Annotated in this window: 206 protein-coding genes, 4 tRNA genes, 6 pseudogenes and 2 riboswitches (1 of these 218 cut by a window edge); of the genes and pseudogenes, 125 read left to right on the top strand and 91 right to left on the bottom strand. The window is 65.7% G+C overall.

Translation table 11 applies throughout. The annotated features are described in order from the left end of the window. The 6 genes from AB4Y94_RS02650 to AB4Y94_RS02625 all read left to right on the top strand — a co-directional run. A protein-coding gene (locus AB4Y94_RS02650; RefSeq protein ID WP_441724447.1) for an alpha-hydroxy acid oxidase crosses the window boundary here: on the top strand, positions 1-568 show its 3' portion. The gene continues 479 nt to the left of window position 1, outside the view; only the last 568 of its 1,047 coding nucleotides appear in the window; its start codon lies off the left edge, out of view; it ends in the stop codon at positions 566-568. Continuing rightward, positions 558-1,679, top strand: a complete 1,122-nt coding sequence (locus tag AB4Y94_RS02645) for an LVIVD repeat-containing protein (protein ID WP_441724445.1) — start codon at positions 558-560, stop codon at positions 1,677-1,679. Before AB4Y94_RS02650 ends, AB4Y94_RS02645 begins: the two co-directional genes overlap by 11 nt. 1,141 nt (positions 1,680-2,820) lie before the next feature. Then, positions 2,821-4,053: a TRAP transporter substrate-binding protein DctP gene (gene dctP, locus AB4Y94_RS02640; RefSeq protein WP_441724443.1), complete on the top strand. Its 1,233-nt coding sequence runs from the start codon at positions 2,821-2,823 to the stop codon at positions 4,051-4,053. 23 nt (positions 4,054-4,076) lie between these two features. After that, positions 4,077-4,670, top strand: a complete 594-nt coding sequence (locus tag AB4Y94_RS02635) for a nuclear transport factor 2 family protein (RefSeq protein ID WP_441724441.1) — start codon at positions 4,077-4,079, stop codon at positions 4,668-4,670. Further along, positions 4,667-5,947, top strand: coding sequence for a cytochrome P450 (locus AB4Y94_RS02630; RefSeq protein WP_441724439.1), 1,281 nt, complete (start codon positions 4,667-4,669; stop codon positions 5,945-5,947). The genes AB4Y94_RS02635 and AB4Y94_RS02630 overlap by 4 nt, the downstream gene beginning before the upstream one ends. A gap of 12 nt (positions 5,948-5,959) precedes the next feature. Beyond that, positions 5,960-7,087 carry a zinc-dependent alcohol dehydrogenase gene (locus tag AB4Y94_RS02625; protein WP_441724437.1) on the top strand — a complete coding sequence of 376 codons (1,128 nt, stop codon included), beginning with the start codon at positions 5,960-5,962 and terminating at the stop codon, positions 7,085-7,087. 149 nt (positions 7,088-7,236) lie between these two features. Here the strand turns inward: AB4Y94_RS02625 and AB4Y94_RS02620 are convergent, their stop codons facing one another. Further along, positions 7,237-7,803 carry a MarR family winged helix-turn-helix transcriptional regulator gene (locus AB4Y94_RS02620; protein WP_441724435.1) on the bottom strand — a complete coding sequence of 189 codons (567 nt, stop codon included), beginning with the start codon at positions 7,801-7,803 and terminating at the stop codon, positions 7,237-7,239. Positions 7,804-8,339: 536 nt separating this feature from the next. On the opposite strand from AB4Y94_RS02620, the gene AB4Y94_RS02615 reads away from it, so the two are divergent. After that, positions 8,340-9,335, top strand: coding sequence for an LLM class flavin-dependent oxidoreductase (locus AB4Y94_RS02615; RefSeq protein ID WP_441724434.1), 996 nt, complete (start codon positions 8,340-8,342; stop codon positions 9,333-9,335). Between the two features lie 27 nt (positions 9,336-9,362). On the opposite strand, the pseudogene AB4Y94_RS02610 reads toward AB4Y94_RS02615, so the two are convergent. Continuing rightward, positions 9,363-9,533 (bottom strand): annotated as a pseudogene (locus AB4Y94_RS02610) (dihydrofolate reductase family protein); the annotation flags it as partial. Between the two features lie 808 nt (positions 9,534-10,341). Here AB4Y94_RS02610 and AB4Y94_RS02605 point away from each other — a divergent pair. Continuing rightward, complete coding sequence (locus AB4Y94_RS02605) at positions 10,342-11,580, top strand: hypothetical protein (RefSeq protein ID WP_441724432.1); 1,239 nt, start codon at positions 10,342-10,344, stop codon at positions 11,578-11,580. Positions 11,581-11,655: 75 nt separating this feature from the next. Then, entirely contained in the window at positions 11,656-12,249 is a 594-nt protein-coding gene (locus AB4Y94_RS02600) for a nuclear transport factor 2 family protein (RefSeq protein ID WP_441724431.1), read from the top strand. Between the two features lie 9 nt (positions 12,250-12,258). Here the strand turns inward: AB4Y94_RS02600 and AB4Y94_RS02595 are convergent, their stop codons facing one another. The 3 genes from AB4Y94_RS02595 to AB4Y94_RS02585 are packed head-to-tail and all read right to left on the bottom strand — an operon-like array spanning position 12,259 to position 14,910. Continuing rightward, positions 12,259-13,512 (bottom strand): cytochrome P450, encoded by a 1,254-nt coding sequence (locus AB4Y94_RS02595; RefSeq protein WP_441724429.1) that lies wholly within the window; start codon positions 13,510-13,512, stop codon positions 12,259-12,261. A 34-nt stretch (positions 13,513-13,546) separates the two neighbouring features. Next, positions 13,547-13,927, bottom strand: a complete 381-nt coding sequence (locus AB4Y94_RS02590) for a RidA family protein (RefSeq protein ID WP_441724428.1) — start codon at positions 13,925-13,927, stop codon at positions 13,547-13,549. Further along, positions 13,924-14,910: an SMP-30/gluconolactonase/LRE family protein gene (locus AB4Y94_RS02585; protein WP_441724427.1), complete on the bottom strand. Its 987-nt coding sequence runs from the start codon at positions 14,908-14,910 to the stop codon at positions 13,924-13,926. The genes AB4Y94_RS02590 and AB4Y94_RS02585 overlap by 4 nt, the downstream gene beginning before the upstream one ends. A 276-nt stretch (positions 14,911-15,186) precedes the next feature. Here AB4Y94_RS02585 and AB4Y94_RS02580 point away from each other — a divergent pair, with 276 nt between their 5' ends. From AB4Y94_RS02580 to AB4Y94_RS02555, 6 genes are all read left to right on the top strand, one after another. Further along, the gene (locus tag AB4Y94_RS02580; RefSeq protein ID WP_441724426.1) at positions 15,187-15,324 is read left to right on the top strand and encodes a hypothetical protein; all 138 of its coding nucleotides are present in this window, start codon (positions 15,187-15,189) and stop codon (positions 15,322-15,324) included. 80 nt (positions 15,325-15,404) lie between these two features. Beyond that, positions 15,405-16,658 carry a TRAP transporter substrate-binding protein DctP gene (gene dctP, locus AB4Y94_RS02575; RefSeq protein ID WP_441724424.1) on the top strand — a complete coding sequence of 418 codons (1,254 nt, stop codon included), beginning with the start codon at positions 15,405-15,407 and terminating at the stop codon, positions 16,656-16,658. 14 nt (positions 16,659-16,672) lie between these two features. Next, positions 16,673-17,602, top strand: a complete 930-nt coding sequence (locus AB4Y94_RS02570) for an SMP-30/gluconolactonase/LRE family protein (RefSeq protein ID WP_441724422.1) — start codon at positions 16,673-16,675, stop codon at positions 17,600-17,602. A gap of 55 nt (positions 17,603-17,657) precedes the next feature. Beyond that, positions 17,658-18,779, top strand: coding sequence for a zinc-dependent alcohol dehydrogenase (locus AB4Y94_RS02565; RefSeq protein WP_441724420.1), 1,122 nt, complete (start codon positions 17,658-17,660; stop codon positions 18,777-18,779). A 33-nt stretch (positions 18,780-18,812) separates the two neighbouring features. Then, positions 18,813-20,003: an acyl-CoA dehydrogenase family protein gene (locus AB4Y94_RS02560; RefSeq protein WP_441724418.1), complete on the top strand. Its 1,191-nt coding sequence runs from the start codon at positions 18,813-18,815 to the stop codon at positions 20,001-20,003. 25 nt (positions 20,004-20,028) lie between these two features. Further along, complete coding sequence (locus AB4Y94_RS02555; RefSeq protein ID WP_441724416.1) at positions 20,029-21,219, top strand: acyl-CoA dehydrogenase family protein; 1,191 nt, start codon at positions 20,029-20,031, stop codon at positions 21,217-21,219. 21 nt (positions 21,220-21,240) lie between these two features. Here the strand turns inward: AB4Y94_RS02555 and AB4Y94_RS02550 are convergent, their stop codons facing one another. Continuing rightward, positions 21,241-22,275, bottom strand: coding sequence for an LLM class flavin-dependent oxidoreductase (locus AB4Y94_RS02550; protein WP_441724414.1), 1,035 nt, complete (start codon positions 22,273-22,275; stop codon positions 21,241-21,243). A gap of 72 nt (positions 22,276-22,347) precedes the next feature. Here AB4Y94_RS02550 and AB4Y94_RS02545 point away from each other — a divergent pair, with 72 nt between their 5' ends. After that, complete coding sequence (locus AB4Y94_RS02545) at positions 22,348-22,872, top strand: nuclear transport factor 2 family protein (protein ID WP_441724412.1); 525 nt, start codon at positions 22,348-22,350, stop codon at positions 22,870-22,872. Between the two features lie 31 nt (positions 22,873-22,903). Here the strand turns inward: AB4Y94_RS02545 and AB4Y94_RS02540 are convergent, their stop codons facing one another. Further along, complete coding sequence (locus tag AB4Y94_RS02540; protein ID WP_441724410.1) at positions 22,904-23,797, bottom strand: TIGR03620 family F420-dependent LLM class oxidoreductase; 894 nt, start codon at positions 23,795-23,797, stop codon at positions 22,904-22,906. 15 nt (positions 23,798-23,812) lie between these two features. Beyond that, positions 23,813-24,106 carry a putative quinol monooxygenase gene (locus AB4Y94_RS02535; RefSeq protein WP_441724408.1) on the bottom strand — a complete coding sequence of 98 codons (294 nt, stop codon included), beginning with the start codon at positions 24,104-24,106 and terminating at the stop codon, positions 23,813-23,815. Positions 24,107-24,324: 218 nt separating this feature from the next. Between AB4Y94_RS02535 and AB4Y94_RS02530 the strand changes: the two genes are divergently transcribed. From AB4Y94_RS02530 to AB4Y94_RS02490, 9 genes are all read left to right on the top strand, one after another. Then, entirely contained in the window at positions 24,325-25,527 is a 1,203-nt protein-coding gene (locus AB4Y94_RS02530) for a hypothetical protein (protein WP_441724407.1), read from the top strand. Positions 25,528-25,703: 176 nt separating this feature from the next. Continuing rightward, positions 25,704-26,960 (top strand): cytochrome P450, encoded by a 1,257-nt coding sequence (locus AB4Y94_RS02525; protein WP_441724405.1) that lies wholly within the window; start codon positions 25,704-25,706, stop codon positions 26,958-26,960. 10 nt (positions 26,961-26,970) lie between these two features. Then, complete coding sequence (locus AB4Y94_RS02520) at positions 26,971-27,282, top strand: 2Fe-2S iron-sulfur cluster-binding protein (RefSeq protein WP_441724403.1); 312 nt, start codon at positions 26,971-26,973, stop codon at positions 27,280-27,282. Between the two features lie 13 nt (positions 27,283-27,295). Next, positions 27,296-28,540 carry an NAD(P)/FAD-dependent oxidoreductase gene (locus AB4Y94_RS02515; RefSeq protein WP_441724401.1) on the top strand — a complete coding sequence of 415 codons (1,245 nt, stop codon included), beginning with the start codon at positions 27,296-27,298 and terminating at the stop codon, positions 28,538-28,540. Then, positions 28,537-28,986, top strand: a complete 450-nt coding sequence (locus AB4Y94_RS02510; protein WP_441724399.1) for an HtaA domain-containing protein — start codon at positions 28,537-28,539, stop codon at positions 28,984-28,986. The genes AB4Y94_RS02515 and AB4Y94_RS02510 overlap by 4 nt, the downstream gene beginning before the upstream one ends. After that, entirely contained in the window at positions 28,986-29,639 is a 654-nt protein-coding gene (locus AB4Y94_RS02505) for a TetR/AcrR family transcriptional regulator (protein WP_441724397.1), read from the top strand. The genes AB4Y94_RS02510 and AB4Y94_RS02505 overlap by 1 nt, the downstream gene beginning before the upstream one ends. After that, on the top strand, positions 29,629-30,579 hold the full coding sequence (locus AB4Y94_RS02500) for an isocitrate lyase/PEP mutase family protein (RefSeq protein WP_441724395.1): 951 nt from the start codon (positions 29,629-29,631) through the stop codon (positions 30,577-30,579). Before AB4Y94_RS02505 ends, AB4Y94_RS02500 begins: the two co-directional genes overlap by 11 nt. After that, positions 30,576-31,730 carry an NADH:flavin oxidoreductase gene (locus tag AB4Y94_RS02495; RefSeq protein WP_441724393.1) on the top strand — a complete coding sequence of 385 codons (1,155 nt, stop codon included), beginning with the start codon at positions 30,576-30,578 and terminating at the stop codon, positions 31,728-31,730. Before AB4Y94_RS02500 ends, AB4Y94_RS02495 begins: the two co-directional genes overlap by 4 nt. 28 nt (positions 31,731-31,758) lie before the next feature. Beyond that, positions 31,759-32,880 carry a zinc-binding dehydrogenase gene (locus tag AB4Y94_RS02490; protein ID WP_441724391.1) on the top strand — a complete coding sequence of 374 codons (1,122 nt, stop codon included), beginning with the start codon at positions 31,759-31,761 and terminating at the stop codon, positions 32,878-32,880. Positions 32,881-32,900: 20 nt separating this feature from the next. On the opposite strand, the gene AB4Y94_RS02485 is transcribed toward AB4Y94_RS02490, so the two are convergent. Beyond that, the gene (locus tag AB4Y94_RS02485; protein ID WP_441724390.1) at positions 32,901-33,401 is read right to left on the bottom strand and encodes a flavin reductase family protein; all 501 of its coding nucleotides are present in this window, start codon (positions 33,399-33,401) and stop codon (positions 32,901-32,903) included. A 133-nt stretch (positions 33,402-33,534) separates the two neighbouring features. Here AB4Y94_RS02485 and AB4Y94_RS02480 point away from each other — a divergent pair, with 133 nt between their 5' ends. Beyond that, the gene (locus AB4Y94_RS02480) at positions 33,535-34,443 is read left to right on the top strand and encodes a LysR family transcriptional regulator (RefSeq protein WP_441724388.1); all 909 of its coding nucleotides are present in this window, start codon (positions 33,535-33,537) and stop codon (positions 34,441-34,443) included. Between the two features lie 5 nt (positions 34,444-34,448). On the opposite strand, the gene AB4Y94_RS02475 is transcribed toward AB4Y94_RS02480, so the two are convergent. After that, positions 34,449-35,627: a flavin reductase gene (locus tag AB4Y94_RS02475; RefSeq protein WP_441724386.1), complete on the bottom strand. Its 1,179-nt coding sequence runs from the start codon at positions 35,625-35,627 to the stop codon at positions 34,449-34,451. Between the two features lie 143 nt (positions 35,628-35,770). Between AB4Y94_RS02475 and AB4Y94_RS02470 the strand changes: the two genes are divergently transcribed. The 11 genes from AB4Y94_RS02470 to AB4Y94_RS02420 all read left to right on the top strand — a co-directional run bounded on the left by AB4Y94_RS02470 (position 35,771) and on the right by AB4Y94_RS02420 (position 46,896). Continuing rightward, complete coding sequence (locus AB4Y94_RS02470; RefSeq protein ID WP_441724385.1) at positions 35,771-36,673, top strand: hypothetical protein; 903 nt, start codon at positions 35,771-35,773, stop codon at positions 36,671-36,673. 83 nt (positions 36,674-36,756) lie between these two features. Further along, entirely contained in the window at positions 36,757-37,542 is a 786-nt protein-coding gene (locus AB4Y94_RS02465; RefSeq protein ID WP_441724383.1) for an SDR family NAD(P)-dependent oxidoreductase, read from the top strand. 20 nt (positions 37,543-37,562) lie between these two features. After that, positions 37,563-38,549 (top strand): NAD(P)H-dependent flavin oxidoreductase, encoded by a 987-nt coding sequence (locus tag AB4Y94_RS02460; protein ID WP_441724381.1) that lies wholly within the window; start codon positions 37,563-37,565, stop codon positions 38,547-38,549. Between the two features lie 31 nt (positions 38,550-38,580). Then, a complete protein-coding gene (locus AB4Y94_RS02455; protein ID WP_441724379.1) occupies positions 38,581-39,339 on the top strand; it encodes an SDR family NAD(P)-dependent oxidoreductase in 759 nt (252 codons plus the stop codon). Then, on the top strand, positions 39,336-40,088 hold the full coding sequence (locus AB4Y94_RS02450; RefSeq protein WP_441724377.1) for an enoyl-CoA hydratase/isomerase family protein: 753 nt from the start codon (positions 39,336-39,338) through the stop codon (positions 40,086-40,088). Before AB4Y94_RS02455 ends, AB4Y94_RS02450 begins: the two co-directional genes overlap by 4 nt. A 106-nt stretch (positions 40,089-40,194) precedes the next feature. Next, positions 40,195-41,718, top strand: coding sequence for a CoA-acylating methylmalonate-semialdehyde dehydrogenase (locus AB4Y94_RS02445; protein ID WP_441724375.1), 1,524 nt, complete (start codon positions 40,195-40,197; stop codon positions 41,716-41,718). 6 nt (positions 41,719-41,724) lie between these two features. Next, entirely contained in the window at positions 41,725-42,870 is a 1,146-nt protein-coding gene (locus AB4Y94_RS02440) for an acyl-CoA dehydrogenase family protein (protein ID WP_441724373.1), read from the top strand. Then, positions 42,867-43,928, top strand: a complete 1,062-nt coding sequence (locus AB4Y94_RS02435; protein WP_441724371.1) for an enoyl-CoA hydratase/isomerase family protein — start codon at positions 42,867-42,869, stop codon at positions 43,926-43,928. Before AB4Y94_RS02440 ends, AB4Y94_RS02435 begins: the two co-directional genes overlap by 4 nt. Beyond that, the gene (mmsB, locus tag AB4Y94_RS02430; RefSeq protein ID WP_441724369.1) at positions 43,925-44,890 is read left to right on the top strand and encodes a 3-hydroxyisobutyrate dehydrogenase; all 966 of its coding nucleotides are present in this window, start codon (positions 43,925-43,927) and stop codon (positions 44,888-44,890) included. The genes AB4Y94_RS02435 and mmsB overlap by 4 nt, the downstream gene beginning before the upstream one ends. Then, entirely contained in the window at positions 44,887-46,077 is a 1,191-nt protein-coding gene (locus AB4Y94_RS02425; RefSeq protein WP_441724367.1) for a thiolase family protein, read from the top strand. The genes mmsB and AB4Y94_RS02425 overlap by 4 nt, the downstream gene beginning before the upstream one ends. A 42-nt stretch (positions 46,078-46,119) precedes the next feature. After that, positions 46,120-46,896 carry an enoyl-CoA hydratase gene (locus AB4Y94_RS02420; protein WP_441724365.1) on the top strand — a complete coding sequence of 259 codons (777 nt, stop codon included), beginning with the start codon at positions 46,120-46,122 and terminating at the stop codon, positions 46,894-46,896. Between the two features lie 21 nt (positions 46,897-46,917). On the opposite strand, the gene AB4Y94_RS02415 is transcribed toward AB4Y94_RS02420, so the two are convergent. Beyond that, positions 46,918-47,454, bottom strand: coding sequence for a MarR family winged helix-turn-helix transcriptional regulator (locus tag AB4Y94_RS02415; protein ID WP_441724363.1), 537 nt, complete (start codon positions 47,452-47,454; stop codon positions 46,918-46,920). A gap of 180 nt (positions 47,455-47,634) precedes the next feature. Between AB4Y94_RS02415 and AB4Y94_RS02410 the strand changes: the two genes are divergently transcribed. The 4 genes from AB4Y94_RS02410 (at position 47,635) to AB4Y94_RS02395 (ending at position 52,739) form a co-directional block, all read left to right on the top strand. Continuing rightward, complete coding sequence (locus tag AB4Y94_RS02410; protein WP_441724361.1) at positions 47,635-48,411, top strand: electron transfer flavoprotein subunit beta/FixA family protein; 777 nt, start codon at positions 47,635-47,637, stop codon at positions 48,409-48,411. 11 nt (positions 48,412-48,422) lie between these two features. Further along, positions 48,423-49,406 (top strand): electron transfer flavoprotein subunit alpha/FixB family protein, encoded by a 984-nt coding sequence (locus AB4Y94_RS02405; RefSeq protein WP_441724360.1) that lies wholly within the window; start codon positions 48,423-48,425, stop codon positions 49,404-49,406. Between the two features lie 8 nt (positions 49,407-49,414). Then, positions 49,415-51,178 (top strand): cytochrome b/b6 domain-containing protein, encoded by a 1,764-nt coding sequence (locus AB4Y94_RS02400; RefSeq protein WP_441724358.1) that lies wholly within the window; start codon positions 49,415-49,417, stop codon positions 51,176-51,178. A 61-nt stretch (positions 51,179-51,239) separates the two neighbouring features. Continuing rightward, positions 51,240-52,739, top strand: a complete 1,500-nt coding sequence (locus AB4Y94_RS02395; RefSeq protein ID WP_441724357.1) for an NAD-dependent succinate-semialdehyde dehydrogenase — start codon at positions 51,240-51,242, stop codon at positions 52,737-52,739. An 86-nt stretch (positions 52,740-52,825) separates the two neighbouring features. Here the strand turns inward: AB4Y94_RS02395 and hutI are convergent, their stop codons facing one another. The 4 genes from hutI to hutH all read right to left on the bottom strand — a co-directional run bounded on the left by hutI (position 52,826) and on the right by hutH (position 59,943). Continuing rightward, positions 52,826-54,022 (bottom strand): imidazolonepropionase, encoded by a 1,197-nt coding sequence (hutI, locus tag AB4Y94_RS02390; protein ID WP_441724356.1) that lies wholly within the window; start codon positions 54,020-54,022, stop codon positions 52,826-52,828. Then, on the bottom strand, positions 54,019-55,899 hold the full coding sequence (gene hutU, locus AB4Y94_RS02385; protein WP_441724354.1) for a urocanate hydratase: 1,881 nt from the start codon (positions 55,897-55,899) through the stop codon (positions 54,019-54,021). The genes hutI and hutU overlap by 4 nt, the downstream gene beginning before the upstream one ends. A 477-nt stretch (positions 55,900-56,376) precedes the next feature. Further along, positions 56,377-58,092, bottom strand: a complete 1,716-nt coding sequence (locus AB4Y94_RS02380; protein WP_441724352.1) for a M23 family metallopeptidase — start codon at positions 58,090-58,092, stop codon at positions 56,377-56,379. 240 nt (positions 58,093-58,332) lie between these two features. Then, the gene (hutH, locus tag AB4Y94_RS02375; protein WP_441724351.1) at positions 58,333-59,943 is read right to left on the bottom strand and encodes a histidine ammonia-lyase; all 1,611 of its coding nucleotides are present in this window, start codon (positions 59,941-59,943) and stop codon (positions 58,333-58,335) included. Positions 59,944-60,048: 105 nt separating this feature from the next. Here hutH and AB4Y94_RS02370 point away from each other — a divergent pair, with 105 nt between their 5' ends. Together AB4Y94_RS02370 and AB4Y94_RS02365 are read left to right on the top strand one after the other, a co-directional pair. After that, positions 60,049-60,819, top strand: coding sequence for an IclR family transcriptional regulator (locus AB4Y94_RS02370; protein WP_441724349.1), 771 nt, complete (start codon positions 60,049-60,051; stop codon positions 60,817-60,819). 118 nt (positions 60,820-60,937) lie between these two features. Further along, positions 60,938-62,725, top strand: coding sequence for a molybdopterin-dependent oxidoreductase (locus AB4Y94_RS02365; RefSeq protein WP_441724348.1), 1,788 nt, complete (start codon positions 60,938-60,940; stop codon positions 62,723-62,725). A 34-nt stretch (positions 62,726-62,759) separates the two neighbouring features. Here AB4Y94_RS02365 and AB4Y94_RS02360 read toward each other — a convergent pair whose 3' ends face one another. Together AB4Y94_RS02360 and AB4Y94_RS02355 are read right to left on the bottom strand one after the other, a co-directional pair. Beyond that, positions 62,760-63,797, bottom strand: coding sequence for an alpha/beta hydrolase (locus tag AB4Y94_RS02360; RefSeq protein WP_441724346.1), 1,038 nt, complete (start codon positions 63,795-63,797; stop codon positions 62,760-62,762). 85 nt (positions 63,798-63,882) lie between these two features. After that, positions 63,883-64,362: a GNAT family N-acetyltransferase gene (locus AB4Y94_RS02355; RefSeq protein WP_441724344.1), complete on the bottom strand. Its 480-nt coding sequence runs from the start codon at positions 64,360-64,362 to the stop codon at positions 63,883-63,885. 260 nt (positions 64,363-64,622) lie between these two features. Between AB4Y94_RS02355 and AB4Y94_RS02350 the strand changes: the two genes are divergently transcribed. After that, positions 64,623-66,761 (top strand): DEAD/DEAH box helicase, encoded by a 2,139-nt coding sequence (locus tag AB4Y94_RS02350; protein ID WP_441724342.1) that lies wholly within the window; start codon positions 64,623-64,625, stop codon positions 66,759-66,761. A 498-nt stretch (positions 66,762-67,259) separates the two neighbouring features. Here the strand turns inward: AB4Y94_RS02350 and AB4Y94_RS02345 are convergent, their stop codons facing one another. Continuing rightward, a complete protein-coding gene (locus AB4Y94_RS02345) occupies positions 67,260-68,264 on the bottom strand; it encodes an EamA family transporter (protein ID WP_441724340.1) in 1,005 nt (334 codons plus the stop codon). Between the two features lie 201 nt (positions 68,265-68,465). Here AB4Y94_RS02345 and AB4Y94_RS02340 point away from each other — a divergent pair, with 201 nt between their 5' ends. The 6 genes from AB4Y94_RS02340 to AB4Y94_RS02315 all read left to right on the top strand — a co-directional run bounded on the left by AB4Y94_RS02340 (position 68,466) and on the right by AB4Y94_RS02315 (position 76,246). Then, the gene (locus AB4Y94_RS02340; protein ID WP_441724338.1) at positions 68,466-72,488 is read left to right on the top strand and encodes an ExeM/NucH family extracellular endonuclease; all 4,023 of its coding nucleotides are present in this window, start codon (positions 68,466-68,468) and stop codon (positions 72,486-72,488) included. A 124-nt stretch (positions 72,489-72,612) separates the two neighbouring features. After that, complete coding sequence (locus tag AB4Y94_RS02335) at positions 72,613-73,242, top strand: hypothetical protein (protein ID WP_441724337.1); 630 nt, start codon at positions 72,613-72,615, stop codon at positions 73,240-73,242. Positions 73,243-73,381: 139 nt separating this feature from the next. Next, on the top strand, positions 73,382-74,095 hold the full coding sequence (locus tag AB4Y94_RS02330) for a YcnI family copper-binding membrane protein (RefSeq protein WP_441724335.1): 714 nt from the start codon (positions 73,382-73,384) through the stop codon (positions 74,093-74,095). Positions 74,096-74,104: 9 nt separating this feature from the next. Then, on the top strand, positions 74,105-74,839 hold the full coding sequence (locus AB4Y94_RS02325; RefSeq protein WP_441724333.1) for a copper resistance CopC family protein: 735 nt from the start codon (positions 74,105-74,107) through the stop codon (positions 74,837-74,839). A gap of 49 nt (positions 74,840-74,888) precedes the next feature. Next, entirely contained in the window at positions 74,889-75,698 is an 810-nt protein-coding gene (locus AB4Y94_RS02320; protein WP_441724331.1) for a thymidylate synthase, read from the top strand. 11 nt (positions 75,699-75,709) lie between these two features. Continuing rightward, a complete protein-coding gene (locus AB4Y94_RS02315; RefSeq protein ID WP_441724330.1) occupies positions 75,710-76,246 on the top strand; it encodes a dihydrofolate reductase in 537 nt (178 codons plus the stop codon). 304 nt (positions 76,247-76,550) lie between these two features. On the opposite strand, the gene AB4Y94_RS02310 is transcribed toward AB4Y94_RS02315, so the two are convergent. Further along, on the bottom strand, positions 76,551-77,210 hold the full coding sequence (locus tag AB4Y94_RS02310; protein ID WP_441724328.1) for a fasciclin domain-containing protein: 660 nt from the start codon (positions 77,208-77,210) through the stop codon (positions 76,551-76,553). A 154-nt stretch (positions 77,211-77,364) separates the two neighbouring features. Between AB4Y94_RS02310 and AB4Y94_RS02305 the strand changes: the two genes are divergently transcribed. Both AB4Y94_RS02305 and recQ read left to right on the top strand, forming a co-directional pair. Next, a complete protein-coding gene (locus tag AB4Y94_RS02305; protein ID WP_441724326.1) occupies positions 77,365-79,083 on the top strand; it encodes a cytochrome c biogenesis protein DipZ in 1,719 nt (572 codons plus the stop codon). Positions 79,084-79,129: 46 nt separating this feature from the next. Continuing rightward, positions 79,130-81,142: a DNA helicase RecQ gene (recQ, locus tag AB4Y94_RS02300; RefSeq protein WP_441724324.1), complete on the top strand. Its 2,013-nt coding sequence runs from the start codon at positions 79,130-79,132 to the stop codon at positions 81,140-81,142. A 145-nt stretch (positions 81,143-81,287) separates the two neighbouring features. On the opposite strand, the gene AB4Y94_RS02295 is transcribed toward recQ, so the two are convergent. After that, on the bottom strand, positions 81,288-81,872 hold the full coding sequence (locus AB4Y94_RS02295) for a YdeI/OmpD-associated family protein (RefSeq protein ID WP_441724322.1): 585 nt from the start codon (positions 81,870-81,872) through the stop codon (positions 81,288-81,290). Then, positions 81,872-82,396, bottom strand: a complete 525-nt coding sequence (locus AB4Y94_RS02290; RefSeq protein WP_441724320.1) for a DUF1697 domain-containing protein — start codon at positions 82,394-82,396, stop codon at positions 81,872-81,874. The genes AB4Y94_RS02295 and AB4Y94_RS02290 overlap by 1 nt, the downstream gene beginning before the upstream one ends. Before the next feature lie 391 nt (positions 82,397-82,787). Here AB4Y94_RS02290 and AB4Y94_RS02285 point away from each other — a divergent pair, with 391 nt between their 5' ends. From AB4Y94_RS02285 to ypfJ, 7 genes are all read left to right on the top strand, one after another. After that, the gene (locus AB4Y94_RS02285) at positions 82,788-84,917 is read left to right on the top strand and encodes an acyl-CoA dehydrogenase family protein (RefSeq protein WP_441724318.1); all 2,130 of its coding nucleotides are present in this window, start codon (positions 82,788-82,790) and stop codon (positions 84,915-84,917) included. Between the two features lie 203 nt (positions 84,918-85,120). Beyond that, complete coding sequence (locus AB4Y94_RS02280) at positions 85,121-86,062, top strand: ABC transporter ATP-binding protein (RefSeq protein ID WP_441724316.1); 942 nt, start codon at positions 85,121-85,123, stop codon at positions 86,060-86,062. After that, on the top strand, positions 86,059-86,892 hold the full coding sequence (locus AB4Y94_RS02275; RefSeq protein WP_441724314.1) for an ABC transporter permease subunit: 834 nt from the start codon (positions 86,059-86,061) through the stop codon (positions 86,890-86,892). Before AB4Y94_RS02280 ends, AB4Y94_RS02275 begins: the two co-directional genes overlap by 4 nt. Positions 86,893-86,933: 41 nt before the next feature. After that, positions 86,934-88,322 carry a sensor histidine kinase gene (locus AB4Y94_RS02270; RefSeq protein ID WP_441724312.1) on the top strand — a complete coding sequence of 463 codons (1,389 nt, stop codon included), beginning with the start codon at positions 86,934-86,936 and terminating at the stop codon, positions 88,320-88,322. Beyond that, positions 88,319-88,981: a response regulator gene (locus tag AB4Y94_RS02265; protein ID WP_441724310.1), complete on the top strand. Its 663-nt coding sequence runs from the start codon at positions 88,319-88,321 to the stop codon at positions 88,979-88,981. The genes AB4Y94_RS02270 and AB4Y94_RS02265 overlap by 4 nt, the downstream gene beginning before the upstream one ends. A gap of 29 nt (positions 88,982-89,010) precedes the next feature. Next, positions 89,011-89,967, top strand: a complete 957-nt coding sequence (gene pip, locus AB4Y94_RS02260; RefSeq protein WP_441724308.1) for a prolyl aminopeptidase — start codon at positions 89,011-89,013, stop codon at positions 89,965-89,967. A 9-nt stretch (positions 89,968-89,976) separates the two neighbouring features. Further along, complete coding sequence (ypfJ, locus tag AB4Y94_RS02255) at positions 89,977-90,861, top strand: KPN_02809 family neutral zinc metallopeptidase (protein WP_441724306.1); 885 nt, start codon at positions 89,977-89,979, stop codon at positions 90,859-90,861. A 5-nt stretch (positions 90,862-90,866) separates the two neighbouring features. Here the strand turns inward: ypfJ and AB4Y94_RS02250 are convergent, their stop codons facing one another. Next, positions 90,867-92,189 carry an oligosaccharide flippase family protein gene (locus AB4Y94_RS02250; protein WP_441724304.1) on the bottom strand — a complete coding sequence of 441 codons (1,323 nt, stop codon included), beginning with the start codon at positions 92,187-92,189 and terminating at the stop codon, positions 90,867-90,869. A 319-nt stretch (positions 92,190-92,508) separates the two neighbouring features. Here AB4Y94_RS02250 and AB4Y94_RS02245 point away from each other — a divergent pair, with 319 nt between their 5' ends. Next, positions 92,509-93,879, top strand: a complete 1,371-nt coding sequence (locus AB4Y94_RS02245; protein WP_441724302.1) for an O-antigen ligase family protein — start codon at positions 92,509-92,511, stop codon at positions 93,877-93,879. On the opposite strand, the gene AB4Y94_RS02240 is transcribed toward AB4Y94_RS02245, so the two are convergent. Further along, positions 93,863-94,351, bottom strand: a complete 489-nt coding sequence (locus tag AB4Y94_RS02240; protein ID WP_441724603.1) for an adenylyltransferase/cytidyltransferase family protein — start codon at positions 94,349-94,351, stop codon at positions 93,863-93,865. The genes AB4Y94_RS02245 and AB4Y94_RS02240 overlap by 17 nt on opposite strands. A gap of 473 nt (positions 94,352-94,824) precedes the next feature. Here AB4Y94_RS02240 and AB4Y94_RS02235 point away from each other — a divergent pair, with 473 nt between their 5' ends. The 5 genes from AB4Y94_RS02235 to AB4Y94_RS02215 all read left to right on the top strand — a co-directional run bounded on the left by AB4Y94_RS02235 (position 94,825) and on the right by AB4Y94_RS02215 (position 106,326). Then, positions 94,825-96,099, top strand: coding sequence for a hypothetical protein (locus AB4Y94_RS02235; RefSeq protein WP_441724301.1), 1,275 nt, complete (start codon positions 94,825-94,827; stop codon positions 96,097-96,099). Between the two features lie 178 nt (positions 96,100-96,277). Further along, positions 96,278-98,821 carry a PKD domain-containing protein gene (locus AB4Y94_RS02230; RefSeq protein ID WP_441724299.1) on the top strand — a complete coding sequence of 848 codons (2,544 nt, stop codon included), beginning with the start codon at positions 96,278-96,280 and terminating at the stop codon, positions 98,819-98,821. A 120-nt stretch (positions 98,822-98,941) separates the two neighbouring features. Next, positions 98,942-99,637 carry a hypothetical protein gene (locus AB4Y94_RS02225; protein WP_441724298.1) on the top strand — a complete coding sequence of 232 codons (696 nt, stop codon included), beginning with the start codon at positions 98,942-98,944 and terminating at the stop codon, positions 99,635-99,637. 127 nt (positions 99,638-99,764) lie between these two features. Beyond that, positions 99,765-104,219, top strand: coding sequence for a PKD domain-containing protein (locus AB4Y94_RS02220; protein WP_441724296.1), 4,455 nt, complete (start codon positions 99,765-99,767; stop codon positions 104,217-104,219). A 40-nt stretch (positions 104,220-104,259) separates the two neighbouring features. Further along, positions 104,260-106,326: a glycosyltransferase gene (locus AB4Y94_RS02215; protein WP_441724294.1), complete on the top strand. Its 2,067-nt coding sequence runs from the start codon at positions 104,260-104,262 to the stop codon at positions 106,324-106,326. Here the strand turns inward: AB4Y94_RS02215 and AB4Y94_RS02210 are convergent. The 5 genes from AB4Y94_RS02210 to AB4Y94_RS02190 form a co-directional block, all read right to left on the bottom strand. After that, on the bottom strand, positions 106,273-107,736 hold the full coding sequence (locus AB4Y94_RS02210; RefSeq protein ID WP_441724292.1) for a polysaccharide biosynthesis tyrosine autokinase: 1,464 nt from the start codon (positions 107,734-107,736) through the stop codon (positions 106,273-106,275). The genes AB4Y94_RS02215 and AB4Y94_RS02210 overlap by 54 nt on opposite strands. Before the next feature lie 27 nt (positions 107,737-107,763). Beyond that, positions 107,764-108,984 (bottom strand): glycosyltransferase, encoded by a 1,221-nt coding sequence (locus AB4Y94_RS02205; RefSeq protein ID WP_441724290.1) that lies wholly within the window; start codon positions 108,982-108,984, stop codon positions 107,764-107,766. 27 nt (positions 108,985-109,011) lie between these two features. Beyond that, the gene (locus tag AB4Y94_RS02200; protein ID WP_441724288.1) at positions 109,012-109,779 is read right to left on the bottom strand and encodes a CDP-alcohol phosphatidyltransferase family protein; all 768 of its coding nucleotides are present in this window, start codon (positions 109,777-109,779) and stop codon (positions 109,012-109,014) included. Further along, positions 109,776-110,966, bottom strand: a complete 1,191-nt coding sequence (locus AB4Y94_RS02195; RefSeq protein WP_441724601.1) for a DUF1972 domain-containing protein — start codon at positions 110,964-110,966, stop codon at positions 109,776-109,778. The genes AB4Y94_RS02200 and AB4Y94_RS02195 overlap by 4 nt, the downstream gene beginning before the upstream one ends. Positions 110,967-111,031: 65 nt before the next feature. Beyond that, positions 111,032-112,588 (bottom strand): sugar transferase, encoded by a 1,557-nt coding sequence (locus AB4Y94_RS02190; protein WP_441724286.1) that lies wholly within the window; start codon positions 112,586-112,588, stop codon positions 111,032-111,034. Positions 112,589-113,168: 580 nt separating this feature from the next. Between AB4Y94_RS02190 and AB4Y94_RS02185 the strand changes: the two are divergent. The 5 genes and pseudogenes from AB4Y94_RS02185 to AB4Y94_RS02165 all read left to right on the top strand — a co-directional run. Continuing rightward, a pseudogene (locus AB4Y94_RS02185) lies at positions 113,169-114,164 on the top strand (Gfo/Idh/MocA family protein); the annotation flags it as partial. A gap of 66 nt (positions 114,165-114,230) precedes the next feature. After that, positions 114,231-115,073: pseudogene (locus AB4Y94_RS02180) on the top strand (NAD-dependent epimerase/dehydratase family protein); the annotation flags it as partial. After that, a complete protein-coding gene (locus AB4Y94_RS02175; protein WP_441724285.1) occupies positions 115,070-116,221 on the top strand; it encodes a DegT/DnrJ/EryC1/StrS family aminotransferase in 1,152 nt (383 codons plus the stop codon). The pseudogene AB4Y94_RS02180 and the gene AB4Y94_RS02175, both read left to right, overlap by 4 nt. After that, positions 116,214-116,855, top strand: a complete 642-nt coding sequence (locus AB4Y94_RS02170) for a NeuD/PglB/VioB family sugar acetyltransferase (protein ID WP_441724284.1) — start codon at positions 116,214-116,216, stop codon at positions 116,853-116,855. The genes AB4Y94_RS02175 and AB4Y94_RS02170 overlap by 8 nt, the downstream gene beginning before the upstream one ends. Continuing rightward, positions 116,852-117,418 (top strand): DegT/DnrJ/EryC1/StrS family aminotransferase, encoded by a 567-nt coding sequence (locus AB4Y94_RS02165; protein WP_441724283.1) that lies wholly within the window; start codon positions 116,852-116,854, stop codon positions 117,416-117,418. Before AB4Y94_RS02170 ends, AB4Y94_RS02165 begins: the two co-directional genes overlap by 4 nt. Here the strand turns inward: AB4Y94_RS02165 and AB4Y94_RS02160 are convergent. Beyond that, positions 117,368-117,810, bottom strand: a pseudogene (locus tag AB4Y94_RS02160) (N-acetyltransferase); the annotation flags it as partial. The gene AB4Y94_RS02165 and the pseudogene AB4Y94_RS02160 overlap by 51 nt on opposite strands. Positions 117,811-118,018: 208 nt before the next feature. Here AB4Y94_RS02160 and AB4Y94_RS02155 point away from each other — a divergent pair. Next, positions 118,019-118,216 (top strand): hypothetical protein, encoded by a 198-nt coding sequence (locus tag AB4Y94_RS02155; protein ID WP_441724282.1) that lies wholly within the window; start codon positions 118,019-118,021, stop codon positions 118,214-118,216. A gap of 256 nt (positions 118,217-118,472) precedes the next feature. Here the strand turns inward: AB4Y94_RS02155 and AB4Y94_RS02150 are convergent, their stop codons facing one another. The 6 genes from AB4Y94_RS02150 to AB4Y94_RS02125 form a co-directional block, all read right to left on the bottom strand. Beyond that, positions 118,473-119,384 carry a nucleotidyl transferase AbiEii/AbiGii toxin family protein gene (locus tag AB4Y94_RS02150; RefSeq protein WP_441724281.1) on the bottom strand — a complete coding sequence of 304 codons (912 nt, stop codon included), beginning with the start codon at positions 119,382-119,384 and terminating at the stop codon, positions 118,473-118,475. Positions 119,385-119,388: 4 nt separating this feature from the next. Continuing rightward, positions 119,389-120,261 carry a type IV toxin-antitoxin system AbiEi family antitoxin domain-containing protein gene (locus AB4Y94_RS02145; protein WP_441724280.1) on the bottom strand — a complete coding sequence of 291 codons (873 nt, stop codon included), beginning with the start codon at positions 120,259-120,261 and terminating at the stop codon, positions 119,389-119,391. A gap of 153 nt (positions 120,262-120,414) precedes the next feature. Continuing rightward, positions 120,415-120,966: a DUF6578 domain-containing protein gene (locus tag AB4Y94_RS02140; protein WP_441724279.1), complete on the bottom strand. Its 552-nt coding sequence runs from the start codon at positions 120,964-120,966 to the stop codon at positions 120,415-120,417. Positions 120,967-121,231: 265 nt separating this feature from the next. Further along, a complete protein-coding gene (locus tag AB4Y94_RS02135) occupies positions 121,232-121,813 on the bottom strand; it encodes a TetR/AcrR family transcriptional regulator (RefSeq protein WP_441724277.1) in 582 nt (193 codons plus the stop codon). Then, on the bottom strand, positions 121,813-122,727 hold the full coding sequence (locus AB4Y94_RS02130) for an SDR family oxidoreductase (RefSeq protein WP_441724275.1): 915 nt from the start codon (positions 122,725-122,727) through the stop codon (positions 121,813-121,815). The genes AB4Y94_RS02135 and AB4Y94_RS02130 overlap by 1 nt, the downstream gene beginning before the upstream one ends. Before the next feature lie 53 nt (positions 122,728-122,780). Beyond that, positions 122,781-123,134, bottom strand: coding sequence for a DoxX family protein (locus AB4Y94_RS02125; RefSeq protein ID WP_441724273.1), 354 nt, complete (start codon positions 123,132-123,134; stop codon positions 122,781-122,783). Positions 123,135-123,171: 37 nt separating this feature from the next. On the opposite strand from AB4Y94_RS02125, the gene AB4Y94_RS02120 reads away from it, so the two are divergent. Continuing rightward, on the top strand, positions 123,172-123,753 hold the full coding sequence (locus AB4Y94_RS02120; RefSeq protein WP_441724271.1) for a TetR/AcrR family transcriptional regulator: 582 nt from the start codon (positions 123,172-123,174) through the stop codon (positions 123,751-123,753). A 255-nt stretch (positions 123,754-124,008) separates the two neighbouring features. Here AB4Y94_RS02120 and AB4Y94_RS02115 read toward each other — a convergent pair whose 3' ends face one another. The 5 genes from AB4Y94_RS02115 to AB4Y94_RS02095 all read right to left on the bottom strand — a co-directional run bounded on the left by AB4Y94_RS02115 (position 124,009) and on the right by AB4Y94_RS02095 (position 130,210). Beyond that, positions 124,009-124,227 (bottom strand): hypothetical protein, encoded by a 219-nt coding sequence (locus AB4Y94_RS02115; RefSeq protein WP_441724270.1) that lies wholly within the window; start codon positions 124,225-124,227, stop codon positions 124,009-124,011. A 242-nt stretch (positions 124,228-124,469) separates the two neighbouring features. Continuing rightward, positions 124,470-124,709 (bottom strand): hypothetical protein, encoded by a 240-nt coding sequence (locus tag AB4Y94_RS02110; protein ID WP_441724268.1) that lies wholly within the window; start codon positions 124,707-124,709, stop codon positions 124,470-124,472. Positions 124,710-125,243: 534 nt separating this feature from the next. Further along, positions 125,244-125,894, bottom strand: coding sequence for a GDSL-type esterase/lipase family protein (locus AB4Y94_RS02105; RefSeq protein ID WP_441724267.1), 651 nt, complete (start codon positions 125,892-125,894; stop codon positions 125,244-125,246). 151 nt (positions 125,895-126,045) lie between these two features. Further along, positions 126,046-128,331, bottom strand: a complete 2,286-nt coding sequence (locus AB4Y94_RS02100) for a putative bifunctional diguanylate cyclase/phosphodiesterase (RefSeq protein WP_441724266.1) — start codon at positions 128,329-128,331, stop codon at positions 126,046-126,048. A gap of 18 nt (positions 128,332-128,349) precedes the next feature. Continuing rightward, a riboswitch (cyclic di-GMP riboswitch) is annotated at positions 128,350-128,424 on the bottom strand. 364 nt (positions 128,425-128,788) lie between these two features. Further along, positions 128,789-130,210 (bottom strand): diguanylate cyclase domain-containing protein, encoded by a 1,422-nt coding sequence (locus tag AB4Y94_RS02095; protein WP_441724265.1) that lies wholly within the window; start codon positions 130,208-130,210, stop codon positions 128,789-128,791. Positions 130,211-130,341: 131 nt separating this feature from the next. Next, a riboswitch (cyclic di-GMP riboswitch) is annotated at positions 130,342-130,416 on the bottom strand. Between the two features lie 647 nt (positions 130,417-131,063). Between AB4Y94_RS02095 and AB4Y94_RS02090 the strand changes: the two genes are divergently transcribed. After that, positions 131,064-131,666, top strand: coding sequence for a class I SAM-dependent methyltransferase (locus AB4Y94_RS02090; protein ID WP_441724264.1), 603 nt, complete (start codon positions 131,064-131,066; stop codon positions 131,664-131,666). 140 nt (positions 131,667-131,806) lie between these two features. Further along, positions 131,807-132,034: an RNA-binding S4 domain-containing protein gene (locus tag AB4Y94_RS02085; protein WP_441724263.1), complete on the top strand. Its 228-nt coding sequence runs from the start codon at positions 131,807-131,809 to the stop codon at positions 132,032-132,034. A 119-nt stretch (positions 132,035-132,153) separates the two neighbouring features. Here the strand turns inward: AB4Y94_RS02085 and AB4Y94_RS02080 are convergent, their stop codons facing one another. The 4 genes from AB4Y94_RS02080 to AB4Y94_RS02065 all read right to left on the bottom strand — a co-directional run bounded on the left by AB4Y94_RS02080 (position 132,154) and on the right by AB4Y94_RS02065 (position 139,475). Continuing rightward, complete coding sequence (locus tag AB4Y94_RS02080) at positions 132,154-132,810, bottom strand: histidine phosphatase family protein (protein WP_441724261.1); 657 nt, start codon at positions 132,808-132,810, stop codon at positions 132,154-132,156. A gap of 55 nt (positions 132,811-132,865) precedes the next feature. Further along, positions 132,866-135,568 (bottom strand): MobF family relaxase, encoded by a 2,703-nt coding sequence (gene mobF / locus AB4Y94_RS02075; RefSeq protein WP_441724260.1) that lies wholly within the window; start codon positions 135,566-135,568, stop codon positions 132,866-132,868. A 557-nt stretch (positions 135,569-136,125) separates the two neighbouring features. Next, positions 136,126-136,344, bottom strand: coding sequence for a hypothetical protein (locus AB4Y94_RS02070; RefSeq protein ID WP_441724258.1), 219 nt, complete (start codon positions 136,342-136,344; stop codon positions 136,126-136,128). Between the two features lie 86 nt (positions 136,345-136,430). Further along, positions 136,431-139,475, bottom strand: coding sequence for a DEAD/DEAH box helicase (locus tag AB4Y94_RS02065; protein ID WP_441724257.1), 3,045 nt, complete (start codon positions 139,473-139,475; stop codon positions 136,431-136,433). Positions 139,476-139,619: 144 nt separating this feature from the next. Here AB4Y94_RS02065 and AB4Y94_RS02060 point away from each other — a divergent pair, with 144 nt between their 5' ends. The 4 genes from AB4Y94_RS02060 (at position 139,620) to AB4Y94_RS02045 (ending at position 142,824) form a co-directional block, all read left to right on the top strand. Then, a complete protein-coding gene (locus AB4Y94_RS02060; protein ID WP_441724255.1) occupies positions 139,620-140,315 on the top strand; it encodes a DUF5677 domain-containing protein in 696 nt (231 codons plus the stop codon). A 904-nt stretch (positions 140,316-141,219) separates the two neighbouring features. Further along, entirely contained in the window at positions 141,220-141,690 is a 471-nt protein-coding gene (locus AB4Y94_RS02055; RefSeq protein ID WP_441724253.1) for a hypothetical protein, read from the top strand. Continuing rightward, complete coding sequence (locus AB4Y94_RS02050) at positions 141,687-142,106, top strand: hypothetical protein (RefSeq protein WP_441724251.1); 420 nt, start codon at positions 141,687-141,689, stop codon at positions 142,104-142,106. Before AB4Y94_RS02055 ends, AB4Y94_RS02050 begins: the two co-directional genes overlap by 4 nt. 22 nt (positions 142,107-142,128) lie before the next feature. Further along, a complete protein-coding gene (locus AB4Y94_RS02045; RefSeq protein ID WP_441724249.1) occupies positions 142,129-142,824 on the top strand; it encodes a hypothetical protein in 696 nt (231 codons plus the stop codon). A 196-nt stretch (positions 142,825-143,020) separates the two neighbouring features. On the opposite strand, the gene AB4Y94_RS02040 is transcribed toward AB4Y94_RS02045, so the two are convergent. Next, complete coding sequence (locus tag AB4Y94_RS02040) at positions 143,021-143,731, bottom strand: hypothetical protein (RefSeq protein WP_441724247.1); 711 nt, start codon at positions 143,729-143,731, stop codon at positions 143,021-143,023. Between the two features lie 141 nt (positions 143,732-143,872). On the opposite strand from AB4Y94_RS02040, the gene AB4Y94_RS02035 reads away from it, so the two are divergent. After that, complete coding sequence (locus AB4Y94_RS02035; protein ID WP_354497277.1) at positions 143,873-144,070, top strand: helix-turn-helix transcriptional regulator; 198 nt, start codon at positions 143,873-143,875, stop codon at positions 144,068-144,070. Continuing rightward, positions 144,070-145,299, top strand: a complete 1,230-nt coding sequence (locus AB4Y94_RS02030) for a tyrosine-type recombinase/integrase (protein WP_441724245.1) — start codon at positions 144,070-144,072, stop codon at positions 145,297-145,299. The genes AB4Y94_RS02035 and AB4Y94_RS02030 overlap by 1 nt, the downstream gene beginning before the upstream one ends. A gap of 34 nt (positions 145,300-145,333) precedes the next feature. Here the strand turns inward: AB4Y94_RS02030 and AB4Y94_RS02025 are convergent. The 3 genes from AB4Y94_RS02025 to AB4Y94_RS02015 form a co-directional block, all read right to left on the bottom strand. Next, positions 145,334-145,409 (bottom strand) — tRNA-Phe (locus AB4Y94_RS02025). A gap of 89 nt (positions 145,410-145,498) precedes the next feature. Next, positions 145,499-145,572 (bottom strand) — tRNA-Asp (locus tag AB4Y94_RS02020). Between the two features lie 45 nt (positions 145,573-145,617). After that, a tRNA-Glu gene (locus AB4Y94_RS02015) sits at positions 145,618-145,690 on the bottom strand. A gap of 260 nt (positions 145,691-145,950) precedes the next feature. Between AB4Y94_RS02015 and AB4Y94_RS02010 the strand changes: the two genes are divergently transcribed. Further along, positions 145,951-147,294, top strand: coding sequence for a peptidoglycan DD-metalloendopeptidase family protein (locus AB4Y94_RS02010; protein WP_441724243.1), 1,344 nt, complete (start codon positions 145,951-145,953; stop codon positions 147,292-147,294). Then, positions 147,287-148,642, top strand: a complete 1,356-nt coding sequence (locus tag AB4Y94_RS02005; protein WP_441724241.1) for a C40 family peptidase — start codon at positions 147,287-147,289, stop codon at positions 148,640-148,642. Before AB4Y94_RS02010 ends, AB4Y94_RS02005 begins: the two co-directional genes overlap by 8 nt. 220 nt (positions 148,643-148,862) lie before the next feature. Here the strand turns inward: AB4Y94_RS02005 and ppa are convergent, their stop codons facing one another. Next, positions 148,863-149,354, bottom strand: coding sequence for an inorganic diphosphatase (ppa, locus tag AB4Y94_RS02000; protein ID WP_441724239.1), 492 nt, complete (start codon positions 149,352-149,354; stop codon positions 148,863-148,865). A gap of 44 nt (positions 149,355-149,398) precedes the next feature. Between ppa and tilS the strand changes: the two genes are divergently transcribed. From tilS to cls, 16 genes are all read left to right on the top strand, one after another. Continuing rightward, on the top strand, positions 149,399-150,415 hold the full coding sequence (tilS, locus tag AB4Y94_RS01995; RefSeq protein ID WP_441724237.1) for a tRNA lysidine(34) synthetase TilS: 1,017 nt from the start codon (positions 149,399-149,401) through the stop codon (positions 150,413-150,415). A gap of 107 nt (positions 150,416-150,522) precedes the next feature. Beyond that, positions 150,523-151,074 (top strand): hypoxanthine phosphoribosyltransferase, encoded by a 552-nt coding sequence (gene hpt / locus AB4Y94_RS01990; RefSeq protein ID WP_441724235.1) that lies wholly within the window; start codon positions 150,523-150,525, stop codon positions 151,072-151,074. Positions 151,075-151,146: 72 nt separating this feature from the next. Then, positions 151,147-153,159, top strand: coding sequence for an ATP-dependent zinc metalloprotease FtsH (gene ftsH / locus AB4Y94_RS01985; protein ID WP_441724233.1), 2,013 nt, complete (start codon positions 151,147-151,149; stop codon positions 153,157-153,159). A gap of 7 nt (positions 153,160-153,166) precedes the next feature. Continuing rightward, positions 153,167-153,766 carry a GTP cyclohydrolase I FolE gene (gene folE, locus AB4Y94_RS01980; RefSeq protein ID WP_441724231.1) on the top strand — a complete coding sequence of 200 codons (600 nt, stop codon included), beginning with the start codon at positions 153,167-153,169 and terminating at the stop codon, positions 153,764-153,766. Then, the gene (folP, locus tag AB4Y94_RS01975; RefSeq protein WP_441724229.1) at positions 153,763-154,569 is read left to right on the top strand and encodes a dihydropteroate synthase; all 807 of its coding nucleotides are present in this window, start codon (positions 153,763-153,765) and stop codon (positions 154,567-154,569) included. The genes folE and folP overlap by 4 nt, the downstream gene beginning before the upstream one ends. Further along, the gene (gene folB, locus AB4Y94_RS01970) at positions 154,566-154,991 is read left to right on the top strand and encodes a dihydroneopterin aldolase (protein WP_441724228.1); all 426 of its coding nucleotides are present in this window, start codon (positions 154,566-154,568) and stop codon (positions 154,989-154,991) included. The genes folP and folB overlap by 4 nt, the downstream gene beginning before the upstream one ends. Further along, on the top strand, positions 154,988-155,686 hold the full coding sequence (gene folK, locus AB4Y94_RS01965) for a 2-amino-4-hydroxy-6-hydroxymethyldihydropteridine diphosphokinase (protein WP_441724226.1): 699 nt from the start codon (positions 154,988-154,990) through the stop codon (positions 155,684-155,686). Before folB ends, folK begins: the two co-directional genes overlap by 4 nt. Beyond that, positions 155,683-156,153 carry a DUF3180 domain-containing protein gene (locus AB4Y94_RS01960; RefSeq protein ID WP_441724225.1) on the top strand — a complete coding sequence of 157 codons (471 nt, stop codon included), beginning with the start codon at positions 155,683-155,685 and terminating at the stop codon, positions 156,151-156,153. Before folK ends, AB4Y94_RS01960 begins: the two co-directional genes overlap by 4 nt. Further along, positions 156,122-156,769, top strand: coding sequence for a PH domain-containing protein (locus AB4Y94_RS01955; protein WP_441724223.1), 648 nt, complete (start codon positions 156,122-156,124; stop codon positions 156,767-156,769). Before AB4Y94_RS01960 ends, AB4Y94_RS01955 begins: the two co-directional genes overlap by 32 nt. After that, positions 156,766-158,352, top strand: a complete 1,587-nt coding sequence (locus tag AB4Y94_RS01950) for a PH domain-containing protein (RefSeq protein ID WP_441724222.1) — start codon at positions 156,766-156,768, stop codon at positions 158,350-158,352. The genes AB4Y94_RS01955 and AB4Y94_RS01950 overlap by 4 nt, the downstream gene beginning before the upstream one ends. Beyond that, positions 158,349-159,164 (top strand): Rossmann-like and DUF2520 domain-containing protein, encoded by an 816-nt coding sequence (locus AB4Y94_RS01945; RefSeq protein ID WP_441724220.1) that lies wholly within the window; start codon positions 158,349-158,351, stop codon positions 159,162-159,164. Before AB4Y94_RS01950 ends, AB4Y94_RS01945 begins: the two co-directional genes overlap by 4 nt. Further along, a complete protein-coding gene (gene panC / locus AB4Y94_RS01940) occupies positions 159,161-160,048 on the top strand; it encodes a pantoate--beta-alanine ligase (protein ID WP_441724218.1) in 888 nt (295 codons plus the stop codon). The genes AB4Y94_RS01945 and panC overlap by 4 nt, the downstream gene beginning before the upstream one ends. A 59-nt stretch (positions 160,049-160,107) precedes the next feature. Further along, positions 160,108-161,649 carry a lysine--tRNA ligase gene (lysS, locus tag AB4Y94_RS01935; protein ID WP_441724216.1) on the top strand — a complete coding sequence of 514 codons (1,542 nt, stop codon included), beginning with the start codon at positions 160,108-160,110 and terminating at the stop codon, positions 161,647-161,649. A 12-nt stretch (positions 161,650-161,661) separates the two neighbouring features. Then, a complete protein-coding gene (locus AB4Y94_RS01930; RefSeq protein WP_441724214.1) occupies positions 161,662-161,811 on the top strand; it encodes a hypothetical protein in 150 nt (49 codons plus the stop codon). A gap of 33 nt (positions 161,812-161,844) precedes the next feature. Further along, a complete protein-coding gene (locus AB4Y94_RS01925; RefSeq protein WP_441724212.1) occupies positions 161,845-162,021 on the top strand; it encodes a hypothetical protein in 177 nt (58 codons plus the stop codon). Positions 162,022-162,036: 15 nt separating this feature from the next. After that, entirely contained in the window at positions 162,037-163,491 is a 1,455-nt protein-coding gene (gene cls / locus AB4Y94_RS01920) for a cardiolipin synthase (RefSeq protein WP_441724599.1), read from the top strand. A 6-nt stretch (positions 163,492-163,497) separates the two neighbouring features. Here the strand turns inward: cls and AB4Y94_RS01915 are convergent, their stop codons facing one another. Beyond that, the gene (locus AB4Y94_RS01915; RefSeq protein ID WP_441724210.1) at positions 163,498-164,472 is read right to left on the bottom strand and encodes a pirin family protein; all 975 of its coding nucleotides are present in this window, start codon (positions 164,470-164,472) and stop codon (positions 163,498-163,500) included. Positions 164,473-164,657: 185 nt separating this feature from the next. Between AB4Y94_RS01915 and AB4Y94_RS01910 the strand changes: the two genes are divergently transcribed. From AB4Y94_RS01910 to AB4Y94_RS01895, 4 genes are all read left to right on the top strand, one after another. Beyond that, positions 164,658-167,183 (top strand): ATP-dependent Clp protease ATP-binding subunit, encoded by a 2,526-nt coding sequence (locus tag AB4Y94_RS01910; protein WP_441724208.1) that lies wholly within the window; start codon positions 164,658-164,660, stop codon positions 167,181-167,183. Between the two features lie 424 nt (positions 167,184-167,607). Further along, positions 167,608-168,120 carry an amino-acid N-acetyltransferase gene (locus AB4Y94_RS01905; protein ID WP_441724206.1) on the top strand — a complete coding sequence of 171 codons (513 nt, stop codon included), beginning with the start codon at positions 167,608-167,610 and terminating at the stop codon, positions 168,118-168,120. Positions 168,121-168,233: 113 nt separating this feature from the next. Beyond that, a complete protein-coding gene (locus AB4Y94_RS01900; protein ID WP_441724204.1) occupies positions 168,234-168,881 on the top strand; it encodes a hypothetical protein in 648 nt (215 codons plus the stop codon). A 100-nt stretch (positions 168,882-168,981) separates the two neighbouring features. Continuing rightward, the gene (locus AB4Y94_RS01895) at positions 168,982-169,398 is read left to right on the top strand and encodes a dehydrogenase (RefSeq protein ID WP_441724202.1); all 417 of its coding nucleotides are present in this window, start codon (positions 168,982-168,984) and stop codon (positions 169,396-169,398) included. A gap of 76 nt (positions 169,399-169,474) precedes the next feature. Here the strand turns inward: AB4Y94_RS01895 and radA are convergent, their stop codons facing one another. Continuing rightward, positions 169,475-170,836, bottom strand: a complete 1,362-nt coding sequence (gene radA / locus AB4Y94_RS01890; RefSeq protein ID WP_441724200.1) for a DNA repair protein RadA — start codon at positions 170,834-170,836, stop codon at positions 169,475-169,477. Between the two features lie 10 nt (positions 170,837-170,846). Further along, positions 170,847-171,680, bottom strand: coding sequence for an SGNH/GDSL hydrolase family protein (locus tag AB4Y94_RS01885; RefSeq protein ID WP_441724198.1), 834 nt, complete (start codon positions 171,678-171,680; stop codon positions 170,847-170,849). Positions 171,681-171,766: 86 nt separating this feature from the next. Here AB4Y94_RS01885 and AB4Y94_RS01880 point away from each other — a divergent pair. Further along, positions 171,767-171,856: transfer RNA gene (locus AB4Y94_RS01880), tRNA-Ser, on the top strand. Between the two features lie 789 nt (positions 171,857-172,645). On the opposite strand, the gene AB4Y94_RS01875 is transcribed toward AB4Y94_RS01880, so the two are convergent. Then, a complete protein-coding gene (locus AB4Y94_RS01875) occupies positions 172,646-172,804 on the bottom strand; it encodes a hypothetical protein (RefSeq protein WP_441724197.1) in 159 nt (52 codons plus the stop codon). Positions 172,805-172,847: 43 nt separating this feature from the next. Here AB4Y94_RS01875 and AB4Y94_RS01870 point away from each other — a divergent pair, with 43 nt between their 5' ends. Next, entirely contained in the window at positions 172,848-173,273 is a 426-nt protein-coding gene (locus AB4Y94_RS01870; protein WP_441724195.1) for an ABC transporter permease, read from the top strand. Positions 173,274-173,963: 690 nt separating this feature from the next. Here the strand turns inward: AB4Y94_RS01870 and AB4Y94_RS01865 are convergent. Beyond that, complete coding sequence (locus AB4Y94_RS01865; RefSeq protein ID WP_441724193.1) at positions 173,964-174,692, bottom strand: IclR family transcriptional regulator; 729 nt, start codon at positions 174,690-174,692, stop codon at positions 173,964-173,966. A 166-nt stretch (positions 174,693-174,858) separates the two neighbouring features. Between AB4Y94_RS01865 and AB4Y94_RS01860 the strand changes: the two genes are divergently transcribed. The 5 genes from AB4Y94_RS01860 to AB4Y94_RS01840 are packed head-to-tail and all read left to right on the top strand — an operon-like array spanning position 174,859 to position 179,748. Further along, positions 174,859-176,409, top strand: a complete 1,551-nt coding sequence (locus AB4Y94_RS01860) for a pyruvate carboxylase subunit B (protein ID WP_441724191.1) — start codon at positions 174,859-174,861, stop codon at positions 176,407-176,409. Continuing rightward, a complete protein-coding gene (gene accB, locus AB4Y94_RS01855; RefSeq protein WP_441724189.1) occupies positions 176,399-176,926 on the top strand; it encodes an acetyl-CoA carboxylase biotin carboxyl carrier protein in 528 nt (175 codons plus the stop codon). The genes AB4Y94_RS01860 and accB overlap by 11 nt, the downstream gene beginning before the upstream one ends. A gap of 23 nt (positions 176,927-176,949) precedes the next feature. Beyond that, entirely contained in the window at positions 176,950-178,359 is a 1,410-nt protein-coding gene (gene accC / locus AB4Y94_RS01850; RefSeq protein ID WP_441724187.1) for an acetyl-CoA carboxylase biotin carboxylase subunit, read from the top strand. Then, complete coding sequence (locus AB4Y94_RS01845) at positions 178,328-179,089, top strand: 3-oxoacid CoA-transferase subunit A (protein WP_441724185.1); 762 nt, start codon at positions 178,328-178,330, stop codon at positions 179,087-179,089. The genes accC and AB4Y94_RS01845 overlap by 32 nt, the downstream gene beginning before the upstream one ends. Continuing rightward, positions 179,086-179,748: a 3-oxoacid CoA-transferase subunit B gene (locus tag AB4Y94_RS01840; RefSeq protein WP_441724183.1), complete on the top strand. Its 663-nt coding sequence runs from the start codon at positions 179,086-179,088 to the stop codon at positions 179,746-179,748. The genes AB4Y94_RS01845 and AB4Y94_RS01840 overlap by 4 nt, the downstream gene beginning before the upstream one ends. Positions 179,749-179,958: 210 nt before the next feature. Here AB4Y94_RS01840 and AB4Y94_RS01835 read toward each other — a convergent pair. After that, positions 179,959-180,081, bottom strand: a pseudogene (locus AB4Y94_RS01835) (ATP-binding protein); the annotation flags it as partial. A gap of 532 nt (positions 180,082-180,613) precedes the next feature. Between AB4Y94_RS01835 and AB4Y94_RS01830 the strand changes: the two are divergent. Then, on the top strand, positions 180,614-180,784 hold the full coding sequence (locus AB4Y94_RS01830; protein ID WP_441724181.1) for a hypothetical protein: 171 nt from the start codon (positions 180,614-180,616) through the stop codon (positions 180,782-180,784). A gap of 780 nt (positions 180,785-181,564) precedes the next feature. Here AB4Y94_RS01830 and AB4Y94_RS01825 read toward each other — a convergent pair. From AB4Y94_RS01825 to AB4Y94_RS01815, 3 genes are read right to left on the bottom strand one after another with little or no spacing between them, the layout of a single operon-like run. Further along, positions 181,565-182,557, bottom strand: coding sequence for an aldo/keto reductase (locus AB4Y94_RS01825; protein WP_441724179.1), 993 nt, complete (start codon positions 182,555-182,557; stop codon positions 181,565-181,567). 32 nt (positions 182,558-182,589) lie between these two features. Further along, entirely contained in the window at positions 182,590-183,027 is a 438-nt protein-coding gene (locus AB4Y94_RS01820; protein WP_441724177.1) for an HtaA domain-containing protein, read from the bottom strand. 16 nt (positions 183,028-183,043) lie between these two features. Further along, positions 183,044-183,454, bottom strand: coding sequence for a carboxymuconolactone decarboxylase family protein (locus tag AB4Y94_RS01815; RefSeq protein WP_441724175.1), 411 nt, complete (start codon positions 183,452-183,454; stop codon positions 183,044-183,046). A gap of 144 nt (positions 183,455-183,598) precedes the next feature. On the opposite strand from AB4Y94_RS01815, the gene AB4Y94_RS01810 reads away from it, so the two are divergent. Genes AB4Y94_RS01810 through AB4Y94_RS01795 form a run of 4 tightly spaced genes read left to right on the top strand, consistent with a single transcriptional unit; the run spans position 183,599 to position 186,876 of the window. Then, entirely contained in the window at positions 183,599-184,144 is a 546-nt protein-coding gene (locus AB4Y94_RS01810) for a hypothetical protein (protein ID WP_441724173.1), read from the top strand. Beyond that, on the top strand, positions 184,141-184,890 hold the full coding sequence (locus AB4Y94_RS01805; RefSeq protein ID WP_441724172.1) for an SDR family NAD(P)-dependent oxidoreductase: 750 nt from the start codon (positions 184,141-184,143) through the stop codon (positions 184,888-184,890). The genes AB4Y94_RS01810 and AB4Y94_RS01805 overlap by 4 nt, the downstream gene beginning before the upstream one ends. A gap of 4 nt (positions 184,891-184,894) precedes the next feature. Beyond that, entirely contained in the window at positions 184,895-185,920 is a 1,026-nt protein-coding gene (locus AB4Y94_RS01800) for an LLM class flavin-dependent oxidoreductase (protein WP_441724170.1), read from the top strand. Beyond that, on the top strand, positions 185,917-186,876 hold the full coding sequence (locus tag AB4Y94_RS01795; protein ID WP_441724168.1) for an SDR family NAD(P)-dependent oxidoreductase: 960 nt from the start codon (positions 185,917-185,919) through the stop codon (positions 186,874-186,876). The genes AB4Y94_RS01800 and AB4Y94_RS01795 overlap by 4 nt, the downstream gene beginning before the upstream one ends. Positions 186,877-186,940: 64 nt before the next feature. On the opposite strand, the gene AB4Y94_RS01790 is transcribed toward AB4Y94_RS01795, so the two are convergent. From AB4Y94_RS01790 to AB4Y94_RS01705, 18 genes are all read right to left on the bottom strand, one after another. After that, a complete protein-coding gene (locus AB4Y94_RS01790; protein ID WP_441724167.1) occupies positions 186,941-187,915 on the bottom strand; it encodes an LLM class flavin-dependent oxidoreductase in 975 nt (324 codons plus the stop codon). After that, positions 187,912-189,180, bottom strand: a complete 1,269-nt coding sequence (locus AB4Y94_RS01785) for an NAD(P)/FAD-dependent oxidoreductase (RefSeq protein WP_441724166.1) — start codon at positions 189,178-189,180, stop codon at positions 187,912-187,914. Before AB4Y94_RS01785 ends, AB4Y94_RS01790 begins: the two co-directional genes overlap by 4 nt. Next, a complete protein-coding gene (locus AB4Y94_RS01780; RefSeq protein WP_441724164.1) occupies positions 189,173-189,385 on the bottom strand; it encodes a ferredoxin in 213 nt (70 codons plus the stop codon). The genes AB4Y94_RS01785 and AB4Y94_RS01780 overlap by 8 nt, the downstream gene beginning before the upstream one ends. Positions 189,386-189,416: 31 nt before the next feature. Next, a complete protein-coding gene (locus tag AB4Y94_RS01775) occupies positions 189,417-190,640 on the bottom strand; it encodes a cytochrome P450 (RefSeq protein ID WP_441724162.1) in 1,224 nt (407 codons plus the stop codon). 9 nt (positions 190,641-190,649) lie between these two features. Next, entirely contained in the window at positions 190,650-190,970 is a 321-nt protein-coding gene (locus AB4Y94_RS01770; RefSeq protein WP_441724161.1) for a 2Fe-2S iron-sulfur cluster-binding protein, read from the bottom strand. Positions 190,971-191,000: 30 nt separating this feature from the next. After that, positions 191,001-192,242 (bottom strand): NAD(P)/FAD-dependent oxidoreductase, encoded by a 1,242-nt coding sequence (locus tag AB4Y94_RS01765; protein WP_441724159.1) that lies wholly within the window; start codon positions 192,240-192,242, stop codon positions 191,001-191,003. Next, the gene (locus AB4Y94_RS01760; protein WP_441724158.1) at positions 192,239-193,474 is read right to left on the bottom strand and encodes a cytochrome P450; all 1,236 of its coding nucleotides are present in this window, start codon (positions 193,472-193,474) and stop codon (positions 192,239-192,241) included. The genes AB4Y94_RS01765 and AB4Y94_RS01760 overlap by 4 nt, the downstream gene beginning before the upstream one ends. 134 nt (positions 193,475-193,608) lie before the next feature. Further along, positions 193,609-194,364 (bottom strand): IclR family transcriptional regulator, encoded by a 756-nt coding sequence (locus AB4Y94_RS01755; protein WP_441724157.1) that lies wholly within the window; start codon positions 194,362-194,364, stop codon positions 193,609-193,611. A gap of 52 nt (positions 194,365-194,416) precedes the next feature. Then, the gene (locus AB4Y94_RS01750) at positions 194,417-194,947 is read right to left on the bottom strand and encodes an HtaA domain-containing protein (protein ID WP_441724155.1); all 531 of its coding nucleotides are present in this window, start codon (positions 194,945-194,947) and stop codon (positions 194,417-194,419) included. Between the two features lie 7 nt (positions 194,948-194,954). After that, complete coding sequence (locus AB4Y94_RS01745) at positions 194,955-195,911, bottom strand: cyclase family protein (RefSeq protein WP_441724153.1); 957 nt, start codon at positions 195,909-195,911, stop codon at positions 194,955-194,957. Beyond that, complete coding sequence (locus AB4Y94_RS01740) at positions 195,904-196,890, bottom strand: SDR family NAD(P)-dependent oxidoreductase (RefSeq protein WP_441724151.1); 987 nt, start codon at positions 196,888-196,890, stop codon at positions 195,904-195,906. The genes AB4Y94_RS01745 and AB4Y94_RS01740 overlap by 8 nt, the downstream gene beginning before the upstream one ends. Further along, complete coding sequence (locus AB4Y94_RS01735; protein WP_441724149.1) at positions 196,887-197,273, bottom strand: hypothetical protein; 387 nt, start codon at positions 197,271-197,273, stop codon at positions 196,887-196,889. The genes AB4Y94_RS01740 and AB4Y94_RS01735 overlap by 4 nt, the downstream gene beginning before the upstream one ends. Positions 197,274-197,275: 2 nt before the next feature. Continuing rightward, positions 197,276-197,791 (bottom strand): cupin domain-containing protein, encoded by a 516-nt coding sequence (locus AB4Y94_RS01730; protein ID WP_441724147.1) that lies wholly within the window; start codon positions 197,789-197,791, stop codon positions 197,276-197,278. Positions 197,792-197,847: 56 nt separating this feature from the next. Then, positions 197,848-198,564 carry an ABC transporter ATP-binding protein gene (locus AB4Y94_RS01725; protein WP_441724145.1) on the bottom strand — a complete coding sequence of 239 codons (717 nt, stop codon included), beginning with the start codon at positions 198,562-198,564 and terminating at the stop codon, positions 197,848-197,850. Beyond that, positions 198,557-199,345 (bottom strand): ABC transporter ATP-binding protein, encoded by a 789-nt coding sequence (locus AB4Y94_RS01720; RefSeq protein WP_441724143.1) that lies wholly within the window; start codon positions 199,343-199,345, stop codon positions 198,557-198,559. The genes AB4Y94_RS01725 and AB4Y94_RS01720 overlap by 8 nt, the downstream gene beginning before the upstream one ends. After that, positions 199,342-200,286: a branched-chain amino acid ABC transporter permease gene (locus tag AB4Y94_RS01715; protein WP_441724141.1), complete on the bottom strand. Its 945-nt coding sequence runs from the start codon at positions 200,284-200,286 to the stop codon at positions 199,342-199,344. Before AB4Y94_RS01715 ends, AB4Y94_RS01720 begins: the two co-directional genes overlap by 4 nt. Next, positions 200,283-201,170: a branched-chain amino acid ABC transporter permease gene (locus tag AB4Y94_RS01710; protein ID WP_441724139.1), complete on the bottom strand. Its 888-nt coding sequence runs from the start codon at positions 201,168-201,170 to the stop codon at positions 200,283-200,285. Before AB4Y94_RS01710 ends, AB4Y94_RS01715 begins: the two co-directional genes overlap by 4 nt. A 99-nt stretch (positions 201,171-201,269) precedes the next feature. Next, positions 201,270-202,451 carry an ABC transporter substrate-binding protein gene (locus AB4Y94_RS01705; RefSeq protein WP_441724138.1) on the bottom strand — a complete coding sequence of 394 codons (1,182 nt, stop codon included), beginning with the start codon at positions 202,449-202,451 and terminating at the stop codon, positions 201,270-201,272. Positions 202,452-202,969: 518 nt separating this feature from the next. Here AB4Y94_RS01705 and AB4Y94_RS01700 point away from each other — a divergent pair. Next, positions 202,970-203,308, top strand: coding sequence for a hypothetical protein (locus AB4Y94_RS01700; RefSeq protein WP_441724598.1), 339 nt, complete (start codon positions 202,970-202,972; stop codon positions 203,306-203,308). Here AB4Y94_RS01700 and AB4Y94_RS01695 read toward each other — a convergent pair. Together AB4Y94_RS01695 and AB4Y94_RS01690 are read right to left on the bottom strand one after the other, a co-directional pair. Beyond that, positions 203,228-204,154: an SDR family NAD(P)-dependent oxidoreductase gene (locus AB4Y94_RS01695; RefSeq protein WP_441724136.1), complete on the bottom strand. Its 927-nt coding sequence runs from the start codon at positions 204,152-204,154 to the stop codon at positions 203,228-203,230. The genes AB4Y94_RS01700 and AB4Y94_RS01695 overlap by 81 nt on opposite strands. Before the next feature lies 1 nt (position 204,155). Next, complete coding sequence (locus AB4Y94_RS01690) at positions 204,156-205,775, bottom strand: flavin-containing monooxygenase (RefSeq protein ID WP_441724135.1); 1,620 nt, start codon at positions 205,773-205,775, stop codon at positions 204,156-204,158. 142 nt (positions 205,776-205,917) lie between these two features. Here AB4Y94_RS01690 and AB4Y94_RS01685 point away from each other — a divergent pair, with 142 nt between their 5' ends. Further along, on the top strand, positions 205,918-206,640 hold the full coding sequence (locus tag AB4Y94_RS01685) for a TetR/AcrR family transcriptional regulator (protein WP_441724133.1): 723 nt from the start codon (positions 205,918-205,920) through the stop codon (positions 206,638-206,640). Positions 206,641-206,646: 6 nt separating this feature from the next. Here the strand turns inward: AB4Y94_RS01685 and AB4Y94_RS01680 are convergent, their stop codons facing one another. Next, positions 206,647-207,846, bottom strand: a complete 1,200-nt coding sequence (locus AB4Y94_RS01680; RefSeq protein ID WP_441724131.1) for an alpha-hydroxy acid oxidase — start codon at positions 207,844-207,846, stop codon at positions 206,647-206,649. 113 nt (positions 207,847-207,959) lie between these two features. Between AB4Y94_RS01680 and AB4Y94_RS01675 the strand changes: the two genes are divergently transcribed. The 3 genes from AB4Y94_RS01675 to AB4Y94_RS01665 all read left to right on the top strand — a co-directional run bounded on the left by AB4Y94_RS01675 (position 207,960) and on the right by AB4Y94_RS01665 (position 210,248). After that, on the top strand, positions 207,960-208,916 hold the full coding sequence (locus AB4Y94_RS01675; protein WP_441724129.1) for a LacI family DNA-binding transcriptional regulator: 957 nt from the start codon (positions 207,960-207,962) through the stop codon (positions 208,914-208,916). A gap of 96 nt (positions 208,917-209,012) precedes the next feature. Beyond that, positions 209,013-209,870 carry a fumarylacetoacetate hydrolase family protein gene (locus tag AB4Y94_RS01670; protein ID WP_441724127.1) on the top strand — a complete coding sequence of 286 codons (858 nt, stop codon included), beginning with the start codon at positions 209,013-209,015 and terminating at the stop codon, positions 209,868-209,870. 66 nt (positions 209,871-209,936) lie between these two features. Beyond that, complete coding sequence (locus tag AB4Y94_RS01665) at positions 209,937-210,248, top strand: ANTAR domain-containing protein (protein ID WP_441724125.1); 312 nt, start codon at positions 209,937-209,939, stop codon at positions 210,246-210,248. Between the two features lie 6 nt (positions 210,249-210,254). Here AB4Y94_RS01665 and AB4Y94_RS01660 read toward each other — a convergent pair whose 3' ends face one another. Next, the gene (locus tag AB4Y94_RS01660; RefSeq protein WP_441724123.1) at positions 210,255-210,473 is read right to left on the bottom strand and encodes a hypothetical protein; all 219 of its coding nucleotides are present in this window, start codon (positions 210,471-210,473) and stop codon (positions 210,255-210,257) included. Between the two features lie 646 nt (positions 210,474-211,119). Next, entirely contained in the window at positions 211,120-211,992 is an 873-nt protein-coding gene (locus AB4Y94_RS01655) for a hypothetical protein (protein ID WP_441724121.1), read from the bottom strand. A gap of 918 nt (positions 211,993-212,910) precedes the next feature. Between AB4Y94_RS01655 and AB4Y94_RS01650 the strand changes: the two genes are divergently transcribed. From AB4Y94_RS01650 to AB4Y94_RS01630, 5 genes are all read left to right on the top strand, one after another. Next, complete coding sequence (locus AB4Y94_RS01650) at positions 212,911-213,645, top strand: hypothetical protein (RefSeq protein ID WP_441724119.1); 735 nt, start codon at positions 212,911-212,913, stop codon at positions 213,643-213,645. An 811-nt stretch (positions 213,646-214,456) separates the two neighbouring features. Next, on the top strand, positions 214,457-215,107 hold the full coding sequence (locus tag AB4Y94_RS01645) for a hypothetical protein (protein ID WP_441724117.1): 651 nt from the start codon (positions 214,457-214,459) through the stop codon (positions 215,105-215,107). 521 nt (positions 215,108-215,628) lie between these two features. Beyond that, entirely contained in the window at positions 215,629-216,915 is a 1,287-nt protein-coding gene (locus AB4Y94_RS01640; RefSeq protein WP_441724115.1) for a protein kinase domain-containing protein, read from the top strand. Positions 216,916-217,718: 803 nt separating this feature from the next. Beyond that, positions 217,719-217,847, top strand: coding sequence for a hypothetical protein (locus AB4Y94_RS01635; RefSeq protein ID WP_441724113.1), 129 nt, complete (start codon positions 217,719-217,721; stop codon positions 217,845-217,847). Positions 217,848-217,909: 62 nt separating this feature from the next. Continuing rightward, complete coding sequence (locus tag AB4Y94_RS01630) at positions 217,910-218,167, top strand: hypothetical protein (RefSeq protein WP_441724111.1); 258 nt, start codon at positions 217,910-217,912, stop codon at positions 218,165-218,167. A gap of 125 nt (positions 218,168-218,292) precedes the next feature. On the opposite strand, the gene AB4Y94_RS01625 is transcribed toward AB4Y94_RS01630, so the two are convergent. The 9 genes from AB4Y94_RS01625 to AB4Y94_RS01585 all read right to left on the bottom strand — a co-directional run bounded on the left by AB4Y94_RS01625 (position 218,293) and on the right by AB4Y94_RS01585 (position 226,351). Continuing rightward, positions 218,293-219,153: a hypothetical protein gene (locus tag AB4Y94_RS01625; RefSeq protein ID WP_441724109.1), complete on the bottom strand. Its 861-nt coding sequence runs from the start codon at positions 219,151-219,153 to the stop codon at positions 218,293-218,295. 32 nt (positions 219,154-219,185) lie between these two features. After that, complete coding sequence (locus tag AB4Y94_RS01620; RefSeq protein WP_441724107.1) at positions 219,186-220,304, bottom strand: hypothetical protein; 1,119 nt, start codon at positions 220,302-220,304, stop codon at positions 219,186-219,188. 289 nt (positions 220,305-220,593) lie between these two features. Next, a complete protein-coding gene (locus AB4Y94_RS01615; protein ID WP_441724105.1) occupies positions 220,594-221,226 on the bottom strand; it encodes a hypothetical protein in 633 nt (210 codons plus the stop codon). A gap of 376 nt (positions 221,227-221,602) precedes the next feature. After that, positions 221,603-222,310 (bottom strand): hypothetical protein, encoded by a 708-nt coding sequence (locus tag AB4Y94_RS01610; protein ID WP_441724103.1) that lies wholly within the window; start codon positions 222,308-222,310, stop codon positions 221,603-221,605. Between the two features lie 93 nt (positions 222,311-222,403). After that, positions 222,404-224,113 (bottom strand): hypothetical protein, encoded by a 1,710-nt coding sequence (locus AB4Y94_RS01605; protein ID WP_441724102.1) that lies wholly within the window; start codon positions 224,111-224,113, stop codon positions 222,404-222,406. Then, entirely contained in the window at positions 224,113-224,685 is a 573-nt protein-coding gene (locus AB4Y94_RS01600) for a hypothetical protein (RefSeq protein WP_441724100.1), read from the bottom strand. The genes AB4Y94_RS01605 and AB4Y94_RS01600 overlap by 1 nt, the downstream gene beginning before the upstream one ends. A 359-nt stretch (positions 224,686-225,044) precedes the next feature. Continuing rightward, entirely contained in the window at positions 225,045-225,320 is a 276-nt protein-coding gene (locus AB4Y94_RS01595; RefSeq protein ID WP_441724098.1) for a hypothetical protein, read from the bottom strand. Between the two features lie 99 nt (positions 225,321-225,419). Continuing rightward, positions 225,420-226,085: a Rep family protein gene (locus tag AB4Y94_RS01590; protein WP_441724096.1), complete on the bottom strand. Its 666-nt coding sequence runs from the start codon at positions 226,083-226,085 to the stop codon at positions 225,420-225,422. Then, positions 226,085-226,351 carry a helix-turn-helix transcriptional regulator gene (locus tag AB4Y94_RS01585; protein ID WP_441724094.1) on the bottom strand — a complete coding sequence of 89 codons (267 nt, stop codon included), beginning with the start codon at positions 226,349-226,351 and terminating at the stop codon, positions 226,085-226,087. Before AB4Y94_RS01585 ends, AB4Y94_RS01590 begins: the two co-directional genes overlap by 1 nt. A gap of 267 nt (positions 226,352-226,618) precedes the next feature. Here AB4Y94_RS01585 and AB4Y94_RS01580 point away from each other — a divergent pair, with 267 nt between their 5' ends. Continuing rightward, positions 226,619-227,755: a tyrosine-type recombinase/integrase gene (locus AB4Y94_RS01580; RefSeq protein ID WP_441724092.1), complete on the top strand. Its 1,137-nt coding sequence runs from the start codon at positions 226,619-226,621 to the stop codon at positions 227,753-227,755. Between the two features lie 197 nt (positions 227,756-227,952). Here AB4Y94_RS01580 and AB4Y94_RS01575 read toward each other — a convergent pair. Next, positions 227,953-228,205 (bottom strand): annotated as a pseudogene (locus AB4Y94_RS01575) (IS481 family transposase); the annotation flags it as partial.

The raw sequence follows: 228,205 nt of genomic DNA, 5'->3' as shown, positions 1-228,205 counted from the left end.
AACGAGGATGCGAGAGCACGATCGTCGAAACGACTTCAGGCCAACCAACAGGGTTGCTCTCGCTCATTTCAATGGGCCCACGCCCGAATTGCGTGCGCTCCTTCTCCCTGCCCTGGAGCACATCTGTACCGAGACGTCGCTTCCTGTCGTCGTGAAAGGTATTCTTCGCGCCGACGACGCCGACGTCGCCATTCGTGCTGGCGCTGCCGGCATCGTCGTGTCGAACCACGGTGGGCGGGAGTCCGGCTCCGTGCCATCGGCGGTCGAGGTGTTGCCCGCAATCGTCGACCGCGTCGGTGCTCGCGCGGAAGTGTATCTCGATGGCGGGATTCGGACAGGTGATGATGTCGCCAAGGCCCTGGCACTCGGAGCCCGTGCCGTCTTGATCGGGCGTCCGTCGTGGTGGGGGCTCGCCGTCGCCGGCGAAAACGGTGTCGCCCACGTGTTGGAGATCCTACGCGCGGAATTGAGCGAAACCCTCGTGCAACTGGGGTGCGCCGATGTCCGCGATCTCAATCGCGGATACCTCTATCAGGAAGGTCCCAATGGCAAGCGCGATGAACACTGAGCTCGTCTGCCACCTCGATGTGCCAGGCGGCGGCCAGGTGTGGGTAGACGGTGGGCGATGCTACGTCGCCCACATGCAGGCGCCGCACGGCACGAGCATCTATGACGTGGCGGACCCGTCGCATCCGGTTCTGCTTTCGGAGATCCAGATGCCAGAGGCGTGGCATTCGCACAAGGTCCGAGCCGTCGGCGACATCATGGTCGTCAACCACGAGGCTGTCGGCGAAGGTGGACCACAGGGCTTCCGAGGCGGACTGGCCGTCTACGACGTGTCCGATCCGTCGAATCCCACCCTGGCCGGCAAATGGGAAACCGGCGGGAAAGGGGTGCACCGGTTCGACTTCGACGGCGAGTACGTCTACCTTTCGGCCACTGCCGACGGCTACGTCGGGAACATCGCGTTCATCATCGATGTTCGGGATCCGGCCGCGCCGCGCGAGGTTTCCCGCTGGTGGATCCCCGGCCAGTGGGCGGACGGCGGCGAGGAATACCCGTGGGACGACTTCGTGCCTCCCCGGTGCCATCATCCGCTGCGCGTGGGTGACCGGCTCTACGTGAGCTACTGGCATCACGGCTTCTTCATCCTGGACATCTCCGACCTCGAGCATCCGGTCGCCGTCGGACACTCCCGCCGCAGCCCCACATTCCCGCATCCAACGCACACCTGCCTGGTCCTGCCGGAGAAGGTCCGAGGGCGCCGATTCATGGTCGTCGCCGACGAGGACGTGTCGAAGATACACCCCGCACCGCCGGCTTTCGCGATGATCTATGACATTACGGAGGAGACGCTCCCGATCTCGGTTTCAACGATCACGGTTCCGGGTGTTGACATCGACGGAGCGCCGCAGGAGCCGTTCAACGGCTGCCACCAGCCCTCGGAACGCTTCCACGGCACCGTCATCCCGTTCGCGTGGTTCGCACAGGGCCTCCAGGTCTTCGATCTTGCAGAGCCGCTCGCACCCAGGCTCATCGGGTCATATCTACCGGACCCCGCGCCGGGGGAGGGCCGAGTGTCGTCCAACGACGTCACAGTGGATGCCAGTGGGCTGGTCTACCTGATCGACCGCATATCCGGGCTGGACATCATCCGCTTGAAGGTTCCCCCGAGCTAGCCCGTTGGCGATGGCTTGCTAGAACCAGGATTGCGCGGATTCCTTTTGGTGAACAGGTTCAAGAAGACCAACTCGAAGAAGGTGTCAGGCCCGGCGCGACCGAGCAAGAATCCGTCGAGCTCCGTGAGGCGAAGGAACGCGCTCCTGACGACGAGCGAGACGAAGTCCTCGGCAAACACCGCCGCGCGCAACGTCCCCTGCAAGCGCTTTGCAGTCGACCGCTCGGCTCCAGATGTTCTGGCGTCACAGAAGAGCGTCCGTCACAGCCTCCGCAAATCAGCACCATGATTTGCGATGTGCCCCCCAGCATCGCTGGAATGCGAGCGGGCTCGAGTGGCAATCAAGGAGGGCTGGGAAGGGCATGCTCCAGCGGATGCTGAAATGGAGAGGAAAAACGGACGCGTGTTGGAGGAAAACGGATTCCGCGCCATCCTTGGATCCGCGCCGTGCTGGGTTTCGCGAACAGCCCACCACAGGGCTGTTCTAAGAACTGTTGAAGAACAGCCAAAATTGAAACACATCTTAGGATGCTCAGGAGCGTTTCGTCCTTCTGAAGCATCCGACGTCAGGACTGGTGCTCATGGCTGCCCTCGTACTTGCGCCCAGCGGCGCCTTTTCGGAGCGGTCTCAGGGTCGCGAGGGGCCTATAGTCGCAGCCCCGATTCGAGTTCGCCCCGTCTAGCGATTTCCAGGATCGAGTCTGTGTCGGTGGTCCTGCTGTACGCGTTGTCCCAGACTCGATCTCGGCGTCGCTCGCTAGGCTGGGCGATTTTGCGGTCAGGCTCGGCGGCGGTGAGCTCTTCTTCGAGCAGGAAGGTGGCCATTTTGCGGGGTTGAAGTTGGCGCCCGTGATCGTGGCCATGGTTTGGGTGACGGCGAATCCAGGAATTCGCCGTCGCCCGGATGATGCCACGCCTTCTTTACCGTCGTCTTTGAGTCCCTGGTGCATCGATTTGATTGGCTGACGAGCGTGATCATGACGTGACCCAACACGGTCTAGGCCCGGGCCAAACAGTACAACGATTAAGTGTCTTGCATTGTTAGGGCGAAATACCATAAAGTCGGTTAACTATCGGGCAAGGGTGCCTGTAGCTTACGAAGCAAAGGCTCCGAGGGCGTTGACAGAGATTGGGATTCGCGCATGCGTTTTGTTCATCGTGGGGTGTCTGCCGGGGTGCTTGGCCTTCTTGTTGCTGTCGGCGTTGTGGGCTGTTCCGCCAGCGCCGCCGCACCCGCTGGGACGCCGTCAGATTCGACTGGAATCGCGGCGATGGAACCCTTGGTCATCAAGGTGAGCGATCCGAATCCCGAAACCGCCACCAGCGTTCGCGCACTTCAGGGGTGGATGGCCGAGGTCACCAGAGCAACAGGAGGGAAGGTGACCTTCGAGGAGTACTACGCGGGTGCTTTGCATCCCGGATCAGAAGCTGTTAGTGCCCTCGAGTCGGGGCTCACCGACCTCAGTTTCGTCTCATTGGCCGCTCACGCGCAGACCCTGCCAATCGCGGCGTGGGCGGCGTCCGCCGCTGCCAGCCAGGGCGCTGAGTATCCGACGGGGGCACTCGCCGGAACGGGTGCGTACTTTGGCGTCTGGGAGAAGTCCGACGAAATCCGCAATGAGTACGCCGGACACAATGCGCAACCCTTCGTTACCTGGAGCTCCCCTGGTTTCGACCTCTTGTGCGCTACTCCGGTCAATTCTCTTGCCACCTCCGCTGGCAAGCTAGCGCGGACTACTGGATCTCCGTTCAAGGAAGAGCTTGACTCTGTCGGTATCCAGCCCGTGTACCTCGAGAACGGGGACCTGTATGAGGCGATGCAGCGCGGAGTCATCAACTGCGTCGCCGCCGGTGCGCCCACGTTCATAACATCCTCGCTGGCCGAGAACGCAAAGTATTACACACCGGTTTCGATGTCACCTCAGGGTGGATCTGGCTACGTGATCAGGAAGGATCTCTGGGACTCGCTCCCCGCTGAAGTTCAGGACATCATGAACGATGCCAAGGCCACGTTCTTCACCGATTTCATGAGCAATACGCTCGAACGGTACGCATCCTGGGTCGACGTCATCAAAGACAAGAATGTTCAGGTCATGTCGGGTGCGGAACTGAACGGTCCGATTGAGGCGACGCAGAAAGCAGTACTGAAGAAGCTTCCCGAGATTGCTCCCGCGGGCGCAAAGGACCCTAAGAAGATTCTCGCTTCGATCAAGAAACAGCTCTCGGCATGGCACGGCCTCCTCGATGGCGTCGGAGTCAACGGCGAGATCCGCACCCCAGAAAATCTCGAGAAACTGTTCAAGGGTGGTGCGAATCTCGACTGGGATGCCTATCACGACGCGATGCTTACGTACGTCAGAAGCCTGAACAAATGAACGCGGGAAGCAGGGAAGCACAAATGACCGAAAACGAGGAACCAAAAATGACGGACCAGTATTCTCTTTCTCGCGCTGCCGACCGGTTCGAGATCCAGAACAAGCTGTATCTGATCTGCCGCGCGATCGACCGCAGGGATTTGGAATCGGCCCGGACGGCGTTTCATCCGGACGCCGTTGATCATCACGGCGCCTACCAAGGCGATATCGATGGATTCATGCAGTGGGTCGAGGATCGGCACGGTGATCTCGAGTACTCGTGGCACGAGCTCGGCAACATCTACATCGAGTTCGCTTCCGATGACGAAGCGTTCTCCGAGTCCTACGTCCTGACCTGGCAGACCGTCACACCGGGAACGGGGCTGCTTGGCGGCCCGGACAAGAAGCATGAGGTGCTTGCTGCGGGTCGGTATGTGGACCACTGGTCGAGACGAGATGGCCAATGGCGCATCCAACGTCGTCAGACCCTCCCCGAACGGTCGTTCGTTGTACCCGAGAGCACCCGAGCTTCAATACCGCGCGCACCCCAATTCCTTCCTTGGACCCGCGACGCCAACGATCCCGCGGAGCGGATGCTCCTGGACCTGGGCTTGAGAGGCCCGGCGGTGCCACGATGAGCACCACCGATGTGTATACGGCCCCGGCCAAAGAAGACTGGCGCGAAGTCGACCAGAAAATCTTGGATCCGACATGGTACACAGACCTCTCGTACCTCGACACATTCCGCAGTCTGCGGGACGAGGACCCAGTCCACTGGACGGAGGACGACGCATACGGAAAGCACTACTGGTTCCTGTCGCGGCATGAGGACGTCGCGAACTATCTTGAGGATCATCGAACGTTCAGTTCACGGATCGACACCAGAGTGCCGAAGACGCCGCGCGCCTATAAGCCTGAGGAGCGCTATGAACTCGGCTTTCTTGTCAGTATGGCAAGAAACGACCCACCGACCCACGACCTCTACCGGAAGCCCCTCAACAAGCACTTCTCGATTCCGGCGGTCGCGAAGCTGCGCGAAGACGTCGAGCGGATCGTTCAGGAGATCATTGATGGTATCGGTGAGACTCGCGAGGTGGAGTTCGTCGAAGAGGTTGCGGGGGAGCTCCCGGCGCGGGTGATTTTGCGCATGCTCGGCGTACCGGAGGCGGACTGGGCGATGTTGAAGCTCGCCGCGTGGCAGTGGGTGGCATCGGCTGACCCGAAGTTCATGATCGATGACGACCCGCTCTACACCTATAACCACGGGCAGAGGACCCTGATGGAGTATTGCGAGGCACTTGCTCACGATCGGCAGGAAAGTCCGCGGGACGACTTCGCGACAGTGCTATCGCAGATGGAGGTCGACGGCGAGCGACTAAGCGCGTACGAGTTGCGTTCGATTCTGTTGATCGTTATTGCGGGCGGTCTGGAGTCAACGAGAAACACGTCCGCGATGGGCTTGTGGCTGCTGCTGACCCACCCAGATCAGCGTCGGAAGCTGATAGAAGATCCGGAACTGGCCAATCCTGGGGTTGAAGAGATTCTTCGATACTCCACACCCACCCGAACACGGCTTCGGGTCGCAACGCAGGATGTCGAGTTGCGCGGCAAGTCGATCCGAACCGGTGACTGGGTGGTCGCGTCTCACGCCTCGGCGAATCGCGACGAGCGCGTCTTTCACGATCCAGACCGGTTCGATATCACTCGGAACCCCAACCCGCACCTTTCGTTCGGTGCGGGCGTGCACTTTTGTCTCGGCCGGGCGTTGGCGCGGCTTCAGATCGGCACACTACTCAAATCGGTAGTCCAGGCGTTTCCAGACATGGAACCCCTCGGCGACCCGATCTGGATTGCCGACAACACGACCACTGGATTCACTAGCTACCCGGTCTTCCTGGGTTCGCGTCGCAACTAGATAGGAATGAACATGGACATGGCACTCGCCCTCGTGCAGACTGGGGCCGGCGCGCACGAACTCGCCGAACTGCCGATTCCGGATCCAGCCCTGGACTCTGCGATCCTCCGAGTCGAAGCGAACGGAGTTTGCGGCAGCGACGTCAAACTGTACGCCGGCAAAGACCCGGCATTCGCCCCCGGAGACAACTCCCGCTACCCACGCGTACTCGGACACGAAATCGTGGGCACAATCGACCGCGCCGGCAATGACTTCCTTGCCTCTCGCGGACTCAAGGAGGGCGATCGCGTCGCAATAAACCCGTTCCTGCCCTGCGGACGCTGCGTGGACTGTCGGCACGGCGACAGTCACCTGTGCGCGTCCTCGGTGTTCTACCCGCCGAACTACGGATCGATCCCGCTTCGCTTGGCTCCCGGGTTGTGGGGCGGCTACGCCACCCATACATACCTGCACCCGAACGCGACGCTTTATCCGTTCCCCGAAACCACTGATCCCCTCGACGGAACACTCTGGAACCCGCTGGCGGGCGGCATCCAGTGGGCGGTTCTCACTCCTAAACTCGAGATCGGACAATCTATCGTCGTGCTTGGTTGTGGTCAACGCGGACTGGCCTGCATCGTGGCTGCCCGTAAGGGGGGAGCCGGCCTCATAATCACAACAGGACTTGAGCGAGACGCACACAAGCGCGCCCTCGCCCTTGAGTTCGGCGCGGACTTGGCGGTAAACGTCGAGCAGGAGGACATCGTCGATAGGGTCATGGAACTCACGGGGGGTCGCGGCGTGGACATCGTCGTTGATACGACCCCGACCGTAACCTCGACGATCGGCGATGCGGTGCGCATGGTGCGGCGGGGCGGCACGATCGTGAACGTTGGCATGAAGCCGCGCCAGATGGATGATTTTCCGATCGGCGTCATCACCACGAAGTCGATAGCAGTCATTGGCAATAACGGGCAGAATGACACGGCGCACCGCCGCGCAGCCGAGCTGATCGCGAAAGCCGAGGTGCCGCTGAGTCGAATGCGAACCCATGTCTTCGGCCTCGACCAGTTCGAAGTCGCCCTCGACACCCTCGAGGGGAAATTTCCAAACGAGCCATCGATCAATGTCGTGGTAACTCCAACGCTCACGGGCGCGTAAGACGCAGGACACCGACAGCACCGGGAGCCTCATACCGCTGCGAGGTCAGGTGCTCGAGTCAAATCTGAGGCATCGTCGTAGAGATGCCTCGATACATGGGACGCGCTACTGGCAGTACCGCGCTATACCAGTTGTACTGGCCGCCCACGTTACTCGTCCTTGTGCTGCAGTATGCGACGCAACAGGACGGTGGCTGCGGCCAGAGTCTCCCGCTCGCTGTCGTCTAATTCCTCTGCGATCGCCGACTCCAGCCAACCCTGGGCAGATGTCGTCTCCTCAGTGAGTCGTTGACGGCCCGATTCAGTGATCTCGATCTGGATCCGCCGCCGATCTTTCGGGTCACTAGTTCGTTCGATCCATCCCTCCGCCTCCATGGTGCGAATCATCGCTGTGATAGCCGGTGGAGTGACTCGCTCGAACCTCGCGAGTTCCGCTGCCGTGATTGAGCTGTGGCGATCAAGAAGGGCGAGAGCCTGCAACTGATTCACGGGAAGCTTTTTCTCTTCGTTGAGTCGTCGATTCGTCAGACGCAAAGCCTGCCGGAATTCCCAGGCAATGGATGAATCCGCTATCACCATTTCAGTATAGAGAAGGCAGTCGACGACGTGCTGGCCCGAGGTACTCCGCAACGCGGGTGATTCCAACTCCACCGACAACCCGGTGGCCAGATCTCGGTGGGCAGATCCCGTCGGCAGATCCGTTAACCGATCCGCCACGGGCAGCTCCTATTGACTGTTGACACGAGGCCGCCCATGGTGGTCGAGGAGGGCCGCCATGGTCGTCTCGAGACCGGAGTGGTTTCGAGGCTCACTTCGCTCGCACCTCAACCAGCCGAGGCTCACTTGGAACCATCCCGGGTTTCATGTCCAACGTAGGACCGGTAGGGCGGGTTTGGCGGGAGCTCGTGGCAGGGACTTGGAAATCGGAAAAAATCCGCCCTCGCAGTGCGTCGCCCATGCGGAAGCCATCTGCAGGGGTCCGCCAACTGTCAGAGAGTCGAGTCGACGTTTAGCAGGAAGTTCACCCAGGCGACGCTGGCGCGTGCCGATCCGCCCGTCGCGGATCCCGACGATCTGGCGATGGAGCAGAGTTTCGGTCTCGTCGGTGTGGAGGCCCTACAGGCGAGTTCCCTAAGCTTGACCAGACTGCGCGCGCTGATGCCGCAGGAAAGGGGAGCAGGGACTCGCATGCCACACACGTTCTCGTCGATCGCAGCCAGCCACAATATCCGGATGGGGGAGGTGGCGTTCGCATGAGGTTCTCGAATGAAATGCTGTACACCCCCGGCCCGGAGAACGTGGTTGCGGGCGTGCTCCGACGGGCGGAGCTGCTGGAGGAGCTCGGCTTCGACTCCGGGATGCTCGGTCACCACCGGTTCGTCGAGGGCAACGTCTCCGCGGTCTTCACCCTGCTCGCAGCGGTCGCCGCACGCACCAAGAAGTTGCAACTCGGGCCCGGCATCCTGGTGTTGCCCGCCTACCACCCGCTCGATGTCGCCGAGCAGCTCCACACACTCGATCAAATCTCGGAGGGACGCGCGTTCCTCGGCGTGGGAGTCGGATACCGCGACTATGAGCTCAGCCCTACCGGGAAGGACTACTCGAAGCGCGGCGAGATGATGACGGAGTCGCTTGAGGTGCTCCGCGCGGTCTGGTCCTCGGACAAGGCGAGCTACCACGGGAAGCACTACTCCTTCGACGACGTCGCGGTCGCGCCGCGAGCGGTGCAGCGACCCCATCCCGAGGTCATTATCGGTGCCAAGGCGCCAATTGCCACCCGTCGGGCCGGCCGCCTTGGCGACGCCCTCTTCGGTGGCCTCGTGCAGACTCTCGATGAATACCAGCCGGCGTTGGATGCGTACCGCGAGGCGGCCGTCGCTGCGGGCAAGAGGCCGAAGGTCTGGCTGCAGCGCAGCACCTGCATCGTCTCCAGCCGAGAGGAAGCCGAAGAGCTCTGGCTTCGGCCGTACCTGGAGAACCGCCGGGGAAAGCTCAGCATGGGGGTCGCCGCGGCCGGGCTCGTCGATGAGCGCCTGATCAACGGCGGCAAGTTGACCCTGGACGAAGTCGCACCCGGCCGTGCACTGGTGGGTACCGCGGAGGAAATCATCGATGAGATCAAGCGGATCCAGGAGGAGACCGATACGGAGACCATCGTCGTCGGCCACCACTGGTGCGCCACAAACGAGCCGCTGATCGAGGAGCAGCTCCGTCTCTTCGCCGAAGAGGTGCTCCCCGCATTCCGCTAGCCCGGAGTGGCATTGCGTCAGCCGTCAGCGCTCGCGCAGACCAGCGAGCAACGTCGGCCCGTGTCCGGCAACGACCGGCTGCACAACGAACACGTATTCGTCGATCAGTCCCAGATCTGCCAACGCTCGGCGAAGCGTTACCCCACCCACGAACAGACCCTCGCCTGGCTGCTGCTTGAGCCGCTCGACCGCTTGCCGCAGCCCATCATCAAGAACCAGCCTCAAGCGCCTAAGGTCGTCGATGACGGAGCCGAGCATCGCTCGACGGTTTCCCGCAAGCTCAGGGCGAGGGAGCTTTGACCCAGGCCGGCGCTCGCCGAGCCGCTCATCAGATATCGGCGCGGCCCGGTCAAGCCATCGGGACTACCCAGTCGACGCCAACCCAGTCCTGTAGATGGTTAAGTCGTTTAATGATTTGCATCCTTTCAATCATCAGTCATATGATGCGTTCAGGGCGGCGTTGCCCGCAACGGGGGGCAATGAGGCTCCGGATTCGAAGCAGAAGGACTTGATTCGCAAATGACGGACCGGTACTCGCTCGCACGCGCGGCTGACCGATTCGAGATTCGAACAAGCTCTATCAGTTCTGCCGAGCGATCGACCGTAGAGATCTGGGGTCGGCGAGGACGGCCGACGATGCGGCCTTCTCCGAGTCACGTACTTACGTGGCAGAGCGTCACGCCCGGCACCGGGTTTCTCGGCGATCTCGGCGAGAAGCACGAAGCGCTTGCTGCCGGCCGGTACGTGGACCAGTGGTCGAGACGGGACGGCTAATGGCGCATGCAGCATCGTCAGACCCTCCCAGAGCGGTCGTACGTCGTGCCGGGAAGCGCGCGACTCGAGTCCGCGAGCAGCCAAGTTCCTTCCCTGGACCCACGACCAGAACGACCCTGCTGAGCAGATGCTCGGGGCCTGCGCATCCAGGCCGTGCCGCGATGTGAAGCCGAGTTGGCACGCTAGGCCATCAACAAAACACGCTAGACCATCAATAAAAGAGGAGCAGTCAGTGAAAGTTCGCAAATCGATCTACACCACAGTTGGTGGAGTCATACTCGGTTCTCTTGTACTGGCGGGATGTTCAGCGAGCCCGACGCCGGAACCACTGGCTAGCAGCAGCGGTGACGGGCTCGAGAAAATGGAACCCATCGTCCTGACCTACAGCGATTCGAATGTGGATACCGCCGCTCACGCACTGGCCATGCAGAACTTCATGGACACCGTCACCGAGCGCACGAAGGGCAAGGTCACGTTCGAGACGTTCTGGTCGGCTTCACTTCACCCGGCTCTCGAAGGTCTCAGTGCGATCGAATCCGGTTTGACGGATATGACGTACATCACAACCACCGCCTTACCGCAGCAGCTTCCGATCACCGCCTGGCAAGCCACGGTGTCGCAGGGCGTCGTACCGAGCGAATTCCCGACGTCGTTGCTCGCGGGCTCTCCTGCTCAGCTCGCCGACTACGAAACGGGGCCGATCGCCGACGAATTGGCCCAATACGATGCGGCCACGCTGCTCGCGTGGGATACAGTGCCGTACCCGATGCTCTGTAAGCCGGAGGTGAAGGCTGCCTCCGATCTGGCCGGTCTCACCGTGCGTTCACCGGGTGTGACCTGGACCAAGGAGCTGGAAGGCCTCGGGATGACGACGACGAGCATCCCTCTCGTGGATGTTTACGAGGGTTTGCAGAGGGGGATCGTCCACTGCCATCTCGGCACGACCAGCACAATGATCACACTCGGTATGTGGGATGAAGCAAAGTACTACGTTCCCGCCGGGTTGGCGACGTCTGCCGGTTCGGTCGTTGTGATCAAGAAGTCCGTGCTTGAGTCCCTGCCAAAGGCAGTCCAGGACATCATCTTCGATGCTCGCGTGGATCTCATGGCCGAGACAGTTGAGCGGTCGCTCGCACGGGACATCGAATTTGCGAAGCAGTCCGCTGAGCACGGTATCAAATGGGTCGATCCAAAGACGTTCCAGAAGTCGATCGTTGCCACGCGCGACGCTTACGTAGCCGAAGCGATCAAGGACGCACCGCCATCCCTGGCCGACGCAAAAGGCGCGTACGACCATTTGGGCAAGCTGATGGAGAAATGGCAGGAGACGACCACCGACTTCAAGTACGACGCGGGCTCGCCTTCGTCGGCCGACGGTTGGAAGGATCTATACCTGTCCGCTGCCGACATCGACTGGAACGCATACCGAGAAGCCATCCGCAGCTACTTCGACGCGCTGAAGATTTCTTAAAAAGCGCAGACCGGGCTGGTGTCGAACGGGGCCAGCCCGGTCCCCCGACTCCGCCCCGCCTCGAAAGGATGACTAATGACGACTTATGAAACAGCCCCCACGCCTGTGGGTAGCTCGGATGCTGACCGGATGGGTGAGCTTCTCGACCGCGCCGACATCACCGATGTGATCGGGCGGTACTGCTTTGGGATGGATTCGCGCGATTGGGAGATGTATCGCGGTGCGTGGACCGACGAGATGAAGACCGACCTTATCGAGCTCTCCGGGAGTCAGGTGGGGCGGACCACCATCAGCACGGATGATTGGGTTGAGGCGCTCAAGGCGTTCTTCTCCGAAATGGAGTTCAGCCAGCACCTGAAAACTCCTGTCGCGTTCGAGTTCGACGAGACGCGCGACAACGCGACAGTCCTGTCGGTGATGCAGGGAAAGCATTGGGCCAGCACCCGCACGGGAGAACACATTTCCACGACGGTGGGCTACTACCGCGACACGTTCACACGAACGGACGACGGGTGGAGGATGACTTCCCTGAAAGAGCTCGTCGGCTGGCACGAGGGCAACGTCTTCATAGTGTCGAACGGTCAGCGCAAGCTCATCGCGAAACTCAGCGAGCTATACCCCGACATCGACTGGGAACGCGGCGTCCAGCAGCTGATGGCTGGCGTCTGAGGCGAGCAGTCAGCGGGCGACCCGTGTGGGACGTGAGAAGCGCACGGGAAATTCCGCAAAGCCGTTCATGACGTTGTCCTCCGCCCAGACCGGCTCACCGATCGCTTCAAGATCGGGTAGCGCAGCGAGAATCCGCGGCAGGAAAACCTGAAGCTCCAGCCTGGCCAGGTTGCGGCCCAGACACATGTGGATGCCGTCGGAGAAGCTCACATGCGGGTTGGGGTTCCGAGCGATGTCGAAACGGTGCGGTTCGGTGAAGACCCGCTCGTCCTTGTTGGCCGAGGCGAGGGAACCGACCACCCAGTCGCCGGCTCGGATATCTCGACCGTGGAACTCGAAGTCAACGGTCGCGACGCGGAGCCGGTTGCTCGCGGGGGTCACCCAGCGCAGGCACTCCTCCACTGCGCTCTGAGCAAGCGACGGATCACCCAGCAGCAGGTCGCGCTGGTCCGGATTCCGGAGGAAGAGCCAGGTGCCGACGGCCGCGACGCTGCGGGTGGTCTCAAGGCCTCCGGCGATCAGCGCCGTCAGCCACGCGCGGATCTCCATAACGCTCAGCAGGTCGTCGTCGACTCTCATGTTCGCGATGACAGTTGCAAAGTCGTCACGAGGATGCTCGCGGCGGTCGAGCGCCATCTGTGTCGTGTAGTCAGAGAGGCGTTTAAGCCCGGTTGCGCGGGTCTTGACGGGGTCTCCGTCAATGACCCACCGCGGATCGGCCGAGGAAAAGTAGAGCCAAACGGCTTCGCGCAGGGTCGGCCAGTCGGATTCCGGTACTCCAAGCATCCGGAGGATGACGCGGGCAGGGAGCTCGCCCGCGATCTCCTCGACGAAGTCAGCTTCAGTGCGATCACTGATCGATTCGATCACCTCGTCGACATAGCCCTCGATGTCCGACTGCAGCTTCCGGATCGTCGGCACGCTGAAATGCTTGTTCATCGGGCGCCGATAGACGGTGTGGGTCGGCGGGTCCAGGTGTGCCAGTACCGAGCCGCCTTCCGCGAAGCGCTGTTCGGGCGTGATCCGCTGCGGTGATTTCGGTACGCGACTTGCCCACCGGTTACTGAGCCGGTCATGATCGTGCAAATACTCGACAACATCCTCATGGCGGGTCACGAACCAAAAGTGACGCCCGTAGGCGTCGTTGCGGGTCCAGTGAATTGGATCTTCGTCCCGGAGCTGGTGATAGACGTCGTGGAACTGCTGGGTCGCCAGCCACGCCGGGTCCAGGAGCAGATTGTCGATCTCAGTCCAGTCCCTCACGACATCTCCATCCTCGATTTGGACCCTTCGATTCTCACTCCGCAGCCACCGCGACCGCGTGGAGCTCGACCAGGATCGCAGGGTTCGCGAGTTCTACGATCGCCACGCTGCGTGCCGGTCCGGGCTCGGGCCACACCTTCTGGAATTCGGCGTTCCAGGCGGGGTAATAGTCCGCGGATGCGAGGAACACCTCGATCCGCAAAATCGTGTCTTTCGTGCCGCCGGCGTCCTGCACATGACGGAGAACCTCGGCAAGCGCCTCCGCCGCCTGCTGCGGGAACGGGATCCGTTCATCGCTCCTCAGGGTTGCGAATACCGACGTTCCGATCGCACCCGAGGTGAGTATGAGATTCCCGGCTCGCACTGCTCCGGGAAGCACGGACGACTGGCCTGCGGTTCGAATGATCTCGGTCATGGCTTACTCCACACGCTTGGGGGTCGATTGCTTGTGCTCCGCGACCTGCGACCGGGTTGTCGCCAGTCGATCGCGTAAAGGCGCCCCGTGCCGGCGGCGGTCACGTAGGCCGTGTCGCCTTCCGGGCTGAAGCAGATGTTCGTGACGGCCGGGTCGAAGACCGGCATCGGGATGAACGCCTCCAGCTCCCCATCAGGGGCAATAACGCTGATCCCCCCTTTTCGGACGGTCGCGACGCAGATGTACCCGTCCGGATCGACGGCGAGCGAGTCGAAGAACGCGTATCCTTCGACGGCGTACACGAGTGTCGCACCGTTCGCGGTCGTCGGCTGCGGTCCCGGTCCGAGTACTCCGGGCGCGATGACCGCCCACGACCACAGTCGCCCGCTGGCGGTCTCTGCCACATACAGAGTGTCGCCGTCGGGCGAGAGGCCCACTCCGTTGGGCTGTGTGAGCGGCAGCGGTGGCGATGCCACATGCACCAGCTCGTCAGCAATGTGGGACCGGCCATTCGCCTTCGCGTAGTAGACGCCGCCCGGGTCTACGAGCCGCCCGTGCACGGCGCCGAAATCGGTGATGTAACAGCCGCCATATGCGTCGAGGACGAGGTCATTCGGCGCCACGAACGACCCGCCTCGGTGCGAGGCGATGCCGGCTTCGACGCGACCGTGCGCATTGACGCGCTGGATGCACGGATCGACCGGTCGTGTACCGCGTGTGCCGTTCGGTCGAAGGAAACCGTCCGCGGCTTCCCGGATCCCCATCCCGCCGTTGTTGCACACGAGCAGCCCCCCGTCAGAGGTTGTTGCGAGACCGTTCGGGCCGCCGCCCACGTCGGCGAACACATCGATCGACCCGTCGGGATCAAGGCGCATGATGAGCCCAGCGCCGATATCCGTGAAGAGGACGGCACCGTCCTCGAGTGCGACCGGACCCTCCACGAATCCGAGCCCTCTCGCCAGTTCGGTGACGGGGTAGCGCATTGCTTCCAATCGTCGGCGCGGTAAAGATGTATGCCCGGTAGCGGGAATGCATTGCCGGATGTTCACATGAGATCAATGTAGTTAATGATTTAGATAAAAAGCAACATAGTATATCTCGCGTGATAGTCGATGGCCGGCTGTTTTCCGAGACATTCGGGCGCGTGGTCCGATTTCGGTTTCGACGATCACGGTTCCGGGTGTGGGTGCCGACGGATCGCCGCAGGAGCCGTTCACCGGCTGCCATCAGCGCGCGGAACGCTTCTACGGAACGTCACAGTGGACGACCGTGGGCTGATCCACCTGATCGACCGCATATCCGGGCTGGCCATCATCCGCCTGAAGGTCCAGGGCGACGTCGTGGATGAGGGTGTCGCCGGACGCAATCTAGTTAATACTTATGAACATGGGATATGATTTGGACAGGTGCCACACGCAGAAGGCAGCCGTCACCCTATTGATGATCGTGGCTCGATGTTGAGCGGAAGGAAGCGAAGATGTCGCGAATGCGGAGGACCGGCTCGGTCCTGGCCGGGCTGGTCGGGCTGACCTTGATTGCTTCAGGTTGCTCGGCTGGAGAAGCGTCCTCGACGGCGCCGGCTACGGGTGGCGACGCATTCGCAGAGATGGAGCCGTTGGAGCTCACCTTCAATCACACCAACCCCCCTGGCGGTCATTTCGAGGCTGCGACGGTCGCGTTCACCGATTACATCGAGGAGGCGACCGGTGGGAAGGTGACTTTCGAGTCGTTCTATTCCGGTTCGTTGCTTCCTGCCGCGGAGGCATTCGCTGGCGTCGGATCCGGCTTGGCGGACGTCTCCTACACGACCACCATCGGCTTCGAGAACCAGTTTCCCATCGCTGACTGGCTGTCACCGGCGATGAGTGACGACCCGCAGCCGTTTCCGCTGGGAGACCTGGCCAACTATGCCGCGGCCAACGACTTCATCGCCAACGAACCGGCCATTCAAGCGGAGTACGAGGCGCAGAATGTGAAGCCTCTGTGGTTCGTGTCCTCATCACCGGGTGACATGTTGTGCACCAAACCGATCAAGGACCTTGCGGATGCCGGTGGCCGTCTCACCAGGTCGCCGAGTGCCCGCATCACCGCGGAAGTTGACGCGCTCGGCATGACGTCGGTGAGCATGCCGTTCGCCGACCTGTACGAAGGCCTCCAACGGGGGGCGATCAACTGCGTCTACACCACCGCGGGGAACACGACGTTCAAGCCCTACGGATTGACTGAGGTTGCGAAATACTATGCGCCGGTCAGCGGATGGACTCCGATTGCGGCAGCCGGGTACATCATCAACCTCGACCTCTGGGAGTCCTTCTCGGACGACCTGAGGCGGGTCTTCCAGGAGGCTTCGATGAAGGCCTTGAGCGTCCACTCCGAGGGTGCATTCAATGTGGTCGCAGACTTCGGTGCGACGGCGAAGGCAGACGGCGTTCAATTCCTCAAAACGGACGATCTTCGCCAGGTCATGAGCACGTTGCACGCGGGTCTGAACTCCCGACTGGTGAAGGATGCTCCTGCTGGCGTCGACCACCCGAAGCAGCTCATCAAGAGCCTGGCCGATTACCGGGCGAAGTGGCGCGATCTTCTGGCTGACGGCGTCGTCGCCGAATTGCCCGGGGACCCAGCTGAGGATGGGGACGGGCTGAGAGCAGCGTATGCAGCGGGCGCCGGCCAGGTTGACTGGCAAGCCTTCCTGGGGCTCCTCCAGGAGCAGTCCGCGGTCACCGGGTAGGGCAGCCAATCGAGATGAAGGTGGTCGAGGGATTCGCTTTTGAGGTCGTTGCCGACGGGCTCGGGTTTCCCGAGGGGCCCGTCTGGCTGCAGAACGGCTCCGTAATCGTCGTGGAAGTGGCCGCAGGCACGATCACGAGAGTGCACGCGGACGGGCGCACAGAACTCGTCGTCGAGTGTGGCGGCGGTCCGGGGGGCGCCGCGGTAGGGCCCGACGGTGCGTTGTACGTGTGCAACAACGGCGGGATGGTGGCGCATCGCGAGGACGGTCGCTGGAAGACCACCGGGGTGGCGCTCCCGGACTATGAGGGCGGCTGGATCGACCGAATAGATCTCGCGACCGGGGCTGTCGGGCGCCTTTATTCAGACTCTCCGGACATCCCCATTGCCGGACCGAACGATATCGTCTTCGACGCGCATGGAGGCTTCTGGTTCAGCGATTTCGGTAAGCCAGTCGGTGAGTCCGTGAGGAAAGGGGGCATCCTCTACGCGTCCCCCGACGGCAGCGGAATCAGGCGAGTCATCGATGGGCCCAGGGTGAACGGGATCGCTCTGTCCCCCAGCGGCGAGACCCTGTACGCCGCGATCACGCACGAGTCGCTTCTCGTTGCCTTCGATGTCGTGTCACCGGGGGTCCTTGAGCCCGCCGGTCTGCCGGCCGGTCGACCAGTGGGACAGTTCCCACCCCGGCACATCTTAGACTCGATGGCAGTCGAATCAGACGGCCGGGTGTGCGTTGCGACAACCTTCGCGCAGCCGGGCATCGGCGTCGTCGATCCGGTAACCGGGGGAATCAGCTTGACGGAACTCCCGGATCCGTTGCCTACGAACCTGTGCTTCGGCGGACCGGACATGCGGGACGTCTGGATCACTCTCTCCGGCGAAGGCTTACTCATCAAGGCTCGCTGGCCTCGCGCCGGCCTGCCACTCGCTTACTACGCATGATCGAACAGAGGAATGGCGGAGTCCGCCTGGACGCCCGACTCATTGAGGAGCAGGAATGACCAGCACAGCCACGGCGCTCGTACAGACCGGACCGAGGGAACAGCACTTCGAGGAGATCCCCTTCCCGACGCTGCCGCCGGGAGCTGCACTGCTGCGGGTCGAGGCGAATGGGATCTGCGGCAGCGATGTCGAGTCCTTCCTGGGTGAAGACAGGCTCGTCCCCGCGGATCGGAAGTACCCGCGGATCAACGGCCACGAGATCGTGGGTGTCATCGAAGATATGGGTCCCAAGCTGAAGCACCGCGAGGGGCTGAACATCGGTGATCGCGTGGCCGTGAACCCCGTCATCTCATGCGGGAAGTGCGGACCCTGCACCGATGGCCGCATGCACATGTGCGCCGCCGGACGGTTCCCTGTACCCGTGTACGGATTCATCCCGACGACGGAGGCGCCAGGGTTGTGGGGCGGGTACAGCACGCACGTCTATCTCGACCCGGAAGCGATCGTCTATCCGTTCCCTGCGCACTTCGACCCGTTGAACGCGACGCTCTGGAATCCGCTTGGCGGAGCCATCCAGTGGTCCGTGATGACGCCCGGCCACAAGGTCGGACAATCGGTGGTCGTCCTCGGCAGCGGGCAGCGCGGCCTGGCGATCGTCGCCGCACAACGCGCCGTGGGCTCGGGCCTGGTCATCGCGACGGGGCTCAGCCGGGATCGGCACAAGCTCGACCTTGCACTGGAGTTCGGTGCGAACGCAGTCGTGGACGTCGAGCAGGAGGACCCGGTTGAAGCGGTCCTCGCTCTCACCGGTGGCCAGGGCGTCGATCTCGTCATTGACACGGTCCCCAAGATCACGTCCACCACGCTGCAGGGCGTGCAGATGCTCAAGGCCGGCGGCACGCTGGTCAACATCGGGGTCAAGGAGGCCACCGTCGACGGCTTCCCCATTGGTCGCATCACCTCCAAGAACATCCGTGTGATCGGCGCTGCGAACTCCAGCATCGCCGCCTATCGCACGGCCGCCGACATGCTCATCACCGGGCAAGTCAAGATCGAGAAGATGCGCACGCATGTCTTCGGATTCGACCGGTTCGAAGAAGCACTCGACACCCTCGAGGGAAAGATACCCGGGACCAAGAGCGTGAACGTGGTGGTCACTCCCACGTTCACGTCCTGATAAGCACATCACCAGAAGAAGGCGACTGACATCATGACTCTCATCAGCGAATCGTCGAGCGACACCCGCGTTGCATCCTCGAATTATCTCGAGCGGGCGAGGGCGATCGCACCGATTATCGAGGCGAATTCCGCGGAGGGCGAGGCTGCCGGGGCGATGCCCGAGGCGACAATCGCGGCGTTGAAGGAGGCGGGGCTGTTCTGGATGCTCGTCGACTCCGATCTGGGCGGCGGGGGTTTGCCGTTCGATAGCGCGCTCGAGGTTATGGAAGTGATCGCCGAGGCGGACGGCTCCACCGGGTGGGCGTTGATGGCCGCCTCGGTATCGACGTGGAATTCCTCGCACTTCTACCCCGGTCTGCGACGCCTCTTCCGGGAAGGCGGCACGCCGATCAGCTGCGGTACGCAGGCCCCGATCGGTACCGCGTTGAAGGTGGAGGGCGGTTACCTGGTCAACACGCCGCCAATTCCGTTCGGCAGCGGCATGGATGCGGCCGACTGGGTCGGTACGACGGTGCGGATCCTGGACGAGGACGGCAAGCCGGTGCTCCGCGAGAACGGGGCGCCGTTGACCCGCGCCATCCGGGCGCCGAAGTCTGAGACCACCGTCTATGGTGACTGGGACGTGATGGGCATGGCTGCCACGGGCAGCTACACCTACGGCTGGACCGACTACTTCGTTCCGGACGACTTCTCGTTCGACTCCGCGCCGCTGGTGCCAGCGCCCGGCGAGGATTTCACGGGTGAGACCCTCGATCTGATGTCGTCGGGCGTCATCGGTCACGCCGGCGTGGTCCTCGGCCTGATGCGGCGGGCGCTGCACGAGGTCGCCAACATCGTCGAGGGCAAGAAGCGGATGGGCTACTCCGTGCCGGTCGACGACTATGCGGTGTTCCGGAAGGAGTTCGTCGAGGCCGATGCGAAATTCTGGTCGGTGCGCGAGTACTTCTACCGAGTGGTGCGCGAAGGCATCGACTCGACGGCCGAGACCCAGTCCCTGAGCGCAGAGCAGATGGCCCGCATTCGCCAGGCCACAACACACGTCCACACCGTGGCGACCGAAGTGGTCATGTTCGCGAGCCTGTGGGGAGGCACTCAGACCATCCGGAACCCCAGCTCCCTCGGTCGCGCCGTGCGCGACGCGATCGTTGCACGGAACCATGCACTGATCGATATCGTGACGGTCGACAACGCGGCCGACCCGATCATCGACTCGTGGAAGTGAAAGACCTATGAAAGCGACCGGCATCATGAACAGCATCAGTGAATCCCTGAGCGACACCGGCGTTGCATCCTCGAATTATGTCGACCGTGCCCGGGCGATCGCTCCGATCATCGAGGCCCATTCCGCTGACGGTGAGGCTGCAGGAGCGATGCCCGAGGCAACGATCGGGGCGCTGAAGGAGGCCGGACTGTTCTGGATGCTCGTCGACCCCGAGCTTGGTGGTGGCGGTGTGTCGGCCGACGTGGCCCTGGAGGTCTTCGAGGTCATCGCGGAGGCGGATGGTTCCACCGGGTGGGCGCTCATGGCCGCGGCCGTGTCGACGTGGAACACCTCGCTGTATTACCCCGGCTTCCGGCAGCTCTTCCTGGACGGACGGAAGCCGATCTCCTGCGGCACCATTGCTCCGCTCGGCACCGCGGTGAAAGTCGACGGTGGGTACATGGTCAACACGCCGCAGGTGCCGTTCGGCAGCGGGATGGACGCCTCCGACTGGGTCGGCACCACTGTCCGGATCCTGGACGAGGACGGCAGTCCGGTCCTCCGCGAGAACGGCTCGCCCCTGACCCGCGCGATCCGCGCACCCAAGTCCGAGACCATCGTCTACGGAGACTGGGACGTGATGGGCATGGCTGCCACCGGGAGCTACAGCTACGGTTGGAACGAGTACTTCGTCCCCGACGACTTCACCTTCGATTCGGCACCGCTGGTGGCACCGCCGGGCCAGGACTACAGCGGCAAAACCCTGGACCTGCTCTCCTCCAGCGTGATCGGTCACGGCGGCGTTGTGCTCGGCCTCATGCGACGGGCGCTGCACGAGGTGGCGGGCGTCGTGGACGGCAAGAAACGGATGGCATACACAATGCCGGTTGACCAATACCCGGTCTTCCGAAAGGAGTTCGTCGAGGCGGACGCGAAGTTCTGGTCGGTCCGAGACTACTTCTACCGTGTAGTTCGCGAGGGCATCGCCTCGACGGCCGAGTCACAGTCGCTGACCGCCGAGCAGATGGCCCGGGTGCGGCAGGCGACCACCCACGTCCACACTGTCGCGACCGAAGTGATCATGTTCGCGAGCCTGTGGGGAGGCACCCAGACGATCCGTAATCCCAGCTTCCTCGGCCGCGCCGTGCGCGATATGGTGGTCGCCCGCAATCATGCGCTCATCGATGTTGTGACACTCGACAACGCCGCCGACCCGATCATCGACTCCTGGAAGTAACAGGAGAGGCAGGGGCCGACGTCAGGGACGATTTGCCCCGGTCAGGCCAAGGCGCCAACGCTCGAAGAAGTCTGCGAGGTCGGGCAGCACATATCCTCCCCAGAGGCGCGAGACACCCGTATCAGCCAGGCCTTGAAGACGTGCACGGATGTCGGTCGGGGCGCCGAAGACCCCGAACTGTTCGGCGAGGTGGTCACGCAATCCGAGTTCATCGACAAGCCGGGCGTTGGGGTTGTCAGTCGCACCGCCGGCGTGCTGGAGGTACGAGTACCTCTTGGTCAATTCCTCGAACCGGGAACGCAGAGCGTGGGGAATGATGCTGCGCGCAGCGGACTTGGCCAGGAGGTTGCCGCCGACGGCCAGCGCCGACCCGACCTCACGGGCGCCGGCGTCGTGCGAGGCTGCGATGTTCAGGTACGACATGTACCAGACCTGGATGCTCGCGGGATCGCGCCCCGCTTCCCGGGCTCCCCGTGCAATCTGCTCGGCGGCGTATTCGCGCGCCAGTTCGCCCATTCCGATGCCGACGACGACGGCATCCGCGACACGACCGGCCAACTGCAGCATCCGCGGACCGTGCGCGGACACGACAATCGGGATGGCCCCACCGGTCCACCAGTCGAGGGCGATGGTGTTCCCCCTGTACTCGGCGCGGCCGGTCTCGTGCAGCGAGCGCACCGTCCGGATGTAACTCTCGAGGTCCGACACAGTCGCCGGCGCCCCGCCCAGGTTGTGCACGGCACTGTCCCCGGTCCCAATGCCGAAGACCGCACGTCCGCCGGAGAATTCCTGCAGCGTCGCCATGGCGGATGCGCTCACCGCGGGATGCCTCGTCACGGGATTGGTCACCCCCGGGCCGAACTGGACGCGGGAGGTGCTGGCAGCGACCAGAGTCAGCGCAGGGTACATCTCCCGATGCGTCGACTGCATGTCGCCGACGCGGAGGGCCCTGAATCCGGCCCGCTCTGCGGCTTGGGCCAGCGCGGGAATGCCGGCAAGCGCGAAGGCCGGGAAGTTGATGCTGACCTCGACAGAGGCGTTTCCACGCGACGTCATATCCCGGTCCTTTGGCTCATAATCATATTGATTGATAGGATACACACTTCGAACTCAAAGACGAGGAGCAACATGGCATACACGCTTGACGAACTCTCGAGCATCGCCGAGATCCGGAACCTCCAGGAGCGTTATTGCCGGGGCATCGATCGCGCCGATGCGGACATCCTGCGTTCCGTCTACTGGGAGGACGCGCAGGACGACCACGGCGCATTCCGTGGTGACCGCGAGGAGTACATCGATTGGGTCATCCCCGTTGTCCGGGAGCGCTTCGCCGCGCTGCAGCACGTACTCGGTCAGACCTACACAGAACTCGACGGCGACACTGCGCACAGCGAGACCTATTTCCTCCAGCACTCTCTTCGCCACGACGGCAAGGCTTACGCGTGCCCCGGCAGGTACGTTGACCGGCTCGAACGACGGGACGGTGAATGGCGCATAGCCGAGAGAGTGACGATCATGACCTTCTTCTACCCGGTTGTGGACAGCGACGTCGAGAAGCAGGCTGCCGCAGGGTTCGTGGCCGGCAGCAAAGACCGCGACGACCCCGCTTACTTCCAGGCGCCGCTGATCAGGGATCGCGCGCTCGCAGGCTGACACGCGTTGCCTCCGGGTTCGGCTCGACGGATCAGCGGGGAGTCAACCCCAGGGCTGCCGCGAGCGCGGCCACGTCCTCAATGGGGTCGCTGCCTTCGGGTGCGACTATCTGTGCGAGGACGTGGTCGGCTCCGGCATCCAGGTGCGCGTCGAGACCCGCCTTCACGGCGCCCGGTGTTCCCGACACGACGATGGCGTCGGTCACCCGAGGCCAGGGGTCATCGAGCTCTTCGGCCGAAATTCCCATGCGCTGGAGGTTCAGCCGGTAGTTGCGGAGGCCCAGATAGAACTCCACGCCTGACCGCGCGATCATCAGGGCCCTCTCCCTGTCGACTTCCAGCACCAACCGCTGCTCCGGAATCAAGAGCGGCGATTCCCCCAAGATCTCGCGGGCCCACCGCGTGTGCCCTGGGGTGACCAGGTAAGGGTGCGCACCGCCCGTTTGCTCACCCGAAAGCGCCAGCACGCGTGGGCCGAGCCCCGCCACCACAACCCGACCGGCGGGAACGCCCTCCGACACGAGAGCGTCCAGAAACGCCGACAGCGCACCGAGTGGGTGCTTCGCCCGCTCGGTGCGCTCCGGATGGCCCAGTCCGATACCAAGCACGAACCGCCCCGGGTACTGGGCCTGCAGTCGGTGGTATGACGCTGCCACCTCGTTTGGGTCGGTCGCGAAAATGTTGACGATTCCCGACCCGACGACGATCCGGTCGGTGGCAGCAAGCACCTGGGACGGTATGCCGAGGTCTGCGCCGACGCCGCCGTACCAGACCGAACCAAAACCGTACCGGTCGGCGGCAATGCCGAATGAGGGGCCCGTGTCCCGGCCCATCCGCCACAGTCCGTAGCGGCCGAGCCGGTCGCGGATACCCTCTCGCACCGCGCTGAGGCTCTTCTCACGGGCGTCGGTGGGATGGTGGACCATGGACCATGGGCGCGATCAGGCGGGGGAGACGTCGTACTTGACGACCTCAGGCGGGCCGGCAAGCAGCGGACCGAGCGCGGACTTGACGCCCTTTTCCGCCCGGTATGCCCGATAGGCCGCATCGCTGTCTTCCGACGCCCAGCGCTCGACCAGCAACCAGCGGGTGCTGTCCTCCCGGTCGACGAGCACCTCGATGCCCAGGTTCCCCTCGAAGCTGCGGGCAAGTTCGAGGGAGGTGCGCACAGCCTGCTCGGCCTCCGCGAGCGCCTCGGGTTTGAACGTCAATCTCACGATCGAGGTGATTGTCATGGCTTCGTTGCCTTCCTCTCGTGGGCCGGCATCAGGTACGTGTCGGCCCGGCGGTAGTTGCCCTCCTCGATAAGGTGGTGAGCATTGAGGCAATCATATATATATTAACCTTGATTGCAGGGATTACGGTATTGTCATTTGTGACGGGCGCGACGGCGCGCTAGAGAGAAGGAACCATGCGGAAGAGTGCGAGACTTCGTTTGCTCACGGGAGGGGCAGTGTTGACAGCCCTTCTTGCCACCGGCTGCGCCTCCGGCGGCGCCCCTGGCGGGGGAGCAGCCCCACAGGCCAGCGAGGGCTCCTCGCTGGACACGATGGAACCGATAGCTCTCACATACAGCGACTCGAACGTCGAGACGGCGGCGCACGTGATGGCGATGCAGAAGTTCATGGATCAGGTCACCAAGGGAACTGACGGAAAGATCACCTTCGAGACGTACTACGCAGCGTCCCTGCACCCGGTCACGGAGGCGCTCAGCGCGATCCAGTCGGGCCTGACCGACATCACGTTCGTATCGCCATCGAATGTGCCCGATAGCATCCCGACTGCGCTGTGGGAGACGACCCTCGCGCAGAGCGCGATCAAGCCCGATTTCCCCATGTCGCTCATCCAGGGAACTCCGGTTCAGTTCGCGGCATACCAGGATGGTCCGCTGGCCAAGGAACTGGCCACGTACGACGCGGCAACACTGGTGACCTGGGGTACTGCGCCGAACAGCGCGATCTGCAAGTCCGAGGTCACCTCGGCCGCCCAGGCTGCCGGAAAGACGATCCGCACACCAGGACCGCCGTTCGTTGACGAGGTCGAGCAGATGAAGATGACATCCGTCACCTTGCCCGTGACCGACGTGTTCGAGGGGCTTCAGCGCGGAGTGATCGACTGCTTCATGAACGTCATCAGCCCGTTCATCACACTGGGAGTCTGGGACGAAGCCAAGTACTTCATCCCCGCGCACTTCGCGACATCCGCTGGCTCCCAACTGCTCATCAAGAAGTCGGTGCTGGAGTCGCTGCCTCTCGAGGCGCAGCGCGTCATCTTCGACGCCCGGGTGGACCTGCTGGCCGACATTGTCAAGTCGTCGGTCGCGCGCAACGTGCAGTGGGCGAACGAGGCTCCTGCCAAGGGCGTGACATTCGTCGACCCGACCAGCTTCAACAAGGCGATCGACGTCGCTCGCGACGCGTACACGAAGGCTGCGATCAAGACGCCTCCGGCGGGCGTCACCGATGCCAAGGGCTTCGCCAAGAACCTCAGCGGCCTGGCCGACGGCTGGGACAAGATCGCCGCCGACCTGGATGTCCGATCGGGTGCTCCCAGCACCCAGAAGGATTGGGTCGAGCTCTACAAGTCGGTCGACGACATCGACTGGGGTGCGTACGCCGACAAGTTGCACGAATTCCTGAAGCCCTACCGGCCGTAAGGGTGTTACCCCATCGGCGGGGGAGCGTCTTGACAGCCCCCCGCCGATGTGTTCATATTGGACTTTAGTGAACACGTGTTCACCACATGTCCGACAATAAACCGTGAAATGCGGGCCATGTGCCCGCCCGGCCTCATTGATGAGGCTCGGTGTCCCGCGATGGAGCAGGAGTACAGATGTCAGAGTGGCACGAGATCGACAACAAGCTGCAGGACCCCAGCTGGTACACGACTCAGGAGTACCACGAGGTCTTCAAGCGGCTGCGCCATGAAGACCCCGTGCACTGGACTGAGGACGATGCGTACGGCAAGCACTACTGGTTCCTCACCCGGTACGACGATGTGCGCGACATGTTGTTGAATCCGAGGGCGCTGAGTTCACGCTGGGACACCCGTCCGCCGAAGACGGCGCAGCGGTATACCCCTGAGGAACGCTTCCAGATGGGCTTCGACACGAGTATGGCTCGCAACGATCCGCCCATCCATGACCTCTACCGCAAGCCCATCAACAAGCACTTCAGCGCGCCCGCCATCAACAAGATGCGCGGCGACGTCGACGCGATCGTCGATGAGATTATCGCTGAGGTTTCCGGCAGGGGCACGGCCGACGTGGTGGAGGAGATCGCCGGCGAACTACCGGTCAAGGTGATCCTGCGGCTTCTCGGCGTTCCAGAAGAAGACTGGGACATGCTCCGCGAGGCCGCCTGGCAGTGGCTTTCTCCCGCGCATCCCCGTTACCTGGTCGACGGCGATGTCCTCAAGACGCACCGGCTCGGACACTCCCGGCTGCTCGACTACTGTGAGCAACTCGCTCTTGCGCGTCGCGCGGAGCCCAGGGACGACTTCGCTACCGTGCTCAGCCGGCTGACCATCGATAACGATCCCCTCAGCGTTCACGAGCTGCGAAGCTATTTCACGATCATCATCGGCGGCGGCCTCGAGACCACCCGCAACACGGCAGCCGTGGGCCTCTGGCTCTTCCTCAAGAATCCCGAGCAGCGAAAATTGCTACTCGACGACCCGTCGCTGATCAACAGCGCGATCGACGAGGTGCTGCGCTGGGTGACCCCGGCCCGCACCCGCTTCCGGATCGCAATGGAGGACATCGAGATCGGCGGCAAGGAAATCCGCACCGGTGACTGGGTATTCGGCTCCCAGGCCTCGGCGAACTTCGACGAGACGGTCTTCGAGAACCCGGAGAAGTTCGACATCACCCGCAACCCCAACCCGCACCTGAGTTTCGGGGAAGGCATCCACCTGTGCCTGGGCCGCTATCTCGCTCGACTCGAGCTCGCTTGCCTCTTCCCGAAAGTTCTGCAGGCATTTCCGGATATGGAGATCGCCGAGGAACCCGAGTGGATCCCCGACAACATCACGACCGGCTTCAGCAAGTTCAACGTCACGTACACGCCGCTTGTTCTCGCGAGCGTCTGAGAGGAACACCATGGGAAAGATCGTTTACCTGCTGCCGGACGACGCGGAACAGGTCGTCGAGGCAAGAGACGGCGAGTCTCTGATGCAGATCGCGGTGCAGGCGGGTGTCTCCGCCATCGAAGGCGAATGCGGAGGGGAGATGTCGTGCGCGACCTGCCACGTCTGGATTGATGATGAGTGGGCAGCGAAGCTGCGGCGTCCCTCGCAGGACGAGATCGACCTCCTCGAGTCCGACGAACACTTCACCGACGAGAGCCGGCTCGGCTGCCAGGTCAAGTACTCGAGTGCCATCGACGGTCTCGTCGCAAAGATCCCCGGATAGACAGGAAGCACTGATGATGTCCCACTACGACATCGTGGTCGTGGGTGCGGGCCATGCCGGCACGCAAATGGTCTTCGCCCTGACCGCAGGAGGATTCACCGGCTCCATTGCCATCATCGGTGATGAAGTGACCGCTCCCTATGAGCGGCCGCCGCTCACCAAGGGTTACCTGGCCGCCGACATCCTTTCCGACGAGCTCGCCTTCCGCGGCGAGGCGTGGTGGGCGGGATCGGACGTCGAACGTCACCTCGGTACGTCAGTTGTGGCCGTCGACGCGAAGGCGCATACAGTGACAACAGAGGACGGCGGGACAATCGGCTACGGCACCCTCGTGTGGAGCGCAGGTGGCGAGGCGCGCCTGTTGCGCGCTCCCGGAGCCGAACTCGACGGGGTGCACGTTTTACGCAAGCTGAGCGACGCGGAACACGTCAAGCGCCACGTCGCCACGGCCCGCAGGGCCGTCGTCATCGGCGGTGGTTACATCGGTCTGGAGACCGCTGCTTCACTGAGGAAGTTGGGCATCGAGGTCACGGTCGTCGAGGCGCTCGACCGGCTGCTTCTCCGGGTCACCGGGGACGACGTCGCGGCGTACCTCAAGGCCCGGCACGAGCGCGAGGGCGTCGAATTCCTGCTGGGCGCAGGAGTGAGCGAGATCCTCGGCGAGGAGGGCCGCGCCACCGGCGTCCGACTGGCGTCGGGCCGGGAGCTCCCCGCAGATCTCGTCATCGTCGGCATTGGACTGGTGCCCAATGTGCGGCAACTCGCGGAAGCCGGAGCCGAGGTTGGCAACGGGGTTCTCGTCGACAAGTTCTGCCACACGACGCTCCCGGACGTATACGCGATCGGGGACTGCGTGAGCTTCGAGTCCGACTGGGTGCCGGATGACCGGCTGCGGCTCGAATCTGTTCAGAACGCGAATGACCAGGCCAAGGCGGTAGCCAATACCCTGCTTGGCAAGCCGCAGCCGTACGACGCGCTGCCGTGGTTCTGGTCGCACCAGTACGATGACAGGCTGCAGACCGCCGGGGTGCTCACCGGGTATGACTCCGCGGTGCTCCGGGGGGACCCCGCGACAGGAAAATTCAGTGTGGTCTACCTGCGCGGAGACACCGTCGCCGCCGTTGACGCGATCAATAACGTCAAGGACTACGCGCAGTCCAAGGCCCTGATCGGCCGAACCGTGCCTGCGGGCGATTCCCGTCTGGCCGACCCTTCGGTGCCATTGAAGGACTTCCTAACGGAGGCACAAGCCGCATGAGCGAGTCAACGGGCCAACTGCGCTGGGCAGTCAAAGAGTCATTCATCGACTACATTCGGGGTCTCTCCGACGGCGGGATCGAGGCCTTCGACGGATGCGAGGTGGTCGACGGTGCTTTCATCTTCCCGGGTGAGTCAGCAGGAGACGGCGGACTCCTGTTCACCGGTGGCGTACGCTTCACGGGGTTCAGCGGGATGCTGGACGTTCGATTGGTGGATCCGATGATCGAGGGGGAAGGTCCCGACAAGACCTTGTCCGCCCTCGTCGGGGTGCCGTCGATTGCCGCTCGAGCCACAATCGCAACCATCGAGAATTCTGCACCGCGCACGGCAGGAGAGCGGTGGACTGTTACGCCGAGGCTCACGTTCGAGGGCGTGCGCATCTTCGGTGACGTCTATCAGGTCGGCGCCGAGCTCGCCCCGCTGGTTGTCGATCGGGACCTGTAATGGGTGACGCCGCGTACCAGGCGATCCTCGCGGCGGCGCGGGCGCGGTTCGGCGCTGACGGTTATCGCGATGTGACAATCCGCGCGATCGCCGCCGAGGCGGGTTATTCCGCGGCGATGGTCATGAAATTGATGGGCAGCAAGGAGCGCTTGTTCTGGCTCGTCGCCCCGGGCGTGGCCTCCACCGGTGGGCTGGCAGACGAACGCGATCTGGTGCCCAAGGAGGAGATCGGGCGCGAGCTGGTGCGGCGCATCTTCGCCCGGCGCAGGATCGGCTCCGGCGACCCCTACGCCGTCGCACCGCTACTGATCAGGTCCGCCCCGGAACCGGAGCCGATCCGAGAAGAGATACGCGAGCGGTACCTGAACAACATGGCCGCGATCATCGGTGATTCCACCAAAGACCGACGGCACGCGAAAGCTGTCCTGGCGATCCTGTTCGGCATCGCCGCGGCAGTCCACACGCTGGAAGCCTACGACGACGACGACGACGGCGGCGGCGGCGACGATCAAGCGATAACGGACTTTGCGGAGTTGCTGCAGGTCGTGATCGATCGCTGCGAAGGCCCCAGGCTGCCGCTCCCCGATGAGAGCGTCGGAATCTCCGCGGGGAACCAAGCCACGAAACGAGAGGACTCACTCCATGACGGATGACTCAAAGGGAGCACGGCTGCGCGCCCTGTTCACCTCCAACGAAACGACGCTGATGCCGTTCGGGGTGTTGCCTTTGCATGCGCGAATGGCCGAGCACGCCGGCTTCAAGGCTTTCGAGGTATCCGGTGGCTATTCGTCATTCTGGTTGGCAGGCGTCGCTGACGTCGGCTATCTGACGATGACAGAGATCGTCGAGCACGCGGCCCGGGTCGCGCAGTCCGTTGACATCCCTGTGTTCTGTGACGCGGACACCGGTTACGGGGGGCCGGTGAACGTGCAACGCACCACCCGTGCCTTCATCGACGCCGGAGTGGCCGGCATTCACCTCGAAGACCAGGCCGAGCCCAAGAAGGCCGGTGGCCGGGGCGGTATTCGCCTGGTTTCAGACGGAGAGGCGATCGGCCGGTTCAACGCGGCAGTGGAAGAGCGAGACCGGGTCGATCCCGATTTCGTCATCGTCGCCCGCACGGACGGCTATGGCGCCCGTGACGGCGGCCTGGACGAGGCGATTCGGCGAGGGCAGCTCTACCGCGCGGAGACGGGCGCCGACGTCATCTTCTACGAAGGTCTGGAGACCTGGGAAGAGATCGAGATCGCGCTGCGCGAAACTCCCGGACCCGCCTATGCGATTCCGCACCGGAACGCCGGCCCGACGCCGTCCGTGGCTGAGATGAGCCGGATGGGACAGGCAATCCAGATCGTCCCGTTCCTGTTGCCGGGAGTGCACGAGGTCTGGAACCTGTTGCGCGCGGTGGCCGATAGCGGTGACCTGAAGCCGGTCGACGACTACCGCTCCTACGTCGAGTCGTTCCGCGGCACGGATGCCTGGGTGGGGGCCGGAGAAGCGTTGCTGGCGATCACCTATGACGAGGTCGCCGAGATCGAAGCCCGCTTCGGGCCGGAAGCGGCGGATGCGACGGCCAATGTGAGCGCCACATGACCGGGCTCGAGGCTCCGCTCACGTTCCTCAGGGGAAGGGCTCTTCCCAATCGCTTCGTCCTGGCGCCGATGACGAACAAGCAGAGCGCGCCGGATGGGACGGTGCTGGATGCAGAGGTCGACTGGCTGGCGCGTCGGGCACACGGCGGATTCGGGGGTGTCATCACCAGCGAGAGCGGCGTCGAATTGCGCGGGCGCGGTTTTGAGACCGAGCCTGGCACGCACTCCGATGACCATGTTCCAGGTCTCGCACGGCTTGCGGAGGCGGTGAAGTCCGCCGGAAGCCTGGTGACCATGCAGTTGAATCATGCCGGTACCCGGGGGTACCGGGTGGGGGACCGGGTCAGTTCCTCCGAGGATCCTGACACGGGCGCCCGGGCACTGCGCGACGACGAAATGCCCGAGATGATCGAGGCTTGGGCCAGCGCGGCAGGGCGATGCGAACGGGCTGGTTTCGATGGCGTGCAAATCCACGCCGCCCACGGTTATCTGATCGGACAGTTCCTCAGTGGCTCACTGAACCGGCGTGTCGATGATTGGGGTGGGTCGCCCGAGAACCGGGCACGCCTGCTTTTCGCCGTGGTCGCTGCGATCCGACGGGCGACTGGTCCGAACTTCCAGGTCGGCATTCGGCTGTCCCCTGAGCGATACGGCCAGGACCTTTTCGAGACGACCGCCATCGTGGAGCGCCTGGTCGACGAGCGACAAGTGGATTCGATCGACATGTCGTTGTGGGATGCCGGAAAGTTCCCGGACGACCAGCGTGCCGACCGTGCGCCGATAATGCGTCACTTCCTGCGTCTTCCCCGAGGTGATGTGCGGATGGGCGTCGCCGGCCGGATCCGCACGGGGGCAGCTGTGCGCGCAGCCATGGACGAGGGCAGTGACTACCTCTCGATCGGTAAGGCGGGAATCCTGTACGCGGACTTCCCTCGCCTGGTCCAGCGCGACCCTGACCTGGAGCCGGACTGGTTGCCGGTGTCGGCGGCGCACCTCCGCTCGCAGTCGGTGGGGGAGGGGTTTATCGAGTATCTGACCACGTGGAAAGGCTTCATCGCCGATGAGACCCCACCCGAAGGATCGGTGGAGTTCGTTTCCGCCTGGAGCGACGACGTGCACGGCATCAAACCCGTTGCTGTCGGCGCGGAATAACTGACGCAATCATGAATGGGATGAGCAAATGAGCGGTATTGCAATCGGCGGCGGTATGCAGGCGGTCTTCAACATGGACTCGCTGACCCTCACCGTGGAGGACGCCCCCCACCCCGTCGCGGTGCCGGGTGGACTGATCGCGCGAGTGACGCTCGCGGGAGTGTGCGGCAGCGACGTGCACCGCGTCGTCGGACACGTGAAGGACGCAACGGGTCGGGTCTCGTTCGGGCACGAGGCTGTCGGTGTCGTGGAAGAACTCGGAGATGGCCTGAACGTGGACTGGGGCGGTTTGCCGGTCTCCGTCGGCGACCGCATCGTCTGGTATGCGGGATCGGCGCCGTGCGGCAAGTGCCGGGGTTGTCGCACCACAGGCGAGGCGTGTGACGACCGCCAGTGGCCGTTGCCGTCAGCTGTCCCGAACGCCGCCGGCTACCGAGACGTCGCGAGTCTTTCGCCGCTCGTTCCGTTCTTCCGGGTCGACGGGCCCGTTACCGACGAAGAGATCGTCGCGTTCGGCTGCGCCTTGCCGACCGCGATCGGCGGTCAGCGTCGACTCGGTCAGATCGAGCCGGGGCAGACCGTGGTCGTCCAGGGTGCGGGACCGGTCGGCATCGCTGCGGCGATGGTCGTGTCGCTCAGCCCCGCCAGGAACATCATTGTCATCGGCGCCCCGGCGCACCGGCTCGAGCTCGCTCGCGAATTCGGCGCCTCGAGCACGATCAACCTCGACGAGACGAGCGCCGAAGAACGGCTCGCCCGCGTACTCGAACTCACGGACGGCCGCGGAGCGGACGTCGTCATCGAGGCCGCGGGCGTGCCGGAAGCGTTTCCCGAGGGAGTCTCGTTGCTCGCTCGCCACGGTCGATACCTGCTATCCGGGCTGTACTCTGGCACTCGGGAGGTCTCGTTCAACCCGGTTCAACTCGTGCTCAAATCGGCACGAGTCTTCGGGAATCTCGGGTCTCGGCCTGAGGTAGGGCTCCAGGCGCTGCGCTTCGTGCAGGCGAACCGCGATCGCTTCCCGTTCTCCCGGATCGTCACGCACCGCTACGAGCTCGGCTCCATTGCTGCTGCGCTCGATGCGATGCAGGACGGGTCTGCGGTCAAAGCCGTAGTCACGCCACGGCCGCCTGCTCGTCGAACGGCGTAGAGGAGGCGGCCCGCTCCGGCTCAGTTGTGGGCCACGTGGGTGCCGAACAGGCGGTTGCGATAGGTCAACGCGGCAATGTCGTCGTGATCGGCGCGTAGCACCCTGCCGATGGCGATCTCGTGGTCGCCGCCGTCGACGAGAGCGTGCAACTCGCAAGCCACCCAGCCCGCGGAACCGCCGAGGCGCGGTGCGCCGCTCTCCAGCGACCAGTCGATGCCAGCGAACCGGTCGACGCCCTTGCGGGCGAACGATGATGCTGTTGCGCTCTGGTGGGCGCCGAGCACGTTCAGGCCGAACGACCCGACCCGCCGCACGATCTCGAGCAGCTCCGACCGGCGATCGAGTGAGACGAGGACCATGGGCGGGTCCATCGACAGTGATGCGAAGGCGCTGACCGTTGTCCCGTGTGGCACGCCGCCGTCATAGGCCGTCACGATCGAGACCGGCGTGGCGATGTTTCCCATCGCCAGGCGGAACTCGTCCTGGAGCACGAGGGCCGGGGCGGTATCTGTCATGGTCATTGGTGGACTCCATCGTCATCAGTCGGCGGGTCATCCCGTCGTAATCGTTTCTCCTGACTATCGTGCGGCCGGCGATGACGTGTGTAAAGTGCAACTAAAGCGATCTAACATGCGAAAAATGCAAGGAACCTTCATGCTTGACGTCAGCCGTCTGATCCACGCGATCACCATCGCGGAGCACGGCACCTTCGGTGCCGCCGCGCTCACTCTCCACATGTCACAGTCTGCGCTGACCCGCAGCATCCAGTCGCTCGAATCGGAATACGGCATCCGGTTGTTCGAACGCGGCCGATCCGGGGCGAAATTGACGGCCGAGGGGGCACGATTCGTCGCCCAGGCCGAACAGCTGGTGCGCCACGCGGCTTCTGTCGAGAGTGACCTGCGGGATATCAGCGCCGGACGGGATGCTGCCGTGAACGTGGGCATGGGGCCGATCTCGGCAACGCTGTTCCTCCCGGCCGTGCTCGAGGACATCCTGCGGCTCTCTGCGCAGTTTCCCATCCGGGTGAAGGTCGGCTCGAACAGCGAATTGCGATACATGCTCGAGGCCGGTGAGCTTGACTTCTACGTCGGCGGCGTGCCCCGGGAGTGGCGCGGGGTGTCCGGCGAAGACGGGCTTCGGGTGGACGCGGTTGGGTCGCGTTCACGATTGGCGCTCCTGGTGCGCAGGGATCACCCGCTGCTCGATTCACCGGCTGATATCGGGCTCCGCGGGCGTTGTCCCGTCGTCGCGGGCACATTCGCCCGCGATACGTCAGTCGGCGCAGATGTTGAACGCCACGGCTTCCCCGCCCCGGCGTTCGTACTTGACGACTACGGGCTTCTCGCGGACCTCGTCCGCCGGACTGATGCAGTCCTGTTGGCGACGGAACTCATCGTTGTCCTGAGACCGGAACTCGGCTTACAGCGGCTGGACATAGAAGTGGCGCCCCAGGCCGACGCGAACTACGGCCTGGTTTACTCGGACGCGCGACGATTGTCCGTCGCAGCCAAGCGGGTCGCGGCACTCCTTCGAGAAACGGTGACGGTCGCCTATGCCTGACGTTGTCAGTCGAGCCGACCGCCGAATCTCGCACTGAGCGCGCGGGATGTCGCCACGAGCACGTCCCGCGCGTGCTCGACGAACTCCAGCGTCGCGTTCGCCGGGAAACCGTACAAAGTCAGGTGGAGGAGCGGGCCGTTTGAACTGAGCACCGGCGCCGTGATCGTTCGCACCTGGCTCGCGGTCGACTCGTTCAACAAGGCGGGGTCATCGGGACCCCTCATCTGCGTTCCGACATCGAACAACCGGCGTTGCAGGCTGGGTGTGCGTCCGTATTCCGCCATCGCCTCGACAAGATGCTCTGCTTCGCTCGCTGCGTCGCTGCTGAACGTCAGGGTCCATCCGCGCTCGCGGATCCGATCCAGGTCGTGATCGAACTCAGCCCGCTGGTCGGTTCCGAGCTCGGCTGGGAAGCCGTCATACCATTCGGCCCGTAATTCCGGCGAACCCCAGGCCGCGATTGTCCCGCCGAACGGCGGGAAGAACGGCAGGACCGCACCAACCGGGTCGGCACCGCTGGCATGTCCGGCCGTTGCCACGATGATGAGGCCGTCCTCCTCGCGGGCGATGACCCGGCACTCGAGGCCCACTTCGGCAGCGAGCTGCTCGAGGTCCTCACGTGCGGCCTCCGCCGCCCGTACTGCCTCGCTCGGCCTGCCGCGGGATGCGAGAACGAGGGAGCGCGGGGCGAAGGTCCCGTAGCCGCCCTGGAAAAACAGAAGGGGGATGGTGGGGGTCTGGATCTCGAGCCCGAGCACTTTCCCGATGGCGATGTAGTGGTCGCCTGCCTCGTGCACGTCACCGAATTCACAATCGATCCATGCGACCGTTCCATCGAGCACCGGGGACCCGGTGTGAGGGGATGGGCGCCACTTCACCGAGCCGAAACGATTAGCGCCCCTCGTCGCGAAGGTGCGGCAGACGTCCTCCTGGCCACCCGCCAGCACGTTCACGCAGAACCGCCCCGCGGCCCGAATCGCCGGGAACGTCGAGGATCCTCGATCGGGCAGGAACGCCACCAGCGGAGGGTCGAGGGAGACCGAGGCAAACGAACCAACCGCCATTCCGATCGGCTCACCGTCGTCTCCGATCGCGGTGATGACGGCCACGCCCGTCGGGAAATGCCCAAGCACGTCCCGGAAATGTCGCGGCGAGATCTCGCCGCCGCTGGGTTCATTCGACACAAGCGACTCCTTCGTCAACGTCCAGGTTCGTCCGCTCCGGTGAGACTGCAGGTCAGTTCGCACTCGCGGGATTCGGACTCACCATACCAATCCCGATCGACCCGTTCGGACGGGGTGGTGCCAGTACGCTCGATGGTGTGTCGATGAAGCCAGCCCCCGCGGTCGTGCGAGCGATGTCCGCCCTGAACCATCTGACAGCGCACCCCGGTGTCTCGTTCACCCTCTCGGAGTTGTCCGTGGTGCTCGACGTGAACGGCGCTTCCCTTTCCGCCCTTCTCCTCGCTCTCTCCGACGCCGGCTACGTGACGCGCCATGAGCGGCGCAAGACATACACGCTGGGCCCCGCCGGTGTGGCACTCGGGCACGCTGCGGCGCTGCAATACCCAGCAATCGAGGCGGCGGCAGCAGAAATGCGGGAACTCGCGAACCTCGGTAACGAGTGCGTGGGCACCGTTGCGACGTCGGGTGAGATCCTCTTCGTCGCGATCGAAGGGCACCCCGGTGCGAAGTCACGGGAGGCCTGGGTCGGCCAGCGGATTCCGATGGTGCCGCCGTTCGGCCAGGTTTTCGTTGCGTGGTCGTCGAAGGCGGAGATCGACCGCTGGCTCGGCGTGTCGGGGAAGGACGAATCGGCGGCGGTGCTCCGCGAGCGGATACTCGGGTCGCTGGACCGGGTCCGCGAGGACGGTTATGTCGTCGGCTTGGCCAACGAGCCCGCAGAGGAGGTCATCGCGCTCGTTGACGAACTCACCGTGCAGGACCGTGAAGTGATCCGGCGTCGGCTCCTGGAAGCAATCCCTCGGCAGGGTGCGGATTACGTCGCCGGGGGCATCCGTCCGGACGAATTCTATGACGTCGCCAACCTGGCGGTTCCCGTTTTTGACGCGGAAGGTGCGGTGACGTTCGCGATGACGCTCACCGGGTTGACGGCGATCCGAGGGGCCCGGCTGCTGGAGATCGCAGAGATCGCGTTGGGCGCCGCACGGCGGGTGACCCGCCGTATCGGCGGCAAGTGGCCCTCGCCCCTTCCTGCAGGAGAGCACTAGTCCATCTCGCGCATCCTTTAGAAGATTGATAGGATAGACTGGACAAGTCGCGGGACGAGGTCCCGCCTGGATGGAGGACGAAGTTGTCTGGTGAAGAAGGCGTCTACACGAATCGATTCCGCCTGGACGGCCGGCGCATCGTGGTGCTGGGAGCGGGTCTCGGCATGGGTCGGGAATCCGCCATCGCGGCGCAGCAGCTCGGGGCATCCGTTTTCTCAGTCGACCTCGACGCCGAACGCGCGAAAGCGACTGCGGAAATCGTCGGCGGCGGATACGCGGCGGTCGACGTCACCGACCGCGACGCGGTCATCGCGCTGGCCGACCGCGTTTCGAACGAGCTCGGAACGGTCGATGGCGTCGTCGACGTCGTCGGCATGGCGGCCTGGCACCCGGTCGATCAGACGCCTGCGGACGTGCGCGAGCGGATGTTCGCGCTGAATTACGTGCAGGCGTTGCATGTCCTGGAGGCGTTCACGCCCCAGATGACCGACGGTGGCACGTTCGCGTTCGTGAGCTCGGTGTCCGGTGTGCGCGGGGCGCAGGGTCACAGCGCCTATGGTTCGGCGAAAGCCGCCCTCATCGCCCTGGTCCGCTCCGCAGCGGTCGAGCTCGCTCCGAAGGGCATCCGTGTCAACGCCGTTGCTCCTGGCGTGATTCTCACCCCCCGCACCCAGGGCAGCCTGTTCGCAGACCCGGAATTCATCGCGGCGCAGGAAGCGAGCACGCCGATGGGCAGGTTCGGTGAAACCGCTGACATCGCCGGGGCCCTCATGTTCTTCACGGCGGCGGCGAGCGCCTACGTGACCGGACAGAACCTTGTTGTTGACGGCGGCGTCGACGCGAAATTCCCCCACCTCATCAAGTCCTGAAAGCGCCAGGAGGCCCTCCGATGATCGACAATGACTTCACTCGCACCTTTGGCATCGAACACCCCATCACCTGTGGCGGGATGACCGGTGTCGGAACGGCCCAACTGATCGGCGCCGTCGCCGAAGCCGGGGCCCTCGGCTTCCTGACCGCACTCACGCAGCCAACGCCCGAGGACCTCGTCAAGGAGATCCAGCGCACGAAGGACCTCACGGACAAGCCGTTCGGGGTGAACCTCACGATCCTGCCGACGATACGGCCGGTGCCGTACGACGAGTATCGCCAGGCGATCATCGAGAGCGGCGTCAGGATCGTGGAGACAGCGGGCAGCAGTCCCGCGCCGCACATGGCGGACTTCAAGGCGGCCGGCGTCAAGGTGATCCACAAGGCTGTCGCGGTGCGCCACGCTCTGAAAGCTCAGGACCTCGGCGTCGACGCGATCAGCATCGATGGGTTTGAGTGCGCGGGGCACCCCGGTGAGGACGATATCCCGGGCCTCGTCCTGATCCCCGCGGCCACGAGGCAACTGACGATCCCGGTGATCGCCTCCGGCGGTTTCGCCGACGGGCGGGGCCTGGCGGCAGCGATGGCACTCGGGGCGCAGGGCATCAACATGGGCACCCGATTCGTGGCCACGCATGAGGCTCCCGTGCACGAGAACGTCAAGCGGCAGATCGTGGCCAACAACGAGCGGGACACCGTGCTCATCTTCCGGATGTTCAAGAACTCCGCCCGCGTCGCGCGCAACTCGATCTCCGAGGAGATCCTGGAGATCTCGTCACGGAGCGGTGCGACGTTCGCCGACATTGCGCACCTCGCGTCAGGCGTGCGGGGTCGCGAGCAGGTGCTCGCCGCCGGCGACATGGAGGGCGGCGTCTGGTGGGCCGGACAATCGCAGGGGCTCATCCAGAGTGTGCTCAGCGCCCGCGAGGTCATCGAATCGGTGGTCGCTGAAGCAGAAGACGTGATCGTGAACCTCCTGGCCAGCCAGATCAGGGTCCCGGTCTGACGAACGATACCGACCGAGAGGGAGATTACGCATGAAGATCGACAACGCTGCGGTGCTGGTCACGGGCGCTGCGTCCGGGCTGGGCGCTGCGACGGCAGCACGGCTGGCGGCCGATGGCGCACAGGTGTTCGGCCTGGACCTCGCCGCGGGAGTGGCCGCCGCCCCGAAAATCGAGGGAGTACGCTACATCGCCGCTGACGTGACAAGTCCGTCAGACGTGGAGGCCGCGCTGGAGGCGGTGCGCGAGAGTGGGCGTGCGCTGCGCCTTGTGGTCAATTGCGCCGGCATCGCGCCGGCTGCCCGCATCCTGTCGTCGCGCGGCGTGCACGACCTTGACGTCTTCCGCCGGACGATCGAGGTCAACCTGGTTGGCACATTCAACGTGCTGCGCCTGAGCGCCGAGCTGATGGCGGCTCAGGAAGCGGACGCGGACGGCCAGCGCGGCGTCATCGTCAATACGGCGTCGGTCGCTGCGTATGAGGGGCAGATCGGGCAGGCCGCGTATGCCGCCTCCAAGGGCGGCGTGGTGAGCCTCACCATCGCCGCTGCCCGCGACCTTGCGCGATCGGGGATCCGGGTGAATACGATTGCCCCCGGCATCGTGGCCACCCCCATGCTCGCCTCACTCGGTGAAGAGGTCGGAGCATCGTTGGCGCGTTCGATACCATTCCCCTCCCGCCTTGCCCGACCCGACGAGTACGCCGATCTCGTCGCGATGATCCTCGCGCACGACTACCTGAACGGTGAGACCATCCGGATGGATGCTGCGCTCCGGATGGCCCCGCAATGAGCGTGCTTCTTGTCGAACGAGACGGCCCGATCGCCCGGTTGACCCTCAACCGGCCAGCCGCAGGCAACGCGCTCGATCTCGAGCTCGCCCAGGCCTTGCGCGACAGCGCGGAGTCGCTGGGTGCTGACGACTCGTGCGCCGTCATCCTCATCGATGCGCATGGCGCCCTGTTCTGCGGTGGTGGCGACGTCGCGGCGATGTCCGCGGCCGTGTCGCCCGCGGACTACGTGCGTGAGCTCGCCGGAACTGTGCACGAGGCCTTGCTCGCGCTTGCCGTCTCCGACACTGTGGTCATCAGCGCCGTGCAGGGTGCCGCCGCCGGCGGCGGGTTCGGCATCGTGCTCAACTCCGACTACGTCGTGGCGGCTGAGAGCGCGACTTTCGTCAGCGCCTACTCGAAGGTGGGGCTCAGCCCCGACTGCGGGTCGTCCTACCTGCTTCCTCGCATCGTCGGCTCCATGAGGGCGACCGAGTTCGCGATGATGGGGCGGCCCCTGGACGCGGCGACGGCACGGGAGTGGGGCGTCGTCAACGCCGTGGAACCTGCCGAGGGGGTCGGGGCTGCGGCAGTGCGCGCCGCGGAGCGGGTAGCAGGCATGCCGCCTGCCGCCCGAGCGGCGTCAAAGCGGCTGCTTGCCGCCAGCTGGCTGCCCGGCTACCGAGAACACCTTGATGATGAACGCGACACGATAGGCCAACTCGCTGCGACGGCGGATTCGCAGCGATTACGCGCAGCTTTCCTCGCCTGAGAAGGGCTGCGTCGCCGACACCGGCATTTCCAAAAGTATTTGCGGTACCTAGTAATTTATTGCAGGCCCAACTATAATTCCACTACGTGCACCTCGAAAGGACACCATGAGCACCCAGCTGACAGAAACGACCACTCGCGAGCTCACCCACTTCATCGGTGGGCATCACGTGGCCGGAACATCCGGTCGATTCAGCAACGTCTACGACCCCAGCACCGGCGAGGTGCAGGCCCGCGTCCCGCTGGCCACGGCCGAAGAGGTTGAGGCGGCCATCGCCAACGCCGAGGAGGCGCAGATCGCCTGGGGTGCCTGGAACCCGCAGCGCCGCGCCCGCGTGCTGCTCAAGTTCCTCGAGCTCGTCGAGCGCGACATGGACTCCCTCGCCCGGTTGCTCTCTTCTGAGCACGGCAAGACGATCGCTGACGCGAAGGGTGACATCCAGCGAGGTGTCGAAGTCATCGAGTTCGCCGCCGGTGGGCCCCACCTGCTGAAGGGGGAGTACACCACCAGCGCGGGCACCGGGATCGACGTGTACTCGATGCGCCAGCCGCTCGGCGTCGTCGCCGGCATCACCCCCTTCAATTTCCCCGCCATGATTCCGCTGTGGAAGATGGGCCCAGCCCTCGCGGCCGGTAACTCCTTCATCCTCAAGCCGTCCGAGCGCGACCCTTCCGTGCCGCTGCGGATCGCCGAGCTCTTCCTCGAGGCCGGCCTGCCCGCCGGCGTGCTCAACGTCGTCAACGGGGACAAGACCGCCGTCGACGTGCTGCTCACCGACGACCGCGTCAAGGCGATCGGCTTCGTCGGTTCCACCCCGATCGCCCAGTACATCTATGAGACCGCGGCCGCCCACGGCAAGCGTGCCCAATGCTTCGGCGGGGCGAAGAACCACATGATCGTGATGCCCGATGCCGACCTCGACCAGGTCGCAGACGCCCTGATCGGCGCCGGTTACGGCTCGGCGGGTGAACGCTGCATGGCGATTTCCGTGGCGGTTCCCGTCGGCAAGGAGACCGGTGACGCGCTCGCCGCGAAACTCGCCGAGCGGGTCAAGGGGCTGAAGATCGGCCACTCCCACGACGAGAACGCCGACTACGGGCCCCTCATCAACGCCGAAGCCGTTGCCCGCGTGTCCGCCGCCATCCAGGCCGGGATCGACGAGGGCGCCGAGTTGCTGGCCGACGGCCGGGGCCACGTGGTCGAGGGTTACGAGAACGGCTTCTACCTCGGCCCGACGCTTTTCGACAACGTCACGACCGATATGAGCATCTACCTGGAAGAGGTCTTCGGGCCAGTACTCATCATCACTCGCGTCGACACCTACGAAGAGGCCCTGCGCCTGCCGTCGGAGCACCAGTACGGAAACGGCGTCTCCATCTACACGCGCGACGGTGACACCGCCCGCGACTTCAGCGCCCGCGTGAACACCGGAATGGTCGGTGTCAACGTGCCGATTCCGGTGCCGATCGCGTACCACACGTTCGGCGGCTGGAAGAAGTCTGGCTTCGGCGACCTCAATCAGCACGGTCCAGACTCGTTCCGGTTCTACACCAAGACCAAAACGGTGACCTCGCGCTGGCCCTCCGGTATCAAGGATGGCACCAGCTTCGTCATCCCGACAATGCACTGAGGCATCATGTTCACTACCCAGACTGAAGAGCAGGTCGCGCTCGTTGAAGCGGTGCGCGACTTCGCCGAGAGTGAGTTGGCGCCCTATGCCGCCGAGTGGGATGCCGAGAAGTTCTTTCCGGTAGACACCCTCCGCAGGGCTGGCGAGTTGGGCCTTGGCGGCATTTACGTCAGGGAGGATGTCGGTGGCTCCGGCCTCAGCCGGTTGGACGCCGTCGCCATCTTCGAGGAGCTCGCCAAGGGCGACACGACGATCGCGGCGTACATCTCGATCCACAACATGGTCGCGTGGATGATCGACACCTTCGGAGCCGAAGAGCAGAGGCGCCGTTGGCTTCCGTCGCTGGCGACCATGGCCGATCTCGGAAGCTACTGCCTCACCGAACCGGGCGCGGGCTCGGATGCCGGCGCGATCACCACGTCGGCGCGCCGCGAGGGCGACGAGTACGTGCTCAATGGTGTCAAGCAGTTCATCTCGGGCGCGGGTTCGTCTGCGGTGTACGTCGTGATGGCTCGTACGGGAGCGGCGGGCCCGCGTGGGATCAGCGCGATCGTCGTCCCCGACGGAACGCCGGGGCTCAGTTTCGGCCCCAACGAGAAGAAGATGGGCTGGAACGCCCAACCCACCCGCCAGGTGATCTTCGACGATGTGCGCGTCCCGGTCTCCAATCGGCTCGGAGCGGAGGGCGATGGCTTCGGTATCGCCATGAAGGGGCTCAACGGCGGGCGTGTGAACATGGGGGCCTGCTCCCTCGGTGGTGCCCAGTGGGCGCTGGACCGCGCGGCGCGTTATGTGCAGGAGCGTTACGCGTTCGGCTCGCCTCTCGCCGCGAACCAGTCCGTCGTCTTCGCGCTGGCCGATATGGAAACCAATCTCCAGGCATCCAGGGCCCTGCTGCAGCGGGCTGCGTCGAAAATGGACGACGGCGCCGCAGATTCAGCCGTGGCGTGCGCCCTGGCGAAGCGATTCGCGACGGACGCCGCGTTCGAGGCGGCGAACACCGCACTACAGCTCCACGGCGGGTACGGCTATCTGCAGGAGTATGGCATCGAGCGGGTGGTCCGTGACCTCCGAGTGCACCAGATCCTGGAAGGCACGAACGAGATCATGAAGGTCATCATCGGTCGCACGCTGTTGGAGACGGCCCGATGACCGACGAGGCAGAGGTCCTGGTTCGCCGCGCCGGCCGCCTCGGCATCCTCACCTTGAACCGGCCGCGGTCGATCAATGCCCTGACGCACGGAATGGTGCGGACCGTCACCGACACGCTCAGCGAGTGGCTGGGCGACGCCGGTATCGCAACCGTCGCCATCGTCGGATCCGGCGACCGCGGGCTCTGTGCGGGAGGAGACGTCGTCAGCCTGTACCGCGATGCCACAGAGGGTGACGGCTCGGCCGCCGCCGCGTTCTGGCGGGACGAGTACCGCATGAATGCGCTCATCGCGCGCTATTCGAAGCCGATCGTCGCCATCCAGGACGGGCTCGTCCTCGGCGGGGGCATCGGAATCTCCGCGCACGCCTCGCACCGTGTCGTGACCGAGCGATCGCGCCTTGGGTTCCCCGAAGTCACGATCGGATTCGTGCCCGATGTCGGGGCCAGCTGGCTCCTTTCTCGAGCGCCGGGCGAGGTGGGGTGCCGTCTCGCCCTCACCGCCGAGTCAATCGGCGCCGCCGACTCGATCTACGTCGGGTTCTCTGACCACTTCGTGCCGAGCGACCGAATCCCGGCCTTGCTCCACGCCCTCGAGGTTGAGGATGCCGCTGCGGCGATCGGTGTTGTCGAGCAGCCTCCCGGGGAGGCTCTGTTCGCAGCGGATGCAGCGGCAACCGACAGTGCATTCGGCCTGGACACTGTCGACGAGATCCTCGCGGCGCTTCGTGAGGCGGGGTCGGCCGACATCGCCGACGGTATCCAGGCCAAGTCCCCGCTTGCGCTGGCGGTCACCCGAGAATCCCTCCGCAGGGCGCGCGACTTCAGCCGGCTGGAAGACGCACTCGTCCAGGAGTTCCGCGTCTCGATGCACGCGCTGGCCGCTCCCGATTTCGCTGAGGGGGTTCGGGCCCAACTGGTCGAAAAGGACCGTAACCCGCGATGGAGTCCCGCATCCCTCGCTCACGTCAGTGCCGCCGCGGTGGCCGGGTTCTTCTCGGAGCCCGACGTCGGCGACCTCACCATCCCCGATTTCGCAGTGTCGAAGGAGACAGCATGACAACGATCGCATTCCTCGGACTTGGCCACATGGGTGGCCCCATGGCCGCGAACCTGGTGAAGGCCGGGCACCGCGTGGTCGGATTCGACTTCGTGCCCGACGCGTTGGAGGCGGCAGCGGCCGCCGGGATTGAGGTGGTCGCGTCGGGTCAGGAGGCTGTCCGGTCCATCGGCCCGGCAGGCGTCGTCTTTACGATGTTCCCCAGCGGCAGGCATGTGATCGAGGCATACCGGGGAACGGATGCCGAGCCGGGCCTTCTCGCCGTCGCAGCACCCGGGACCCTGTTCGTCGATTGCTCGACGATCGCGGTCGACGAGGCTCGTGCCGCGCACGCCCTCGCCGAGGCCGCCGGTCACCGCAGCCTGGATGCCCCCGTGTCGGGGGGTGTCGTGGGCGCGGAGAATGCCACCCTCGCCTTCATGGTGGGCGGCGCTGAGGCCGACTTCGCGGGGGCGCTGCCACTGTTGGAATCCATGGGCCGGCGCATCGTGCACTGCGGTGGGGCTGGACTCGGCCAAGCGGCCAAGATCTGCAACAACATGATCCTGGGCATCTCGCAGATCGCGGTGGCCGAGGCCTTCGTGCTCGGCGAACGGCTGGGGCTCACCCATCAGGCCTTGTTCGACGTGGCCTCCAACGCGTCCGGCCAGTGCTGGGCGCTCACCACGAACTGCCCCGTCCCCGGACCCGTGCCAACGAGCCCGGCGAACCGCGACTACCAGCCCGGCTTCGCGGGCACGCTCATGTCGAAGGACCTGGGGCTCGCTGAGCAGGCGATAGCGCTGACCGGCGTCGACGCCAAGCTGGGTCTCCTGGCGCGCGAAATTTACCAGCAGTTCGCGGCCGGGGCCGGGGCCGGGCAGGATTTCTCGGGAATCATCAACACCGTCCGCGACCAGAGCACTCCTGCACCAGACCCCTCGTTGGACGGTGTCGGCATCGTTCGGGAGAGTGCAGCATGACCAGCGCCGTCATAGTGGATGTCGTCCGCACCGCCAGCGGACGCGGAAAGCCAGGGGGCGCGCTTTCGAGCGTGCACCCGGTAGACCTCGCCGCGACGGTCCTTTCCGCGGTGCTCGAGCGCAACGGACTGGAGTCCCGGCAGATCGACGACGTCATCTGGGGGACAGTCAGCCAGGTCGGCGACCAGAGCATGAACATCGCTCGCCAGGCCACGCTCGCGGCTGGGTTCGATGAGTCCGTCCCCGCCACCACAATCGACCGGCAGTGCGGGTCGAGCCAGCAAGCCGCCCATTTCGCGGCGCAGGGCGTGATCGCCGGCGCCTACGACATCGTGATCGCCGGCGGCGTCGAGTCGATGAGTCGAGTGCCGCTCGGCACGTCGGCGCGGGGTGGGTCTCCTTCGCCGCGTCTGGGCGAGCGATACACAGAGGGTCTGGTCAACCAGGGAGTCTCCGCGGAGCTGATCGCGGCCAAGTGGGGCTTCGGCCGCGACGAACTGGACGCCTTCGCGGCAGAGTCGCACCGGCGGGCTGCGCTCGCGGCGGACTCCAACTGGTTCGACTCGGCGCTGGTCGAGGTGGCCCTGACCGGTGCTGACGGAGAACGGCGTGCGCACACGAGGGACGAGACCATCCGCTCCTCCACGACCGCAGAAGGCCTCGGCGGGTTGCAGCCATCGTTCTACGACGAGGCCATCACCGCCCGATTCCCGCAAATCGCGTGGTCGATCACGCCCGGCAACTCGTCGCCGCTCACGGACGGGGCGTCCGCCGCGCTCATCATGAGTGAGGCGAAGGCAGCCGAACTCGGGCTCACCCCCCGCGCGCGCTTTCACAGCTTCGCCGTCGTGGGTGACGACCCGCTTTACATGCTCACGGGTCCGATCCCTGCGACCCGTCGCATCCTGGACCGATCCGGGCTGGATCTCGATGACCTCGACGCGTACGAGGTGAACGAGGCATTCGCGTCGGTTCCGCTGGCCTGGGCCCACGAGTTCGGCGCTGACCCGGCGAAGTTGAATCCATGGGGTGGGGCAATCGCCCTCGGGCATGCGCTCGGGTCCTCTGGCACGCGACTGCTCGGAACCCTGCTCACGCACCTGGAGGCCACCGATGGTCGCTACGGACTGCAGACCATGTGCGAAGGCGGAGGCCTGGCCAATGCCACAATCATCGAGCGGCTGTAGAACACCCGCCCACATCCAGTTTCATTCCCAGAAGAGAGGTCTGTGATGGACTACGAAGCAATCCTGGTCGAGACCCGCGGTCGTGTCGGCTGGATCACCCTGAACCGGCCCGAAGCGCTCAATGCGCTGAACTCGACCCTGATCCGGGAGATTGTGGCCGCAGGCAAAGCCTTCGACGATGACCCCAAGATCGGTGCGATCGTGATCACCGGCTCGGAGAAGGCGTTCGCCGCTGGCGCCGACATCAAGGAGATGTCCGAGATGGGCTACGCCGACATGTATATGAACGACCCGTTCGCGGGCTGGGGCGGCTTCGGTCGGCTGCGCACCCCGGTGATCGCCGCTGTCGCCGGGTACGCCCTGGGCGGCGGGAACGAACTCGCGATGATGTGCGACATCATCCTGGCCGCCGACAGCGCCAAATTCGGGCAGCCGGAGATCAACCTCGGGGTGATCCCGGGTATCGGCGGCACCCAGCGACTTCCGCGCGCGGTCGGCAAGTACAAGGCAGCCGAGCTCGTGTTGACCGGTCGGATCATGGGCGCCGAGGAAGCCGAGCGTGCCGGACTCGTCTCACGCATCGTACCCGCGGCCGACCTGCTCGACGAGGCGCAGAAGATGGCGGAGACCATTGCGTCCAAGTCGCTGCCGGTCGTCTACGCGGCGAAGGACGCCCTGCACGCGGCCGAGGAGACGGCGCTCGCCGAGGGCCTCCGCTTTGAACGGCAGGCCTTTGCCGCCGTCTTCGCCCTCGACGACCAGACCGAGGGGATGGCCGCCTTCCGTGACAAGCGCACGCCCAATTTCACGCACGGCTGATGGAGTGGCGGTCGTGATTATTCAGAGCGGATCAGGCACCGGGCGTGGATCCAGGAAGTCGCCGGAGTCGTGCCGGAGCCGAGCCAGGATTCGGACGAGATCGACCGTGTCGGCCTCTGACAAGCCGGGCTCGGCGAACACCTCGGTGTTGAGCGCATCCGTTGCGGCCTCGACGATCGTGCGTCCAGCGGATGTCAGCGACACGAGCGCCGCTCGTCCGTCCTCCGGGTGCGGCTCCCTGAGCACCAGTCCGTCGCGAACGAGACGGTCGACGGTGTTCGTCACACTGGTGGGGTGCACCTGCAAGCGCGCGATGGCGCTGGCCATGGGCATCCGCCCTTCCCTCGTGAACGCAAGCAGCCGTAGCAGCTCGTATCGGGCGAACGAGAGTCCGAACGGCTTGAGGGCGCGCTCCACCCTGGCCAACATGATCTGCTGGGCGCGCATGATGGACGTCACAGCCGACATGCCGGATGCAGCATCAGCCCATCCGTGCTGGGCCCACTGGCGCTTCGCCTCGGCGATGGGGTCGACCGGCAGCGGTCCGCGTCGTGCCATGCGATCCTCCTCGTTGCTCAACGGTAGCGGACTGGGGGATCGACGCCCGATGACGACGCGCCAACCGTGCAGATTGCACACATTAGACCAAGATTCAAGAGCCTTTGGCGTCATTGCGACGACGAATGCGAACAATGCGACAGGCGCCGTGAGAAGCAACGGCGGGGTAAGGAGATATCAGTGAAGATCATTGTGCTGGTGAAGGAGGTCCCCGATACCTACGGGGATCGGAAGCTCGACCTCGAGACGGGACTCGCTGATCGTGGGGCCGGCGACGTCGTTCTCGATGAAATCGGGGAGCGCTCGCTCGAAGTCGCGCTGACGTATGCGGACAAGAACGCCGACACCGAGGTGGTGGTGCTCTCGATGGTTCCGGAGGGCGCCGCCGCGACAGTTCGCAAGGGGTTGGCCATGGGTGCGACATCGGCGGTGCAGGTTGCTGACGAGGCGCTCCGCGGAGCCGACCTGGGGCTGACCGCGGAGGTTCTCGCTGCTGCGATCCAGCGCACCGGTTTCGACCTCGTGGTCGCGGGTAACCTGTCCACGGATGGGACGGGTGGGGTTCTAGCGGCGATGATCGCGGAACGTCTCGGCGTTCCGCATGCGACGTCCCTCTCCTCGATCGAGATCGCCTCCGACACCGTATCCGGCGTTCGGGTGACGGAGGTCGGCACGATGCAGGTGAGCGCGCCGCTGCCCGCGGTGGTGTCGGTCACTGAAGCGTTGCCGGATGCGCGGTTCCCGAATTTCAAGGGGATCATGGCGGCAAAGAAGAAGCCGTTTGAGGTGTTGTCCCTCGCCGATCTGGGTGTTGATCCGGATGATCCGGAGGCGGCGCGGTCGATCGTGATCGCTATCGCGCAGAAACCAGCCCGAGATGCGGGCGTGAAGATAGTCGACGAGGGCAACGCGGGCGAGAAGCTCGCTGATTTCCTCCTGCAGAACCGATTGGTGTGAGGAACTCGATCATGACCGATTACGCAACCGATTCCATCCTTGTCCTTGTCGAGCTCATGCCCTCCGGCGCGCTCGCGGGCAGCGCGGCAGGCCTGCTCGGCGCGGCCGCCCAGGTCGGCACCCCCGTCGCCCTGGTGGTGACTGCAGCCGGCGCTGGGAAAGCCGCAGCCGAGGCGGCCGGCGCCCTCGGCGCCGCACACGTCGTCATCGCCGAGACGGCCGATGCCGGAGTCCTTACCATGCCGGTGGTCGACGCGCTCGCCGCCGCTGTCGCGGCCGTTCGCCCCGACGCGGTGCTGATCTCGAACTCCATCGCCGGGCGCGATATCGCCGGCGTATTCGCCGCGCGCACCCGGTCCGGGCTGGCGATTGACGCTATCGGTGTCTCACGGGATGCGGAGGGCATCGTCGCTCACCACTCGGTGTACGGCGGCGCCTACAACGTCGACTCCGCGGTGACCTGGGGTGCACCGGTGATCACCGTGCGACAGGGCGCCATCGACGCACGCGCAGAGGCCCTCACTCCCGCTGTCGAAACGCTGGCAGTGACTGCGTCAGGAGCGCCGGCGGCCACCATCGTGTCATTCGATGAGGTCGTTGAGGCCTCGAGCCGTCCCGAACTGCGAGGAGCGGCCAAGGTCGTCTCGGGCGGCCGTGGCCTGGGCTCAGAGGAGAAGTTCGCCCTCGTCGGGCAGCTCGCAGACGCCCTCGGTGCTGCCGTGGGCGCCTCCCGCGCCGCGGTCGATGCCGGGTACATCCCGCAGTCGCATCAGGTCGGGCAGACCGGCGTTTCGGTCGCTCCGCAGTTGTACATTGCCCTGGGCATCTCGGGGGCGATCCAGCACCGGGCCGGCATGCAGACGGCCAAGACGATCGTCGCGATCAACAAGGATGCCGATGCTCCGATCTTCGAGATCGCGGATTTCGGTGTCGTTGGCGATGTGTTCACTGTCGTGCCGCAGCTGATTGCTGCCCTCGACGCGAAGAAGGCGTAGCTAGAACGATGGCAATCCAGGTGCGCGCAGTCCGCAGAGGCCTCCCGCGACGGCCCGGCGGCGACCCCTGGCCCCCGGCCGGCCTGGGTGGCGCCACGGACACCGCGCTCTTCGATGTCGCTGAGGTCGCTGATGTCATGGGTGCCACCGACTCCGTTGGTGTCACTGACTCCGTTGATGTCACTGTGGCAACGGATGCGGCATCCGCTGGCGTGACAGGGGCCGCGTCGGTCCAGGCCCCGGCTGCGACACGCGTCGAGTCGCCTCCCTCGGCCGGGCGGGCAGTGCGTCGTGGCCTGCCACGCGTCCCGGGCGGCGAACTGTGGCCGCCCGCCTCTGGCGCGCATCATGCCGACACCGCGTCCGGTGCGCCTCACGCCGACACCGCAGCGCCGGCCGCCATGCCCGGCCGCGAGCCGGCAGCGCCACTCACTCCGGCGACGGATGCTCCCGCGGCGGAGAACCTCGGTTCGGTCGGCCCAACCGCGCAGGCGGCAGCGGGTGCGACGGTGTCCGACGTTCCGTTACGGCGAGGCCTTCCCCGAGCCGCCGGTTCAGACCCGTGGCCCCCGGCCGGCTTCGCACCCGCGCAGCGTGAGAAGCAGCCTGCGGTCTCGGCTTCGGCGCCCGTTTCGGCATCGGTATCGGCGTCGGCGTCGGCTCCGGCCAGCGACCCGCCCGCGGTGACAACGCCCGCGGTGACAACGCCCGCGGTGACAGCGCCTGACTTGCCGGCGCGTACCCCACTTCCTCGGCCGGCCGTCGCCCCGTCCGGTGCTGCCGCGCCGGCGGCCACCCTGCCAACCCCGGTCACGGCAACCGGAGCGGATCGCCCTGCGCGAGACGCAGAGCCGTCTGAACCGCGCCGGTATGGGAGGTTCACGCGTCGGCAATGGACCGGCGCCCTGCTCGGTGGCATTGGACTGCTGATCATCGCCGCGGCGGCGGTCCTGTTCGTCCGCTGGTTCATCACCCTCGAGTTCATGCAGGACTTCCTCACGACGTTCCCCGGCGAATACCACCTTCCCGAGGCTGCAACCCCCGGGTTCCCCGCCTGGGTGCAGTGGCAGCACTTCTTCAACGTGTTCCTGATGGTGTTGATCATCCGCTCGGGCCTGCAGGTGCGGACCGAGAAACGACCGGGTGCCTTCTGGACCCCGAAGTGGTCGAAGGACGGCAAGGGCAAGATCAGCCTGGCGCTCTGGTTCCACCAGTCGCTCGACATCCTGTGGTTGGTCAACGGCGTCGCCTTCGTCGTGCTGCTCTTCGTCACCGGGCACTGGATGCGAATCGTTCCCACCAGCTGGGAAGTCTTCCCCAACGCCCTCTCCGCGATGCTCCAGTACGTGTCGCTGGACTGGCCGACCGAGAACGGCTGGGTGAATTACAACAGCCTGCAGCAGCTGATGTACTTCCTCACCGTCTTCATCGCCGCGCCGCTGGCCGCCATCACCGGGGTGCGCATGTCGGGCATGTGGCCCAAGAACGCGAAGGCGCTCAACCGGGCGTACCCCGTCGAATGGGCACGGGCGCTGCACTTCCCGGTGATGCTGTACTTCGTGGGATTCATCTTCGTGCATGTCGCCCTCGTGTTCGCGACCGGGGCGCTGCGGAACCTGAACCACATGTATGCCGGTGCCGACGTCGTCAACTGGGCCGGGTTCTGGATCTTCTTCGGCTCCCTTGTCGTCATTGTCGGGGGCTGGATCGCGGCCCGGCCGTTGGTGCTCGCCCCAATCGCGAAGCTCTCCGGCAAGGTCACGGGACGTTGACCCCGGGCGGACCCGGGCCGCGACATCACCGCAACATCTGCCGCATTCGAGGAGACCTGCAATGACCATAGTGATGAATTCTGCGCTCGACGAGGCCAAGGAGGCCGACCTGCTCGCCGGCATTCCGGACCGCCTGTTCATCGGTGGGGAATGGGTCGAGGCCGAACACCACCGGGTGATCGAGGTCATCGATCCGTCGACCGGACGCAGGATTGCGAGCGTGGCGGACGCTTCGGTCGCCGACGGCATCCGCGCGCTGGATGCGGCGGCGGCGGCCCAGGCCGACTGGTCACGGACGCCCGCTCGGGTGCGGGGAGAGATACTGCGCCGCGCATTCGATCTGCTGCAGCAGCGCACGGAACAGTTTGCGTTGCTGATGACCCTCGAGATGGGCAAGCCGCTGGCAGAAGCGCGGGGGGAGGTTGCCTATGGCGGTGAGTTCCTGCGCTGGTTCGCCGAGGAGGCGGTCAGAATCCACGGCCGATACGGGGCGAACCCGGAAGGCACAGGGACGATGATCGTCACCCAGCGTCCGGTCGGGCCGTGCTACCTGATCACGCCGTGGAATTTCCCGCTCGCCATGGCGACCCGCAAGCTCGGCCCGGCGCTCGCTGCTGGCTGCACGGTGGTGATCAAACCGGCGAGCCTCACGCCCTTGACGACGCTCGCCCTCGTGGCGTTGCTGGAGGAGGCGGGCCTGCCGAAGGGGGTTGTGAACGTGATCACCACGACGTCCACGGCACGACTGTCCGAGGCCGTGCTTGGCGACCACAGGCTGCGGAAGGTCAGCTTCACTGGATCCACGCCAGTAGGAGTTGGGCTGCTGAAGCTTGCGGCACCAAACGTGCTGCGCACCTCGATGGAACTCGGCGGGAATGCGCCCTTCATCGTCTTCGACGACGCCGACCTCGACGCGGCGGTTGAGGGAGCGTTGGCCGCGAAGTTCCGCAACATGGGGCAGGCCTGCACGGCGGCGAACCGGTTCATCGTGCAGGAGGGCATTGCCGACGAGTTCGCGGCGAGGCTCGCGGAGCGGGTTCGTGCGATGCGGGTGGGCCGCGGGACCGACGAGGGTGTCACCGTCGGTCCGCTGATCGATCACAAGGCCGTCGGCAACACGCAGCGGCTGGTCGACGACGCGGTGGGCAAGGGGGCCGTCCTGCTGGCCGGGGGTTCCGCGATCGACGGCCCCGGGAGCTTCTTCGAGCCCACAGTGCTCGACCGGGTGGCGGATGGGATGTCCATCAAGGTCGAGGAGATCTTCGCGCCGGTGGTGGCGATCATCCGCTTCACCGACGAGGCCGATGCGGTGCGCATCGCGAACGACTCAGAGTACGGACTCGTGGGCTACGTGTTCACGCAGGACTTCAAGCGTGGACAGCGGATGATCGACCAGGTCGACACCGGAATGATGGGCTTGAACGTCGGCGTGGTCTCCAACGCCGCCGCACCGTTCGGGGGAGTCAAGCAGTCTGGTGTCGGACGAGAGGGCGGTCTCGAGGGAATCCACGAGTATCTCGAGGCGAAGTACACGCTGGTCCCGGATGCGTACTCGGCGTGACCGGGCCCCGTCGCGTGAGTGCCCACACATCGTGAGGGGTCACAAATCGACCTTCCGGTGACCCGGGAACGTCGATTCGCGACCCCTCACGGGGTATTCGCCACCACGACGCCGTCCTTCCAGACCCGGTGAACGAGCGGCACTCCCGGGCGGTAGGCCAGGTGCACGTACGAATCAGCGCGCAACTCCACCAGGTCCGCTCGGGCACCCGGCACAATCCGCCCGACGTCACTGCGCCGGAGTGCGGCCGCTCCGCCGGCGGTCGCCGACCAGACCGCCTCCGCCGGGGTCATCCCCATGTCGCGTACGGCCACCGCGATGCAGAAGGGCAGCGACGATGTGAACGACGAACCGGGATTGCAGTCGCTGGCAAGCGCCACGGTCACGCCGGCGTCGATCATCCGCCGCGCGTCGGGGTACGGCTGCCGGGTCGAGAACTCCACTCCGGGCAGGAGCGTGGCGACCGTGCGCGACCCGGCCAGCGCCGCGATGTCCGCGTCGGTCAAAAAGGTGCAGTGGTCCACGGATGCCGCGTCCAGGTCGACCGCGAGCCGCACCCCGTCCCCGGGCGCGAGCTGGCTCGCGTGCACCCGCGCTCCCAGCCCGCGTGACGCGCCGGCCTCGAGGACGCGCCGGCCCTGTTCCACGGTGAACGCCCCTGTTTCGCAGAACACGTCGATCCACTTCGCGTACGGGGCGCACGCGTCGAGCATGTCGCCGCTGACGAGGTCGACATACTCGTCGGCGCGGCCCGCGAACTCAGCCGGCACTACATGCGCCCCGAGGAATGTGACCTCGGGGGTGACCTCGGCGGCGAGCCGCACCAGCCGCTCCTCGTCCGCGACCGAGAGCCCGTAGCCGCTCTTGACCTCCACCGTTGTGGTGCCTTGCGCGGCCATCTCGGAGACGAATCCGCGCAGGCGGTGCCGGAGTTCGGCATCCGTCGTGGCGCGCGTCGCAGCAACGGTCGAGCGGATGCCGCCGGCGGAATATGCCTGGCCGCTCATGCGGGCTTCGAACTCGGGGGCCCGGTCGCCGCCGAAGACGATGTGGCTGTGGCTGTCCACGAAACCGGGCAGGACGCACGCGCCGCCGACGTCGGTGACGGTGTCCGCCGGGTCGGGGGCGGGGGCATCCGCTGCCCGGCCCGCCCAGGTGATGCGACCGTCCTCGATCAGCACTGCGGCACCGGTGAGGAGGCCGAGGCGTTCGGCGCACGTTGCGGGGGGAGGCGCGGCGTTGGTGACGAGCTGTCCGATGTTGGTGATCAGCTCCCGTGTCATTCCGGGGTCTCGCCCTCCCACATCGGCACCCGCAGTCCGCGCTCGCGGGCCACCTCGGCGGCGCGTTCGTAGCCGGCGTCGACGTGGCGCATCACTCCGGTGCCGGGGTCGTTGGTGAGCACCCGTTCGATCTTCTGGGCGGCCAGCGGGGTGCCGTCGGCCACGATGACCTGCCCGGCGTGGATGGACCGGCCGATACCGACACCGCCGCCGTGGTGGATCGACACCCACGTCGCGCCGGATGCGGTGTTGAGCAGGGCGTTCAGGAGCGGCCAGTCGGCGATGGCGTCCGAACCGTCTTTCATCGCCTCGGTCTCCCGGTAGGGGGAGGCGACGGAGCCGGAGTCGAGGTGGTCGCGACCGATCACGATCGGCGCGCTCAGCTCGCCGGAGGCCACCATCTCGTTGAATTTCAGCCCGGCGAGGTGCCGTTCCTTATAGCCCAGCCAACAGATGCGGGCGGGCAGCCCCTCGAAGTGGACCTTCTCGCCGGCGGCGGTGATCCAGCGGCGCAGCTTCGCGTCGTCGGGGAACAGCTCGACGATGGCCTTGTCGGTGGCAATGATGTCGGCCGGGTCGCCCGAAAGAGCAGCCCAGCGGAACGGCCCCTTGCCTTCGGCGAACAGCGGGCGGATGAATGCCGGCACGAAGCCGGGGAACTCGAACGCCCGCTCGTATCCGCCGAGCTCTGCTTCGGCGCGGATCGAGTTGCCGTAATCGAAGACCTCGGCCCCGGCGTCCTGGAAGCCGACCATGGCCTCCACCTGCTTGGCCATCGAGGCCCGGGCGCGATCGGTGAACGCCACCGGGTCGGACTCGGCCAAGGCATGCCATGCGTCGACCGTGAGACCCTCTGGGAGGTAGGCCAGCGGGTCGTGCGCGGAGGTCTGGTCGGTGACGATGTCGATCGGAATCTTCCGTTGCAGGAGGTCGGCGAAGACGGTCGCGGCGTTGCCGACCAGGCCAACTGACAGTGGAACGCGGGCCTCGCGGGCCGCGGTGACGCGCTCGACCGCGTCGTCGACATCCGTCGCCAGCTCGTCGAGGTAGCCCTTGTCGACCCGGCGCTGCAGGCGGGTCCGGTCGACGTCGACGATGAGGACCACGCCCTCGTTGAGGGTGACGGCCAGCGGCTGGGCGCCGCCCATGCCGCCGCAGCCGCCGGTGAGGGTCAGCGTGCCGGCGAGGGTGCCGCCGAACCGCTTCTCCGCGACGGCAGCGAAGGTCTCATAGGTGCCCTGAAGGATGCCCTGGGTGCCGATGTAGATCCAGGATCCGGCGGTCATCTGGCCGTACATGGTGAGGCCGAGGGCCTCGAGGCGGCGGAACTCGGGCCAGGTCGCCCAGTCGCCGACCAGGTTCGAGTTGGCGATCAGCACGCGCGGCGCCCACTCGTGGGTGCGGAATACGCCGACCGGTTTGCCGGACTGCACCAGGAGGGTTTCATCCTTCTCGAGAGTGGTGAGGGTGCGCACGATCGCGTCGTAGGCCTCCCAGTTGCGAGCGGCCTTGCCGGTGCCGCCATAGACGACCAGCTCGTCCGGATGCTCGGCGACTTCCGGGTCGAGGTTGTTCATCAGCATCCGTAGCGGGCCCTCTGTCTGCCAGCTCTTCGCGGTCAGAGTCGACCCGCGGGCGGCTCGGACGGTGCGGGCTCGTGACGAGGACGCGGCCTGCCGGGTGGCGGCGGCCGGGCTCGGTTCGGCTGTGCCGCTTGCTGGGGCGCTTGCTGTGCCGCTTGCTGGGGCGCTTGCTGTGCCGCTGGCCCGCGCGGCGCTGGCCGTGGCGCTGGCAGGAGCGGCGCTGGCCAGAGCGGTACGGGTCTGGCCGGTGATGGTGGAGCCCGTGACGGCCACGCTGTCGTCAGAAATGGTCATACAGCGATCCCACACCACCCGGCGGCCCGGAACAACGGCGCATCAGCGCGCCGTGTCCGGCATGCCAGACAACGCGAGCGAAGCGGTCGATTCCGGTCGCCCACCTCGCCGTCGCGGGTCTCCCCGGTGCGTAACTCCTGCTATCTGCCGCACCCCGATTCAAACTTCCCGGAATCACGCGGAACTCCTCACGCCGTCCGGGCATTTTGCCGGAGTTATGCACGCGAGGCCAACCGGACGGCGAAAACGGGCGCGCTGTGTGCGGGAAGCCGGCCCGGCAGGGGGAGATCGCGGGCGGGGAGGCGGGGAGGTCGGCCGGCGGGCGTTGTGGGCACCGATTCGCCCAGTTCTGCTGTGCTTCCGGGGTGGACAGCGGATGTGGGCAACTCGGAGCCGTCGCCGCGCGGATGGCTACCAAACAAGGGTGATGGCGGACGTGTCGGCGGCGCACGGAACGGCGCGTGGAACTGAGCGGGGTTACTTCTCGTTCTCGCCGAGGACCACGCCGCGGTCGAGCATGAACGGCTGCGGGTCGACGCGTGTGCCGTTGATGCGCACCTCGAAGTGGAGGTGGCAGCCGGTCGAGGCCCCGGTGCTGCCGACGCCGGCGATCACCTGCCCGGCGATCACCGACTCACCGACAGTAACCAGGGTGGAGCCGGTGGCGATGTGGGCGTAGCCGGTTTCGACCCCGTCGCCGTGGTTGATCAGGATCCAGTTGCCGTAGGTCCCGAGCGGGCCGACCGCTTCGACGACGCCGTCGGTGGCGGCGTAGATGCCGGCCCCGCAGGCGGCGCCGATGTCCGTCGCGTAGTGGAACGGGTTGACCCCGGGCAGCGGCAGGTCGGGCCTCGGGCCGAAGTGGTCGGTGATGGAACCGACTGCCGGATTGGCCCAGCCCTGGGCGCTCAACTGTCCGCCGTCGCTGATGGGGGGCAGCGGGGTCATGCCGACGACGCCCGCCGTCGCCGTTGTGCGCAGCGCGTCGAGGTCGGCGGTGGCCTCCTCGAATTGAGCCTTCGCGTCTTGCATCGCGGCCATCGAATCGTCGACCGGGATGCTGTCGGCCAGCTCCTGGGCGGCGGTGTCCTGTGCAGCGAGCCGGTCGGCGCGCGCCTGGTCGACTCGCGCTCGCTCCCGCACCGCGGTGAGGCTCCCGGTCAGCTGGGAAAGCTTGTCCAGGGTGCCCAGCTGGTAGAGCAGGCTGTCAGCGGATGCCCCGTCCAGCAGCACGTCCATCGTCGCGTCTCCACCGCGCTGCTGCGCCAGCGCCCGGATCAGGGCCGCGACCACCCGCTCCGACCGGTCGGCGGTCAGCGACGCCTGGGTGGCAAGGTCGTGCAGCAGTGTGACACGGTCGAGGGCGGCGTCGCGCTCTGCCTTGACCGATGCGTACGCCAGCTTTGCGGCGTCGTATGCACGTGACGCAGAGTTCAGCCTGGCCTGCGCCGCGGTGAACGCCGCCAGCCGGGCTGCGGCGGCCTCGGCGGCAGCAGCCCGAGCCGCAACAGCCCGGGCCGCCGCTGCGGCTGCCGCTGCCGCGGCAGCGGCACGGTTGTTGGCCACCGCCTGCAGGGGGATCGGGTTGTTCGGTTCGGGTGTCACGACCGGGGGTTGCGGATCGACGGGCGGGTCGGTGGGATCGGTAATCGGGTCGGTGGGGTCCGTAGTGGGGTCGGCGGGCGGGTCGGTGGGGTCGGTAGCGGGGTCGGTGGGTTCGGTAGTCGGGTCGGTCGGGTCGGTGGTCGGGTCGACCGGAGGGTCCGTCGGGTCGGTGGGAGTCTCTGTCGGCGGCGTGGCCGGGTCGACCGGGTCGACGGGGGGATCGGTCGGCGGGTAGCCATGCGGTTCACCGGTGCTCACACCGCCCGGTGCGACGGTGGGAGGGGTCGACGGCCCAGCAGTCGATTGGCCCGTGCCGGGATCCGTCGGTTCGGGTTCCGCAGTCGACGGCGCCGGGTCGGAGGGGGTCGCGTCGGACCCGGCCGGCGACCCGCCAGAATCGGCCGGCGTCGCATCCGTTGTGCCAGCGGTGGCGGTACCGCTTTCCGCGGTCGAGGCCGCGGCATATGCGGGCGCACCACCGACGGCGATCCCGACCACGAGCACCGGCGCGAGGACCAGGGAGAGCAGCAGCGCAAGGCGCCGACACACACCGACGCCCGGTGGGCGTCGGGTACGACGGATGCTCATTTTCGGTGTCATAAAGCGAGCTGCAATCCATATTCGGGTGATGGATGACCGGCTGCGCGCACCGGCGTGGCGTCAGTCTTTCACGGCCTCTGCCGGGGCACAAGCACTCCCAACGGGGCTAGACACGCGTCCTACTCCTTCGACCTCCTTCGACGGCGAAGAGGTCGTGTTCGCGGAGCGCCCCCCTGAGCCAACTCGGCCGACACAGATGACGCTCGACCGGGTGTGGGGTGGATGCGGCTAAATGAGTCCCCGGCAGACGGATGCGCACGCCTCCGTCACGGCGCCGGTCGCGACCAGCTGCACCACCGATTCGATCTCGGGAGAGAGGAAGCGGTCGTGCCCCGGGCCGTCCGCCACCGTGCGCACCAGGTCGCGCACGACGCCGGTCGCAGGCCCCGGCTGCAGCGGCGCCCGCAGGTCGAGCGAGCGGGCCGCCGTCATGATCTCGATCGCCAGCACCCGGCCCAGGCCGTCGAGGCTCCGCCGCAGCTTGCGGGCGGCCGCCCAGCCCATCGACACGTGGTCCTCCTGCATCGCCGACGACGGGATCGAGTCGACGGATGCCGGCACCGCCAGCCGCTTCAGTTCGGAGACGATCCCGGCTGCGGTGTACTGCGCGATCATCAGCCCGGAGTCCACACCCACCTCGTGGGCCAGGAACGGCGGCAGCCCCTTGTTCCGCGCCACATCCAAGTGGCGGTCGGTGCGACGCTCGCTCATGCTGGCGACATCCGCCGCCGCGATGGCGAGGAAGTCGAGCACGTAGGCGACCGGTGCGCCGTGGAAGTTGCCGTTGGACTCCACCCGGCCGTCCAGCGTGACCACGGGGTTGTCGACGGCGCTGTCGAGTTCGCGCCCGGCGATCGCGGCGGCGTGCGTCGCGGTGTCGCGGGCGGCGCCGTGCACCTGCGGCGAGCAGCGGAGGGAGTAGGCGTCCTGCACCGTGGTGTCTTCCGGCCCGGCGTGGCTTGCCACCACGGGGGATCCCGCCAGGAGGGCGCGAAGGTTGGCGGCGCTCGCCGCCTGGCCGATTTGCGGGCGGAGGGCCTGCAGGTCGGCGGCGAAGACGGCATCCGTTCCGAGCAGCGCCTCGACGCTCATCGCGGCGGCGATGTCGGCGGTGGTGAGCAGGCGCGCCAGGTCGTCGAGGGCGAGAATCAGCATCCCGAGCATGCCGTCGGTGCCGTTGATGAGTGCCAGGCCCTCCTTCTCGGCGAGCACGACGGGACCGATGCCGGCGGCGGCCAGCGCCTCACCGCCACCCATCAGGGTGCCGTCGGCGTCGCGCACCTCACCCTCGCCCATGACCGCGAGCGCGCAGTGCGCGAGCGGAGCCAGATCACCCGAGCACCCCAGTGAGCCGTACTCGCGCACCACCGGGGTGATGCCCGCGTTGAGCACCGCCGCATAGGTTTCCGCGGTGACCGGGCGCACGCCGGTGCGACCGGTCATCAGGGTGGACAGGCGCAGCAGCATCAGCGCCCGCACCACCTCGCGCTCCACTTCTGGCCCGCTCCCGGCGGCATGCGATCGCACCAGGCTCGCCTGCAGCTGGGCGCGGCGATCGGCGGTGATGAACGTGGTGGCGAGTGCGCCGAAGCCGGTGGAGATGCCGTAGTGCGGGTCCGCATCGCCGGCCAGCCCCTCGATGATGCCGCGGGTCGCGGCGACGCCCTTGAGCGCGGTGGGGTCGAGCTCGATCCGCGCGTCGTGCCGGGCAACGGCGACGACATCCGCGAAACTGAGCGGCCCCGCCCCCACGACGACAGCCCCCGACCGGGCCCGGCGGGTGGGCGTGACAATAGCGGGCGCGGTGTCGGCGGACGCCGTGGCAGAAGAAACACTCATGCTCCGATTCGACACCACCCCACACCACCCGGCTACGCGCATACACTCGGTACCGTCCGGGATGCCGGACAATCGACCTGCACCGTCGCTCCGGAATCGAGGCCCATGTCCCAGTCCAAGGTTCCCGCTGCCGACAGTACCCTCCGCATCCTCTCCCACTTGGCGACCCAGCGTGGACCGGTGGCGGCATCGTCGATCGGTGCTGCCCTCGGCCTGCCGCGCTCGAGCGTCTACCAGTTGCTCGGAGTGCTCATCGATCGGGGCTTCGTGGTGCACCTGCCCGAGGAGCGCCGGTACGGCCTCGGGGTGAGCGCCTTCGAATTGAGCTCCGGCTTCTCCCGGCAGGAGCCGCTCTCCCACCTCGGCCGCCCGCTCATCGCGGCGCTCGTCGACCGCCTGGGTGAAAGCGGGCACCTGGCCGTCCTGCACGGGCGTGACGTGCTCTACCTGGTCGAGGAGCGAGCGCCGCGTCGCCCGTCCCTGGTGACGGATGTCGGCGTGCGGCTTCCGAGCCACCTCACCGCGAGCGGGCGGGCGCTGCTCGCGGCGCTGCCGCCCGCCCAGTTGCGGGCGCTCTACCCGAACGCGGCAGCGTTCAGCACACGGGTGGGGTTCGGCCCGACGACGTCCACCGAGCTGCGCCGCATCCTGGACCGGGTGCGGACCGACGGGTACGCGGTCGAGAACGGCGAGATAACCGAGGGCCTGGCGTCCGTCGCCGTCGCGGTGTACGACCACGCCGGCTGGCCGGCCGCCGGCATCGCCGTCACGTTCCCGGCGGAGAACATCCCGGAGCCGGAGTGGCCGGCCCTGGCCAAGCGGATCGAGGGCACCGCCGCCGAGCTGTCCCGGCGCATCCGCGGCCGCCGCCCCTGAAGGATCGGTGGCATTCTGCCATCCCGGAGGGCCATTGGGCGTCGTGGTGGGGAACGCGGTCCGCGCTGGAATCGGCCAATGCTGGTCACGACCCACCCGCGCCGCTAGGCTCCGCAGCATGGAGACTCCTCCGGACGACCAGCAGGTTCCCGTCACCCCCGCCGCCGACGTCGGACCGGGGGTGACCGCGAGCTTCCGATCCGAGTTGGACAGCACCCACTACCGTGCCGTCGACGAGGACTGGGCGGGGCATCTGCCCGCGCAGTACGGGGTCGCTCCGCGGGTGCGGATCGGCCAGGGCAAGTGGTTCAACCTGCTGTGGCTGATCCCGATCGGCCTGCTCCTCCTGATCGTCGGCATCGCCATCGCCAAGGGAATTCGCGACATTCCGGCCGTCCAGGACTTCATGCGGCAGTACCCGGGCGCCTCCGAGTTGCCGGATGACGCACCGGTGGGCTTCCCGGCGTGGCTCGGCTGGCAGCACTTCCTCAACCTGTTCCTGATGACCTTCATCATCCGCTCGGGCGTCACGATCATCGCCGACCACCCCCGGTTCTACTGGACCCGGCACTCCACACCGGGCAAGGACTGGTTCCGCGTTCAGAAGCCGGTTCCGCCCGACCCCCTGTACACCGCGAAGCAGGACTCGATCACCCTCCCCGACGGTGTCGGACTGCCCGGCCGCCGGCACTCGATCGGCCTGGCGCGCTGGTGGCACCTGGGTGTCGACACGCTGTGGTTGCTGAACGGCATCGTTTTCTACATCCTCATCTTCTCCACGGGGCAGTGGATGCGACTGGTGCCGTTGAACTGGGACGTCATCCCGAACGCGATCTCGGTCGCCATCCAGTACCTCTCACTCGACTGGCCGGTCGAATCGGGCTGGGTCAACTACAACAGCCTGCAACTGATCGCCTATTTCGTCACCGTTTTCCTCGCCGCACCGGCAGCACTGATCACCGGGCTCGGAATGTCACCGGCGCTCTCCACGCGGTTCCGTTTCATCAGTTCGGTGTTCAGCATCCAGGTGGCCCGGTCGTTTCACTTCCTCGTGCTCTGCTGGTTCGTCATGTTCATCGTCGTGCATGTCACGCTGGTGCTCACCACGGGCGCCCTTCGCAACCTCAATCACATGTACGCGTCGCGGGACGATGAGTCCTGGGCCGGATTCTGGATTTTCGCCGCATCCATGGCGGTCGTCATCGTCGGCTGGGTGGCCGCAACCCCGTTCACCTACCGGCACCCGCGGGTGGTGCAGAAGGTCGGCTACGCCCTGATCGGTCCGGCGCAGCGATGGTTCGAGCACATCGACTCGAAGCCCGGCCAATACACCGAGAAGGACATCTCCCCGTACTTCTGGCATAACGGCAAGTACCCGGAAACCGAGGAGTACAAACGGCTCGAAGCCGGCACCTTCGCCGACTACAGGCTGCGGGTCAACGGACTGGTCGAGAACCCGGTTGAACTCAGCCTCGACGACCTTCGGGCACTGCCGTACCACGAGCAGATCACCCAGCACTTCTGCATCCAGGGCTGGTCGGGGGTGGCGAAGTGGGGCGGCGTCTCCATGCAGTCGATCCTCCACGTGGTGAAGCCCAGGCCCGAGGCGAAATGGGTGATCTTCTACTCTTTCGCAGTCGGCCCCGATGGCGGCATCTACTATGACGCCCAGCCGATCGAGCAGATGAGTTACACCTTGACCATGCTCGCCTACGACATGAACGGTGACACGCTGTCGTTCGGCCACGGTGCCCCGCTTCGCCTCCGTAACGAGGTGCAACTGGGGTTCAAGCTGGTGAAGTGGATCAAGGGCATCGAGTTCGTCGAGCACTTCTCCGAAGTGGGTGGCGGCCTCGGCGGCTACAACAACGACCATGAATTCTTCGGTTACCGGCAGTCCATCTGAGCAGTTGCTGGGTCAGCACTGCACTCCGCCCTGGTCAGGCGCCCAGGGCGGAGTGCAGGAAGGCGGCGACCCTGGCCCGCATCGCCTCGTCCAGGATTCCAATCGAATGCAGGGTCCCCGGCACCGTGACGAGTTCATGGCGGATGCCGAGCTTCGCCAACTCGGCCGCGTAGCGCTCGGACTGCGACAGCGGCACGTACTCCGTGTCCGAGGCGCCGATGAAGACCGGCGGGTCGCTCGCGTCGAGCTCGCTGGTCGCCGAGGCCTCGTGCGCCTGTGGGCAGTCGGCGGCCGCCCGGTCGACATCATCGAGCTCTGCGGCGCACCCGAGGTACGCCAGCGCGCTCAAACGCAACCCGGCCGCGGTGCCGTCTGACGCCATCCGCTTGATGTCGAGGTCGACCGGAGCGGACAGTTCGGCCACGGCCGCCACCCGGGAACCGTGGATGAGCGACCCGGTGCCGCGCGCCCCCAACAGTGCGGCGAGGTTACCGCCGGCCGATCCGCCGAACACTCCGATGCGGTCAGGGTCAACCCCGTACGCCTCGGCGTTGTCCTCCGAGCGAATCCACTCCAGCGCGAGTGACACGTCATCGATGGCGGCCGGGAATGTCGCGGCGGGCGCCAGGCGGTAATTCACCGAGAACGCGACGAAGCCCTCGCTGGCCAGCCACTGGCAGACGGCCCGCCAGTCGCTGTTGCCCTTGTCGCCGCGCGCCCAGCTGCCGCCGTGGATCGAGAGCACCGCCGGGCGGGCACTGATCGTTTCATCGGTGGGCGGCGAGCAGACATCCAAAGTGAGCAGGGTGCCGTCGCCCTGGGTTCCGTACACAACGTCGGGGTCGACGGTGACTCCGGCGGCCGGGGGAGTGAAGGTGCGGATGCCGACCTTCTCCGTCGTGACAAGCTCACTCCGCGCGCCGTTCGGTTCGTCCGGCGTGATCGGGTGGAGTTCGGTGTGGAAACCGGCCAGCAGCGCCGTGGTGACGACCGCGACCCCGGCGGCGCAGACGACGGCCAGCAGGCGGATGCGACGAGGTCGGTTTCCGGCCGGGGTGCGGTCGTGTGTCACAGGGACTCCGGGTTGCGCGGGAGACGGGTAAGCGATGCGGGTGGACTGAGAATAGTGCGCCGCGGGTCAGTCTGGCGAATCAGCGTCACTCTCGGAGCTGCTTGGCGAGGCAGACGCTGAATTCCTCGCCGACGTACTGCCCGAATTGCGGGATGGGCAGGTAGCCATGCCGTGCATACAGCGCGAGCGCGCTGGCGTGCCGGGGGCCTGTCTCCAGGACGATCCGACGGATGCCGCGCGAGGCGGCATCCGCTTCGATACGGTCCAGGAGGCCGGAGGCCAGCCCGTGGCCGCGCGCGTCCGGGTGCACGAACATTCGCTTCAGTTCCGCGGTCCCCTCCGCATCGAGTTCAACCAAGGCGGCAATCCCGTACGCGCGGGCGGTCGCGTCGCGCGCGACGTAGAAGGAGACCGCCGGCTGCTCCAACTCGTCGATGCTGAGGAGGAAGTTGCTCTCCGGCGGATACAGGGCCTCGGCGTACTCAGCGCTCAACCGAAGCAGTACGTCGACCTCGTCCTGGCGCGGTGGTTCGACGGCGATGCTGAAACGGATGCGATCGGGCATGTGATCAGGGTAGGCGGCAAAGATTACCGTGACATTTCGGCCACGATCGGGTAGCGTAGACAAGTCGGCTCTTGACACCGCGCTATTTCCACGTGTGCGCGGATGGGTTTGTAAGTCAGGTGGGCCGGTTTCACAGCAATTCTGCTGATGAAAAATCACTGTATGTGAACGGTCCCGGCCATAGACTGCCCGGGTTCTCAGGTTGCGTCGCTGTGCGGCGTTGTTCTGCCATGTACTCAACACAACCCAGGAATACGTCTATGCCCAAGAGCAAGAAACCAGCCGTCGGCCGAGCAGCCAAGAACTTCGATCCCGCCAAGAGCGGTCCGTCCAAGGGCGGCCCCCGGGGCAGCAAGAGCCCGAATCACCGCGGATTCCGCGCTGACGAAGGCGCGCCGAAGAAGCAGCGCTGGAACGCCGACGAGCGCGCCACCCGCGCCGCCTCGCGTCCCGCCGGCGAGCGCACCGAGCGCCCGTCGTACGGCGAGCGCACCGAGCGGCCCGCGTACAACGACCGCCCCGCACGTACCGAGCGTCCGGCCTATGGTGCCCGCACCGAGCGTCCGTCGTACGGTGACCGTCCGGACCGTGGTGCTCGCACCGAGCGTCCGTCGTACGGTGACCGCGCCCCGCGGACGGACCGCCCGGCCTACAACAACGACCGTCCCGCTCGCACCGAGCGTCCGTCGTACGGCGACCGCCCCGACCGTGGCGCCCGCAGCGAGCGTCCCTCGTACAACGACCGCCCCGCTCGCACCGAGCGTCCGTCCTACGGCGATCGCGTCCCGCGCACCGACCGTCCCTCGTACAACGACCGCACCCCGCGCACCGACCGCCCGGCCTACAACAGCGACCGTCCCGCTCGCACCGAGCGCCCCTCCTACGGCGACCGCCCGTCTTACAGCGACCGCGCCCCGCGCACGGACCGCCCGGCCTACAACGACCGCCCGTCTTACAGCGACCGCGCCCCGCGCACGGACCGCCCGGCCTACAACGACCGCCCGGCCCGCACCGACCGCCCCTCCTACGGCGACCGCCCGGACCGCGCCCCCCGCCGTAACTTCGACGAGCGTCCCCCGCGCCGCGACTTCGACCGCGACGACCGTGCACCCCGTAGCGCCGACGGCGACAGCAAGTTCTACCCGAGCAAGGACGAGAAGTCCCGCTTCACCGCGCACGACGACGTCGTGCTCGAGAAGCTCGAAGCCGTGATGACCACCGCCGACGAGACCGTCAACGTGACGTTCGCCGACCTCGGACTCGGTGGCAACATCGTGCGTGAGCTCGGACTGCTCGGAGCGGCCAGCCCGTTCCCGATCCAGGCTGCGACCATCCCCGACGTGCTCGCCGGCCGCGACGTGCTCGGCCGCGGCCGCACCGGCTCCGGCAAGACCATCGCCTTCGGCGCCCCCCTGGTTGAGAAGCTGATGGAGAATGACGGCGGCAAGAACCGCCAGCAGGGCCGCAAGCCCCGTGCCCTGATCCTCGCCCCGACCCGCGAGCTGGCGTTGCAGATCGACCGCACCGTGCAGCCGATCGCCCGCAGCGTCGGACTCTTCACCACCCAGGTCTACGGCGGCGTGCCACAGTACCGCCAGGTCAGCGCCCTGCAGCGCGGCGTGGACATCATCATCGGTACCCCGGGCCGCATCGAGGACCTGATCGACCAGGGCAAGCTCGACCTCAGCCAGGTCAGCATCACGGTGCTCGACGAGGCCGACCACATGTGCGACCTGGGCTTCCTCGAGCCGGTTCAGCGCATCCTCAAGCAGACCAAGGACAACGGCCAGAAGCTGCTGTTCTCGGCGACGCTCGACAAGGGTGTGGCCACGCTGGTCAACGAGTTCCTGACCAACCCGGCCGTTCACGAGGTCGCCGGTGAAGACCAGGCCTCTTCCACGATCGACCACCGCGTGCTCGTGATCGAGCACCGCGACAAGGGTGCGATCATCGAGCAGCTCGCCGACCGCAACGGGAAGACGCTGATCTTCAGCCGCACCCGCGCCTTCGCCGAGCAGCTCGCCGACCAGCTCGAAGACGCCGGCATCCGCGCCACCAGCCTGCACGGCGACCTGAACCAGTCGCGCCGTACCCGCAACCTCGCGCTGCTGACCAGTGGCCGCGTGAACGTGCTGGTGGCAACGGATGTCGCCGCCCGCGGCATCCACGTCGACGACATCGACCTGGTGATCCAGGCCGACGCCCCGGACGAGTACAAGACCTACCTGCACCGTTCGGGCCGCACCGGCCGCGCCGGCAAGGCCGGCACGGTCGTGACGCTCATCCCGAAGCAGCGTCGCCGCCGCATGGACGAACTGCTGGGTCGCGCCGAGATCGAAGCCAGCTTCGCCTCCGCGATCCCGGGCGACTCCGCGGTCACGGAGCTTGCCGCCATCTAGCACCCGCATCGCGACGAAGGGCGCCCGCCGATTCCGGTGGGCGCCCTTTCGCGTCGCAGCGGCCACGCCGCTCCCACGTTTCGCGCCTCACCATCGCCTTCGCCGTCGCCGTCGCCCTTCGCCGTCGCCCGTCGCTCCTCGCCGTCGCCCGTCGCTCCTCGCCCGTCGCTCCTCGCCCGTGCCCCTCGCCCGTCGCCTTTTCTCCCCTCGCGCTGATGATTCGACCACGCGCGGATGGCAGGCCTGCCGCGCGTGGACAAATCCTCAGCGCCAGGACAAATGCTCAGCGCGACGGCGCTCACGGCACTGCAACATTCAGCAAACAGGGCGTGTCTATGCAGGGAACTCAGGGGTATGGCACTTAACATCCATCTATCGCCGGTGTGCCGTTTTTCGGACGCCAGTCGCTCTCCTCGCCTCAATTCGGGTTTGAACGCGACGAGAACGCGCGATAGCTCCTGTGGGGCTGCCTCTGGCGCCCCACAGGTAGCGCCCCGCTCACGCGATGGCGAGCATGCCCGCTGCGGCGATGGCAAGCACCAGGCCGGCCCACTGCACCGGCGCGATCCGCTCCTTCAACACCACCGCGGCCAACAGGATCGTTCCGGCCGGATACATTGCGGTGAGCACGCTCATCACGCTGAGGTCACCAAGGCGGATGCCGATCAGCAACATCGTGTTGGCGACCACGTCCACCGCCCCGCAGCCAACGGCCAGAAGGACGCCGGTGCGCACGGTGAGCCTGGCCGCCTGCGTCCGCGTCGGCGCGGCATCTGTCATCACCGCACCCGGCACCGCCTCCCCGGCAGCGCCCCCGTCCGAGGTGGGTCCGCCCGCGATCACCCCTGGCGCCGCAGCACCGATTCCTGCAGCACCGATTCCTGCAGCGCCGCGCGCCGCCTTGCGGCCGGCGACCAGGGCCAGCACGCCGACCAGCGCGAACATGATGCCGCCGTTCACCGCCCGGTTCATCACGAGCGGAACGAGCCCGCTGTCCGCCGGGGTGAGATCGATCAGGATCATGAAGCTGCCGATGGCGGCTCCGGACCCGAGCGCCGTCAGGATGCCCTTGGCACTCGGCCGCACGGCGCCCTTCTCCGGCACGAAGCCCACCAGCACCACCGCGACCAGCGCCAGACCGAGCGCCCAGTAGCCGATCGGAGCGAAGCGGTCTCCCCCCACGAGGCCGACCGTCATCGGGACCACCGCTGACACGACCGCGGTGAGCGGCGACAGGATGCTCATCGGTCCGATGGCCAGGCACGCGTAGAGCAGGGAGATCGCGACGGCACCGGTCACGCCCGACAATCCACCCCACAGCACCGCGCCGACCGACCAGGTGCCACCGAGGAACGGCAACACGACCAGCAGGAGCACCAGCCCGGAGACGGCGGCGACCGCGGTCGCCAGCATGGCGCTGATGCGCTTGGCGGCGAGTCCGCCCAGGAAGTCGGCCGAGCCGAATATGAACGCGCCGATGAGGCCGAGAAGTGCGGGAACCATAGGCTTCGAGCCTACCCAGCGGCGCCGCACAACTTAAGGCGCAACTTAAGAGCAGGCCTCATTTCGGCCACGCCCCTAGTCGGGCGTCGGTGGCTGTCCCTAGACTCCGTGTTGTCCCCCGTCTGGGTGTTCCCCGTTCACGGGTCCCCGGCCGCAGTTGAACCACTTGTAGAACATCCACGTCAAGCGAGGAGCAAGCTGTTGAATCACGCGTCTCTCGGGCAGTCCACCGGACCGGCCCGGCTCGGAACACATCGTTCGCAGGGGAGGCGCCTCGCCGCCCTTGCCCTGGCCACGGCCGCCGCCCTCGGGCTCTCGTCCGTCGTCGCCACCCCGGCCTTCGCGGCCGACGTCACACACACGATCGCCGAAGTGCAGGGGCCAGGTGCCGCCAGCCCCTTCATCGGCAGCGCTGTCACCGTCGAGGGCGTGGTCACCGCCGACCACCGCGTCGGCGGCTACAACGGCGTCTACCTGCAGACGCAGGGCAGCGGCGGCGAAACGGATGCCACCCCGGGGGTTTCCGACGGAATCTTCGTCTTCCTCGGCAACTCCAACCCGGGCGTCGCGATCGGCGACCTGGTCAAGGCGACCGGCCCGGTCAGCGAGTACTTCGGACTGACCCAGATCACCGCATCCGCTGCCGGCGCCGTCGAACTGGTGACCGCGGCGGCCGGTGTGCCGGCTCCCACCCCGCTGCCCGACACTGTCGTCGGCGCGGACCGGGAGCAGTACGAAAGCATGCTGGTTGCACCGTCCGGAAACTACCGCCTGAGCTCGAGCCACCAGCTGTTCAACTTCGGCACCCTCTGGCTGTCCGCCGGTGACGCCCCGTTGGTCAAGAGCACCGAGCAGGTGCGACCCGGCGACGCCGCGAACGCCATTGCTGCCGCGAACCGGGCGAACCGCATCTTCCTCGACGACGGCTACAGCATCCAGGTGGGCAACAGCGCCCACCCGGGTGGCCAGCCGTACTTCACCACGGACACCGTGGTGCGGGTAGGCGACGTCGTCCAGTTCCCGGCGCAGCCGTACGTGCTCTCGTGGGGCTTCGACGACTGGCGCCTGCAGCCGACGGTGCCGATCAACGACGCCAGCCCGGTCGACTACAAGCCCACGTTCGAGCAGTCGAACCCGCGACCGGCAACCCCGCCGGACGTCGGCGGCGACATTCAGGCCGCCTCCTTCAACGTGTTCAACTACTTCACGACGCTGTCCAGCCAGAATCCGGATGCCCGCGGTGCGGCAACCCAGGCCCAGTTCGATATCCAAAAGTCGAAGATCGTCGCCGCCATCAACGGCCTCGGCGCCGATGTCGTGGCGTTGATGGAGATCGAGAACTCGGTCAAGCTCGGCGAACCGATCGACACCGCACTCGCTGACCTGGTCTCCGGGCTGAACGCCGCCCTCGGCAGCGACGCCTGGGCATACGTGCCCACGCCGGCGGCGCTGAACGACGCGTCGATCACCGACTTCATCACCACGGCCATCATCTACAAGAAGGACGCGGTGACCCCGGTCGGCGCCAGCCAGACCCAGGTCGACGAGACGGTGTGGGACATCGCGAGGGAGCCCATCGCCCAAACGTTCACCGCCGGTCCGAAGACGGTCACCGTTGTCGCCAACCACTTCAAGTCGAAGAGCGGGACCGGCACCGAGCCGGCCGACGGGCAGGGGCAGTTCAACGCCGAACGCACCGAAGAGGCGCACGCCGTGGTGAAGTTCGTCGGCGACCTGCAGAAGTCCTCCGGCAGCGACGACGTGCTGCTGCTCGGTGACTTCAACGCCTACGCGCAGGAAGACCCGATCAAGGTCTTCGCCGACGCCGGATACACGGACCTGGTGCCCGCCAAGGCGGCCGGCCAGTTCACCTACACCTTCGACGGGGAGCTGGGTTCTCTCGACCACGCGATCGCGACGCCGTCGCTGGCGCAGTCGATCACCGGGACGGGCGTCTGGAGCATCAACTCGCCAGAGTGGTCGGATCGTGGATACGCGTTCGGTGCCACGGAGGCCGGAACCCCGTATCGTTCCAGCGACCATGACCCGATCAAGGTCGGCGTCTCCGATGTGGTCCAACCGGTCGACATCAACGTGGTCACCGTGAACGACTTCCACGGCCGGATCGAACAGGCCAGCCCGTCGGGAGGCGCCGCGGTGCTGTCCGGTGCGGTGAAGCAGGTGCGGGCGCAGAACCCGAACACGATCTTCGCCGCCGCCGGTGACCTGATCGGCGCGTCGACGTTCACGTCGTTCATCCAACAGGACAACCCGACCATCGACGCACTCAACGCGGCGGGGCTCGACGTGAGCTCGGTGGGCAACCACGAGTTCGACCAGGGCTTCGCCGACCTCACCGATCGGGTGATCCCACGCGCGGCCTGGGAGTACCTCGGGGCCAACGTCTACAGCAAGACGACCAATAGACCCGCGCTGCCGGAGTACTACACGAAGACATTCAATGGTGTCACCGTGGGCTTCATCGGCGCGGTCACCAACGAACTGCCCTCGCTGGTGAGCCCGGCCGGAATAGCCGACCTCGACATCCGTGATGTGACGACGGAGACCAACCGGGTGGCCGACAATCTCCGCGACGGCGACCCGGCCAACGGCGAAGCCGATGTGGTGATCCTGCTGGTGCACGAAGGGGCTGCGACCACCGATATCAGCTCGGCGACGGATGACTCGGCGTTCGGCCACATCGTCAACGGCGTTGATTCCGACGTCAACGCGATCGTGTCCGGCCACACCCACCTCGCGTACAACCACGTAATCAACGGGCGCCCGGTGATTTCCGCCGGGCAGTACGGCGAGAAGTTCGGCCTGATGGACCTCAAGGTGAACCCCCAGACCAAGGAACTGCTCTCCATCAGCAACGAGATCAAGCCGCTGATGGATACCACCGCCGTCCCGCCGGTTGCGCTGTACCCGGCTGACCCGGCGGTCACGCCGATCGTTGTCGCAGCCACGGCCGCGGCCGACGAACTCGGCAAGGTGAAGGTCGGCGATATCACCGCCGACTTCAACCGCGCCAAGCAGTCCGACGGCAGCGAGAACCGGGGCGGTGAGTCGACCCTCGGCAACTTCGTCGCCGACGTGCAGCAGTGGGCGACCCAGGGTGCCGGGACCGAGTTGGCGTTCATGAACCCGGGTGGCCTCCGCGCCGACCTGAAGTTCGCCTCCACCGGGCCGGACGACCCGGATGGCAACCTCACCTACAAGGAAGCGGCGAGTGTGCAGCCGTTCGCCAACACGCTGGTCACGATGACCCTCACCGGGGCGCAGATCAAGCAGGTGCTGGAGGAGCAATGGCAGCCGACCGGAGCCAGCCGACCGTTCCTGAAGCTCGGCGTGTCGAAGGGGTTCAGCTACACCTACGACCCGGCGGCCGCAGTGGGATCCCACATCACGCACATGTTCCTGAACGGTGAGGAGGTCCTGGCCGGCGACAGCCACAACGTCGTCGTGAACTCCTTCCTCGCCTCCGGTGGAGACAACTTCGCCACCCTGGCCACCGGCGCGAACAAAGCGGACTCCGGAAAGATCGACCTGCAGTCCATGGTCGACTACTTCGCCAGCAACAAGTCCGCGTCTCCCGACTACGCCCAGCGCGCCGTCGGTGTGACGCTCTCCGCGCCGGACGCCGACGGCTACAGCGCCGGCGATGTGGTCGCCCTCGGCCTGTCTTCGCTGTTGTTCAGCGCGGGTGAACCCACGGGATCCGCGGTGACGGTGTCGCTCGGGGGCACGAAGCTCGGGTCGGCGCCGATCGACCCGGCCATCGTCGACACGACGGATGAGGTGGGCAGGGCCACCCTGCAGGTCACCATCCCGCAGGGGGTGAGCGGACCGCAGCAGTTGACCGTCGCGGTCGCAGAGACCGGCACCTCGGTCGCAGTTCCGATCGAGATCGCCACGGCGCAGGTGCCCGAGAAGGTGAAGAGCACCACCAGCGGATCGGTGAAGCTCCTGGCCAACCACAACTCGACGATCCACTACACGGTGACGGTGAGGGCCGCCGCGGCGACTCCAACCGGACTGGTCACCATCTACGACGGCGTCAAGGCCATCGCGAAGGTGACGCTGACGGCGGCAGATAATGGCACGGCGAAGGTCAAGTTGCCCAAGCTGAGCCGGGGGGTGCATGTGCTCACCGCGCGGTACGCCGGCTCCGACACGGTGAAGGCGTCGATCAGCGTGCCCGACCTGCTGGTCCTCTGGTAGCCGGGACACGCCGGTAACTCCGGCCACCACCAGGGAGGCCCTCGCGTGATCGCGGGGGCCTCCCATTGGTTGCCGGTCTCCGCCACCGGGTAGCCTTGAAGGGAGACCGGTCGAGGAGATACCAATGGCAACACGCTGGGCGCGCTTCATGCGTGGCTGGGTCGCCGCCGCCTTCTCCACCTTCGTCGCGGCGCTGTCCCACACCCTCGGCGGCGGGGCCGCGCCGGGCGCGCTGGCCGTCATCGTCTCCCTGGCCTTCGCCGGTATGGTCTGCGTCGGGCTCTCCGGCCGCACCCTGTCTGCGTGGCGGGTGGCGGCATCCGTCATCCTCAGCCAGCTGATCTTCCACGGACTGTTCTCCCTGGGCGCGCCAGGAGGCGCGTTGACAACGGATGCCTCCACCGGAGCCCCGCTCGCGGCGCACCACCACACCGCGCTCGCCATCACGCACGGTGTCACGGGGTCGATGGAAGGCCACGGGGCGTCTCACGTCGGCGCCGGGATGTGGATCGCGCACGGCGCGGCTGCCGTGCTAACCATCGTGGCGCTCCGCCACGGTGAGGCGGCGTTCTGGGGCATGCTCACCACCGCGAGGCTCGTCATCCGTCGCATTGTGACCGTCGCGGCCGCGATCACGCCCGCCGTGCCGACGCGGCGAACCCCCTCAACCGGGCTGGTGTTCGTGCCACGCGAACCGGCGCTGGTGTTCTCCGTGATGCGGCACCGTGGGCCGCCTGTGTCTGCCGGCGCCTGACTTCAGCCTGCCACCTCGGACCAAACCGTCCGGCGGGCTGCACCGAATCCCTGTCGACCTCGCCGGCGACCCGGGTCGGCGCGCCCCCACGTCTGCACCCACGTATCTGTACCCACGTATCTGTACCCAAGGACACCTCATGAAACTCCGCACCACACTTGCCGCCTCCGCCACCCTCGCCGCCGGCGCCCTGCTCGCCGTTGCCGTTCCCCTCTCCGCCAGCGCCCACATCGGCGTTGCGCCGACATCCACGGCAGCCGGTTCCGGCACTGTTCTCACCTTCGCGCTGCCGCACGGCTGTGACGGATCAGCGACCACGGCGATCGCCATCGACATCCCGGAGAGCATCGCCAGTGTCACCCCGACCGTGAACCCCAACTGGGATGTGGCCAAGGTGGCCGTGAACCTCGACAAGCCCCGCGACGACGGCCACGGCAACTCGATCACGACCCGCATCGGCCAGATCGTCTACACCGCGAAAGCGCCCCTGGCCGACGGGCTGCGGGACACCTTCGCGCTCAGTCTGACGCTCCCCGCCGACGCGGCCGGAACCACCCTCGCCTTCCCGGTGCTGCAGACCTGTGAGGCCGGCTCGACCGCCTGGGACCAGGTCGCGAAGGACGGTGAGGCCGAGCCAGAGCACCCGGCGCCCTCGGTCGCCGTGACGGCGGCCGTCGCCGGTGACGACCACGGGCACGCCGCAAGCGGTGACGACCCGTCGGCCGCGGCGGCGGACGGCGCGGCGGAATCCGGGTCCGATGACGTGCTCGCCCGGGTACTCGGTATCGGCGGCCTCGTCGTGGGTGCGGTCGGCGTTTCACTGGCCGCAGCGAACCGACGCAAGTCGGCGTAGGGTCTCGCCATGGGTACGATCACCGCACCGGGCTGGTTCGTCCGCACCGCCTTCGCCGCCGCTGTCGTCACAGCCGCCCTGGGACTGTCGGCGGCGCCGGCGTCGGCGCACAATTACCCGGTGGCGTACGCGCCCGCCGAGGACGCCGTGGTCACCGAGCAGCCCGGCGTCTTCAGCGTCACCACCAATGACAACCTGCTGCAACTGAGCGAAGCCGGCGCAGGCATGGGCCTGCAGGTCAGCGGGCCTGCCGGGGCGGGACATCCGCTCTATTACGGCGACGGCTGCGTCACGGTGTTCGGCCCGACCATCGAGGCCACGGCCCAGCTCGGGGAGCCCGGCGTGTACACGGTGGTCTGGCAGGTGGTCTCTACCGACGGGCACCCGGTGTCAGGCGAGTACACCTTCACCTGGCAGCCGACCGCCGGCCAGCAGGTGGGCGAGGGGTCGGCCACCCCGCCGGACTGCAACGGTAGGGTCTCCGGCCAGGCGACCCCGGCAGCGGATGCCGCGCCGCCCGCCGGTGAGACCCCGTCCAGCCAGGCGACCGGCGCGATGATGGCCGAGCTGTTGTGGGTCGGCGGCGCCTTCGCCGCGGTGGTGGTCGCGGTCCTGGCCACGCTGTTCCTGGTCCGGAGGAAGCCCGGCGAGCCGGAGGCGCCCGAAGCCGCTGGATCCGGCGAGCCTTCCGGGCCTGCCGATCCTTCCGGGCCTGCCGCTCCTCCCGGGTCTGAGCCTCGGTAGCGTCGGGTCAACCCCCGGCGTGCGGCGCTCGTCAACTAGCATCGAGGTGATGGACGCCATAATCCCCACCCCTTACGAAGACCTGCTGCGTGACGTGCTGGCCACCGGCAGCCGCAAGTCGGACCGCACCGGCACCGGAACGCGCAGCGTCTTCGGTCGCCAGTTGCGGTTCGACCTCGCCGAGGGCTTCCCGCTGATCACCACCAAGCGGGTGCACTTCAAGTCCATCGCCTACGAGCTGCTGTGGTTCCTCCGCGGCGAGAGCAACGTGGGCTGGCTGAGGGAGAACGGTGTCACCATCTGGGACGAGTGGGCGGATGCCGCTGGCGAGCTTGGCCCGGTCTACGGCGTGCAGTGGCGGTCCTGGCCGACGCCGGACGGCGAGCACATCGACCAGATCTCCCAGGTCGTTGAGACGCTCCGCACCGATCCGGACTCCCGGCGCATGCTGGTGTCGGCCTGGAACGTGGCGGACATCCCCCAGATGGCGCTGGCTCCCTGCCACGCCCTGTTCCAGTTCTACGTTGCCGACGGCAAACTGTCGTGCCAGCTCTACCAGCGGAGCGCCGACCTGTTCCTCGGGGTGCCGTTCAACATCGCCAGCTACGCGCTGCTCACCCAGCTGGTCGCAGACCAGGCCGGGCTCGAGCTCGGCGAGTTCGTCTGGACCGGTGGAGATTGCCACATCTACGACAACCACGTCGACCAGGTCACCGAACAACTCACCCGGGCGCCGTTCCCGGCGCCGCGGCTGCGCCTTGCCAACCACCGCGACAGCATCTTCGATTACCAGTACGACGACCTGGTGGTCGAGGACTACCAGCACCATCCCGCCATCCGGGCCGCCGTCGCGGTATGAGCGGAGACGAGATGAGCCTTGGCCTGATCTGGGCCGAAGCCGACGGCGGAATCATCGGCAAAGACGGCGTCATGCCGTGGCACCTCCCCGAGGACCTCGCGCACTTCAAGCGGCTCACCATCGGCTCGCCGGTGGTGATGGGCCGCAAGACCTGGGACTCGCTGAACCCCCGGTTCCGGCCCTTGCCCGGCCGGCGCAATATCGTCGTCACCCGTCAGGACGGCTGGCACGTCGACGGGGTGGACACCGCGCATTCGGTGGCCGAGGCGCTCGATCGGGCAGCAGCCGAGACCCCAACCGCGTCTTCGCCGGGCGCCGCTGATCCCTTAGCGTCCGTGTGGGTCATCGGCGGCGCCGAGATCTTCGCCGCCGTGATCGACCGGGCCGACCGGCTCGAGGTGACCGAGATCCGCACCTCGGTCGAGGGTGACACCCGCGCACCGGCGATCGACGACCGCTGGGAGCAGACGCACGTCGATCCGGTCGAGGGCTGGCACACCTCGCGCACCGGCCTCGACTACCGCTTCCTCACCTACCGGCCCCGCTGACCCGCCCCGCTGACCCGCCCGCTGGGCCGCACCCCCCACCCCGGTGCGCCCGTCACCCAGCTCCAGCGGCACGGTCCTCGGCCGCGCGCAACTCCTGCAATCTGGAATCGGATTTTGAAACCGCCGCGGAATCACGCGGCTCCCAGCTGCTGGGTCACCCGCATTGCAGGAGTTAGCCACGGGGCAACGGCGGGACCGCTCCACCACCCTTCTGGACGCACGCCAACCTTCCGGACACACGCGAAAGACCCGTCACCTGAACGGTGCCGGGTCTTTCGTGCGGCGCTCGCCGCTTGAGATGCGACTAGCTGGTCGGCATCAGCACCGAATCGATCAGGTACACGGTCGCGTTCGCGGTGTGGACTCCACCGCAGATCACGTTGGCGTCGTTGACCTTCATGCTGTCACCACTGCCGGTGACCGTGACCGTTCCACCCTCGACAGTGGTCTGCATGCCCACGATGGCGTCGGGGGCGATCTGGCCGGGGACCACGTGGTAGGTCAGGATCTTGCTCAGCGTGGCTGCGCCTTCCGGAGTCTTCAGGCTGTCGATCGTGGCGGCGTCGAGCTTGGCGAACGCATCATCGACCGGCGCGAACACGGTGAACTCGCTGCCGTTAAGCGTGTCGACGAGGTTGACGGCGGGGTTCAACTGGCCTGAGACCGCGGCGACCAGGGTCTTCAGCAGCGGGTTGTTGGAGGCGGCGACGGCGACGGGGTCGGCCGACATGCCCGTGATCGAACCCGCGCCGTCCGGAACGGCATCAGCGTAGGCAGCGCAGCCCGGCCCGACCAGGTCGGCGGCGGGGTCGGCGGTCATGGCGGGCGCCTCGCTTGCGGCCGGCGCCTTGCTCGTCGAACCAGCGTCGGCGCTCGAGCCGCCCATGGAACAGGCGGACAGGCCGAACATGGCGATCGCGGCAATCGACACGGCGGTCAGGGTCTTGCGTGTGGTGAGTTGCATGGGAATCTCCTTCGATGATTCGGCCCGGTGAGCCGGTGCCAGGCCCACTGCTGTGCGCCTTCACAGCATGATTCGGAGCCCCGATGGGAACGGTTTGGGGCAATCTCGAATCGGTCTTCCTCCGAATCAACTCCGACAGACTTTGGAGGAGACCGTGCTCTCACTTGCCCTCATCGGATTCTTCGGTGGCCTCATCACCGGAATTTCACCGTGCATCCTGCCCGTGCTTCCCGTCATCTTCTTCTCCGGGGGTGTGCAGGGTGCCGGCGCACCAACGGATGCCGCCGCTCCGGCACGAGTGTCCCGATGGCGGCCGTTCCTCGTCATCGGTGGACTCGTGGTGAGCTTCAGCCTCTTCACCCTGATCGGTTCGCTGCTGCTCACCCTCCTCCATCTCCCGCAGGACGTCCTGCGCTGGGCGGGCCTCATCGTCCTGGTGCTGATCGGCGTCGGCCTGATCGTGCCGCGCTTCGAAGCGATCCTGGAGAAGCCGTTCTCCTGGATCCCGCAGCGCAACGTCGGTACCGAGCGCGGTGGTTTCCTGCTCGGCCTGGCCCTCGGTGCGGTCTATGTTCCCTGCGCCGGCCCGGTGCTGGCCGCGATCACCGTCGCCGGATCCACCGGCCGGATCGGCCCGGAGACCGTGGTCCTGACCGTGACGTTCGCGCTCGGCGCCGCGATCCCGCTCCTCGTCTTCGCCCTCGCCGGCCGCCGCGTCGCCCAACGGGTCAAGGCCTTCCGTAAACACCAACGCGGCATCCGCATCGCCGGCGGCGTGGTCATGATCGCCCTCGCCATCGGCCTGGTCTTCAACGTTCCACAGCTTCTGCAGAGGCTCATCCCGGACTACACCAGCGCCCTCCAAGACCAGTTCAGCAACTCGAAACAGATCAGCTCAGCGCTCGACCTCGGCGGCCTCGTCACCGACGAGAACAAGGAACTCTCGACATGCACCAACGGCGCGGCCGAGCTGCAGAGTTGCGGGCAGGCGCCCTCGATCCGCGGCATCCAGCAGTGGTTCAACACCCCCGGCAACCAGCCGGTCTCCCTCACCGCGCAGAAGGGCAAGGTCGTCCTGGTCGACTTCTGGGCCTACTCCTGCATCAACTGCCAGCGCTCGATCCCGCACGTCGTCGCCTGGAACGAGGCATACAGGAAACTCGGCCTCCAGGTGATCGGCGTCCACGCGCCCGAGTACGCATTCGAGAAGGAACCGCGCAACGTCGAAGCCGGAGCCGCGAACTTCGGCATCACCTACCCGGTCGCGCTCGACAACAACCTCTCCACCTGGACCAACTATCGCAACCGCTACTGGCCGGCGCACTACCTCATCGACGCCTCCGGCGCGGTCCGGCACATCAAATTCGGCGAGGGCGACTACGGCGTCACAGAGAAGCTGATCCGCGAACTCCTGGTGCAGGCGAATCCCGGCGTGCAGTTGCCGCCGACAACGGATGTCACGGACGTCACTCCCACGGGAGAGGTCACCCCGGAGACCTTCCTCGGCACGACCAAGCAGGCCAACTTCGGTGGGACCGAGAAGTACTCCGCAGCCACGGGAACGTTTGGCATGCCGAAGAAGCAGCCGGCCGACTCTTTCGCCCTCGACGGCGGATGGACCCTCGGCACCCAGTCGATCACGCCGACCGGCGCACCGGCCGACATCACCCTGAGGTATTCGGCGCGAGAGGTGAGGATGGTGCTGTCCGGCTCGGGGACCGTGACGTATTCGGTGAACGGAAGGTCAACGAGCTTCCCGGTGTCCGGCACGCCGAACTCGTATCCGCTCCTGTCGGGGAAGAACCTCGCCTCCGGCACCCTGAAGGTCACGGTGTCGCCAGGGGTCGAGGCGTTCTCCTTCACCTTCGGGTAGCGGATGCGCGGCCGGCCCTGTCAGGGTGCCCGGGTAGAGTGGCCGGGTGAGTTGGAACGCCGAGATCCCCTGGGACCAAGACGACGCTCCGCCACCCGAATACTACGGACCACCCGACGACTACGACGCGCCGCCCCCGCCGGAGCACCTCTACGCGGAGTATGCGCAGCCGGCGTCGGCGCGCGCTTCCGCCCGTGCCGGCACCGCGGCATCCGTTCTCACCCGCCGGGCCTCCGCCAAGTTCGCCAGCGCCGCCGAAGCCCTGCACACCGTTTTCGGGTATGACTCGTTCCGCGGCGAGCAGGCGGCGATCATCGACCAGCTGATCGGCGGGGGAGACGCCGTCGTGCTGATGCCCACCGGCGGCGGCAAGAGCCTCTGCTACCAGATCCCCTCGCTCGTGCGGGAGGGCACCGGCGTCGTGATCTCGCCGCTGATCGCCCTCATGCAGGACCAGGTCGACGCCCTCACCGCGGTCGGCGTGCGCGCCGCGTTCCTCAACTCGACCCAGGACTCCGGGACCCGGGCGCAGGTCGAACGAGACTACCTCGCCGGTGACCTCGACCTGCTGTACGTCGCACCGGAGCGGCTCTCATCCGAGGCCACAAAACGCTTCCTCGAGCGCGGCACGATCGCCCTGTTCGCGATCGACGAAGCGCACTGCGTGTCGCAGTGGGGCCACGACTTCCGACCCGACTACCTGGCCCTCTCAGAGCTCGCCGACCGCTGGCCGACGGTGCCACGGATCGCGCTGACGGCCACGGCAACGGATGCCACCCACCGCGAACTGACGACCCGGCTGCAGCTCGAGCGGGCGAAGCACTTCGTGGCGAGCTTCGACCGGCCCAACATCCAATACCGCATCGTCAACAAGGCCGAGCCCCGCAAGCAACTGCTGTCGTTCATCCGCTCAGAGCACGACGGCGACGCGGGCATCGTCTACGCGCTCAGCCGCAAGACGGTCGAGCAGACGGCCGAGTTCCTGCGCGCCAACGGCTTGAACGCGCTGCCGTACCACGCGGGCCTCGACGCGGGCCTCCGCGCCCGCACCCAGGCCCGGTTCCTCCGCGAGGAGGGCGTGATCATCGTCGCGACGATCGCGTTCGGCATGGGCATCGACAAGCCCGACGTGCGGTTCGTCGCCCACATCGACCTGCCGAAGTCCGTCGAGGGCTACTACCAGGAAACCGGACGCGCCGGCCGCGACGGCCTGCCGTCGACCGCGTGGCTCGCCTACGGCCTGCAGGACGTGGTGCAGCAGCGACGGATGATCGACGAGTCACCCGGCGACCTCGCCCACCGGCGCAAACTCTCGGCACACCTCGACGCCATGCTCGCGCTCTGCGAGACCGTGCATTGCCGCCGGGTCAACCTGCTGCGCTACTTCGGCCAGCCCAGCGAACCGTGCGGCAATTGCGACAGCTGCCTGGTGCCGCCGGAATCCTGGGATGGCACCGTCCCGGCGCAGAAGCTGCTCTCCACCATCGTGCGCCTGCTGCGGGAGCGCAACCAGCGTTTCGGGGCCGGTCAGATTGTCGACATCCTCCGCGGCAAGACCACCGCGCGCACCACACAGCACCGGCACGAGCAGCTGGCGACCTGGGGCATCGGCGCCGACCTCAGCGACCAGCAGTGGCGCGGTGTCGTGCGCCAGCTCCTCGCCCAGGGCATCCTCGCCACCTCCGGCGAGTACGGCACGCTCGGGCTGACGGATGCTGCGGCCGAGGTCCTCTCCGGAGCTCGCGTCGTGCAACTGCGCACGGAACCGGAGCGTCCGGAGCGGATGGCGCGGGCGACCAAGAGCGCGGCGAAGGCACGTGCGGCGGACCTCACCAAGGAGCAGGAATCGTTGTTCGAAGCCCTGCGCGCCTGGCGAGGCGAGCAGGCGCGGGAGCAGGGCGTTCCCGCGTACATCGTCTTCGGCGACGCCACCCTGGTGGCCGTGGCGGGAGCGGCCCCGCAGACGCTCGCCGACCTCGACGGCATCAGCGGCATCGGCGCGAAGAAGCTCGAGGCCTACGGCCAGGCGCTCCTGGACGTGGTCGCCGCGTCCTCCTGACCCCTCGCCGCGCCCCCTCCTCGCGTCCCTCGCCCCCTTCCTGACCCCCCTACTCGCCCCCTCCCCGCCCCTCCCCTTCGCCGAGAACGCACTTGTTGGGGTTATGCGGGTCTCATAACCCCAACAAGTGCGGGTTCGCGGGACCTCATTGCGGGTGGATCGTCTCGCCGCGGGCCAGCATCGCCACGTAGTCCGCGATCTTCCTGGCCCGGGTCTCCGCCCGCTTGACGTTCGCGATCCGGAACAGGATCGCGTACCGGTTCACGCTGCTCAGCTGCTCGAAGAACCGCAGCGCCGACGGTTCCGCCGCCAGCGCGGCAGCCAGGTCGGCCGGCACCTCTGCGGTGCTCTGCGGCGCGTAAGCCGCGTCCCAGCGCCCGTCCGCGCGGGCCCGGTCGACTTCCGCCTGCCCGGCCGGCCGCATCCGGCCCGACTCCACCAGACGCAGCACCCTGTCCCGGTTGACCTGTGACCAAATGCTCCGCGCGCCGCGCGGCGTGAACAGCTGCAGGTAATGGTCGTCGTCGAGCCGGCTCTTCTGTCCGTCGATCCAGCCGAAGCACAGCGCAACGTCGACGGCGTCGGAGTAGCTGACGCTCGAGTGCGCGGACCCCTTCTTCGCTATCGCCAGACGCACGCCGGGCGACGAATCGTGGTGCTCTATGAGCCAGCGTTCCCAGGCCGCTGCATCCTCTTGATACAGGATCTCCCGCGCCGCCGCGCCGACCATCAGCGCAGCAACTTCTGGAGCGTCCGTAGGTTGCGGGTCGTCGTCGATGTCTTGTACCGCGCCCGGCCGGTTTCCTTGCCGAAGACGCTGGAGAGGGTGCTGCCGCGTTCGACGGTCCAATAGATCACGCCGTCCCCGCGCCTGATGCTCTCGGAATCCTCGTCGAGGTTGTCCTGCAGGGCGAGCAAGTCGGTGGCGGTCCCGGTGTCCGACACGAAGACGACATACGGGTGCCACCCATCACGCTCCGCGTCGAACGGGAAGTCGTCCACGACGCGCCTGATCGCATCCAGCTCGAGTATGTGGACGGACGCGTCGTAACCGAACCGCTCCCCGAGACCCTGCTCGACGTGCTGTTTCAACGCGTCCGACGAGTCGGTGGAATCGAACAGCAGGTTCCCGCTGGCCAGGACCGTCTTCACATTCGACAGTCCGAGCGCAGTGACCGCGTCGGCGACATCCGCCATCTTCAGATTGATTCCGCCGACGTTCACGCCGCGGAGAAGTGCTACAAAGCGAGTCATGAGTGGGAGAGTACCGCGCGCCTCGGCTCCCCGCCGTGACTAACTCCTGCAATCCGCCCATGCCGCAGCGGCTCACCCCGGAAACACGGGGCCTGACACGCCGCTCCTCGGCGTTCTGCAGGAGTTAGGCACGGGGCCGCACGCGTCAGCCGGTGCACGCGGCGCGTGGCACGGGGCCGCGCGGGAGGGGCGCTTGAACGGGCCGCGCCCGCGGCATCCGTTTGTACATCGTCGCATCAAGCGGAGACCGCTTCTTGCGGAAACCTACAGAACGGATGCCGGGCTCCGCGTGCTTCTTTGTAGGCGGCACACGCACCGTTTCGCCCCGTTCCGGGCGACGATCTAACGTGGAGGCGCCCAGGGACACCCCGGACAGAGAAGGACCTTTGCGATGGTTGACACCACCCGACTCCCCGCCCCGCACAACGCGGAACGCCCCGGAACGACACCGGTGATCGACCCGAGCGTCGACACCGGCCCGATCAAGGTCGCCGGCGACCCGACCGGGCCGACGATCGACCTGGAATCCCTCGGGCGGCAGTTGCTCGGGACCTGGGCCGACCTGCGCGTGGCCGCCCGCGAGCTCACGGCCCGGCCCGAACTGCAGCGCATCGAGGGCCTGTCGATGGCGGAACACCGCACCCGAGTCTTCGAGCAGCTGCACCTCCTCGCCGACAACGGCCATGTGCACCGCGCCTTCCCCACCCACCTCGGCGGCGAGAACGACCACGGCGGCAACATCGCCGGTTTTGAAGAACTCGTCACCGCCGACCCGAGCCTGCAGATCAAGGCCGGCGTGCAATGGGGGCTCTTCGGCGCCGCAGTGCTCCACCTCGGCACACGGCCGCACCACGACGCCTTCCTGCCCGACATCATGAACCTCACGGTGCCAGGCGCGTTCGCCATGACCGAGATCGGCCACGGCTCAGACGTCGCCAGCATCGGCACGACCGCGACCTATGACCCGGCCACCGAAGAATTCGTCATCCACACCCCGTTCCGCGCGGCCTGGAAGGACTACCTCGGGAACGCGGCGAACGACGGCGTTGCCGCGGTCGTGTTCGCGCAACTGATCACCGAGGGGGTCAACCACGGCGTGCACGCCTTCTACGTGCCGATCCGTGACGAGACCGGCGCCTTCCTGCCCGGCATCGGCGGCGAGGACGATGGGCTCAAAGGCGGCCTGAACGGCATCGACAACGGCCGGCTGCACTTCGACCAGGTGCGGATCCCGCGCGCCAACCTCCTCAACCGCTACGGCGACGTCGCCGCGGACGGCACCTATTCCAGCCCGATCGCCAGCCCCGGGCGCCGCTTCTTCACCATGCTCGGCACCCTCGTGCAGGGCCGGGTCTCGCTCGACGGGGCCGCCACGCAGGCCTCCGCCGTCGCCCTGACGATCGCCATCACGTACGGCAGCCAGCGCCGCCAGTTCACCGCCGCCAGCGACACCGACGAAGAGGTGATCCTCGACTACCAGCGCCACCAGCGCCGGCTGCTGCCGCGGCTGGCCACGACCTACGCGCAGACCTTCGCCCACGACGAGTTCCTGGTGAAGTTCGACGAGGTCTTCAGCGGCAAGGCCGACACCGACGACGACCGGCAGGACCTCGAGACCCTGGCCGCCGCCCTGAAACCGCTCTCGACCTGGCACGCCCTCGACACGCTTCAGGAAGCGCGGGAGGCCTGCGGCGGCGCCGGTTTCATGGCGGAGAACCGGTTGACCAGCCTCCGCGCCGACCTTGACGTCTACGCCACCTTCGAGGGCGACAACAATGTGCTGCTGCAGCTCGTCGCCAAGCGCCTGCTCACCGACTACAGCCGCAAGTTCGCCACAGCGGATGCCGGCGCCCTCGCCCGCTACGTCGTCAAGCAGGCCGCCGACCGCGCCTACCACGGCACGGGACTCCGGCGGCTCACGCAGACCGTCGCCGACTTCGGTTCCACCGCCCGCTCGGTGGGAGCATTCCGGGAAACCAATGTGCAGCGTGAGCTGCTGACCGACCGGGTCGAAACCATGATCGCCGACATCGCCACGGCGCTCCGACCCGCCCAGCGACTCCCGAAGGCGGAGGCCGCGGCGCTCTTCAACTCGCAGCAGAACGAGCTGATCGAGGCCGCGCGGGCGCACGCCGAACTGTTGCAGTGGGAGTCATTCACCCGCGCCGTGGAGAGCACCACCCACGCCGGGAACAAGCAGGTGCTCACCTGGCTCCGCGACCTGTTCGGCCTCGGCCTGGTCGAAAAGCGCCTGGCCTGGTACCTCGTGCACGGGCGGCTCTCCGCGCAACGTGCGCAGGCCATCAGCTCATACATTGACCGGCTCATCGCCCGGATCAGGCCGCACGCCGTCGATCTCGTCGACGCCTTCGGGTATTCGCAGGCCCACCTGCGGGCGCCCATCGTCAGCGGGATCGAGAAGGAACGCCAGGACGAAGCACGCGCCTACTACCGTGCCCTGCGGGAGTCGGGCACCGCACCGGCGATGGAGAAGACCGTCAAGGCGGGGCCGAAGCAGTAGCCCCACCCGGCCATCGCAGCCCTTCTTCCCGGCCTCATTCGGACCGCGAGCCGGTGGCGTCCGCGCCAGGCTCATACCTGGGTATGAGGCCCGCGGCCTCAGGACCAGCCCGCCGGAGGACGCGCCGGGGCATCCGTCACTCGTAACGTCAGGGGTAGACACCACCAGGTGTCGCCACGAGTACGTTTCGAAAGAGGAATCGGATGATTCAGGCAGAGTCCCTGACCAAGCGCTACGGCAGCAAGACCGCCGTCGACGCCGTCGGCTTCACGGTGCAGCCCGGCAAGGTGACCGGCTTCCTGGGGCCGAACGGCGCCGGCAAGTCCACCACCATGCGGATGATCGTCGGCCTCGACCGGCCGACGAGCGGTTCGGTCACGGTCAACGGCAAGCAGTACCGCGACCACCGCGCCCCCCTGCGCGAGGTGGGCGTGCTGCTCGACGCCAAGGCCGTGCACACCGGCCGCTCCGCCTACAACCACCTGCTGGCGCTGGCGGCGACGCACTCCATCCCCGCTAGCCGGGTGCGCGAGGTGATCGAGCAGACCGGCCTCGAATCGGTGGCGCGCAAGCGTGTCGGCGGTTTCTCGCTCGGCATGGGACAGCGCCTCGGAATCGCCGCGGCACTGCTCGGCGACCCGGCCACGCTGATCCTCGACGAGCCGGTGAACGGCCTCGACCCCGAGGGCGTGCAATGGGTGCGGCACCTGGTGCGCAACCTGGCCGCCGAGGGCCGAACCGTGCTGCTCTCCTCGCACCTGATGAGCGAGATGGCGTTGACCGCCGATCATCTCATCGTCCTCGGCCGCGGCCGGGTGATAGCGGATGCCCCGGTGTCCGCCGTCATCGCGGCAGCGACCAGCAACACCGTCCGGGTGCGGAGCCCGCACTCGAACCACCTGGCGTCACTCCTGGCACAGCCCGACGTCACCATCTCCAACGTCGAGCACGACGTGCTTGAGATCGTCGGCGTCAGCGCCGCCGAGATCGGCGACGAGGCGGCCCGCGCCGGGATCGCGCTGCACGAATTGACGACGATCGCGGCATCCCTCGAGGAGGCCTACATGAGTCTGACCCAGAACGACGTCGAGTACCGCACCGGCGGCTCCCCGTCGCACACCGAACTGCAGGAGGCAGCACGATGACCACCACTTCTCCCGCGCCGGCACACCAGCGCGCCTCGTTCATCCCGACCGGATCCGGCCTGAGCTTCGCCGGCATCCTCCGCTCCGAATGGATCAAGCTGCGTTCGCTGCGGTCCACGATGTGGTCGTATCTCCTGGTCATGCTGATCTCGGTTGGCATGGCGGCCCTGATGTCATCGTCGCTGAGTTCCGGGACGGCCGCCAGCCTTCCCGAAGCGCAGCAGGCGGGCTTCCTGCTCCAGGCGTCCACGTTCGGGATCTACTTCGGCCAGCTCGTCGTCGCCGTCCTCGGTGTTCTCGTGTTCAGCGGCGAATACTCCACCGGCATGATCAAGTCCACGCTCACCGCGGCGCCCCGGCGCCTGTCGACCCTGTGGGCGAAATCAGCCGTGCTGTTCACCGCGACCTACGTGGTGGGCCTCGTCGGGATCCTCGCCTCCTTCATGGTGGCGTCGCCGATCCTGGCGGCCAAGGGCATCCACGGCAGCCTGTTCGACGGTGACGTGATTGTGCCGATCCTCGGCGGCGCGCTGTACCTTGCCCTGATCGCGGTGTTCGCGCTCGGCGTCGGGGCGATCCTCCGCAGCAGCGCCGGCGGAATCGCCGCTTCCCTCGGCACCCTGCTGGTGCTCCCGGTGATCTTCCAGCTCATCCCGGCCGACTGGGCCGCTGATGTGGTTCCGTACCTGGTGTCCAACGCCGGCTTCGCGATGTTCGGCGCCGGCATGGGGTCACCCCTTGAACCGTGGCAGGGCTTCACGGTCCTGGCCGGCTGGATCGTGGTCGCCATCGGGGCCGCCGCGGTGTTGCTCAAGCGCCGGGACGCGTAGGCACGCGGAGCGCCGGCCACGAAGCAAGTAGAGTCCGACACATGAGCACACACAGTTTCTCCCCCGGGCCCGCGCCCGGGGGAGAACTGCGCGGCGGGGGAGGCCTGAGCGAGGAAGACCTGCGCCTGCCGACCCCGCCCGGGGTCATCCGCCAATTCTGGGCGCGGCATCCGTGGCTGCTGGACTCGCTCGTCGCCGTGCTCTACCTGCTGCTCACGGCCATCGCCCTGGTCGCCGACTCGGGTGCCACGAAACCGAGTCCCGGTTCAACCCTGATCCTCAAAGGCTCGATCGCCGTCGTACTGGCGGTCGTGCTACTGTTCCGCCGCCGCGCCCCGCTGCCGGTGCTCGCGCTGGGCTGGCTGGGCCTCATCGTTCCGTACCTGCTGTACGGGGAGGGCGAGATCCTCCCGGTGCTGATCGCGCTCTATGCCGTCGCGGTCTATGACACCACCCGGCACGCGTGGATCGGGCTGGGAATCTCGGTGGTCCTCACCACGGCCGGCGCCCTGATCGGTCACCCCGAGCCTGCGCCCCCGGCGATCGGCGGAGCGATCCAGTATGCGGTCGTGATGCTCGTGGCCACCCTCCTCGGCATCAACATCGGCAACCGGCGACGCTACGTCACGGCGTTGCTCGACCGAGCGGCACAGCTGGCGCGGGAGCGAGACCAGCAGGCCCAACTCGCCCGAATCTCGGAGCGGGCCCGGATCGCCCGGGAAATGCATGACATCGTCGCGCACAGCCTCTCCGTGATCGTCGCGCTGGCCGACGGCGCGGAGGCGATCAACACCAAGAACCCGGAGCGCGCCAGCGCCGCGATGCGGCAGGTGGCGCAGACCGGCCGAAGCTCGATGGCCGAGATGCGCCGGCTGCTCGGGGTGCTCGGCGCCGATGACGGTGACGCGCTGGGCACGGCCGACGGCGACGCCCCGGCAGCAGCCGCCACCGGTGACACCGCGGGCGGCTTCCGGCCTGCCGCCTCGCTGTCCCCGCAGCCGGGGGTCACCGACATGGCCGTGCTCGTCGAATCGTTCCGCTCCGCCGGCCTCGCGACCCGGCTGGAAACCATCGGAACCCCGCCTGCGAACCCCGGCCTCCAGCTCACGGTGTACCGGATCGTGCAGGAATCCCTCACCAACGCGTTGCGCTACGCCACCCACGCCTCGGCCGCGGTGGTACGCCTCGTCGTGTCAGCCGAACGCGTCGAGGTGACTGTCTCGGATGACGGCAGGCCCCGACCCGGCGCACCCTCGCAGGGGTCGGGCCGCGGACTGATCGGCCTGCGAGAGCGGGTGGCGCTGTACGGCGGGACCCTGGACGCAGGCCCCGTCCCCGGCGGCGGATGGCGCGTCCGCGCGACGATGGAAATCACCGACACCGCCGCCGACACCGGCACCGGCGCGGAAACGGAGGACACCCGGTCATGACAGCCATCAGGATCATGCTGGTCGACGACCAGGCGCTCCTGCGCGTCGGGTTCCGGATGCTGCTGGACGCCGAAGACGACCTGGACGTCGTCGCGGAAGCCGGCGACGGAGCGGAAGCCGTGGCCATGGCCGAGCGCGTGCGTCCCGACGTCATCCTGATGGACGTGCGGATGCCGGGCGTCGACGGCATCGAGGCGACCCGCCGCATCACCGGTGCCCGGCCGGAGTGCAAGGTGATCATCCTCACCACCTTCGACCTGGACGAATACGCGTTCGGCGGCCTGCGCGCCGGGGCGAGCGGCTTCCTGGTGAAAGACTCAAAGCCGGCCGAGCTGACCGCCGCCATCCGCGCCGTCGCCTCTGGCGAGGCATCCGTCTCACCCCGGGTCACCCGCCGCATGCTGGACCTGTTCGGGTCGCGCCTGCCGCAGGCACCGCCGGAAGCAGGCACAGACCGGCTCGCCGTGCTCACGGAACGCGAGCGGGAGGTCTTCCTCGGAATCGCCCGAGGCCTCTCGAACGGCGAACTGACCCAGACGCTGTTCCTCTCCGAGTCGACGGTGAAGACCCACATCGGTCGCATCCTCGCCAAACTGGAACTGCGCGACCGGGTTCAGATCGTCATTCTGGCCTACGAACTCGGCCTCGCCGGCGGGTGAGGTGCCGCGCCGGTCGATAGGCTCGACGGATGCGCCAGTTCTATCCCGAAATCGAACCGTACGAAACCGGCATGCTCGAAGTCGGTGACGGCCAGGTCATCTATTGGGAGGCATCCGGCAACCCGGACGGCAAGCCGGCGGTTTACCTGCACGGCGGCCCCGGCGGGGCATCCGCTCCGAACCAACGCCGGGTGTTCAACCCGGAGAAGTACCGCATCATCCTGTTCGACCAGCGGGGCTGCGGAAGAAGCACCCCGCACGCCAGCGAAGCGGATGCCGACCTCAGCGTCAACACCACCTGGCACCTCGTCGACGACATCGAGAAACTGCGTGAGCACCTCGGCATCGACCGCTGGCAGGTGTTCGGCGGCTCGTGGGGCAGCACCCTCGCCCTCGCCTACGCCCAGGCCCACACCGACCGGGTGACCGAGCTCATCCTGCGCGGCATTTTCACGCTGCGACCGGTGGAACTGGACTGGTTCTACGAGGGCGGCGCCGCCGCGATCTACCCTGACCTGTGGGAACAGTTCATCGCCCCCGTTCCCGAGGATGAGCGCGGCCACCTCATCGCCGCGTACGGCCGGCTGCTGCACGACCCGGACCGGTCGGTCCGGGAACGTGCCGGCATCGCCTGGTCGACCTGGGAATCGTCGACGATCACGCTGCTGCAACAACCGGAGACCATCGCCCGGTTCACCGAACCGTCGTATGCGGTGGCCTTCGCCCGGATCGAGAACCACTTCTTCACCAACCGGGGCTGGTTGGAGCCCGACCAGCTGATTCGCGGCGCTAGTGTGCTCGCCGGGATCCCCGGCGTGATCGTGCAGGGGCGTTACGACATGTGCACGCCGCCGTTCACCGCCTGGGAGCTGCACCAGGCCTGGCCGGAGGCCGACTTCCGGATGATTCCCGACGCGGGGCACGCGTTTGACGAACCCGGGAACCTCGACGCCCTGATCGAGGCCACCGACCGATTCGCGGGGTAGTTTTCAGACATGACGTTCAACGACAACTCCAACATCGGCGGCGGCAAAGTCAGCAAGCGGGGCCGGAACACCGGGATCGCCGTGGGCGGCGGCGGCCTGGGCGTGATCGTCCTGTTCGTGGTGTCCCAGCTCCTGGGCGTCGACCTCACCGGCCTCGCCGGGGGAGGCCAGCCCGCGTCGCAGGACACCGCGGGCAGCAGCCTCGAAAGCTGCCAGACCGGAGCTGACGCCAATGCGAACGTCGAATGCCTCGTCAAGGGGGCTGTCGCCTCCCTCGACACCTTCTGGGCCGGCGAGTACCCGAAACTCGGTGGCCAGTACCAGTCGCCGCAGCCCACCGTGCTCTTCACCGACAGCACCGGCACCGGCTGCGGGACCGCGTCGAGCGCCACCGGGCCGTTCTACTGCCCGCCAGACGCGACCATCTACATCGACACCGCGTTCTACGGCCAGCTGCGCTCGCAGTTCGGGTCGTCCGGCGGACCGCTGGCCGAGATGTATGTGGTCGCGCACGAGTGGGGACACCACATCCAGAACCTCTCCGGCACGTTGGAGAAGACCCAGGACGGCCAGACCGGCGCGGGTTCCAACTCGGTGCGCACCGAACTGCAGGCCGACTGCTTCGCCGGCGCGTGGGCAGCCGGCGCGTCACAGACCACCGACGCGAGCGGGGTTCCGTTCCTCGAACCGATCACCCCCGCGCAGATCGCTGACGCCCTGAGTGCGGCATCCGCTGTGGGCGATGACCGGATCCAGGAAGCAACCCAAGGCCGGGTGAGCCCGGAAGGCTGGACGCACGGTTCCAGCGAACAGCGTCAGCGCTGGTTCCAGACCGGGTACGACCGGGGCGCGGAATCCTGCGACACCTTCGCGCCCGCCGACAACAAACTGTAGCCCGTTCAGGAGCGTCGCAGCAGGCGGCGTGCGTACCGGGCCAGGGTGGCCAGGTCCGACCGGCGGATCCCGTAGAACCGCAGTGGGCTGATACCAAAGATGCGCCGGAGGAAGAAGAGGTTCAGGTTACTGGCGATGATGCTGCCGGTGAGCGTGGCGAGCGCCGCTCCCATCGCCCCCATCAGCGGGCAGAGAAGCACGATCAACCCGATGTTAGTGACGCAGGCGACCGTGAGCGAGGAACTGCGCAGGCCCGGCCGGCCGCGAGCGCTGAGGCCTGAGCCTGCGATGGAACCCGGAGTGTTGAGCACAACGGCAAGGAGGAGCACGGCCGCGACGGGGATTGACCGCCGGAACCCGTCCCCGAAAAGGAATGGCAGCCACCACAGCATCGTCACACCGAGGAACATCGCCGCCAGCCCGCAGAGGAACGTGGATATCCGCGCGGACGCCGCCAGCCGGTCGTCGACGGAATCCGCCGCATCGGTGACGAAGGTGACGTCCCGTACCGCGATGTGAATGATCAGGGGCAGCTCGCTGACGCTGACGGCGACTACGTAGAGGCCCAGCTCGTATGTTCCAGCCAGCGGCGTCATGAGCACCTGGTCGACACGGGACAACAGGATTCCGGAGAGCGATCCGATCCAGATCCTGCTCCCGTAGCTGAGCAGGCCGCCTACCCTGGCCACCGGCGGGACTTCCCGTGACCGGGGTTCGAGGCTGCGCATGCGGCCGATGTAGACGAAAGCGCCGACGACGGGCATCGCCGCCACCGCAATGGTGGCGACGAGCGGTGTCAACGTCCCGGTCAGCCAGAACGGGATCAGCACCAGGAGCCGCAGCGAGGAGGTCAACATTCGCTCCGTTGTCACCAGACGCCAGCGCTGTGTCGCGGACGCCACGCCCCGGAGTATTCCGACCAGCAGGTTGGGGATGATGGCCAGCGACGCGATGAAGATCAGCTGCTGCACCTCAGGCCTGCCGCCGCTGAGCCACCCGGGGACGAGAGCCACAGCGCCCATGGCGAGTGCGCCGGCGAGGGCGAGAATCAGGATTCCCCGGCCGGCCACATTCCGGGCGAGGTGCGGGAACCGGGCGATCACCCAGGTGACGGCCTCCGGCACGCCGAACGTCGCGACCGTGACCACGAGGGTGAGCGGCGCCGTTGCCGCGGCGACGTCGCCTCGTCCGGTGACCCCGAGGGCCTGGGCGAGGATCGGACCGGAAAAGAGCGCGACCACCGCGGGGAAGGCGTTGCCGACCAGCGCAATGGTCATATTGCGCGACACCGAGCCCGTCGTGACGAGGGCCCCCGATCTACTCGCCACGACTGCCTCGATCGTCGCGCGTTGGATGGCAGAGTGGATGACTGGGGTGGGGCGCAACTCGATGTGACACGGCCATCCACTTTCGTTGGCTCTGAGTTCAGGTTGTGGATCGATACTCTACTCGGGCTGCGGAGGCGACCGCATCGGCGAGGGGAATGGCGGCCAGGTGGCACCTGCGCTCCCCTTGTTGAAGGTGGCGGTTCGGCCCTATCGTATGAGCCATGGCACCGCACGAAGCGCGGCAGTACCCGAGCTGCCGCCCGCGTGGACCAGTGCGGCGGCGAGGGTGACATCACAAGTACACGCAGGGCGGGGGCCGGTGCTGGGCAGGTCTCCGGTGTCGTCCCAGCGCACCGGGGCGGGTTCGCGCCGGTGGACGCCATCCCGCCGGATGTCGAGCAAGGTGCTGGCTGCGCTGGCTCTTGCCCTGATCGCCATGCGCATCGACCTCTCGCAGGGCCTCAGCGTCGGGTACGCGGTCGCGGTCATTCTCATCCCGGTCTGGTTTCCGGTCATACGCGAATACAGCGGAGCCCGCACCCTCTTCGTCGTCGGTTTCATCGCGCTCGGTTCCGGCTTGTGGCTCACCGAAGTGGCGAAGTCGACACACGCCGTCAGCCTCGGCCAGACCGCGAGTATGACGGTTGGCCTGGGCGGGATCCTCTGCTCGGTCGGTGTTGTGCTGTGGGCCAGGCGGATCATCTCAGACCAGTGGGTCGCGATTTGGTTCGGAGTCGGGCTGCTGGCCGGAGTCACGCCGTCGAATGAGCTCTTCTATCTGAACCCGTGGCGGTTCGGCTACTCCTTCGCGATCACGATCACGGTGCTTGCGCTCGCGCAACGCAGCGGGCAGCGGTGGCTGGAGCTCGTGGCCGCACTGGGCCTGACGATCCTGTCCACCCTCACTGACGCCAGGTCGTCCTTCGCGATCCTGCTCCTGACGGTGATCCTGGTCGCCTGGCAGCTGCGGCCGGTGCGCCCCACCCGCACGAAGTCGGCCGTCCGGGTCGTCGTCGCGCTGGGTCTGCTGGCAGTGGCCGTCTACAATTTCGGCCAGGCAGCCATCCTCGAGGGCGTTTTCGGCGAAGCGACGCGGGACCGCACGCTGGCCCAGCTGGATCTGTCCGGCTCGCTGATTCTCGGCGGGCGACCGGAGTTGCTGGCGACCCTCGCGCTCATGCAGCGTCAGCCCACCGGGTTCGGGGCGGGGACCCTGCTCAATCCAGCGGATGTCCTGGCCGCGAAGTCCGGTATGGCGGCGTTCCAGTACGACCCGAACAATGGGTACGTGGAGAACTTCATGTTCGGCAACCACGTTGAACTCCATTCCATCATCGGGGACCTCTGGGTGCACTTCGGCATAGCCGGACTCGTGTTGGCCGGCGTCATCCTGTTTCTGCTCTTGCGGGGGATCGGCGTCTCCGTCACCAGCAATACGGCGAGCGCCGTGCTGTTGTTCCTCGCCGTCACGATCCTCTGGGCCATGTTCTTCGGGCCCATCTACAGCAACGCGCGAGCGCTGATTCTTCTGCTTGGCCTGGCCATGATTCATCTGGAGCCATGGTCGTCGGGCCGCTCGCCGGGCAGTCACGCACTGGGCAATCACGTACTCGGCAGTGACGCACTGGGCAGTAACCCGCCGTCCGGGAGGAGCGCCCTGGGCCAGCGCCGGCTCAGCCGACTGAGCTAGCTGCCCCTGCGACCTCGTCGAGCGGGACGTTGTCGCGCCATGCCGGGTCCGCCGTCGTCGAACTCAGCCGGTCGAGTGCCCGGCGCAGCAAGGTGCTGGAGGTGCTGACCGTATACGGGAAATACACCACTTCCACTCCGACAGCCGCGAACTCTCGTTCCAGCCGCATCCCTCGCTCCGTCCCCTTCCAGTCGTCCCCCTTGAAGAACACGTCGAAGCGCAACTCCCGCCACGTGTCGAGCTTGTCGGGGAGAACTTCGGCGACGGCTTCGTCCACGAAGGAGATATGCCGCACGATGTCGAGTCGCTCAGCGAGCGGAACGACCGGGCTGGATCCTTTGGTCCGCAGGAGCAGTTCGTCAGAAACGACGCCGGCGATCAGGTAGTCGCACTGGCTCTTGGCGTGCTTCAGGATGTTCAGGTGGCCGATATGAAAAAGGTCGAAGCCGCCTGCGGCGTAGCCGACTCGCATCGTGCCGATGCGTTCGGACCTGTCGGATCGATCGTTCGCCACGATGTACTCGAATTCTCCCTGCTGTGGGCAACGCGCCCACAGTATTCGGGTTAGGAGGTACTGAGTTAGGAAGTGCTGAGAAATGCTAGCTTTCCAAAACTTCACGGTCGAGCGCAAGAGCATCCGGCTTTTTGCCCGCAGAAACACCGCGTCGTTGCCGGCGAAGCTCCGAATACCATGTGTGGATTTGACCTGTCCCGATGGTTAGGTAACAATTTATAACGATCGGCGGCCCCCTATTGCCGCTTCATGCATTCCCGAACGTGCTCAATACGAAACTAGATATGACGAATAGAAACCTTCGCGCCACACTGACCGCAGATTCACAACTCAACTCCACAAAACCGCGACTTCGTTCCAAGAGGTCCCACGTTCTATCGCTCGCATCCGCTGCAGCAATTTGCGCCCTGGGTTTCACCGGCCTTGCTGCGATGCCCGCACAGGCCGCAACGCCGGCAGCACATGCCACGTCGGCAATCTCACCGTCCGCTCTCGCGCTCATCGGGCAGTCGCTCGACACCAAGGTGCCGCCGAGTGGCAAGGGCCCCCAGGTCCTCGACTTCGGCTCAGTGCCGGCCGGTGTCGGCGCCGTAACGGTCAAATTCGTAGGCAAGGGCGCATGGCGGAACACCGACCTCACCGCGTCGCTTGACGGGAACCGCACCAAGACCCATGTCCTGACCGCGACTGAAGGAACGAAGACCACGGCCACGGTCACTCTTCAGGTTCCGGCGAACGCCGACGGAAAACTCACCCTGGTCAGCAGCCAGGCGACGGTCTACCTGACCATCACCCTGGTTGACATCGCTGGAAACCAGCCTGCGGCCCCGGCTCCCGCACCCGCACCCGCGCCCGCACCTGCTCCTGCCCCGGCGCCCGCACCAGCCCCCGCACCCGCACCGGCCCCCGCTCCTGCTCCCTCCACTGGTGGAACGCCCAGCGGCAGCACCACCGGAGTGCCGGCCGGAACCCGGCTCACGGTACACAACGGCGACATCAACGTCACCACCCCTGGCACCGTCATCGACGGGCTCGACGTGCGCGGGCTGATCAAGGTCAACGCCCCGAACGTGACAATCAAGAACTCCATCGTTCGTGGAAAGTCGCTGTCCGCCACTGCACCGCTGATCAACAACCTGGGCGGCCAGACCGGCCTCAAGGTCGTCGACACTGAGCTGTTCCCGTCCGTCGCATCGCCCTACGCGATGGGCATCTACGGCTACAACTTCACCGCCGAGCGACTGAACATCCACGGCGTCATCGATGGCATTCACCTCACCGGTGGCAACGTTGCGATCCTGGATTCCTGGATCCACGACAACCTGCACTACTCCCAGGACCCGAACCACGGTGGCACCCCGAGCCACGATGACTCGATCCAGATCCAAAAGGGCAGCAACATCCGTGTCGACGGCAACAACTTGAGCGGCGCATACAACTCGGCCGTCCAGATCACCCAGGACACCGGCAAGGTGTCGAACTTCACGTTCACCAACAACCTCGCCGACGGCGGCAAGTGCACCGTGAACATCGCCGAGAAGAGCTTCGGCTCGATCGCGGGCGTCGTGATCAAGGACAACAAGTTCGGACGGGACACCCGGCTCGACAGCTGTGGCGTCATCGCTCCGGTCAGCACGAAGATCGACCTGCAGCGCAACGTGTACGTCCCGGACTACACGCCGTTGACCGTCCGCAAGGGCGCGTAGCAAAACAGCACCACCATGCGGGCCCCTCGTGCACACGCACGAGGGGCCCGCTTTGGTCGTGGCGGCTTCGAAGGAGCAGACCGGCGCGGTTGGCAGGGTAGCGGATGTGAGGATCTGTCACTAACATCGCACTATCGGGTCGCTACCCGAGGGCGACCCTCGATGAACCGAGACGCTCATGGCCATTCTGTCCCGACTGTCCATTGCAGGGCTGGCGACTGTGGTGGTCGTGAGTGCCCTCCTCATCGGCGCGGCCGGCGCGCAGGCGGACACCGCTCCGCCCAACGCGTCAACGCCGAAGACGGTTGCCGCGGATGCCCTGACCGCGCCGCAGATCAACGGCGTCGTGTGGACCCAGCTGATCGTCGGCAACACCGTCTATGTGGGGGGCGAATTCACCCGGGCGCGGCCGTCCGGATCGGCCGCGGGTTCCAACGAGGTCACGAGGAACAACCTCATGGCCTACAACCTGTCAACCGGAGTGATGACGGCCTTCAACCCGAACCTGAACGGAGCGGTGCGCGCGCTCGCGGTGTCCTCCGACAAGACCCGCGTCTTCGTCGGTGGATCCTTCACGACGGTGGGCGGAGTGACTCGCTACCGCATCGCTGCATTCGATGCCGCCACCGGCGGCCTCATCAGTTCCTGGGCGCCGGTTCTCAACGGCAACGTCAAGGCGCTGGACGTCGCGGGAGGAGTGCTGTACGCGGGCGGTGTGTTCACGACCGCTGCCAACCAGACTCGAACCAAGATCGCCGCATTCTCGACCTCGACCGGCGCATTGCAGGCCTGGCAGGGCAATGTCGCAGGTGGCAACGTCAACGCACTCACTGCGGCTCAGGACGGCAGCAAGGTCATCATCGGCGGCAGTTTCACGTCATACAACGGTGGAACCAATCCCGGCTACGGGCTGGCCGCCACGTCCGCGGCCACGGGAGCCTCACTACCGTGGAAGGTCAACAGCATCGTCCGCAACGCCGGCGTGAACGGGGCCATCCTCAGTTTGACCTCCGACGCGAACGGTGTCTTCGCCACCGGCTATGACTTCGGTTCCGGGGCCAACTTCGAGGGCACCGTCCGAAGCAGCTGGAGCGACGGCTCGGTGCTGTGGCTCGAAGACTGCCACGGCGACACCTATTCGGCGGTGCCGGTGAATGACGTGGTCTACACCACCGCCCACGCCCACTTCTGCGGCAACATCGGCGGGTACGGGGAAACGAACCCGCGCTCCTACCACCGCACGCTCACCTTCACGATGAACGCCACCGGGCTGGTCACTCGCAACACGACCGGAAACTACACCAACTTCGAGGGGAACCCGCGGCCGACACTCCTGGCGTGGTACCCGGAGATCAACACGGGAACCTACACCGGGCAGGGGCAGGGCCCCTGGAACGTGACAGCCAACTCCCAGTACGTGCTGTACGCCGGCGAATTCACGATCGTCAACAACAAGAAGCAACAGGGCCTCACGCGGTTCGCCGTGTCGACGATCGCGCCGAACAAGGAGGGCCCACGGCTGCAGGGCGCCGATTTCGTGCCAACGGTCACGTCACCGAGCTCCGGGACAGCACGACTGACCTGGACGTCGAACTACGACCGTGACAACGAGCTGCTCACGTATCAAGTGCTGCGCAACGGCGTGTCGGTCAAAACTCTGACCGGCCTGTCCGTCGACTGGAAGCGACCGGTCATCACCTGGACGGACAGCGGTTTGCAGGGTGGCGCAACGTACAGCTACCAACTCAAGGTGTCCGATCCGTTCGGGAACACCCGAACTGGGGACGCGGTGAGTGTGAGGATCTCGGGGTCCACGCAGGCGGCCTCACCGACGGCGGCGTTTGACGCCACCGCAACGCAGCTCTTCGTCGCAGTCGACGGCTCACCGTCCAGTGGCGGCGGGGGAGCCATCACCAGCTACTCGTGGGCCTTCGGAGACGGGGCGACCGGCACGGCGATGACGCAGACACACAAATACGCAGCGCCAGGCACCTACAAGATCTCGTTGACGGTCCGGAACGACAGCGGCGCGAGTGCGATGACGGAGAAGTCCGTGGTCGTCACGCAGACCGCTCCGCCGCCTGACCCGCAACCCGGGGCTGACATTGCGCGCGACGCCTTCGAGCGATCAGTCTCGAATGGGCTCGGCACGGCGGACGTCGGAGGACCATGGTCGACGACCGGGCCGGCATCGGGCTACGCGGTGGGCGGTGGCGAGGCTGCACTCCAGTCGTCCGTCGCCGGTGCGATGGAGACTGCGTACTTGAGGTCAGTGGCCGCCACGTCCACAGACTCGCGGGTCGCCTTCACTCTGCGCCAGAGTCCCAGCGGGGCCGGCGTCTACGTCGCGCTGCTCGGCCGGGCAATCGGCAGCGACGACTATCGGGCCCGGGTACGGCTGAACGTGGACGGAACCAGTTCGCTCCAGCTGATGCATGGCGGGACGTCGCTGAAGAGCGTGAGTCTTCCCGGACTGAACGCCGCCGTGGGTGACCAGGTGGTCCTCCGCCTCACAGTGTCGGGCACATCTCCGACCACGCTCAGCGCCAAGGCGTGGAAGACCGGGCAGGCGGAGCCGGGGTGGCAGCTCACCGGGACAGACACGACCTCCGGCATGCAGTCCGCGGGCGGCGTCGGACTGTCGCTCTACCTCTCAAGCTCGGCAACCGTTGTTCCGCTGACGGCCTCTTTTGATGACCTCCTGGTGAAATCCGCCGGATAGGGCCGCGCAGGCGGCGTGTTGGCGTGCCGCTGGCGCAGGGGGGCCGCGTGTGCATAAATAGGTGCACGAGGTAGCACGCCGGGTCGCACGCGAACCGGCCACAAGTGTCCGGAGACAGAGATGGCAGCACAGCAGCAGGTGCCAGCACGGGAGCGCAGACGCAAACGACTGTGGCTGATTGGAATATCGACCGTCGTGGTGCTCCTCGCAGGGACTCTGGTGGTCGCGAACCTGGCGGCGTCGCGGGACAACGCCGCCTCGACGAACTCCTCGACGGGAAGCGCGAGCCCGAACGATAAGAACCCGGCCGTCTCGCCCGCCCCCATGGGGTCGCCCGCCCCCACTGGGCCGGCGACACCGGACCATACTCCCGCACCGGGCGCCGAGCAGCCGGTTGTCGAACCGACGCCCCCGCCCGAGCTGCCCCCGGTCGCCTTCACCAAGCCTGTCGCACCCGTCACCGGATTGGTGTTCTCGCTGAGCGCGCTCGAGGCGGTACAGGGCGTGGCTCGAGGGCCGGGGGAGGTGGCCGGACCGGCGTTGCGATTTGCCCTCACGATCCGAAACGACACGGCGGCGACGGTTTCGCTCGAATCGACGGTGGTCAACCTGTACTTCGGCGCCGACCAGAACCCGGCAACCGATCTTCAAGAGCCCGGAGGTGTGCCCCTCCCGCCGGAAGTGGCGTCCGGCACCTCAGCGACCGCCGTCTTGATCTTCGCGGTGCCCGCGGCTGAACGCGACAAGGTGAAGATCGCCGTCGACTATTCGGTCGGGGTTCCGATCGTCGTGTTCGAGGGCCGCGCGCCTCGCTAGGTCGAAACCACCGGCTTCAGGATGTACCCCCTTTGGGGCGCATCCATTGGTGAGGAGTCGTCAGTATACTCACCATCAGTGCGGTGCTCACCCGAAGGGCATCGTCATGATCAAATGAGGCCTTCCCATGGGTGCTGTCGTTGTCTCCCGTCTGCGCATTCTCGCCATCTTCACTGTCATCGCCGTGATGGCGGCGGTTCTGACAACCATTTCGCCCCTCTCGGCACGCGCCGATACAGCACCCCCCGATCCCGCGACGCCGATCACCGCGGCAGCCGATTCCCTGCCCACCGTGCAGATCAACGGGGTGGTGTGGGCCCAGCTCATCGTCGGCAACACTGTCTATGTCGGCGGCGAATTCACCCAGGCGAGGCCGGCGGGAGCAGCCGCGGGCACGAACCAGACGCCTCGGAACAACCTCCTGGCCTACAACCTGACCACCGGGGCCCTCATCACCTCGTTCAACCCGAACGTCAACGCGCAGGTGCGGGCGCTCGTCGCCTCACCTGACGGTTCCCGCATTTACGCAGGAGGATCATTCACCGCGGTCGGTGGGGTAGCCAGGTACCGGGTTGCCGCCTTCTCAACGGCCACCGGGGCGCTCGTGAGCACCTGGGCGCCGGCGTTGAACGCCCGCGTGAATGCACTCGGAGTCACCGGAAACACGCTGTACGTCGGTGGGATATTCTCGGCGGCCGGCACGGTGGCGCGCAACGGGATCGCCGCGTTCGCCACATCGAACGGTGCACTGCAAGCATGGGCCGGTGAGCCCACCGGCGGTTCCGTCAACGCCCTGGTGGTCTCACCGGACGGAAGCAAGGTCGTGATCGGGGGAAGCTTCACCGCGTACAACGGCGGCAACAACCCCGGGTACGGACTCGCGGCGACAGACGCCGCAAGCGGCGCGTCGCTTCCGTGGAAAGTCAACGGCCTGATCCGCAACGGAGGCACCCAAGCCGCGATCCTCAGCCTGGCCGGATCGGACAAGGGCGTATTCGGAACCGGGTACGTATTCGGGTCCGGTGGCAACCTGGAAGGCACATTCCGGGCCAGCTGGGATGACGGCACACTGATCTGGATGGAAGACTGCCACGGAGACACCTATTCGGTGGCGCCCGTCAACGATGTCGTGTACACGACCGAACACGCCCACTACTGCGGAAACATCGGCGGCTTCCCCCAGGCGAACCCGTGGACGTACCACCGCACGCTGACGTTCAGCATGGATGTGGGCGGCACCATCACGGCCGATCCGCTCGGTTATTACAACTTCGCTGGCCAACCGCGACCCAACCTCCTGACCTTCTATCCCGACATCAACACCGGGACATACACCGGACAGGGCCAAGGTCCCTGGAACGTCGCGGCCAACGACAAGTACGTGCTTTACGGTGGCGAGTTCACGGTCGTGAACAACAAGGGACAACAGGGCCTGTCGCGGTTCGCGACCCCGGACATCGCCCCGAACAAGGAAGGCCCGCGGGTCAAGGACACGTCCTTCGTGTCATCCGACTTCGTGCCTGCCGTCGCGTCCTTCATCGCCGGCACTGCACGACTCAGCTGGAAAGCGGCCTACGACCGCGACAACGAGCACCTGACCTACGAAGTGCTTCGCGACGGCGTTTCGGTGAAGACGATCGAGGCGAACTCGACCGACTGGTTCCGTCCCAACCTGGGGTGGACGGACACAGGATTGACACCAGGGCAGACATACTCCTATCGCCTCCGCGTCTCGGATCCCAAGGCGAATGTCCGTACCGGCGACCCGGCGAGCGTGACGATTGCGCAAGAGGGCAGCCTCAACGACTACGCGAAGGCAGTCCTCGCCGACTCTCCTCGCTCATACTGGCCGTTCGGTGAACCCAGCGGGACGACGGCATTCGACTGGACATCGGGCTTCGACGCGACCACGAACTCGGGTGTGACCCGTAATGTTCCTGGCGCCGTGGTCGGAGACCCCGCAACAGCCTCGCGGTTCGACGGGAGCTCAACCGGGTTCGCGACGACGAACGTCGCTGAAGATGGAAGCAACAGCTTCAGTGTCGAAGCCTGGATCAAGACGACCACAACCCGCGGCGGCAAGATCATCGGGTTCGGCAACAGCCAGACGGGGACCTCGAACTCGTACGACCGGCACGTCTACATGGACAACAGCGGACGCATCTGGTTCGGCGTCTATCCGGGCTCGGTGCAGACCGTCAACTCGACGACGGCGTACAACGACGGCGCATGGCACCAGGTCGTCGCCTCACTCGGCGCCGGCGGCATGGCCCTCTACATCGACGGGAAACGGGTCGCGCAACGCGCGGACGTGACCACCGGGCAGGTCTACCAGGGGTACTGGCGGGTCGGCGGCGACAACCTCAACGGATGGAGCGGCCAACCGGCGAGCAATTTCATCGCCGCTGACATCGACGAAGTCGCCCTCTACAGCAGCCCCCTCACCCCGCGCCAGGTCGCCGCACACTATGGAGCGTCGGGCCGCACCTCTCCGATCCCGCCGGTTCCAGCTGACAGCTACGGTGCTGCGGTGTATAACGCAGAGCCCGACCTGTACTGGAGGCTGGGGGAATCAACCGGATCCATTGCTGCCGACGCGTCAGCGTCCGGCAACGCCGGCACCTACTTCGGAGCAGTGTCCAAGGGCGCCCCGGGCCTCGTGTCCGGCACCGGTAATTCCGCAGCGACGTTCAACGGCGGTGTGGTCGGCAGCAACGCTCAGTTCAGCAATCCACGCACCTACTCGCTCGAAGCGTGGTTCTCCACCACAACCAACCAGGGCGGAAAGCTGATCGGCTTCGGCAACCAGCAGTCGGGATTGTCGAGCAACTACGACCGCCACGTCTATATGCAGGACGACGGGAAGCTGGTCTTCGGAACCTGGACCGGTCAGACGAACCTCGTCACCTCCACTGCCGCCTACAACGACGGGCAAACCCATCACATGGTGGCGACCCAGTCAGGTGACGGCATGAAGCTGTACGTGGATGGCGCGCTGGTCGGCACCAACCCGCAGACGGCGGCCCAGTCCTACTCCGGATACTGGCGGATCGGAGGCGACACGACCTGGGGGTCGAGCAGCCCCTACTTCGCCGGCACCCTCGATGAGGTAGCCGTGTATCCGCAGGCGCTCAGTGCTTCCGCGGTAGCCAACCACTACTCACTCGGCACCAACGGTGCTCCGGCGAACGTACCGCCGACGGCGGCCTTCGTCACGACGGCCAACCGTCTCGCACTGGGCGTCGACGCCTCAACCTCATCCGACTCCGACGGATCGGTAACCGGTTGGGCGTGGGACTTCGGCGATGGCACGACGGCAAGCGGGGTGACCGCATCGCACATCTACGCACGTGCGGGAACCTATGCTGTGAAGCTGACCGTGACCGACAACCGCTCGGCCACCGGTGTCACCACCCAGCAGGTGGTCGTCGCAGACAATGCTTCCCCGGTGGCGTCGTTCACCCACACCGAAACATTCCTGCGGACCGACGTCGACGCGGCGTCCTCGAGCGATCCTGACGGGACGATAACAGGGTGGGCATGGAACTTCGGCGACGGCGCGACCGCCAACACCAGGACCGCCTCACACACATACGCCAACGCCGGCTCGTACGATGTCTCGTTGACCGTTACTGACAATGACGGGGCTACCACCACCGCCACGCAGACGGTTGCCGTGGCTGCGGCCCCGGCGAACCAGCCTCCGACGGCGTCCTTCACCGCGACCGCGTCACCCCTGTCGGTGGCCGTGGACGGCCGGGCTTCCACCGACCCGGACGGCACCATCGCCGGATGGGCCTGGGACTTCGGTGACGGCGGCACGGCGACAGGTGCAACCACAACCCATCCCTATGCCGCAGCGGGCACCTACGCGGTGGTCTTGACCGTGACGGACAACCAAGGCCTGACGAACTCGAGCACCAAGCAGGTGGTGGTTCCGGACCAGCCGGCGAACCCACTGTTGGCCAGCGATGCCTTCGGGCGCACGGTCAGCAACGGTCTCGGCACCGCCGACCTCGGCGGAGCCTGGTCGGTGACGACCCCGGCGAACAACTATTCCGTGAGTGGCGGGACGGCGTCGTTCAGGTCGCCGACCGCCGGCGCCATGGAGACAGCGACCCTCCCGGGCGTATCGTCGACGTCTACCGATGCGCAGGTCACATTTGCGCTGCAACAGCCGGTGACGGGAAGCGCCGCATACGTCTCAGTGCTGGGACGCACGATCGGGTCGGACGACTACCGGGCACGACTGCGAGTGAATCCCAACGGTTCAGCATCGCTGCAGGTCATGCGCGGGGGCGTCAGCCTCGCATCCGTGACGGTGCCTGGATTCACCTACGTCACGGGAGAACAGTTGAACCTCCGCGTGCAGGTGACCGGGACCGCCCCGACGACCATCCGGGCCCGGGTGTGGCGCCCGGCGGACGCCGAACCGACAACCTGGCTGGCCAGCGCCACCGATGGGACGGCCGCCATGCAGGCAGCAGGAGGAGTCGGACTCGCCCTGTATCTGGGCGGAACAGCCACCGTGGTTCCGATGTTCGCCACCTTCGACAACCTGGTGGTCAAGCCGGTCGGCTAACCGCTGGGAGCACGACGGAGAAGGTCGCGAAGGAGCGGGTATGGAGAGTCTGGGCGATCCTCTCATCATGGTGGCGGTGCTGACGTACCGCCGGCCGGCTGACCTGGAGGAGCTTCTGCCGGAGCTCATCGACCACGTCGACGGCTGTAGCGGCCGGGTGGATATCGTGGTCATCGACAACGATCCCGACGGGAGCGCACGGCAACAGGTGGAGGCATTCGGCCTGAGCGCACCGGTGCGATACGTTCACGAATCCACCCCCGGCATTGCGGCGGCACGGAACCGCGCCCTGGCCGAAGGCGTGTCGCACGACCTGCTCGTCTTCATCGATGACGACGAGCGTCCCACCGCGGGCTGGTTGGGGAACCTGCTCGACACCTACGCCGTTGACCGCCCCGCCGCTGTCGTCGGCCCGGTGGTGTCGCGGTACGAAATCGAGCCAGGGCCGTGGATCCGCGCCGGCGGGTTCTTTGAGCGCCGCCGGTTCCCCACCGGCACCGTTGTCAGCGTCGCGGCGACGAACAACCTGCTCCTCGACCTTGCGCAGGTGCGAAGACTGGGCACGCGCTTCGACCAGGAATACGGTCTCAGCGGGGGATCGGACTCCCTCTTCACCCGGCAGCTGAGCCAGCGCGGCGGCCGCATGGTGTGGTGCGATGAGGCAATCGTCATCGACATCGTGCCAGCCGCCCGACTGACGCGGAAATGGGTGCTTCGGCGTGTCTTTCGCATCGGTAACGCCTGGAGCAGGATCTACCTCGCCGAGGTCGGCGGCCGGCGACGCGTTCTGGTGCGAGTCACCCGTCTCGCGCAGGGCGCCGTGCGCGTCGCGGGCGGGGCGGCCCGGTACGCGTGGGGCGGTGTCTCAGCGCAGGTGCAGCACCGGGCGCGCGGTTTGCGAACCCTCGCGCGCGGCGCGGGCATCATCGCCGGCTCATTCGGGTCGGTGTACAGCGAGTACGGGCGAACCGCGCGCGGGTCACGGAGATCCGGCGTGGCCAGGGGGCGGATCACCGCGGACAGGGCGAGGCTCTATCGATCCCTTCGCACCGCGTATCTCGAGAGGGCGCAGAAACTGCCGCGCGCCACGATCATCTACCGGTCGACGCGCTACGACTTCCACCACGAATTCACCACAGACCTGGATGTGAGGCAAGCCGGGGCCATTCGGGCCGCGTGGTTGTTGTGGACGTCCCGAGTCACCCGCCTGGAGATCAACGAACCTCTGATGCTGTCAAGCGTGGAGGGTGCAGCGCTCGCCATTCTGAGTCTTCGCACGCGGTCCGCGTTCGATCGCCGACCGGTCAGTATTGTCAGCTACGCGATGGAGAACGCTGATCCGTTCCTGCGGCCCGTCGCGCCGACGATTCCCGCTCGATTACGCATGGCGCGCAAGAAGGTTCTGGCACGCTTCATCTGGAATCAGCTCGACCGCCTCGTGTTCGCCACAGAGGCGGCAGAGGAGACATACGACAACGCCTTCCCCGCGCGCTCGTCACGCCTGGTGCAGACGCGGATACCCGCGCTCCCCGCTCCCTGCTCCTGCCCGGACGCCGCGGACTCCCGTTCACCGCACGTCGTTTTCGTCGGGGGACTGATCGAACGCAAAGGCTTCCCACTCGTCCTGGAGGCGTGGCCGGAAGTGCGTAAGCGGATTCCCGGCGCACGGCTCACAATCCTCGGGAAAGGCGTATTGGAGCGCGACGCGCTGGACGCCGCCGCGCGCGACACGACGATCGAACTGTTGATCGACCCGGAGAGAGCCGAGATACACCGACGGCTGCGGCAGAGCCCGGTCCTGGTCCTGCCCTCCCAACCGACCGCGGCCTGGCGCGAGCAAGTGGGCCTCCCAATCGTCGAGGGGTTAGCGCACGGCTGCGCCATCGTGACCACGACAGAGACCGGTCTTGCGACGTGGCTGGACGAACATGGGCACGGCGTGATCGCGCCGGGCTCTCCCGCAGTGGTGTTGGCCGATGCGCTGGCTGACGCGCTTCTGGCCGGTCGGAGCGCCGAAGACGTTCTGGCCGACCTGCCGGCGGTCGACGGGAGGCTAGGCGCCGATGCGTGGCTTTTCGGTGACCGGGTCAGCCACGGTGGTCTGTAGCGGACGCGCGGGTCGACTGGCGCTCACGCCGCGCTTCGCTGTGCGCGCCTCGTTGACGTGGCTCGCGGCCTGCACAGGCGCAGCCGTGTAGTACGCGGACTCACGACCCTCTGGCGTCTGATTGAGGACGATCCCGAGTACGCGCGCGTTGACGGCGTTGAGGGCATCGAGCGTGTTGGCCAGCTGGGCGCGCCGGGTGGACTTGTACCTCACCACGACCAGGGTCCCGTCAGTGACATGGGCCAGGCCCAGGGTGTCAGAAGCAGGCAGCAACGGTGGCGAGTCAATCACGATGTACTCGTACGCCGAGGCAAGCTTGGCGATGAGGTCCTTCATCGCCTTCGAGCCGAGGAGCTGGCCGGGATTGGGCGGGGTGATCCCTGAGGGGAGCACGTGAAGACTGTCGGACAGCGCTGTGATGGCATCATCCGGATCGACCGCACCGACCAAAACGGTGGTCAGGCCCACAGCGCCTTCCAGGCCGCACATCTCCGCTATCGACGGACGCCTCAGGTCGGCATCGATCAGCAGCACGCTCGACGAGTTCTCCGCCAGCGCGAAGGCAAGGTTCATGGCGGTCGTGGACTTGCCGTCGTTCGGCAACGGCGAGGTGATGACGATGGTGCGCGGCCTGCGGTCCACGTCGATGAACTCCAGGTTCGCGCGAATCCGGCGGTACTCCTCAGCGCGTGGGCTGTGCGGATCCGACCGCATCACGAGCCCGCCCACCCCGCGCCGGCGCCGGCGGGCGGTCTTGCCGAGCACGGGAACATCCGAGACGCGAAGAAGGTCTCGCTCACCGTGCACCCGAGTGTCAAGAAGCTCGCGGGCGAGGGCGTAGATGACACCCAGTGCCAGTCCGGCAATGAGGCCCGCACCCAGGGTCAACTGCGGGTTGGGCGAGAACGGGGACTTCGGCACGGCCGCATTCGAGACGGTCGACATCGTGACGGTGGAGGTGCTGTTCGGCCCCTTCGGTGCGAGGGCTCGCACCGTGGTTGACAGCGAGGCAGTGATGGCATCGGCAATCCTCGCCGCCTGGACGGGGGAGGGATCGACGACGGTGATATCGATGATCACCGTGTTGAGGGCGGTGCTGGCGCTGACCGACTTGGCCAGGTCTGCGCTCGTCGTGTCGAGGTTGAGCGAGGTGATGACCGGCTTCAGCACCGCCGGCGTTGTCGCCAACTGCGCGTATGACTGGACAAGATTCTGGGTGAAGGTCGCGCCCTGCACCAACTCGTTCGTCGTGTCGCCGCTTTGGTTTGAGACGAAAACGCTCGCCGTCGACTTGTACAGCGGAGCCTGCAGCGTCAGGTACAGGCTCGCGGCACCGGTACACAGCAACGCGAGCAGCATGATGGCGACCCACCGGCGGCCAATCGCTCGTGCATAGTCAATCGGTTCCACGTGATCTTCCCCTCGTTGTGCGCAACACTACTCGCCGATGCGAGGGTTGCTCGATAATTGCACGGCATCCGCGATGTGACTCGAGGCGCCGGCCGACACAGTTCGTCGTAGCACTCGGACAATCTCGGCGCGATACGCCACTTTGCTGTGACGCTCACGGGCGAGGAGGGTGTCGGTTGCTGCGACGCGTCTGAAGTGTGCCCACTCCGTGTGCACTCGCCTCAGCGCGTCCGTCCAGGCGACAATGTCCTCGGGCGGCACCCGCTGCGCGGAGGTGAAACCGGCTGACGCTTCCCGCAAGCCGGAGAAGTCGCTGACGATAATGGGGCGTGCGGCGAGGATCCCCTCGACTGCGGTATCGCCGAACCCTTCTTCGCCGCGCGATGGGACGACGACCACATCACTTGCCCCAAGCCAGCTCCACACGTCAGATTGGTAACCGTGCAGCCGAACCGCGTCGTCGAGCCCGAGGTCGTCGATGAGGGTGTGCAGCGATTCGAGGTAGCTCTCGTAGCCGGGGAAGACCGATCCGACGATATCGAGAGTCGCGGGGCAACCTGCCGACCGTAGTGCTGCCACTGCTCGCACGGCAGTATCGACTCCCTTCCGCTCGGAGACACGACCGAGATAGATGACCCGGAACGGGTCGCTCAGTCGTGCGCGTGAGATGGCTGGTCGCTCCGGCCAGGAGATCGGGTTGCGAAGCACCACCGCCCGCTGGCGCAGCGACGGAAACGCCTCGGACACCACGTCGATGCAGTGGTCGCTATTGGAAACCAGGGTGTGCGCCAGCAGCAGCGGGGCCGCGAGCATCCGCCGCGCGACGAGCGGCATCGACCTCTCTGCCTCATGGAGATGCACGACGACGGGAGTCCCCGTCAGCCTGGCGAGGAGGGGCCAGAGCGGAAGCGTCACAGTGCTGACGTAGATGACGTCTGGTCGGACGGCTCGAATCAAGCGGATGCCCCGAAAAAGCCCGCGAGCAGCGTCGACAGCGAACCGCACAGCGCCGCCAGGCCTCAGAATGCTCTTCCGCAGCACCGGGGCGGGGCACAGAAGGACCGTTGCGCCGGATGCCTCCAGTCTCGCAGTCAGCGCCCCGGTGGTTGGCAGCGTCACGCTGACCCGCGCTCCGGCCTGGCGGAAGCCGGAGACGCTCTCGAGCATGACCAGATCCGACCCGTAGAGGTCTGCGCCCGGATGCGCGACCAGCACTCGAAGGTCGCGGTCGCTGGAGTCCGCGATCATGGCCTCAGGGCGCCAATCCAGATGAGTTCATGCTTCAGCCCTCCCGAGCGCAACCATGTCGGTGAACCATTTCACCAGTGCGAGGACGAGGTATGCCGCGTTGAACGCGAACAGCACCGTGTACACGCCGACGAAGAGCCACGGGAACCCGAGTAGCACGAAGGCCAGGCACAGCACGCCGTAGTCGGTTGGAATACCCGCAATCGCCCGGAGGGGGGTGCTTCGCCGCGGCACGGTCGCACGATGCGACCCGTGCTTCGCCTTGAGCAGGTCGTTGAGGATCATGGCGAAGAAGGCGACGGATGCGACAGCGGTGAAACCCAGAGGAACCAGCAGCCACACGGGGCTCGGCAGGCTGAAATGTGTGAAGAACGTGATCAGCACCGCAAGGTGGAGGGTTGAGATCTTGATCGCGTCCACCACATGGTCCAACCACTCACCAGAGGGCGATCCTCCCCCGCGAAGCCGTGCCACCTGCCCGTCAGCGGAATCGAATGCATACCCGACGGCCAGAAGCAGCCAGACCAAAATTCCCACCCACCACAGGGGCGGCGCAACCGCAATCGCCGTGATGCCGGTGAACGTGAACACCGCGCTGATCATGGTGACAGCGTTGGGAGTCAGCCCGGCCCGGAACGCGGCTGCGGCGATGTAACGGCCGACCTTCCGGTTGACGTAGATCGAATAAGCCGGTGCACCAGGAGCCGCCACCTTCTGCGCCGACGCCAACCGACGGAGGGTGTCTGCGTAGCGCTCTGATGCGACAACCGGTGTCGCCGTCCCCGTGCGGCTCATGAGAGTGTTCCCCGTGCGGTCTGGCGGCCTGCCGGCTCCATCGCCTCGGCAAGCGAGACCGACGTGGTGGTCCGGCGGCGGCCCAGTTCATGTGTGCTGTACCCGTGAGTGAGCCGGACGGCGAGGCTCTCGTATCCGTCGGTCACACGGTCCCAGTCGAACAGCGCCTGCGCGCGGCCCTGGAGGGCCTGGCCGACCTCGGCGGTGCGATGTGGACTGAGTTCCGCGTCCTCGACCAGCCCGGCCAGCGTATCCGTGTCTCCGAAGAACGCGCCGTTCACGCCGAGCACTTCGCGATTGAACCCGACGTCCCAGGCGATGACCGCCGTAGCGGCGCCCATCGCCCGCAACAAGGACGGGTTCGTCCCGCCGACGGAGTGCCCGTGCAGGTAGGTGACGGCGTGCGCGTACAACTGGTCAAGGAGCTCCTTGTCCCAGACGCCGCCCATGATGTGGACACGGGAATCCGACGCCGCCAACCGGAGCACCCGGGTCGTGTAATCAGCGGCGTACGGCGCCGACCCGACCACGACCAGCGGCAGGTTCGCGCCACTGCGAATGTAGCCTTCCAGGATGACGTCGACGTGGTTCTCGGGTTCGAACCGGGCGACGACGAGGTGATACCCCGACGGCTTCAGGCTGAATTCGGCAAGCCGGTCATGCGGAACGTCACCGAGAATCTTGGCGCCGTACGTGATGAGCTCTGTGGCGACGGCGAACTCGTCACGGTAGTAGTCGGCGATGCCACGGGCGTCGGCGATGAGGGCATCCGAATTCCGGACGGCGTATTGCTCAGCCCAGCGATAGTAGTGGCGGCCGGCGCCACCCCACTTGTCGCGCTTCCATTCCAAGCCGTCGACGTGAACTGTCGTGGGGATGCCGCGCATCCTCAACGCCGGCACGAATGGCGCATTCGCGGCGTTGAACACGAATGCGGCGTCTGGTCGACGGCGCAGGACGCAGTGTGCCACGGACAGCGCAGAGTGGCTGAGTGTCTCGAGCGACCTCACGTGCAGCGCAGGCAGGTGGACGAGCCTCATGCCCAGGAACTCCTGGGGGCAGGGTGCCTGCGCGCCTCGGCAGTACACGGTCACCTCATGGCCGCGCGCGACCAGGCGCTGGCCGATTTCTTCGACCGCGGTCTCGAAACCGCCGTATGCGGCTGGGACGCCGCGGGTGCCGATCATCGCAAGACGAAGCGGCTTCGCGGATGGATGCGATATCTCTGGGGCTCGCGTGGCGTCTGGCACGGTCAATACGCTCCTACCGGCTGAATCATGACTTTGAATGTGCGCCAGATGATCATCAGGTCGCCGGTCAACGACCAGTTCTCGACGTAATAGAGGTCCAGCCGCACACTGTCCTCCCAGCTCAGGTTGGACCGGCCGTTGACCTGCCACATCCCGGTCAGTCCTGGCTTGATGTACAGGCGGCGGTGCACGTGTGACTCGTAGCATTCGACTTCGGCGGGGAGCGGTGGCCGCGGGCCGACCAGGCTCATGTCACCGACCAGCACATTCCACAACTGGGGCAGTTCGTCGAGCGAATACTTGCGGATGACTCGGCCGAAACGCGTCACCCGGGGGTCGTCCCGGAGTTTGAACAGCACGCCGTTCCCCTCGCTGGTTCCGATGAGACCCGCGAGGTCCCGTTCGGCCGTCTTGACCATAGAACGGAACTTGAGCATCCGGAAGGTTTTCTCGTTCCGTCCGCACCGCTCCTGCCGGAACAGGACCGGCCCGGGGCTGTCCAGTTTGACCATCAGCGCGATGGCGGCGAACAGGGGGATCAGGACCACCAAGGCGAGAGCGGATGCCGCGATGTCGAGGATGCGCTTCAACGCGTGCTTTGCGCCCTCGAAGTGCGGGATCTCGACGTGGATCAAGGGAAGGCCCTCGACCGGCCGGAAATGGATGCGCGGGCCGGCGACATCCGTCAGCCGACTGGACAGCACCAGGTCAGCCGGGGTGTTCTCCAACTCCCAGCCGAGGTTGCGGATGAACGCACTGCCGCCTCGGGGCTGGCCGGCCACGATCACCGTATCGGCGCCGAGGACACTGGTCGCGGCCGCCACGTGTGCGAAATCGGAAACGATGGGGACCATGCGGTTACCGGCGGTGATGGGCCGACCGGAGCCGTTCTCCAGCGCGGCGCCGACGACGTGATACGCGGCGCCCGACTTGTTCTCGATCTGTTCGACCACATACTCGACGTCTCTGCGGCTGCCGACCACGATCGCACGGGCCAGGTAGTGCCCGTAGTTGCGCTGCCGAAGCAGCCACTTGCGCCAGAACCAACGCTCGGTCACGAGTCCGACGACCCCCAGCGGGAGCGCCAGGACGAAGAAGCCGCGCGCGATGTCCACCTGGAAGATCAGGAAGCTGATCGCGAGGACGCCGAACGCTACCGCGCTGGCGTTGATGACCTGCTTGTACTCCGTCGCACCCACCCCCACGATGCGGGAGTCACGGGTGTGGAAGGCGCTGAGGGTCGCAATCCAGGTCGCGATGATGAGCGCGGAGATGGCCCAGTAGCTGGCGTGGAACGGGCCGACGGCGATGCTCGCGCTTCCGGCGTCGAAACGAGTGAGAAGCGCGATCGTCACCGCCGTCAGGATGATGGCGATGTCGCTCGCCCGCAGGCGGGAACGGAACCGTCTCGCCCAGGGCGCGCCGGAGAGCACGTCGACCTGGTCGACCTCGGTCCCGCCGCTATGGCCGCCGACGCGGCTCAGCCGCGGTCGATGAATCAGCGGGAAGGCGCCGGAGGCGGGATGCGCCGACAGCAGTCGCGCTTTCGCGTCCGTCATCGGTCGTTCACCGTGCCTGGTGGGGTGAACGGCGTTGCGCGCCGGCACACCGGCAGAACGAGACGCAACGGGTCAATCAAGGGTCGGCGAACGAGCCGACACGTCGGGTACGTGTCCAATTTTTCATTCCCTGCATTTCGGGTTTACAGGTTCAGCAGTGTTGTGCCAGGCGAACGACGAAATACCCAGCGTCCGCGCGGGTGAGCAACGTGATTGATACTCAGATACTCACGGGACGACATTACCCCCATGAGGGCGTTGTGCGCTGCCACCTTTACGGGGGACAGTCGCCATCCGTCCCGCCATGATGAGGTGGAGGGGCCCCCATTAGGGGGTATGCAGCGAGCCTGCACTTGTGTCACAGTCTGACCTGTGAGCGATTCTCAGATATTCATCGGCAGTCGCTACCTGCCGATAGTCGCACACACCTGCTGGTGCGGTATCCGCTTCGTTTCGTAACCCGACGAAGTACCAGCGAGGAAACCGTTACCCGAACGGTTTCGTAGTCCCGGATACGTGGAGAGTCCTGTGCCCACACGCCTGCATGAGCCCGCCATCTTCTCGCCACCCGAGCACTCCGATGACTGAGGCGCTGCGCATCGCGGTCATCGGCGCCGGGTACTGGGGGCCGAACCTCGCCCGCAATTTCCGCGCCAGCCCGAACTGGAACCAGGTCGCAATCGGCGACCTGGACGCGGTGCGCGGCCAGCGAGTCGCTGACAGCCTCTGCGGCGTCCGGGTTGAGACGTCACTTGACGCGCTCCTCGCCGCAGCGGATGTCGACGCGATCGCCATCGCCACGCCGGCCAGGACGCACCATGCGATCACCCTCGCTGCGCTCGCTGCTGGAAAGCACGTCATGGTGGAGAAGCCGTTGGCGGACACCGGCGAGCGCGGCCACGAAATGGTGCGGGCGGCGGCCGCTCTTCGCCTGGTACTGATGGCGGACCATACGTACTGCTCTACCCCCGCGGTGGCGAAGATCCGCGAACCGATCGACGAAGGCGCCCTCGGGGACATCCTCTTCATCGACTCGGTGCGGATCAATCTCGGGCTGATCCAACCAGATGTCGATGTGTTCTGGGACCTCGCGCCACGCGATCTCTCGATCAGCGACTTCGTCCTTGCCAGCGGGCTGCGGCCGGTGAGTGTCACGGCGCAGGGCGCCGATCCGCTCGGGGCCGGGAAGGCCTGTGTCGGCTATCTCACCCTGCCGCTGCAGAACGGTGCCATCGCGCACATCCACGTCAACTGGTTGAGCCCGACCAAGATTCGCACCATGATCATCGGCGGGACCAAGCGAACCCTGGTGTGGGATGACCTCAACCCGCAACAGCGGGTCAGCGTCAACGACCGTGGAGTCGACCTCCAGACCCAATCGCCGGGCGGGGTCGAACGCCGGGCCGCGGCCATCTCGTATCGGCTGGGCGACACCTGGTCGCCTGCTCTGGCGGAGCGCGAGGCGCTGGACGCCATGGCCGCAGAATTCGCGGCGAACATCCGGGAGCGGCGCGCCCCGCGCACCGACGCCGATTCAGGGTTGCAGGTGCTTGAGGCGGCGAGCCGGAGCCTGGCCGACGGGGCTATGGTGCGATACCCGGCCCTGCCCGCCCGTGAGCCGCAGGCCGAACTGGCTGGAGAGTTGGCCACCGACCGAGTCACGGTGATCGAGGGCGACATTGGCGATGCCGCCCCGGTGCATACGCTCTGCCGGGGCAAGAACCTGGTCTTCCGCCAGGCGTCGATTCGCATCACCCAGTGCGCCGAGGAACCCCGCCTCGCGCACGAGGTCCTGGCCGACGGAACCTTCAACGTTCTGGAGGCTGCTGCGGCGCACGGGGTCGACAAGGTCATCTCGGCGTCGAGCGCCTCGGTTTACGGCATGGCCGAGGTCTTCCCCACCCCCGAGAGCCACCACGACCACAACAACGACACCTTCTACGGCGCGGCCAAGTCGTTCGGCGAGGGGATGTTGCGCAGCTTCCGCGCGATGTACGGGCTCGACTACGTCGCGCTCCGCTACTTCAACGTCTACGGCCCGCGCATGGACGTGCACGGCCTCTACACGGAGTTCCTGGTGCGGTGGATGGAGCGTATCGCCGACGGCAGGCCACCGTTGATCTTCGGCGACGGGCTGCAGACGATGGACTTCATCTTCACCACGGACATTGCCAGGGCCAATCTCCCGGCCGCTGCCAGCGAGCGCACCGAGGGCGTCTACAACGTGGCCAGCGGAACCGAGACGACCCTGCTGGGCCTGGCGGAGGCGCTGTTGGCGGTGATGGGCTCCGACCTGGCCGTTGAGCATGGCCCCGACCGCGCGGTGAACGGGGTGGTACGACGCTTGGCCGCCACCGGCGCCGCACGCAATGAGCTGGGCTTCCAGGCCCGCGTCGGGTTGCACGAGGGGTTGCGGGAGCTCGTGGAGTGGTGGCGGCCGCTGCGGCATGAGATCGCCACGGGACGAGTGGCGGTGCCCTCATGAACCGCATCAATGTGATGAAGCCGTGGATGGGCGCCGACGAGATCCTGGCCGTCAGCGACGTGATCGCGTCAGGGTGGGTCGCCCAAGGGCCGAAGGTCGCGCAATTCGAGCGCGAGTTCGCCGTGGCGATGCACGCCCAGCACGCCATCGCGACATCGAACTGCACAACAGCCCTGCACCTGGCGCTCATTGTGGCGGGAGTCGGCGCCGGCGACGAGGTGATCGTTCCGTCATTCTCCTTCATCGCCACGGCGAACGCACCGATCTACGTGGGGGCACGACCGATCTTCATCGACGTCGACTCCTCCACCGGCGACGTGACGGCGGAGGGGGTTGCAGCTGCCATCACCGAGCGCACGCGAGCGGTCATCGTGGTCGACCAGGGAGGCGTTCCGGTTGACCTCGACTCGATCCAGGAGGTCTGCGATCCGCTGGGCATTGTGGTGATCGAAGACGCCGCCTGTGGTGCCGGTTCCACCTACCGGGGCCGCCCGGTCGGGGCTGGCGCCGTGCTCGCCGCGTGGTCTTTTCACCCGCGCAAGCTGCTCACCACGGGGGAGGGGGGCATGCTGACGACGTCGAATGCACAGTGGGCCGAGCGGGCCAGGCAGCTGCGGGAGCACGCCATGAGCATGTCGGCCGCTGATCGACAGGCGAGCGTGCTCGCGCCGGCCGAAGAGTACCTGGAGACGGGGTTCAATTACCGGATGACCGACATGCAGGCGGCCGTGGGGATCGTGCAGCTCGGGCGCCTGTCGGAGATGGTGCGGAGACGGCGTGAGATCGCCGCGAGGTATGCCACGGCGATTGCCGGCATCGACGGACTCCGCCCGGTGGGCGACCCCGAGTGGGGAACCTCGAACTTCCAGTCATACTGGGTCGAAGTCGAACCCGGGTTCCCGACCGACCGTGACGGCCTGCTCAAGGCGCTTGCCGAGGGCGATATCTCTGCGCGCCGGGGCATCATGGCGTCCCATCGCCAACCGGCCTTTTGGGCCGCCGCCGCCGATCACGCCCTGCTGGGCGTGACCGAACGCCTCACCGACAACACACTCATCCTCCCGCTGTTCCACCAGATGACGGATGAGGAGCAGGCACGCGTGATCGACGTGCTGCGGGCGCCCCTCACGGTTGCCGGACATGGCTGACGTGCTGCTGGTCGCGGCCAGCGGCCTGGCGCGGGAGGCGCTCTCCGTGCTGCGTCGATCGGGTGAGCACACCCCGATCGGCTTCCTCGACGATGACGAGGCCACGTGGGGGACCAGCCTCGACGGGTTGCCGATCCTGGGCGGAACGGGGCATGCGTCGGACCACCCGGGAGCGAGCCTGTTGATTTGCGCCGGCCGCGGGGTCGTACGGGCTGACATCGCATCCCGCCTCGCCGGGAATGGTCGCACCCATGACGACTACATCAGCGTGATCGACCCCAGCGTGGTGGTGCCGGACGATTGCTCGGTGGGCGAGGGCTGCATCCTTCTCGCCGGCGTTGTGCTGACCACGAACGTTGAGCTCGGCCGGCACGTGGTCCTGATGCCGAACGTCACTCTCACCCATGACGACCTGGTCGAGTCGTTCGCCACGGTGTGCGCCGGCGTCGCGCTCGGAGGTCACGCGTGGATCGGGGAGGGGGCGTACCTCGGCATGAACGCAAGCGTGCGGGAGGGCATCCGGGTCGGGAGGCGCGCGGTCCTCGGAATGGGAGCCGTGCTGACGCGGGACCTGCCGGCGGAGCAAATGTGGGTCGGCGTGCCGGCCCGTCTGCTGGAGGTGGTGGAGGCATGAGGGTCCCGTTCCTCGACCTGGTCGCCCAGCAGGCCGAGATCGCCGACGAGGTGCTGCCGATCTGGCGGGCGCAGTTCACGTCCGCCGCGTTCATCGGCGGATCCGAGGTTGCGACGTTCGAGCGGGAGTACGCCGCGTACATCGGCGTTCGGCACTGTGTCGGCGTGGCGAACGGCACCGACGCCGTCGAACTCGCGCTGCGCGCTGTCGGTATCCGCCCCGGCGACGAGGTCATCATCCCCGTCAACACCTTCATCGCGACGGCCGAGGCCGCGACACGCATGGGCGCGGTCCCCGTCTTCGTCGACGTCGACGAGGATTTCCTCCTCATCGACCCGTCCGCTGTCGAGGCGGCGATCACCCCGCGGACTCGGGCGATCGTCCCGGTCCACCTCTATGGCCAGACAGCGCCGATGGACGCGCTCATCCCGCTGGCCGCGCGGCACGGCCTGGTCACCATCGATGATGCGGCCCAATCCCAGGGGGCGTCGTCGACCGGCGGCCGGGCCGGCCGGGCAGCTGAAGCGGCCACTGTCCTCGGCGCGAAGGGGAAGGCCGCCTAGTCCCACCCAGCCGATCTGCCGGGCGGGAACGCCGGCGACGAGCGCGAATTCCGGGACGTCCCTGGTGACGACGGCGCCAGCCGCCACCGGCGCCCAGCGGCCGATCATGACGACTGCGATACACACGGCCCGCGCACCAATCGAAGCGCCGGTCCCGACCATTACGCCGACCGGGCGCCAGTCATCCGCTGTCTTACGGCTCCCGTCTTGCAGTTGTCTCCCACCACCACGCCGGGGCCGATGTACGTGCCGCGCCCCACGATGCATCCGGAGCCCACACTCGCGCGTTCCCGCACCTGTGGCAGATGCCAGATGAGGGTGCCGGGGCCGAGCGCGGCGGTGGGGTCGACATCCGCGGTGGGAGCGACGGTGGCGTGGTTCCGGGTCACGATGATTCCCTGAATTTCGGGTGTACAGGCTCAAATGGGTCGTGCGGGTGGAGATGACGAATGTTCACCTCTCGCCTGCCGACCATACCGTCATTCGGGCGACCGCCGCTGTAGCCCGTTCGGGGGTGACGGCGCCACCGGCCACTGTCCAACGCGGGTGGAACGCGTTACCCTTTAATGTGACGCCAGGGGCAGGTTTCGGAGGGTTCGCATGAATCTTGATGCTTTCATCGGAGCAACAGTTGTGGCGCTCGGAGTGGCCGCCCTGCTCATCGACCTGGCTTGGGAAGCCTCGCTGAATCGGCCCTCGCGGGGGCTGGTCGGCGATCGTGAGCGGGCTGACGCGCGCCGGACCATGGTCTTCACGCTCATGGGCGCCCACAGTGGCGGGCCGTACCCGAAGCCCTGACTATTCGTCCCTATTCGGTCGCCTCACGCGGAGTGCAAGAAACCCCCGCCATGTAGAAGCTAGACGAGGGTTTCAGTGGCTCCGACGGGCGTCGATCCCGTGACCTCTCGATTTTCAGTGAGCCCGGGCCGTTTTTTGCACTGTACTATTGTTGCGATATCGCGCTGATCGGGGATTCTTTTGAATCGTCTCAGTTGGTTTCAGTTCGTTTTCGGGCCATTAATGGCACAGATATGGCACGGGATCGGGTCGGCCATCAGCTCCAGGCGAGCGATTCGGGTGACCAGGCGAGGCCGGAGTTTTCGCCTCGCAGTACCGGGTCGATGAAAGCGTGCATGAGCTCGGTCGCGAGTTCGACAGTCCGGAAGTCGGCGCAGGCGGGAACCTTCGATGCGAGCTTCGCGTATCGGGCGCCCCAGTTCGCAGGCGTCGCGAAGGCGTCGGGCAACCTCAAGGAGCGGGCACCAGCTTCAACGTCCAAGGCGCGACGGAGCTCCATCGCGTCCACAGTCTGGGTGGCGGCAAGGAGAACAAGATCGACGAGATCCTTCTCGCGGCTCGACGGGCGGTCGTTGTAGAGCGCGAGCGTCGCACACACCTTGTCGGCGATCTGGTCGACGACCGGGTAGAGCCGATACGGGTGGCTCGGGAGCTTCGGCAACTCGAGCGCATTAGCCGGCTCAGCGATCTCCACTTCACCGGTCGTGACGACGTTAACGACGAGGTCGACATGGAAACTGTCCTTCTTCTTCGCACCGGCATAGACATCGAAGCTCACTTGGTAGCCCTCGGTGTACGTCGGCTGATTGCCGTCAACTGCGTTCGAGTACCCGGTGTAGTCGAATCGGAAGAAGTCGCCGAGATCGACGGCAGCCAGCCTGCGGAGGTCAACGAGCGCCGTGTCCAGGGTGCGGCTGCGACGGAAGAGGTCGACGTCGATCGTCGTGCGCGCCGAAGCGACGCGCGCCAGCATCGCTGTGCCGCCCTTGAGCATCCAATCGGAGTCGTCTGTTTCGGAGAACACTCGGCTGAGGAAGCAGTGGAAATACTCGAGTCGGATGCGTTCCTGGATCGTGAGGGAGTTGTCCGCGGTGGACGCCTTTCGGGCTGCTGCGGCGATGGCCGCTTCGACGGCACCAGGGGTGGCGTATCGCTCCGTCTCGGACACGGCCTTAACCTTCCTTCCTCGTCGGTTGCGAAGCCAGGGCGAGCGAGGCCCAGTCGGCTGTGCGTAGTTGTTCTGCGAGGCGAGCGTGGGCGCTCGCCTCGCCTGACGAAGCGATCTGTGCGGCGAGCCCAGTCGTGGTGTCGACCTTCGGGAGGTCCCCGAGGTACCGTGCCGCGATGAGGGCACCGAGAGAGGGAATCGAGGCGATCTGCTTCGCGATGCTGCCCTGGTCTATACCAGCGACTCGCAGGAGTTCTTCGAGGAGGGCATCACCGTCGCCCCTGCGGTGGCCGTTGCGTTCGGCGAGCGGGCTCAGGAGTTGGGTAAGCCGGTCCACGTCCAGTTGGGACTGCCTGGCCGCATCGCGCAGCGCGTTGCCGACGATGCTGAGGTCGTTCCGATCTTCGACGAGGTCGGCGATCGTGCGTTCGCGAGTCGTCGTTGGCAGGCCTTCCCGCACAGTGACGTCTTTCTCGGGCAGCACTCGGGTTCGGTATCGGACGTCTGCTCGCTGGGTCTGCTTGCGCGCCGGGGTCGTGAACTCGCTCTTCATTGCCCGAAGGTCCCCGATGCCGTGGAGTCGAGCTGCTGATTCGCCTGAAACGACGGCGCTCTTCGGATCCTCGCTGAGGCGCTCGTACGCAAGCTTCGCGGGGTCGGTCGCCAGCCACGCCGCACGCAGTTCTTCGTGCTGGCCGCCCGGTGCGCCCGCATCCCTGTAGACCCCGTGCGACAGGCGGATCAGGTCCCCGGATTCCGTCAGCCTTGTGAGGTTCATATGGCTGACGCCGCGCACGCTGGCTTGTGCGGAGGTGACCATGCCCCACTGGGACTCGGTCACCTCCGCCAGCACTCGCAGCGCCTCACGCGATTTCATGCTTGGATTCTAACGCTTTGGGCGTGACTTTCCAAGCCTCATGCACACTGTGTTGCGCACGCACAGGGATTCGTACTCGCGCGACGACGATAGCTGTCTGTGTCACCGATCCCCAATAGCCCTGTGATCAAAAGTACGCCGCGCCGGGCGCTACTACTGCTCCTCGATGTCGATGAGCCAGCCGGCGAGTGAGCGCACACGCCACTCGGGCGGTGGATCGCTGGTGAGCTCCTCGATTGTCGGCAGCGTTTCGTCTTGCTCTATTGGGGATAGCCGGACCCCGCGAGCCGGCAGGAGCACGGCCGTGCCTGCAATTGGCACGATCTCAATGACGTGCCGCGATGGTCGCGACTCCATGAATACGCCGTTTCCGAGCTCACGACCGATCACCGGCCACTCCTCGCCGTCTGACGGCATGACCGTAGCCGGCGGTGCACCGTGACCGGGATGGTGCAATGACCGACGCTCGATGACTTCTCGCGTGACCGCGTGCACCGCGACTACCCGACCGCGCACCCGATCGTCGAATTCCCCTTCGTGGTGCGACTCGATCGCGTCGACGGTCGCGACGAGCACCCGGCCGAGCGCTTCAGCCAGGGCGGGATGCGGGGCCTGCGTCACGATGCCGAAGTCGACGTCGTCACCAACGGCGAACGCTCTACCGCAGCAAGCCCACTCCCAGCCCGTCAGCCACACGCGAGTCATGCTGCCACGCTATCCGACGGACCAGCGAACGGTTGCGTGACGCGGGAAGTTAGCGGTGTGATGTCCCGCAAGGGGCACCTGAGTGAGAATCCTTTGCGGGCAGGGCAAATGCGAACCTCTAGGTCAAGTGCTTCATGGCGGCCAACGACCGCGGGGGAGGGTCGGTAGAGCGTCCGGCTTACGGACATCTAGCTCTGCGGGGGGCAGGAACTAACTCCGCAAACTTGTCGTGCAGCACTCCCTCGGTGTTCCTTCGGGCCTCCGATCAGACGCGGTAAGGCTGAAGGAGTTGGGCGAACCGTGCTTTCAGCGAGTCGAGCAGTGAGCCCTCACGATGTATGGCCCAGCTGATCATGGCTCCGTGATAGGTGACTTCGACCATCTCGGCCAATTCGTTGAGATCGGTCCCGGGCCGAAGTTCCTCATTTGCCGCGGCCTCACGCAGACGTTCGACGATCTTGGCGCGCAGCCGGATAGCGCCGGCCCGGGTTGACTCATGGAACTCGCTGTCGGTAAGGGCGATCTGGAGCAGGGATACCGAATTGGCCATCTCTTCGGGCGACGTCCCGGCTTCCACGGCATGAACGAGTCCAGCGATCAGCTGATCGAGAGCCGGTCCGTCTGATGAGTGCTCATCCATGCCGCCCACCCAGCGCTCGATCGCCCATCTGTCGGCGGCCAGCAGGAGGGCCCGCTTCGATCCGAATCGCTGCACCAAAGTCGAGGCGGACAGCCCGACTTCGGCCCCTGCCGTGGCGAGCGTGAAGCGTTCCGGTCCGATGCGCTGCACGAGCCGGAGGACGCCAGCCAACACTGCCTCGTCGCTCAAGATCTTGATCCGCGGCATCAGGCGCCCACATCCGGGAAACCATCGTCGACGATCGAACGGCGGGCCTTGGCATCCACGGTTCCCCAGTCCGGCGAAGCCCCGTCGAGGTCCACGACCCCGTACTCGTGCATCAGATCCCAGGAGCCGAGGCATGTGCCAGCGAATCGGGTGCGTCCCGGATCGGTGGCCAGCGCGGCCAGTCCCCGTCCCAGCAGGTGAGGTGTCTCTGAGTGCACGAAGAACCCGCCCCCGAAGTCGCTCGCCTCCCGCCAGTTCTGTTCCGTCACGCCAATGAGTTCGAGCATCGCCTCCGATCGAAGGAATCCCGGTGTCACACTAAGCGCCATCGCGCCGCTGTCCGAGAGCTCAGCGTTGAGGGACTCGGCCAGCCTCACAACGGTGGACTTCACGATGTCATAGCCGATGTTGCCGCGGTAGGGAACCTGGCCCTTTCCATCGCCAACCTCGACGACCAGTCCGGCATCGCTCTGCAACACCAGCGGGAGAAGATAGTGGGAGGTGATCACATGGGTTTCCACCCCGTTGCGGATCACGGCGAGGGTGTCTCCGAGCGGATGCTCCCAAAACTTCTTCTCCCAGTCCACCAGATGGTCGCCGCCCCAGATGTCGTTGACCAAGATGTCGACCCGACCCGACTCGGAGCGAATGCGCTCCGCGAGGGCTGCGACCTCATTGGGCTTGCTGTGGTCACACCGGACTGCGATGCCAGTTCCGCCTGCTGCGGTGACTCTCTCGGCGGTTCCCTCGATCGTCTCCGGCCGGTCCATGACGGATCGGCCCTCTCTCGTGCTCCGGCCCGTGCCGTAAACCGTTGCGCCCCGCGCGCCAAGTTCGATGGCGATCGCGCGTCCGGCCCCTCTTGTCGCTCCAGCCACCACAGCGATACGGCCTGCAAGGTCATGTGTTTTCATGCCATCGATGATAAATGAATGAGCATTTATATATCAACCTGTCCCGAGCCGGTCTAGAAGCAGAAGATCAGGGTCGCCACGCAGATCAGTAGCATCCCCGTTGCATTGACGAAGAGGTTACGGCCGAAATCATGCGCCCGCACATGCCCCGCGATCGCGACAAGGAAGTAGGCAACGAGGCAGGAGGTCGTAACGATGCCGAGCACAGGCATCCAGATGCCAGCGATCAATCCGGCGGCGGCAGCGAATTTGATCACCGGCATGAGTCGCCAATATTTGCGCGGCCACTGCACGTCCATGAAGCACTGTGCGATGAACGCGGCCGGGCGGAGGCAAAGAATGCCATCGACGAAAGTGATCAGAGCGAGAACGAGAATCGGCCACGAGGGATCCGGTAATAACGTCATCACAGAACCGTACCATACGGTATGGTACGGTTCTTAGATGGTAGCTAAGGATCGCTGGATCGAGGAAGGTCTGGTTGTGCTGCGGGAGCAGGGAATTGGGGGGCTACGCGTTGATCGCGTTGCCCGTCGATTGGGCCTCACGAAGGGGTCGTTCCATCACCACTTCAGCGGTGTCGACGACTATCACCGCTCGCTTCTCGAGCGGTACGAGTCGGACGCCGTCGCGGTCATCGAGACCGCTGTGGCGTCACTTGATCACTTGTCCGCGGAACGAGCCCTGATGGAGGCTCCCTCGTACGCTCCCGTCGACCCTGGACTGGAGGCTGCCATCCGAGGGTGGGGCTCCCACGACGAGGCGGCGCGTGCAACGTTGGGACGGATCGATGCCGCGCGACTGCAGGCCCTCATTCGACTTTGGCAAGGTGTCGTCACCGACCCCACCATGGCCCGAACGGCCGCGATGATTCCATACCTGATTACCATCGGAGCATCCGTCACCGTGCCCACGCCAACACAGGAGGAAATTGGCGACATCTTCGCTCTTCTCGCAGCCCTTGTTCCCTTGGTTCCGGGAACCCGGCCCGATCCCGCTCGCAGCGGCGATGGCTCTATCACGTGACTCGCATCGCCGATGGGTGAGGGCAGAGCCGTCCGCACGCTGAGTCGAACATGGCGACTATGCGGTTGACTATTTCGACGAATGGTGCGCCGGGCGTCGACTCCCCGCCATAGACCCACCAGCCTGCCCGAACTGCATGCACCGATGCGAGGCGGCGGGCTCGGTCGAGCATCCGTTCTGGTGGTGCCCGTCCTGCAAGGTCGTCGTGTTGTCGACGCGCTAGGCGTTGTCTACCAGGTAGCGGACGGCTGCGCGCTAATCGTCGGTTGACCCATCATCGTGACCGGCATCCTCGTGTCCAGGCGGTCGCGTGGCAACACCCTCTTCACTGCCGGTATGCGATTCCATCAGGAGGCCGAGGTAGCTGGCTCCCTCGTAAACTTCCCAGACTCCTACTTTTCCCTCGTTATGCATCAAGGTGAGCTTGTGCGCGTCGTAGTCATAGATTGCGTGGGCATGCCGCAGGTGTGCCATGCAACGATGATAGGCATCCCCCAGGGCAGACCGTAGGGCTTTGCAGGGCATTTATACGCTCAGCGCGCCTGATCTGAGGCAGGAGCGAGATTCCTCTTGCGGTCCACGGAAACGCAGGAATAACATTCAGCATCGGGCGAGACCCGGTGACTTTCGCTAACCCGAATAGACGAGAGCCACCGGGCTTCGTCCTTTATAGCGTGTAGAGAGGGAATAGCGCGAGCTAGCGGGATGCGTTGGCGCTAGATTCTTGCTCCACTGCGCGCGTCGAACGCGCTTGACCTGACCGGCACCGGTTGATACTCGGAGCCATCCAGCCGCCCGTCTTTGCTGTCCCCGAGCCACGTTCCGCTGATCACCCGGCCGCGGTTGTCTCGCGGGTCGACGATCACCGCGGGTAGTTGACAGTGCCGGTTTGTCGGGACTCGCGTCAACGCCTTCGAACCGTCGGACAGCATTAATGTGACGACGATCTCAGGCATAGTTGTAGGCGCTCCTTGCGGGTTGGGGATTCATCGACCGTATCGGGAACGCCCGCTCCTGTGACATCCCCCGTTCTAGGAGAGTGTCGCTCGAAGGCTCCTGCAAGCGTCGCTGCCCGGGCCGAAGCGCTGAGGAGCTGCCATTGCCTTTCCCGAAACTGATCCGCTACAAGTTTGTTCTTGCTCTTTACAGCGGCTTCTTCCATCGCACGTTTGACGACCGGTGTCCGAGCGTTCCCTGAGCAGGTGCGGCGCTGACTCATTCTGCGGTGGTCTTACGCCGGCGCTTTCGAAAGCCGCGGCGATCAGGCGTTGGCTTGACGCCCTCGACCTCGACCGGGGCAGAATTCGTAGGCGCCGGCGGCCTGGTGGGTTGCTCGCGAACGATGGCGATCCAGTCGCATTTCAGGCATACACGCAAATAGCGGTGTACCGCGAGCCCGACTCCGAAGTGCGGGTTTGGGCGCAACGCCGTGCGCGAGCCGCACAGCGGGCAAAGCGGTGCGGGCTTCTCAGCGTTGGGATGCCTCGGGTTCATACAGAGGCCCTCTCTATGTGCTGCACCCTGCGCGGGAGCTCGCGTCGGCGCGGCGGTTTGGAGGACGCTTGTTGAGTTCGCTTGTGCAGGGAGTCTGCGACATGCGCACCGATGCGGCGGCCCCACATGGCGTAGGTGCGGGATGTGAGGTCTGAGGCGGCATCCAATGAAATCATCGGGGTGTTTGTCTGGGCGCAGATACGCCGGGTCTCGGCATTGAGCGTTCGCGCGTGCCTGCCAGTGAGCCGTCGCGCGAACGGCGAAAGAGGCCGCGCCAAGTGCAGGCTTGCCGCGCTCGTCACGCACATGGATGGAGCGTCCGCAGCTATAAGGGTGCGCACCAGCGCGGTCATGTTGCGCCGCCAACTCCGCCGAGATGTGAGGCAGAACGCGTCGGTTGTGGCGAGCATGAGCACGATGGAGTCATACCCGTCGACGTCCATATCATCGAGGCGTTTGAGGGTCGAACGCGCCGACGCGGCCGGCTGCGCCAGGACCGTGACGACCACACCGCGGGCGAGGAGCCCGCCGAGATGTCTGGCCAAATGCCCAGCGATACCCAGCTGGTGGGTTCTCACGCCGAAACCCGCCGCGGGACCGTCGCCAATAACCAGGATCCGGGCGGGGTCGATTCCGGCGATATTCACCTCGGGTTGTCCTGTCGGGTAGAGCCATCCCTGTCGCTCCAGAGTCTCGGCCTTGAACCATGCCCAAAAGAGCGGCGCCAAGACTGTGCGTCGTGCCTGACGGAGCCGGTGCGAAACGGACTGGTCTAGCCGACGTGTGGGCGCGCGCATGTCACGCCTTCTGCTTAATGTGACGCAGGGTGGCGGCTGCGTCGCCGGGGCGTCCGAGGAGATAGCCCTGGGCCCGGTCGCACCCCGCGGCGCGGACAGCGGCCAACTGTTCCTCGGTTTCGACGCCTTCTGCGATCACGCGAAGTGAGAGGCCGTGGCCGAGTCCCACGATGCCCGCGACGAACGGGGAGACAGCGCTGCCGGTCTGCTCTGTCGTGAAAGCCCTATCGATCTTTATCTCGGTCACTGGCATTCGTTGCAACTGGGTAAGCGAGGAAAAGCCTGTTCCGAAGTCGTCGATCGACAGCCCGGCGCCCAGCTCACGCAACTCTCGTAGCACGGTGCGGAGAACGGCGTGGTCGGTGACAACCTGGCTCTCGGTAATTTCGATGGTCAGTGAGGCGGCCGGGAAACCCGTTTGGTGCAGGGCTTCCTTGAGCTGCGAAAGGAAGCTGGGGGCGCTGAGTTGGGCCACCGAGACGTTGACGGCCATTTCTATCGGGAATCCGGCTGCGTGCCATTTCGCACCCGTTTGGGTCGCTTCCTGAAGAACGTGGAAACCAACCTCGCGGATGAGCCCGCTCGCTTCAGCGATGGGGATGAAGGAGGCGGGGGAGATCATTCCGAGTTCCGGATGCTCCCACCGCACCAAGGCCTCGACCCCAACGATGCTGCCGTTGGCCAGATCGATTTGGGGTTGGTAATGAACCCGTAATTCGCCGCGGCCGGCGGCTCCGCGAAGGTCGGTCTCCAGCCGGAGCCATTCAGCGTCGGCGTGGTCTGTGTGGATGTGACCGGTGATGGTTGCTTTTGACCGGTGCAGGTCAAGGTCTGCCAACTCGATCATCCTTTGGGCGGGTTTCCCGAAGGCGCCGGCTTCCTCGATGGAAGGTCCGGTGCTTGTGGCAATGCCGATAGCCAGGTCCGCGAATAACTTCTCGCTGCCGACGCTCAGGGGTTCTCTGAACGTCTGGCGTATCTTCGCGGCGATCGTGGCGGAGCGGTCGACGGCGTCGGCGCCTATTGTCAGTACGGCGAATTGGTCTCCGTTGATACGGGCCACGATGTCGCCGTCGTCAACGCAATGTCCGAGTCGCGTCGCGACCTGCCGGAGGACCTCATCGCCGGCGCCGTGTCCCAGGCTCTCGTTGAACCGCTTGAAACGGTTGATGTCGCAAAGAAGCACTCCGACGGAGTGACCAGTTACGGCGGCCTTACCCAGCGCTGCCTGAAGTTGCTCCTCGAACAGGGTCCGGTTAGCGAGGCCGGTGAGTGGATCCCGTAGCGACTTCCAGCGCGCGTCTTCCATCAGTTGCGCATTGTGGAGGGCTACCGACGCGAGGCCGGCCAAGCCCGACAGGCGTTGGACAGCCGCGTGATCGAGCGAGTGCGGAGCGTCGCCGTCCCAATGCGCGATCACGAGGCCCCGGAAGTCTTCGTTTGTGAGGATGGGTATCGCTAGAAGCGCTTTCAACTCGAAGTGGTCGAGCATTGACGTGGCCCAGTTTGAGCCTCGCCTGTCGATGAGCAGCGGGGTGGGGTTGATCAGCATGTCGTGGAGTTCGGGGCTCTCCTGTGTGGTGAGAACAAAGTCGGAGAGTTTCTGCGCGAGGGCTCCCTGCCATCCAGTGGCACCGTGAAAGCGGAGTTGTGCGGTGTCCGAGTCCCAGAGAGCCACACCCGATCGATTAGCCCCCGACAGCATGAGCGCCGCCTCGGACATGGACTGCGCGACGTCGTCGACCGTGTACTGCTCGGAAAGGGACCGCGCGGCCTCCAACAGCACCTCGGCGGTCTCCTGCTCCTCGCCTAACTCGGCCAGCAGGTTGGTCATCTCTATACCGGCGGCAGCGTGGTGCCCGTATGCCGCCAGCATGGTGCGGTCCTCCGAAGAGAAGTAGGCGTCTTCGGGGGCGAGTGCTATCAGGGTTCCATAAGTATGTGTGTCCGAGGCCACCGGGACGGCGAGGACTTTCCCTCCGGACTCCTTTTCCGGGTCGTCACCCCGCAATTGGATGAGAGCCTCCGCTCCCGCTTCACAATCACATCGCCCTTCGCAATCACATCGCCACCGTGAATACTTCGACCCGTCGGGGAGTTCTATGGCCAAGTCGTGGCAGAGGGCGGGAACCGCGTCGGCTGCGCCGACAATGATGCGATCCAGGACGTCGTGCAGTGAGCCGCCAGCAGTCAGGTCCTTTGCGGCCAATTCGAGGAACCGAAGCCTGTCTGGTTCAGGGTCGCTGGACTCAATTTCTGCAGGATGTTCCGCGACGTGAGCGCGCATTGGTGGAACTTCTCTCGGCTTGGCAGCCCGGCTAACCCGAAGGGTCCCGTGGCTTTGCGTCCCTGCCTTGCGGCGGGTTTGCTATTTACATTGAGGGGTTCGGGCCTACGCGCCCTCATGTTAAATCATGCAGGGCGGCTAATGGTGCACTCTCACTTCCAATTTACCCGGGCATCAATTGCCGTGGTTCGATTCTCTGCCCCAGTTCGGGGGTGTAGGGTGCCAGCCGCAAGCTGCGAGGGTGAAAGTACGGGGCGCTCCGTGCCTGCTAGAGCCGATGCCAGCCGACGGTTTTCGGGCTTCCAGCACTTGCCGTCGCTCGAGATGATCGATGAGGCGCATGCGCATGTTTCGCGAATAACGACTCTAGACTCACTTTCACTTTGCGGCGGTGGCAACTGACCGCACCGAACAGGGACTTACCGGAGGACGTGTTCAAGCGAGTGATCGGCTTCGCTCAGATTAGCGCCACGGATTCTTGTCTCCGATCGATATGCAGGAGTGCGGAGTGAAAGACTTCGACTTGATTCTTGCCATGCGCTTTGGCGGCATACATCGCGATGTCTGCCTGGTGCACGAGTTCCTTAAGGCCAGTTCCGGTTGTGAACGTGGTGATCCCGATGCTGGCTCCGATACCGACGTGGTGTCCGTCCAGCACATAGGGCGCCGCGAGTTCAACCACAAGGCGCTTGGCGAAGGCAACCGCGTGGAGACCCGTCGTCTCGCGCAAGAGCACGGCAAATTCATCCCCGCCCAGCCGTGCGCACAGATCTTCGGAGCGGATCCCGTCCCGGAGCCTAGAAGCCACCTCGATGAGGAGGTCGTCTCCCACACGGTGACCGAGGCCGTCGTTGATGTCCTTGAAGTCGTCCAGGTCGATGAACATCAGGTGCAGGCTATCGGGTCGGACGGACTCGTCGATGATTCCGGACAACTGCCTGGTAAATGAAGCACGATTGTCCAGCCCGGTCAGGGCGTCCATACGGGCCTGCGCCGCGAGCTCACGATAAGCCTGGCTGTTCCTCAAGGCCAACACGATCTGGGTGACCAGAGTGCGGATGGAGAGGATGGCCTCGTCCGGGATTGACTTCGGCGCGCCCACCAACAGCCAGCCATCCTCCTCGTCCGCGCTCAGATTCAGACATTTCCACATTAGGGGAGTTCCCACAGCCCTGTTCAGGGGCACCGGATCGCAAATGCGGGCGTTCCCGCCGTCCACGGCGAGTATCTCGGCCGGAAAGGTCTCCCGGAGAAACATGAAGTCTCCGGCGGCGCCGTCGACGGTCAAGTTGGACCCATCACGCCCAACTTGAATAACCCGCAGCCCCGGCGTCGCGACACAGAACTCGGTCAGCGCCTCCCACCCCACCTTGAGAATCTCGGCCTTTCCGACCGCATCGAGCAGCAACGACCCCGTCGCAGCCAGCGCCCGGTCCCGATTGACGCCCTGCTCCCTGACGCTGAGGGATTGGGTGTGCTTTCGCGCAATCAGAACTGTGAAAAACATGATCGGCACGATACCGAGAAATGACGAAAATTCTGGCTTCGACGGATCCAGGTGAAATGACCGCCACGCTATCAACAGGGCACCCAGCGATACCGCATACAGCAGGCCGCGGGCCACCGCTTGGCCGCCCGTGCCATAGAGGGAACGGAACCAGAGCGAACCGAAGACGACGAGTACGATAGCGCGAGGCTCCGGGCAGACGACGGCTAACCCTAAGATCCCGACAATATCCACCAGATCGTGCCAGATCGATACGGTGCGCCGTCGATAGCCGGAAATCCAGGACGCCGCCAACACCAGCGCCGCTCCGACGCCCAGTGCCAACAAGCCGCCGCGCGCTGTTGTCACGATTCCGGGGAGGAGAAGGCTCATCGATATTAATGCCAACCACGCGAACAGCAGTCGTGTGTCCTCGACGATTCCTCCCGGCCGGTGGGATAGGAACTTCCGACCTCGAACTACAGGAGTGCCCGCTCCAACGCCCATGTGTGCCTGATTCCTTGCCCGGTAGACCGGCTTACCCTGAGGGTCCCGTGCCTTTGCGACCCCGCCTCGCGACGAGTGTGCCTTTTTCGCTGAATCAAATAGCCCAGCCTGCCCTTTACGGTAAACGATGGCCGTGGCCACGTCCTCCAAAGAGAGGACCCCAAAGAAGGGGGTGCCCTGATCCCTGCCTGCTCCGTGGTACACCGGACCACGCCGATCGCCAATGAACGCGGCGCGAAGGGTGAGGCGCACGTGACGGGCGGTCAGGCTGCCGTGGCGGCGCCTCACGCTTCATCCTGGTGAGGGCGGTCAACCATCGAGCCCTCCACGTGTCATCTGCCTCGACGCAGCTACAAAGTGCCGCCGAGGTTGTGTCCTCTATGGGAATAGGGTTCCAGCTCGGTGCGCGAGCGGGTAAGCGGTCATGTCATCAAGCTTCAGTGGTACCTGGTCTTTCTGAGGCATCGAGGGGTCGGTGTGCCAATGGAGTCGGGGGCTTCCAGTCGCGGTGTGTTGTGCGATCGAGCGCGTTTCCTGACGACTGGACACCCCACCCTGGCGACCCACTCCAGACGCCGCTACCGAAGAAGGCGTTCACACGCCGGTTAAGACGGCTGCGACCACATCAGGCGAATGCTTCTACACCCGCGCCCGTTCAGGCTTCCTTGGGGACGATTCGTTGCGCGCACTGTCGAAGGGCCCATCGGCGTCAGACACAGCGCACGGATAGGTTGGTTGCATGTTGGCTGATGCAGTGCGACGCGCTTACGGGGAACGAGCTGGCGAGTACGCGGAAGCACTCGGATCGGTCTCTGCGATGGCGCAAGAAGATCAAAGACTAATCTGTGTCTGGGCTCGCGAGATCGGTAGCCCAACGATCGACGCGGGATGCGGCCCCGGCCACTGGACAAAGCTTCTGTACGACCACGGAGTGGCCGTCGAAGGTATTGACATGGTGAGTGAGTTCATCGTTGGCGCCTCTGTCCGATTCCCCGAGGTTCCATTCCGAGTTGCAACGCTCGAAGCACTACCAGTCGACGACGGCGCTCTCGCTGCGATCCTCTCCTGGTATTCGATCATCCACACCCCGCCCCATGATGTGCCGGCGGTCCTCAACGAGTTCGCCCGCTGCATCCGGCCTAACGGATCACTGCTTCTAGGGTTCTTCGACGGTGAGCAGGTCGAAGCGTTCGACCATGCCGTCGTCACTGCCTATTACTGGCCCACCTCGGCGATGCACCATGAACTGATCGCTGCTGGCTTCGACATAGTACAGACTCACACAAGGTCGGATCCTGGCCAGCGGTCGCATGCGGCGATCATCGCCAGCCGCCGCAATTAGCTTTCTCATAGAGGGTTCCCTGAGCGGTGCCGGTGACATGATTGTAAGTTCGACCGAACAGAAGTCGCCGTGCGCATATTGCGGGACCTGACAACCTATTTCCGCTTAGGAGCCGGCATCTCGTCGACTAAAATTCGGGGATGACAAATCGGGCTCCGATAGACGATGTCGCGATCGGTGGTGAGGCCATCCGCCTCGGACAGTTCCTAAAGTTCGCTGGACTCCTCGACTCCGGTGGAGACGTGAAAGAGGCCATCATCGACGGCCTTGTGGCCGTGAACGGTGAAGTTGATCGCCGACGCGGAAGGCAACTGGAGCCCGGCGACATCGTCAGCTTCGATGGACGCAGGGTTCGCGTCTGCACGTGACGGTACCGGCGCGGTCGGCGACAGGGTCCATCAAGCGAGGATCCGGTGCTTCGCGGTGGAGATCCTTCAGATGCGTCGACGCGCTCGCCGGTCGCCGGTCGCGATGTCCCGCGTAGGAATCAGGACTCTGATGGCACCAGGGGTAGCTCGAGTCCGTAGTTCCAAGACAGGATGGCCGGCTGCTCGCGGTAGAAGCTCAGCACCGACACTGATCCCGCATCCAGGGTTATTTGAGCACCGAATCGCGGGGCCATTCGCAGGTACACGGCTGTCAGGATGCGCAAGAAGTGGCCGTGTGCCACCAAGGCGACATCTCCGTTCGCCATCGCAGGCAGTACTCGCGTGAGAACGCGTGACGCGCGCGCAGCGACTTCTTCCACCGTCTCACCTGGGGTCAGCCCACGAATGACGCCGTGGGTGAACGCGCTCCAGTTGTAGCCGAGCTCGCTGCGGATGTCGCGCGTTGTGCGTCCCTCGTATCCGCCGTAGTCCCATTCGACGAGGAGCGGGTCGACCTCAGCATGGATCCCAGCGAGTTCAGCAGTCCGTCGCGCGCGCTGCAGCGGCGAGGTCAGGACGAGCGAGAACTCGTAGCCGACGAGCAGCTTGCCGGCACCGCGGGCAAGATCCTCTCCTCGCGCAGTGAGCGGAACGTCTGTGAGTCCCGTGTGCTTGCCACTCTTTGACCACTCCGTCTCCCCATGGCGAAGGAGAATCAGCTTCCCCGATGGGTTATCTGGCGCTGGGTGATCGGGCAGCGGGTCGTTGGTGAGCACATCTCAACAGTAGTGTCGGGTCCGCTCGCGGTCTCTCTCCGACGCAGACTGCAAGTTATCGGTTCAGGCCGCCTTCCGGCGCGGTCCGGGGCGTGGTGTCCCGAGTGAAGCTGGACCAGTGCGGCAGACGTACTTCGCGACGTCGCTTGCCTATTTCGGGCGAGAGGCCGCGCACGGACTCTCGCGCAGCGGCTGTCGCGTTCGCGAGTCCGCGATCGGCGCGATCGCGTTTAAGCGCGAGTATGAACTGCTCTCGTGCATTGTCGAGGCCGGACGCCACGAGGTGCAGACGATTCGAGTTCCTGCCGCGGGTCATGCCCACATAGACGCCAGCCGCATCCATGGCGTCGTCGAGGATTGTGTCGGACTCGCCCACCGTGGCGCCCTGCATTCCGTATGCGGTCGACGCATACGCCAGATGGGTGTGCTCGGCGACGTACTCCGTCGGTAGTCGCACGGTCCGATGCCTCCGACCCGCGGCGTGTTCCTTTACCCACACCGCGCCGTCGTCGCCCACGCTCTGCACGGTCCAGGTTTGACGGTTCGCCACGGGCAGTGCGGAGTCATTCTGCCGGGTCTGGATCACATCCCCCCGTCCGATGCTGAGACCGTCGCGACCGGTCGCAGTGCGGCGGTCGTCAACGTGGCCGACGCGGAGCCTCTCCTCGCGGATGCGCCCGTTCAGTTCGCGCGCTTCGTCGTTCGTCGCCACGGCGATGGCGTCTCCGTCGTGCCACTCACGCGCGAGCGCCTCGTGCAGGGCATCCGTGCTCTCATGCAGGACGACGAGCCCGAGTGCGTGTAGGCGGTCGAACACCGATGCGGGAAACTCCCCGCGTCGCATCTGCGCGGCGAGTGCCGCGTACGTGGGGTCGATGAAGCGGTGCACGCTAGTCAAGATGTGCACGCGGGGAAGGAGTTGCGCGGCAATGTCGAGCACGCCGCCGCGCCCGATCGCGGCCAGCTGTGCGCGGTCGCCGACCAGGGCGACGGCGGCACCGTGCTCGTCCGCGACGGTGAGGAGCGCGAGCGCTGTGTCCTGGTCGAGCATGCCCGCTTCATCGACCACGATCCGCTCGCCGCGCATGAGCCGCGCGGCCGCGGCGGGACCAGGGTAGCGGGCGCCGGTCTCGGGATCAGTCTCTCCAACGGTGAGCCGGGACCAGACGCCATCGCGATTCCAGCGCCAGCCGTGGTCGTGCACGAGCTTCGCGACACTGTCGGTTGCAACGCCGAGTTCCTGATGCGCAACGTCGGCCGCCTTCTTCGTCGGCGTGACCACCCGGGTTGAGCGGCCGTGTGCAGCGGCGGCCTCGATCGCGGCGGCGAGCATAGTCGTCTTGCCCGCGCCGGCGGCGCCTTCCACGACGACGAGCGGATCGCTTGATGCGACAGCGGCGGCTGCCCGCGCCTGCGCTGGGTCGAGCCGGTGGCGGCGCGCGACGTGCATCAGGTTCGGTGCGCGGCCACGGCCCGAATCAGCTGCCCGTCCTGTGAGCAGGTCGCGCAGTTGGGTTTCGGAGGCGATGACGTGCAGGTTTGTGAGGTGCGCGACGTGCTCGAGATGCGCGCTCTCGGGCGGCAGGACCGACAGGCAATCCTCTGCGGCCAGCTGTGTCGTGACCATGACGAGATTGCGTAACCGTTCGGGATCGGCGCGAAGGCCGGCCTCCGTGATGATGCGCGTGACGTGCTCCTGGATTTCGTGCACTGTCCAGGTCGAGGCTGCAGCTGCGCAGCGGTCGAGGGCGCGCGATGCGACATCCCGAACACTCACGTCATCGAGCGATACCGACGTGTGCACCGGTGCTCGCGCGACATCGGAGCGGTAGCCGGCGTCCTCGAGCTCGGCTCGCCATGCGGCCTCGTCGCCGAGCCTGGTCGGCCGCTTGTGCGGCCGCTCGTGATCCCACGCCATGGCGATCAGCCGCGACATCGCAGTTGGGCCAGGCTCTTGGCCGGGATGCGCCGTGCGCCACTCCTTCTCGAAGTGCGCCAGGTTGCGCGCCACCTGCTCAGCTCTCTTGCTCATCACGGCGTTGAAGGGTTGCAGCTCCGCGACTTCGGCGGTCACGGGGTCGAGGGTCAGGCCGTGGGCGTCGAGGACGGTCGCGAGTTGCGGATGCGCGGCGATTACGGCCGTGCCGAGCGAACGGATCGCGCCCTGCTGCCGGAACAGCGCAGCGGTGTCGAGGCCGCGCCATGCGTCGGCTGCCCACACGCGGGTCCCGATCTGGAAGTGCATGTGCCGGTGCGGGTCTCCGGCCCGGGAGGTTTTGTGCGAGACGGTGAGAGTCTCTAACTGGTCCACAAGCACCACTCGCTGCTTTCCGCGCGGGCCAACGCGGGTGACGGAGTGCTGGCCGAGCCAGGCGCGGATCGCGGCGACCGCGTCGCGTTGTGCGGCGTCGAGCGCGTCGGATACCTCCGGGTGCAGGACCGCAGCGATCGAAAGTGACTTCGGCGCGTTCACGACAATCTCGGCGAAGCGCGGCGATCCTTGCCGGCCGTCTCCCGGTACCCGCGGCTTGCCCATCGACTCGGCGGTGAGCGGGTTGATCCAGTCGACCCACTGCGCGTACTCGTCTGGGGTGAGCGCGCCTTCGCCGATCACGTCGCCATCGCCGTCAATGACGGAGAACTCGGCGAGGGCGGTCCCGCCTTCGAGGTAGTACTCGTCGGCGCGCGACCGATCCGACTCGAGGTAACGGCGCGCGTCTGCCCCGGACCCCCGGAACAGGATGACGCCGCCCTTCATTGCAAACCTCCGAGGTGGCTCAGGTTCTTGCAACTACCTACGGTAGCATACGTCCATTCAGATTGGCCAGACATTGGCGAAGTGAGGATGGGTGCCGGGCGGAGCATCGCTGGCAGGAGCACTTCGGACGGTAGGCCACTCGTACGGGTCAGCAACGGACGCGAGTCGCGCGACTGGTTCGTTGATAGATCTGCTACGGGCACGCTGTCGGACGGGCGTCAGTCGCCTAAGCGCACTAACAGTTGGGCATGTCCCGTGTCGATGTACAACTCATCCGGGAATACAAATGCCCCTGTCCGTTCTGGTCGGGGTAGTCCGGGACACACCGACCTGGGCAAAATTCAGACCACATCATCTGCGGGTGACGTAGCGGCCTCGTTCCCTTGAGACACCGAAGGTGTGCTCTTGCGAAATGAACTCGTGGTCGCGCTCTTCGCCGCGTAGCTGGTGGTGGCCGGTGGGTCGGACGCACCGGACGTTCGCGATGCGGCTCCATCCGCCGCCGCGGGTGCTGACGATCATGTCGGCATGGAAGCTACAACGCTCAGCATCGGCGGTCATGCGCGGACCTCGAATCGGCCGACATTTCGGTTGAACTTCGCTTGGGAGTCCTTCCACCACACGGGATAGCCGAGAACGCTTGTCACGTGCTGGGCGGTGACTGCGAATGTCGAAGAGATGTGATCGGCAGCTGCGTGGCACTGTTGGCTCGCGTGGCGCTTGCGCCCATAGATCACGTCGACGAATGCTTTGCACTGTTCGGACTCTTCGCTCATGGTGTGAACCTACCTGCACCCACCGACACCCCTTTCGATCGGGCGTCTGTCGTCCGTGGCTGGTTCGCACGCCCGTGAACTGATCCTTACGCGCTGCAGAAGACCTCTAGCTTCGACATAGCAGTGTCGGCCACGTACGCATCAACGCTTGCAAGCAGTTCCAACTGGTTGATCGATACGGCGGCTGCGCTGAGTCCAGGCTGCACCATGGTGATCAGCACGCTGAGGCGCAGATTGATCGATCTCTCGAAGATGCCCTGTAGGTCGTCGATGCCGCCCCGAACAAATCCGGTGCGATCAGTTTTCGCCCTTGTTCGTTCTCGTCGAATCAGTCGCGCAAACATCGCATCAGGGCTACGGCGCAAGGCGGCTGATCGCTGAGCCTGACCCGCGAGCTCATACAGGTCGGTGACTCGCGCCCCCGGGCGGTCGTTGCTTGAATACTTGCAATGCACTAGACGTACAAGCAATACGCCGTCAGCTTCTCGGAGTGCGACCACGTCCGCAACTTCGCCGGATCCGTCATCATCTATCAAGATGTCCCAATCCTCGCCTAGGAGGTGTTCGACCATCCTGCCTTGTACCGTTCGAGGGTCGCGGTTTGCGCCCCACGATTCCCGTCGGATGTTGATTCCAGTCCAGTCAATCACCGTAAGGCGGTCACGCGAGAAGGGTTCGAGGGCACGATTGGGGCGAAGCAATAGTCCAGGTGGCTCAACGATCGAATCAGCCGCTAGCAACACGCGAAGCCCGTGCCGGCTCGCCAGCTGCGAGAACGGTATAAGTGACCGAGTGCGTTGAATCATTGCGTCCCGGCTCGAGTCCTGCGGTTCCACTCGAAGTCCGGCCTTGGTGAGAACGAGATCGTAGTCAACGCGCCACTCATCACAAACGATCGCGAATGGGAGCCTGGTGGAGTTGGGCTGGCCGCGCAATTCGATACTCAACTCATGGAACGGAATGGAACTGGACCCCACCTTGAGTTCCGAGTCTTCTAGTTGATCTGCGAGGGCAGAGGGCAGTTCAAGGGCCAGAGCGTGGATAGCGGGCCAGCCATTCAACTCCTCGGGCCGGATGAACCCGGCCATGATCTTGTCGACACTGATGGTCGGATCGACAATCTTTGGGCCGACGACATCGCACCAGTCCGTCCATTGCTTTAGTCCGTCGGCGGTGCGATGGCTCCAGACTCTGCCCTTCAGCGAGCCAGCAACTGAGTACCGACCGCCGTCGAGGAATCCAGTGCCAGCAATGTGAGTCTGAGTCTTCGTCTGGCTTTGTGAGAGGGGCAGGGCCTCGGTGACATCGCTTCCAACGTAGCTCGTGTAACGGCGGCTTCGATTTCGAGCGTCGAGAAGACCTACGTTGGTCGGCGTGAGACGTTGCACTCCGTCAAACACTCGATAGATCACTTCGCCTGATAAGGGCAGAGCGTCAGTATCGCCGCTTACAGCCCTCGCAAGTTCCTCATGGAGCGAATCGTTGTTGGAACTGTTGATATACAGGAGACCACGGGTCGCATCCCAATAGATGACGTAGAGATCGTACGCCACCGTTACGGCATCGGCGACGGATCCCCACCTTGGCGAATCCTTCGTTCGGGTGACGAACCATGCGACTCCGTCTCTTGTATTGGTTGGAATCGGATAGGTTACGAGATCGCTTCTTCCGATCACACTTGTAAGCGACTCGGGATGCCACGCAATAGCTTTGGGTTTGAATACCACTGTGCTCATCGCCGGCGTCAGCGAGTGAATGGAAACCTCGTCGGGAAGGGAGCTGAACGCTTTCATGAACTCATCGATCTCGACTTGCTCGTCGACCGCCGCAGCGCTGAGGTCCTCGATGATCTGGTCCCAGTCGGCGTCCTCGGCGTAGAGCCGACGGAGAGCCTCGTCTTGGCGGACTTCCGTTCGGGCGGACACCACCGTGGCTGATCCGAGGCTATGTACGCCGCCACGCGCAAACCTGCCCACGAACTGCAAGGTGATGCCAAGGCTCCGGTGCGGATCATGAAGCGCCGCCACCTTGAGTTGCGGGAGATCAAAGCCTTCACCAAACATGTCCACGCAGACGAGAATTCTGGAGGTACGCTCGCGAAGCCTCGCGATTCGGATGGCTTGTTCGCTTTTGTTGATTCCGCTGTGCACGAGAACCGGCGATAGGTCCGGAGCGATCTTCGCATAGAGGGCGTGTACCTCTTCCGCCCGAGACACTGAACGCACCCTGGCCATCAGCAAGTGGTCACGTCCCGCTTCGATGTCTGATCGTAGATAGCCGATCGCTGCCTCTGCGACTTCCTCATCCGGATGCAGCAGGCTCAGAACCGACTTGTACCGGATCTTGGAGAAGTAACCTTCCCGTTGTGCCTCGCGCAACGGAAAGACGTACACGAGGGTGCCGCCCAAATGCTGACCGTCACGACGATGCGGCGTCGCAGTGAACTGAACGACGGGTTTCGGTGCGAACTCATCTCGGAGCTGCTGCCAAGTCTTCGCCGCAACATGATGCGCTTCATCGATGAAGAGGTGAGAAAAGAGCGAAAGGAAATGCGTCCGGATCTCTGGTTCAGTGTGACTCAGCGCTTGGGGGGTGGCCACAACTACGTTGCAACTGCCGGCGAGATGCTCGGCATCCTGGTTGTGCTCAAGGGCCCCGTTCAGTTTACCCACTACAGGAAAAAGGCTCGTTTCTGGCACGAGTTGGAGGTGTTGAAGAACCCCGAGTTCCTCGAACTTGAGGGCGAGCTGGTCCCGCAGTGCGTCAGATGGCACCAACACGAGCAGTCGATCGATTCGCTGTGCCACGAGTGCAGTCACCATGGTGTCGGTCTTGCCCGTGCCTGTCGGCATGACAACAGTGGCCGGGAGTTTCGGATCGGTTGTCCAATAGCCGAGAAGGGAGTGAATTGCACCAGCCTGTGGTCGGCGCAGGCCTGCCTTGCCCTCGTACTCTTCACGAATCACGAACTGCTCAGGCCAGGACTTGACGACATCCGCAGGATCGGTTGGAGTATTGGAAGCGAGAAGTGCCCTATTGGCGGGCTGGAATTGTCGAGCCGTCCATTTCGCTCCCTTCAGTTCCAGTGAATACGAATGGGCTTCCCCGGTTGAACTTTCGTTCGATTTCATCGTGCCTCCAGCGCCAAACGTATGGTGGACGATGCCATTCGCGCATCATCTGGGAGGCGCGGCGGGTCGACTGCCTCATCTTCCGTTCTATGCGCTTGTCGTGAACCGGCCTTCTGTCGATGGGTGTGGACCTACGATCAGGGCATGGCTGACACGGGAATCGATGAGGCGTCTCAATTGGAGTGGCTCTTCCGTGCCGAGCGCTTGCTAGAAACGCTCGTTCCGCCAACCGACCCTGACGCATTAGGTCGCTTCAATGTTCTGTACGGGGTTGGGGTGCAAGCAATCCGAGCATCCGCGGCCTACGGGGTCCTGCATGCGGCCGGTCGAGGCCGCGCGGGCAACCCGGTTGCTCGTGCCGCTCTGGAGGCATCTGTCACCATGCTGTGGGCAGTGACAGACGGGAGCCGGATCAAGCGGCTTTTGAACACGGCCCTTGACACCGGCCGCTCCTATTTCGAGAGGATGGCGAACTGGCTTGCCAGCCCCGAGGTCTGGCGGTCCTTGGAAGAGCACGCGAAGGAGCTTGAGAAAGACGGGAAAGGTGTGCCGTCGTTCAATTTTATCCGCGCCGAGATCGCAGAGATTGATGAGTCTTATAACGGCGCGTATATAGCTCTCTCTCAATTCACGCATGTGAGTGGTGCGACCATCGCGTCGGCGATTGATGGCCAGACGAGCGAACTGCTGGCCGATCCAGACGATCGATACAGAGAGGCGACACTTCACACGGCGGCCGTCGCAGCTTTGATAGCCCTCCAAGTGCTCGCCGGGCTCCAAGATCGAGACACGTTGCGTGATGAGCTCAATCGAGCAGAGACGCTCCTCCAGATGACATGAATGGGTCAGGCTGCGGCGCAAACGAGCCTAAAGCGTGCGGATGAGGCCCCCAGCTTCCTTGCCACCTCGATCGGCCGGAGCCCCACCTGCGCAAGCCGGTCCTCGAGTCGTCCAAGTTCTAGGTGGAGCGGCACGCACGCCAGTGTGCGAACCGGAGTGGCCGTGCACCTCGCAGAGTGAAGACGCCTGCAGGGGCACGCCAGCCGCAACAGTGATGACGGTTGAGAATTGCCTAATGGCCTCGTTCTCGCGCCAGTCGACGGTCGTTGATCGCGGCGACAATTGCGGTGTCCTGGGCACAGTGGTTCCGCGGTGTCCTCGCCGCGATGAGAGCGACATGGCGCCCACCTCCGTGGTCATTTCAGCTTCGTTCCCGGACGCGATGCCACGACTACGGCGGATTCGACACTTGCATGCCAAGTGTCGTGGAGTTCGAATCTCCGCGTGGAACCTACATCTCGGATCGAACGCTCCGGAATACGACTCGATCGCGCCATACGGTAGTCCCGGACGAACTCAGCTCACGAGTGCCCTGAAGCGACAACGATGAGACGCGTCGGGATAGTTCCTTCGGCCAACACCATCGGCGAGTACTTCGACTGATTCCACCATGAGGTCCCGATTGGTGGTTTGACGATTCACCCGGCGCTCAAAGCGGCCTGGGTCAGGATGTACGGCTGGACCTCCGATGAGGACGGCATCCGCCACGGCGGGAGTGAAGCAGCCGACACGGACCAGGCTCTCGCTAAGTACGTCTTGGTGACCTGCTTGGCGTTCGTGTCGTACCTAATTAGAGAGGGTGGGAAGGCCGGTCTTCTGTCGCAGCCGCCGGTCGCTCGCTGGTCCGACTGCGCGACACGGTCACGTGTCCGGTCGCAAGCCTGTTCGATGCCAATATGGAGCCATGGATGGCTTCGTCGGGCGAGTGGAGAAACACCGCATCGTCATCGGCGTTGTGCTTTTCGCGCTCGGTCTTGGAGCTTCCGCGTTGCTTGCTTTCGGGGCGTCCTCAGCCGATCCGCCGGATGGAGCCCAAAGCGCACTCCTAGTCATCATCGGCGGCCTGTTCAACGTCGGCGGCGCGTGGGCCGTGTCGCGACGTCCCGGTGGCCCTAATCTCACGGGGTCGCGAGTCGTAGTTCGCCACCTCGCCAAGATCACGACCGACGTCGGCAAGTTGGCGAAGCTTGCAGACACCGCGTTCGAGAGCAGGGCCGCTGGGAGAGGTCGCGAGGACGTGGGGCAGTTGAGTTGGAAACTCAGCGACATCGAGAGCCGACTGATTACGAACCTTGAGGACTGGGCGAAGGTCTACCCGGATTTGATCGAAGATGGACCCGACGATGCGAACGGTGAAGAACCGGAGGAACGATGACCGACGAACTGATCCAAGCCAAGGTGGCGCGCATCATCAACAACACCGATCTGGCGCTGAACAAGGGGGCCGATGACGGCGTTGAAGAGGGCATGAAGTTCGCCATCCTCAGCGACGCTGGTGAGGAAATCCGTGACCCCGACACAAACGAGGTACTGGACTCAATCCAGATCGCCAAGACCGTGGTCAAGATCATCCATTCCGCCTCGCGATCGTCCATCGCTCGCACCTTCCGTAAGTACGAGTCGACCGGGATCTTCAACGCCCTGGGACAGGGTTCGACTCGTTACGAAACCCTCGCGACCGACGAGAGCCGCGTGCAACAGGAACTCGATCCGAAGAAGGCCAAGGTAAAGGTGGGTGACCGCGCCGTGGAGTACACGGGGGAATACACCGGCATCGTCTACGACTTCTGACCATGGCGGTCACCCTCTGCTGGTGGTGCGGCGCACCGGCCGACTCCCGAGAGCACAAGATCACGCGGCCGAACTCCGACTCAATCACGGGGGCGGCTCCTGGATCGGTGACTCCAGGGTCGTGCACGTCAATGGCGATCTCGAAATTCGGGACGTGCAGGGCGCGAAGGCCGACATCCTGAAATGGGAGCCGAACCTATGCCAGAACTGCAACAACGCACGGAGCCAGCCGTTCGACCGTGCGTACATGACCCTGCTCGGGTACCTCGACCAAGACGAGGCTGAAGTAGGCTCTACCGGCGTGTTCCGGTTCGCTGACTTATATAGTGATGACTGGTCGGCAGGCCGCTCGAACCTCATCCGGTACTGGCTCAAACACATCTGTTGTCGTGTCGCCGTGATCGGCCTCGAAATCCCCAGGGCCGTCGTGGACTACCTGGACGACGTGACGGACACTGCCCCGCCACCACACACTGCCCTGGTCCTTGTGGTCAACGATGCGGTGTTTCGCTTTCAGATGGAGCACGGCTACGGACGCGGGTCCGGATTTGGCGATGCCGACGGCTACAACCTGGACGGTCAATTGGTCGCGTTCGAATCCTTTGTGTCCTGGGGGTGGCTCGCGTTGCAGTACCACTTCGACACGTCCGACCCGAGGGGCTGGATCTCGTTTCCGGACGACCTGGTTGAGATGGGCCGCGTGCCCGACGAGGACTAAGGCGCCGGGCTTAGCAGCCGGGAGCGCCACAGCACGGCGTTCCCTAGGGCTTCCGTGAGCTCGAAGGCCTCGTAGGTATCTGAAAAGGAGGGAAATGTCGGCTGAGCGCTGGCACGCGTCGAACGCGATGGGTCAGCGCTGTAGTCGACGGCTGTAGGCCGCTGCCGAACGTGGTGCCTCAGCTCCCCTAGTCGGGTTAGCCGGCGCGGCCGCGCCTTCCAGGCGGCAATAATCCACGCTCCCGCGCCTTCGTCACCCAACCCTGCGCCGTTGACAGTGCGACCCCGTTCATCTCTGCCATCGTCGCGCTGGGATTCGGTTCCCCCCGCTGCGTAAGTCGGCCGTGCTGCAGTGCGACCATCTCGTAGAAGTCCGGCACCTTCTTTGGATCACCCAGCGGCTTGAGCAGATCCCGCTCGCCGACTTTCCGCCCCGACGGCAGCACGATCTTCCCGCCTGTCATGGTCTCCGTCCGCTTCATGGCGAACAGGCGCTTGTTGATCGCCGCCTCAATCCGAGCCGTCGGCAGTTCGCGCAGGAGCTGGCTGGTGATCGGGTCACCCGGGCGCCACGGCAGGTAGATTACGCCAGTGATCCGCACCTCCTCAGGCACTGCGAACAGCTGACGCTGCAGCCGGATCATCACTCGGGTGTGCGTGGCCTCGTGCTCGAGGTAGCGCCAGCGTCCGTCGATCGTCTCGTTCTCGTCGGAGGCGCTTGGCGTCTCCTGTTGCGAGTCGGTGGCGACCCCATCGTTGTACCCGAGCACGCGATCGATCTGCTCGCTCGCGTCATCGTCGCGCTCGCCGGGGAATCGGCTGGGCAGGTACCACCCGTCGGGCAGGTCGTCCGCGACGAGCAAGCCGTCGTACGACTGGTCGCCTGGGCGCGGCATAGAAGCGGGCATGCATCGAGTCTAGCCACACATCTCAGGTACTTGCCGAAAGCCGCGTGGCGGTGATATTCTCAGGTAATTGCAAATAGCCGCGCGTGTGCCGGCGTGCACTAGATGCCAGCACCGCAGGCAAGTCAGCCGAAGGAGTGCATCATGGTCGACGCCGCGCTGAGGGTGGAGTACCTGAGTCGTGTCGAGGCGGCCGCGCGGTGCCGCGTTCCGGTCTCGACGTTCGACAAGCTTCGTCACGACGGGTTGATTCCCGAGCCGGACGCGCACATGGGCAAACACCTGCTCTGGAGCGCCGACACGATCGATGACCTGCTCGCGCGGGGCGGAACGGAAAGCTGATGGCCGGTCGGCCGAACCGGGACTCCCCGACGAGGGTCGATCCGCGCACGGGCCGCCCGCTCCCGGAGGGCATCCGCTGGCGCGCCGACCGGCAGCGGTACCAGATCCGCGTCGTCGGGCCGAACGTCGAGGGCGGCGCCGCCGAGCGGTCACGCACGTTCCTGACGCTGGCCGAAGCCAAACAGGAGCTCGCGAAGCTGGTCGCCGGTCGCAACCCGAACGGTTCGATGACGCTCGAGCAGTGGCACGAGAAGTACTGGCCGGCGATCGAGTCATCGGTGCGGCCCGCTACCGCGCGCTGCTACAGCGTCGCCTGGCGACTCCGCGTGAAGCCGACCCTCGGCCGCCACCGGCTCGAGGACATCACCTCGCCGATGATCGAGTCCGCGATGGTGGCGTGGTCAGGCGGGGCCTCTGCCAAGAACGATGCACTTGCCGTGTTGTCGCGTCTGCTGGATGGCGCGCGCCGATCCCGGTTCATCGACTACAACCCGGCGCGGGAGGTCAAACGGCCGAGTATGCGCGAGTCCATCTCGCCGGTCTCGCGGGCGCTGACCCTTGACCAGATTCGCGTCCTGCTCGACCTTGTTCCCGAGGGCGCGTACCGCGGCTACCTTGCGGCGCTCGTCTATACCGGGATGAGGGCGGGGGAGGCGACCGCTCTGCGAGTCGGTGATGTCGACTTCACGCGTGGCATTATCCGCGTCAGTCGGTCGCTGAGTCCTGGCCAGCGCGGCGAGCTGATCGAACAGTCGCCCAAGAGCCACAAGTCCCGCGAGGTGCCACTGATCGACGCGCTCCGTCCCTACGCCGAGGCAGCCGCGAGGGGCAAGCAGGCGAGCGATCTGCTGTTCGCCGGTCCCGACGGCGGCCGGCTCACCAACCACAACGCGCGCCGAGGAGTCGACTGGGAGAGGCTTCGCGAGGCCATCGGCCGGCCCGACCTGCGCATCCACGACCTTCGGCACACGTTCGCGACGATCCTGTTCGATGCCGGTGCAAGCGCTCCCGACGTGCAGGCGACGCTCGGGCACTCGAGCCTGCAGGTCACCGAGCGCTATTCACGGGCTCGCGAGGGGGTCGCGTTTCGCGCCGGCGCAGCCCTCAACGACGCGCTCAAGAGCACAGGCGTCGAACCATCGCAGCGAACCAAAGAGCGGGTCCCCGCCGACCTTAATGGCACATTAATGGCACAGCCTCACCGAGGTCCCGACGGAATCGCACGCTGAAACGAGAAAACCCCCGGTGAACCGGGGGTTTCGCTGGTGGCTCCGACGGGCGTCGATCCCGTGACCTCTCGATTTTCAGTCGAACGCTCTACCAACTGAGCTACAGAGCCGAGAAAAAGGCTTCGATGAGCCGTTTTCTAAGGCAAAAGCCCTTCCTCCCAGTCTTTTCAGACTGCCCAGAAGGGCTTGATTGCCTTTGCGACCCTGACCGGACTTGAACCGGCGACCTCCGCCGTGACAGGGCGGCGCGCTAACCAACTGCGCTACAGGGCCTCGATGTGAAACGAGTTTACTGCTTTTCACTGCTATTCAATTGTGTGACCCCAACGGGATTCGAACCCGTGTTAACGCCGTGAAAGGGCGCCGTCCTAGGCCGCTAAACGATGGGGCCGTGAGGTCATAAACCGCATGACTTCCGACGCATAAGCATACGGTGCGATCGGCTGAATGCCAAAATCGCGGCTTCTGCGCGAAAGCCGGGCGTGTCGCGGGGCGGAACGGATCTCGCAACCCTCGGCAAATGGCCGCGATCCATCCCCCGGTCCGGGTTACATTCGGGAGCGATACTGGGCAAACGATGCCCAAGTTGTTATTGTGAACACTGTTAACACAGTGGTAGATGTGAATGACGTCTGCCCGATCGGGGATGTAATGAGTCGCACGGGAACAGCGATTGCACGCGCAACAGGAGTTCGTCTGAGCCTGCGGGGCCACCGCCGAGGCGCCCGCCCCAGTCGCCGTCGTCTGCTTGCCGCCACCGGTTTCCTCGCCGCGCTGACCCTCGCGGTCACACTGGGCAGCCCGGTTTCACCCGCCCGGGCGGTCGACTATCCCAGTTGGCAGGACCTCCAGAACGCCAAGTCGAACGCCAGCGCCGCCCAGGCCAAGGTCGCCGAGATCCAGAGCCTGATCGCGAACCTGCAGGTGCAGGTCGCTGAGACCCAGGCCGCCGCCGAGGCGCGCGGCGTCGAACTGCAGACCGCACAGGAGAAGTTCGACGAAGCCACCCGCCGGGCGACAGACCTCCAGACCCAGGCCGATGCCGGTAAGGCCACGGCGGATGCCGCCACGAAGCAGGCCGGGCAGCTCGCGTCCCAGCTCTACCGGACCGGCGGCACCGACCTCAGTGTGAATCTTTTCCTCGATGGGAGGGAGTCCGGCCAGGGCGCCGATGAACTCCTGTCGAAGCTCGGCAGCATGTCGAAGCTGGTCGAGCGCAGCACCGACATCTACGAGAACGCCCAGGCCGCGCGCAACACTGCACAGTCGCTCGGCGACCAGGCGAAAATCGCCCAGGCCGAACGCGAGACCCTGCGCATTGCCGCCGAGGCGGCACTGGCCGCCGCGCAGGCGGCGGCCGAGGCGGCGGCATCCGCTCTTGCCGAGTCTGAGGCGCAAAGCATCGTGCTCGACGAGCAGCTCAAGTTCATGCAGGACACTCTCGCCACGACCGCGGCCGGTTACGAAGCCGGCGTGGCCGAACGTAAGCGGATCGCCGACGAACAGGCGCGCCTTGCTGCGGCGGCCAACCACGGAAGCGCCGGCGCCGGACTCGATGGCGGGTCGATCTCGTCGCAGGGCTGGGCGGTTCCGGCCACCGGGCGCATCACCGACGGCTACGGTCCCCGCGCCGTCGTGTGCGGCGGCGGCAGCTGCAGCAAGGGCTTCCACTCCGGCACCGATATCGGAACCGGCTGCGGCCGCTCCATCTACGCGGCGCACGACGGCGTCGTGAGCTACGCCGGCCGTTACGGCACCTACGGCAACTTCATCCTGATCGACCACGGCAACGGGATTCAGACCGGCTACGCCCACATCCGGGACGGCGGCATCTTCGTCGGCGTCGGCCAGGGAGTCGGGGCCGGCCAGAACATCGCCAGCTCAGGCACCACCGGTGCATCCACCGGATGCCACCTCCACTTCGAGGTGCGCCAGGGCGGCAACACCATCAACGCCCAGCCGTTCATGGCTGACAGAGGAGCTCCACTTGGCTAGCGGCACCACCAGACAACCCACCCGGATCAAGCCGGCGACCCTGTTCTCGGCGATTGCCGTGGGAACGGCTGGGGCGCTTGCCGCATCCGTTGGCGTCGGAGTACCCGCCGCGTTCGCCGACCAGAATTACCCGAGCTGGGACGACGTTCAGAAGGCCAAGCAGAACGAGGCCACCAAGCAGGCGGAGATCGACCGGATCACCGCCCTCCTGGGCGGGCTGCAGACAGCCGCCGACGGGGCGTCCACGACTTCGCAGAAGGCCGCGGAGGCCTACCGGATCTCACTCGACGATCTCGACTCCGCGACCGCACGTGCGGCGAGCCTCACCAAGCAGGCCGCAGCTGCGAAGGCCAAGGCCGAGACCTCGAAGATGCGTGCCGGCCTCATCGCCGCGCACCTCGCCAAGGCCGGGTCGCAGGATCTCTCGATCAACCTCCTCCTTAACGGGAACGGCGCCGCCGACCTCCTGGGCCAGCTCGGCACCGCGAGCAAGCTCAGCGAGCAATCGGAGACGATCTATCGGGAGGCCAGGCAGGACCAGAACACGGCGAGTTCCCTCGGGGACCAGGCCGCGTCCGCCAAGGCTGAGCGGGAGCGGCTGAGCGCCGCCTCGAAAGCACGCTTCGACGAGGCCAACGCCGCGGCGCAGGCGGCGCAGGCCGCGCTCGAGACGCAACAGAAGCGCTCCAGCGACCTGTTCGAACAGCTGGCCGCGCTGAAAGACACCACGGCGGAGGCCGAACGCTCGTACCAGAACGGGGTGCAGGCGGCCGCGGCGGCCAAGGCGCTCGCGACGGCGCAGGCGAAGGCGGCCGCCCAGGCCGCTGCCGATGCGAAGGCGGCAGCGGATGCTGCTGCTGCCGCTGCCGCTGCCGCTGCCGCCCCGGCCCCGGCCGCGCCTTCCCCCGGTGCCCCCGCCCCCSCCCCGGCCCCGGCTCCCGCACCGGCCCCGGTGCCCGCACCGAGCGCCGGCGCCGTCGCCACAGCGATCAATTTCGCCCGCGCCCAGCTGGGCAAGCCGTACGCCCTCGGTGGCTCCGGCCCGAACGTCTGGGACTGCTCGGGGCTCACCAAGGCCTCGTATGCGGCCGCCGGAATCTACATCGGCACCCACTCGGCGACGGACCAGTACCGAACCATGCGGAACCAAGGACGGCTGGTTCCCTTCAGCCAGGCGCAGGTCGGCGACCTGGTCTTCTGGAGCAGCGGATCGGACTACTACCACGTTGCCATCTACATGGGCGGCGGCCAGATCCTCGAGGCCCCCGACTACGGCAAGCCCGTGCGGATCCACGCCATTTGGAGCTGGGGCGACGTGGCCGCCTACGTGGGTCGTCCGTCCGGATAACCAGCGGGTCGCATCCGCTCCCCGCACGTTTCGCGCTCCCCGCACGTTCGCGCTGAGGAAACCTGCACGCGCGGATGGCCTGCCAGGCGCGCGTGGACAAAACCGCAGCGTGACGGGGAGCGACGGGAGCGGAGGGACACGAAACGGCCCCCGGACGCAGTCCGGAGGCCGTTCGCCGTTCGCCGTTCGCGGGTACAGAAAGTCAGTGGCCCGCCGAGGGTCAGTGGCCTTCGGTGGCGAGCTTCTCGATGCCGTCCCGGATGATCTGGTCGGCTTCCGCCGCGTCGCCCCAGCCCTCGGTCTTGACCCACTTGCCGGGTTCCAGGTCCTTGTAGTGCTCGAAGAAGTGCTCGATCTCCTTGCGAGTGAACTCGGGAATGTCGTTCACGTCCTGGATGTGATCCCAGCGCGGGTCGCCGGCGGGAACCGCGATCACCTTGGCGTCCGAGCCGCCGTCGTCGGTCATGTTGAACACGCCGACCGGACGCACGGAGACGCCCACCCCAGGGAACAACGGGTAGTCGAGGAGCACGAGAACGTCGACGGGGTCACCGTCAAGGCCGAGGGTGTTCTCGAAGTAGCCGTAGTCGGTCGGGTAGACGAAGCTCGTGTAGAGCACGCGGTCGAGGTACACCCGACCGGTCTCGTGGTCAACCTCGTACTTGTTGCGGCTCCCGCGCGGGATTTCGATGACGGCGTCATATTCGGCCATTGCTGGTTCTCCTCTAGCTTGAAGTCTGCGGATAACGTTACTGGATGGACTCTGTGCGCCGCCCGCGACTGACCCCCGCCATCGCCGACGTGCGGCGAGCCGTCCGCGAGCTGCTGGATCTCGACAAGCTCGATCACCGTGCGCGCGGGGACCTGGTCCTGGTCGGCCTGAGCGGCGGCCCCGATTCGCTCGCCCTCGCCGCCGCCACCGCGTTCGAGGCGCCACGAGCCGGCCTGCGGGCCGGCGCGGTCATCGTCGACCACGGATTGCAACCCGAGTCAGCGGATGTCGCGGAGCGGGCCGCCGCCCAGGCCCGCGACCTCGGTCTCGACCCGGTCCTGGTCCGCAGGGTCACGGTGACGCCGTCGGGCGCCGGGTCGGGCCCGGAGGCGGCGGCGCGCTCCGCCCGCTACGCCGCACTCGACGGGGCGTTGGCCGAGACCGGCGCCCGCGCCGTGCTGCTCGGGCACACCCTCGACGACCAGGCCGAGACGGTTCTGCTGGGCCTGGCCCGCGGCTCCGGCGCCGCCAGCCTGCGGGGGATGCTGGAACAGAGCGGCTCCTACCTGCGGCCGTTGCTCGGCATCCGTCGCGACCAGACCCGGCAGTTCTGTGTCGACTCCGGCCTCTCACCGTGGGATGACCCGCACAACCTCGATCCGCGATACAGCCGGGTGCGGGTGCGGCAGAACGTTTTGCCGGTGCTCGAGCGTGAACTCGGTCCCGGTGTTGCAGAGGCGCTCACGCGCACGGCAGAGCAGTTGCGCGAAGACTCCCAGGCGCTGGACGAACTGGTGCTCGAGTTCATCGAGGAGATCTGCGAACCGGCCGAGGGCGGCATCGCCGTGTCGGTGGGCGCGCTCGAGGCGAACCCGCCCGCGCTTCGGCAGCGCGTGATCCGGTTCGTGGTGGCCAGCGAATTCGGGGTCTCACTTGAGCGTGTGCATACGCTCGCCGCCAGCCGGCTGGTGACCGAGTGGCACGGCCAGAAGCCACTCGACCTGCCAGGCGTTAGAGTTGAACGGCAGGGCGGATTGCTGGTCTTCACCTCACGGCGTTGAACCACACGGCGCGCAGTCTCGCGGCACTGGCTTCGAACGCCGCCGTCCCCACAGCACCGAGCGCTTCTGCGACAGAATCATTCCGAGCAAAGGACCCTCCCGCACCCATGGAACCCCGCGACATTGATGGTGACCTCACTGAGATTCTGATCGATGAGGAGACGATTCACGCCAAGCTCGCCGAGCTGTCGCGGCGGATCGAAGCCGACTACGCCGGCAAGGACCTGCTGCTCGTCGGCGTGCTCAAGGGCGCGGTCATGGTGATGGCCGACCTGGCCCGTGAACTGACCCTGCCGATCAACATGGACTGGATGGCCGTGAGCTCCTACGGTTCCGGAACCCAGTCCAGTGGCGTCGTGCGGATCCTCAAGGACCTCGACTCAGACCTCACCGGCCGGCACGTGCTGATTGTCGAGGACATCATCGATTCCGGGCTGACCCTTTCCTGGCTGCTGGCCAACCTGAACTCCCGCGGCCCGGCATCCGTTGAAATCTGTGCCCTGCTGCGGAAGCCCGATGCCGCACGGGTTGAGATCGACGTGAAGTATGTCGGCTTCGACATCCCCAACCAGTTCGTGGTCGGCTATGGCCTCGACTATGCCGAGAAATACCGCAACCTGCGTTCGGTGGGCGTTCTCGCCCCGCACGTGTACGCGTAGCCCGTTTTCACGTTCACCCTGCGGCGAACATACGGCCTGCACACAGACGCGGGACGGTAGCCTGTGAGAACCATGAACGTCAAGAAGCTTCTGCGCGGGCCAATCCTCTACATCGTATTGGCTGTCGTCGCCGTCTGGGTGGGGTCCAGCCTCATCACCATGTCCGGATTCAAGGAAGTCTCCACCCAGCAGGGCCTTGAATTCCTCAAACAGGGCAAGGTCGCCGAGGCGACCATTGTCGACGTCGAACAGCGCGTCGACCTCACCCTCAGCAAGGCTGACAAGAAGCTCGGCAGTGAGGTGCAGTTCTACTATGTCGCGCCCCGCGGCACCGAGGTCATTGAAGCGGTGACGGATGCTGCGCCCAAGGACGGATACACCGACCAGGTTCCGCAGCCCAACTGGTTCCTGTCGATGCTCGGCTTCCTGCTTCCGCTGCTGCTGATCGGTGCCTTCTTCTGGCTGATGCTCTCCGGCATGCAGGGCGGCGGCAACAAGGTCATGCAGTTCGGCAAGTCCAAGGCGAAGCTGGTCTCCAAGGAGACCCCGCAGGTGACGTTCGCGGATGTCGCGGGTGCCGACGAGGCGATCGAAGAGCTTCAGGAGATCAAGGACTTCCTCAAAGAGCCCGCCCGCTTCCAGGCTGTCGGTGCGCGGATCCCGAAGGGTGTGCTGCTCTACGGCCCTCCCGGAACCGGAAAGACCCTGCTCGCCCGCGCTGTCGCGGGAGAGGCCGGAGTCCCGTTCTACTCGATCTCCGGCTCGGACTTCGTGGAGATGTTCGTGGGCGTCGGCGCGAGCCGGGTGCGTGACCTGTTCCAGCAGGCCAAGGAGAACTCCCCGGCGATCATCTTCGTGGACGAGATCGACGCCGTCGGCCGCCACCGCGGCGCCGGCATGGGCGGCGGACACGACGAGCGCGAGCAGACCCTCAACCAGTTGCTGGTGGAGATGGACGGCTTCGACGTCAAGACCAACGTGATCCTGATCGCGGCGACGAACCGCCCGGACATCCTCGACCCCGCGCTGCTTCGGCCCGGCCGGTTCGACCGCCAGATCGGCGTGGACGCGCCGGACATGCTGGGCCGCAAGCGCATCCTCGAGGTGCACGCCAAGGGCAAGCCGATGGCGCAGGGCGTCGACCTCGAAGTGCTCGCCCGCAAGACCCCGGGCTTCACCGGTGCCGACCTGGCCAACGTGCTGAACGAGGCCGCGCTCCTCACCGCCCGCTCCAACGCCCAACTGATCGACAACCGCGCCCTGGACGAGGCCGTCGACCGGGTGATGGCGGGACCACAGCGCCGCACCCGCGTCATGCGCGACAAGGAGAAGCTGATCACCGCCTACCACGAGGGCGGTCACGCACTCGTGGCGACAGCGATGAACAACACCGACCCGGTGACGAAGATCACGATCCTCCCGCGTGGTCGTGCCCTTGGCTACACGATGGTGATGCCGCTCGAGGACCGCTACTCGGTCTCCCGCAATGAGCTGCTCGACCAGCTCGCCTACGCCATGGGCGGCCGCGTCGCGGAGGAGATCATCTTCCACGACCCGACCACCGGCGCCTCGAACGACATCGAGAAGGCCACCGCCACCGCCCGCAAAATGGTCACCGAGTTCGGCATGAGCGCCACCGTCGGACCGCTGAAGCTCGGCCAGGCCTCCGGCGAGATGTTCCTCGGCCGCGACATGGGCCACCAGCGCGACTACTCCGAGCGACTCGCCGAACGGGTCGACGCCGAGGTTCGCGAGCTGCTCGAGGCGGCCCACGATGAGGCCTACGAGGTGCTGAACGCGAACCGCGAGATCCTTGACAAGCTGGCCGGCGAACTGCTCGAGCACGAGACGCTCGACCAGAACGCGCTCGTCGACATCTTCAAGGACGTCGAAAAGCTCCCGCCGCGTCCGCAGTGGCTCTCCAGCGACAAGCGCCCGGTATCCGACCGGCCGCCGATCGCAATGCCGGCCCCGAAGGCGCCGATCGACGAAGGCGCCGTCGACGGCGGCATCTCCAGCGGCGATGCCGCGGTCGACAAGCCCAAGCGCGCCCCGGCCCGCAAGCCGCGCCCCGCGACGGCCTAGGCCGCGCGTGGCCGTCGACAAGGCACGCATTGAGGCTGCCGTCGCCGAGATCCTCGCAGCGATCGGTGAGGATCCGGCGCGGCCCGGCCTCGAGACGACCCCACAGCGGGTCGCCGAGGCCTACGCCGAGTTCTTCAGCGGCTTGTCACAGGACCCGCTCGCCCATTTCGCGGACAGCGTTCCCGTCGGTCCGCTGACCGGCGAGCTGGTGCTGGTGCGCGACGTCGCCTTCCGCTCGGTCTGTGAGCATCACCTGCTGCCGTTCCTCGGACGCGCCCACGTCGCCTACCTGCCCCGCGAGCGCGTCGTCGGTCTCGGCCGGCTTCCGGCAGTGGTGGACACCCTGGCCGCGCGCCCACAGATGCAGGAACGCCTCACCGAAGAGATCGCCGAGGCGATCCAGGCCGGGCTCGACCCCCGCGGCGTGCTCGTCGTCCTCGACGCGGTGCACGGCTGCGTCGCCGCCCGCGGCCCACGGCAGGCCGCCAGCTCGACCGTGACGCTGGCCACGCGCGGCGCATTCGACGACCCCGTCGCCCGGGCCGAGATCATGGCACTGATCGGCTCCGGCGCGCCGGCGGCCGCCCCGGTGGGTTCGCCGGCATGACCCTGGTGATGGGGATCCTCAACGTCACGCCAGACTCGTTCAGCGACGGCGGCCGGTGGGCATCGACGGATGCCGCCATCGCGCACGCGTTGGAGCTCACCGCCCAGGGTGCCGACGTGATCGACGTCGGAGGGGAGTCCACGCGCCCCGGGGCTGCCAGGGTCACCCCGGCCGACGAGCAGTCCCGCGTGGTCCCGGTGATCACTGAGCTGGCCAGGCTCGGCGTCGTAGTGAGCGTGGACACCCTGAACTCGAGCACCGCGCTCGCCGCCGCGGCAGCCGGTGCCACCATCATCAACGACGTCTCCGGCGGCCTCGCCGACCCGGCCATGGCATCCGTTGCCGCCGGCACCGGGCTCACCTACATTGCCATGCACTGGCGCGGCCACGCCCAGGAAATGGATGCCCTGGCCGACTACGGCAACGTGGTCACCGACGTTCGCGACGAGCTCGCGACCCGCGTCGCGGAGCTGGAAGCCGCCGGGGTGTCCAGGGACAAGATCGTGCTCGACCCCGGGCTGGGCTTTTCGAAGCGCTCCTGGCACAACTGGCAACTGCTGGCCCACCTGGACGCGTTCGATGAACTGGGACTGCCGGTCATGGTCGGGGCCTCACGCAAACGCTTCCTCGCCGAGCTGACCGGCGCCGACGCGCCCGTCGCCGCACGCGACCTGCCGACCGCCGTGATCAGCGTTCTGGCCGCGCAGGCCGGTGCCTGGGCGGTACGCGTCCACGACGTGGTGACCACCCGGCGGGCTCTGGCCGTGCTTGAGCGGGTGGACTCGGCCAGAATGGACCCATGAGCCCTGTTCCGACCAGCACCGACTCGATGAGCACCGACTCGACCGGCACCGACTCGATCACCCTCACCGGGCTGAGGGTCAACGCCCATCACGGCGTGTACGACTTCGAGCGGCAGAACGGCCAGGACTTCGTCATCGATGTGACGGTCTGGCTCGACCTCGCCCTTCCCGCCGGCAGCGACGACGTCGCCGAGACCATCCACTACGGTGAACTGGCCGTGGAGGTCGCCGATGCGGTGCGGCGAGACCCGGTGGACCTGATCGAGACCCTCGCCCAGCGGGTCGCCGATGTCGTGCTCGCCCACGCACCCGCCCAGCGGGTGCAGGTGACGGTGCACAAGCCGGACGCGCCGATCGAGGTGCCATTCACTGATGTGGCGGTGCAGATCACGCGCACCAAGGTGGGGCGGGCTGCCGCATGACACCGATCCCGAAGCCGAACGTGCGGATGACGCCGTCCGCGTCCCTTGGACCCGGCCCCTCGCATCCGCTCGCCGCCGCCCAACCCGCTGAGGGGTCGCAAATCGACCTTCCGGGCGCCCGCGAAGGTCGATTTGTGACCCCTCACCCAGGAGTCGAGGTGGTGCTCGCGCTCGGCAGCAACCTGGGCGACCGGGCCGGCACGGTGCACGCCGCCGTCCGGGCGCTCGGGGACATCGACGGGTTCGAGCTGACGGCGGTGTCGCCGCTCGTCGAATCCGCCGCCGTCAAGCCGGACGGCGTTGACCCCGACGCCCCCGCCTACCTGAACGCGGTGATCACCGGTCGATACTCCGGCGACCCGCACACGCTGCTGGCCGCGGTCAACCGCGTCGAGGCCGACCACGGTCGGGAACGCGCAGAACGCTGGGGGGACCGCACCCTCGACATCGACATCATCGCCTTCGGCGACCAGCAGTTGCGCGACGAGACGCTGACGATCCCGCACCCGCGGGCGGCGGAACGCGACTTCGTGCTCGCGCCGTGGCTCGCCATCGACCCGGACGCCGTCCTGCCGGGGGGAGCACGGGTGGCCGATGCGCTCGCCGCCATCGGCAACAACGTGGTGCCCTTCAGTGCCGAACCGTCCAGTGCCGAACCGCCCAGCGCCGAACCATCGAGCGGAGCCGGTCGATGAAGCGCACCGGGGGGTCGACCGTGGTCGCCCTCACCCTCCTCGGGCTGGTGGTCGGGTTCCTCGTCGATGTGACAGCCGCCGCCAGCGGCGTGCCGATCTTCGTCCCGCCGATATCGCTCCCGATCACCCTTGCCGCCATCGCCGCCCTCGTCGTGGCGTTCGCCTGGCCGATCCGCCAGGCGACGAACGGAACGGCGAAGGTGCCGGTCAACCCGTTCGTCGCGATGCGGGTCGCCGTGCTGGCCAAGTCGTCGAGCCTCAGCGGTGCGCTGTTGTTCGGTGCTGGGATGGGCATCCTCCTGTACATCCTCACCCGGTCGGTGCTGCCGGCAGTAACATCGGTGTGGCTCGCGGTCGCGACGGCGGTTGCCGCCGCAGTCTTACTCGCGGGCGGGCTGGTGGCCGAATATTTCTGCACGCTGCCGCCCGACGACCATGAGAACGAGCGGGGAGAAGAGCGTGCCTGAGCCCACTGAGCGGAGCGACATCAACGTGCCCGTCGTCGTGCCGGCGCCGGCGGCGGTGCCAGGCGTCGTGGTGCAGACCGCAGCGGCGGTGCCGGCCGCCGACGTGCCCGCCGCGAGCGACGCGCATCCGCTGGACCGCCTTGACCTGCCGGGGGTCGGCGAGTGGAAACGCGTGTCGCCCAAATACCTGGTGGTCGAGATCGTCGGCACGCTCGTGTTCGGGCTCATCGTCTGCACCGTGGCCCTAGTGCTCTGGCTGGCGTTCGGCCAGCAGTGGGCGGTCTACCCGGGCGCCGTCATGGCCCTCATCACCATCGTGTCGCTGGTCCTGGAGCCGCGACGCGTGCGCTCGATCGGCTACCAGATGCGCCAGGATGACCTGCTGTTCCGGCGCGGAATCATGTTCCAGCGGTTCGTCTCCGTGCCGTACGGGCGGATGCAGCTGGTCGACATCACGCGTGGCCCGGTGGCGAGGTGGCTGGGCCTGGCGGACCTGAAATTCGTGACCGCGGCCGCCTCCACCGGGGTGGCCATCCCCGGGCTCCCCGAGGCCGACGCCGACGCACTGCGTGACCGGCTGGTCGAGCTGGCCGAAAGCCGTAGGGCTGGACTGTGACCACTCTGGCTGACACCACGTTGGCCGACGGACAGTGGCACCGACTGCACCCCGCCACCCCATTGCTGCGCGGCGGTATCTTCATCGTCGCGGTGCTCGGTTTCGTGGTGGCGAACCTCCGTGAGCGCCTGGTCGACTTCTTCTTCGGCGTGCCCGCCACGGAGGGCGACCCGATCGACGAGATCTACCGCCGCGGAGCGGTTGGCTGGGCGCTGCTCGGGATAGCCGTGATCCTGGTCGTCATCCTCGTGGTGTTCTACTTCGCCTGGCGGATGCACACGTTCCGGGTCAACCAGGAATCGGTCGAGGTGCGGAGCGGACTCCTGTTCCGCAGCCACCGCAAGGCCAGGCTGGACCGGATCCAGGGCGTCAACATCGTGCGGCCGCTGGTGCCGCGGCTGTTCGGCGCCGCCCGCCTCGAGGTCAGCGTGGCCGGCCAGGACGCCAACGTGCAGCTCGCCTACCTCAAGTCGGCCCTCGCCGACGACCTGCGCCGCGACATCCTGCGGCTGGCCTCAGGCGCCCGCGGCCAGCCCGTCGGAGCGGATGCGGACCCCGCGGACCCCGGGCAGGCATCCGTTCCCCCGGTCGGCGCCCCGCTGGCCGGGTCGGCAGCCGCGCGGTTCGCCACCGAGCGGATGCACGACTTCCTCTCCCCGGAACTCGACCCCGACGCCGCACCGCCGGAATCCGTGGTCACCATCCCGCCGGGGCGGCTGATCGGGTCGATCGTGTTCAGCGGGTTCACCGTCGTGGTGCTCGTCTTCGTCATCGCCCTCATCGTGAGTGTGACCGTCGGTGGCACCGGCTGGTTGCTCTTCGCCATCCTGCCCGGCGTCATCGGCAGCGCCGGCTACTACTCCTCCCGTATCACCAAGTCGCTCCGGTACAGCATCGCCGGAACCGCCGACGGGGTGCGGGTGGGTTTCGGCCTGCTCTCCACCAGCAACGAGACGCTCCCGCCCGGCCGGATCCACGCCATCAACGTGTCGCAGCCGGTGATCTGGCGGCCGTTCGGATGGTGGCAGATCCGCATCAACAAGGCCGGCCACTCCACCAACCAGGGCGCAGCCGGCCAGGCCAGCACGACCACGCTCCCGGTCGGGACGCTCGCCGACGTGGCGAAGGTGCTGGAGCTGATCCTTCCCGGCTTTGACGGGGACGAACAGCGCACCCTGATCGAACGCGGAATGCTCGCCACCGGACGACACCAGGACGGCTTCACCAATGCGCCCCGCCGCGCCGCCTGGCTGCGCCCGTTCTCCTGGCGCCGCACGGGGTACTCCCTTAACCGCGGCGTTGCGCTGGTGCGTCGGGGCGTGTTGGCCCGTGAACTGGTCCTGGTGCCGCTGGCCAGGCTGCAGAGCGTAGCCGTGCGGCAGGGCCCGGTGCAGCGGATGCTGCGGCTCGCCTCCGTCCGCCTGCACACCGTCACCGGTCCGGTCTACGCGACCCTGCCCGTCATCGGCATCGACGACTCGGTGCGGTTCTTCGAATCCGTCAGCGCCGCGGCGATCACGTCAGCCCAGGCCGACACCAGCCACCGCTGGAACGGCCACCACCCCACGGGAGTCACCTCATGAGCACGCGCCCCGGCCGACTCGGGATCGGCATCATCGGTGCCGGTCACGTTGGCCCGATCCTCGGCGCGGCGCTCGCCGGCGCCGGGCACGCCATCGTCGGCATCGCCGCCATCTCGCAGTCCAGCCGTGACCGGGCCGAGGCGATCCTGCCCGCGGTGCCGATCCTCACGGTGCCCGAGGTCGTCGAGCGCAGTGAACTGGTGATCATCGCGGTGCCGGACGACCAGCTCGAAAGCCTGATCGCGGGTCTGGCCGCCACCAGGACCTGGCAGCCCGGCCAGCTCGTGCTCCACACCTCGGCGAAGTTCGGCACCGGCGTGCTCGGCCCGGCGGTAGCCGGCGGTGCGATCCCGCTCGCCGTGCACCCGGCGATGACGTTCACCGGCACCAGCATCGACATCAGCCGCCTCGCCGACAGCTACTTCGCCGTCACCGCGCCGACACCGGTGCTGCCGATCGGGCAGGCGCTGGTCGTGGAGATGGGCGGTGAACCGGTCATCGTGGCCGAGACCGACCGCCCTGGCTACGCCGAGGCCGTCGAGACCGCCACCGCGTTCTCCACCGCGATCGTCGAACAGGCCACGCTGCTGCTCGCCGGAATCGGGATCGAGCACCCGGGAGCGGTGATCGCGCCCCTGGTTCGCTCCGCAGTCGAGAACGCGCTGGCCCGGACCAGCCCCGACGTGCTCGACCGGTCGGTGCTCGCCGAACTGCGTGAGCTCCGCGACCCCGGAGCCGCGGGCACCCACGACAGTGACATCAGAGACGGCGACACCCAAGACGGCGACGCCGACGGTTCGGAGGACCAGTGACCGACCCCACCCGCCCCGAGGTGATCGGCACGATTGCCGACCTGCGCGCGCGCCTCCGCGAGACCCGGCAAGACGGAACCGGGAGAGCCGGTCCAACCGTTGCCCTGGTTCCCACCATGGGCGCCCTGCACGCCGGGCACCTGGCGCTGGTCACCCGGGCGCGGGAACTGGCCGATGTCGTGGTGGTGTCGATCTTCGTCAATCCGCTCCAGTTCGGGGCCGGCGAAGACCTCGCGACCTATCCGCGCACCCTCGACGCCGATGTGGAGCTCCTCGCCCGCAACGGGGTTGACCTGGTCTTCGCGCCCACTGCGGCCCAGATGTACCCGCACGGCGCCACCGAGACGCGGGTGACGGCCGGGCACATCGGCAGCCTCTACGATGGTGCGTCACGTCCCGGTCACTTCGACGGGATGCTCACCGTGGTCAGCAAACTGCTCCACATCGTCGGCCCGGATGCCGCCCTGTTCGGCCAGAAGGACGCACAGCAGGTGTTCCTGGTGCAGCGCATGGTCGAGGAGCTCAATGTGCCGGTGCGCATCGAGGTCGTTCCGACCGTGCGCGAGAACGGGGGACTGGCTCTCTCCAGCCGCAACGGCTATCTCCGCCAGGACCAGCGAGAGGGTGCCAGGGCCCTGTCCCAGGGCCTCGAGGCGGCGGCATCCGCTGCCCGGACCGGTGGCGGCGGAGCTCCGGCGGCCCTCGACGCGGCCCGGGCGGTCATCGAGGCCCAGCCACTGGTTAAACTGGACTATCTCGTTGTCGTACATCCGCAGACCTTCCTTCCGGTCGGCGATGACTACCGCGGGCCGGCGCGGATGTTGGTTGCCGCACTGGTCGGCACCACCCGGCTCATCGACAACGCGCCACTTGACCTGAGCTAACCACGACCCAACCGATCGAACCGAGCCCCCGCTCACCCGACCGGCCGACGGAGAACCGGATGACCGAGAACACCGCTGCTGCCAGCCCCGCCGAAACGACCCTGACCGGGGATGAACTCTCCGCCTCCGAAATCAGTGAGCAGAAGGCCGTACGGCTGGCCAAGCGCGACAGGTTGAACGCGGCCTCCGCGACACCGGGCGGCGGCGCCTACCCGGTATCCGTCCCGGTCACCGACACCATCCCGGCCGTCCGAGCCCGCTTCGGCGATCTCGAAGCGGATGCCGCGACCGGCGTCACCGTCGGGCTGGCCGGCCGTGTGGTGCACCTGCGCAACACCGGCAAGCTCTGCTTCGCAAGCCTGCAGGCCGGCGACGGCACCCGCATCCAGGCGATGGTCTCGCTCGGCGTCGTCGGGGAGGAGTCACTCGCCGAATGGAAGGACCTCGTCGACCTCGGCGACCACCTGTTCGTCTCCGGCGAGGTCATCTCCTCGCGGCGCGGCGAACTCTCGATCATGGTCGCACGCTGGGAGATCGCCACCAAGGCCCTGCTTCCGCTCCCCAACCTGCACACCGAACTGAGCGAAGAGACGCGGGTGCGCAGCCGTTACCTCGACCTGATCAACCGTGACCAGGCTCGCCGCAACGTGATCGCCCGTTCACGGGCCGTCGCCAGCCTCCGCTCCACCTTCACCGGCCTCGACTTCATTGAAATCGAGACGCCGATGCTGCAGGTGATGCACGGCGGGGCATCCGCTCGCCCGTTCACCACCCACAGCAACGCGTTCGACACCGACCTGTACCTCCGGATCGCGCCGGAACTCTTCCTCAAGCGCGCCGTGGTCGGCGGCATCGACCGGGTCTACGAGATCAACCGCAACTTCCGCAACGAGGGCGCCGACTCCACCCACTCGCCCGAGTTCGCGATGCTCGAGGCCTATGAGGCGTACGGGGACTACAACTCGATCGCCGACCTCACCCAGACGTTGATCCATGATGCCGCGGCCGCCGTCTCCGGCTCGCACGTCGTCACCTGGGCGGACGGCACCGAGTACGACCTCGGTGGCGAGTGGGACCGGATCAGCATGTACGACAGTCTGAACGCAGCCGCCGACACTGCGTTCAGCCCGGCCACCCCGCTGGCCGAGCTCAAGGCACTGGCCGAGCGCGAAGGCCTCGAGATCGACCATCCCATCCACGGCAAGTACGTGGAGGAACTCTGGGAGCACTTCGTCAAGGGCAGCCTGGTGCGGCCCACCTTCGTGATGGACTTCCCGGTCGACACCAGCCCGCTGGTGCGGAACCACCGCTCGGTCGACGGTGTGGTGGAGAAATGGGACCTCTACATTCGCGGCTTCGAACTGGCCACCGGCTACTCCGAACTCGTCGACCCGGTGATCCAGCGCGAGCGGTTCGTGGAGCAGGCCAGGCTCGCGGCCGGCGGGGACCCGGAGGCGATGCGCCTCGACGAGGAGTTCCTCCGTGCCCTCGAATACGGCATGCCGCCGTCGGGTGGCATGGGCATGGGCATCGACCGGTTGCTGATGGCCCTGACCGGCCTCGGCATCCGGGAGACCATCCTGTTCCCGCTGGTGAAGTGAGAGGTGCGTTGAGTGATGACTTATCTGCCCAAGGGCGAACTCGAACCGGACAACGACGACAAGAAGCGACCGTCGAACACGCGCCTGGCGTTGTGGATCATCGTCAGCGCGGTCGCGCTGTATATGATCGGGTCGGGTATCTACGGGATCCTCAGCAAATAGTGGCGCGGCATTTGCGGGTATCCTAGGAACATTATGGACAGTTTCTGGGCCAACGCGCTCTGGTCGCTCGCACCGACCGTCCTGGTCGGACTGATCTTCTGGCTGGTCATGCGCTCGATCATCCACGCCGACCGCACCGAGCGGAAGGTCTACTCCCGCATCGAGGCGGAAGAGCGCGCCAAGCTCGGGCTCGACAAACCGGTCACCTAGCCTTCGGAGGCCGGTATCAACCTCACGACGATCATTGTCCTGATCGCCCTCATCGTCGATTTCGCCATCCGTGTCATCGCCATCCTCGTAGTTCCCCGCAACCGCCGCCCGACCTCCGGCATGGCCTGGTTGCTCACCATCTTCTTCATCCCGTATCTCGGGGCGCTCCTGTTCCTGCTGATCGGCTACCGCACCCTGCCGAAGAGCCGGATCGCGAAACAGGAGCAGATCAACGAGTTCATCCTCGAGAGCACCGAGGGTATCGAGCGGGTCCGCAAGGACCACCCCTGGCCGGGATGGCTGGAGTCGGTCGTCGAACTGAACCGCAACCTGGGCGCCATGCCGCTCGTGGGCGACAACACGGCCAGCCTCCTGAGCGATTACGAGGGCAGCCTCGCCGCGATGACCGAAGCCATCGACAACGCCCAGAAATACGTGCACGTCGAGTTCTACATCCTCTCCTTCGACAAGACGACGACGCACTTCTTCCGCGCGATGGAGAACGCGGTCGCGCGCGGTGTCACCGTGCGGGTACTGCTCGACCATCTCCAGTCGAAACGGCAGAAGGGCTACCGTCGCACCCTGCGGCGACTCACCCAGGCCGGCGTGAAGTGGGAGCTGATGCTGCCGCTGCAGCCGTTCAAGGGCAAGTGGCAACGCCCCGACCTCCGCAACCACCGGAAGCTCCTGGTGGTGGACGGCAGGATCGGGTTCATGGGTTCGCAGAACGTCATCGACCGCAGCTACAACAAGCGGGGCAACATCCGTCGCGGCCTGAAGTGGAAAGACCTGATGACCCGGCTGGAGGGCCCCATCGTCGCCGGGCTCAACGCCATCTTCATCACCGACTGGTACAGCGAAACGAACGAGCTGCTCACCCGCGACATCGAACCCGTCGGTCCCCGCAACGTCCCGGACGCCATCGACTGCCAGATGGTGCCGAGCGGCCCGGGCTTCGTCGGTGAGAACAACCTGCGATTGTTCCTCGCCCTGCTCTACTACGCGCAGGAGCGGCTGATCATCACGAGCCCGTACTTCGTGCCGGACGAGTCGATCATGTACGCGATCACCACGGCCGTCGATCGTGGTGTGCACGTGGAGATATTCGTCTCCGAGATCGGCGACCAGGCCCTCGTGTACCACGCACAACGTTCCTACTACGAGGAATTGTTGCGGGCCGGCGTGCACATCTACATGTACAAGGCGCCGTACATCCTGCACGCCAAGCACTTCACCGTCGACGAGGAGGTTGCCGTGATCGGGTCGAGCAACATGGACATGCGCTCGTTCAGCCTCAACATGGAGATCTCGCTGATGGTGCGCGGCGCGTCGTTCGTGGCCGACCTCCGCCGGATCGAAGACGACTACCGAGCCAACAGCCGGGAGCTCACCCTCGACGAATGGCTGACCCAGCCGCTGCGGTCAACGGCGCTGGACAATCTGGCCCGGCTGACCTCAGCCGTCCAGTAGCGCCGGTCAGCCGCGGGGTCGCAGCCGCACATTCGGCAACGCCGGCGCCGGCAACGGCCGACCGTCATAGCCGGCCACGGCGCCGAACCGGCCCGCGGCATCCGTGCCTTCGATCACTTCGGCCTGCCACTGCGTGCGGAAGGCGACGACTTCCTCGTGGGTGCGACCGATGAAATTCCACCACATCACGATCTGCTCGCCGAGCGGTTCCCCGCCGATCAGGAGTATCCGGGCGGGTGCGTCGCCGCTGCCGAGGACGATGACGGTCGCACCGGGCGCACGATAGCCGATGCTGTGGACCGGGATCGGAGCGTCGTCCATCGCGATCTCGCCGGCGTCAACCAGCACGCCGTGCTCGAAGCGTGGGTCGACGGGGATCGCGATCTCGGTGTGCGGGGGCAGGTCGACCTGGGCGCCGACGAGGGGGCTGAAGGTGCTGGCGGTCGAGGTGCTGCCGAGCAGGGAGCCGAGGAACACGCTCACGCTCGCGCCCTGGTACTCCACCACCGGCGGCACGTAGCGTTCGAAGAAGGGCGGGGTGTGCCGGGTCGCGGCGGGCAGGGCGGTCCACAGCTGTGCGCCGTGCAGGGCAGTGGTGCCGGGAGTGGAGACCTCGGAGTGCTGGATGCCGCGCCCGGCGGTCATCAGGTTCAGCTCGCCCGGCCGCACCATCGCGTGCGCGCCGGTGGAGTCGCGGTGTTCGATCTCGCCGGCGAAGAGCCAGCTCACGGTTTGCAGGCCGGTGTGCGGGTGCGGCGGCACGTTCATCCCCACCTGGCCGACGTCCTCCGGCCCGTAGTGGTCGACGAAGCACCACGCGCCGATCAGGGACCGAGTGCGTTGCGGGAGTGTGCGCCGCACCGTCATCGCGCGCGGGCCGCCGAGCGGCACTTCGCGCGGTGCCAGGATCTCGATTCCGTCATCGTTTCCGGGCTCGGCGACGCAGACCACTTCGCGGGGCTCGGTCTCGAGGTTGCTCATGACAGCGAGCCTAGGCCTGCGGGACGATCCCTGCGAGCCGGGGCCCGTGGGCATCCGTTCGATTGTGGGCGGCCTGACGGGATATCTGTCACGCCCCCAGCGAACAGAGGCATGGATCCCGGCATTCGCTGGTTACTCTCTTTGTATCGGTGCCATAACCGCCCTGGCGCCAAGGGAGCAATCACATGTTTGAGAGATTCACCGACCGAGCTCGTCGCGTCGTCGTTTTGGCCCAGGAAGAGGCCAAGATGCTCAACCACAACTACATCGGGACCGAGCACATCCTGCTCGGACTGATCCACGAGGGTGAGGGTGTCGCCGCGAAGGCCCTGGAGAGCCTCGGCATCTCCCTCGACGCCGTACGCGAGCAGGTCCAGGACATCATCGGCCAGGGCCAGCAGCAGCCGACGGGACACATCCCGTTCACGCCGCGGGCCAAGAAGGTGCTCGAGCTGAGCCTCCGCGAGGCGCTGCAGCTCGGCCACAATTACATCGGAACAGAGCACATCCTGCTCGGCCTCATCCGTGAGGGTGAAGGCGTTGCCGCCCAGGTCCTGGTCAAGCTCGGCGCTGACCTCAACCGCGTGCGGCAGCAGGTCATCCAGCTGCTCTCCGGTTACCAGGGTAAGGAGCAGGTGCAGGTGGGCGCCAACGAACAGGCTGGCGCCGCGGCGGGCAGCCAAATCCTCGACCAGTTCGGACGCAACCTCACCCAGGCCGCGCGCGACAACAAGCTCGACCCGGTGATCGGGCGCGAGAAGGAGATCGAGCGGGTCATGCAGATCCTCTCCCGCCGCTCCAAGAACAACCCGGTGCTCATCGGTGAGCCCGGCGTCGGCAAGACCGCCGTCGTCGAGGGCCTCGCCCAGGCCATCGTCAAGGGCGACGTGCCGGAGACGCTGAAGGACAAGCAGCTCTACTCCCTCGACCTCGGCTCGCTCATCGCCGGCAGCCGCTACCGCGGTGACTTCGAGGAGCGCCTGAAGAAGGTGACCAAGGAGATCCGAACCCGCGGTGACATCATCGTGTTCATCGACGAGATCCACACCCTCGTCGGCGCCGGTGCCGCAGAGGGCGCCATCGACGCGGCCAGCATCCTGAAGCCCCTCCTGGCCCGCGGTGAATTGCAGACCATCGGCGCGACCACCATCGACGAGTACCGCAAGCACTTCGAAAAGGACGCCGCACTCGAGCGCCGGTTCCAGCCGATCCAGGTCGCCGAGCCGTCGTTGCCGCACACCATCAACATCCTCAAGGGTCTCCGGGACCGCTACGAGGCGCACCACAAGGTCTCCATCACCGACGGCGCCCTCGTGGCGGCCGCGAATCTGGCCGACCGCTATGTGGCCGACCGTTTCCTCCCCGACAAGGCCATCGACCTGATCGATGAGGCCGGTGCTCGCCTCCGCCTGTCGATCCTGTCGAGCCCGCCCGAGCTGCGTGAATTCGACGAGCGGATCGCCGTGGTTCGCGCCGCCAAGGAGACCGCGATCGAGGACCAGGACTTCGAGAAGGCCGCGAGCCTGCGCGACGAGGAGAAGAACCTCCTCGGTGAGCGACTGCGCCTTGAGAAGCAGTGGAAGTCCGGCGACGTCAAGACCACAGCGGTCGTCGACGAGGGCCTGATCGCCGAAGTCCTCGCCCAGGCCACCGGCATCCCGGTGTTCAAGCTCACCGAGGAGGAGTCCAGCCGGCTGGTCTTCATGGAGAAGGCGTTGCACCAGCGCGTCATCGGCCAGGAAGAGGCCATCTCGGCGCTCGCCAAGACCATCCGCCGTACCCGCGCCGGGCTCAAGGACCCGAAGCGCCCGAACGGTTCGTTCATCTTCGCCGGGCCGACCGGCGTCGGAAAGACGGAGCTGGCCAAGGCGCTCGCCGAGTTCCTGTTCGACGATGAGGCCGCCATGATCTCGCTCGACATGAGCGAGTACGGCGAGAAGCACACCGTCTCCCGCCTGTTCGGTGCCCCTCCCGGTTTCGTCGGCTTCGAAGAGGGCGGCCAGCTCACCGAGAAGGTACGCCGCAAGCCGTTCAGCGTGGTGCTGTTCGACGAGATCGAGAAGGCCCACCCGGATATCTTCAACTCGCTCCTCCAGATTCTGGAAGAGGGCCGGTTGACGGATGGCCAGGGTCGCGTCGTCGACTTCAAGAACACCGTGATCATCATGACCACCAACCTCGGTACCAAGGACATCAGCGGTGGCCCCGTCGGATTCCAGATCGAGGGCGACACGGCGACCGGTTACGACCGGATGAGCGGCAAGGTGAAGGAGGAGCTCAAGAAGCACTTCAAGCCCGAGTTCCTCAACCGTGTCGATGAGATCATCGTGTTCCCGCAGCTGTCCAAGCCCGAACTGCTGCAGATCGTCGACCTGTTCATCAAGCGCCTCTCCGAGCGGATGCTGGACCGCGACATGACCGTGGAACTCACCGTCCCGGCCAAGGAGCGCCTGATCGAGGTCGGCTTCGACCCCGCACTCGGGGCCCGCCCGCTCCGCCGCGCGGTGCAGCATGAGGTCGAGGACCGTCTGAGCGAGAAGATCCTGCACGGCGACCTCAACTCGGGCGACCACGTGCACGTCGACTTCATCGACGGTGAGTTCGTGTTCACCACCACCGCCCGCGACAGCGCGGTGGCGATCGGAGTCAATGCGACGGCAGCCCTCGGCACGGGAACCGGCACGCCGGACCTCGCGGTGAACGGCCAGTAGCACCCAGCGTTACCCAGCGTCAACGGAGGGCCCGGTGGAGTGATCCGCCGGGCTCTCCTGCGTTCGCGGACCGCCCGGCAGGGGCTTCCGACGGTCGGCATCCGGTTCGGAACAAGTTCCCGGCGCCCTCCTTCCGGTTCGGAACGGGCTCCCGGCGGCCTCCTCCTTCCGGTTCGGAACAAGTTCCGGCGCCCTCCTTCCGGTTCGGAACAAGTTCCGGCGCCCTCCTCGCGCCATGGGCCTGTCCCCAAGTTCATAACTCCTGCAATCCGGTGCACCGGCGTTTGAGGAACCGCGCGGTTCCGCAGTTCCGGCCTCTCCCGTGATGCAGATAGCAGGAGTTATGCACCAAGGGCGGCCGGCACCGGGCCGACACCGCGGGGAATCTAGACTGGAGGTCGGCCTACTACAGGAAGCGGTGACGGTGAGCGCAGAGAAGTACCTGGTGCGCCCCGCGCGCACCGGCGACGTGCCCAAGATCAAGCAGCTGGTCGAGCCGCTGGTGCAGGAACGGATCCTGCTCGGCAAGGAGACCGTAGTGTTCTACGAGGCCGTGCAGGAGTTCCGGGTGGCGGAGGATGCAGTCGGCAACCTGATCGGCTGCGGCGCCCTGCACGTGATGTGGGAGGACCTCGCCGAGGTGCGCACCCTCGCCGTCGCACGCGACTGGCTCGGCCACGGCGTCGGTCACGCGATGCTCGACCGGCTCGAAGCGGATGCCCGTGAGCTCGGCCTCAGCCGCCTCTTCTGCCTCACTTTCGAGGTGGACTTCTTCGGCCGCCACGGCTTCGTGGACATGGGCACCGAAACCGTCGACGCCTCGGTGTACGCCGAGCTGGTGCGTTCACCGGACGAGGGAGTCGCAGAATTCCTCGATCTGGCCCGGGTCAAGCCCAACACCCTGGGCAACACGCGGATGGTGAAGCGCCTGGTCTGACACGGCCTGGGCTGGCGCGGCCCGGTCTGGTGTTCCGGCTGGCAATCAGCTGAGATTGGACCGACACGCTCGCCATTACCGTGCCCTCGTGACTTCGTCGCTAGCCTTGGGGCATGTCGACGATCAAGCATCCCGTCGGCCCCCAGTCCAGCAAAGTGTACTGGCGCCGACGTCTCGTGGTTGGCCTCGGCCTTTTGGCCGTCCTGGTCATCATCTTCCTCATCGTCGTGAAGCCTGGCTCGTCAAGCGGCCAGCCCACGAACGCGAGGCCGGCGGCGACGGATGCCGCGTCCGACGCTCCGAAGGACACCGCGGCCGCCACCATCCCGGACAAGACCACCGCGGTCGACGGCGCGCCATGTGACCCGAAGAACGTGAACGTCGAGGCCATCACCGATGCCGTCGACTACGATCCCGGGCAGAAACCGCAGTTCTCGCTGAGCCTCACCAACACCGGCACGAAGTCCTGCGTGATCAACGCCGGAACCTCACAGCAGGTGTTCACGGTGACCAGCGGTTCCGATGCGTACTGGACTTCCACCGACTGCCAGAGCGAACCGGTCGACGCGCAGGTGACGCTGGAGCCCGGCACGCCGATCAGCTCGTCGACTCCGATCAGCTGGGACCGGACCCGCTCGGCGCCCGACACCTGCGACGCGCCTTCCCGCGAAGCCGCACCGGCCGGTGGGGCCTCGTACCACCTTGCTGTGACCGTGGCGGGCATCAAGTCGGCCAGTCCCAAGCAGTTCCTGCTGTACTGACTGTCCGGACCGGGCGCTCCGGACCGGTGGTCCCGGCGCCGGGCGTGAGCCCTCAGCGAACCGTCGGCGGCACGGAAGCGGCCGCGGCTAGGCTGGACGGATGGCAGCATCCAAGCGCAAGAAACCGGGCCGGGCGTCCGCGAGCCCGCTCGAATTCCGCTCAGAGGCACTCGCGCAGGCGTTGGAGCGCCAGGACATCGCGGCTGTGGCACTCGCCTTACGCCACGGGAACACCGTCGTGCCACTGAGCAAGCCCGGCGATCGCGACCGCCCGCTCGAATCGGGTGACGTGTGGACCTACCGGGACCCGAGTACCCACGAGGTCGCCCTGTTGCTGTTCAGCGATGCCGCGAACAAGCCGGCCAACCTGCCGCCGACCGTGGGGCTCCAGGGGCCTGAGTGGCTTCGCGCCTTCCTGGCCCGGCACGAGGACGAGATCACCACGGTCTTCCTCGACATCGCGGGACCGCACCCGATGCAGGCCGCTCCGGCCGACCTGCTCGTCGCCCTGGCCTGAGAGCGCCCCCACTCGTTCCCGCCGGCGCACCCGGCGCATAGGGCTCCGGGCCGCCGGGCTCAGACCCGCCCGGGACTCAGAACGCCGCGTCCAGCTCCGCCTCCCGTCGCGGCACCGCCGTCGACAACGCGCGGCCGACAGCGGACTGGATGGATCCACTGGAGGCGTCCACGCGGGCGGTGAAGCCGAGCCGGTGCCCTTCCGCGGACCGCTGCTTCGCCGCAGACACCGGCCGGATCTCACCGGCCAGGCTGATTTCCCCGAACGCCGCGACGTTATGGGCGATCGGGATGTCTTTCGCGGCCGACGCGATCGCGAGCGCGATAGCAAGGTCGGAGGCCGGCTCCGTCAGCCTGACGCCGCCGACGGTCGACACATAGACGTCGTGTTCGCCGAGCCGGATCCCGACCCGCTTGTCGAGCACGGCCAGCAGCATGGCCACCCGTGATGAGTCCACACCGTTGGTCACCCGCCGCGGGTTGGGCGCCGTCGTCTTCACGACCAGTGCCTGCACTTCCACCGGCATCGCCCGGCGACCCTCGAGGGCGACGGTCACGCAGGTGCCTGAGACCGGGAGGGTTCCCCGGCTGAGGAATAGTCCGCTCGGGTCGGGGACCTCAGCGATCCCGTCACCGGTCATTTCGAAGCAACCCACCTCATCCGTTGGGCCGAACCGGTTCTTGAGCGCGCGGACGAACCGCAGGCTGGTCTGGCGGTCGCCTTCGAACTGGCACACCACATCGACGATGTGCTCGAGCAGGCGGGGCCCGGCGATCGACCCGTCTTTTGTCACGTGGCCGACGAGCAGGATCGGCAGGTCGCGGTCTTTCGCCACCCGGATGAGCGTGGAAGCCACCTCCCGCACCTGGCTGGGCTGGCCGGCGAGGCCGTCGGACAGCGAGCTGGAGACCGTCTGCACCGAGTCGATGATGACGAGGTCGGGCTTGATCGCGTCGATCTGGCCCAGGATGGTGCCGAGGTCCGTCTCGGCGGCCAGGAACAACTCGTTGTGGAGTGCTCCGGTGCGCTCGGCGCGGAGTCGAACCTGGCTCACCGACTCCTCGGCGCTCACGTAGAGCACCCGTGATTTTGCAGCGGCCGCTTTCGATGCGACCTCGAGCAGCAGCGTGGACTTGCCGACGCCCGGTTCGCCACTGAGCAGGATGACAGCGCCTGGCACGATGCCGCCGCCCAGCACCCGGTCGAACTCGTCGATCCCGGTTGGCCAGTGCTCCACCGCGGTCGTGTCGACGTGTGTGATCGGTCGGGCCACTCCGGCCCCGCTGACGCTGACGGCCTTGACCAGGCGGGAGAGCCCGGCTTTCTCCACCACGTCGACCACGGTGCCCCACTCCTGGCACTCGCCGCAGCGGCCCACCCACTTGGCGGCGGTCCAGCCACACTCGGAGCAGCGGTAGTTTGACGCGGGTTTAGCCATGCCAGCGAGCCTAGCCGGGGCCGCCGACACCCCCGGCTGCCGCGGGTGCGGCCTGTGCACTCTCAGGGACTATTGCGGCGTGTGGAAAACGACGGGCGACATCCTCTGACACGTCGGGCAAGAACGCATCCGCCCAGACCCGGTAACCGCGATCGTTCGGGTGGAACATGTCGTTGGCGACCTGGGTCGCAACGCTGCGCAGTCCCTGCCGCTTCGTGATCTCGTGCAGCGGCGCCACGGCGAGCCGTTGTTCGGCCGCCACCTGGCGCACGATGCGGTTGGCCACGGCGACCTTGCGCTCGTTGTGCGGAAAGTGAAAACACGGCAGGTCGGCGACGATGGCGAACGAAGGCAGGGTGGCGAACAGGTGACGGATGCCGGTTTCGAACGTCGCCGGGTCCCAGAGCGCGATATCGTTGGCGCCGATCGCCACGGTGACGATGTCGGGCTTGAGTTTCAGGAAGCGGGGGAGCTGGTCCCTGATGGCCAGCCCGACGGTCGCACCGGAGACGCTGAGGTTGATCACGCGCACTGTGCGCCCGGTTTGTTGACGGATGTGCTCGGCGAGCAGCCCCACGTAGCCTCGGTGCGGAGCGGATGCGCCGATGCCCTGTGCCGCACTGTCCCCGATTGCGACGTAGAGCAGCTCACCGTTGCTCTTGGCCAGGTCGCGCCACCACTTGGAGTTGATCGGAAGCGTCTCGTTCAGGACGAGAGCGTTGTCGGCGATGCGACGACGGAACCTCTTATAGCCGAACGTGGCGGACATGCCGATACCTGCCGCCGATACCACGGTGCCGGCGGTGACAGCGGCTGCCCGGAGCGCGTGCTTCACAGATCCCACCCGCCGAGAGTACAACCATCCGCTGTTCGGGGGTACTCGACGCGGTGGATTCGCGCCGCGCCCGGCTCTCAACTACAATCGACCCCGGTACCGTGTCCGAGCGGCCGAAGGTGCAACTCTCGAAAAGTTGTGTGGGGGAGACTCCACCGTGGGTTCAAATCCCACCGGTACCGCCATGTCCAGACCCCCTGCTTCCCTTTGTTTCACTGGGAAGCAGGGGGTTTTGTCATGTTGAGGAGGCCGCCGCGGTAACGCAGCGGTAACGGAACAGCGGTGAGCTGGTGTAAGTAAGTGTGAGTTGTCGCATGCGGTGCGTTGTAATTCACGCGGTGTGCGGGGTCATCAGGTTCCCTGTGACGGTCACGGCGGCGAGTTGTGCTGTCGGGTTCGTAAACGCGTAGAACTCGCGCACTCGACTCCCGTCGGCATGTCTGGGGACGCCTTTGTATGGCTGAAACTCTCGGATGCACACTCATACACATTCATAGTCGCTGAAATGTGCATGTGTCTTGAAGAGGTTGCAACCCTTGCGGGGCAAGGGAAACAGGTGCCTCCAGCTTCAAGTACCATGCACATTCTCCCGACGACAACACAAGACTTAAAAGTCCCCGGGCGCGCACAATTTCAAGGAAGTTAGAGTAACCGTACACTCTTGTACACATACCTCTTAGGTGTGCCCAGAATGTCGACGCTTCTCGATGAACCGCGGTACCGGCGGTACTTCCCCTCAGACCCCGCGGAAATCCACGTAAGTCGCGTGCCCAATTCACGTGTTGAGGCAAAGTTGCATGCGCCGGTACATACGGTACAAGCGGTACAAGCCCGTTGGCTAATGAACCCCTTACAACGTCCGGCATGGCAGCACACGCTGCTGGACGCCGCTCTCGGCGGACCGGATTGTGGTAACGCAGTACAGGACCCGCCAGCCAGCCCACCGCGCTCCTAGGGTTTGAATCATGAATATCTCAGCCTTTCAGTGGCTCCCCGAACGCCACCTCGGAGTTGCAGCGATGCTCGCTCACGCCGACGAGCTGATCGAGCAGGTGGGCGAGTTGCTCTTTCAGTACCTTTCGCAGGAGGGCGACGTCGTCGTCATCAAGGAAGTCCGGAAGAGTCCTGAACATTCCGAGCCGGGACCTTTCGGCGCTCGTTTTCGCCCCGCAACAGATGATCGTGGGCGCGCTGATCCTGCTCGGCGGGTTCTCACTTTTCACCGGCACCCTTGTCGCGCTCGGCGCCGTCATGCCCACCGTGAAAGACGCGGGTCCCATCTTCGGCGCGCTGATGGTGTTGATCTTCATCCGGTTCTACACAATCTCGCTCGTGATCAGCGACCCGGACGCAACCATCGTCCAGATCTTCAGCTACTTCCCCTACTCCGCCCCGGTGACCGCGCTCTTACGCAACGCATTCGGAACACTCCCGCTCTGGTCAGCGATCATCATCATGATCGTCGAACTCTTCGCCCTCTCCGCGATCGTTCTCCGCATTGCCGTCCAACTCTTCAGATACGGGTCCATCGAGTACTCGCGCAAGGTCTCAATCAAGGACGTGCTAACCCGACGTCGCGCAGTAGCGGCGACGATGAACTAGCAGCCTCGGACACTCCGCCGCCCAGATGCGCGTGGTGTGCTCCTCGCGACGCCCAATCCTGGGGAAATGAGTCGTTGCTTTGTCGGCATCGCATGGGACGACAGGGAATGCCTTTCTCTGCGCGAATGGCGTCGTCATGGGCAAATCGGCGGTGCCCACGCCCGTTTAGATCGCTCGCCTCGCCGCGGAAGTGCGCGGGGTTGAGCACGGTCCGAAACCGCATGGAGCCGCTGTGCGGCGCTGAGGCCCTTGTTTTGTTTCTTTGACCTTTCCGGCTGTCGAGGATACGGCGGTTCCGAGGCTGGTCAACCGCTTTTCGCGGCATATCCTCCCTCGCTGCGCTCGGTCCGGTATTCCACGGTCAGTTGACCAGCCTCCACGCCGTCTATTTCTCGATGCCGGAAGGCAAAGAAAAACGGTTGGTGGGAGGAGAAGGCGATGAGCAGGCAGGTGACCGCGTACTCGAAGCCCTCGTGCGGGCAGTACACCGCGACGTACTGGGCGCTCGAGCGCAGAGGGGTGGGGTACAAGTCGGATCGGTGACCCTCCTGCGAAATGCTCCATCCCCGGCGGCAACGTCAGCCATGGCAGTTGCCGACCACCTGATCCTAAACGTCCACCCGGGCGGGGCTCAGCGACTAACGAGCCGTCATGCTGACCGGCTGCCGCCTCGCGCATCTTGAACAAGCCTCAATGCTCCGCGAATGCGACCGCGGACAGCAAGGCTGAGACGAGCGCCGGCTCGGTGCGCTCGTAGCGGCCGGCGGGCGACGTCACTGCCAAGGCAGCGGCGACGTGTCCATTGCGGCGAATCGGTGCGCTCACGGACCGCACATCCTCTTGGAACTCACCGCGGTCGTAGAAGATCCCCGTGCGCCGGATCTCGGCCATTTGGGCCTCTAGCGCAGCTCGGTCGCGCACGGTCACAGGCGTGAACCGAGTGAATTCGTAGCTATCCAGGATACGGGAGCGCTGCTCGTGGTCAGCGAAGGCAAGAAGTACCTTGGCGTTGGCACGTGCGTGGACATCGCCAGTTTGGCCAACTTCAAGACCGACGACCCTCACCGCCTGCGACCCCTCCACCGTTGCCAGGATACGGATCTCGCCACGGAACCACCCGGTCAGATAGGCCGTCTCCTGGGTGGTGTCGGCGAGTTGCGCGAGCGCCTGCCTGTGCCGCCGTTCCACGCGGGCTCGAAGGCCGGGCGCGTTCGCGATGTCGGCGGCGCCCGCCCCAAGGACATAGCGCTTGCCTGGTTCCTTGCTCAGCAGTTGCTCATGCTCGAGCGTCGTAAGGAGATGGTAGGCGGTCGGCAGCGGAAGGCCGAAACTCGTCGCGACCTCCGACGCCGTCAACCCATTGGTCGACCGGGCGACCGAAAGCAGGATGCGCGAGGCCCGAGCCACCGACTGAATCATCTGACGTTGCTTGGGCGGCTCGACTTCGCCAGCTGACCCCGTAACCAAATTTCCGGCCATTACCCACCCCCTTCCACTAGAGACGACCACCTTCTTGACACAGCACGCCGAGTCAGACCATAGTGACCTATATTTGAAATCTTACTTTCATAATTTGAAATACTCAATGGAGAGCAATGTGACGAGCACTTCTGAATCGATCACCTCGGTGATGAGCGCCGGAGGGCGCCCGCCAGGTAGCCGCCGTGAGATCAAGATCATCGACACGACACTGCGCGATGCGCACCAGAGCCTGTGGGCGACAAGGATGCGCACCGAGCACATCGTCTCGATGGCGAGTGACTTCGATAAGGTCGGTTTCGAGCAGGTCGACCTCGTCGCGCCGATCCAGTTCGACGTTGCGGTGCGGTACCTGAAGGAAGATCCGTGGGAACGGGTGCGGCTGGCCCACGAGCATGCGCCGCACACCACGTTCCGGGCTTTGATCCGCTCGAGAAACATCGCGGCGTTCGATTTTCTGGCCGACGATGTCATCGAGGCATGGGTGGAGAACCTCTATGCCAACGGCTTCCGGGTGATCGGCTCGTTCGACGGGCTCAACGATGTCGACAACATCGTTCCCGGCCTGCTCCGCGCGAAGGAGTTGGGGGCCTCTACCTTCGGAGCCGTTTCTTTCTCTGAGAGCCCGGTGCATACCGATGAGCTCTTCGTCGCCAAAGCGATCGAACTGATTGAGAAGGCCGATGTCGACGCAATCATGCTTAAAGACGCCGGCGGCCTGCTCACCCCGGACCGCATCCGCACCCTCGTTCCCGCCCTCAAAGACGTCATCGGTGACCGGCCCCTTGAGATCCACAGCCATTGCCTGACCGGCCTCGCGCCGCTGGTCTACCTCGAAGCAGTCGAGTTGGGCGCTGATGCGCTGCACCTTTCGATCGCGCCGCTGGCAAACGGCAATGCCCAACCCGCCACACAAGGCGTGGTGCACGATCTGCGGGCCCTCGGCTACACCGTCCACGTCGACGACGCACGCATCGAAACGATCAGCGAGAAGCTGACCGAGATCGCCGAGACCGAGGGAAAGCCGGTCGGTCAGCCTGTCGCATACAACGGCCTGCACTACATGCACCAACTGCCGGGCGGCATGCTGTCGAATTTCCATTCGCAGCTCGCGACGGCGGGCCTGTCAGATCGTTACGACGAGCTTCTGCTGGAGACGGCGCGGGTTCGATCCGAACTGGCGTATCCCATCATGATCACGCCGTTCGCTCAGTTCGTGGGAACCCAGGCGGTGATGAACGTGATCACAGGCGAGCGTTACAAACTGGTGCCGAACGAGATCAAGAAGTACGTGCTCGGCTACTACGGCAAGCTGCTGGCCGCCATCGACCCGGCGATTCGCGAAAAGATCATCGCCAACGGCGCCTCCAACATCGCTCTCGAACCGGCTCCCATCGAGCCGATGCTTCCCGCCCTGCGGAAGCTGCACCCCGACGAGGACATGGACCTGCTGCTGCTTCGGGCGATGTTCGCCGGATCACAGGTAAATGAGATGAAGAAGACCGTCGCGGCGGGTGGAAACCCGGACGAGATCTACAAGCCGATCTTGGGCCTGATCAAGTCGCTTTACGCGAAGAGCCCGACCGGAACTCAAACACTGACAACAACAGATCTGCAAATCATTCTTGATAAAGGAGACAGTGAAGATGCCGCTTAACCCGCCCGATGCCAAGGAACTCCAGGCGATCGTCGATTGGGTCAACCTGACCGACGACGTACGCGAACTGTCGATCAAGTTCGGCGACGTGGAGTTGTTCATCTCCCGTGACCGCCAGCGGCCCACAGCCCAGCCGATCGGTGCGCCGGCGCCCGCTCCCGCGGCTGCGCCTGCCGCCTCTCCGGCGCCGACGGCATCGCCCGCCCCCGCGGAATCGGCACCGGCTGCCCCCGCAGCCAGCGCACCCGCGGCAGTCACCGCCCTGGCGCACGACGAGGTGCTCATCAAGGCACCGATGGTCGGAACGTTCTACGCGTCTCCCAAGCCCGGGTCGCCCGCGTTCGTCGCGGTCGACGACACGGTCAGTGCCGAGACGGTTCTGTGCATCGTGGAAGTCATGAAACTGATGAACAACGTCGAGGCGCGGGTTGAGGGCACGGTCACGCAAATCCTGGTGCAAGACAACCAGGCCGTCGAATACGGTCAACCGCTCATGGTGATCAAGCGCGCCGCGTGACACCCATATCGAAGGAGGAGCGGATGGCTGAACCGCTGAAGAGTGTGCTCATCGCGAATCGCGGCGAGATCGCGCTTCGCATCATCAGAGCCTGCAAGGAGCTGGGAATCCGCAGTGTTCTCGTCTATTCGGAGGCCGATGCAGACTCGCTGCCGGTCAAACTCGCCGACCAGGCAATCTGCATCGGCCCCCCGCAATCGGCATTGAGCTACCGCAACGCCAACGCGGTCCTCTCGGCGGCACGGGCATTCAACGTCGATGCCATCCACCCCGGCTACGGCTTCCTCTCGGAGAACGCCGACTTCGCCGCCCTCTGCGAAGAAGAGGGGATCGTCTTCGTCGGCCCGGCTTCCGAAGTTATTCGCAACATGGGCGACAAGATCGAAGCCAAGAAGATCGCACGCCGCGCCGGCGTGCCGACCGTGCCCGGCTCGGTAGGCGCGATTGCCGAGTTCAGCGAAGCCCTCGCCGTGGCGAGCGAGGTCGGCTACCCCCTACTGATCAAAGCAGCCGCCGGCGGCGGCGGTCGAGGAATGCGTGTCGTGAAGACAGCCGAAACGCTCGAGAAAGACCTGGCGGCGATCATGTCAGAAGCCGAAGTCGCCTTCGGCGACCCGTCGGTCTACATCGAGCGCTACCTCACCGACATCAGGCACATCGAGATACAGGTGATCTCGGATGGCACAACCACGTTGCATCTCGGGGAGCGCGACTGCACCACGCAGAGACGAAACCAGAAGCTGATCGAGGAATCGCCATCACCGGTCCTCGACGCAGAGCTCCGGACCGGCCTGGCCGAGGCCGCGGTCGCCCTTTGCAAAGAGGTGGGCTACCGGAACGCCGGCACCATCGAATTCGTCTTCGACAACATCGAGCGCAACTACTACTTCATCGAAATGAACACCCGAATCCAGGTCGAGCACCCCGTCTCTGAGGAGGTCAGCGGCATCGACCTCATCAAACTGCAGCTCCAAATCGCCGGAGGCATTCCGCTCAGCCTCGACCAGAGCGACGTGGTCATCACCGGCCACGCCATCGAGTGCCGCATCAACGCCGAAAACCCCGACCGCGGTTTCGCCCCGCAACCAGGCACGATCTCCACCTTCCGTGCACCCGGCGGCTTCGGCGTCAGAATGGACACCCACATCGAGTCGGGCTACACCATCCCCCCGTTCTACGACTCGATGATCGGCAAGCTCATCTGCTGGGGTCAGAACCGCGAGGAGGCGATCGCCCGAATGATCCGCGCGCTCGACGAACTCGTGATCGACGGCGTCACCACCACAGCCCGATTCCACAAAAAGATCCTCGAAAGCGCGGAGTTCACAAGCGGAGACTTCAACACAGCCTTCGTCACAGAATTCATGGACAAAGAGAAGCAAGCAGTAGAGGTGACGGCGGATGATCGACAAAACGGTTTCGTCTACAGCTGAGGCAGTCGCTGGCATTCCAGACGGCGCGACGGTGATGATCGGCGGGTTCGGCCGGGCCGGCCAGCCGGTCGAACTGATCGACGCACTGATCGAACAGGGCGCCGGTGACCTCACCATCGTCAACAACAACGCGGGCAACGGCGACACTGGGCTCGCTGCGCTGCTGGGCAAACGCCGAGTGCGGAAGATCATCTGCTCGTTCCCCCGGCAGTGCGACTCCTGGGTGTTCGACGGGCTGTACCGAGAGGGCGCGATCGAACTCGAATTGGTGCCGCAGGGCAACCTCGCCGAGCGCATCCGCGCAACAGGCGCCGGCATCGGCGGCTTCTTCACCCCGACAGGCGTCGGCACGCAGCTCGCGGTAGGCAAGGAAACACGGGAGATCGATGGGCGACTGTACGCTTTCGAATTCCCGATCAGAGCCGACTTCGCCCTTATCAGCGCACGTACGGCGGACCGTTGGGGCAACCTGGTCTACCGCGCGACGGCGCGCAACTTCGGGCCGATCATGGCGAGTGCGGCCGAGACGACCGTCGTGCAGGTTGACGAATTCGTGGAGCTCGGCGAACTGGATCCTGAGACAGTGGTGACGCCGGGCATCTTCGTTGATCGTGTAGTCGGGGTCGGTGAGCGCCGCTGGTTGAGTGGCGGCAAGTTCGTCGGTGGAGTCGACCTCGAGGGCCGACCGCTCGGAGACGTGCCGGCGGGCGCCGAGGAGGGCGAATCATGACCTCACGAATCAGCCGGCAGGAGCTCGCCCAGCGCATCGCTGCCGACATACCCGAAGGCTCCTACGTCAATCTCGGCATCGGGGCACCGACACTGGTCGCGAACTACCTCTCCGACGAAATCGAGATCATTCTGCACACCGAGAACGGGATGCTCGGCATGGGGTCTGCGCCAGAGCCCGGCCGAGTCGATCCCGACCTCATCAACGCGGGCAAGCAGGCGGTCACCGCCGTCGCCGGCGCCGCCTACTTTCACCACGCCGACTCCTTCGCCATGATGCGTGGCGGCCATCTCGACGTCTGCGTACTCGGCGCCTTCCAGGTAGCAGCGAACGGTGACCTCGCGAACTGGTCGACGGGCGGGGCAGGGGCGATCCCGGCAGTCGGCGGGGCCATGGATCTCGCCATCGGGGCGAAAAGTCTTTTCGTGATGACCGACCTGCTCACGAAACAGGGCGAAGCCAAGCTCGTCGCAGAGTGCAGCTACCCGCTGACCGGGCTCGGCTGCGTCTCCCGCGTCTACACCGACCACGCGGTGTTCGACGTGACTCCGGACGGCTTCGCCGTGCGCGAACTCTTCGGCGACCACACCATCGAAGGCCTGAATGAGCTCATAGGGTTCGACCTGGTCGATGCGACTGCCGCCCGTACCCAGGAGTAGACATTCCGGGCACCTACATCTACGAGGCCGTGCGCACCCCTTCGGCCGGGGCGCCGGAGCCCTCTCGGTGGCCGAACGTGCGGTCATATGAGTATTTGACCCTGTGAGCGCCACCAGTTATTGCGGGTGAGTGCCGCAGGGTATTGCGTTTCAGCGCCGCTGGGTATTGCCGGTGAGCGCCAGCTGTCAGCTCGCGCTCACCGGCGTGGGTCATGCCGCGCTGGCGGCGGCGTGTTCGCGCATGTTGGTGCCGCCGGTCTCGATCCAGATCGTGTGGTGCACGATGCGGTCCAGGATCACGTCGGCGTGGACGCCGGAGCCAAGTCGCTGATGCCGTCTGAACTGGTGCGCTGGCGGATTCGTGACCGACCAGTTCTGCCCTCTAATTCGCTTTGCGAATGCGGCAAGCGGCCGATTGGTTCGGGTCAGTGTGACTGTAAGGGCGGATATCGGCCGTCGGCTTGGGGAATGTTTCCCTCCAGTGGGTGGCGCTCATCGCGAGCTCGAGGCCTCGGATTGCTTCGTTGAGAGCCTGAATCGAGTCGGGCCAGTCGGTGTTGTAGCGGTCCCGGGTCATCACGATCCGGCCTTGTTCTTGAAGGAACAGGAGTTGATGCAGGGGTTCTCGGATGCTGTGCGGACGTCGTTCGCGCTGACCGGTGCACTCATCTGCGGCGTTTGCCGATCTCCGGGTCGGTTCGTCGGGTGGCGTAGTCGATGAATGTGGCTCCGGCGTGCTGGCGGTGCTTGTCCGTGATCTGGTAGCTGTAGTTGAGAGAGTCTGCGACGACTGGTGCGGGCAGTTCGAGGACGAGAGGCGTTGCGGGCGCCCCGGAGGTCGATGCCGGCGTCGCGGAGCTTGTTCATGAGTGCTCTGGTGGAGGTGCTGGCCGAGGCGCCGGCCGGGGAACAACCATTGCTTCTCGCGGTGCGCGGAGGTGTTCTGGTTCGGCAGTGCGGCGAGATGCTGGCGGATGAGCTGATCAAAGGGCCGCGGGATGGTGAGGGTGTCGGTGAACGAGATCGTGACGGTTGATTCAGTTTGGGTGAGCTGCAGCAGCCGCATGCGGGCGATGCGAACGAGCGGTTGCCCATAGAGAAGGAGCAGCAGCGCCGCGGCACGTTTGTCCGGGTCGAGCTCAGTGGCGGGGGAGAGGAGCCGTGTGACGTGGTCGAGCCGTTGCTGCTGCGAAATGATGGGCTCTGATTTCGCGACCCGGTAGGGAAATTCGAGCGCTCGGATGTGTCGGTGGGCGCTCGCCCAGGGGACGAATCCGCGAGCCAGGCTGCGAGTTGTGGGGCCGGTGAGTCAGTTGTCGATATCGGCTTGGGTGCAAGTCGCAGGGGAGTGGCCTCGTGTCCGGACGTGCTCGAGGAACTCGAGTGCGACTGCGGTTGATTGCTTGGAGGAGAGGAAGGTGCCCTTCTTCAGCTGACCGGTGGCGGCGAGGTGGTGTATTCGGTTCAGGTGAACCCAGCGCGCGTATTGCTTCAGCAGACGCGCGTCGTCGGGATTCGGCGCCGGCGCACGGCTGTGTGCCTATTGTCCTGCTCTGTTGTGGATTGGTGCTGCGCGACGATAATTCCGCCCTGTCGGCTGCGTCCCCGTCTCCGCTCCCTGATGCCCCTCATCGCTGCGCTCCTCAGTCCGCTTACCGTTACATCGAGGCACTCCGCTTCGCCGCATCATTCACATTTGTCAGCAGTCTCAGCGTCAGACAGTGTGGCCGCTGAGCGCCCACCGCACTCGTGGACTCTGGAGAAGTCCGCGGGGGTCGAGAGGCGGAAGTGCGTCGGCCGAAGGGTCGTCGGCGGATCAGGGCAGCCGGACGCTGTGCTTCTGCTGATGCCAATGCGGGTACGGGAGCGGGGTGGCGCTGACTTCGTCGAGGCGCTGAACGGCGTCGGCGGGGAGCGTGAGATCGGCGACGGCGAGGTTCGCGCGTAACTGCTCGAGGTTCTTGGCCCCGAGCAGGACCGTGCTGACGTCCGACCGTTGTAGAACGAACGCGAGGGCGACCTCACTGGGTGTCGCGTTGATTTCCCCCGAGACAGCGACCACAACCTCGATGATGTCGAAGACGTGCTCCCAGTCGTCGACGGGCGGCTGGTTCCACCCAGAGTTCTGGCGCCCGTCGGAAGGCCAGGGCGCGTCCCGCCGGTACTTCCCGCTTAACAGACCCTGCGCCAGCGGACTCCAGATCGTGTTCGCGACGCCGCGCCGCTCGGCGACCGGCATGAGTTCGACCTCGGCCTCGCGGTGAACGAGCGAGTAGTAGATCTGGTGACAAGCCAGCAGGGATCCCAGCGTGAGGGACGTCTCAGTCAGCTGCGAGGCGGAGAAGTTGGAGCAGCCGATGCTGCGGACCTTGCCCGACTCGACGAGGCTGGTCATCGCGCCGAGCGATTCGTCGAGGTCGGTCAGGAAGTCCCAGCTGTGCATGAGGTACACGTCGATGTAGTCGGTCTTCAGCCTGCGGAGGCTGGTCTCGCACTGGGAGATGATGTGCTTGCGGGAGAGTCCGCGGTCGTTCGGGCCCGGGCCCGCCTTGAGGCCCACCTTCGTGGTCAGGATTATCTCGTCGCGCCGACCCTCGAGAACCGTTCCGAGGATGGTCTCGGCCTCGCCGGCGCCGTAGTTGTTCGCCGTGTCGAGGGCGTTGACCCCGGCGTCGAGGGCCAGGTCGACGAGTTCCCGGGCCTGCTCGACGGTGACACCGCCGAGTGGCGGAGCGCCTCCGAACGTCGCCGTCCCGAGCGTGAGCTCGGAGACGAGGATGCCGGTCCTCCCCAGCGGAACGTACTTCATGGTGACCTCCTTGTTAGTCGTGGCGAGCGCGCTCAGTCGGTGGCCGAGAGCAGGACGGGGTCCAGGGCGGTGCCTCGCTCGTAGACCCCGCCGAAGAGCGGGACGGCGTCCTCGTGCAGGACCGCGTCGAACTCGACAACGTCCGATGCCGATGATCGCCGCTTCAGCAGCGCGAGTCCATAGTGCCGCGACCGATCCAGTGTCGACGCGCTGAGGACACCGTCGTCTCCCGCGAGCTGCAGCACAGGATCGGCGATCTGGACGTCGAGCAGACCGTCGTACGCGCGCATTGCCACCTCACCCGAGAACGCGAACGCGGAGCGGCCGGTCTCGTCCTCTACAGGACGGTCGAACGGGAACACGAACCGCTCGTCGGCCCAGGTCGCCGGCGCCGCTCGCGAGACTGTCCCGCCCACGGACGAGACGTAGCGCAGGAGGCTGGCACGGAGCCCCCAGACAAGGGCGCTCACGAGGACCCGAGGGGGCTCACGGAACCGGGATCCCGTGCTCGTCGAACGTCTTCTTGACGGCGAACATCGCGACGCTGGCGCGAGCGGCGCCCGCGTAGACGGACACCTGGATCATCACCTCAACGATCTCCTCGGGCGTGAGCCCCAGCGCGAGCGCGTAGTGCGTGTGGATGGCGACCTGCTCACTCGTGCCGCCGATCGCTGCGAGGATCCCGAGCGACACCATCTCTCTCAGCTTCAGGTCTATTCCGTTTCGCTGGTAGGCCTCGCCGTATGAGGTGGCCAGGGAGTGCTCGCTGTAGCGGCGGCCGAGTGAGTCCCACCGCTTCTCCATGGCCTCGACTACTTCGGAACCTCGTGTGTCGGCCACGAACTGCATGGCCTTCTTGAGTCTCTCGCTGTAATCCGGCAACTCGTTGTTCGGCATCTGCCACCCTCGCATCGTCGTCGATCGGAATTCTCGGCATGCTCGGTCGGCTTGACACCGACCGAGCCTGGGACAAGACTATCGTACGAATGGTCGGTTGGTAGGTCGGCTAACGATGACGTTTGGGAGACGGGGCGCACCATCATGAGTGGATTCGACGGCACCTGGCAGATCGATCTAGCGGAGGCGAAGGTCTGGAACTCTGAGCTCGGAGTCTTTGAGCCGGATCAGGTCGGTCAGGAGATCATCACCATCCGCACGGATGGTGACGTCCAGGACTACGAGGTCCTTTACGGCGCTAATCCGGTGATCAGGATGGGGTACCGGACCCGCTTCAACGACCCAGAATGGACGACCTACCTGGTGCGCGGGATCGAGACACCCGACGGTGGCGACCCCGCGACGGCCATTGCCGAATTCCGCGAGCGAATCAAGGCGAACAGCGGTACCCTCGCGCGCGAGTTCGAGGTCGGAAAGCCCTACGGAATGGTCCGCATGATCGCCGGGGACGAGCGTACGCACTACCGCCTGGCCCGCGACCCGAACTCGGACGACATTCTCTACGTCATGCCGCGACGGCTCGATGAAGATGGCAATCGCTTTGTCGCCACCATCCTCGACCGTGACGGCGTGATCACGCGGGTCCGGCCTTTCATCCGGATCGCGGACGTGGAGGTAAGCGGGGAATGACCGAACAGGATCTGGCCGCAGACCTCGCGCTCGTCACCGGTAGTGCGCGCGGAATCGGCGCGGCCATAGCGCAGGAGCTCGGCGAACGCGGCGCGACGGTGCTCGTTGCGGACCTCGGGGCGGACGAAGTCGAGCACCAGGTGGCGCGACTGACCGCGCTCGGGCTGCAAGCCCACGGACTCGTCGTCGACATCGCGAGCGCGGACTCCGTGGCGGCCGCGGCGGCGCGCGTCGCCGACGAGCATGGCGACCTGTCCATTCTGGTCAACAACGCCGCGATCGCGCGCGCAGCGCGGATCGAGGATCCGGACTCCCTGTCGTCGTGGCTGCAGGTGGTCCAGGTCAACCTCACCGGGACGTTCCAGGTGATCGCCGCCTTCGTTGAACCGCTGAAGCGGACGCAGGGGAGGATCGTCAACATCCTGTCGGTCGCCGCCCTGCGCAGCTCGAGCAATGCCGCGTCGTACGCGGCCTCGAAGGGTGGTGTGCACTCGCTCACGCAAAGCCTCGCCGTCGAGCTCGCCCCGCACGGCATCCGCGTGAACGCCATCGCGCCCGGGTACATGAATGCGCCGATGGGTCGTAAGGGCACGGATGGCGAGGCCTGGGTCCAGTGGCACGTGCCCATGAAGCGCTTCGGCGAGCCGCACGAGGTCGCGGGAGCCGTCGGCTTCCTGGTGTCGCCGAAGGCGAGCTACGTGCACGGCGTGACCCTGCCGGTCGACGGCGGATACCTGGTGATCTGAGCCTGTGGTCGACCTCGGACTCTACGTCGACGGCCGCAACCCGGCCCAGTGGGAACGGCCGTGGAGGGAGCACTACGCCTACCTTCTCGACCTCTGCGCCGAGGCGGACCGCGCCGGGCTGCACTCGCTCTGGTTCACCGAACACCACGGCTATGCCGACGGATATCTGCCTCAGCCCCTCGTGTTCGCCGCGGCCGCGGCCGCGAGGACGGAGAGGATCAGGATCGGCACGAGCGTGCTCATCCTGCCGCTGCGCAACCCGGTGGAGGTGGCCGAGCAGGCTGCTGTCCTGGACATCGTCAGCGGCGGCCGCCTGGAACTGGGAGTAGGAGCCGGGTACGTCGCGTCCGAGTACGCGCTCTACGGTGCGGACTTCGACGGCCGCAGTGAGGCGACCATGCGCGGCGTCGAGGAGCTGCGCCGGATCTGGGCGGGCAGCGCGGTGACGCCGTCGCCGCTGCAGGAAGAGATCCCGGTCTGGATCGGCGTCTCGGGCACGAAGGGGCTGCGCCGCGTCGGTGAGATGGGCGAGGGACTGCTCCGCCTCGGGCAGCGCTACCTGCCGCTGTACCTGGAGGGGATCGCCGACTCGCCCGGGGAGGCCGAGCCGCGGATGACGGGCCCCGCGAACGTGTTCCTGACCGACGATCCCGAACGGGACTGGCCGCTCATCCGACCGCACGTGGCCTACCAGTGGGGTGGCTACCACGGCGCGGACGACAGGCTGACCGGAGGTGGGGACTTCGACGTAGAGGAGTTCTGCGCGCGGGGTCTATCGACCGGCTCGATGACGGGATTCCTCGTGGCGACCCCGGAGCGGGCCGCGGCCGAACTGCGCGAGCTGATCGCGGACACGCCGGCCCGCACCGCGTACATCTGGGCGACACTGCCGGGCCTTCCCGAGGATCTCGCCCGCCGGAACATCGAACTGGCAGCGACGCGACTCGCGCCGCTGCTCGCGGACACTTTGGTGGACCCGACAGGGCCATCGAGAGAAGAAGAAACAGTAATCATCAGGAGGCCCCAGTGAGCAGCACACCAGTGGACATGACCGGACAGGTCGTCATCGTGACCGGATCCGGTCGCGGTCTAGGACGCGAGTACGCGCTTCAGTTCGCGCAGCGCGGTGCGAACGTCGTCATCAACGACATCGGACTCGACGGGGACGGTCGGCCGCGCGCCGACTCGGTCGTCGCCGAGATCGAGGCCCTGGGCACCCAGGCGATCTCGAGCGGCGATAACATCATGACCTCGGACGGAGCCACCGCGCTCGTCGAATCGGCAATCGAGCGGTGGGGTCGGATCGACGCGCTGGTGAACAACGCCGGCTTCCTGCGCCCCGGGTTCCTCCCCGATCTGACCGACGACATGATCGAGTCGGTCATCGCCGTGCACCTCACATCGTCGTTCTTCACGACGCGCGCGGCTTGGTCGCACATGGTCGAGCAGGGCTACGGCCGCGTGGTGCTCACCAGCTCGGCCTCCTCGTTCGGGCACAGCGGCAACAGCCAGTACGCGGCGGCGAAAGGCGGGCTGATCGGGATGGCTCGATCGCTGAGGGAGGAGGCGCAGGAGCTCTCCGCCGACTTCGATTTCCGGATCAACTGCGTGTTGCCCAACGCGCAGTCGGTCATCGCCGTGGATAACCCGCTGCCCGGCAAGGGCATGGAGGAGACCCGCGAGATCATGAACCAGATGAAGCCGCGCCGCACCCCGCGCTCGGTCGCACCGCTCGTCGTGTACCTCGCCAGTCGCGAGTGCGCGGTCAACGGGGAGGCCTTCTCCGCGAACGTGGGACGCTTCGCGCGGGTACTCTACGGCGTGACCCCGGGATGGCTCGCCTCCTCGGCCAACGAGGTGACCGTCGAGGACATTCAGGACCACCTGGACGAGATCCTCGACCCGGAGGACGCCACCATCCCCGACACCATGCGCGACGAGACCATTGGGGTCTACGAGCGCCTGGTGGCCGCCGACCTGCTCTGAACGAAGGACACCACGAAGAAGGGGGAACGCGGCCTCGGCCGCGCTCCCCCTTCTTCGCTGTTCGTCAGATCTCGGCGAGCAGCGGCACCAGACGCGTGCCGAGCACGTTCAGGTGCTCCCGCGTCATCTCCGACGGGGTTCCACCGGGCGCCAACCACACGAACACCGTCTCCACCGGAGCCTCGGCCACGTAGTTCTTGATCGCTGCGGCTATCTCCTCCGGCCGGTCGACCATGACCTGACCGAACTGACCGTCGATCGCCGGCACCCTGCTCGCTACCGCGGACAGAGTTCTGGCCGGCTCGGTGTTCGTACCGGGCTTCGCCGCCTGGGCGTAGGAGTCGGTCTGGTAGCTGTAGTAAGGCTCGACCCGGTTCCAGGCATCGTCGGGGTCTCCATCGGTCACGTAGAACGTCAGGGGTCCGCTCATCCTGGCCGAGTCGGGCGAGTGACCGCCCGCAGCCAGGCCCTCGCGGTACGGAGCCTCGAGCGCGGGGTTCGCCGAGAGCAGCCCCTCGCCGAGGACGCCGGCGCGGCGCGCGCCCTTTGGTCCGTTGTAGCCCATCCAGATCGGCGGCCGATCCTGAACGGGCACGGGGATCACGGCGTCCGACTCCCACAGCCGGCGCAGTTCACGGGCCACGGCATCGGTGGTCGCGAAACGGGCGGCGAACTCGCGCCCGTACAGCTCGTACTCCGCACGTCGGTACCCAGTGCCGAGCCCCAGATCCAGCCGGCCACCGCTGAGGATGTCCACGGAGGCGGCCTCCTCAGCGAGGCGAGAGGGTGTCCACAGTGGTGCGAGCAGGACGGCCGTCCCGATCCGGATGGTGCTCGTGCGAGCCGCGATCGCCGCAGCGAAGGACAGCGGCTGCGGGAGGTAGCCGTCCGGGAACGTGTGATGCTCCGAGAGCCAGACGGAAGAGATGCCCAGCTGCTCTGCCTCGACGCACAGGTCGAGGGCATCGCGGTAGAGCTCCGTCCAATCGCGGCGATGGCTGATGGGATTGCGCAGGTCGAGATAGATGCCGAGCTTCACGATGCGAGGACCGCCTTCACGAACGCGTGCGGTGCGAATCCGGGCTCCCGCGCGATAGCCGGGGTGAGCGCGGCGACCGCGCCCGCGGTGTACAGCTTCCGCAGTGCCAGGTGGTGGCCGGGCGCGTTGACCGAGTCGGCACCCACGAGGCGTCCGCCCTGAAAGACGAGGACGGAGAACTTCCCCTCCGCCGGCGATCCGATCGTCACGCTCTCGTCGTGATCGCGCACGTAGCCGACGCTCTGGATCTTCATCGTCGACTGGTCGCTCCAGAACCACGGCGTGGCACGGTAGGCACCAGGGTCGCCGCCCGTGAACTCTGCCGCGAGGTGCCTGGCCTGGTCGACCGCGTTCTGAATGGATTCGAGCCGCACGGACGCGTCGACGTGCGCGGACGGAAACTCGCAGCAGTCGCCGATGGCCCAGATGTTCGGCACGGACGTCTTCAGCGAAGCGTCCACCCGGATGCCGTTGCCGACCTCGAGACCCGCGGATACGGCGAGGTCGACGCGCGGGATCGCGCCGATCCCGTAGAACACGACGCCCGCGGGGAGCCGCTCGCCCGTGTCGGTCTCGACGTAGGCCACGTGGCCGCCCTCGTCCGCGCCGAGGCCGATGACCTGGGCGCCCAGCAGCACGCGCACGCCGAGCGCGGTGTGGTAGGCGGCGACGTACTGGGCCGTCCCCGGCACGGCGGTGCGGGCCAGCAGTCGGGGCAGCGATTCGATGACCGTCACCGGAAGATCGAACCCGGTCGCCGCCGCGACGGCCACCTCGAGGCCGAGGTAGCCCCCGCCGATGACCACGAGCTCGCGGCCGGCGCGCAGCAGCTCCCGCAGTTTCGCCGCGTCCGCGAGCGAGCGCAGTCCGACCACGCCCTGGAGGTCCGCACCCGGGATCGAGAGCGAACGAGGATCGGCGCCTGTGGCGAGGACGAGCCGGTCGTACGGGACCGTCTCGCCACCCTCCAGCGTGACGTGGTTCTCCGCAGGCTCGATCGCCACGACCCGGCTGCCGACGCGAAGGTCGATGTCGTGCTCGGCATAGAACTCGGCCGAATACGTATCCAGCTTCTCCCCGTCGGGACCGTCCAGGAGATACCCCTTGGACAGGGGCGGGCGCTCGTAGGGCGCTGCATCCTCGTCACCGAGTAGGGTGATCCGGGCCGTGCTGCCGGCATCGCGCAGGGAGGCCGCGAGCTGCGCGCCGCCCTTGCCCGCTCCGACGATGACGATCCGCTCTGGTTCGCTGCCCCGCTTAGGCATTGTCACTGAGGATGATCGCGGCGACCGGGCAGACGTTCGCCGCCCGCTCGACCCGAGCACGATCCTCCGCGGGCACCGTTGACTGGAGCACGACGACGAGCGCGTCGTCATCGTTCTGGTCGAAGTAGTCCTCCGCCTGCTCCACGCAGTTGCCGGCGCCGATGCACTTGCCCGGCGCTATCGAGATGTGGGTTCCGTTCGTCATGGTCTCCTCCTTCAGCTCGGTCGATCGGGTCTTACCAGGTCACCGGCACGGGGGCTGCCGTGTAGGCGATGGATGCCGTCTTATAGGTCAACTCCGTCACCGGCTTCTCGAGTCGCAGGTTCGGGAAACGGCGTGGCAGCATCGAGAACACGACCTGCATCTCGAGCCTGGCCAGCGCCTGCCCGAGGCACTGGTGCAGGCCGAGACCGAAGGCGAGGTGGCTGCGCGCATCACGGTGGATGTCCAGGCGATCCGGATCCGGGAACTGTGCCGGATCGTGGTTGGCCGCCATGTGCGTCGCGATAATGCCCTCGCCCGGCTGGATCGTGTAGTGGCCGACCGGGATCTCACCGTCGGCGATCCGGATGTGGGTCTGGTGCGCCGGGCTGACAAAGCGCAGCACCTCTTCGACAGCGCCCTTGACCACCTCGTCGTCGTCGGTCTCGGCGAGCTCGCGCCAGGCCTCCGGCTCCTGCAGCAGCGCAACCGCACCGAGCGCGATCGCGTTCGCGGTCGTCTCGAATCCCGCGCTCAGCAGGAGGTGCAGGGTGAGCAGAAGCTGGTTGCGATCGATCTGGCCGGTCTCGAGACGCTCGCGCACCAGGATGCTGATCAGGTCGGTGCCGTCCGAGCCGATCCGGGAGTCGACCACCTCACCGAAGTATTCCTTGATGTCCTCCATCGCCACCGCGATGTCGGCGGGGTCGGCCTGATCGTTCATCCACCGGTGCACACGGTCCAGGAAGAAGTCCGCGCGGTCGAGCGGCAGCCCCATGAGCTGGGTGACCACGGTGGCCGGGACGAGCTCGGCGAACTCGGTGAGCAGGTCGACGCCACCTTTGGCCTCTCCTTTGGCCTCCATCGTGTCCAGGAGCTTCCCTACCGTCTCCTCGATGGCGGGACGCATGGTCCGGATCTTCTTCATGGTGAAGCTCGGCGCCAGCATGGCGCGCTGACGGTCGTGCTCCGGCGAGTCGAGACGGTCGATGGTCGGACGCGATCCGCGGTTGGCCCGCGCCGAGTCGCTGATGTAGGGGAAGCCGGGCTTGGTCCCGTCCGAGGAGACGTTCGGACTCGTCAGCACCTCGACGACCTGGGCGTACGTCGTGACCAGCGTCGCTCGAGCTCCGTCGTACATGAATACCTCGACCGGATCACCGGTCTCGCGCACCTCTGCGAGCTGCGGAGGCGGCAGCAGGGGATTCTGCGGGTCGCGACTGAAGGGCCAGATGTCGGGCAGCGTCTTGAGCGTCATGGGGATCCTTTACTCCTCGGGTGCGAGCTCGACGGTCATTCCCGCGAGGTCGTCCTTCTGTTCGATCTGGCAGGACAGGCGCGATCTCTCCGGATCGAGGTAGTCGTTGTCGAGCAAGAGTTCACTCTCGTCGTCCGACTTCTCGCCGAGTTCGGCCAGCCTCTCGGGTGGGACGTAGACGTGACACGTGGCGCACGACGCTGTCCCGCCGCACGAGGCCAGCACGGGCAGGTCGCTGTCGCGCAGGGCCTCCATCAGCGACTGGTCGGGACTCCACTCGACGTCGCTAAGTTCCCCCTCGCGGTCGATGGCGCGGATGACGATGGTCACAGTACTCCTTGTCAGATGGGAAAGGACGGATCAGTGGGCGACGGTGAGCGCCGCGTCCGCAAGCGGTACGGCGGGGTCTGTCGCCCTCGTTCGGTCGATCGGGACGCGGGCGGCAATGAGCTTCTTGCCCCCGGTGAAGTCGCGCAGCGCGCTGATCGTGTCGATCGCGGCGAGCCTGCCGTCGCGGAGGTACAGCACCGAGGTGCGCGCGTGCTCCGGATCGTGACGGATCAGGATCTCGTCGTCGGGGCTGCGAACCCCGGCGGTCTGCAGCCGGACGTCGTACTGGACCGTCCAGAACCACGGGATCGTGGGCTCGGGCCGTGGGAGGTCCAGCATCGACGCGGCGGCGGCGTCCGCCTGGTCGAGCGCGTTCTGCACGCACTCGAGACGGAGGCTGACGCCCTGCCGCGGACAGGTGAACCGGGTGACATCGCCGATCGCATAGATGAACGGATCCGAGGTGCGGGCGTCGTCATCGACGAGGATGCCATCGCCCACCTCGAGCCCGGCTTGCGCGGCGATCTCCTGGTTCGGGATGATGCCGATCCCCACGAGGATCATGTCGGCGGGATACTCGGTGCCGTTCGCGAGATCGACGACCAGGGCGTCGTCCTCGGCACGGATGCCGGTGACCCCTGCACCGAGATGGATGCGCGTGCCGTGCTCCACGTGGAGGTTGTGGAAGTGCTCCGAGACCGGGGCCGAGGTGACGCGGCTCATGACGCGGTCCATGGCCTCGAGGAGGATGACGTCGCAGTCGTGCTTGCGCGCCGCCGCGGCGACCTCGAGTCCGATGTACCCACCGCCGATGATCACCACGCGGGTGCCCGGCGTCAGACGGCGCGCGATCTCTCGCGCCTCGTCCAGCTCGCGCAGGCTCACCACGCCGGGCAGGTCAGCTCCGGGCACCGGGAGCGCGCGGGCGCGGGCGCCGGTCGCCAGGACCAGTCGTTCGTAGGCGATGCTGCTTCCGTCGGCGAGGCGGACCGTCTGGGATTCCCGGTCGATGCTCTCCACTCGAGTGCTGAGGCGCAGGTCGATGCCCTTGGATTCGTAGAAGTCCGCGCGATGCAGTCGCGGGGTAGCAGCATCGGGATCCTTGAGCAAGTCCTTGGACAGCGGAGGACGCTCGTAGGGGACCTCCGATCCGGCATCCAGCAGGATGGGTGCCGTCTGGACCCCGGCGTGGGTGAGCTTGGCCGCGAGGTGCGTTCCACCGTGGCCGGCACCGATGATGACGATCGGTCGGTTCGAGGTTGCAACGCTCATGTCAGCGAAGTCACCCGTACCATCAGGCGCTTGGGCCCGAGTGAGATCGAGTGTCCCGGCTGGATCTCCAGGGCGTCCGCACCGTCGAACTCGAACTTCTCCACGCGGCGCGAGATCTCCTCGAGCGCGACCCGCAACTGCAGGCGGGCGAGCGGCGCACCTGGGCAGGAGTGCACGCCCGCGCCGAAGCCGAGGTGCTTGCTGTTGTCGCGGTCGATGTCGAACTCGTTGGGCTGATCGAATACCGACTCGTCGCGATTCGCCGCCGCTACAACCAGGCGCACCAGCTCACCCTGGGGAATCGGCACACCGTCGACGACGACTTCCTCCTTGAGATAGCGGGTAGCGCGATGCACGGCTCCCCGCATACGTACGGCTTCCTCGACTGCGAGCGCCGGGGCCTCCGGATCGGTGCGCAGGCGCTCGAGCAGGTCGGGCTCCTCGATCATGAAGCGCACCAGGTGGCCGAGCAGCATCGTGGTCGTGTCGTGGCCTCCGACGAAGAGGAAGCCCGTCATCTGGGCGGCCTCCTCCTTGGTCATCTCGCCGTCTTTCCAGGCCTTGGCGATCACTCCGCCGACCGACTCGCTTCCCTCGGCATACAGAACGTCGAGTCTTTCTGCCACGTAGGCGAGAAACTCCAGAGAGCGCTCCTCCGCGTCCTCGCTGCTGGGCAGCGCGCGGGCCCGCGCCTGCAGAAGGAGCATGTGTTCCGAGTACTCCTTGAGCGTCGGGATGTCTTCCGTTGGCAGACCCGCAACGGACCCGATCGTGATCAGCGTGAGTGGCACAGCGAGCTCCTCGATCAGGTCACCGCCTCCCGCTGCGACGAATCGATCGATGAGCGTGATCGCACGCTCTCGCACGGCATCTTCCACCAGAGCAATCGACTTCGGATTGAATGCACGCGCGTAGAACTGACGGAGGCGGGTGTGATTCGGCGCATCCCACTGGGAGACGAAGGCGTAGGTCGGTTGTGTGTCGGCGGGCTGATTCGCGTATACCTTCGGCGCCCGGAGACCTGCGCGGACTGAGTCGTAGCGCGTCACCATCCACACGTCCGGGCCGACCTCGTTGTGCATCGCGATGACCGGGTAATTGTGACGGAGCCACGCGTACTGGGCGTGCGGCTCGGAGAGCGCACCGTCCTCATCGATGACCGCCATCGGGGCCATGCCCTCGGGCCAGGGCAGCGTCTCCGAGTACGGGATTTCGTTCTCGACCAGTGTCACGTCATCGTCCTTCGATCGAACTCTCCTCGAGTCGCGGTACCGCGGCTCGCGGGAGGCCCTTCAGAAAAAGGGCTCTTATTCATCATGCGAGCTCGTCGACCGGTCTGCGAGCCGACTTTCGGTGAGCGAAAGGACTACTCGTTTGACGCGTTGACCAGAGCCATGTGAATGCGGTGTGCGGCAATGAGAAGCGCCTCCGTCGCCGCTGCCGGCTGCTCGGTGCCACGAGGGTAGATCACGCTGACGCTGGCGATGACATCGCCGCCGGCGCCGAGGATCGGCGTCGCGAGCCCCGTGTACCCCTCGAGTCCCGCTCCGGGGACGTAGGCGATGCGGGAGCGACGGATGCCAGGCAGCAGCTTCCGGAGCTGCACCGGATCGACGATCGTCTCCGCGCTACGTCGCGCGAGCGGGCGGCTGAGGATGAATTCCTGGTACTCGGGCGGCGCGAACGCGAGCATGACCAGGCCAGAAGAACTGTCATGGATAGCCCAGCGCTCGGAGGTGCGCCCGGACGGGACCGGCTCGCCGTACTGCAAGCGCTCGAGGAACAGCACCGAGTAGTTGTCCAGGACCGAGAGATTCACGTGTACGCGCAGCGACTTCAGGAGCCATTCAAGGTGCGGCTGCGCCGCCTCGCGCAGCGAGAGCAGGCCGGATCCCTTCAGTGCGATCTCCCAGAGGCGGTTCCCCAGTTTGATCGTCCGGTTCGGTCCGCGCTCGAGTAGTCCGAGACTGAGCATCTCCGCAACGAGCCGATGCGTGGTCGGCAGGGGGATCCCCGCACGGTTGGCCAAATCGGTGAGTCGCAGAGCACGGGCGCCTCGGTCGAACGAATCGATGATCCGGACCACGCGGCTCATCACGGATTCGCTGTAGAACTCCTCCACTGCACCACCACCTTTGGAATGCGAACCCGCGAATTCGCGTGCGCCTAGTCTGTCAGTCTGTCGCCACGACGCGACTCGCTTCTATACGGACGCTAATCGGATCCATGGCAACGCCCGCGGTGTACACGTCACCGAACAGCGGGACAGCCGTGGCTTCCAGATGCGTGGGCAGCGCGGACCATTCGAGCACCCCACCGCTTCCAGGGGAGAAGGTGGGCGGACTGGCAGTGACCTGGGCGAGCGGCACCCGCTGATCCCCGAACAGAACGGAGATCAGCGATCGCTCGCCGAAGATGATCCACGGATCGACGATCGACAGCGAAAGCATCCCTCCGTGCGCGGTGAAGTCGACCGCGCCAGAAAAGGCGAGCGTGCCACTCAGCGTCATCGGGTCGAAGCCGCTCGCGTCGTCCAGTCCGAAGTAGAACGCCACACCCGCGGGTGTCTTTACCGTCCCGGCACGCCCGCGTATACCGATGACGCCGCCGCTGCCCGTGACATAGCGGATAAAAGAGGAGCGAATTCTCCACACCATGCCGCTCGTCTCGCCTGTCGAGGTCGGTGGATGCTCGTCGTTGCGCATCTCGGCCTCACCGGATCGCGAGCGCGTTGGCGGGGGAACCGATTCCCTTGGGGTTCTGCACCGGCGCGCTCGTCAGCAGGAACTCGTATCGGCCATCCGCTGCACACGCCGCCGCGAGATCTTCGAGCCACCACAGTTCCCCGATGGCCATCCCGAACTGGGCGAGCAGCATTTGGTGCAGGCATCCGAAGGGGAACAGTTCAGGGCTGTGATCCATCGGCCACGACTCGAGGGACGGTGAGTCGCTGACGAAGGCAACAGCGTGCGAGTTCCACGCGTACCTGGCCATCTCCTCCGTGTGCTCGATGCCGCAGGCGCGGAGAACCTGCCGGTCCGCGATGCGTTCGCGCTCGCGCTCATCCAGGGACCCGTACCACTCGAGAAAGCCTGTGCGTAGGAGGACGACATCGCCCGGCGCGAACTCGACTCCCGCGGCCACGCGAGCACGCTCGAGATCCTCGACGGTGAAGCCGTGGGAGGTGCCGGGGTCGTAGGTATCTCCGAGCGTGCGTCGCAGATCGAGCAGGACACCCCTCGTGACGATGCCGCGACTCGCCCACGCTGTGATCGTGTTCCGCTCGCCGGAGAGCACTTGGTCGAGCGTCGCACCGTTGTAGAACTCGTCCTTTCGGAACGCTACGTGCCCGAGCGCGTCCCACTGGCTGGACGCTTGCGGGTTGTACCCGAAGTACGTCTCATCGAGACCCTTGCCGTCGCGCACCTGATCCATCCGCACGCTGAGTCGATCGCGTTCGAACAGTGGCGGATCGATGAAGTCGAGCCGCGCATCGAGTGGGAATACGGACCCCGTCCGCACGAGCCGTGTCGCGTCAGCCGCGATCTCGGGGGTGAGAAGCGCCATCTTCCCGACCGAGACGCCGGCGTCGTCGAACAGACCCCAGGCGCTGCGCCCGCCGCCCTCGACCGCGGGCAGCTCGTCGTAGGACGGCAGCGGCTCACGCATGAGTCGCCGCCTGCGACGGGGTGGACACGAGCCCGAGCTCGCTCAGCCGACCGAAGGTCTCCTCCACCTCGTGGAACATGCTGCGGGGCTCGAAGAGCCGCGAGTCGTCGCTGATCTCCGCAAGGTGCGCCGCGATGTCCTCGGCGCGCACCGCGTCGGGATCCTTCGCGATCCATCCGCTCGTCAGCGAGACGACGAGGCGAGCGTATCGTCCGGCGAGGACCGAGTACGCCTCGCCGCTGACGCTGCAGGCATCGCTCATGAGGTAAGTCACGAGCGGTGCCATCGAATCCGGTGCGCGCCGATCAGTGAGTATGTTCAGCGCCGCACGGGACGCTGCCTGTCGCTCGCTGGGGATCAGCGGGTTGTCCGACGCCATCAGCGACTGGGCATACGGCATCACACAGTTGACGCGGATGCCGTTCGGAGCGCCCTCGGCAGCGATGGACCGGGTCAGACCGAAGATCGAGCTCTTGGCCGCCGAGTAGTTGCTGTTCGCATCGTGGCCGAACATCCCGCTCGAACCGGTATAAACGATTCGTCCATCACCCGCAGCAACCAGGTGCGGCCAGGCTGCGATCGTGGTGTGGAATGCGGCACGCACGTGGACGCCGAGGACTTCGTCAATCTGGTTCGGAGCCATGTCGGCGATTCGGGACGGACGGAGGAATCCCGCGTTGTGGATGAGCCCGTCCAGGCGACCGAACTCGGTCACCGCGGTGTCCACCAGTCGACCCGCGCCCTCGGGATCAGCGACGTCCGACTCGTCCGCCACCGCGGATCCTCCGGCGTTGACGATCTTCAGGACCGCTTTGCCAGCACGGCTCTCGCCGTCCTCATCGCGGCCCATGTCGTTGACGACGACCGCGGCGCCGCGGCGCGCGAGGTCTCGCGCATAGGCCGCGCCAATGCCCCGTCCGGCTCCGGTGATCGCGATCACCTTGCCGGTGAAATCGAAACCGTTCGTGCTGTCGCTCATGCTGAGTCTTCCCTTTCCGAGATCTCGATGCCCTGTCCTTCGGGCAGTTTCCGCGCCCTCACGCCGTTGAGCGTGTAACTCCGGATCTTCGTCAGCGGTCGTCGATAGGCCGAGGTCCAGATGAGGTCGAGCTGAGCCAGCGCGGCCTGGACTTCGCTCGTCGGCGCGGAGAGCCGATAGGTGGTGAGCCACCGGTTCTCGCCCTCAACGTCGCCGTCGAGTGCCCACTGCTCGGCGCTCTCCATGCCCTCAACGGCCATCACCTGCGGAAGGTGGATCCGGTGGTACCAGTCCTCGAACTCGGCCTCGCGACCGGGCTCGCACTCGGTCGAGACCGTCATGATGTGCGTGATCCGTGCCTCGACGCCCTGGTGTCCGGACACGGTCAGGGGTTCTCTCCGAAGGCGCTGTGCATGCCGACCATGACGCCCACGCTGACGTAGGGCTCGTCGAAGGGGTTGCGCCAGCCGTGCGCCACACCGCGCATGACGATGACGTCACCGCCCCTGGCCTCCACCTCGGCGCCGTCGTCCAGCGTCACGATGATGGCGCCACTGATGATGTAGTGATATTCGACCGACGGAGTCGTGTGCATGTCCGCCACCGAACCCGCAGCGATCGTGATCATGAAGAAGCGGGTGCCATCGATGGGCACGGGAACCTCGCGCCAGACGACCGCGCCGTCCTCACGACTGTCGCGGTCGACTTTGGGGCCCTCCTTCCAGAGCATGTTGGAGGCGATGCCCGGGAAGGAGGCGTTCTCGCCCACATTGCCCGGATAGTCGTCGAACGTGACTGCGGCGCGGCCGCCATCGTCGTAGCCGATCACGATGCGGCGGGGTCGGATGAGCGGCCATTCGTCATCGCCTGCCGCGCCGTACCTCGATGGTGACTCGCTCATTCCTTCTCCTTTACTAATACGTGATGTCTGTTTATTAATACGTGATCTCTGTGCCGTCACTCTGCGAGCGCCGTCTCCCCGAGGAACGCGCGCAGGATAGCCTTCTCGGCCTTGGCCTCCTCGACGCTGCCGGAGAAGACGACCTCTCCCGCTGACACGGTGACCACGTCGTCGGCGACGCGCAGCCCTGCGTCTGCGTTCTGCTCCACCATGAGCACGCCGATGCCGCGATCTGCGATCGTGCGCGCGGTCAGGAGCACCCGCTCAACGATCGCGGGCGCCAGGCCCATGGAGGGCTCATCCATGAGCATGTACTTCGGCTCTGACATGAGCGCACGCCCGAACGCCAGCATCTGCTGTTCGCCGCCGCTGAGCAGTCCGGCCGCGCCGGACCGCCGCTCCTGCAGCACGGGGAACATGTCGAACACCTCGCCGAGCAGCCGCGTGCGCGACTTCTTTGGAGTGGTGTAGCCGCCCATGAGCAGGTTCTCCTCGATGGTGAGCTCCGCGAACACCCTCCGGCCCTCAGGAACGAGACTGACGCCCCGAGCGACGATGCGCGCCGTCGGCTTGCGCGTCAGGTCCTCACCGTCCACGATCACGTGTCCCTCGGAGAGGGGGAGCAGACCCATCACGGCCTTGAGGGTCGTGGTCTTTCCGGCGCCATTGGCACCGAGCACGAGGCTGACCCGACCGGGGACGGCCGCCATCGAGACGCCCTGGACGGCTCGGATGCTTCCGTAGCTGACGTGCAGGTCTCGGATCTCAAGCATCGTTCTTCCATCCCTTTCCCATGTAGGCCTCCTGCACCAGTGGATCCTGGACGACTGCAGCGGGAGGCCCCTGAGCGATTAACTTCCCCGAGTTCATGGCATAGAGGTAGTCGCACGTGTCGACCATCATCTGCACGTCATGCTCGACCAGGAGCTGCGTGATGTTCTCGGCCTTGAGTGCGTGCATGAGTTCGCCGATCTCGGCGCGCTCACTCTTGTTCATGCCGGCCGTCGGCTCGTCCAGGAAGAAGATTGAGGGCGAGGTCACGATCGCGCGGGCGATCTCCACGCGACGCTGGACGCCGTAGGAGAGCTCCCCAGGTGTCTGCTTGATGTAGTCCTGCAGACCGGTTCGCTCGATCGCCCGATCGACGAGCTCGACGCGATCCGTTCGGGACATCTTCAGTCCCTCGCGGTCCACGTCGACACCGAGCAGGATGTTGCGACGCACGGTGATGTCCGGCAGAAGGCGCACGGTCTGGAACGTCCGCGCCATGCCCCACCGGGCGAGCCGGTACCCCGGCGCCTTGTGGTACTCGCGGCCGCGGAAGAAGAGCTCGCCCGAGGTGAGCGGCACCAGCCGTGTGATCCCGGCCAGAATCGTGCTCTTGCCCGAGCCATTCGGGCCGAGCAGGCCGTAGATCTTGTTCTCTTCGATCTCGAGTGTGACGCCTTCCACGGCTTTGACTCCGCCGAAGTGGATGGCGACGTTGCGGGCTTCGAGGAGCAGATCCCGTCGCGTCTCGGCGACGAGCTCGGTCTCGGGGGCGAGGTCGGTCATAACGCCTTCTCCTCTGTTAGCTGGTTCTTCCAGTCGTCGAGCCCCGGGCCGGGGTCGGTCGGCGCGCCGTCCTTTTGGCGCTGTCGGCGTCGCGTGAGCGACTGACGGATCGAGAGGATGATGCGATCGCCGACGCCCAGAAGTCCGCCCGGCACGAAGATCGCCGCGAGCACGACGAGCAGACCGAAGACGATGTGCTGGAAGTCGTCGATGGCCTCCAGGTAGTGCGGAAGCCAGGTCACGAGTATCGAACCGATTGCGGCGCCGATCCACGATTTGTAGCCGCCGATGATGATGACGGTGAGCGCGGTGACGGTGAGCGTGAACCCGACGTTGGTCGGAGAGACCGTAGTCCGGAGAAGCACGATAAGGCCCCCGGAGATCGCACCGAAGATGGCGCTCACGATGAAGGCGATCAGGCGGTAGCGGTTGACGTTCATGCCCATCGAGAGTGCTAGCTCGGGATCCTCGCGGACGGCTTCGATCGTCCTGCCGAGCTTGCCGCGCTCGGTCAAGATCAGCGCCAGGATGGCGATGGCGGTGAAGACCACGAGATCGGGTGTGTCGACAGTGCTGATCACCCCGAACAGGCCGGTGCCGCCGCCGGTGAATTCGCCTCCGTTGTAGGCGATCGTCTGGACGATGAGCGCAAGCGAGATCGTGGCCATGGCCAGATAGAGACCCTTGAGCTTGCGCACGATCAGTGCAAGGACGATGCTGACCGCGACAGACAGCACCACGCCCAACAGAAGCCCGAGGTAGGGCGGCAGGTCGGTGTGTAGCACCACGTTAGCGGACGTGTAGGCGCCGATCGCGTAGCACGCGATCCCGGCGAAGGAGAAGACGCCGAGCCTCATCGGGAACTGGATGCTGAGTGACATCAGGAACGTCAGCATCGTTCCCTGGATCAGAATGAGATTGGCTGCATACCACTGAGTCATGTGCGGCGCACCTCCTTTCGGCCGAGGATTCCTTGGGGTCGGAGCAGGAGCACGAGGAACAGCAGCCCGAACGCGACGGCGTCGACCCAGGTGCCCGATGAGAAGGTGACGACGATGGTCTCGGCGGCCGCTAGGAAGAACGCGCCGATGATGGTGCCGGCCATGCTGCCGACGCCACCGAGGACAATGATCGCGAAGGCCTTCAGCAGCAGCGTCCCGCCGCTGTCTGCGGTGATCGCGCCGAAGCTGAAGGTCAGCAGCGTGCCGCTGATACCGGCAAGGGCGCCCGAGACCGCGGTCGCCGCGATGCCGAGGCGCGCCTCGTTCACGCCCATCAGCGCGGCGACCTCCGAGTCGACGCCGATCGAGCGGAGCGCGAGTCCGTTCCTGGCGTAGCGCACCCAGAGCACGACGGCGAGACCGAGTACGACCCCCGTGCCGATGATGATCAGCTGGATGTTCGAGACGCGCAGGCCGAGCACGGTAAAGGACTCGACCGCGAAGGTGCTGTTAGCGAAACCGAACGGGTTGCTCTGAGTGAACACCTGGGCGACCGCCAGGGGGATGCTCGCCAGGCCGATGCCGGCGATTAGGATCTGCCGTTCAGCGGTGTCCTTGTCTCTCGCTCTTCGAAGAATGGGCCGGAACACCAGCAGATAGGCGAGGACGGACAGGATCGCTCCGGAGAACACGCTCACGAGGAGCAGGACCGGAAGCGAGAGCGGTAGCGATTGGAGTAGCGCGTAGTTCATGAAGGCCGAGAACATAAAGATCGAGCCGTGCGCAAAGTTCAGGATGCCGAGCGTCCCCCAGGTGAGGGACATGCCTAGCGCGAAGAGCATGTAGATGAATCCGAGGGAAACGGCGTTCAGGATCTCCTGCATGGAGATACCCCCTGTCGTTGTGGTGGTGCGAAACGGAGGAGAACCTGAGATCGCGCGCGGTGCGGGCTAGTCGCCGCACCGCACGCGATCCCGGTCGTGCTACTTGACGAGCCCGAGGGTCGTGCCGGTCCACTGGACGAGGACGCCGTCCGACCGGGCGTCATGACCGTTTAGCACGAACGCCAGCTTGCCCTGAGCGCCCGTGAATCCCTCGTTGCCGATGGCCTCGAGACCCTGCTTGATGGAGTCGCGACTGGCGCACCCGTTGTCGGCCATCGCCTTGCCCAGCCATTTCAGGCTGTCGTAGCCCTCGGCCGCGTAGCTCGACGGAACCGCACCGTCGAACTTCTTCGCGAACGCCGCCGCGAACGTTTGCACCGCGGGATCCTGGATTGACGCGTCGAAGTTCGTGGAGACCACGTAACCCGTCGCAGCCGGACCAACCGCCTTGAGCCCGACGACCCCGTTGGGGTAGGTAACGACGTTCCCCTTGAAGCCGGCCTGCTGGAGCTGTTGCACCGCTGACGCGGTCTGCGTGCCGTTGACCAGCATCGCGACCGCATCGGGATTGGTGGACAGAAGCTTGGAGATCGGACCGGAGAAGTCTTGCGTGGTCGCGGTTACGCCGACCGGCTCGCTCGTCTGGAATCCGTTCTTGGAGGCCGTGTCCTGTATGACCTTCGTGCCGAGCTGGGTGAGCGTCGGGTTGTCGGACTGGTAGATGATGCCGACGGTCTTCGCCCCCTTGGACTTGAGGTACGGGCCGACATTGGGGAAGTAGGTCGGCAGCGGCGGCGTGGCACGGAAGTTCCACTGGTCGTCCGCGACTCCGTCGGTGCCGGCCTGGGTGTAGATGATCGGGATCTTGCCCTTGTTGGCGATCGGGTTGACCGCGAGACCCTGGTCGCTCAGCACCGGGCCGAGGATCGCGGCGACGTCCGGGTCCGCGATCGCCGCGCTGACCTGACTGGCCGCGTTCTGGGCCACGCCGGCCGGGTCCTTCAGATCGATCGTGATCTTCGATCCATCGAGGTCACTGGACGCGTTCAGTTCGTCCTGCGCCAGCTGGATGCCTTTCCAGGCCTCCTGGCCGGTGAATGCCGCGCCACCGGTCTGGTCCTTGATCGCGACGAGCTTGATCTCGCTGGGCAACGTGCACGACGAGTCGGATGTGGACGACGTGCTTCCGACGCTACTGCTCGCGGCGCAGCCCCCGAGCGCGAGGGCAACAACAGCCGAAACCGCCACGAATCCTGCAGCGTGAAACATCTTTGTTTTCACTTGGTCTCCATTGTGAGTTTGGTGCGTAGGTTGATCCGGGACGCGTAGTGCGCACGATATCGTGCGCATTCTGGAGGCGTCCCGATCGCTGTCTGTCTTGCGGAGCCAGCGGGAGCTGGTTCCGCACTCATCTTGCGAGGTCTCCAATCAGTAGGCGATCCCAATTTCGGTGAGTGAAAGTTCCGCGCGCTGCAGCGATCCGCATCCGCCAGGAATGCGTCGTCCAGTGGTCACACACGAGATCCGCGGCACGGTCAGGCCCGCGCAGTTCGCAGACGGCGGCGGAATCCAACCCGGTGTTTAGCCCGGGGGGCACGACGTGCGCCATTTCACTCCTTAGTGTTCACGGACGCGCTTCGCAGCGCGAATCATCAACCAAACGACTGGTGGTCATTCCTAAACTGACCTGGACCGCGTCGGCCTGTATGTTGGTGGCAACAAACGGTTGGTAGTTTAGCGTATCCTCGCACCCTGTCCGACGATTTCAACGAAGAAGCTGGCCCTCTTTCTCCGAGGAGCTGCTCGGCCGCTACCCTCACGCAGTCGACTCGGGCGCTCGAGGACGTGACCGACCTGTTCTGGGCGGACGATGTGTTCAAGACGGCCGGTGGATGCGGCGCGTCAACGGTCGCGAGGCGATCGCGGACTTCCTGCGACGCTCCCATGCGACCCAGAAGAACGGCTTCGCGCTCCGTCACAATATCTCGAGCATCTCGGTGACGAAGATCGACGACTCGCACGCCGAGGCGCGCAGCTACTTCCTCTCCCTGGAACAACTAGTCGCCCCAGACCGCCAGCGTCCGCGCTCGATGCGCCTCCAGCGTGGTCTCCACGGTCAGGCGGGTGAGATCGCTTAGGTCGTGGACGTGGCTCGCGATGCCCTCGAGGTCCAAATCCCGTTTCGAGTAGCCGAGCGCGGCCGCCATGACAATGGGTCCGACGTGTCCGCGTCCGGTGGAGAACATCCGCCCGGTGAACGGACTGTCGGGATGGACCAGCCACGCGGCCATGGGGGCAGCGTTCTCGGGCGAGAGCCAAGGGTCCGTGTCTCCCTTGCCCGTCCTGCCGTCCTGTGCGGTCCCCTGCATGCGGGTCTCGGCCCCGGGCATCACCGCGTTCACGCGGATGCCCAGGGGCTCGCCGACCACGGACAGGCTCCGCATCAGACCGTAGACCGAGGCTTTGGCGATGTTGTACGCGATCGTGAAGGTCGAGCCGAACATCCCCGCCGAGGTGGTGAAGACCACCGCGCCGCCCGTCTCGCTCAGCGCGGGCCACGCGGCCCGGGTGACGGCGAGCGAGCCGAAGAGGTGGACGTTGAGCTGGCGCTGGATGTCCTCGGGGGTCAGCGTCTCGAACGTCTGCGTCGTGATGATGCCAGCGTTGTTGATGACGCCGTCCAGTCGACCGAAGCGCTCCAGCGCGGTGGACACGATGCCGTCCGGGCCCTCCGCCGAGGTGATGTCGGCCCCGTTCGGGACGGCGATGCCTCCCTGCGCGGTGATCTCGGCCACCGCGTCCTGGATGGTCGACAGATCCTGACCGCCGCCCTCCATCCGGCCGCCTAGGTCGTTCATCACCACGGAGGCGCCACGGCTGGCGAGCAACTGCGCGTAGGCGAATCCCAGTCCGCGTGCCGCGCCGGTGACGACGTAGACCTTCCCGTCGAATCGCACGGGCGTCTGATCCTCGAGTGCAGTCATGTCAGCGGCTCCCTGCCTGCTCGAGCTCGGGATAACCCTGGTCGGCGATCTCCCGCAGACGGTCGCGGTAGTCGGGCTGCGGACCGACGTACAAAAGGTACGCGCGCTTCTTCCCCGGGACGTTGGAACCCCACGCCCAGTTCTCGGCGTCGCGCAGCAACGGGATGCTCATCACCATCTCGTTGCAGTAGTCGACCCAGGCCTGCACGGCGTCGTCGCCCACCTCGAACCGGTCGATGCCGTGCTCCTTCATGTACTCGATGCACTGGGAGATCCATTCGGCGACGAAGGTGGTGCAGCGCGGCTGGTTCCCGTTCGGGCCCTGTGGTCCGCCCAGCAGAAGCATATTGGGGAAGCCGTGGCTGAACACGCCCATGAACGTCTTGGGCCCGTCCGCCCACGCCTCGGCGAGGGCCTGACCGTTCACGCCCTCGATGCCGATCTTCATGAACGACCCGGTAATGGCGTCGAAACCCGTCGCCACGATGAGGACGTCGACGGGGATGATCCGCTCCGAAGTCTGGATTCCCTCGGGGGTGATGCGGACGATCGGCTCTTCGGGCAGGCTCACCAGCTCCACGTTGTCACGGTTAAAAGCCTCGTAGTACCCCGTCTCTAGGGGCGGCCGCTTCGTCGCGAAGTGGTGGATGGGCGTGAGCTTGCGCGCCGTCTCAGAGTCCTTCACGCGCTCGCGGATCTTCGTCGCGAGGAAGCGGGTCGCCTCCTCGTTCGCAGCGGGGTCCGTCAGCAAGTCCTGGTAGTTGCGTTGGTAGAAGGTCATCCCGGGAGAGCTGTACAGGTCGGCGTAGTGGGCCTCGCGCTCCTCGGCTGACACATCGAAGGTGTTCACGGGCAGCCCGCTCCAGAGGAAGCACGAGCGAGTGGACTGAGATGTCTCGTAGTGATCCGTGTACTTCTCCTTCACTTCGCGGACCCGCTCGGGAGTGTGGGCGTAGTTGCCCAGCGGGACCGCCCAGTTCGGAGTGCGCTGCAGCACGGTGAGGTGCCCCACCTCCGGAGCGATCGACTGCACGACCTGGATGCCGGTGGAACCGACGCCCACCACGGCCACCCGCTTGCCGCGGAGGTCGATCCCCTCGCGCGGCCAGTTGACGGTGTGCACGACCGTGCCCTCGAAGTCGGACAGACCCTCCCACGGCGGCACGTAGGGAACCGCCAGGATCCCGGTCACCGGGACCACGAACCTGGCGCGGAACCGTCGTCCGTCGGCGGTTTCCAGGTCCCAGACCGAGTCGTCCTCGTTCCAGCGGCACGCGATCACCCGGGCTCCGAAGACGATGCTCCTGCGGAGGTCGAGGCGATCCGCCGCGAAATTGAAGTAGCGTTCGAGCGTCGGCTGGTCGGCGTACTCCTCGGGCCAGTCCCACTCCTCGATGAGTTCGCGCGAGAACGCGTACGTGTAGAGGTAGGCCTCGGAATCGAGGCGCGCACCGGGGTACCGGTTCCAGGACCAGGTCCCGCCGACGCTGTCTCCCGCCTCGAGCGTGAGAACGTCGAGCCCAGCGCTGCGAAGTCGGTGCAGCTGCAGGAGGCCGTTCACTCCCGCGCCGATCACGATCACGTCGTGGATGTGCTGGTCGTCTGTAAATTGGTCGTCCATACCTATCACCTTTGGTCTGTATGCATCGGCGGGCGCCAGATAAGGCACGCGCCTGCCGTCAATCGAGTCGATTATCGTCTCCAAACGAACGATTGGTCAATTGAGATCCTAGATGTTGGAGCCGGGGTGCAACAATGTACGGATGATGAGTAAGGCGACGGATCGGTCGCAGGGACCTGCGTCTCGACCACTGATCAAGCAGTTGCGTGATGGAGACGACGGAGCGCAGTGGCGCGGGCGTGAGCGCGCTGAGCAAATCCTCGACGTCGCGACGACGCTCTTTCACACGAATGGCTTCAACGCGACGTCGATGGACGAGATCTCCCAGTCCGTCGGCATTCTGAAGGGGAGCCTCTACCACTACATCGACAGTAAGGACGATCTGCTCTACGTGGTCTGCTCGCAGGTGGGTCGCGCTGCGGACAAGATGTCGGACGACGCAGTCGCGCGCCTGGATCTGTCTCCTCTGGATCGCTTGCTGCACTACCTGGGTTCGCAGGTCCGGTACAACGCGCTGCACGCCGTCAAGATCGCGGTCTACCACCACGAGTGGCGTCGGCTGTCGGGCGAGTACCTCGACGAGATGAAGCGTCTGCGCCACGCGAACACGGTGAAGGTGAGGGGGCTCCTCGTCGAAGCGACCGAGCTGGGCGAACTCGCGCCCGCGCTCAACGTGGACCTCACCGTGCGACACGTGTTGGGTATCGCCACGTACACGTACACCTGGTACCAGCCGGGCGGACCGATCACGACTGACGAACTGGTGGACTACGCGGTGCGGCTCGTACGCCGAGCGCTCTCTGCCGAGCCCGAAGGGGACATGGTGGTTCCGGGGAGCGATTCCGAGCCGCTCGCTGTCGAGTAGCACCGCTCAGGGACCCTTCCGGACCCGATCGGCAGTGAGGTCGCTGATCCTCGGGGCGCCGACCAGGGCCATGGTTCGCTCCAGCTCGGTACGCAGGATCGCCAAGGCGCGCGCAACACCCGCTTCCCCTCCGGCCATCAGCCCGTAGAGGTAGGGGCGCCCGATCAGGACGAAGTCGGCTCCCAAGCCCAGCGCCGCAGCGATGTCTCCGCCGCTTCGAATACCCGAGTCGAGCATGATCGTCACTGTGCCGCGGTATCGCTCGGCGATGCGGGGCAGCAGATCCAACGGCAGGGGCGTCCGGTCGAGCTGCCGGCCGCCGTGGCTGGAGAGCACGACACCGTCTGCGCCAAAGTCCACGGCCCGTGCGACGTCGTCCACCGTCTGTAGCCCTTTGACGATGAGGGGTCCGGTCCAGAACTCGCGAACCCAAGCCAGGTCCTCGAACGTCATCGAGGGATCGTAGAGCGCGGACACCAGGTCACTGAGGCCGCCGGATGTGCCCCCCTCGAAGGTGAAGGAGTAAGGCTCGGTGGTGAGGAAGTCGATCCACCAGCGCGGACGGTATGACGCGTCGAGGAACGTCTTCAAGGTCAGCTCGGGCGGGATCGTCATGCCGTACCGGAGGTCGCGCAGCCGGTTGCCCGCCACCGGGACGTCGACCGTGATGACGAGTGCTTCGTAGTCGTTGTCGCGCGCCTCGGTGAGCAGTCGCTGGGTCAACTCCCTGTCGCGCAGCGGGTACAACTGGAACCATTTTCGCCCGCGCGGCACGGCCTCGGTCAGAGCGCGGATGGATGTGGTCCCCACAGTCGACAGCGCGTAGGGGATGTCCGCGGCCGCCGCCGCGGACGCGACCGCGGTCTCACCCGCAGAGTGCATCATTCGGGTGAATCCGGTCGGCGCCAAGCCGAACGGCAGAGCCGAAGGACGACCGAAGAGCTCAGTGCGCATGTCGATCTCGCTCACATCGCTCATCACGCGAGGATTGAACTCAATCTTGCGAAAAGACTGAAGCACCCGTCGCGCGGTGATCTCCTGATCGGCGGCACCGTCCGCGTAATGGAAAGGCCCGGAAGGCGTGCTCCGGCGCGCGATGCGTCGCAGATCATCGATGGTGTGCGCGCGCGCAAGGGGGTTGAGGGTCGGTCGCTGCAGTCGCAGGAGCGGCCTGAGATCGGCTGGTCGCGGAATTCGTCTCTTCATGCGTTCCGACTCCTTCATTTTGATGACTCGTGTCAGCAGTTAACGCCAATCCCGCCGGAAGTGCAATGCTGGGTGTGCAATCGCCGGAGAAACGGGTGTGAGGAGGTGCGTCGATGGACCGACCGCCCACGAGCGCCGACGTCGCACGCGTGGCCGGCGTGTCGCGCACCACGGTCAGCAACGTCCTCAACAACACGCCCGACGCGCGCATCGGCGAGGCGACCCGTCGCAGGGTGATCGCCGCAGCCAAGCAGCTCGGCCACGTGCCCCACGCCAGCGCCAGGACCCTGCGGTCGGGACGCAGCAGGGTGATCCTCGCCCTCATGCCCGACTGGGACATGGGCCCCACCTTCGCCTCGGGTCTCGAGGCACTCAACCGGGTGTTCGCCGACCGCGGCTACGTGCTCGTAGTGCACTCGCGCTCCGAGGCGTCCCGGCCCCTCGCCGAACTGTGGAGAGAGTTCCGGCCGGCCATGGTGATGTCCTTCTGTGCGCTGGGCAGAGCGGACACCGCGTTGCTGGCGCGCAGCGGCATCCCGTTTCTACAGGACACGATGAATGAGTTCCTGTCCGGGATCACTCGGATGCAGGCGGAGTTCCTCGTGTCCCTCGGAAATCGTCGGTTGTGTTTCCTCTCACCCGCACAATTTGTGCCGGAGGAGATCCGGTCCGCGCGCGCGAGCGCGCTCGTGAAGTACTGCGCCGAGAACGGCCTGCCTGTCCCGGTCGTGCTCGAACTGGCGTACGCCGCTGCCGCCGTCGACGCCCTTCTCGACTCACCGGAATTCGCCCATGGCGCTGTCGGAGTGGCCGCGCACACCGACGAACTCGCTGCCTTCCTACATCGCGCCGCTCTCGACGCAGGCATCGCCTTCGACGTCGTCGGGGTGGGCAACAGACCCATCGCGGAGCTGGGGCTGACGACCGTCGCGTTCGACTTCGATCGTGTGGCGCGCTTCTGGGCGCGCCCAGTGCTGGCCCGGTTGGGCGGCGAACAAATCCCGGTCGAGGACGGTTTCCCCGGCTGGATCGTCGAGCGGGGCTCGACCACGCCTCGATCGCGCGACTAATGGATCGCAGCGCGGTCGCGAGCGTGGTCGCTGGACAAGATGACACGTGTCAGCTTAGGATCGTATCTGCTGTACACGAGCGTCAGGAGGAAGTCAGTGAAACTCATGCGAATCGGTTCATTCGGTACCGAGAGGCCTGTCGTGCGCGTGGACGACGATCGGTACGTGGACGTCAGCGATATCGTGGCGGACTTCGACGAGGCTTTTTTCGGTGCGGGGATCGACCGTCTCGAATCCGTGGTGGCGGATCGGATCGCCGCCGGTGCGGTGACGGCCTTCGCAGGGGAGCGCATAGGGGCGCCGATCGCGAGGCCGCACCAGATCCTTTGCATCGGCCTCAACTATCGCGACCACGCCGAGGAGGCCGGCCTCGCCGTGCCCACTGAGCCCATTGTGTTCACCAAGTCGCCGAACACCATGGTCGGGCCGAACGACGACGTGCGCACGCCGCGGGGTGCGACGCAGCTCGACTGGGAGGCGGAGCTCGGGCTGGTCATCGGTCGCCGATGCCAGTACCTGGAGTCCGTCGAGGAGGCGCGCGAGGCGATCGCGGGCTTCGTCGTCGTCAACGACGTCAGCGAGCGCACGTTCCAGTTCGAACGGGGCGGCCAGTGGAGCAAGGGGAAGTCGGCCGAGACCTTCAATCCCACCGGTCCGTGGCTGGTCACGCCGGACGAGATCGCGGACGTCGGAGACCTCGGCATCCGCCTGAGTGTCAACGGTCGGGAGCGGCAGAACGGCTCGACGTCGACGATGATTTTCGACCCGTACACGATTGTGCATCACCTGAGCCAGTTCTTCGTGCTCGAGCCGGGGGATCTGATCAGCACCGGCACGCCCGCGGGCGTGGGCATGGGATTCACGCCGCCGGTCTGGCTCTCGGAGGGCGACATCGTTGATCTGAGCATTGACGGTCTTGGCGACCAGCGACAGCGCATCGTCCGACCCCGCTAGCTTCACGCGCTGGCGGCGGCGCGAGGGTCATCGTGACGGGCGTTCCGTGGACGCGGTGTCGGCGGGATGAACCTCTTCTTCGAAACACCCGGATCATTGGAGGACAGTACCGTCTCTCTCATAGAGGCGATGGCGCAGATGGCGACCATCAGTGTTGTGCAGCACCAGATGGTGCAGTCACATCGCATCGAACAGGCAAAAGGAATCCTGGCTCATCGCAACGGATCATCGGTCAACGATGCGTTGATCGTCCTCCGCAAATGCGCCCGCAGCAACAGCCGTCGACTTCACGACGTCGCCGAACAAGTCGTCCGCGACCGAAAAGTATCTGACCGGTCGCAGGCCGCCTTTCGCTTGCCCGCGAAAGCATCAGTGTGAAATCAACTACGCGCCTACGGGCGGTGCCGCATTGTCGATGAGGTATTCCAAAAACAATTGCCAATCATCTGTAGCGGGCTCGTCGTCGTAGGTGTTCTCCTCGCCCGCCAGATCGAGAGTATATTGGGGGCCGGCATCTCCGTCGCGGCGAACGGCGATGACTACTCCAAGGTCTAGTAGTTCGAAGGGGGCGCGATGGCCATCACATTGATTGACATCGACCAAGACCTACTCAAGCAAGCTAAACAGTTGGCTGTGACGACATCGAATCGCGAGACCGTTGGCCTGGCCCTCGGGACCCGATCGCGGTTCGACGGCAGCCCTCGGCTGTTGAGCGCATAATCGGTCGCCGCTTCGAGCCCAGCCAGATTGATGCTCCCACCATCGCTCCGACTCCTGGTCACGTAGCCCCGTGACGGTCGTCGCCTGAATCGCCCGTCGACGCGAGCTGCCCACGACCGGGCTGCTCCGCTGTCCGGGTGGACGCGAAACGATCGAGCGAACCGCTTCTGGCGCGCGCCCATGCGTCTGAGAACGGCGGCGGCCGCATCCCCCTTTTTTAGCTCAGACGCATGTCACTTCAAGGGGGCGGTTATTTACCGACGATAGTCTCCCTTATCCGGACTATCGGCCCACAGGCCCATTTTTCGGGTTGGACGCGAATCCGGCGCGACTGCCAGGGCGGCCAAGCCGTGTATCCCACAACGCACGGTGGCGATAGTGAATTCGTTGCCGACGCAATCGACGCCCGGTGCCGTGACGCTGGCGCTCCGGGCTGGCGGCGCGGTTTGTGTACTGGTCCGCTTAGGACGACTGCTCCCCGTTCTGGCCGTCGTGCGTCACAGCGCGACAACCATCGGGACAGCGATCTCTATGCGCCGCGTCTCGTCCGCGCAATAGCCTTCTCGGCGGTCTGCATCGACACGCGGTCTACAGCCGCGCGCCGCATCGCGTGCTCCGACCCTGCCAACCAGTCCGTGTCCTCTGAACTTCCGTACCCGGGAGGGGACGTCAGCTGGTCGAGCAGGGAGGACGCGTCACGACTGGCACTCTCGCGCATGAGCTCTGCAAAGACGGTGACTTTCCCCCAAGCTACCGTCGCTGGGAACTGTTCTATGGTCCCCTCTGGGGTGCTGGCAACGGTCGACTTCGGCACCGGTGCGGCGAACAGCGGACTAAGCACCGTGCTGCGCGCGGCGAGATCCGCCGTCTCCTGATGAGCTCGCACCAGTACCGCCAACGCCTCCTCCAGCAGGGGAATACTGAGGTGCTTGTCGGCACCTGCCCAAGAGTCAAACCGGAGGTCCATCGAAGGGTGACCAGCCCACTTATTCCGCACGTGGCGGACGTACATAAGCGGTGTTTCTGTGTCAGCGTTTATGGCCGTCCGTATCCGCTCCAGCTGTGCGAGGTCCTGGGTCGCGGACGAATCGGGTGACGCCTCCAACGTGTCCTTCATCGATCGCAATACACCGGGCAATGACGCCGCGCGCGGCAACTGATTTTGGTCGTTGACCATCGCTATGTCGATAACTGCGAGGCGCCAGAGTTTGGCTCTCACCGCCTCCACCGCGTCGGCCACTACTTCGTTGGTCCATCCAGTGAATCCAGCGAGCTCTGTGGAGAACCGTTTCGCGAGGTAGAACCCATGGACCGCTTCGAGCACCGCGATCTGTTGCGCCCGCTCGGCACGGACCCATAGGTCTGCTTGCGTGGCTCGGCGGTCGAGTTCGGTGTTGACCATCGGTGCGCCCGTCAGGACCGGGACAGCTTCAGGTGGAAACTGCGAAACGAATGGCCGGAGGATCACGTTCAAATAATACTGGCGCAGTCCGTCCAAGGTTCGGTACAGCCGGGCACCCCGATAAGTCCGTTCTACCGGACTCCCCAGAGCCTCCACACTCCAGGGCAAGTGATGGCTCGCGATTGCGGCCCCCTCCTGAAAGGATGCTCGCCCAAACCGGCCGCCGCCCAAACCGGCCGTCGAGCTACACCCGCCCGGCCCAGCGATACTAGCTACGCCGGAATGGCCAACAAGGTCCGACCCTCACAAACGGCCATCAGCCCGTCCTCCGGCGTCGTGGCCGGCCGCTTGAAGCGGTGAGATTCTGTACGCGACAATCCCACCTATCCCTACTATGGGCGCTCCGCCCCCATCTTTCGCGTTCTAGCGAAGGCCACGGTTTCAATGCGACCGTGGGGCCGGCTATCCAGAAGTCATACCGGCCCTATTCGCGGTGGACGTATCGCTCGCGGCGGCCACGACCGGAGAGCCCACAGCTGGGCAGGTCACCACCAACATTTGGTTGCCATTCATTTTCGCCGGGATCAAGAGCGTCGCTTGGGTGCTCGCAGCACTGTTACTAGCCGGGGTAACCGGGCTGCTACGCAAGGTTTGATGGATGGACTCCGCATACCGGCCCGCTCGCCGGCCGTCCAGCCGTTGAGCATCAGACGACCGTGAGCAAGACATCGTTGTTGTCACCATATGTACCGCCGGTGTGATGATAGTCAGAGATGAGCGTGGAGGTGGCCAATGCGCGCAGCTATCACCATCGATGAGGCACTGCGGGACAGTCTCACGGCATCTTGTGCGCTGGCCGTTCAACGAGCTAACGAGCTGGCTGCACTAACCGAGTTTTGGGCCAAGTCCGCAGATCTCATGCTCGAGGAAGAGCGGACGCCCGAGTACGTAGTTTTTCGAGCTGCCGAAGTGCCGGAGCCACCAGTGTTGTTTTCGTTGCTCCTCGCTGAAGCCATTCATGTGCTTGCGACGGCCTTTGACCACGTTGCCTGGGCGCTTGTAAGTGAGGAAACGCGGATCAACCAGAACTTTGCAAGAAGCGTGCAGATGCCAGTGGTCTTGCGTGACCAAGCTTGGGAAGGGCTTATTAGCAGAAAGCTTCGCGGCATGCCCGCGAAGTACGAACCTACCGTGCGCTCAATACAGCCCTTCGAACGTGTGAAGAGGGCTGAACCGAGGCCTGGCATTGTTGCGCGAGCTGCCGACTTTGACTTGTCGTATATGCGAGGCCTTGACAATGCTGCAAAACACCGAGCGCACCACCTCGCGAGAGTGTCGCTTCCTGAACCCTTGGAGTGGCACACGATAACACCAGCCGACCATGACAAGAGCCTTCGGTTTGAGCGTTACTCCGGAGGCGGCCTAGTAGTGGGCTTGGAGCTGTTCAAGATGTTCATTCCTGAGCGCTACACAGTCACAATGAGGCAGCCGCGAATTGACATCAGCTTTCTTCCCTCCGCAACGCTTTCCGCCGACGATGAACGATTTACATCCCTGGCAATACCGCATGGTCAATTCAGGCGGTTGATTTCCGATCTAGTGGGAACCTTGAACAGACTTGTTGACGGCATCGACACCATCGACTCTGGGTGAAGACTCTCCCTAGGCCTTGACCAGTCGAAGCGCCGCGAGACCAGTCGAAGCGCCGCGAGGCGCCGCCTGATGGGTATCGCGAACGGTCCAAGTGCGCTCTAGTTCGTCGACGTCGACGCTGCTTCGGCCGCCCCGCCCACCTTCCGATATTTCCGACGTCGCCGTGTCACACTTCCAAGATGACAGCCGATGCAGAAACGATTCCCGCTCCTTGTCACTCTCGGGCACCCGGGTGACGGTACGTTCAACCTTCGTTTCCCGCGGAGTACCGAGAGGAAGTTCTGTCGCTCCTCGATGACAACGGCATCGACCACGGCACCATCCTGGAGTTCTCCGCGAGTACAAACTTGGCGATCGAGGCAGTGAATGTCCTTGGGGTTCTCGGGTCGGCTGGAGGGCTGGTTGCCCTCGCATCGTTCTACAAGACGTTTACGCATCGGCACGATGGCAAGCGTGTTGTCCTCAAGGGCGGTGAGTTTCGAAGTAGAGGCTGCCGGCTTCTCGGCGAAGAAAACAGAGCAATTTCTTCAAGGGAGGGCGGCGGAACAAGTGGAGGCAGACGCTAAGTGGCGCGAGGCGGTCGAGAAGATGAGACTAGATATGAACGACTGACCAGCGACTGTGTTAACTACCACGCAAGGTGTGCCGGCTCCTCCACAAGGAAGCGATTCAGGAGGGGCGACGCTTTCGATGTCGCTTCGGCAGAGACACCGCGCCAGAACGTCGCGAGCCGGAGCGATGCACCTAGAGCCTTGGGCAAAGGTAGTGTTCGTCGTCCTCGCGGCAGTGCTTAGTCTGCGAGACTTCGACCGTGATCGCAGATTCGGTGCCATGGCGAGAAGAGCTACTGAGGGTAGCTACCGCGCTGGAACGGCGCGCCGTGCTCAAACGATGGACAACACGGACTGGATTCCTCGTCGAGCGTGACCTCATGGTCGGCATGTTCACCGTCCGACGTTTGGTCGAGTCGGCTAAAACCTCCTCCCTGCTGCCGCGCGAGCGGGTGTCCTTAGGAATTCATCCGCTGACGGGTCGTGTTCCCGGAATCTACGACCGCTGGTCGTATTGGGAGTACTACGACATGGATTCGAAGCGTCAGACCGAGCTCACCGTTCGCCAGCTGGTCAGCTTGTTCATCCACTCCTTCGTGCTCGAGTTCCATCCACAATCGGAGGATGGGCCGGCGACGATCTGGGTCGTGTCCGAACGTGACCGGCACAAGTGGCTCTACTCGATTCCGTTCGCGCGGGTCGCCGAACTCTTCCGGCGGGTCGGCGACGAGGGCGTCGTTCACATGGAGGGCCCATACGACGAGACGTTGACGCGTTTGTCGCAGCACGACTACGTGGACGCCGGTCTGGCGCAATACGACCCCTACCCATTCGTCGAGAACCGCACCCCCTCGCGCGACCAGCTCGCTGCCGCCTTCCCGTCGCTGGTGAGTGGACGGAAGCAGCATTAGGCACGGCGGATCCCGAGTTAGTAACCATGCAAACGGAGTTAGCGAACATGGGGGTCTTCGCGACGAGGCCCTCGTCAAGCGGAACATTGACAGGCTCCTGAAGTGCCCGCTTCCGAACTGAGGATATGGGCGGGGTCTGGGAGTACATCGCTGCGCTTGCGTCGGCACTCCTGACCGGTGCGACACCGACGCGATTTCCGAGGCAGGAATTCGACTAGCTCGGCTGGGGTCGAACGACGATTCAACCGTAAGACTGAAGCTCGACCGCGCCCGGAGGACGTCCGGCCAAAGCAGCCGAAGACCAGAATGATCGAGCAGATACTTACGGCAACCTCAGTCACACACCAGGTCGAAGTCCCCAGCAAGTATGAACGCCGCGCGATCCCGTCATAGAAGAAGGCATAGTCGCCGAGGACGAACCGATCGTCGGGTAGAGGTTACGACGCGTCAACTGTGAATTGAACCTCGAAGGGTCGTGCGGAGTGCGACGTCGTGAGTCACCGGTAAGCCAAGCTAGTCCTGTGACTAATCCCGCTGATCGTTTCGAAGTCCTTGAGACCCTCGGTCAACCGACTGAGCATGCGATCGTAGGTAGGGCCAGAGACAAGAGCACCGACGAAGTCGTTGCGGTGAAGATGGCTCGGGCCGGTGCCATCATTCAGAGGCGCTTCAGCCGGGAGGTATCGGACATGCGGTCCGCCGCTGGCCCGTACGTCATGCCGATCCTGGAGGTGGATACCGATTTGGAGTGGTATTCGATGCCCCTCGCGAGCCATGAACTGACCACAGCAAGGGACGGCCTCGGTCAGGAACAGCTTGAGCAATTGGCGCTCGATGTAGTCCGTTCGGTCGCGGAGGCGTTGCGCGACTTCCATGCCGGTGGGCAGGTGCACAGGGACCTGAAACCGTCGAATATTCTCTGCTTGGAGGGCCGATGGGTTGTCACTGATTTCGGAATTGCGCGGAATCGGCCGGGGCACACTACGACGCCGCTGACGAAAACCGGCGGACCCTTCGGCACCATGGGTTGGGCCGCCCCAGAACTACATGACGATGCGCACTTGGCTGGGCCCGCCGCCGATGTCTACAGCGTGGGAGCTATTGTCAGCTGGATCGTCACCGGGATCCATCCGGCGGTCGTCCGAGTCGCGGCTCCCGACGGTGCCTTCAGGACTGCTGTTACCCGGGCGACTCGCAATGAGGCCAGCCGCCGTACGGCTACCGTTGACGCGATGCTAGCGGAGATGGATAAGGCGCTGACCAGAGAGGGTGGTCCGCCGTCCGCTCAGCTGGAGCAGATTCTGGCTTCGCCTGTGGATATTGGAGAGTTGAGTGGTTTCGCGCTAGCTCACCGCGACAATCCGACGCTGCTGTTCGAAGGTCTCCCGGAGCTGTCCGTGCAGGGCATCGCGGAGTGGGTGAGAGCTGATGCGGACGGGCTCGGGATTGTCCTAAGCCGGATGAGCGAGCTACTTCAAGACGAGAGCACTCGGGGTGGTTTGCGCCAAGCGGAGCTTCGGTCACCGCTCATGTGGATCCTTGATGGTCTCCGCCAGCTCGTGCATCGCAACCAGCAGGAAATCGCAGAGCACGTAGCCATCGCATTCTTCGAGGCGGCAGAGGGCTGTGACCAGTTCCCTGTCAACGACGCAATCGGGAAATGGCTCAAAGCTGTGGACGACGACAAATCCGCGGAGACAATTATCCGTGCTGCTGAGGTATCGACAGCGGAAGCGTATGTCAGGCAGTGTCTCGAGCGGGATTGGTCCGATCCGCAAAGCAGAGCTCTTCGCCGCTGGGTAACGTAGCTTTCGTTCACAACCGTGCGTCGCCATGGAAACGCGCGCCGGGTTTGCACAAAAGTAAATCGGGCATCCTGTGACGCGTGATCCGCAGACCTCATATCGCTGAACGGAAGCCCAACTGGATGACCCGACCTCATCGGGTCAGGATCGGGTCGAGTGGATGGATGACGAGATTCTCACGCTCCCTGAAAGTCTGGCCCTGCGCGTCGAGGGCAGTAATAGTCGGAATTGGTCCGTCACTGACGAGCGTTACGGCGAGCACCATTTCAAGGGCAGGGCGCGCGCGGCCGGATCACGATGCTGGTCAAGGTCGGGCTCATGGAGCTCGACGATGGCGAGCGCAGTTCGAACGAACTGCGCTCGAAGCTGGCGTCGGTTTCGCAGACCTCGTTCGACGGCCGGCACCAAGCGCAGCGGACCTACCCGACAGCGAGATCCAGTACGGCAAGAACCAGTTGGAAACCAAGATGGCTGCGCGCGAGGTTCCGCTCGACTGCACGGAGTTCAGTTGACTCAAAGGGTTAATGGTTTTAAGCGGCTTTGGTGGCCACGTCTATTGTCTCAAACTCCATCGGGGTGAGGTTACCGAGACGGCGTTGCCGGGGTCGGGGCGGTAGGTTCGCTCGATCCAGGTGACCATGGCCAGGCGCGGTCCTTCCCGCGTCGCCCACCGTTGATGCAGAAGCTCAGGGGCGACGTCGTTGAACAGGGCTACGCCGGCAGGCGATCGATTACGACGCAGGCCCGCACACCGCACCCGACAGTCACACCTCGGCCGCTACCACTCGGTCGAAGACGACTCCGAGTTGCAAGAGCAACCCACGAACTTCCGGCACGCGCACATGCTCTGCAACAACAAGCGCAGCAAGGTCAGCCCCAGCCCCAGCCCCAGCCCCAACCTCGGCCTCGGCGAACCCGTCGTCGACAGGTCGTAATCCGCTAGCCCCCCAATTTGGAGACTGGCACTCACGGCCCATGAATCTATAGGGTACGGATCATGTCGAACCACTTGAACATGTACAGCCAGAAGGGCTGCGTCAACTGCAAGGTCTGCGAAGGCGGCGGAGCGAACATCGGACGAAGCGCAACGCTCTGGACCATCGGGATCTGCACCGCGGGGATAGGCCTGATCTTCCTACCGTTCTTCAAGAAATGCCAGTACTGCCACCACAACACTTGGTGGAACAAGCACTACGGCCCCGACATGCGCGCAACCGCGCACGCGCCCGCCTCTGCCGTCCAAGGAACCAATTAGCCGTCCCGAACCATCAAGGCCCCGGATCACCACCGGGGCCTTTTCCATGCCCGTTGGACCTATACTCACTCGGCAGTTGTTGTGAAATCAGTCGCGCGCGTCGCCGACTGGCGGTGAACCTCCTCTTAGCGGTCGTTCATCTCAACGACACCCGTAGAAAACCAGCCCACAAGGGTCGCCGCAAGCATCGCGTGTGCCATCGCCTGCTGGGGACTAGATGGGCCACCGGCGTGCCGGTCCCGCTGGGCAAAGACAAGCGTCTCGATCATCCCAATGAGCACAGCTTGGTGGTCGGGGTAGCCATCGTCTCGACGTTCGAGCACAAGGGTCCAATCGGACTTGTCCTTCAGCGCCTGGACGATCATTGACAACCGATGACGCTTCGAGTTCGGCAGTACAACGGGTCCCGCCGCAGCCTCTACTGCTTTGATGGCTTCAGTCATGGCAGCACTCGTATCGGGCTCGAGGCTCTGCACATGCCGGAGTGCCTTCGCAAGATGCTCTCCTGCAACCTTTGAGCCTCCATCGACCGCGATTTGCGCGGCCTCTTCCACCCCCTCGGGTAGACGACGGCCAAGCCGGTAGACACCTGCATCGGACACCACGCGGACGCCAGACATCGCCGTGTCCAGATGCCACTCCAGGTCGGTTACTTCAGCGGGCTCCCCGTAGTAGGGATTTGTCGGCTTCTCGAACTGACCCAGCAACCAGTCAACTACCCGCAAGAGAGTCTTGTCCCCTTGCCGCTCAATCGCATCGACAAGTATGTCGGTGTCGACGAAGCCTCGGTCGAAGCCGAAATGGATTCGCAGCCCAGATTGCAGCGCGTTGACTACCTCCGACGCCGTCGAGTTATAGGGGCCCACCAGTCGCTTGTTGACCCAGTCAAGCAAGGCGGGGCGCATCGTGACGGGGATACGGTCCCGTACCACTCGCAGATCAGCTAGCTCTTCTTCGTCCGCATCCCACGGGTCCCAAACACTCATGCGGAAAGCCTACTGACGAGGTCCCCCTGCAATCATGTCGGATGAGCCTCGCCGCGGCGCCCGACGATCCCGCTTCTGAGATACCCATTAACGGATTGGTGCTTCCCGGGACGCTTCCAGTTCGGCACCAATTCCGTCAGGGGCTCGGGCGCGTCCATCAAATGGTCGGCACGGCGTCGAGTGTAGCTCCACTCGCCCGTCGCAGTTGCGGCCGCTGCCAGGCGCCGTCCGAATATCTGGTCCTCGAGCAAGGGCAGATGCAGACCTGCGGCAGCTTGAGTACGAATCCAGTGCTGATATAGCTCGTAAAGGAAGCTGAACGGCACGAAGCCCCAGGCAAAGCGCCAGGCGTAGGTCTGCCAGAAATGCAGGATGTATTGGTCGATGCCACGCATGTCGGAGACGGGACCATACGTTGTGGCAGCAAACGACGGTCGTCTGAGCGCCTCGAGGGATGGGCGGAACTCCTCAAGGCGAGTTTCGAGGCGCTCGATCGAGGCGTGCAATCGCGCGAGTTCCCCGGCTGACGCCGGGCGTCCCGGCTCTTGCGCTCTGGACCTCGTCGTCGCCGGAGAAACCTCCGTGTCCTGATCGCCATGGCGGTATGGGACGAACTGGATGGCGTTGAGATCCTGGTAGTAGCGGTAGCCGACTACGGTGACCGGGAAACCACGACGCTGCAGTAATTGGACGCTGCCCTCGATCTTGGGGTCGACGGTCGCTGCGACTATAGTGATGACCTGTGACGGATTGAGCACCGCTGGCATATGGCAGCCGAAGTGTTCGAAGAAGGCTTCCGCTAGGTCGACGTCAGGCCGAAAGCGAGCGAAGACGGCCAAAACCTGGTCCGTGTCAAATGTCTCAATCCAGGTCCAGTACTCGATCACCTGGGCGATGGTGTCGCGGGGAGTTTTGGCCAGCTTGCACTCGATCACATGGATTCGTCCGGTCAAATCGATTGCGAGCAGATCGGGACCACCAGTTTCGGTGATCGACTTCTGGCGCCCGATGATGAGAAGCGGCTGTCCCAGACAGGATGGATCTGACTCGACCAAACCCTCCACGTGCTTTTCAAGCCGCATCGGGGAGGGTTTCAGCGGGACGAGCTTGTTGCCGTCGATAATTCGCCACATCAGCGAGTCGGCGTTCATTCGCGCGCCGAATCGTCATCTGTACCTTCAGGGGCGGCTCCAGGCTGTGTCATTTACGCAGGCTAAGCCTGTGCGGTATCGCGTGGGTACACCACAGAATTGCCCCTGCTGAATGCGGTGCACAATCCGCTCGGATATGAGGCAACTGGCCATCACTGTGAATCTCCTGGGGCACACCCGTGTCGGCGCTGGCGCGTGCTGGTCAACCCCATCCAGCACGTCACCCGCGTCCTACCGATGAAACAGGGTGGGGGAGTAGATGGGACCTTCACTAATGCAGGGAGGACAGTCACGACTGCAGGAAGCTATCGAGAATGTCCACGAGCGCCTCCGGATCGCCGCCCTGCAGCAGCCACTCAGGCGGAGTCAGGCGCTCACCGTCGACAAGCAGGTCCTCCTGCGGGGTCGACATGAAGCCCTTGATGCTCGCAGGGTGCTTGTCGCCGAATGCTTCGACGATGGTCGCGAGGCCCGGGAGTACGGGCTGCGCCGGATCGTCCGTAAACTGCCACAGCGGATATCGGCGTTTGCCTCCCGCGATGAAGGCGTAGAGGTTCCCCTTCGCCTGATGGTGGCGCACCCGTGAAACGTCCACGCCGAGCCGCACGGCCACCTCGGCGGCGCTCAGCGAGGCAGCTACCGCTCCGAGCAGTGTCTTGCGCTCGGCTTCGGCCAGGTCGCCTCGGGCGACACGCTTTGCGGTTTCGGCGAACTCTTCAGCCGTGAACGTACCCGAGTCGATCAGAAACGAGACCTGCTCTTCGGAGAGAGCGCCGCCAAGGGGCTGGCGCTTCTTGATCAAGTCAGCGGACTCCCGAATGAGGGTGACGACCAGCTCCTCGCCTTGACCTTGCGACTGGACGGCCTCGATGAGGTACCGGACGGCCTTGCGAACTTCGGCGTGGATCCTGACATCCGGCATGGGACTCCTATCTATTGAATCGAGATAAGGCGTGCACATCATTTCTGTGTGCAGCTCTGTGAGCACTACGCAAGAGGGGCAGGTCAACGCGCGGGACGGCCCTTAGAGTTGGGCGCGGAGCGGCTCATGAGACGAGGCTAGCGCCGTCGCGATTGGTCCGCTGAAGCGCCTGGAGAACCGCTGTGCTCGCCGCCGTGTGCGTTCCTGGTCGTATATGAACGTTAAGTGACCGAATCGCCCCTCGGCGGTCCCGCTGGGCTTTCCAGAAGATGCACAGCTTCGACGCCTCGGCTCCAGTTCAGACCGTGTCGCTTCGTCACATCTACTCGGTGGCCGCAGGAGCCACACTTCTGCCAGTAGATGTGGGTTGAAGGGATCAGGCTCCGTCCGGACCGGACACGCCCCACCCGTTGCCGCCAGCTCGCGCGGTGCGCACCGCGGATGCCCATGCTTCCGCGTCCAAGAGTCTGGCCAGGGCGTTGAGGTCGCCGGGTGTGCGTGCAGTGGGCGATCCCGCATCGGCGACACCCCGTGCACGCTGATGCTCGAACAGCTGGCGCGCGCGAATCGCCTTCCCGCGGCCCACATATGGTTCCGTCGGGAACAGGCCAAGGTAGTGAGCATCGTGGGCCATCGCGGTCGTCACCTCAAAGAGCCTCGATCTCTGAATCTTGCGTGCCTCTTCGATTGTCATCGGCCACCACTCGAGGCGCTCCAGATCGGCGATCAGAGCCGTGTCCTCCGCGTACGCCTGCGGCGCAGCCGGCTTCTGGGCGATCGCCTCGCCGTACTCCAAGGTCCAAGCAGTGCCGGTCTTGGTGATCCGGGTCGGGCGTATCCATGGCGTTTGCCGCGGACCGAAGATCTGCGGCCGACGCTGCATTGCCTCGTCGCCCCAGTCCGGCAGGCCGCCGTAGCCGACGGGGGCCGTGGGAGGCCAGAACCACTCAAACGGCTCGCCTTCGCCGACGGCCAGATCAGCGACGGCCCACCCACGTGTCCACAGCCGGGACGCAACGTCGGCGTCGATCCAGCGTCTCGCGTTCAGGATGAATCGGATCTCATCATCGGGGGAGGGTGCCACGCTTCTAGTATCCGCCGGGCGACTGACACCGACTCAGTAACAACCTGCTGACCATCGACGCAGGTCCTTTGTGGCGACGCACCGTGACCTTCGTCAGTCTCCGAGTGAGCGGCCCTCATTGCTGGGCTTCGCCGCGGGCTCGGTGTCGTCGAACCACTCGGGATGCTCCAACCTCCGCTTACGCAGCTCGGGCGTCATTGCCTGATTCGCCGCGTGCCGCTCGGGAGACACCAGCGGCAGACCCAAGCGCTGGTTTCGCTCGTTGATCTCGCGCAGCCTCGTTCCATCCTCTTCGGTTGTCTGAGCCTTTGGGATTGTCGCAGCGACGTCGGGCTCAATGGTTCTCTTGGGGATGATCAGAGCGGCCTCCTGCACCCGCTTAGCATCAGGCAGACCCGAGATCGATACGCCGCCGGGAACGGGCGCGGTAGCGCTCTGCTCGGGCTGCCCCTGCCCAGGGGCAATCACGGGTTGAGCCTGCACCTTCGCCTCGGGGCCCGAGATCGCGCTGGTCTGTGCTTGCTGAGTCCGTCGTTGAGCCTCCTTCTCGCGGGTCGCATTCGCGAGGCGCGCCAGCTCGGTGAAGTCGCCAAGGCGCTCGGCTTCGACCGCCGCGTCGAAGTCTTCGGTAAACGCGGGGAAGAAGTCGGCGTCCGCCTGATCGTCAGCCTGCGCTTCGCGTTCCTCGCGGGCGAGCCGCTCGACGACAGCCTGAGCATCGGCCAGCTCCTGAGCTGTCGGCATAGAGAGTTGCTTCGGGGCACCCGCATGGTGCTGGTCGGGGCGGCGCTCTCGCTCCTCGCCGGAGGCGTTGGCTTCGAGCTGCTGGACGGTGCTCTCGAAGGCGAAGTGCTCGCCCAGAGTGGTGCCGCGCACTGGCGTTTTCATGTCGTCCAGTCGGTACGAGAGCGCGTGCTTCTCGCCGGACTTCCCGGCACGAGTGACACGGTGGTTCACTGTCACGTCGTGCTCTGACATGACCCCGACGAAGCCGTCGAGGTCAACAGAGCGAGCATCGTTCATCGAGTCCTCGAAAGCGGCGCGGATGATGTCGTGGTTCGAGATCTCACCCTTGGCGGCCATCCGCCGGTCCCGCGTGCTGCGATTCTCGGCCTTCTGGGTCGCCACTGAGGGGAGCTTCTGCTCGACGCCGTACTCGGCGCCGTGCTGACTGACGAACTCGTCGGCGCGCTCGCGCAGGCGGCCGATGTCCGTGAGGGCGCCCGACATCTTTCGCCCGGCTTCCCAGATCTGGCCGTCGACCTCCATGCGCTCGACGACGACCGCGTTCTGAACGACGTGAACGTGAAACGCTTTGCCCGCACCATCGGCCTGACCGACGAGCTTCATCTGGACGCCCGGGTAGAGGCCCGTAATCATCGTCCCGACGAACTCGAACGCCAGTCGCACCTGCTCGGGATCGTCTGGGTTCACCTCGTCGAGGCCGTAGCTCACGATGACGTGTACCGCCTGGATCTCGTCGACATAGCCATCGCCCTCGCGGCGGACATGCGTTGCCGTCTCCCTGTCTTCTGCGACCGCCCAGTACTTTCGGCCGTTCGGACGAACGCGCCGGGTATACGTCGCGACCTCGCCAGGCTCGGGGAGCTTGTACTTCGCTGGAGCCTTTCGCTTCGCGCCCTGCTTGCCGTGTGCACGGCGCACCGCGGCGAACTCGCGCTCGGCGGTGGGGACGCGGCAACGGATGCCCTCGGAGTACAGCACGCGGGGCTCGGTGCCGCCGGCCTTCTCTTTCTCTGTGTATCGCAGCAGGCGCGCGGCGACCGCGGTTTTCCCGATCACTACAACAGGAATGTGAGCACCTCCAGTGCCTTCGTGTCGCGCTCGGCATCCGCTGTCATCTGCATACGGATCTTGACCAGGGCGCGCTCAACGCCGCGCATCGCATCGCTGTCGATATTGCCCGTGGCGTTGGCGACCTTCGCGATTTGATTCCAGTTGTGGCCCACGAAGTGGACCTCGCGGGCGCGCTCGTTGTAGCTCTTCGTGACCTCGCGCAGCGCGTCGCGGATGTCTGCGAGCAGCGTCTCGTTAACGTCATTGGCGGGACGCTGGGCCTTCGCGGACCGATACGTCTCGTTGCGCAGGATCGCCGCGACATTCCTGATCGACTCACGGACTGCGTCGGGTCCCGACGCTGCGCCTAACTCGGACCTCAAGAACGCTAGGGACTCGGCGTCCTCTGCCGTCATCCTCACGGTGACGACCACATCCTTGAGCGGGCCTGCCGAGCTGCGCTCGTCAGGCCTATCGCACGCAGCTGCGCCGCCGCTCACAACAGAGGACTCAGCAATCACCTGTTCGGTGTCCGCCTCGGCAATCGTCGGGCGCCCCTTGCTCTTCGCTTCGCTCATCGCCCGCGCCCTCCGTGTGGTTTGTCACCCAGCCTGTCTCGCAGCCCGTACCTCGCTTCTTCGAATCTTGGTACCGTGCTCAACAGCCTAGGTGACAAACCACTCGCAAGCAATCCGACCGAAATCATTCTCGGTGCGCTCGATGATTCGATCGGACCGGACAATCCCTCTTACTCCGCTCGATTGACTGTCCTTTGCTTGCGGGGGCTCCGCCCCTCTGACCCCGATCAAGACGGGCGCTGCCCCCTCGATACTCCCACCCGCGCAGGAGGGCGATGCCCTCCCAATACTTGCCCAGGGCACGACGAAACCCCGCACCTGAGAGGTGATGCGGGGCTTCGTCGTGGCGTGCTAAGCCGCTACAGGCTGAGCTTGGCTCGAAGCGTGGCGAGCCGCTTGCGCTCGCTCATGTCGTTCGCGACTGCCTCGATGCTGTACTTCATGTACAGCTCATCAACCAGTTCCAGGCGCTGCCGATCGCGGTTGGCGATCACCTTCGTGCGGAGCAGGCCCGTGCGCTTTTCGGCTTCGGCGAGAAGCTCTTCATCGGTCTTCGGTGCTTTGCGCTTTGGCTCGATCTTCGTTGCCCATGGGCCTGTCTGCGCCGGGTTGGTGATGCTGTGGAAATCACTCATGAGAGATTCCTTCCTTCCTTATTTGTTGTCGTTGTCGGCCCCTTCAAGAGGGGCCCGGTCTTGGGGGCAATTAGGCGTGCCAGCCCGTCGTCTGTGGGGTCAGTCACGTGACTCTGCGCGGCGGCGGTATTCGTCGATACGCTCCTCCCGCTGTGCAGCGGTCGCGAACTCGGTCATGAAACGAAGCTCAAGCTTCTTGAACGCGGCGTCATGCTTGAGGTCCAGGGAGGGATATTCATCGAGCACGCTTCGCGCACTTCGATCGCCGTGAAGTACCTGGATCTTGAGCCGGTCCAGCAGTGGCAATTGGTAGCGATCTTGCGCACTGAGTGCGTCGACCTCGGCGCGCCACTTGTAGCCAGCCGATGCAAACACCTCTTCATCTGCGTAGCGGTACTTCCCCTTCGCCTGCTCAGTTGGAGTTTCGTGGGTGAGGTAGCGCACGGCGCGCGCGAAGGAGTGGGTATCGCCCCTCTGGCCGATCACCGAACGCACGAGGATCAGCGGCACGTTGAGCATGTTCGCCACGGTCTGGAATGTGCGCCCATCGCTCAACTCGAACACCACGTGCGCATGTGTGCGAACATCTGGGTCCTTGTCGTGAACGATCCCCGCATAACGCGTCACGTTCGGGCGGTCGAGCGCGTGGGCTATCGAATCTCGATTCAGGGTCTGCGAGGCAACTCGGAAGCGGCGAGGCCTCTTGGGCTGGACCTCGTCTGGGGCCGTGGCGCCTTGAGTTCTCGTGTCCTCGGAGACGCCCATCAGCGCGCCTCCTCGGAGGTGCTGCGGAACTCCCGCGCAAGCAGCCAGGCATCGACCGCTTCCGGCCGGTAGCGTACCGATTTGCCGATGCGCATGAATGCTGGACCTGTGCCGGTAATGCGCTTCTCGCTGAGCCCGCGCTGGGTCAAGCCGAGACGCTCAGCGAGTGTGGCTGGAGTGATGAGGGAGTCAAGCAGCGAAGTGCTGACGGCGGGCTGAATGGGAGAGTCAAGCCATGAAGTGCGGGCAGGGGACTGAACGGGCATAGAGGATCCTTCGATGGACCCTCAGATCTTGCGTGCTCTATCCCTGAGGAGGGTTGACCGGCGGCGAAACCAACCGGCGGGAGGTCGTTCTCCCTGCGGCGCAAATACCCCGGGCTATCTCCGGTAACGATGTCGCTTCGCCGCTTCTCTTATTTGATTGTTTTGGCAGTATACACAGCCGTGCACATTCTTTGCGCAACAAATGCACATTCGGCATTCACTAAACTCACAATTACAACGGCTTGCACACACCCACAGGAGGGACATATGGGCAGCGTCTACTCGTACGAAACGCAGGCCGGGAAGCGGTTCGAGGCCCGTTACCGCAAGCCCGACGGCAAGACGGCCCGCAAGGCCGGTTTCAAGCTCAAACGGGATGCGCAGGCGTACGTCGACACCGTCGAGGTATCGAAGCTCCAGGGGGCATACATCGCGCCCAGCGACGGTCTCTCAATCGTGAGCATCCTCGGAGCGGACTGGCTGGCGGCGCACCAGACCGCCGTCAAGCCCTCGACGTTCCACTCGGACGAATCGGCTTGGCGCATCCACGTCAAGCCGAAGTGGGGAGCCCGTGCCGTCGGCTCGATCCGTCACACCGAGGTGCAGACCTGGATCTCGAACCTTGCCGCGGAAAGCAGTCCCACGACGGTTGCCCGCGTGCATGGAGTGCTCGCTGCGATCCTCGATGGTGCGGTCAAGGACAAGCGGATCACGACGAACCCGGCACGCGAACTCAAGCTGCCCCGCAAGACCAGTAGGCGGCGCGCATACCTCTCGCACCAGCAGGTCGAGCGGCTGGCCCTGGAGTCGAAACACCCCGATTTCGTCCGCTTCTTGGCGTACACCGGTCTCAGGTGGGGAGAGGCCACCGGGCTCAGGGTTAGGCACGTCGATCGGGCGGCGCGGCGCCTTCAGATTGAGGAGAACGCCGTCAGCGTGAACGGGCACGTCAAGGTCGGCACCCCGAAGACCCACGAGCGCCGTTCGGTCGTCTATCCGGCGTTCCTGGACAATGCGATCACGACCGCGAGCCAGGGCAAGAGTGCCGACGCGCTGCTCTGGGGTGACGGCGTGAACCACCTGACCCAAGGCCACGCGCACAAAGGATGGTTCATGGGCGCCGTGAAGCGTGTGTGTGCGGCCGACGCGAAGGCAGCAGCTGAGGCAAAGGTCCTCAAGCGGAAGGAGCCTCAAATCATGCCACGGGTGACGCCGCACGACCTGCGGCACACGGCAGCATCACTCGCGATCAGCGCCGGCGCAAACGTCAAGGCGGTGCAGCGGATGCTCGGCCACGCTTCCGCCGCGATGACTCTCGACCGCTACGCCGACCTGTTTGAGGGCGACCTCGACGGCGTTGCTGAGGCACTCGACGCCGCGCGCCGCGAACGGCTCCAGCAGTAACGCACCAGTAACGGAAAGTCTGCAAACACCTGTTTTCAACTGTGAGCAAACGGGCACAATATGCTCGTAAACCAGACAATTCAATGGTCTCGCCGGACGGACGTTGGGGCGCGATATGGGTTCAAATCCCACCGGTACCGCCATTGTGATGTCTCAGGACATCGGAATAGCCCGAACCCACGGATTGTGGGTTCGGGCTATTGTGTTTTTCCGCGGGGTTGGTAGTCGCGGGTGGTGTCGATGGTCAGCTCACGGAGCAGTTCGCCGGTGGCGGCGTTGATGATGGTCACGTTGAGGTCGTGGATCAGGAGTTTGACGTGGGTTCCGGCGTGGGTTCGGCCGATGCCGATGTGCCGGAGTCGGCCGGGCAGGCGCAGTGTGACGGTGCCGGACTTGTCGATGCGGTCCTCTCGGACGCGGTCGTGCGTGGGGGTGGTTCCGGTGGGGGTG

Origin of the sequence: Glaciibacter sp. 2TAF33 (assembly GCF_052114945.1) — a bacterium.
GTDB lineage: Bacteria > Actinomycetota > Actinomycetes > Actinomycetales > Microbacteriaceae > Cryobacterium.
The sequence above is the reverse complement of the archived record's forward strand: the minus strand, read 5'-3'. Positions and strand labels throughout refer to the sequence as shown.

Bases quoted from the DNA above. Each gene is read 5' to 3' on its own strand.
- AB4Y94_RS02645 (WP_441724445.1), top strand. From the start codon at position 558: ATGAACACTGAGCTCGTCTGCCACCTCGATGTGCCAGGCGGCGGCCAG.
- dctP (WP_441724443.1), top strand. From the start codon at position 2,821: ATGCGTTTTGTTCATCGTGGGGTGTCTGCCGGGGTGCTTGGCCTTCTT.
- AB4Y94_RS02635 (WP_441724441.1), top strand. From the start codon at position 4,077: ATGACCGAAAACGAGGAACCAAAAATGACGGACCAGTATTCTCTTTCT.
- AB4Y94_RS02630 (WP_441724439.1), top strand. From the start codon at position 4,667: ATGAGCACCACCGATGTGTATACGGCCCCGGCCAAAGAAGACTGGCGC.
- AB4Y94_RS02625 (WP_441724437.1), top strand. From the start codon at position 5,960: ATGGACATGGCACTCGCCCTCGTGCAGACTGGGGCCGGCGCGCACGAA.
- AB4Y94_RS02615 (WP_441724434.1), top strand. From the start codon at position 8,340: ATGAGGTTCTCGAATGAAATGCTGTACACCCCCGGCCCGGAGAACGTG.
- AB4Y94_RS02600 (WP_441724431.1), top strand. From the start codon at position 11,656: ATGACGACTTATGAAACAGCCCCCACGCCTGTGGGTAGCTCGGATGCT.
- AB4Y94_RS02590 (WP_441724428.1), bottom strand. From the start codon at position 13,927: ATGACCGAGATCATTCGAACCGCAGGCCAGTCGTCCGTGCTTCCCGGA.
- AB4Y94_RS02585 (WP_441724427.1), bottom strand. From the start codon at position 14,910: ATGCGCTACCCCGTCACCGAACTGGCGAGAGGGCTCGGATTCGTGGAG.
- dctP (WP_441724424.1), top strand. From the start codon at position 15,405: ATGTCGCGAATGCGGAGGACCGGCTCGGTCCTGGCCGGGCTGGTCGGG.
- AB4Y94_RS02570 (WP_441724422.1), top strand. From the start codon at position 16,673: ATGAAGGTGGTCGAGGGATTCGCTTTTGAGGTCGTTGCCGACGGGCTC.
- AB4Y94_RS02565 (WP_441724420.1), top strand. From the start codon at position 17,658: ATGACCAGCACAGCCACGGCGCTCGTACAGACCGGACCGAGGGAACAG.
- AB4Y94_RS02560 (WP_441724418.1), top strand. From the start codon at position 18,813: ATGACTCTCATCAGCGAATCGTCGAGCGACACCCGCGTTGCATCCTCG.
- AB4Y94_RS02555 (WP_441724416.1), top strand. From the start codon at position 20,029: ATGAACAGCATCAGTGAATCCCTGAGCGACACCGGCGTTGCATCCTCG.
- AB4Y94_RS02550 (WP_441724414.1), bottom strand. From the start codon at position 22,275: ATGACGTCGCGTGGAAACGCCTCTGTCGAGGTCAGCATCAACTTCCCG.
- AB4Y94_RS02545 (WP_441724412.1), top strand. From the start codon at position 22,348: ATGGCATACACGCTTGACGAACTCTCGAGCATCGCCGAGATCCGGAAC.
- AB4Y94_RS02540 (WP_441724410.1), bottom strand. From the start codon at position 23,797: ATGGTCCACCATCCCACCGACGCCCGTGAGAAGAGCCTCAGCGCGGTG.
- AB4Y94_RS02535 (WP_441724408.1), bottom strand. From the start codon at position 24,106: ATGACAATCACCTCGATCGTGAGATTGACGTTCAAACCCGAGGCGCTC.
- AB4Y94_RS02525 (WP_441724405.1), top strand. From the start codon at position 25,704: ATGTCAGAGTGGCACGAGATCGACAACAAGCTGCAGGACCCCAGCTGG.
- AB4Y94_RS02520 (WP_441724403.1), top strand. From the start codon at position 26,971: ATGGGAAAGATCGTTTACCTGCTGCCGGACGACGCGGAACAGGTCGTC.
- AB4Y94_RS02515 (WP_441724401.1), top strand. From the start codon at position 27,296: ATGATGTCCCACTACGACATCGTGGTCGTGGGTGCGGGCCATGCCGGC.
- AB4Y94_RS02510 (WP_441724399.1), top strand. From the start codon at position 28,537: ATGAGCGAGTCAACGGGCCAACTGCGCTGGGCAGTCAAAGAGTCATTC.
- AB4Y94_RS02505 (WP_441724397.1), top strand. From the start codon at position 28,986: ATGGGTGACGCCGCGTACCAGGCGATCCTCGCGGCGGCGCGGGCGCGG.
- AB4Y94_RS02500 (WP_441724395.1), top strand. From the start codon at position 29,629: ATGACGGATGACTCAAAGGGAGCACGGCTGCGCGCCCTGTTCACCTCC.
- AB4Y94_RS02495 (WP_441724393.1), top strand. From the start codon at position 30,576: ATGACCGGGCTCGAGGCTCCGCTCACGTTCCTCAGGGGAAGGGCTCTT.
- AB4Y94_RS02490 (WP_441724391.1), top strand. From the start codon at position 31,759: ATGAGCGGTATTGCAATCGGCGGCGGTATGCAGGCGGTCTTCAACATG.
- AB4Y94_RS02485 (WP_441724390.1), bottom strand. From the start codon at position 33,401: ATGACCATGACAGATACCGCCCCGGCCCTCGTGCTCCAGGACGAGTTC.
- AB4Y94_RS02480 (WP_441724388.1), top strand. From the start codon at position 33,535: ATGCTTGACGTCAGCCGTCTGATCCACGCGATCACCATCGCGGAGCAC.
- AB4Y94_RS02470 (WP_441724385.1), top strand. From the start codon at position 35,771: ATGAAGCCAGCCCCCGCGGTCGTGCGAGCGATGTCCGCCCTGAACCAT.
- AB4Y94_RS02460 (WP_441724381.1), top strand. From the start codon at position 37,563: ATGATCGACAATGACTTCACTCGCACCTTTGGCATCGAACACCCCATC.
- AB4Y94_RS02455 (WP_441724379.1), top strand. From the start codon at position 38,581: ATGAAGATCGACAACGCTGCGGTGCTGGTCACGGGCGCTGCGTCCGGG.
- AB4Y94_RS02450 (WP_441724377.1), top strand. From the start codon at position 39,336: ATGAGCGTGCTTCTTGTCGAACGAGACGGCCCGATCGCCCGGTTGACC.
- AB4Y94_RS02445 (WP_441724375.1), top strand. From the start codon at position 40,195: ATGAGCACCCAGCTGACAGAAACGACCACTCGCGAGCTCACCCACTTC.
- AB4Y94_RS02440 (WP_441724373.1), top strand. From the start codon at position 41,725: ATGTTCACTACCCAGACTGAAGAGCAGGTCGCGCTCGTTGAAGCGGTG.
- AB4Y94_RS02435 (WP_441724371.1), top strand. From the start codon at position 42,867: ATGACCGACGAGGCAGAGGTCCTGGTTCGCCGCGCCGGCCGCCTCGGC.
- mmsB (WP_441724369.1), top strand. From the start codon at position 43,925: ATGACAACGATCGCATTCCTCGGACTTGGCCACATGGGTGGCCCCATG.
- AB4Y94_RS02425 (WP_441724367.1), top strand. From the start codon at position 44,887: ATGACCAGCGCCGTCATAGTGGATGTCGTCCGCACCGCCAGCGGACGC.
- AB4Y94_RS02415 (WP_441724363.1), bottom strand. From the start codon at position 47,454: ATGGCACGACGCGGACCGCTGCCGGTCGACCCCATCGCCGAGGCGAAG.
- AB4Y94_RS02405 (WP_441724360.1), top strand. From the start codon at position 48,423: ATGACCGATTACGCAACCGATTCCATCCTTGTCCTTGTCGAGCTCATG.
- AB4Y94_RS02400 (WP_441724358.1), top strand. From the start codon at position 49,415: ATGGCAATCCAGGTGCGCGCAGTCCGCAGAGGCCTCCCGCGACGGCCC.
- AB4Y94_RS02395 (WP_441724357.1), top strand. From the start codon at position 51,240: ATGACCATAGTGATGAATTCTGCGCTCGACGAGGCCAAGGAGGCCGAC.
- hutI (WP_441724356.1), bottom strand. From the start codon at position 54,022: ATGACACGGGAGCTGATCACCAACATCGGACAGCTCGTCACCAACGCC.
- hutU (WP_441724354.1), bottom strand. From the start codon at position 55,899: ATGACCATTTCTGACGACAGCGTGGCCGTCACGGGCTCCACCATCACC.
- AB4Y94_RS02380 (WP_441724352.1), bottom strand. From the start codon at position 58,092: ATGAGCATCCGTCGTACCCGACGCCCACCGGGCGTCGGTGTGTGTCGG.
- hutH (WP_441724351.1), bottom strand. From the start codon at position 59,943: ATGAGTGTTTCTTCTGCCACGGCGTCCGCCGACACCGCGCCCGCTATT.
- AB4Y94_RS02370 (WP_441724349.1), top strand. From the start codon at position 60,049: ATGTCCCAGTCCAAGGTTCCCGCTGCCGACAGTACCCTCCGCATCCTC.
- AB4Y94_RS02365 (WP_441724348.1), top strand. From the start codon at position 60,938: ATGGAGACTCCTCCGGACGACCAGCAGGTTCCCGTCACCCCCGCCGCC.
- AB4Y94_RS02355 (WP_441724344.1), bottom strand. From the start codon at position 64,362: ATGCCCGATCGCATCCGTTTCAGCATCGCCGTCGAACCACCGCGCCAG.
- AB4Y94_RS02350 (WP_441724342.1), top strand. From the start codon at position 64,623: ATGCCCAAGAGCAAGAAACCAGCCGTCGGCCGAGCAGCCAAGAACTTC.
- AB4Y94_RS02345 (WP_441724340.1), bottom strand. From the start codon at position 68,264: ATGGTTCCCGCACTTCTCGGCCTCATCGGCGCGTTCATATTCGGCTCG.
- AB4Y94_RS02335 (WP_441724337.1), top strand. From the start codon at position 72,613: ATGGCAACACGCTGGGCGCGCTTCATGCGTGGCTGGGTCGCCGCCGCC.
- AB4Y94_RS02330 (WP_441724335.1), top strand. From the start codon at position 73,382: ATGAAACTCCGCACCACACTTGCCGCCTCCGCCACCCTCGCCGCCGGC.
- AB4Y94_RS02325 (WP_441724333.1), top strand. From the start codon at position 74,105: ATGGGTACGATCACCGCACCGGGCTGGTTCGTCCGCACCGCCTTCGCC.
- AB4Y94_RS02320 (WP_441724331.1), top strand. From the start codon at position 74,889: ATGGACGCCATAATCCCCACCCCTTACGAAGACCTGCTGCGTGACGTG.
- AB4Y94_RS02315 (WP_441724330.1), top strand. From the start codon at position 75,710: ATGAGCCTTGGCCTGATCTGGGCCGAAGCCGACGGCGGAATCATCGGC.
- AB4Y94_RS02310 (WP_441724328.1), bottom strand. From the start codon at position 77,210: ATGCAACTCACCACACGCAAGACCCTGACCGCCGTGTCGATTGCCGCG.
- AB4Y94_RS02295 (WP_441724322.1), bottom strand. From the start codon at position 81,872: ATGGTCGGCGCGGCGGCGCGGGAGATCCTGTATCAAGAGGATGCAGCG.
- AB4Y94_RS02290 (WP_441724320.1), bottom strand. From the start codon at position 82,396: ATGACTCGCTTTGTAGCACTTCTCCGCGGCGTGAACGTCGGCGGAATC.
- AB4Y94_RS02285 (WP_441724318.1), top strand. From the start codon at position 82,788: ATGGTTGACACCACCCGACTCCCCGCCCCGCACAACGCGGAACGCCCC.
- AB4Y94_RS02280 (WP_441724316.1), top strand. From the start codon at position 85,121: ATGATTCAGGCAGAGTCCCTGACCAAGCGCTACGGCAGCAAGACCGCC.
- AB4Y94_RS02275 (WP_441724314.1), top strand. From the start codon at position 86,059: ATGACCACCACTTCTCCCGCGCCGGCACACCAGCGCGCCTCGTTCATC.
- AB4Y94_RS02270 (WP_441724312.1), top strand. From the start codon at position 86,934: ATGAGCACACACAGTTTCTCCCCCGGGCCCGCGCCCGGGGGAGAACTG.
- AB4Y94_RS02265 (WP_441724310.1), top strand. From the start codon at position 88,319: ATGACAGCCATCAGGATCATGCTGGTCGACGACCAGGCGCTCCTGCGC.
- pip (WP_441724308.1), top strand. From the start codon at position 89,011: ATGCGCCAGTTCTATCCCGAAATCGAACCGTACGAAACCGGCATGCTC.
- ypfJ (WP_441724306.1), top strand. From the start codon at position 89,977: ATGACGTTCAACGACAACTCCAACATCGGCGGCGGCAAAGTCAGCAAG.
- AB4Y94_RS02240 (WP_441724603.1), bottom strand. From the start codon at position 94,351: ATGCGAGTCGGCTACGCCGCAGGCGGCTTCGACCTTTTTCATATCGGC.
- AB4Y94_RS02235 (WP_441724301.1), top strand. From the start codon at position 94,825: ATGCCCGCACAGGCCGCAACGCCGGCAGCACATGCCACGTCGGCAATC.
- AB4Y94_RS02230 (WP_441724299.1), top strand. From the start codon at position 96,278: ATGGCCATTCTGTCCCGACTGTCCATTGCAGGGCTGGCGACTGTGGTG.
- AB4Y94_RS02225 (WP_441724298.1), top strand. From the start codon at position 98,942: ATGGCAGCACAGCAGCAGGTGCCAGCACGGGAGCGCAGACGCAAACGA.
- AB4Y94_RS02220 (WP_441724296.1), top strand. From the start codon at position 99,765: ATGGGTGCTGTCGTTGTCTCCCGTCTGCGCATTCTCGCCATCTTCACT.
- AB4Y94_RS02215 (WP_441724294.1), top strand. From the start codon at position 104,260: ATGGAGAGTCTGGGCGATCCTCTCATCATGGTGGCGGTGCTGACGTAC.
- AB4Y94_RS02205 (WP_441724290.1), bottom strand. From the start codon at position 108,984: ATGATCGCGGACTCCAGCGACCGCGACCTTCGAGTGCTGGTCGCGCAT.
- AB4Y94_RS02200 (WP_441724288.1), bottom strand. From the start codon at position 109,779: ATGAGCCGCACGGGGACGGCGACACCGGTTGTCGCATCAGAGCGCTAC.
- AB4Y94_RS02195 (WP_441724601.1), bottom strand. From the start codon at position 110,966: ATGATCGGCACCCGCGGCGTCCCAGCCGCATACGGCGGTTTCGAGACC.
- AB4Y94_RS02190 (WP_441724286.1), bottom strand. From the start codon at position 112,588: ATGACGGACGCGAAAGCGCGACTGCTGTCGGCGCATCCCGCCTCCGGC.
- AB4Y94_RS02175 (WP_441724285.1), top strand. From the start codon at position 115,070: ATGAACCGCATCAATGTGATGAAGCCGTGGATGGGCGCCGACGAGATC.
- AB4Y94_RS02170 (WP_441724284.1), top strand. From the start codon at position 116,214: ATGGCTGACGTGCTGCTGGTCGCGGCCAGCGGCCTGGCGCGGGAGGCG.
- AB4Y94_RS02165 (WP_441724283.1), top strand. From the start codon at position 116,852: ATGAGGGTCCCGTTCCTCGACCTGGTCGCCCAGCAGGCCGAGATCGCC.
- AB4Y94_RS02155 (WP_441724282.1), top strand. From the start codon at position 118,019: ATGAATCTTGATGCTTTCATCGGAGCAACAGTTGTGGCGCTCGGAGTG.
- AB4Y94_RS02145 (WP_441724280.1), bottom strand. From the start codon at position 120,261: ATGAAATCGCGTGAGGCGCTGCGAGTGCTGGCGGAGGTGACCGAGTCC.
- AB4Y94_RS02140 (WP_441724279.1), bottom strand. From the start codon at position 120,966: ATGACTCGCGTGTGGCTGACGGGCTGGGAGTGGGCTTGCTGCGGTAGA.
- AB4Y94_RS02135 (WP_441724277.1), bottom strand. From the start codon at position 121,813: ATGCCGCGGATCAAGATCTTGAGCGACGAGGCAGTGTTGGCTGGCGTC.
- AB4Y94_RS02130 (WP_441724275.1), bottom strand. From the start codon at position 122,727: ATGAAAACACATGACCTTGCAGGCCGTATCGCTGTGGTGGCTGGAGCG.
- AB4Y94_RS02125 (WP_441724273.1), bottom strand. From the start codon at position 123,134: ATGACGTTATTACCGGATCCCTCGTGGCCGATTCTCGTTCTCGCTCTG.
- AB4Y94_RS02120 (WP_441724271.1), top strand. From the start codon at position 123,172: ATGGTAGCTAAGGATCGCTGGATCGAGGAAGGTCTGGTTGTGCTGCGG.
- AB4Y94_RS02115 (WP_441724270.1), bottom strand. From the start codon at position 124,227: ATGGCACACCTGCGGCATGCCCACGCAATCTATGACTACGACGCGCAC.
- AB4Y94_RS02110 (WP_441724268.1), bottom strand. From the start codon at position 124,709: ATGCCTGAGATCGTCGTCACATTAATGCTGTCCGACGGTTCGAAGGCG.
- AB4Y94_RS02100 (WP_441724266.1), bottom strand. From the start codon at position 128,331: ATGCGCGCTCACGTCGCGGAACATCCTGCAGAAATTGAGTCCAGCGAC.
- AB4Y94_RS02095 (WP_441724265.1), bottom strand. From the start codon at position 130,210: ATGAGCCTTCTCCTCCCCGGAATCGTGACAACAGCGCGCGGCGGCTTG.
- AB4Y94_RS02090 (WP_441724264.1), top strand. From the start codon at position 131,064: ATGTTGGCTGATGCAGTGCGACGCGCTTACGGGGAACGAGCTGGCGAG.
- AB4Y94_RS02085 (WP_441724263.1), top strand. From the start codon at position 131,807: ATGACAAATCGGGCTCCGATAGACGATGTCGCGATCGGTGGTGAGGCC.
- mobF (WP_441724260.1), bottom strand. From the start codon at position 135,568: ATGAAGGGCGGCGTCATCCTGTTCCGGGGGTCCGGGGCAGACGCGCGC.
- AB4Y94_RS02070 (WP_441724258.1), bottom strand. From the start codon at position 136,344: ATGAGCGAAGAGTCCGAACAGTGCAAAGCATTCGTCGACGTGATCTAT.
- AB4Y94_RS02065 (WP_441724257.1), bottom strand. From the start codon at position 139,475: ATGAAATCGAACGAAAGTTCAACCGGGGAAGCCCATTCGTATTCACTG.
- AB4Y94_RS02060 (WP_441724255.1), top strand. From the start codon at position 139,620: ATGGCTGACACGGGAATCGATGAGGCGTCTCAATTGGAGTGGCTCTTC.
- AB4Y94_RS02055 (WP_441724253.1), top strand. From the start codon at position 141,220: ATGGATGGCTTCGTCGGGCGAGTGGAGAAACACCGCATCGTCATCGGC.
- AB4Y94_RS02050 (WP_441724251.1), top strand. From the start codon at position 141,687: ATGACCGACGAACTGATCCAAGCCAAGGTGGCGCGCATCATCAACAAC.
- AB4Y94_RS02040 (WP_441724247.1), bottom strand. From the start codon at position 143,731: ATGCCCGCTTCTATGCCGCGCCCAGGCGACCAGTCGTACGACGGCTTG.
- AB4Y94_RS02035 (WP_354497277.1), top strand. From the start codon at position 143,873: ATGGTCGACGCCGCGCTGAGGGTGGAGTACCTGAGTCGTGTCGAGGCG.
- AB4Y94_RS02030 (WP_441724245.1), top strand. From the start codon at position 144,070: ATGGCCGGTCGGCCGAACCGGGACTCCCCGACGAGGGTCGATCCGCGC.
- AB4Y94_RS02010 (WP_441724243.1), top strand. From the start codon at position 145,951: ATGAGTCGCACGGGAACAGCGATTGCACGCGCAACAGGAGTTCGTCTG.
- ppa (WP_441724239.1), bottom strand. From the start codon at position 149,354: ATGGCCGAATATGACGCCGTCATCGAAATCCCGCGCGGGAGCCGCAAC.
- tilS (WP_441724237.1), top strand. From the start codon at position 149,399: ATGGACTCTGTGCGCCGCCCGCGACTGACCCCCGCCATCGCCGACGTG.
- hpt (WP_441724235.1), top strand. From the start codon at position 150,523: ATGGAACCCCGCGACATTGATGGTGACCTCACTGAGATTCTGATCGAT.
- ftsH (WP_441724233.1), top strand. From the start codon at position 151,147: ATGAACGTCAAGAAGCTTCTGCGCGGGCCAATCCTCTACATCGTATTG.
- folP (WP_441724229.1), top strand. From the start codon at position 153,763: ATGACCCTGGTGATGGGGATCCTCAACGTCACGCCAGACTCGTTCAGC.
- folB (WP_441724228.1), top strand. From the start codon at position 154,566: ATGAGCCCTGTTCCGACCAGCACCGACTCGATGAGCACCGACTCGACC.
- folK (WP_441724226.1), top strand. From the start codon at position 154,988: ATGACACCGATCCCGAAGCCGAACGTGCGGATGACGCCGTCCGCGTCC.
- AB4Y94_RS01960 (WP_441724225.1), top strand. From the start codon at position 155,683: ATGAAGCGCACCGGGGGGTCGACCGTGGTCGCCCTCACCCTCCTCGGG.
- AB4Y94_RS01955 (WP_441724223.1), top strand. From the start codon at position 156,122: ATGAGAACGAGCGGGGAGAAGAGCGTGCCTGAGCCCACTGAGCGGAGC.
- AB4Y94_RS01945 (WP_441724220.1), top strand. From the start codon at position 158,349: ATGAGCACGCGCCCCGGCCGACTCGGGATCGGCATCATCGGTGCCGGT.
- lysS (WP_441724216.1), top strand. From the start codon at position 160,108: ATGACCGAGAACACCGCTGCTGCCAGCCCCGCCGAAACGACCCTGACC.
- AB4Y94_RS01925 (WP_441724212.1), top strand. From the start codon at position 161,845: ATGGACAGTTTCTGGGCCAACGCGCTCTGGTCGCTCGCACCGACCGTC.
- AB4Y94_RS01915 (WP_441724210.1), bottom strand. From the start codon at position 164,472: ATGAGCAACCTCGAGACCGAGCCCCGCGAAGTGGTCTGCGTCGCCGAG.
- AB4Y94_RS01910 (WP_441724208.1), top strand. From the start codon at position 164,658: ATGTTTGAGAGATTCACCGACCGAGCTCGTCGCGTCGTCGTTTTGGCC.
- AB4Y94_RS01900 (WP_441724204.1), top strand. From the start codon at position 168,234: ATGTCGACGATCAAGCATCCCGTCGGCCCCCAGTCCAGCAAAGTGTAC.
- AB4Y94_RS01895 (WP_441724202.1), top strand. From the start codon at position 168,982: ATGGCAGCATCCAAGCGCAAGAAACCGGGCCGGGCGTCCGCGAGCCCG.
- radA (WP_441724200.1), bottom strand. From the start codon at position 170,836: ATGGCTAAACCCGCGTCAAACTACCGCTGCTCCGAGTGTGGCTGGACC.
- AB4Y94_RS01875 (WP_441724197.1), bottom strand. From the start codon at position 172,804: ATGTTCAGGACTCTTCCGGACTTCCTTGATGACGACGACGTCGCCCTC.
- AB4Y94_RS01870 (WP_441724195.1), top strand. From the start codon at position 172,848: ATGATCGTGGGCGCGCTGATCCTGCTCGGCGGGTTCTCACTTTTCACC.
- AB4Y94_RS01865 (WP_441724193.1), bottom strand. From the start codon at position 174,692: ATGATTCAGTCGGTGGCTCGGGCCTCGCGCATCCTGCTTTCGGTCGCC.
- AB4Y94_RS01860 (WP_441724191.1), top strand. From the start codon at position 174,859: ATGGAGAGCAATGTGACGAGCACTTCTGAATCGATCACCTCGGTGATG.
- accB (WP_441724189.1), top strand. From the start codon at position 176,399: ATGCCGCTTAACCCGCCCGATGCCAAGGAACTCCAGGCGATCGTCGAT.
- accC (WP_441724187.1), top strand. From the start codon at position 176,950: ATGGCTGAACCGCTGAAGAGTGTGCTCATCGCGAATCGCGGCGAGATC.
- AB4Y94_RS01845 (WP_441724185.1), top strand. From the start codon at position 178,328: ATGATCGACAAAACGGTTTCGTCTACAGCTGAGGCAGTCGCTGGCATT.
- AB4Y94_RS01840 (WP_441724183.1), top strand. From the start codon at position 179,086: ATGACCTCACGAATCAGCCGGCAGGAGCTCGCCCAGCGCATCGCTGCC.
- AB4Y94_RS01830 (WP_441724181.1), top strand. From the start codon at position 180,614: ATGAGTGCTCTGGTGGAGGTGCTGGCCGAGGCGCCGGCCGGGGAACAA.
- AB4Y94_RS01825 (WP_441724179.1), bottom strand. From the start codon at position 182,557: ATGAAGTACGTTCCGCTGGGGAGGACCGGCATCCTCGTCTCCGAGCTC.
- AB4Y94_RS01815 (WP_441724175.1), bottom strand. From the start codon at position 183,454: ATGCCGAACAACGAGTTGCCGGATTACAGCGAGAGACTCAAGAAGGCC.
- AB4Y94_RS01810 (WP_441724173.1), top strand. From the start codon at position 183,599: ATGAGTGGATTCGACGGCACCTGGCAGATCGATCTAGCGGAGGCGAAG.
- AB4Y94_RS01805 (WP_441724172.1), top strand. From the start codon at position 184,141: ATGACCGAACAGGATCTGGCCGCAGACCTCGCGCTCGTCACCGGTAGT.
- AB4Y94_RS01785 (WP_441724166.1), bottom strand. From the start codon at position 189,180: ATGCCTAAGCGGGGCAGCGAACCAGAGCGGATCGTCATCGTCGGAGCG.
- AB4Y94_RS01780 (WP_441724164.1), bottom strand. From the start codon at position 189,385: ATGACGAACGGAACCCACATCTCGATAGCGCCGGGCAAGTGCATCGGC.
- AB4Y94_RS01775 (WP_441724162.1), bottom strand. From the start codon at position 190,640: ATGACGCTCAAGACGCTGCCCGACATCTGGCCCTTCAGTCGCGACCCG.
- AB4Y94_RS01765 (WP_441724159.1), bottom strand. From the start codon at position 192,242: ATGAGCGTTGCAACCTCGAACCGACCGATCGTCATCATCGGTGCCGGC.
- AB4Y94_RS01750 (WP_441724155.1), bottom strand. From the start codon at position 194,947: ATGCGCAACGACGAGCATCCACCGACCTCGACAGGCGAGACGAGCGGC.
- AB4Y94_RS01745 (WP_441724153.1), bottom strand. From the start codon at position 195,911: ATGCGTGAGCCGCTGCCGTCCTACGACGAGCTGCCCGCGGTCGAGGGC.
- AB4Y94_RS01740 (WP_441724151.1), bottom strand. From the start codon at position 196,890: ATGAGCGACAGCACGAACGGTTTCGATTTCACCGGCAAGGTGATCGCG.
- AB4Y94_RS01730 (WP_441724147.1), bottom strand. From the start codon at position 197,791: ATGAGCGAGTCACCATCGAGGTACGGCGCGGCAGGCGATGACGAATGG.
- AB4Y94_RS01725 (WP_441724145.1), bottom strand. From the start codon at position 198,564: ATGCTTGAGATCCGAGACCTGCACGTCAGCTACGGAAGCATCCGAGCC.
- AB4Y94_RS01720 (WP_441724143.1), bottom strand. From the start codon at position 199,345: ATGACCGACCTCGCCCCCGAGACCGAGCTCGTCGCCGAGACGCGACGG.
- AB4Y94_RS01715 (WP_441724141.1), bottom strand. From the start codon at position 200,286: ATGACTCAGTGGTATGCAGCCAATCTCATTCTGATCCAGGGAACGATG.
- AB4Y94_RS01710 (WP_441724139.1), bottom strand. From the start codon at position 201,170: ATGCAGGAGATCCTGAACGCCGTTTCCCTCGGATTCATCTACATGCTC.
- AB4Y94_RS01695 (WP_441724136.1), bottom strand. From the start codon at position 204,154: ATGACTGCACTCGAGGATCAGACGCCCGTGCGATTCGACGGGAAGGTC.
- AB4Y94_RS01690 (WP_441724135.1), bottom strand. From the start codon at position 205,775: ATGGACGACCAATTTACAGACGACCAGCACATCCACGACGTGATCGTG.
- AB4Y94_RS01685 (WP_441724133.1), top strand. From the start codon at position 205,918: ATGATGAGTAAGGCGACGGATCGGTCGCAGGGACCTGCGTCTCGACCA.
- AB4Y94_RS01680 (WP_441724131.1), bottom strand. From the start codon at position 207,846: ATGAAGAGACGAATTCCGCGACCAGCCGATCTCAGGCCGCTCCTGCGA.
- AB4Y94_RS01675 (WP_441724129.1), top strand. From the start codon at position 207,960: ATGGACCGACCGCCCACGAGCGCCGACGTCGCACGCGTGGCCGGCGTG.
- AB4Y94_RS01665 (WP_441724125.1), top strand. From the start codon at position 209,937: ATGAACCTCTTCTTCGAAACACCCGGATCATTGGAGGACAGTACCGTC.
- AB4Y94_RS01655 (WP_441724121.1), bottom strand. From the start codon at position 211,992: ATGGTCAACACCGAACTCGACCGCCGAGCCACGCAAGCAGACCTATGG.
- AB4Y94_RS01650 (WP_441724119.1), top strand. From the start codon at position 212,911: ATGCTCGAGGAAGAGCGGACGCCCGAGTACGTAGTTTTTCGAGCTGCC.
- AB4Y94_RS01630 (WP_441724111.1), top strand. From the start codon at position 217,910: ATGTCGAACCACTTGAACATGTACAGCCAGAAGGGCTGCGTCAACTGC.
- AB4Y94_RS01625 (WP_441724109.1), bottom strand. From the start codon at position 219,153: ATGAGTGTTTGGGACCCGTGGGATGCGGACGAAGAAGAGCTAGCTGAT.
- AB4Y94_RS01620 (WP_441724107.1), bottom strand. From the start codon at position 220,304: ATGAACGCCGACTCGCTGATGTGGCGAATTATCGACGGCAACAAGCTC.
- AB4Y94_RS01615 (WP_441724105.1), bottom strand. From the start codon at position 221,226: ATGCCGGATGTCAGGATCCACGCCGAAGTTCGCAAGGCCGTCCGGTAC.
- AB4Y94_RS01600 (WP_441724100.1), bottom strand. From the start codon at position 224,685: ATGAGCGAAGCGAAGAGCAAGGGGCGCCCGACGATTGCCGAGGCGGAC.
- AB4Y94_RS01595 (WP_441724098.1), bottom strand. From the start codon at position 225,320: ATGAGTGATTTCCACAGCATCACCAACCCGGCGCAGACAGGCCCATGG.
- AB4Y94_RS01590 (WP_441724096.1), bottom strand. From the start codon at position 226,085: ATGGGCGTCTCCGAGGACACGAGAACTCAAGGCGCCACGGCCCCAGAC.
- AB4Y94_RS01585 (WP_441724094.1), bottom strand. From the start codon at position 226,351: ATGCCCGTTCAGTCCCCTGCCCGCACTTCATGGCTTGACTCTCCCATT.
- AB4Y94_RS01580 (WP_441724092.1), top strand. From the start codon at position 226,619: ATGGGCAGCGTCTACTCGTACGAAACGCAGGCCGGGAAGCGGTTCGAG.